The sequence below is a fragment of the Cupriavidus sp. PB-02 genome (assembly GCF_058252315.1).
Genome location: NZ_CM177694.1, coordinates 3,000,038 through 3,223,104 on the forward strand (window position 1 = coordinate 3,000,038; position 223,067 = coordinate 3,223,104).

Here is a 223,067-nt window from a genome sequence, read left to right on the forward strand (position 1 = left end):
TCCTTCTGGCTGTGGATGAAGGGCATCCGGCATGTGCCGGGGCAAGTAGCGGGCGTGTTCACCTCGGTGCTGCCGGTGGCGGCAGCCACCTACGGCATCGCCTTCCTGGGGGAGAAGCCGGGCTGGCCGCACGGCGTGGCGCTGGCGTGCGTGCTGGCCGGAATCGTGCTGGCGAGCTGGCCGGGCCGGATCGCGCGCGGCGCGTGGCGCGGCAAGGCGGCCGGCGCGGATCCGGGCGCGGCGGGCTGAGCCACGCGGGCGAGAAATGGTAACGGTCTTCGGTTACGGTCGGTAACACAGCCCGGTCATCTGCGCTTGGTACAATCCACGCCGACTTTCAACTCGCCGACACCGCCCCGCCCATGGCTTCCAATCCAATGACCAGGCCGCAGACCATGCGGCCGATCCCGAGCATCATCTTCGCGTCGCGCTGGCTGCAGTTGCCGCTTTACCTGGGCCTGATCGTGGCCCAGGGCGTCTATGTTTACCATTTCCTGGTCGAAGTCTGGCACCTGCTGGCGCATGTGACGGAATTCGACGAGAACAAGATCATGCTGGTGGTGCTGGGCCTGATCGACGTGGTGATGATCTCCAACCTGCTGATCATGGTGATCGTGGGCGGCTACGAGACCTTCGTGTCGCGCCTGGGCATCGACAACCACCCGGACGAGCCGGAGTGGCTGGACCACGTCAACGCCGGCGTGCTCAAGGTCAAGCTGTCGATGGCGCTGATCGGGATTTCGTCGATCCACCTGCTGAAGACCTTTATCGATGCGGAGCAGCGCACGACCCACACCATCATGTGGCAGGTGGCGATCCACATTGCCTTCCTCGCCTCTGCGGTGGCCATGGCCTGGGTGGACCGGATGGTGTCACACCCGGCCGGCACCCATGCGAAGTCAGGGACACATTGAGACGACGCTGAGCGTTGGCTTCACACCGGACCGCGGCCATGTGCCGCGGTTTTTTGTTTTGAGGCGCCGGCGCCACCTCCACGCGTGTAGACCGATGTATGCAGACGGGCAGAAGGCCCCGGCTCAGTGTATGATTTCGCGCTGTGTTTCACCGCTGCCCACCCCCACAAAATGACTGTTATCAAGCAAGAAGACCTCATCCAGAGCGTCGCCGACTCCCTGCAGTACATCAGCTACTACCACCCGATGGACTACATCACCAGCCTGGGCCGCGCCTATGAGCTGGAGCAGAGCCCGGCGGCCAAGGACGCGATCGCACAGATCCTGACCAACAGCCGCATGTGCGCAGAGGGCAAGCGCCCGATCTGCCAGGACACCGGCATCGTCACGATCTTCGTCAAGGTGGGGATGGACGTGCGCTGGGATGGCGCCACCATGGGCCTGACGGACATGATCAATGAAGGCGTGCGCCGCGGCTACACGCACCCGGACAACGTGCTGCGCGCGTCGATCGTCAGCCCGCCCGAAGGCGCCCGCAAGAACACCAAGGACAACACCCCGGCCGTGATCCACTACGAGGTCGTGCCGGGCAACACCGTCGACATCCAGGTCGCGGCCAAGGGCGGCGGCTCGGAGAACAAGTCCAAGTTCGTGATGCTGAACCCGTCCGACTCGATCGTCGACTGGGTGCTGAAGACCGTGCCGACCATGGGCGCGGGCTGGTGCCCGCCGGGCATGCTGGGCATCGGCATCGGCGGCACGGCCGAGAAGGCCATGGTGATGGCCAAGGAATCGCTGATGGAGTCCATCGACATCCAGGACATCATCGCCCGCGGCCCGAAGGACTGGGTCGAGGAACTGCGCGTCGAGCTGTACGAGAAGGTCAATGCGCTGGGCATCGGCGCGCAGGGCCTGGGCGGCCTGGCCACCGTGCTGGACGTCAAGATCATGGCCTGCCCGACGCACGCCGCATCCAAGCCGGTCGCGATGATCCCCAACTGCGCCGCCACCCGCCACGTGCACTTCACGCTGGACGGCAGCGGCCCGGCCAAGCTGGAAGCGCCTGACCTGTCGCAATGGCCGGAGGTCGAGTGGGAACCGAACACCGAGACCTCCAAGCGCGTCGACCTGAACACGCTGACGCCGGAAGAAGTCGCCTCGTGGAAGCCGGGCCAGACCCTGCTGCTCAACGGCAAGATGCTGACCGGCCGCGACGCCGCGCACAAGCGCATCGCCGACATGCTGGCCAAGGGCGAGAAGCTGCCGGTGGACTTCAAGAACCGCGTGATCTACTACGTCGGCCCGGTCGATCCGGTGCGCGACGAGGCAGTCGGCCCGGCCGGCCCCACCACCGCCACGCGCATGGACAAGTTCACCGAGATGATGCTGGCCGAAACCGGCCTGATCTCGATGATCGGCAAGGCCGAGCGCGGCCCTGTGGCGATCGAAGCCATCAAGAAGCACAAGTCGGCCTACCTGATGGCCGTGGGCGGCGCCGCCTACCTGGTGGCCAAGGCAATCAAGGAAGCCAAGGTGGTCGGCTTCGAAGACCTCGGCATGGAAGCGATCTACGAGTTCGACGTCAAGGACATGCCGGTGACGGTCGCCGTGGACAGCGAAGGCACCTCGGTGCACAAGACCGGCCCGGCCGAATGGCAAGCCAAGATCGGCAAGATCCCGGTCGCCGCGCTGTAAGCAAGGCAACGCGGTAGAATCTGCCGTCGCGCTCGAAAAAAGCCGGGTTCCGACCCGGCTTTTTTTTGCCCAATTTTCTGTTGCCCTCCCCTCCCGTGAACCCCGCACCCATCGGCGTCTTCGATTCCGGCCTTGGCGGCCTGTCCGTGCTGCGCGAGATCCGCACGCTGCTGCCGCATGAATCGCTGCTATACCTGGCCGATTCGAAATACGCGCCGTACGGCGAGAAGCCCGAGAAATTTGTCGAAGCGCGCACCCTGCAGGCCTGCGCATGGCTGATCGCCCAAGGCTGCAAGGCGCTGGTGATCGCCTGCAACACGGCCACCGGCCATGCCGTGGAACTGCTGCGCAAGCAACTGCCGCTTCCGATCATCGGTGTGGAACCGGGCCTGAAGCCGGCCGCCGCGGCCAGCCGCAGCAAGGTGGTGGGCGTGCTGGCGACCGCCAATACGCTCAAGAGCGCCAAATTCGCGCGGCTGCTGGCGTCGCTGGATGGCGAAAGCCGCTTTATCTGCGAAGCCGGCCTTGGCCTGGTGTCGCTGATCGAGCAAGGCGATGTCGACGGCCCCGCCGTACGCGAGCGCCTCGATGCCTACCTCACGCCCATGCTCGAAGCCGGCGCCGACACGCTGGTGCTGGGATGCACCCACTACCCTTTCCTCTCCGGCACCATCCGCGCGATGGTGGGCGACCAGTTGGCGCTGGTGGACACCGGTAGCGCGATTGCGCGCCAGCTCGCGCGCAAGCTGGCCGAGCACGGCATGGCTGCCGCGCCCGATGCCACGCCGCACGACCGCTTTGCCTCCACCAAGGACGCCGCGCACCTGCGTGCCATGGCAGCCACGCTGCTGCAGGTGCAGGCCGATGCCGAGACAGTGGTGATCGAGCCGGCGCCCGCGCTGTAGCCGACACTGCGGCCGGCCCCCTCCCTACTGCAGAAAGCCCAGCGGACGGTGCTCCCGCACCTCGGGCTTGATTGCATGCTCCTGGCGCAGCTGCGCCAGGAATTCATCCGGTGTCAGCGCCTCACCCAGCAGCACGCACTGGCGCTTGACGGTGGCGAAGTCGCCCGGCGTCAGGCAATCCATTGCATCGAGTTCGCGGCGCATGGCGTCGGTCAGGCGAGACTCTTCGCCATCGAGCGCCTCGTCGACGAACATCGTCGCCCGCTGCGCGGGCTTCAACGACAGGAAACGGATCTTGAATGAGAAGCGCCGCAGCGCGGCCTCGTCGATGCGGTCGAACAGGTTGGTGGTGCAGACAAAGATGCCGTTGAAGCGTTCCATGCCCTGCAGCATCTCGTTGACCTCGGAGATCTCATAGTTGCGCACCGCCTGCTGGCGACTCTGCATGAAGCTGTCGGCCTCGTCCAGCAGCAGCACCGCACCGTCTTCCTCGGCGCGGGCAAACATGGCGGCGATCTGCTGCTCGGTCTCGCCGACGTACTTGCTCATCAGGTCCGAGGCGCGGCGGATCATCAGCGGCAGGTCCAGCTCGGCGGCGATATGCTCGGCCAGCGCGGTCTTGCCGGTGCCGGGCGGGCCGTAGAAGCAAAGCGTGCCGCGCTGGCGCACGCGCAGGGCTTCGACGATCTTCACCACCTCGTAGCGGGTTTCGAGATGCAGGTTCTCCAGCCGGTAGTGCGTGACCACCGGTCGGGCCTCGGCTTCCGGGCGCAGCCCCATGGCGCGGTCGGCGTGCTCGAGCTGGCGCAGGATCAGCGCTTCCACCGGCTCTTCCACATCGGGCCGCGCCAGCTCGACGAAGCGCGCAGCGGACTGTACCTGTGCCGGCGTCAGCGTCTTGCGCGCGGCGAGCCCGGCGATGAAGGCATCGCTGACGTCCAGCCCGCCCAAGTGCTTGCGGATGATGTTCTCGCGCACCAGCGGCGGCGGGATCTTCAACTCCAGGTGGAACTGGAAGCGGCGCAGGTAAGCCGGGTCGATCTGGCGGATCGAGTTGGAGATCCAGATCACCGGCACCGGGTTCTGCTCAAGCGTCTGGTTGACCCAGGCCTTGCCGTTCACCGAGGCGCGCGTGTCTTCCTGGCCGAACAGGCTCATCAGCTCGCGCGCGCTGCCGGGAAAGACGTCTTCCACCTCGTCGAACAACAGCGCGGTATGCGCACGCCCGCGCAGGAAGGCCTGCGACACCTGCAGCGAGCGGTAGCGGTCCTTGCCCGACAGGCTGTTGCCGTCGCGGTCCAGGCAATCGACCTCGTACAGTTCGCAACCTGCCTCACGCGCCAGCAGCCGCGCGAACTCGGTCTTGCCGGTGCCGGGCGGGCCGTAGATCAGCACGTTGACGCCGCTGGCGTGCTGGCGCGTGGCATTGGACAGCAGCGCGCACAGGTAGCGCGCGTCGGTCTCGACATGGGGATAGTCGGCGGTGGTCAGCGTGGGCGGAGCGGCCGGGCGGGTGAAGACCGCCATCATCTCGGCCTCGTTGGCGTAGTTGCCCAGCAGCACGTGCAGCAGGCGGTCGGACAGCCGCATCAGGTCGCCGAGGTCGGTCACGCTGTTTTCCGGGAGCGGCTGTTCGATCAGGTTCAGCGTCTCCAGCCGCGAGCCCGGGCGCAGCGAGGCGGCCACGTCAGCCGCGCCGGCGCCGGTCAGCCCAGCCAGGATCTGGAACGCTTCCTGGCTGTGCGCCACCTTGCAGTCGACCATTACCGCGCGCAGGTCGCGCTTGTACTTGGCCAGCGCCGCGTACAGCAGCAGCTTGCGCTCGTGCTCGGGCAGGTCCAGCACATGGCTGAGCATGTCGATATTGCGCACCAGCAGCACGCGCTCGCCTTCCAGCCGCTGGGCGATGGCCGCGGCCGAGGCGTCGAACACCGCGAACATGTCCTTCGCGTGGTGCTTGACGTACTCGTCCAGGTAATAGAACAGCGCGCTTTCATCGAAGGCGCTGTTCCACTGGCCGTGGCGATCCAGGAACTCTTCAGGGGTCAGGCGCGAAGCGCCCTTCCAGGCGGGCATGTCGGCGCAGCGCGCGGCCAGGAAGCGCTGCACGCGCAGCACCACGCCGTACGGCCACACCATTTCCTGCGCGCTGACGGTCAGGACATCGTTGATATTGCTGCGCAAATTGAAGCGCGGGCCCAGCACGCACACCACGCGCAGGGCAAACTGGGCGCACATCCAGTCCAGCGCGGAGCTGGACGACGTCCCGGCCATGGAGCGCAGAATCGTCGAGCGGTCATCTTCAGCGGAACGTGTGAAGTCCATGGACGGGTTCCCCGAGCGCGCCGTGGCGGGCGCGCGACCGGCGCACCGCCTCGTCTGCAGTTTCTTCCTATGCTAGCGCGCTTTGCCCCCCTCCGCGCACGCACGGAAAGATCAGGCGCCAGCGATTGTGGCCTGGGCCACCGAAGCATCCGGTTGGTTGCGGGCGCGCAAACCCGCGCGAGATTGCGCTAAGCGTTCCAAAACGCTGCCTGGATTTGGGGGTATAACGTGTCGTGGCAGAAATTTCCAGTTGCGACGCACAAATCACAACAAATAAGAATCATTATCGTTTATACTACCGCGCTGACACGCTGCCCCAGAGTGGCGCTCCCACGGCAACCCTGTTGAAGGAGCGTTTATCATGGAATTGCTGCTCAGCCTGCTGGTCGGTTGCGGCATCTCGCTGATCCTGTTTTATCGCAAGTGACGGTGCGCCAGCGCCGCTGCGTGCACCGCTGCAGGCGTCCTCGCGCCTGCCGGCAGACTTTTGTTGTTGACACATGTTCGATCAACGCTTCTTCAAGATTACGCTCGCCGTTCTGCTGTTCCACGCCGGCCTGCTTTACCTGATCCAGAGCGGCCTGGGGCGCAAGCTGACCGAGGCCGTGATCGCGCCCGAGATCATCGCGCGCATCATCCCGCTCGAACAGCCCAAGCAGGAAGCCCCGCCTGAGCCGCCCAAGCCCAAACCCAAGCAGGAAACGCCGCCCAAGCAGGTGAAGATCACCACGCCCAAGCCGACGCCGCCGCAACCCCGGCCGACGCCGCAGGCGGTGGCCAACCTGCCGCCCACGCCGAACGCACCCGAGGCCCCGCCGGCACCTCCCGCTCCGCCGGCACCGGCGCCTGAGCCCACACCGGCCCCGGTGGCAACCGCCCCGCGCGCGGTCGGCATCGGCGAAATCCAGTGCTCGTCGCCGCAGCCGAAGTATCCTTCCCAGTCGCGCCGCATGGGCGAGACCGGCAAGGCCGTAATCCGGCTGACCACCGACGAGAGCGGCAAGGTCATCAAGACCGCGGTGGTATCGTCGAGCGGCTCGTCGCGCCTGGACCAGGCAGCAGTGGAAGCGGTGCAGGCGATGCGCTGCAAGCCTTACATGGACAACGGCCGTGCTGTCGCGGTCACGGCACAGCAGCCGATCGGCTTCGAACTGAACTAAATCACTGAACCGATCGCGCGATCCGATTTCTGATCTCTGATCTGACCTAACCCAAGCGAACTCACCAGGAACCAACACATGCAGGACCTCGGACTCTCCCACCTCTGGGCGCAAGGCGACTTCGTCATGCGTGCGACCGCCATCATTCTGCTGGTCATGTCGCTCGCCTCTTGGATCGTGATCCTTACCAAGGCGTGGGATCTGTTCCGCCTGAAGAAGATGGCGCAAGGCGCGGAAAAGCGCTTCTGGCACTCTGATGACTTCGACCACGCGCTCGAAACCCTGGGCGCGAGCGACGCCAACCCGTTCCGCACGCTGGCCGTGGCCGGCAGGGAAGCCACCCAGCACCACCGCGCCAGCCAGCCCCAGCTGCACGACGTGATGGATATCTCCGACTGGCTGACGCGCTCGCTCAAGAGCTCCATCGATGACTCGGTGGCGCGCATGCAGTCGGGCCTGGCGGTGCTGGCTTCGGTGGGCTCGACCGCGCCGTTCGTCGGCCTGTTCGGCACGGTGTGGGGCATCTACCACGCGCTGATCGGCATCGGTGCCTCGGGCGTACCGACCATCGACAAGGTTGCCGGCCCGGTGGGCGAGGCGCTGATCATGACCGCCTTCGGCCTGGCCGTGGCAATCCCGGCCGTGCTGGGCTATAACGCACTCACCCGCGGCAACAAGTCGGTGATCTCGAAGCTGAACCGCTTTGCGCACGACCTGCACGCCTACTTCGTGACCGGTGCCCGTGTGCGCCCGACCGGTGCCCGCACCGAGGACGGCACCGTGCGCCTGGCCGCGGCACAGCGCTAAACCGCAAGTAAGGAAGTCATCATGGCATTCGGTACTCTCGACGGCGACGACGACGAGGTGATGAGCGAGATCAACATGACGCCGCTGGTCGACGTCATGCTGGTGCTGCTGATCATCTTCATCATCACCATTCCCGTGATCAACCACGCGGTGAAGGTCGACCTGCCGCGCGCCACCAACACCCCGAACGACCCCAAGCCGCAGAACATCAACGTCATCATCGACGCGAGCGGCAAGGTCTTCTGGAACCAGGTGGAAGTGGACCAGGCCACGCTGGAAAACAATATCTCGCTGGCCGCCAAGCAGGAGCCTCAGCCTGAGCTGCACCTGCGCGCGGACCGCGAGGTGCGCTACGAGCGCGTGGCCGAGGTGATGGCCGCCGCGCAGCATGGCGGCCTGGGCAAGATCGGCTTTATCACCGAACCCAAGCAGTAAGCGGGCGCCGCCAGGCATCCCGGCCAGGAAGGGCATCCCTCGGGATGCCCTTCTGTCGTTTACGGCTCCGCTCCGTTGCCCGAACCGGGACGCGAACAGGGACGATTAGCCCGCCACAACAGCGCGGCCAGGGTCGCATCGTCGTTTGCCGAACCTTAGCCAAACTCTATTGTAATGATAACAATTCTCATTTAATATATTTCCATCGACGCGCCGCTACCGGCGCACCCTTATTGCAGAACGGAGCCAGATGATGAGCACACTTTCCCTGCCGCTGTCGCAACCGCGTGAAGTCACCCGCCGCCGGCTGTCGCTGCGCCGCGTCGAGGTGGCCGCCCAGCCGCGCCGTGAGACGGCAGTTGCGAAGGCAGCCCCGTCGACCATCGCCTCCGTCAAGTCGGCCGTGGCCGCCCTGCCCGCCCGCATCGAGGCACTGGTACGCGACAGCCTGTTATCCGCCCCCGCGGGTGAGCCGGTGGCGCTGGACGCCATCATGCGCGGCGCGAGCACACTGCCGATCCTGCATAACGGCGAGGTCTACACGCTGCGCGTCACGCGCTACGGCAAGCTGATCCTGACGAAATAACACGCCCCGGCGGCGATTCCGTTGCGCTGAAGCCGATGGGAAGGATTTGAGACCCGCGTTCGCCGCGGGCGCCACGAACGTGGCAGTAAAGACTTTTGTGGGGACCACCTCGGAACGAGGTGTTGGGCAGTAGCCAGGTGAGCGTACCGCCGGCGGGATTTCAGACCCCTCGCCAGGCCGGCCCGGATCCAGCCATGCCCTCTTTTATTGCGCCCCGCAGGCCATGCCTTCGGGGCATTTTCATGGGCCGGCGTGGTCGCCGGCCACGGATCTTACAGGCCCAGCGCGGCGATGCCGGCGCGCGCGATCTGCGCGTCTTCGGTCGACTTCACGCCCGACACGCCCACGGCACCGACCACCTGGTCGTTGCAGACGATGGGCACGCCGCCCTCCAGCATGCCTTGCAGCACCGGCGCGGTCATGAACGAGTAGCGGCCGTTGTTGATCATGTCTTCGTAGATCTTCGACTCACGACGGCCCAGTGCCGAGGTACGGGCCTTCTCTCCAGCAATGTAGGCGGAAATCGGTGCGGCGCCGTCCAGGCGCTGCATGGCCAGCAGATGGCCGCCGTCATCCACCACCACGATGGACACGGCCCAGTGATGGTTCTTCGCCTCGGTTTCCGCTGCGGCCATGATCTTCTTCACGTCGTCTGCCGTCAGAACCGTCTTTTGCTGCATGCCACTCTCCTGGTCATTCATTTGTTGAATGCGCAAGTATAGCGCCGCACCCCCGCCATCGCCATGGCCGCCGCTTGGGGCAAGGCTTCCGGGCTATCCGCACAAAGCAGAATGGCCCGCGCGGGGCGGGCCATTCCGGTCAGGTGGTCAGGTGGTACCAGTGGCGAATATCAGGCGCCGTCGCTGAACGAGTCGCGCGACCCCATGCGTGCGCCGTCAGTGTACGGGTCGGTCTTGCCGACGCGCGCGCCATCGGTGTACGTATCGAACTTGCCCGCCTTGGCACCGTCGGTGTATGGATCGACTGCGCCGATCTTGGCGCCGTCCAGGTACGGATCGACCTTGCCAGCCGCGGATGCGGAGGTGGAAATGGCGCCCAGCGCGGCCAGTGCGGCGGCGGCGGCAACGAGTTGCTTGATCTTCATGAGAATTCCCCTGTGCGTTCTGGTTAGTCCTGGCATCGCTAAGACGTGCAGAAATGTCATCACGACGTCATAGACATAGTTTAGGGGAAAACCCTTATAGTGATGGAGGTGACGCTTTGAGCAGTCCGTTCAAATAATTTGACTACGCTCAAGATAGGGGCGAAATTCCGGGAACTGGCGTCGCAGGCTCATGCCGCAGTGCGGCAACAAGAAAAGCGAAGGGCCCCGCAGGGCCCTGTCTTTCAAAAAGCTTGCTTGCGCCGCTCAGTCGCGCCAGCGACCGTGACCATGGCCATGGCCGTGGCCGTGGCCGTGGCCGTCACGGTAATGTCCCGGCGGACCATAGTAGCCGCGGTGGCCGTGTCCATAATAGCGCGCCGGGCCATAGTAGCCCGGACCATAGTAGACCGGGCGCGGACGCACCACCACGGCCGGCGGGCCATAGTAGACCGGCGCCGGTGCCACCACCACCGGGGGCGGGGGCGCGTAGTACACAGGAGCGGGCGGATAGTAAGCCGGGCCACCGATCACAACGCCGGGGACACCGACCGCCACGCCGACGCTCACATGGGCCATCGCGGCCCCAGACGCAAGCCCGGCTGCGACACCGAATGCTGCGAGCAACCAACGTTTCATATCCGCCTCTCAAAGTGAGATTTCTCTTACCTAGTATTTTAGAGGTTTGGAAATTTCCAGGTGAAACGGCAGGCACAACATTGTTACCAGCGGTAACAGCCCCGTCACTTTTGGGCGGCAAACCCGTACTTTAGGGGGTTGCGGGGAAGGACGACTGTTGCGCGCTTGCATCCGGATTGCGGAGCCACCACAATACCGGGCTTGCCGTGCGGCCGTGGAGAAATTGGTAGACTCAGCAGACTTAAAATCTGCCGCCTTTCCAGGCTTACGGGTTCGAGTCCCGTCGGCCGCACCAGGGCACATTGCCGCCCAGCCTCCAAATGAAATGAGGGGGCAATCGCCCCCTCTCAGTCATTCCCCGCTTGCCGGCTTCAGGCCATCGCGTAGCACAGCAGCGCGCCCAGCCCCATCAGGAACACAAACAGCACACCGGCAAGCGCCAGCGGCTTGCGTCCGGCACGTACCAGGTCGCCGATACGGGTGTGCAGGCCGATCGCCAGCATCGCGCAGGCCAGCAGCCAGTTGTCCAGCGCGATCAGCGGCGCCTTCCAGGCCGTGGGCACCGCGCCGGCCGAGTTGACTGCCATCACCACGACAAACCCGACCGCAAACCACGGCACCGACTTCATGATGCCGCGCAGGCGGTTACCGCCGGCCGACGCCTTTGCTCCTTGCGCGCCACCGCCCTGCGGCCACAGCGCCATCACCAGCAGCAGCGGGCCCAGCGCCAACACGCGCACCATCTTGGCCACCACGGCGGCATCGGCGGTCGGCTCGCTGATCATCTTGCCGGCGGCGATCACCTGCGCCACCTCATGCAGGGTTGCGCCGGTGAAGATGCCGAACATGCGCTCGCTGACGGCCCAGTGCCAGTGGCCGGTCGCCAGTTCGTACAGGTAGGGATAGAGCAGCATGCCGACGGTGCCGAACAGCACCACCGTTGCCACCGCCACGGCGGTCTGCTTGTCATCGGTGCGCACCACCGACGACACGGCGATGGCCGCGGCCGCGCCGCAGATGGCGCTGCCCGAGCTGACCAGGATCGCCTCGCGGCGGCTCAGCCCGAAAAACGTGGTGCCGACCCAGGTACCGAACAGCAGCGTGGCGACCAGCATGGTCAGCGGCACCACGATGCCCGGCAGGCCCAGCGCAACGATGGACGCAAAGGTCAGCCGCAGTCCGTACAGCGCCACGCCCAGGCGCAGCAGGTGGTGGCGCGCGACCTGCATGCCGGGCGCAAGCGGGGCCAGCCAGTGGCGCGGCAGCGTATTGGCCGCGACCATGCCGGCACACATGGCCAGCGTCAGCGCGCTCAGCCCGTAGCGCGACACCGCCGGATGCTCCGCCAGCGCGATCGCCAGCCAGGCGATGCCACCCAGCGGGACCAGCGTCAGCAGCCGCTGCGACCAGGGCGCGGGCAAGGCGGCCGGTGCGGCGGCCTGGGCAGTACGGGGAGCGGAGACGGAAGACATGGCAGGCTCGGGTTGTGTTCTTTAGTGGCTCCAGCGTACCGGCGCCCCCCTAACCCGTAAAACGGGTAATATCGTTATGCGTTATTGATTCTTTCGATATGGAACACCGCCCAGAACCCCGTCCGGACCATCGCCCCCTGCGACTGACGCTGCGCCAGCTCTCCGTATTCGTCGCCGTGGCCCAGCACGGCAGCACCATGGCGGCCGCGCAGGCCCTGGCGATGTCGCAGTCGGCTGTCAGCGCCTCGCTGGCCGAACTGGAGCGTGCCTTGGACAGCCCATTGTTCGACCGCGTCGCCCGCCGCCTGAGCATCAACGAGACCGGCCGCCAGTTCTTCCCGCGCGCGCTGTCGCTGCTGGATCAGGCGCAGGAGCTGGAGCGCTTCGCCACCCAGACCGGGGTGCAGCTGCGCATCGCGGCCAGCAACACGATCGGCAGCTATATCCTGCCGCCGCTGCTGGCGGGCTTCCGCCACTCGCGCAGTGGTCCGTGCACACTGGACCTGCGCATCGGCAATACGCGCGAGGTGCTGCAATCGCTGCTTCAGTTCGAAGCCGACATCGGCCTGGTGGAAGGCGCCAGCCATGAACGCGACCTGCGCAGCGTGCCCTGGTGCGATGACGAGATGGTGGTAGTGGTCGGGCCCTCGCATCCGCTCGCCGCCGCGGCGCACGACCTGGTGGCGTTGCGCGATGCCGAATGGATCGTGCGCGAGCCCGGGTCGGGCACGCGCGAGGTCATCGAGGAAAGGCTGGTGCCGCTGCTGGGCGAGCTGCGCTTCGCGCTGGAGCTGGGCAACGCCGAGGCGATCAAGCGCGCCGTGATGAGCGGCTTCGGGGTCAGCTGCCTGTCGCTGCATGTGGTGCAGGACGAACTGGCGCGCGGCACGCTGGTGGCGATCCGCGACGGCCTGCCACGCATCGTGCGGCCGCTGCAGCTGGTGGTGCACCAGGACAAGTTCCCGACCCAGGGCCTGCTGGCCTTTACCGAGTACCTGCGCACCATGGCGCCGCGCATCGGCGCCTCCTAAGCCGCCGGACTGCCGGACTACCGGGCTCAGGCCGGCTGCGGGTCGCTGCTGCGCTTGCGCCGCGCCGTGTACAGGTCGAGCAGGTGGAACAGCACCGGATTGAGCATGATCGACAGCAGCGCGCCGGCCAGGATCAGCGCCTGGCCGCGCTCCGGCAGGATCTTCAGGTAGACGCCGAGGCTGGCGAGAATGAACGAGAACTCGCCGATCTGCGCCAGGCTCACGGCGATTGTCATGCCGGTCTGGCCCGAATGGCCGAACGCGCGCACGATCCCCATCGCCGCCAGCGACTTGCCCACCACGATAATGAACAGCGTCGACAGCACGCCCCATGGGTCGTTGACCAGCACCATCGGGTCGAACAGCATGCCGACCGAGACAAAGAAGAGCACGGCAAAGGCATCGCGCAGCGGCAGTGATTCCTCGGCCGCTCGATGACTGAACTCCGACTCCGCCAGCACCATGCCGGCAAAGAAGGCGCCCAGCGCGAACGACACGCCGAACAGCGCAAACGCGCCGTAGGCAACGCCCAGCGCGGTGGCGAGCACGCCCAGGCGGAACATCTCGCGGTTGCCGGTCCAGACGATGCGCTCCAGCATCCAGGGAATGAAGCGGCGCCCGATCACCAGCATCACCGCGACGAATGCGGCAACCTTGCCCAGCGTCGTGAAAATCGCAAGCACTACTTCGCCTGTGCCGGGCGCGCTCTCGCCCGTCCCTTCGCCAGCGCCGGCCAGGAGACCAGCCATGGCTGGCAGCAGCACCAGCGCCAGCACCATCGCCAGGTCTTCCACGATCAGCCAGCCGACCGCGATGCGGCCCTGCGGCGATTCCACCAGGTCACGTTCCTGCAAGGCCTTGAGCAGCACCACGGTACTGGCCACCGACAGCGCCAGCCCGTACACCAGCCCCTGTCCCCACGACCAGCCAAAGCCCCACGCCACCAGCATCCCAAGCAAAGTGGCGATGCCGATCTGCACTACCGCGCCCGGGATGGCAATACGCCTCACCGCCATCAGGTCCTTGATCGAGAAATGCAGTCCCACACCGAACATCAGCAGGATCACGCCAAGCTCCGCCAGCTCGGGCGCCAGCGCCTGGTCGGCGGTATAGCCGGGTGTATGCGGCCCCACCACGATGCCCGCACACAGGTAGCCGATCAGCGGCGGCAGGCGCAGCCGGCTGGCAATGGCGCCAAGGATGAAGGCCAGGACGATACCGCCGACGATGGTGCTGATAAGCGGGGTGGCGTGATGCATGCGTGCGGGGTTCCTCGTGTCAGGGGCTGAACGGCGATGGCTGGATCCCACCCGCTTTTTCTCCGCGGCCACCATGACACAGCGTCCGGCGCGCACCAGCGGTCGGCGCAGGACGATCGGCAGCATCGGAACGGACAAGCGGGGAAAGAACGGGAAGTGCCGCAGCGGCCCCGGACACACCTGGCGGCGCGTCACGGAATCGGGAATGGCGTTTGACATGCTGCTCCGCTGCCCATCGCGCGGAGCACCCCGAAAAGCGTACGACAGGAGTAATGTAACATGGCCGCCACCCGCTCAATGCGCGGAAATGGCAGGCGTTTTGTCGTGCGGGGTATATGGCGCGCGGAACCGGCGTCAAAAGACAAAAACGGCGCCGCGAGGCGCCGTTCTGCATGGTACTGGAGGCGGAGGTCGGAATCGAACCGGCGTACACGGCTTTGCAGGCCGCTGCATAACCACTCTGCCACCCCGCCGGGTGACGTGCTGCTGGATTGTAGCCGCATTCAGCCGATGCTGCCGGAGCGCACCGTACGGCGATTCAACCCAAACAAAAAGGGAAGCGTTGCTTCCCTTTGGGGATTGGAGCGGGAGACGAGTCTCGAACTCGCGACCTCAACCTTGGCAAGGTTGCGCTCTACCAACTGAGCTACTCCCGCATACAACTTTTTACTGCCGGCCCGACTGCGTGCGAACACGGAATCAAACCTTCGATAACCTGGAGCGGGAGACGAGTCTCGAACTCGCGACCTCAACCTTGGCAAGGTTGCGCTCTACCAACTGAGCTACTCCCGCATGGCACCTACCACCACAAAAACTTCTGAGGCTATTTATATCGCATAATGCCGCTATCGAGCTACATCTTGCGTTATTTACCCCTCATTTCGCTGCTTTCGTTTGCGTCGTCAGCAGCGAGAATGAGATTATGCAAAGAACGGCTCTCGTCGTCAACATCTTTTTCGAATTTCTTTTCACTTCGGTGCGCCGGCCCCTGCCACGGCACTGCTGCGCTCCCGGATCTGCGGCCACGCGAGTTTCATGTAATAGATCATCGACCACAGCGTTAGCACGGCCGCCACATAAATCATCCAGGTGCCGAGCACATAGGCGTCGAATCCGAACACGCGGCCACTGAATAGCAAGAGCGGGATCGCGATCATCTGCACCGTGGTCTTCAGCTTGCCAAGGAAATTCACCGCCACGCTCTTGGACGCGCCGATCTGCGCCATCCATTCGCGCAGCGCCGAGATGGTGATCTCGCGGCCGATGATCACCAGCGCGATCAGGTCCGTGACCCGGTCCAGCGCCAGCAGCGACAGCAGCGCCGCCGTCACCATCAGCTTGTCGGCGACCGGATCCAGGAAGGCGCCGAACGACGAAGTCTGGTTCCAGCGCCGCGCCAGAAACCCATCCAGCCAATCGGTCACCGCGGCGATGATGAAGAACGACGCCGCCGTCAGGTTCTTGGTGTGCATCGGCAGCCATGCGTCGGGCAGGTAGAAGACCCCTACCACTAGTGGAATCATGGCAACGCGAAGCCAGGTCAGCAGGATCGGGATATTGAAAGGCATGGAACTCGGCGGCGGGGGAACGGTGACCAATCCCGCGATTGTCGCCGATTTCAGGACCAATCGACCATCATTGGCCATATTCCCGCCCGGCCGCCGGGCCCGCTCAGTGCAGTTGCCTGTAGATCTCTTCGGCCAGGCCGCGTGAAATGCCCTCCACGCTGGCCAGTTCGTCAATGCTGGCCGCCATCACGCCGCGCAGGCCGCCAAAGCGGGTCAGCAGCTTCTGGCGCCGGCGCGCGCCGATGCCCTCGATCTCTTCCAGCCGCGAGGTGGTGCGCGTCTTGGCGCGGCGCGCTCGCATGCCGGTGATGGCGAAGCGGTGCGCCTCGTCGCGGATCTGCGCCACCAGCATCAGCGCCGCACTGCCCTGCCCCAGTTCCAGCGAAGGACGTCCATCGGCGAACACCAGCGTCTCGAGACCCACCTTGCGGCCCTCGCCCTTGGCCACGCCGACCAGCAGGCCGATATCCAGGCCGAGTTCCTCGAACACCTGCCGCGCCACCTCGACCTGACCCTTGCCGCCGTCGATCAGCACGATCTGCGGCAGCAGCGCCGCGGCGTCTCCGCCGGCTTCCAGCCCGCCGTCCTCCTGGATCTGTTCGACCAGTTTCTGGTAGCGCCGGGTCAGCACCTGGCGCATGGCCGCGTAGTCATCGCCCGGGATGATGTCCTGGATGTTGTAGCGGCGGTACTCGCTGTTCTGCATGTCGTGGCGGTGGTAGACCACGCACGACGCCTGGGTGGCCTCGCCAGCAGTATGGCTGATGTCGAAGCACTCCACGCGCAGCAGCGCCAGGTCTTCCAGGTCCAGGCCGATGGTTTCCGCCAGCGCGCGCGTGCGCGCTTCCTGGCTGCCCTGCTCGGCCAGCCGGCGCGCCAGCGCCAGCGCCGCGCCCTGCTGCGCCATCTCCAGCCAGACCTTGCGCTGGCCCTGCGGCTGCCGAACCAGCGCGACCTTGCGGCCGGCGTGCAGCGTCAGCGCCTCCAGCACCGCGCTGTCGTCGGGCACGTGGCTGACGACGATGATCGGCGGCGCGGGCTGTTCCAGGTAGTGCTGCACCATGAAGGCCGACAGCACGCGCGTGGCGATGCGGTCGACGGTCAGCGGCTGCGCGGCTTCGGCGGCGCTGGCTTGTTCGTCGCCAATCGCTTCGCGCTCGTCCGCATCCTCGACGATCATCGCCGCCTCGTCGGCATGCGCCGGGAAGTAGGCCTTATCGCCCAGGTGGCGGCCGCCGCGCACCATGGCCAGGTTGACGCAGGCGCGTCCGCCTTCCACGGCCACGGCCAGCACGTCGATATCGCGCGCCTGCCCGCCCACCTCTTCCACGGCCTGGCGCTTGAGCACGGTCGACAGCGCCGCGATCTGGTCGCGCACTGCCGCCGCCTGCTCGAACTCCAGCCGCTCCGCGTGGTGTTCCATCTTGCCTTGCAGGCCTTCCAGCACTTCGTTCTGGCGGCCCTGCAGGAAGCGCGCCGCGTTGGCCACGTCGCGCGCGTAGTCCTCTTCGCTGATGGCATTGACGCACGGCCCGGTGCAGCGGTGGATCTGGTGCAGCAGGCACGGCCGCGTGCGGTTGTTGAAGACGGTGTCTTCGCAGGTGCGCAGCTGGAACACCTTCTGCAGGATCTGCATGCTCTCGCGCACCGCGTAGGCGCTGGGGAACGGCCCGAAGTACTGGTGCTTGCGGTCAGTCGCGCCGCGGTAGTACGCCATGCGCGGGAAGCGGTGTCCGGTCAGCTTCAGGAACGGGTACGACTTGTCGTCGCGGAACAGGATGTTGTAGCGCGGCGCCAGCGCCTTGATCAGGTTGTTCTCGAGCAGCAGCGCCTCGGCCTCAGTGCGCACCACCGTGGTCTCGATGCGGGCGATGCGCGCCACCATCATCGCGATCCGTGGCGACAGCTGGGTCTTGTTGAAATAGCTCGATACCCGCTTCTTCAGGTCGCGCGCCTTGCCGACGTACAGCACATTGCCGGCCGCATCGAAATAGCGGTACACGCCCGGCAGGCCGGGCAGCCGGGAAATGACCGGGCGGGCGTCGAATTGCTCCGGCCGGGCTTCAGTAGTCGCCTCGGCAGTCACTTCGGCACTCAACTCGGCAGGCTTGGCGGCCGGTGCCTTGGCCGGCGTTTCGTCGGCACTTTTCGGGGAATCGGGTTGCTGGTCGGACATTGGGGGACGGTGACCGCTACACGGCCTGCGCGCACCAAAAGCGGCATGGCCTCTAAAATCGCAAGTTTAGAGCAATTCAGCGGGTGCCCCGCCCGCGCCCCCCCTCACCTGCCATGCCTATCCGCTCCTGGGACATTTTCTGCACCGTGATCGACAATTTCGGCGACATCGGCGTCTGCTGGCGGCTGGCGCGCCAGCTGGCGCAGGAGCACGGGCATGCGGTGCGGCTTTGGGTCGATGACCTGGCGAGCTTTGCGCGGCTGGCGCCGGAACTCGATACCGGCGCCATCGTGCAGCGCCTAGCCGGCGTTGAGATTCGACCGTGGCGGCCAGGCGGCGACAGCGACGCGGATGACACCGCCGGGGTCGAGCCACACGATGCCGTCATCGAAGCCTTCGCCTGTGATGTGCCGCACGCCTTTCTGGCCCGCATGGCCGCGCGTGATCCCAAACCCGCCTGGATTAACCTGGAATACCTGAGCGCAGAGCCATGGGTACGCGAGCATCATGCGATGCCCTCGCCCCATCCGCGGCTGCCGCTGGTGAAGCATTTCTTCTTCCCCGGCTTCGAACCCGGCACCGGCGGCCTGCTGCGGGAATCGATGCTGGGCGCGCAGCGCGCCGCCTTCCTCGGCGGCACGGCCGCACAGGCGGCCCTGTGGCACCGGCTGAGCGTGACGCCCCGGCCTGACGCGCTACGCGTGAGCCTGTTTGCCTACCGCAACCCGGCGCTACCCGCACTGCTAGAGCAATGGCGCGATGCCGCCGAGGCGGTCCATTGCCTGGTGCCCGCCGGCTTGGCCGCGGACCAGGTCGCCGAATGGCTGGGCGCCCCGCTGCGGATGGGCGAACCGGTAGTGCGCGGCAGCCTGTGCGTGCAACGGATTCCCTTCGTACGCCAGGAGCACTACGACGAACTGCTGTGGACCTGCGACCTGAACTTCGTGCGCGGCGAGGATTCCTTCGTGCGCGCGCAATGGGCGGCGCGGCCGCTGGTCTGGCATATCTACCCGCAGGACGATACCGCGCACCGGATCAAGCTCGACGCCTGGCTGGACCTGTTCCGCCAGAGCGGCGTGGCGCCCGAAGCGGCCAGCGCGCTGACCGACTTCTGGCATGCCTGGAACGGCTTTGGCGTCCCCGTCGACTGGCCACGTCTGCGTGCGCATCTGCCGGCACTTGCCGCGATGGCCCCACGCTGGGAGCGGCGCTTGCAGCATCCCTGCGACCTTGCCGCCAATCTGGTGGCATTTTGCGAAAATCAGGTAAAATAACCGGTTGATCCAAATGGCGACCGGGCCGGAGAACCAGGACCTCTCCCAAGCGTCAAAACGACCTTGGGCGAAGACCTGAATGCAAGCTGAGCACGGGGTCGCGAGCGCGTGAATGCCTCTCGCTGGGGCTCACAGGCTCACCGCAGGTGATGCCGGCAGCGCGCCTTCGCCATTCCAAATTCCTACTTTCTATTTCAGGAAATCAGTTCAGATGAAAATCGCACAGGAACTCCGCGTCGGTAACGTGTTCATGATCGGCGGCGATCCGATGGTCGTGCAGAAGGCCGAGTACAACAAGTCGGGCCGCAACGCAGCCGTGGTCAAGATGAAGTACAAGAACCTGCTGACCGACGCACCCGGCGAGTCGGTGTTCAAGGCCGACGACAAGTTCGAGGTCGTGGTGCTGGAGCGCCGCGAATGCACCTACTCGTACTTCGCTGACCCGATGTACGTGTTCATGGACACCGACTACAACCAGTACGAAGTCGAGCAGGACAGCATGGGCGACTCGCTGAACTACCTCGAAGACGGCATGACCGTGGAAGTGGTGTTCTACAACGACAAGGCCATCTCGGTCGAAATGCCGACCACGCTGGTCCGTGAAATCGTCTACACCGAGCCGGCCGTCAAGGGCGACACCTCGTCGGGCAAGGTGCTCAAGGGCGCCAAGATCAACACCGGTTTCGAACTGCAGGTGCCGCTGTTCTGCAACATCGGCGACAAGATCGAAATCGACACCCGCACCGGCGAATACCGCAGCCGCGCCAACTAAGGCGTTTGCACGGCGTTTGCCTGCCCCGCTTTCGCGGCGGGGCCGGGATGAAGAAAGGCAGCCTCGGCTGCTAGCCGTTAACAAAATCTGTTGAAAAGCAAAACGGGTCCCGTCTTTCAGATGGGGCCCGTTTTTTTGCCTGTAAACAAGGGGTTCTGCGCTGGAGAAAGCCACCCCTTCCTCTCCTGAGGTGCAAGGTCGAAGCGTGACGTTTGCTGCACGCGCGTTTTGCGGCTTGCGCAGTTGCCTTCGTATGAGGTCTGAGCGTCGCAGAACGACCCGAAGCAGACGAACGTCGAGTCGCTAAGTCGGCGGCGGTTTCCGAGGACACAGCAGCCGTTCGTCGACCAACGGTTTCTTCGGTCCAGCCACGCCCGTCGCGCTGCCCCGGAACAAACGGCGACTATACAACGGCGACCCTGCCATCGTTCGGATCGGCTCGCGAGCAATCCCAATTTTCTTACCCGTTTGAGCCCACGGATCTCGGCATCTCCCGTTCAACTGCGGGTAAGAGCAAATAGTAGTCATCGAGCGCTGCGCAGTTCCCTAACAGCGAGTGGGACCCCAGTACAGTCCAGATCCTCCCGTGCTTCGCAACGAAGTCATACCCTGCGAATCCTCTTGCATTACGATCGTAATGATATATTATGATCGTAATTTCATGAGGCTGCGACCCTCTTCGCGGTCGTGAAATGCCGGGTCACACCTTTCTTGTGAGGAATTTATGAACGACACGATCGCCAGCTCTAGCCAAACGTCTGAGCCAGAAGTGCAGAGGTTCGCTTCACTCGGGCTCGCCGCGGCCGCCGACGCGATCCGCGGCGGTGAGATGACATCAGAGGCGTACGCCACGGCATTGCTGCGGCAGGCTCGGTCGCACGCTGACCTTAACGCTTTCATCACCATCGACGGAGACGCCGTGCTTGAGGCTGCGAAGAACGCAGACAAGGCGCGGTCGGCCGGGGCGGAGGGTCCCCTACTGGGTGTGCCGATCGGGGTGAAGGACAGCTACCTGACGAGGGGGCTGCCCACGAGCATCGGCCTCGATCGTCTGGCGCACTTCATTCCGACGGAAGACGCCGATGCGGTCCGGGCGATCAAGGATGCAGGTGCCCTCGTCTTCGGCAAGAACAATCTGGTGGAGATGTCCTATGGGCTGACCGGGCACAACGAGCGGTATGGCCAGGTGAAGAACCCGCGCGCCCACGATCGCGTCACGGGAGGGTCATCAAGCGGTTCTGCCGCATCCGTGGCCGCCGGGATAGTGCCCGCCTCCTTGGGTGGCGATACAGTCGGATCGATCCGTGTGCCCGCGTCGCTCTGTGGTGTCGTCGGGTTCAAGCCGACCACAGGACGCTGGCCGCGTAACGGCGTCGCACCGATCTCCCACACTCTCGATACGACGGGTGTATTCGCGCGTAGTGTTGAGGATTGCATACTGCTGGACCAGGTCGTCACCGGGGAGCAGGCTGCGGAGCCCGTCGAGTGGGATTTCAACCTTAAGGGAGCCCGACTGGCCTTCGCGCCGCGGCAGTTTCTGGGCTTGGTGGACTCGGAAGTCGAGGATCGTTTCCGTGAGGTAGTTCGGCGGTTGCAGGACGCCGGCGCCGAGGTCTTTGAGATCGACCTCGGGGAAGATTTCAACGCCCTCATCCAGACAACTACGTGGGGCATTTTCGCCCATGAGACCCAGGGCGCGGTCTCGGAATTCCTCCGTCTACACAATATTCCGACCACGTTCGAGGCGATTCACGAAGGCCTCAAGCCCCAGCTTCGCCAAGCGTGGGAGCACATCGTACTGCCGGCCGGTGCAGGTGCTACCTCAGTGGAGGCCTATCAGACTGCGCTCAACGTAAGCCGTCCGGAAATCCAGCGCCGCCTGAACCAGGCATTCGTCACGCGAGGGGCGCTTGCCATTCTGCAGCCGACGACGCCCTGCATGGCGCCTTCGATCGAGGAACAGGAAGAATTCCACATCGCGGGCCAGGAAGTCAGCTACCTCGCTTTGGCGAACCACACTTTGTCAGCGAGCAGCGTGGGGCTGCCGGGTATCAGTCTCCCTGCGGGCATGTCTCGCGCGGGCCTTCCGATCGGTCTTGAGCTGGACGCCCCGCTGGCGAGCGACCGGGCGCTTCTGAAGCTTGCCCGCCGGATCGAGGCAGTCTTAGGCACCCAGCCGCCGACGCTCTGACGTTCTAGCCCCTTTCCGTGGGAAACGGGCCAACCCCGAACAGCAACTGAAATGAGGATCAACAGATGGCCAATGCACTGTACTCCACGCGCACCATTTCGATTGAGCACGTCACAATCAAATCGATAAAGCCATTTGAGGAAGTTCGAGCCAAGCTCGTGGCCTTGGCGCCTCGCATCGATGATGGGATCTTCACGCTCCTGCGATACGGCGAAAGCACGCGCGCGCTTCGAGAGTTGGAGGCATGTCTGCCACTTACCATTTTCGGCCAGCGTGACCACGGGGCGCTGCTGGCTATTGCAGGGCTGACGCGCCGATCCATCCAGTACGATATCGGCAATCCGCTCACCGCGTCGAAGATGACCCGCCATCAACTGTCGGCGGGACTCTATGCACCCATCCGTGTGCTGCTGCGCGAGGATGGCGATGGTGGTGTCGGGTTTGAATATGATCGACCAGCCTCCGTTTTCGGCCAGTTCGGCAGCGAGGAGGTTAATACCGTGGCTCATCAGCTTGATCGCGACCTCCAAGCCTTGTTGGAGGCGGCTGCAAACTGACGGCCGCGGGACACGAGTGGAGAGAAGATGCGTTTCGAAAAAGGTCACAAAGCCACGACTCGGCAGCATATCCTCGAGGTCGCCTCGAAATGCTTCCGCCGAGAGGGAGTCTCGGCTGCGGGCATCAGCGGGATCATGGGAGCGGCCGGCCTGACCAATGGCGCATTCTATCCCCACTTCGGGTCCAAGGAGGAGCTTGTTCGCGAGGCGGTCGGGGGCGCGCTCGCAGAGCGGCAACTGGACCTCGAACAGAAACTCCAGACGGGCGCTGACCTTGAGGGAGTGATTCGAAGCTACCTCAGTCAAGCGCATCGCGAGGACCTGGCATGCGGATGTCCTTCGGCGGCTTTGCTTCCGGAAATCGCTAGGCACTCGGTGTCAATACGGCAAACCTATGAGGATGGGTTGCAAAGCTTCGTTGCGACGTTGGCCGCATTGCTCCCAGATGCGGATTCCACAGCAGCGGGTCGTCGGGCAACAGCCATCTTCGCTCTCATGGTGGGAACCCTCCAGTTCGCGCGCGCCGTGCCAGACGTTGCACGCGCGGAGCAAATCCTGGAAGGCGGCGTCGAGGCAGCGCTCCTCCTTGCCCGAGAGTCGCCCGTATGAAGATTTCGTCGCGAGCGCCCCAGCCTCCTCAGGCTGAGCCAGCTCAATGCCCGAGATCCAAGGTGACCTGCAGATGGACCACCGACTGCCACCGGCGTGAAGCAGCCGTTCGAGCATCCGCCCTGTGACCCAATTGAACGGCAGAAACTGGCCGAACCCTGCCGTCGGACCATCGATCTTCCCCGCAAATCAACGTGACGCAGAAAGAAAGCCCACCCCCTGGGGGCTGGCAACGGCTGCTCCATATTTCACAAAATCCCAACACCGTTGTGTAACGGGCAGGGCCCGAACCCTCCGGATGCGGCACCGTACCCTAGTGGGCTGATGGCGGCTGGGTCGTGGGGGGCTACTGTTGGGGATGACATCGTCGGCAACGCTACTCCCATTGCTACCGCAGCACGTCGCTATGAGAAATAGATGATGTCCTTGTAGTCGAGCACAGCCTTGGCCAAGCCCAGCCGCATGGCTGGGGAGTCCTTTACTCCATCTGCAAGCCAAATGTAGTTATGACAGGCGCGCAAGATTGTCAGGAGCTTACCGATCTGCCCAGGCCTGTACGCCGAATAGCCATTCCACACCCTCCCGCGGTTTGCCGACGAGGATATTGGCCGCTCCAGCATTGCCGAGCGGCGGCGGATGCGATTGAACCAGGAGTCCACTGCAAGCAGGCTCACTTTGTTGTGCAGTCAGGCCAGATGGTCAGGGTCATAGTCGCCAAAATCCGTGAGGAGGCAACTCGCCTTCTCTGGCTCAGCCATCGTAGGCAGTGGGTGGAAGACCCAGCGATCCGTAACCTTGCCGATTGTCGCAGCGGCTTCGCAGCGCTCGCGCAGCAATAGCAACTTGATCTGGCTTTCCGTCAGCTCTGGATACGCTGCTGCGCGCTCCTCGAACTCTTGCCGGGCTTTTGCCACGAGGACACGCTTCTGGTCGATGGTCATCTCCTTCGAGATGCGTACGAACAACGCGTCGACGCTGCGCTCCTTAATCCGTTGCGCAAACGCCCCCAAGCAAGCCGGCGCATTACAGCATCCATGTCCAGAAAGAAGCGCAACTTCTCCGTGCCAGCCAAGAGGCGTTCGAGGTGGAGGAAATGCCCCCAGAGCGTGTACTTCCCCATGCACCAACATGCCATTCTGCGGGAGCTTGTTATTGCGAGTGAAACCCTCGGGCGCTTCAGCGTCGTCACGCTGGCGCGCTTGGTCGTACCGGCCAGCAATTTCGCCGGCCAGCGTTGACCACGCTCGCCGTTGCCCGGTGGATGCAACGGTCGTCCGGAATTCAGATTCAAGCCAGAGGCGGGCGAATCGGCGATGAGGAGGCGGAAGGACCGAATCCCCGAGGCGGTCCGCCTCCCGCTCAACTGACTCGGGATCCATCTCTGGATCGAAGTTCGGATTCATGGCGAATACGTAGCCACTCCGGTTGTCGGCTGAAGCTACAGCGGAAACAACGACGTTGCGGCGGTCCTTGCGGTGGGTCCAGTTGACCACGTAGTCCTGGCGATCGACGCCAATGTAGAGGCGCCGGAATCCCATCTTAGGCAGTCTCGACTCGCGTTCCGCGAGAAACGCCAAAGCCTGTTGGTGAAAGAAGTCGATCCGCCTCATAGAGGACGCGAGGTGCAATGTTCGCCGCTTCGCAGATGCGGCGCAATGGCATCTTGTTCGCCAACATCGAGAGAATCAACGGATTCTTGTCCGAGCGGATCTGGCGGGCGATCGGGTTGCGCCCGGCCGGCTTGACCGAGAACGTCTTGCCACATGCCCGGCAGCGAAAGCGCGCCGAACCAGCCTCGGTCGAACCGAAGCGATAGTAGGCACCCTCGGTGGAAGTGGGAACGCGGTGATTGCCGCAGAGCGGCTCCGGGCAACACGCCGCGCGAAAAGTCTCGACCGAGATCCGCCATGCTTCCTCAAACACGCCGAGATTGCTCTTCATCGAAGAGTGTTCCCGGCAAGCGTTGCAGCGTATTGAGCCCCCGACGAGCGTAGACCCGGTCAGGGTGTAGGGATTCTTGGTCGCCCCGGCCGGCGGCGTGCCTTTGCGCGCTGCTCCTGGCACTGGGACACCGAAATTCTCACATGGTGGATTTTTGCAGAAATTGACTTGGATTCCGGCGATTCTGGGACGCGCGGCGGTTCCGAAGACGGCAGTGCAGAGGTAGAGGACATGGACTTCTCCTCCGGCGAAGTGACGCGCGAGATGCTGTCAAAAACGAAGCTGCCGACGAATTCGGCAGCCTTTGGGGAGTGACCCTAGGCCGGACAAGGACTAGGGCGATTTCTTCAAGTTTTCAACAGATTTTGTTAACGGCTAGCCTCGGCTGCCTTTTTCCTTTTCTGCACGACGCTCCGATCAGGCGATCAGCGCGTGCTCCTTCAGCGTGCGCAGCGCGGCACGGTACTCCCCTTCCTGCTGCAGCTTGTTCCAGTCCATCGGCTTGCGGCGCGGGAACAGTTTGCGGATGCGGCGCTGCGAGGTCTTGTCGATGCCGGCATCCAGCTCGGTCAGCAGCTGGTCGGCACGGTCCGGATGGTTGCAGATCAGCACCATGTCGCAACCAGCGGTCAGCGCCGCGCGCGCGGCCTCGGTGACGTTGCCGGCGACGCTCGCGCCTTCCATGCTCAGGTCGTCGCTGAAGATCACACCCTCGAAGCCCAACTGCGCGCGCAGCACGTCCTGCAGCCAGTAGCGCGAGAAGCCGGCCGGGTTGGGATCGACCTTGGGGTAGATCACGTGCGCCGGCATCACCGACGACAGCGACAGGCCCAGCCATTCATACGGGCGTGCATCCTGCTCGATGATCTCGTCCAGCGAGCGCTCGTCGACCGGGATCGCCACGTGCGAATCGGCCTCGACATAGCCGTGGCCGGGGAAGTGCTTGCCGCAGTTGCTCATGCCCGCGAGCAACAGGCCGTGGTTCAGGTGGCCGGCCAGCATGCTCACCACGCGCGGGTCGGCGTGGAAGGCGCGGTCGCCGATCACGGCGCTGCGGCCATAGTCCAGGTCCAGCACCGGGGTGAAGCTGAAATCGACATCGCAGGCGCGCAACTCAGCGGCCAGCACGTAGCCGCAGGCCACCGCCGCCTTGGTCGCGGCCAGCACGTCGCGGCCCCACAGCTCGCCCAGGCGATGCATCGCCGGCAGGTGGGTGAAGCCGTCGGTCTTGCAGCGCTGCACGCGCCCGCCTTCATGGTCAATGCAGATCAGCACGTCGTCGCGCACCGCGCGGATCGCACGCGTCAGCGCCTGCAGCTGCGCGCGCGACTCGAAATTGCGGGCGAACAGGATCACGCCGCCGGTCAGCGGATGCGCGAGGCGGCGCGCGTCTTGCGCGTCGAGCTGCTTGCCGACGACGTCGAGGACCACCGGGCCCGGCCGCTTGCCGGTATTCTTCTTGGGCATGGAAGTTATTGGATTCACAAAGCTGTAGGTTGGGAAGCCGCGGCGTCCGTACGCTCGGCTATCGCGAAGGCGACCGCATAATCGTGCTCGTCACTGACACTGACCCGCACGGTGATCCCGCGTTCCGCCAGCCATGCGGCGAGTTCGCCGTGGCACACCGGCGTCGGCTCGCCGGAGGGCAGGTTCATCAGCTCCATCGCGCGCCACGTCATCGGCCAGTGCATGCCCCGGCCGATTGCCTTGGAGAAGGCTTCCTTGGCTGCGAAGCGCGTGGCCAGGAAGGCGAGCCCGCGTTTCTCCGAGCGCGCCTTGCGCGCGTGGTACTTGGCCAGTTCGTTGGGGCCGAGCACCTTCTCGGCAAAGCGGCCGTTGGTGCGTTCCATCACGCCCTGCACGCGGGCGATCTGGATAATGTCGGTGCCGACGCCGTAGATCACGCCGGCTCGCTCGCGGCGGGATAGCGCGTGCCCAGGCGTGCGGCCACCATGATGGCCTTCATCTCGCGCACGGCATTCTGCCAGCCGGCGAACACCGCATGGGCCACGATCGCATGGCCGATGTTCAGCTCCTTGATGCCAGGCAGCGCGGCGATCGGCTGCACATTGGTGTAGTGCAGGCCATGACCGGCGTTGACCACCAGGCCATGCCTCAGGCCGGCGTCGACGCCGTCGGCGATGCGGCGGTATTCGATGGCCAGCTCGTCCGGCGTGTGCGCGTCGGCGTAGGCGCCGGTATGCAGCTCGATCACCGGCGCGCCACAGGCAGCGGCGGCCGCGATCTGGTCAGGGTCGGCGTCGATGAACAGCGACACGCGGATACCGACGCCCGCCAGCTGCGCGCAGGCAGCCTTGACCTGTTCGAAGCGGCCGGCCACGTCGAGGCCGCCCTCGGTGGTCACCTCCTCGCGGCGCTCAGGCACCAGGCACACGTCCTGCGGACGGATCTCGCAGGCAATGTCGAGCATCTCCTGCGTGATGGCGCACTCCAGGTTCATGCGCGTGGCCAGCTGCGGGCGCAGCGCGCACACGTCGGCATCGCGGATATGGCGGCGGTCTTCGCGCAGGTGCAGCGTGATCAGGTCGGCGCCGGCCTCTTCCGCCTGCAGGGCGGCACGGATGGGATCGGGATACACGGTGCCGCGCGCATTGCGCAGCGTGGCCACGTGGTCGATATTGACGCCAAGGTCGATGACGCCCGGATTTGCGTGAAAGATCATGCGAGCAGGTGCAGGAGTGATTCGGAGTGTGTGCTGGTATCGTTCAGAGATACTGCAGGTCGATCAGTATCTGGCGCGTCTTCAGCGGCGCGCCTTGCAAATAATAATGCAGCAGGAAACGCATCAGCGCCCGGCTTTGCGCCGCGGTCTGCGCGCGGCTGTAATCGTCCTGCGCCATGTCGAGCAGCGTCTGTCCCGACACCACCGGCCACGATGACGGATCACTCGGCTGCGCGCGGCGCACGCCGCGCTCGGGCTGGTAGACGTAGTCCAGTCCCGGCTGGACGCGTTCGCCGGTGCTCAGGCACTGGTCGAAGGCCACCGCGAAACCGGTCTCCTGTAGCAACACGCGTTCGAAGCTGCGCAGCACAAGGCCTGCAGGCTCGCCGTGCGCGAGCCGCGTCAGCGTCGTCAGGTAATGGCGGAACAGTGTGGGATGCGCGTCTTCCCGCGGACAGAAGCGCATCAGCAATTCATTCAGGTAGAACGCCGACAGCAGCGCATCGCCGTCGAGCGGCGGCATGCCGCCAACCCATTCGGCCTTGGTCAGCGTCTTGACCTCGCCGCGCCCGCTCCACGACACCGAGACCGGGTGAAAATGCTGCAGCACCGCGCGCAGCGCCGAATGCGGGCGCTTGGCGCCCTTGGCCACCATCGACATGCGGCCATGGTCGCGCGTGAAGACGTCGAGGATCAGGCTGGTCTCGCGGTACGGCCAGGCGTGCAGCACGAAGCCGGGCTGGTCGGCCACGCGTGACTCGGGGCGCGCCGGCACGATGCGCATGGCGCGGTCCATCATCGCGCGCGCGGCCGCATCGGCCATCCCGGGCAGCGCCTTGCTGTCGAGCAATTCGGCCGCCTCGTCGACCACGGGGTCGGCGCGGCGGGCGCGAGGCGCCGGCGCGCGCGCGAGATCAGCCGTCTTGCTCACAGGTCGCTCACTCGTAGCCGTAAGCCCGCAGTCCTGCTTCGTTGTCGGCCCAGCCGCTCTTTACCTTGATCCACATCTCGAGGTAGACCTTGCCGTCGAACAGCTTTTCCATGTCCAGGCGCGCCTCGGTGGAGATCTGCTTAAGCTTGCTGCCCTTGTTGCCGATGATCATGGCCTTGTGCGCGTCGCGCTCGACCAGGATGGTGGCAAAGACGCGGCGCAGGCGCCCTTCCGTCTCGAACTTGTCGATCACCACGGTGCTGGTGTACGGCAGTTCGTCGCCGGTCCAGCGGAACACCTTTTCGCGGATGATCTCGGAGGCCAGGAAACGCTCGCTGCGATCGGTCATCGCGTCGGCGTCGTACATCGGCTCGCCTTCCGGCAGGTAGGGCCGGATGATGTCGAACAGGCGCGCGATATGGTCGCGGGTCTTGGCCGTCATCGGCACCACTTCGCGGAACGGGAACAGCTGCCCCATCTTTTCCAGGAAGGGCATCATCACTTCCGAGCGGTTCTCGCCGGTGACGCGGTCGAGCTTGTTGGCGATCAGCAGCACCGGGGTGTTCTTCGGCAGCAGCGACAGCACCTTCTCGTCGTCGGCACCGTAGTAGCCGGCCTCGACCACGAACAGGATCAGGTCCACCGACGACAGCGTGGACGTGACCGCGCGGTTCAGCGAGCGGTTCAGCGCGCTGGCATGGCGGGTCTGGAAGCCTGGCGTATCGACGAACACATACTGCGCGTCATCCGTGGTCTGGATGCCGACGATGCGGTGCCGCGTGGTCTGCGCCTTGCGCGAGGTGATGCTGATCTTCTGGCCGACCAGCGCGTTCATCAGCGTGGACTTGCCCACGTTGGGGCGGCCGACGATGGCCACGGTGCCGCAGCGGAACGCCGCGGCTGGGGTATCCGCCGCATCTTGCTGCGGATGGTTAGATTCGGTCATTCCTTCAACCTGAGAGACAACTGTGGGTCCTGCGGCACGGGTTGCTTGCGGGTCTTGCCGGTGCGCTCGGCGCGGCTGCGCTTGAGCAGCTGCGGCACCAGCTTCTGGACTTCATCCAGCGCCAGCTTGGCGGCGGCTTGCTCGGCCGCGCGCCGCGAGGCGCCGGTGCCGAACACCCGGACTTCCAGTTTAGGCACCGTGCACTCGACTTCAAACTGCTGGCTGTGCGCGGCCCCGTGTGTGGCGATTACGTTATATTGCGGCAGGGCAATCTTGTGGCCCTGCAGGTATTCCTGCAGCAGGGTCTTGGCGTCCTTGCCAAGCGTGCGCGGATCGACCTGCTCCAGGATCGGGATATAGAGCTTGCGGATCAGCGCGCGCGCGGCGTCGAAGCCGGCGTCAAGGAACACGGCGCCGACGATGGCTTCAAGCGCATCGGCGAGGATGGACGGACGGCGGAAACCGCCGCTCTTCAGTTCGCCCTCGCCCAGGCGCAGCGTGTCGGAAAGCTGCAGCATCTGGGCGATCTCGTACAGGGCCTGCTGCTTGACCAGGTTGGCCCGCACGCGCGACAGGTCGCCCTCGTCGAGCTTGCCGAACATGCCATAGAGCATGTCGGCCACGGCGCAGTTGAGCACCGAATCGCCCAGGAATTCAAGGCGTTCGTTGTGCTGGGCGCTGTGGCTGCGGTGCGTCAGCGCCTGTTGCAGCAATTCGGGCTTGCTGAATCGGTAGCCGAGTCGTTGCTGCAAGGCGTCGAGGTTCATATCAGTGCTGCGTTCCCGAATAGGTAATCAGAAGACTCAGGGGTCCGTAGACGGGCACTTCGGTCCGGTACGAAAAATCGACCGACTGGATGGCGCCATTGTCGTCCTCGCGGATCAGCAGGTCTTCGCCTTTTACTACGGCAATCCGGTCGATGATTGCCTGTTTGTCAAAATACTCGACCACTTCGCGCTTGTTGGCTGCACGCTGCTTCGCATAAGTGGCCGCACGCTTGACCGAAAAATATTCCAGCAGGCTCGGGATCGAGCGCACGGCGGGCAAGGCCACGCCGATCACGAACACCACGATCACCAGCAGCGTCCAGACGGAAAAACCGCCCGCCCGTGCCCGCTGCCCAAGGTATGCCCGGCATGCCTGACGCCGAGCCGGAATCTTTTCCCCCACCTTCCCAAATCGACCCATCGCGCTTCCCTCGTTTTGTGTTGAGTGTTCTTGCGCCGCGGAGATTCTATTTAAACGATCCCACGCGTCCGAAATTACCCAGGTTCATCCAGATCACAAACGCCTTGCCGACGATATTCTGGTCCGGCACGAACCCCCAGTAACGGGAGTCGAGGCTGTTGTCCCGGTTGTCACCCATGACGAAATAGTGACCCACAGGTACCTTGCAAGTCACGCCAAGTTGATTGTATGTGCAGTTTTCGCGGTACGGGAAATCCGGGTCCGCGCCTGCCACGAACGCCGGGCGGTCAACGTCGTTCAGGATGCCATGATCGACGCTGCCTGGCAGCTTCTCGCGAAAATGCTTGGAATAGGCCAGCCGCTCCTCGTCCAGGAAGTCCGGCAGCACGGTGTATTCGGCCGGCTTGCCGTTGATGGTCAGGCGCTTGTTGGAATACTGCACCACGTCGCCCGGCACGCCGACAACGCGCTTGATGTAATCGAGCGACTGGTCCTTCGGGTAGCGGAACACCATCACGTCGCCGCGCTGCGGCTCGCCCACCTCCATCACCTTCTTGTTCACCACCGGCAGGCGGATGCCGTACTGGTACTTGTTGACCAGGATAAAGTCGCCGATCAGCAGCGTCGGGATCATCGAGCCGGACGGGATCTTGAACGGCTCGACCACGAACGAGCGCAGCACGAACACCGCCAGGATCACCGGGAAGAAGCTGGCCGAATACTCCAGCCACCACGGCTGGCGCAGCTTTTCCTCGGCCAGGCGCTTGCGCGTGGCATCCGCGTCCGCGGCCCCGAAGCGGCCCTGCAGGTCGCCCTGGCGCGAATCGAATTCCGCCAGCGCCAGCCGCGCGGAAGAGCGGCGCTGCCGCTCGAACACGAGCTTGTCCGCCACCCACGCGACGCCCGTAATCACCACCAGCACAAAAAGGATCAGTGCAAAATTCATGACGGCTTCTGGTTCTTGGAAATCCTGGTACAGCCTTTGTTATTGGCGGCCGGGCGCGGCCGCGGCCACGCCCACACGCGATTACTTGTCGTCCACCTGCAGGATGGCCAGGAAGGCCTCCTGCGGAATCTCGACCGTACCCACCTGCTTCATGCGCTTCTTGCCGGCCTTCTGCTTTTCCAGCAGCTTCTTCTTGCGGGAGATATCGCCGCCGTAGCACTTGGCCAGCACGTTCTTGCGCAATGCCTTGACGTTTTCGCGGGCAATGATATTCGAGCCGATCGCGGCCTGGATCGCCACGTCGTACATCTGGCGCGGAATGATCTCGCGCATTTTCGCAGCCACTTCGCGCCCGCGGTATTGCGAGTTGGACCGGTGCACGATCACCGACAGCGCATCCACCTTGTCGCTATTGATCAGGATGTCGACCTTGACCACGTCGGAGGGACGATATTCCTTGAACTCGTAATCCATCGACGCATAGCCGCGCGATACCGACTTCAGGCGGTCGAAGAAATCCAGCACGATTTCCGCCATCGGGATCTCGTAGGTCAACTGCACCTGCTTGCCGTGGTAGCTCATATTGATCTGCGTGCCGCGCTTCTGCGTGCACAGCGTGATCACCGAGCCGACATATTCCTGCGGCATGTACAGGTTGACAGTGACGATCGGTTCCAGGATCGCCTCGATCTTGCTTGGGTCCGGCATCTTGGCGGGGTTCTCCACCGTCACCATGCTGCCGTCACGCATCTGCACCTGGTACACCACCGTCGGCGCGGTGGTGATCAGGTCCATGTCGAATTCGCGCTCCAGGCGCTCCTGCACGATTTCCATGTGCAGCAGGCCCAGGAAGCCGCAGCGGAAGCCGAAGCCCAGCGCCTGCGACACTTCCGGCTCGAACATCAGCGAGGCGTCGTTCAGCCGAAGCTTTTCCAGGGACTCGCGCAGCGCCTCGTACTGGTTGGCTTCCACCGGATACAGGCCGGCGAACACCTGCGGCTTGACTTCCTTGAAGCCCGGCAGCGGCGCGTCGGCCTTGCGTTGCGTGGTGGTGATGGTGTCGCCCACCTTGGCCGCCTTCAGCTCCTTGATACCGGCGATGACGAAGCCGACCTCGCCCGCCGTCAGCGCATCGCGCGGGATCGACTTCGGCGTGAACACGCCCACCTGCTCCACCAGGTGCTGCGAGCCGTTGGCCATCAGCAGTACCTTGTCCTTCGGGCGCAGCGTACCGTTGACCACCCGCACCAGCATCACCACACCGACGTAGTTATCGAACCACGAATCGATGATCAGCGCCTGCAGCGGCGCGTCGGTGTCGCCCTTGGGCGGCGGTACCTTGGCGATCAGCGCCTCGATCACGTCCTGCACGCCCTGACCGGTCTTGGCCGAGCACGGCGTGGCGTCCTGCGCGTCAATGCCGATGACGTCCTCGATTTCCTGGATCGCGTTGTCGGGATCAGCCTGCGGCAGGTCGATCTTGTTCAGCACCGGCACCACTTCCACGCCCAGCTCGATCGCGGTGTAGCAATTGGCCACGGTCTGCGCCTCGACGCCCTGCGAGGCGTCGACCACCAGCAGTGCGCCTTCGCAGGCCGATAGCGAGCGGCTCACTTCATAGCTGAAGTCGACGTGTCCCGGTGTGTCGATCAGGTTCAGGTTGTAGACCTGGCCGTCGCGCGCCTTGTAGCTGAGCGCGGCGGTCTGCGCCTTGATGGTGATGCCGCGCTCCTTTTCGATATCCATCGAATCGAGGACCTGCGCTTCCATCTCCCGATCCGACAGCCCTCCACAAAGCTGAATGATCCGGTCGGCCAGGGTGGACTTCCCATGGTCGATGTGGGCAATGATCGAGAAATTACGGATATGGTCCATCTAGTCTTCAGGGGAGCGCCGGCAAGAGGGCCCAGGCAGCTTCAAGCGTTCGTGAACGGCCCGGCGCCGCGCGCCGCAAGGCGTGCGCGGGCGTGCCGCAAGGTTTGGAGGTGCAATTTTTGCGCCAATCCGCAATTTTACCGGATTTTCAACGGCTTCCGGGTCGTGAAATGGTCGCGCGGCACGGCTGCCGGCCGCTGTCAGCGTCCGTCAGCAGCTGGCGTTGGCGGCGCCATGTGCGGCAAGCCACACCCTCACCGCTGCTTCGTCAAGGAAATAGTGGCAAAGCTGCGTCGCCTTCCCTTCCAGCTCGGCCGGCGTGCCGGGCATCAGTACCGGCACCAGTTCGCCGAAGCGGTCCTCGAGGCCGGGATCGGCATCGACATCCACTTCATGCAGTTCGAAAGAAAAATCGCGCCGGAGCAGTTCCAGCGCGACCTTCATGTCATCGCACAGGTGGCAGTATGCCCGGCCGTACAGCGTCAGCGCGGGCATACCGGATCCTGGTGGCGATCAGCGGGTGGAGGTGGCGCCCGGACGCAGCGTCAGCACCTGGGTGGCGTCGCCGCGCCGCACGAACACCGCGGCAATGCGGCTCTTGTCCAGGCTGCGCACCAGCTCATTGAACTGGCGCGCATTGGTCACGTCGGTATCGCCCAGGCGCAGGATGATGTCACCCGGACGGATGCCGGCACGCAACGCCGGGCCGTCGGCCAACTCGACCTCCACGCCGGACTTGAGCTTGAGCTCCTTCAGGCGCGCTTCGGGCAGGTCGTTGACCACCAGCCCCAGGGCGTTGGGCTTGCTCGTCTGAGCGCCCTCGTCCTTGGGCTTGGCGCTGCTGCTGGCGCGGGCCTTGCCGTCCGGCTCCAGCTCTGTGACGGTGATCGTGACCTCGCGGGTGCCGCCCTTGCGCCACAGCTGCAGCGGCACGCGCGTGCCCGGCTTGGTATCACCCACCAGGCGCGGCAGGTCCGAAGCACGTTCGATATCACGGCCGTTGAACTTCAGGATGATGTCGCCGGCTTCAATACCCGCCTTCTCGGCAGGACCGCCCGGCTCCACGCTGCCGACCAGTGCGCCGCGCGCACGGCCCAGGCCCAGCGAATCGGCCACTTCCTTGGTGACATCGCCAATCGCCACGGCGATGCGACCGCGCGTCACGCGCCCAGCGGTCTTGAGCTGCTCGGACACGCGCATCGCCTCGTCGATCGGGATCGCGAACGAAATGCCCATATAGCCGCCGCTGCGGCTGTAGATCTGCGAGTTGATGCCGATCACTTCGCCGCGCAGGTTGATCAGCGGACCGCCCGAGTTGCCGGGGTTGACCGCCACGTCGGTCTGGATGAACGGCAGGTAGTCGCCGGTGTCGCGGCCCTTGGCCGAGACGATGCCAGCGGTGACGCTGTTGTCCAGCCCGAACGGCGAGCCGATAGCCAGCACCCACTCACCGGCGCGGACCTTGTCGGAATCGCCCAGCGGCAGGCGCGGCAGGCCGCTGGCCTCGATCTTGAGCAGCGCCACGTCGGTGCGCTTGTCGGAGCCGATCAGCTTGGCCTTGAACTCACGCTTGTCGGGCAGGGTCACGTAGATGGTTTCGGCATCGGCGACCACGTGCGCGTTGGTCATCACATAGCCGTCCTGGCTGATGATGAAGCCGGAGCCCACGCCACGGCTCTGCTCTTCCTGCTGGGGCGGCTGGCCGCGGCGCGGCGGGGTGCCGGGCGCCGGCGCGCCGGGCATGGGCACGCCGAAGAAGCGCCGGAAGAATTCGGCCATCTCGTCATCGTCGCCGGGCGCGCCGCTGCGCTGGCGCGCGCGCTCGGTGGTACGGATATTGACCACGGCCGGGCTCGCCTTTTCCACCAGGTCAGTGAAATCGGGCAGGTTGTAGTTGGCGGCGGCAGCCTGGGCATGGCTGACTTCGGCCACCGTCGGGCCGAGCACCAACATGGCAGCCATGACCATGGCCCGCGCCAGGGCTGGAGATCTGAAAGTCATCGACAACTCCCGGGATTCAGGGAAAGAAGGTAAAACCGGCTGGATGTGATCCTTTGGCGGGGACCCCTGCACAGGTTTCATGGAGCCGGCACCGGGGACGGAGGGTCCCGCGGCGCCGGCTGCACCTGCGTTTGGCTTAGTGTACCGCCTTGGGCGGGCGGTACTCCACGGCCGTCGCAAACTGCTTGACGGTGCTCGCCGGGACCTCGCCCACCACGGTAATCCAGAAATCGGAGATCCGGCGCACCACGACCTGGGTCGCGCCGAGCGCGGCCACGCCTTCGCGGCGCACGCGTTGCTCGGAAACCGGCTCGATAAAGACCGACAGGCCGGTGAGCCCGTCGCTGTAGACAATCTGCAGCACTTCGAAGACCTGGCTGCGGCCGTTGTTCTGCGCCGATGCGCGCAGCTCGCCCAGCGGGCGGCGGACTTCGCGGATCTTCTGGAAGCCCTTCAGCGGCACCGCGATCGACCAGCCCTCATCGGCGATATTGGTCGGCTGGTATTTGACCTCGTAGTGGTTCCAGCTGCTGGCACTCTTGATCGCGCTGAGAATGCGCTGCTTCTCCGACGGCACGCCGATCTGCACCTGCGAGAACGCGACCTGCTCCAGCACCTTGCCGCCGTCGCCGATGGTCTGCGCACGCATCAGCAGGCCGGAACTCTTCTCGGCCCACAGCCGCACCGCGTAGCGCGCGGCATCGTGCGGTTCCAGCGCAAAGACTTCGCACTCCATGCCCGCGACCCGCTCCGCGGGCATCTTGCGCATGTCGTACAGCTCCAGCACGTCGTTCTTATTGGTGGCGAGCAGCGCCGGGAAGCGGTCCTTGGCTTCCTGCTTCTCCACCACCACCAGCTTGGCCTCGGGGATCAGGCTATGCACGACGTCGTTCTGCCGCAGCACCTCGCGCGGCTTGCCGTCGAGCGTTTCCAGGCGTTCGTATTCGTTGTGGACGAGATCGCTGTAATGCTGAATGCGCGAGGCATGCATGACGCTACCGCGCTGGTAGATCAACGTGCCGACATAGTTCTCGCGCTGCGCGGCTTTGTGGATCTTGTTGAGCCAGGCGGTGGCATCGCGTCGGTTCAGCGTATTGTCCAAAGGCTGCGCGGTGGCCGCGGCAGCAGTCAGACACAAGGCCAGAAAAAAGGACCTACGCACGGCCCTGATTTTCTGGGCGCCCGCTACATAGGCGGGCGACCATCCTTTATGCATGTCCGGCATTATTCCTGCGTATTTTCCTGAGAGAAGCTTGCACCGTTGGCAACCGTGCGCATGGTCGGCACAACAGCATCCGTTGCCACCGACGTGCGATGGGCACGCAGGTATTCGTCCAGGCGGGGATCGCGAATCATCTGGGTGTTTTCCGCTGCCACGGTGACGATGCCGTTCGGCTGTGCGGGCTGGTCGGCGCGCGCTACCACGGCATCCGGCGTGCCCAGGCTGGCGGGGCCGCGCATCTGCGGCACGACCACCCAGCTGACCGCCGCCACGGCGGCCGCGATCGCGGTGCCCGGCATCACGCGGCGCACCCACGACGGCCTGACCAGCAGGCGATGGCGGGCGCTGGCCTGCGCCACGGCCGGCACCAGCACGTGCGGCTCGGCTTCCAGGCGCGCGGAGAATTTAGCGAGAAAAGCGGCGGTGGAACCCGCGTGCGTCAGGTCTTCCGAGCGCAGCGAGTCACCGATCAACTGGTATGCGGACCAGTCGGACAGGCCGGCGTCGCTTTTCGCGAGGGCCAGCACGGCATCGACTTCGTGCGGCGCCAGTTCGCCGTCCATCAGTACGGAGATCTGCTCCGCTGCTTCCACTACATGAACCGACTGCTTATGAGCCTGACCCATTTCCCACCCCAAGACATTCCATTGAACACCGATAATCCCGTCACTTCTGTCGCTTATCGATGCAGGAATAGGCTGCAACGCTGGCCGCACGACATTCTTCCTTGCTACCGAACAACTACCACCGCTTGCCTTCTGCCGTTCCCAGCAGCGGGCGCAATTTCTCGGCAATCGCCTCGCGCGCACGGAAGATGCGCGAGCGTACGGTGCCGATCGGACATCCCATCGCTTCGGCGATCTCCTCATAGCTGAGGCCCTCGATCTCGCGCAGCGTGATGGCGGTCCGCAATTCCTCCGGCAGTGCTTCCATCGCTCGGTTCACCGTCTCGGCAACCTGGCGCGTGTGAAGCATCGACTCCGGCGTATTGATATCCCTTAGTTGCTCACCGTCCGCAAAAGTTTCAGCCTCTTCTGCATCGATATCGCTGGACGCTTCCGGGCGGCGGCCCTGGGTGGCCAGATAGTTCTTGGCCGTGTTGACGGCGATCCGGTACAGCCACGTATAGAAGGCCGACTCCCCGCGAAACTGGGGCAAGGCACGGTATGCCTTGATAAAGGCATCCTGCGCCACATCCTCGACTTCGGCGGGGTCCCTGACCAGGCGCGAGATCAGGCGAATGATCTTCCGATGGTATTTGGTCACCAGAAGTTCAAAGGCCCGCTTATCGCCCTGCTGGACGCGTTCAACTAGGAGCTGATCGGCTTCGCGTTCGCTCACGTATGGCTCACCTGCAGTGTATCTCTTGGTTTGGTCGTCACGACAAACGTTGTATTTTACCTACGATTCAGGACTCGCCCGGTGAAGCAACGCGCCTCCTGTGACCGCAAGCTAACAAAATCGTTCCCCAGCCGCCGGAACTGGTTGCACCCGCAGTGCAACTCTGGCGTCACGTTGCAACCGTCGCACCATGCCGGCCGAGGCCGCTTGCCAGGGGAGAAAGATGGCGCCCGGCACTCCAGGCGCGCCGGAAGCGAAACGCACGACAGCAGTACCACCGGCGTGCCAGCAGGCGCGAACCACAGTCTCGCGCCGGACACCGCCGGGACCTTCCAGCCGGATCCGCAGCGGTCCCCTGCCATCGGCAGCCGGCAGCACGGCCACACAGCGCCAGCGCAAGGCACGCCACCAGCCGCGCCACGCCCGCACTGTCCCCGCACCGGCAAGCACGAGTGCGGGCGCCAGGGCGGCGCGCAGCCATTGAAAGCCCGCCGGGCTGGCGGCGACCGCATCGGCCAGCGTCAGCGCAAGCAGGCAGAGCGCCGCAACTTCTGCGGCGCAAAACACGAACAGGGCCCACCGCAACGGATGGACCCTGTCCTGGCGCAGCCCGCGCAGGGCCCGCCTCAACCACGGATCAGACGCGGCGGAAGACAAGCGTGCCGTTGGTGCCGCCGAAACCGAAGTTGTTCTTCACCGCCACATCGATCTTCATGTCACGCGCCGTGTTGGCCACGTAGTCCAGGTCGCACTCGGGATCCTGGTTGTCGATGTTGATGGTCGGCGGCGCTACCTGGTTGTGCAGCGCCAGCACGGTGAAGACCGATTCCAGCCCGCCGGCGCCGCCCAGCAGATGGCCGGTCATCGACTTGGTCGAATTCACCACCATCTTGTAGGCCTGCTCGCCGAACGCGGCCTTGATCGCATCGGATTCGTTCTTGTCGCCCAGCGGCGTGGAGGTGCCATGGGCGTTCAGGTAATGCACCTCGTCGCCGTTGATGCCGGCGTCCTTCAGCGCATTGACCATGCAACGGCGCGGGCCGTCCATGTTGGGCGCGGTCATGTGGAACGCGTCGCCGCTCATGCCGAAGCCGATCAACTCGGCATAGATGCGCGCGCCCCGCGCCTTTGCCGACTCGTACTCTTCCAGCATCATCACGCCGGCGCCCTCGCCCAGCACGAAGCCGTCGCGGTCCTTGTCCCACGGACGCGAGGCCGCCGCCGGATCGTCGTTGCGGGTCGACAGCGCACGGGCCGCGGCAAAGCCGCCGATGCCCAGCGGCGACACGGTCGACTCGGCGCCGCCGGCCAGCATGGCGTCAGCATCGCCGGCCTGGATCAGGCGCGCGGCCAGGCCGATGCTGTGCAGGCCGGTGGTGCAGGCCGTCACCGCGGCCAGGTTCGGGCCCTTGATGCCGTGGATGATCGACAGGTGCCCGGCGATCATGTTGATGATCGAGCCCGGCACGAAGAACGGCGAGATGCGGCGCGGACCGCGTTCGGTCAGCACCGCGTGGGTTTCTTCGATCATCGGCAGGCCGCCGATGCCCGAGCCGACCAGCACGCCGATGCGCTCGGCGTTGGCTTCAGTCACTTCCAGGCCGCTGTCCTTCAGGGCCTGCGTACCTGCCGCGATGCCGAAATGGATGAAGGCATCCATATTGCGGGCTTCCTTGGCCGGAATGTAGTCCTCCGGATTGAAGCCCTTCACTTCACCGGCGAAGTGCACGGAAAGCGCGGAGTGATCGAATTTGGTGATGGTGGCGATGCCGGACTTGCCGGCAACCAGGTTGGCCCAACCTTCGGCAACCGTGTTTCCGACCGGAGACACAAGGCCAAGCCCAGTGACGACGACGCGACGACGGCTCACTATGTTTTCCTACGGGTGTATGAAGCGGGAGCGGAGCGGTGGATCAACCTGCGGCCCGGCCGGCTGGCCGCGCGGCGAGGCACGTTCCATTCTGCTTCTTCGAACAGACGAAAGCCACAGAAAACAGCAAGGCGAGGCCGCGACGGCCCGCCCACCTGCCTTCTGTGGCTCGGAATTCAGAGACGACGGGCTTAGGCCTTGACGTGCGCGGTGGCGTAGTCGATAGCCTGTTGCACGGTCGTGATCTTCTCGGCTTCCTCATCGGGAATTTCCATGCCGAATTCATCTTCCAACGCCATCACGAGTTCAACCGTGTCCAGCGAGTCTGCACCGAGATCGTTCACGAACGAGGATTCGTTCTTGATGTCTGCCTCGGCCACGCCAAGCTGTTCTGCCACGATTTTCTTGACGCGTTGTTCGATATTGTCCATGTAACCCTCCAGGGAAGTTCGACAAAAAGTGGGCGCATTTTAGCAGGTTTGAGACGACAGAAATGCCGCCTGCCAAGCTTTGCAAGAATTGCGCCCGTTTGGTTCGGAAAACTACCACTTCAGATGGCTTCTTCCGGCTTTTCCCCCGAAATCTGCCACCCAAAAACCCATTAATTCATGTACATCCCGCCGTTTACATGCAGCGTGGTGCCGGTGATGTACGCGGCCTGCGGACCGGCCAGGAAGGCCACCGCATTGGCAATATCTTCCGGCTGACCCAGGCGCCCCAGCGGGATCTGCGTCTTGAGCGAAGCATGCTGCTCTTCGGACAGCGCCTTGGTCATGTCGGTGTCGATAAAACCCGGCGCGACGCAGTTCACTGTCACGTTGCGGCTGCCGATTTCCGCAGCCAGCGAACGGGTCATGCCCGCCACGCCCGCCTTGGCGGCCGAGTAGTTCATCTGGCCGGGGTTGCCGACCGAGCCCACCACCGAGGTGATATTGATGATACGGCCCTGGCGTGCCTTCATCATCGGGCGCAGCACCGCGCGCGACAGGCGGAATACCGAGGTCAGGTTGGTCTGGATGACCGCCAGCCAGTCCTCGTCCTTCATGCGCATTGCCAGTTGGTCCTGCGTGATGCCGGCATTGTTGACCAGCACGCCGATGCCGCCATGCGTCTTGACGATCTCGTCGATGAGCGCGTCGCAAGCGGCCGCGTCATTGACGTTCAGCACGGCGCCCTTGCCCTTCAGGCCTTCGGTGCCGAGGTAATCGGTGATGCCGGCCGCGCCGGCATCGCTGGTGGCGGTGCCGATCACAGTAGCGCCCTGGCGGGCCAGTTCCAGCGCAATGGCACGGCCGATGCCGCGCGAGGCGCCGGTCACCAGCGCAACCTGGTTTTCGAGAAGTTTGGTCATGCGGAGTGTCCTTTCGTCCTTACGCTGACTTCAGCAGTGCCAGCGTGTCTTGCAGCGAGGCCGGATCGAAGATCGCGCCGCCGGTCAGGTTGCCGTCGATGCGCTTGGTCATGCCGGCCAGCACCTTGCCCGGGCCGCACTCGATCACGTGCGTGACGCCTTCGGCGGCCATCTTCTGCACGCACTCGACCCAGCGCACCGGCGCTGCGGCCTGGCGCACCAGAGCGTCCTTGATTGCGTCCGGGTCGTTGACGATGGCCACGTCGACGTTGTTCACCAGCGGAATCGACGGCGCGGCGAACCCCAGCCCGGTCATCCGCTCGCGCAGGCGGTCCGAGGCGGGCTTGAGCAGCGACGAGTGGAACGGCGCCGACACCGGCAGCGGCAGCGCGCGCTTGGCGCCCTTGGCCTTGGCGATTTCGCAGGCCTTCTCGACCGCGCCCTTGTGGCCGGCGATCACCACCTGCGACGGTGCGTTGAAGTTGACGGCCTCGACCACGCCCGCGGCCGATGCTTCGGCGCACGCGGCGCGCACATCGTCGTCGGACAGGCCCAGGATCGCGGCCATGCCGCCCTCGCCCACCGGCACGGCTTCCTGCATCGCCTGCGCGCGGAAGCGCACCAGCGGCACCGCCTCGGCGAACGGGATCACCCCCGCGGCTACCAGCGCCGAGTACTCGCCCAGGCTGTGGCCGGCAACCAGTGCCGGTGCCGGGCCACCGGCGCCCAGCCAGGCGCGGTAGATCGCCACGGCGGCGGTCAGCATCACCGGCTGCGTGTTGGTGGTCAGGTTAAGTTCTTCGGCAGGGCCTTCGGCGATCAGGCGGCCGAGGTCCTGGCCGAGCGCAGCCGAGGCCTCTTCCACGGTGGCGCGCACCACGGCGTTATCAGCAAAGGCATTGAGCATGCCGACCGACTGCGAACCCTGGCCGGGAAATACGAAAGCGAATTTCATCGGATTGGAACCCTAATAAGAAACCGGTGACCGGCGCCGCGGTCACGCAGGCCATGGCGCCGGCCGCATATTACATGCGCAGCAGCACCGCACCCCAAGTGAAGCCACCGCCGACGCCTTCCATCAGCACGGTGTGGCCCGGGCGGATGCGGCCGTCGCGCACCGCGACGTCCAGCGCCAGCGGGATCGACGCGGCCGAGGTGTTGCCATGCTCGTGCACGGTGGCGACCATGCGCTCGGCGGGCAGGCCGAGCTTCTTGGCGGTGCCTTGCATGATGCGGATATTGGCCTGGTGCGGGATCAGCCAGTCGACCTGGGCGGGTGCCACCGCGGCGGCCTCCATGGCCTCGCGCGCGACCTTGTCCAGCACGGTCACGGCCAGCTTGAACACGGCCTGGCCGTCCATGTGCAGGAACGCGTTGCCCGTGATATTGCCGCCGGCAACGTTGCCCGGCACGCACAGGATGTTGACATGGCTGCCGTCGGAGTGCATCGCGCTCGACAGGATGCCCGGCTCTTCGGAAGCCGACAGCACCACCGCGCCGGCGCCATCGCCGAACAGCACGCAGGTGGTGCGGTCGTTGAAGTCCAGGATGCGCGAGAACACCTCGGTGCCGATCACCAGCACGTTGCGGTGCGAGCCGCTGCGGATGAACTTGTCGGCCGTGGCCAGCGCGTACACGAAGCCCGAGCACACGGCCTGCAGGTCGAACGCCGCGCAGTGGTTGGTGATACCCAGCTTGTCCTGCACGATGCAGGCGGTGCTGGGAAACACGAAGTCCGGCGTGGAGGTGGCGACGATGATCAGGTCGATGCTCTGGCGGTCGATGCCGGCAGCCTCGATGGCCTGCTCGGCCGCCTTGACCGCGAGGTCGCTGCTGGTCACATCGGGATCCGCCCAGTGGCGTGCCGAGATACCGCTGCGCGAGACAATCCAGTCGTCGCTGGTCTCGATGCCCTTCTCGGCAAGCTGCGTCGCCAGATCATGGTTGGTCACACGCCGCGGAGGCAGGTAGCTCCCGGTACCGATGATTTTTGCGTACTTGGTCATGTAGTGTCGGATCGTATATCCCGCGGGCGCCGGCTACAAACCGCGGCGGCCGGCGCGTGGCGCTCAGGCGACGTGGGGGCTGGGATGCGTGCTCGGCGCCTCTGTCTCCGGGGCGGGCTGTGCAGCGCCGTTGGCGCTGGATTTGTCGGCGAAGGCCCGTGCGATACGGGGAATCACGCCATTCTTGGCGGCATCATACCCGCGTTTGATTGCCCACTCAAAAGAATGGGCATCGGCCGAACCGTGGCTCTTGATCACCAGCCCGCGCAGACCCAGCAGCGACGCGCCGTTGTAGCGCGCCGGGTCGAGCCGCTTGGCCAGCCGCGACAGCACCGGCATGGCCACGGCCGCGAGCAGCTTGGTGAACCACGAGCGGGTGAATTCTTCCTTGATCATGCTGCCGATCATCTTGGCTAGGCCCTCGCTGCTCTTGAGTGCCACGTTGCCGACAAAGCCGTCGCAGACCACGATGTCGGTCGTGCCCTTGAAGATGTCGTTGCCTTCCACGTTGCCATAGAAGTTCAGCTCCGAGGCGCGCAGAAGTTCACCCGCGCGCTTGACCACCTCGTTGCCCTTGATGACTTCCTCGCCGATGTTCAGCAGGCCCACCGTCGGGTGTTCCTTGTGATCGACCACGGCGACCATGGCCTCGGCCATGCGGGCGAACTGCAGCAGGTGTTCGGGTTCGCAGTCGGCGTTGGCACCAAGATCCAGCACCGTGGTGCCCCAGCCTTGCTGGTTCGGGATGGTAGTGGCGATGGCCGGCCGCTCGATGCCTTCGAGGGTCTTCAGCACATAGCGCGACACCGCCATCAGCGCGCCGGTATTGCCGGCGGAGATGCAGGCGCCGGCCTGGCCTTCCTTGACCTGCGTGACGGCGACGCGCATGGAAGAGTTTTTCTTCTTGCGCAGCGCCACCTCGACCGGGTCATCCATGGTGATGACCTCGGTGGCCTCGACGATGCTCACGCGCGCGTGGTCCAGCGCGTGCAGCTTTTTCAGCTGCGCCCGGATGGCATCCGGCAAGCCGACCAACACCATCTCGGCATCGTCATGGCGGGAGAGAAAACTGATCGCCGCAGGCACCGTCACGGCCACGCCGTGATCGCCGCCCATGCAGTCGATAGCGATTTTGATCGTCATTGTTCCTGGTACGGATAGCGCAGCAGCGCGCGCCACGCCCGGCGGGAATCCCGAGCGCCCAACAAAAAAGCGGCAACGATCTTGCCGCTTTTTTGTGTCTGACCGTTTCTTGTCCGACCTACAGGCATGCGCTAGCGAGACGCAATGTCACGCCGAACGAAGCTATCAGTCGTTCTTGGTCTTGATGACCTTGCGGCCACGATAGTAGCCGTTCGGGCTCACGTGGTGACGCAGGTGGGTTTCGCCGGTGGTCGGCTCAACTGCCAGCGGCGCTGCCGACAGGTGATCGTGCGAACGGTGCATGCCGCGCTTGGACGGCGACTTCTTGTTCTGTTGAACTGCCATGATGACTCCTTCGAGAATTTTTCAATATTAACACACGCATCCCGCCCAAGGCGTAGCCGGGGCCCGGCCGGATGCTGCAACGACACCTGAAGACCTTGCCGTCAGCCGCGATCGGCGTCAGTGCTTGTTCTTCAGGCCGGCCAGCGCCGCAAAGGGCGATGGCCGCTTTTCTTCCTCAGGCTCAGCCTCGGGCTGCGCCTCGCCGTCCGAACCGGTCACGAGGCTTTCGTGTACCGTCGGGCAGACGTCATGCTTGGGTGCCACCGGCAGTGCCAGCAGCACTTCATCTTCAATCAGTTCCAGCAGCGAGAAACGCTTCGAGCCGGCGATCACGTCGACTTCGTCGTCATCCATCGGCGCGGCGTCGGCCGCTTCGTCGCTTTCCGCCACCTCGAAGCGCGTGGCCGTGTCGACCGGCTCGGCATACGGGTCCAGGCAGCGCTGGCACTCCAGCCAGATCCGGCCCTGCACGCTCACGTCGAGGAACAGCCGCTGCGCCACCGGGGCGCCGGGCTCGGCCGCCTCTTCGCGCACGAAACCGGTGGCCGTAAAGGCAAACGTCTCATCGGGTGCCGAGGCTGGCGCTTGCGCGGCCGTCTCGGCTAAGATGCGCGGCAAATCCCGCACCGTCACGTCGCCGGCCAGGCTTTCACCCTTCCGGCAAAACGCGAAGAGATCGAGCGCGCGCAAGTCAACGGGCTGGGTCGGCTGGGTCATGTGCGTGGCTCCGGTCGCAATTCAATGACTGGTTCGCCACAATCCTAGCCTGCGGGACTACGGGCCGCGCACATTGGCGGCACAGCGCCCGGATGCGGATGCGGCAAAATACGCGATTATACGACGTAAACCATTTCGAGGTCAAAGGTCTTACTCCCTTGATCCACACGCCTTCCTGTTTCGTTTCAATCACTTATGTCTCCAGATCCCCGTCCCAAGCTGATCCTTGGCTCCGGCTCGCCCTACCGGCGCGAGCTGCTGGCGCGGTTGCGCATTCCGTTTGAAGTGGCAGTGCCCGACATCGACGAAACGCCACTGGCCGGCGAAGCTCCCGAGGCGACCGCGCTGCGGCTGTCGCAGCGCAAGGCCGAAGCCATCGCCGCGCGTCACCCCGGCGCCCTGGTGATCGGCTCCGACCAGGTGCTGACGCTCGACGGCGAGCAGATGGGCAAGCCCGGCACCCAGGACAAGGCCGTGGCGCAGTTGCGCCGCATGCGCGGGCGCACTGCCACCTTCCATTCGGCACTGTGCCTGCTGGATGCCCGCACCGGGGCCGCGCAGCTCGCCGACGTGCAGACCCGCGTCACCATGCGTGACCTGACCGATGCCGAGATCGAGACCTACCTGCGGCTTGAGCAACCCTATGACGTCGCCGGCAGCGCCAAGTCTGAAGGCCTGGGCATCGCGCTGCTTGAACGCGTCGAGTCGGACGACCCCACCGCGCTGGTCGGCCTGCCGCTGATCGCGCTGACCGGCATGCTGCGCCACGTCGGCTACCCGCTGCTTTCCGTATAAGAGGGGCGAGCCAACCATGAGCGGCATCCTTTACCTGATCCCCAACACCCTTGGCAAGCGCGACGAAGCCGACCCGCTGGCTGACGTGATCCCGGCCGGCGTGCAGCAGATCGCGGCCGGGCTCGATTACCTTGTCGCCGAGAACGCCAAAACCGCGCGCGCCTTCCTGAAGAAGCTGGGCGAAACCACGCCGCTGGCGCGTCCGATCCAGCAGATCGAGATCCGCGAACTGAACGTCAACACGCGCCCCGATGCGCTGGCCAACCTGCTCGCCCCGATCGCAGCCGGCCGCGACGGCGGCCTGCTATCCGAGGCCGGCGTGCCCGCCGTGGCCGACCCCGGCGCGGAGCTGGTGCGGCTGGCGCATGGGCGCCGCATTCGCGTGCGCCCGCTGGTCGGGCCCAGCTCGATCCTGCTGGCGGTGATGGGCTCGGGCCTGAACGGCCAGAGCTTTGCCTTCAACGGTTACCTGCCGGTCGATGCCGGCGAGCGCGCGCAGCGGCTGCGCGAGCTGGAACAGCGTTCGCGCAAGGCCAGCCAGACGCAGGTGTTCATTGAAACGCCCTACCGCAACGCGGCGCTGCTGGACGCCATGCGCCAACACTGCGCGGGGACCACGCTGCTGTCGGTGGCAGTGGACCTGACGCTCCCGGGCGAGACCATCGTCACGCTGCCGCTGTCGGACTGGCGGCCTGACCGGCTCGAGCTGCACAAGCGCCCGGCGATTTTCTCGATGCTGGCGGTGTAGCAAAACAACAAGGGGGCGCGAGCCCCCTTTGTTGTTGACGACTGCCCTGCCGCAAAGCTCAGTGCATGCCCTGCATGCGCGTGCTCCACAGCATGGTCTTCATCGCCGCGGTGCCCACGGCGGCGCCGAAGCGCTTGGCCACGCGTTCGGCGATGTTCTCCTTGACCGTGTAGTCGATAATGTCCTCGGCCTTGAGCACGTCGCGCGCGACGGAATCGGCGGTGCCCAGGGCGTCGGCCAGGCCCAGTTCAATGCTGCGCTCACCCGACCAGAACAGGCCCGAGAACAGCTCAGGATCGTTCTTGAGCCGGTCACCGCGGCCTTCCTTTACCACGTCGATGAACTGCTGGTGGATTTCCTTGAGCATCGTCTCGGCATAGGCTTTTTGCCTGGGCACCTGCGGTGAGAACGGGTCGAGCATGCCCTTGTTGGCGCCCGAGGTGTACAGCCGGCGCTCCACGCCGAGCTTGTCCATCAGCCCGGTAAAGCCGAAGCCGTCCATCAGCACCCCGATCGAACCGACGATGCTGGCCTTGTCGACATAGATCTTGTCGCCCGCCGCGGCCACGTAATAGCCGCCCGAGGCGCAGATCTCCTCGACCACCACATAGAACGGCTTGGACGGATAGAGCGCGCGCAGCCGGTGGATTTCGTCGGTGATGATGCCGGCCTGCACCGGCGAGCCGCCCGGCGAGTTGATCTTGAGGATCACCCCGGCCGCGTTGGTGTCGGCGAACGCCGCCTGCAGCGAGGCGTTGATCGATTCAGCGCTGGCTGGTGTGCCCGCGGCGATCTCGCCTTCAAGCGTGACCATCGCGGTATGGCGGCTGGCGGTGCTGATACCGTCACTCTTGAAGTCGAACAGCGCAATAAAGATCAGCGCCAGCAGCGCCAGGCCGACCAGGCGGAAGAAGATGCGCCAGCGGCGCGCCGCGCGCTGCTCGCGCAGCGATGCAGTCAGCACCCTTTCCAGCACATCGCGTTCCCAACCCGAGCCGCCCACCGGCCCGCCCGCGGTGGCACCGGCCATGCGCGCCTTGCGCTCGCGCGCTTCATGCCGCGCGGCGTCGTCGCCGGCGCGCAACTCGTTTTCCAGTGGGTAGTCCGCGTGTGGTGCGGTGACCAGGCGCTCGGATTCCGGCGGCTGCGAATCGTCGCCCGGGGCACCCTGGCCCGCCGCCTTGCGCTCGTCCGGCTGACCCGATTCACCCGATTCGCCAAAAGGCGGTTTCTGTTGTTCTGTCATGCAAATCGCTCGTGGAAAGGCTTGCAAATACGCCGGGGGCTTAACCTCCCGTCATACCCGTCATTCAGGCATCGTCCGTGCGCCCGGCGATCCGGAACGGGGCCTCGGGCACCCAATAGACCAGGCCATCGCGCTCTTCGATGCGCAGCTTGGCCAGCGACGCGCCGCGGCAGGGCCCGCCAACGCACTCGCCGCTATCCGGCGCATAGACCGCGCCATGAGTGGCGCACATCAAGTATAGGCCCGAGGCATCGAAGAACCTGCCTTCCTGCCAGTCCAGCTCCATCGGCACATGCGCGCACTGGTTCAGGTAGCCATGTACGGCGCCGTCGAAGCGCACCACGAAAGCGCCGATCTCGCGGCTCTCCAGCGCCACCGAAAAGCGCACGCCAAGGCCGCCCTCCTCCAGTTCCCCGGCTGCGCACAGCCGCACCGGCGCCTGGCCGGATACCGCTTCAGGCATGGGCCAGCAGCCAGTCGGTCAGGTCGGCGATCGAGGTGGCGCAATGCACCGGCGCCATCGCCCGCAGTGAATCGCCGGGATGCGCTCCATAGCAGACACCAATGCCAGCTGCGCCGGCATTGGCCGCCATCTGCAGGTCATGGGTGGTGTCGCCGACCATCACCGTGCGCTCCATGTCCTGGCCCAGTTCGCGGGTCAGTTCCTGCAGCATGGCCGGGTGCGGCTTGGAGAAGGTCTCGTCGGCGCAGCGCGTGGCGTCGAACAGGCGGGTCAGGCCGCTGGTGGCCAGCGCGCGCTGCAGGCCGACCCGGGTCTTGCCGGTGGCCACGCCCAGGAAATAGTGCTCGCGGCGCAGGGTCTCGAGCATTTCACGCACGCCGTCGAACAGCACCAGGTCGGCGTCGCGGGTCAGGAAGTGGTAGCGGTAGCGTTCGGCCAAGCGCGGGTAGTCGGCCGGATCGAGCGTTGGTACGGCGTAGGACAGCGCGTCCTTCAGGCCGAGCCCGATGACGTGGCTTGCCGCACTGTCGTCTGGCACGGGCAGGCCCAGGTCGCGGCTGGCAAGCTGGATGCACTTGGCGATGGTCGGGGTCGAATCCATCAGGGTCCCGTCCCAGTCGAAAACGATCAGGTCAAACTGTTGCCTGGCCATGGTAATCCTTGTGATGTTTCACGCACTACCCTACTCCGGGGCGTGCAGATGACGCAATTGTTGCAGGAATCCGACGCATTCGTCGGGCAGCGGCGCTTCCACGGCCAGTGGCTCGCCCGTGGCCGGATGAATAAAAACCAGCCGGTGGGCGTGCAGGAACATCCGCTTGATGCCCGGGTTCGCCCCGGAACGCGCGAGCGACTTGTTCAGGGAGAAGTCGCCGTATTTCTCGTCGCCCACGATCGGGAATCCCGAATGCGCCAGGTGCACCCGGATCTGGTGGGTGCGGCCGGTCTTCAGTTCCGCTTCCAGCAGCGTGAAGCCCCGGAAGGCCTCAACGCGGTTGAACACTGTATGGGAGGCGAGGCCGTCGGCCTGGACCCGCACGCGCCGCTCGCCGTCCGGCGTGCTGTATTTATATAGAGGCAGCTTCACATGCTGGCGCGCGTTCTGGAATTCACCGGCGACACAGGCGTAGTAGCGCTTGTCCATCGCGTTGCCGCGAATCTGCTCGTGCAGGTGCACCAGCGCCGAACGCTTCTTGGCAAGCACCAGGATGCCGGAGGTTTCGCGGTCCAGCCGGTGCACCAGTTCCAGGAACTTGGCCTGCGGCCGGGCCTGGCGTAGTTGCTCGATCACGCCGAAGGCCACACCCGAGCCGCCGTGGACGGCTACGCCCGCAGGCTTGTTGACCACCAGCAGGTGGGTGTCCTCGAACAGCACGGGGAATTCGCTGGCGGGTACATGGGACTTGTCGGATTGTGCCGAAGCCGCCACGCGCATCGGCGGGATACGAACCACATCGCCGGATTGCAGCCGATAAGTCGCGTCGATCCGCCCCTTATTCACGCGAACTTCACCCGAACGCAGCACCCGGTAGATATGGCTCTTGGGGACCCCCTTGGCCACCTTCAGCAGGAAGTTGTCGATGCGCTGGCCTTCGGAGCCTTCGTCAATCGTGACATACGCCACCTGCGGGCTTGCCGGTGCGGCCTCGGCAACCTTTTCAATTTGATGGCGTAACTCATTCATTTTCAATATAATTTCCTCGCTGTCCCGGCCTGGGGCCGGCAGCGCAAGACCTGTGTAAGCGATTAATCTTCGATTTTTCGTTCGATTTTTCGCATTCTACACTTGGGGTCACCGCCAACCCCGTCCGTCTCCCGGTTCTTTGTCCCGCTTCGCGTGATCCGCGAGCGCCAGACGGGCAAATGGCAGTAAAAGCAGCACGCACGGTATCGCCGGCACGCAGGAAGTCGCCCATAGGAGGCTTCGGCGCGGCAGGCGGTGACGTGGGAACAGAGTGTTCAGGTAAAACAGAATTTAAAGGCGGATGCCCCTGCCGGCATCCGCTTCGGTGAGAGAAGTCCCGCCCGCACCGGGAAACGGTGCCGGCCGGCAGGCTTGCCTGCCGCCTGACTGGAAATATTGGCGCCCGGTCGCAGAACTCCAAGAAGTAGTAGGTGCGCCCGCCAGGAGATGTCAGGCTGCAACGGCGGCTATGCCGAGTCCGAAAAACTTGCTCTTTGACGCGTCTAGGCCTTCCGCGGCCGGCCGCGATGCCGTCGGCGCCGGTTGCGCCGGCGTACCGCATCGCCTCCGGCACGGGAACGCGCCGGATGTCTGCGCAAGAGCAGCCACCGGCGTTCTCTCCCGCCCCGCGGACGTTACCCCGACGTCATCGCCTCTCTTTCACCCGCGCCCAGCCGCCCGCATTTCCCGCGAAGCGGCGCTTTCCGGCAATTCTCGCGCCTCGCTCGCTCCCTCGCGTGCTCCATGGATCGCCGCGGACACCGCCCAGACGGTGCCACCCGCGACACTGGAGTGAGGTATTGCGATGAAACGCATGCTGTTCAACGCGACGCAACAGGAGGAATTGCGCGTCGCCATCGTCGACGGTCAGAAACTGATCGATATCGACATCGAGACTGCCGGGCGCGAACAGCGCAAGGGCAACATCTACAAGGGCGTCATCACCCGCATCGAGCCGTCGCTGGAAGCCTGCTTCGTCAACTACGGCGAAGAGCGCCACGGCTTCCTGCCGTTCAAGGAAGTGGCCCGCGCCTTCTTCAAGGAAGGCATCGACGTGCGCAACGCGCGCATCCAGGATGCCCTGCATGAAGGCCAGGAACTGATCGTCCAGGTCGAGAAGGAAGAGCGCGGCAACAAGGGCGCGGCGCTGACCACCTTTATCTCGCTGGCCGGCCGCTACCTGGTGCTGATGCCGAACAACCCGCGCGGCGGCGGCGTGTCGCGCCGCATCGAGGGCGAGGACCGCCAGGAACTGCGCGAGACCATGGCGCAGCTGACCGTGCCGGACGGCATGAGCATCATCGCCCGTACCGCCGGCATCGGCCGCTCGGCCGAGGAACTGCAGTGGGACCTGAACTACCTGCTGCAACTGTGGAAGGCCATCGACGGCGCCGCCGGCGACAACAAGGCCCCGCTGCTGATCTACCTGGAATCGAGCCTGGTCATCCGCGCCATCCGCGATTACTTCCAGCCGGATATCGGCGAGATCCTGATCGACACCGACGAGATCTACGAACAGGCCCGCGCCTTCATGAGCGTGGTGATGCCTGACAACATGAGCCGCGTGAAGAAGTACCGGGACGACGTGCCCCTGTTCTCGCGCTTCCAGATCGAACACCAGATCGAGTCGGCCTATTCGCGCATGGTGATGCTGCCCTCGGGCGGCGCCATCGTGATCGACCACACCGAGGCGCTGGTCTCCGTGGACGTGAACTCGGCCCGCGCCACCAAGGGCGCCGACATCGAGGAAACCGCGCTGCGCACCAACCTCGAGGCCGCCGACGAGATCGCCCGCCAGCTGCGCCTGCGCGACCTGGGCGGCCTGATCGTGATCGACTTCATCGACATGGAGTCGGGCAAGGCCCAGAAGGACGTGGAAACGCGCCTGAAGGACGCGCTGCGCCACGACCGCGCCCGCGTGCAGATGGGCAAGATCAGCCGCTTCGGCCTGATGGAGCTGTCGCGCCAGCGCCTGCGCCCGTCGCTGTCGGAGGGCTCGCACATCACTTGCCCGCGCTGCAACGGCACCGGCCATATCCGCGATACCGAATCGTCCGCCCTGCAGGTGCTGCGCATCATCCAGGAAGAGGCGATGAAGGAAAACACCGCCGCCATCCATTGCCAGGTGCCGGTGGAGGTGGCTGCCTTCCTGCTGAACGAGAAGCGCCAGGAAATCAACCTGATCGAGCTCCGCTTCAAGGTCAATGTGCTGCTGATCCCCAACAAGCACCTGGAAACGCCGCACTACAAGCTGGAGCGCCTGCGCCACGACGATCCGCGCCTGGAAGAGAGCACCGCCAGCTACCGCATGGCCGAGGCTGCCGCCAAGGAACTGGAAGCCGACACCAGCTACAGCAGCCGCCGCAAGGAAGAAGCCAAGCCGCGCCAGGAAGCCGCGGTCAAGGGCATCACCCCGGAACAGCCAGCGCCGGTATCGGTGCCGCGCCCCGAGCGCGCGCCCAAGCCGGAAACCCCGGCCGCCCCGCCTGTCCCGGCCACCCAGCCGGTGGTCAGCGGCGGCTTTATCGCCTGGCTGAAGGGCCTGTTCGGCGCCCGTCCGGCGACCCCGCCGGTGGTGGAACCCGCCAAGCCGGCAGCCACCGCTGAAACCCGCGGCGCTGAAGGCCGCCGCGAGCGCGGCCCGCGTGGCGAAGGCCGTGGCCAGCGTGGTGAGCGCGGCGAACGTGGTGAGCGTGCCGAGCGCGGCGAGCGGACCGAACGTGGTGAGCGCGGGGAACGTGGCGAGCGCCAGCCCCGTGGCCAGCGCGCCGAGCGCGCGGAACGTGCCGAGCGCCAGGGTGGTGAGCGTGGCGAGCAACGCGAGACCCGTGGCGAACGCCAGGGCCGCCAGCCGCGCCAGCAAGGTGAAGGCCAGGTCACCCCGGCCGTGGCCCGCATGGGCGAAGCAGCGCAAGCCGAGCGTGGCCAGGGCGAACGCGCCGAAGCCCGCCAGGAAGGCCGCCGTGAGCGCAGCCAGGAGCGCCGCGAGCGCCAGCGTGACCGCCAGCGCGAGCGCAGCGACCTGCGTGAAGCCGAAGCCGGCGAAGCGCCGCAGCCGGAAGCCGTAGCCGCCGCCCAGGCACTGGGCGTGGCGCCGCAGGCCTTCGCGGAAGAGTCGCAAGCCGTCCGTGCCGAACTGCCGGAAGGCGCCGAGGGCGTGGCAGAGACCGCCGCGGAAGGTGAAGAACGCCGCCGCCGCAACCGCCGTGGCCGCAACCGCTATCGACGCGAACGCGACGAGACGGCGCAAGGTACGCAAGGCGAAGGTGAAGGCGAATTCGCCCAGGAAGCTGCTGAAGGCGCCGCCCCGGTGACCGCCGAGGCTGCCCCCCAAGCTGTCCCGCAAGCGGAACCCGCACCGCAAGCTGCGGTAGCCGTCGCTGCCGCCGCCGAAGCCGTCGAAGCGATCCGCATCGCCGTGCCGGAGGGCGTGACGCCCGCGCCGGCAACTGAGACTGCGCCGGCGACAGCACCCGTGGCCGAGCAGGCTGCCCCGGTGACCGCCGCCGCAGTGACGGAAGCCGTCGCTGCCGAAGCCGTGGCCGAGCCGGTCGTGAGCGCCGCCGTTGAGACCGCCCCGGCCGTGGCGGAAGTTGCCGAGCCGGTGGTCACGCCGGCACCGGCAGCCGAGCCGGCCGTGGCATTCGCACCGGCGGCCCCGGTGGTTGCTGCAGCACCGGCAGCACCGGCCGTGGCCGCCGCCCCGGCAGCAATGGAGAACCTCGAGCCGATGCTCGCCTCCGTCGGCCTGCAGTGGGTCCATACCGACAGCGACAAGCTGCGCTCGGCCCAGGAAGCTGCTGCCCGCGTCGCGCCCGCCCCGCGGGTGCCGCGCGAGCGCAAGCCGCTGCCGCCGCTGCCGCACGGTCCGATGATCCTGGTCGAGACCGGTGGCCGCGAGGTGGAAATGGCGTCGCAGCAGTAAGCGGGCCGGTGCCCCGCGGGCTCGCCGCCGGCGAGCCTCCGGGCGCACATGCCGCCGGTTGCAGCAGGACCGGCAGCCAAGGGTAAAGGGACGGCCACGCCGTCCCTTTTTTCATGTCGCAAACTACCCGCAAGCCCCTGCGTAAATACCGGCAATAACGGGAATACGGATGCCCCACCCCCGCCTCGGCTAGAATGGCAGCAGAATGCATCCGGCCCCCGGGCGCCCTGCCCCGCAGCGCCGCTCCCCGGAAGCAGCGCCCACCCACAGGCCATGACCGAATCCGTCATTCCGATTTTCGACCTGCGCGAGCATCGCTACCGTTCGATGACGCCCAGTATTCCTGGCAAGCTGGTTGCGCCCACCGGCCTGGTGGCCGACACCCGCGGCCGGCCGCTGCATGACCTGCGCATTTCGGTGACGGACCGCTGCAATTTCCGCTGCGTCTACTGCATGCCGAAGGAAGTCTTCGACAAGGACTACACCTTCCTGCCGCACTCCGAACTGCTGAGCTTCGAGGAAATCGAGCGCACCGCCCGCCTGTTCGTCGCCCAGGGTGTGGAGAAGATCCGCCTGACCGGCGGCGAGCCTCTGCTGCGCAAGAACATCGAGCACCTGGTCGAGATGCTGGCGAAGATCGAGACTGTCTCGGGCAAGCCGCTGGATCTGACACTGACCACCAACGCCTCGCTGCTGGCACGCAAGGCACGCGCCCTGCGCGATGCCGGCCTGACCCGTGTCAGCGTAAGCCTGGACGCGATCGACGACGCCATCTTTCGCCGCATGAACGATGTCGACTTCGCCGTCGCCGACGTGCTGCATGGCATCGAGATCGCGCAAGCGGTCGGGCTGGCGCCGATCAAGGTCAACATGGTCGTCAAGCGCGGCACCAACGACCAGGAAATCGTGCCGATGGCGCGCTATTTCCGCCACAGCGGCATCATCGTGCGCTTTATCGAGTTCATGGACGTGGGCGCCAGCAACCACTGGCAGATGGACGAGGTGCTGCCCTCGGCCGAAGTCGTGCGCCGCATCGATGCCGAATTCCCGCTCGAGCCGATGCAGGCCAACTATTCCGGCGAGACCGCCGAGCGCTGGCGCTACCGCGACGGCAGCGGCGAGCTCGGCGTGATCTCCAGCGTCACCCACGCCTTCTGCGGCGACTGCAGCCGCATCCGCCTGTCCACCGAAGGCCGGCTCTACCTGTGCCTGTTCGCGACCGAGGGCTATGACCTGCGCGCCTTGCTGCGCGGCGGCTACAGCGACCTGGAGATCTCCAACGCGATCGCGCAGGTATGGCAGGCCCGCACCGACAACTATTCCGAGCAGCGCGGCAACCCGGCCGTGCGCCAGGCCCGCGCCGAGCGCAAGATCGAGATGTCCTACATCGGCGGCTGACCCCGCCGCCAGACCCAACCCTCCTTCATGATTGCACGCGACGACATCACCGGCCTGATCCTCGCAGGCGGCAGGGGCAGCCGCATGGGCGGCACCGACAAGGGACTGCAGCCGCTGCGCGGCACGCCGATGGCGATGCACACGATGATGCGGCTCACGCCGCAGGTAGGCGGGCTGATGATCAATGCCAACCGCAACCTGGCCGCCTATGAATCGTTCGGCGTGCCGGTCTACACCGACTCCGTGCCCGACTTTGCCGGCCCGCTGGCCGGCATGTTGGCCGGCCTGGAACAGTGCCCGACACCGTGGATGGTGACCGCGCCGTGCGACTCGCCCTTCCTGCCAACCGACCTGGTGGCGCGGCTGGCACAGGCGCTCGAGGCCGAAGGCGCGGAGCTGGCGATCCCGGTCACGCTGGATGAAGACGGCCGGCGCCAGACCCAGCCCGTGTTCTGCCTGATGCCGGTCAGTGCGCTCGAAAGCCTGGTGGCTTATCTTTCCGGCGGCGGCCGCAAGATCGAGACCTGGGCCGCCTCGCACCGGCTGGCCGAAGTGCTGTTCGAAGACGCCGCGGCCTTTGCCAATATCAACACCCTGGACGAACTGCGTACGCACGAAAGCCGCTAAACACAGCCGCCGAGCCACCATGCCCACCCTGCAATCCGTCATCTCCTGCCTTTCCGACTACGACCCCACCGCCCTGCCGGTGGACCAGGCCAACCGCATCATCGGCGAGGTGGTTGAGCCGGTACGCGGCATCGAACAGGTGCCGATCCGCAGCGCGCTGGACCGCGTGCTGGCCGAGGACATCGTCTCGTCCATTGACGTGCCGGCGCATGACAACTCGGCTATGGACGGCTACGCCTTCCGGGGCGAAACGCTCGCCGCCGCGCAGACGGACACGGTCGAACTGGAAGTGATCGGCACCGCCTTCGCCGGCGGCGCGGGCGAGCTGGCCCCCACCGCGGTACAGGCGGTGCGCATCATGACCGGCGCGGTAATGCCCGCAGGCTGCGACACCGTGGTGCCGCAGGAATTCGTCGAGGCCCTGGCCGACGGCGCGCGTATCCGCTTTGCCGCCGACTGCGTGCGCACCGGCGACAACCGCCGCCTGCGCGGCGAAGACCTGGCGCGCGGCCAGGCCGCGCTGCAGGCCGGACGCGTGGTGCAGCCCGCCGACCTGGGCCTGCTGGCCTCGCTGGGCGTGGCCGAGGTGCGCGTGCGCCGGCGCCTGCGCGTGGCCTTCTTCTCCACCGGCGACGAACTGCGCTCGATCGGCGAGCCGCTCGACGCCGGCTGCGTCTACGACTCCAACCGCTACACGCTGCACGGCATGCTGCGGCGGATGAATGTCGAACTGCTCGACATGGGCGTGGTACGCGACGACCCTGACGCGCTCGAGGCCGCCTTCCGCACCGCCTGCGAGACCGCCGACGCGGTCATCACCTCCGGCGGCGTCTCGGTCGGCGAGGCCGACTACACCAAGCAGATCATGGCGCGGCTGGGCGACGTCACGTTCTGGAAGATCGCCATGCGCCCGGGCCGGCCGATGGCCTTTGGACGCATCAATTCCAACGGCCGCGACGCGCTGCTGTTCGGCCTGCCGGGCAACCCGGTCGCCGTGATGGTCACCTTCTACCACTTCGTGCGCGCCGCGCTGCACCGGCTGATGGGCGCCAGCGTGCCACCGCTGCCGCTCTTGTGTGTGCGCAGCGCGCAGGCGATCCGCAAGAAGCCCGGCCGCACCGAGTACCAGCGCGGCATCATGGCGCAAGCGGCGGACGGACAGTGGGAAGTGCGCATCACCGGCCAGCAAGGCTCAGGGGTGCTGCGCTCGATGAGCGAAGCCAACTGTTTTATCGTGCTTGGCCACGAGCAGGATTCGGTCAAGGCCGGAGACCCGGTCGAGGTGATGCTGTTCGACGGCCTGGTCTGAGCCCGAGGCCAATCTGAGCCATCAAAGGACCGGCAGCGCCCAGGCCCTTGTATCTATGTGTCGTATTTGTGCCGCACATTTGCGGCTGCAATGCGCCGGGCGCAGTGCTTTCGCCTGCCCAGCGGGCGGCAGGCTATGCGGGTGACGGTCCAATCGTTACACTTGGCGCACGATTCAGAATTATTCGAGTTATTCCCCGTGATGAATCAGGAGATCGCCTACCTCCACCCCGTCAAGACCGCCCGCGCGCTGGTGCTGGTCTACCTGTGCTTCTCGCTGCCGATTGTTTCGCTCGGCCTGTTCGTCACCTTCATCCGCTATGGTGACCTGCCGGCGATCACGGTTTTCAGCGCCATCATCCTGAATGCGCTGATCGGCTTCGGGCTGCTGTGGCTGGCGTGCAAGGCCTACAACTGGGTGGCCGCGCGCTTTGGTGGCATTCAAGTCCACGTGCGCGAACTGGCGCCAGAAGACGACTGAGCAGCGCGCTGAAGTCGTGCCCGGCAGCACGCCGGTCGCCGCCGAACGGCCTCCTGCGAGGCCCTTTTCCTTCCTGACCTGCGGCGCTCAACCGCCGTTGTCTTCCAGCGTTTCCGGCGTTTCGGCATCCGCCGCATTGAGGCCCAGCAACTGCTGGGCGGCATCGCCCGGCAGCGCTTCCACCGTGCGCAGCTTGCGCGCCATCTGGCGCGTGCGCACTTCTGCCTGCTCGATATTGCGTGCGGCGCGCTCCAGCGTATCCCGGGTCTTGGCCAGCACGTCGCCGAACTTGCCGAACTCGGTCTTGACCGCCCCCAGCACCTCCCACACCTCGCTCGATCGCTTTTCCAGCGCCAGCGTGCGGAAGCCCATCTGCAGGCTGTTCAGCAGCGCCGTCAGTGTAGTGGGCCCTGACACGGTCACGCGGTAATCACGCTGCAGCAGGTCGGTCAGACCGGGGCGCCGCAGCACTTCGGCGTACAAGCCCTCGGTCGGCAGGAACAGGATCGCGAAATCCGTGGTCTGCGGCGGCGACAGGTATTTCTCGGCGATGGTCTGGGCCTCGCGCCGCAGCGCCACTTCCAGCTCACGGCCGAAGGCGATCACCCCATCCGCGTCGCCGCGCTCCTGCGCATCGACCAGGCGTTCGTATTGCTCCTTGGGGAACTTGGCGTCGATCGGCAGCCAGACCGGCGCATTGTCACCACCCGCCGACTTGCCCGGCAGCCGGATCGCGAATTCCACCCGCGCGCCGGAGTTGCGCACGGTCTCGACGTTCTTGCCGTACTGCTCCGGCGTCAGCATCTGCTCCAGCAGCATTTCCAGCTGGACTTCGCCCCAGGTGCCGCGCGACTTCACATTGGTCAGCACCTTCTTCAGGTCGCCCACGCCCTGCGCCAGCACCTGCATCTCGCCCAGGCCGCGGTGCACCTGCTCCAGGCGGTCCGATACCAGCCGGAACGACTCGCCCAGGCGCTGTTCCAGCGTGGCATGCAGCTTCTCGTCGACGGTGCGGCGCATCTCCTCGAGCTTGGCGGCGTTGTTGGCCTCGATGGCTTGCAGCTTCTGCTCGAGCGTGGCGCGCACTTCGGCCAGCCGCCGCTCGTTGGCCTCCGACATCTGCGCCAGCTGCTGCTGCAGCCCGTCGCCGAAGCGGCGCAGCGAACCGGCCTGCTCGTCGCGCGCCTGCTGGCCCTGCAGCATCAGGTGCTGGCGCACCTGCTCGAGCTGCTGGGTGTTGGACTCGGTCAGCTTGGCCAGCTGCTGCGCAAAGGTGTCGATCTGGTTGTTCTGCAGCGTGGCGATGCCGGTCAGCTGCGACGACAACGCCTGCTGGAAGCGCAGCATCTGCTGTGCCGACTCGTCCCGGTTGCCGCGCGCGGCCCCTGCCACCTCGGAACGCACCTCGCGCTCGAGCCGCTCCATGCCGTGGACACTCTCTACGCGCACCTCGGCCAGCTGCCGCGCCAGGTCGGCGCCCGGCGCAGCCGCCTGCTGCCGCAACAGCACCACCACCAGCAAAACGACCGCGAGCAGCGCCACGGCCAGCGTCAGGAACGGAATCAGGGACATGCAGCAGGAATCAGGTTGGCGACGGGCCGGCCGGGTCAGCGGCGATGCGGCATCACTTCAGGATTGATCACGGTGGGCGGATGGCCGGCCTGCGGGCCCTGGTCGAGCGCGGCGATCAGGTTGTCGGCGGCCAGCATCGCCATCGCGCGGCGGGTCTTCTCAGAGGCGCTGGCGATATGCGGCGTCAGCACGACGTTCGGCACGGTCAGCAGGTCCGGATGGACGCTGGGCTCGCCCTCGAACACATCGAGGCCGGCGCCGAAGATGCGCTTGTCGCGCAGCGCCTGCGCCAGCGCGGCGTCGTCGACGATGCCGCCGCGCGCCAGGTTGACCAGCGTGGCGGTCGGCTTCATCAGCGCCAGCTCCACCGCGCCGATGGCGTGGTGGCTCTGCGGGCCGTACGGCAGCACCAGCAGCAGGTGGTCGGACTGGCGCAGCAGGTCTTCCTTGCTGACATAGCGCGCATTGAGCTCGCGTTCGGTCTCCTGCGGAAGCTGGCTGCGGTTGTGGTACAGCACCGTCATGCCAAACCCGGCGGCGCGGCGTGCCAGCGCCTGGCCGATGCGGCCCATGCCCAGGATGCCCAGCGTGCTGCCATACAGGTCCATGCCGACCAGCATGTCGTAGCTCCAGCGCTGCCACTTGCCGGCGCGCAGGTAGTGCTCGGCCTCGGTCACGCGGCGCGCGGTCGCCATCAGCAGTGCCCAGCCGAAGTCGGCGGTGGTCTCGGTGAGCACGTCCGGCGTATTGGTCGCGACGATACCGGCAGCCGTCAGCGCCGGCACGTCCAGGTTGTTGTAGCCGACCGCCATATTGCAGACCGCACGCAGCGACGGCAGCCCCGCAATCACGTCGCCGTCGATGCGGTCGGCGGCGTTGGCCAGCACGCCGGCCTTGCCCGCCAGGCGCGCCTTCAGCGCAGCAGCGTCGAGCACCGCGTCCTGCTGGTTGTCGTCGACATCGAAATACTGCGCCAGGTGCGCAATGACTTCGGGATAGATGGCGCGGGTGACAAGTACGGACGGCTTCATGGCATCACACGTGGAAGAAAAGGAAGGTCATGATGACGAACAGCGGCACCAGGAAGATGCCCGAGTACAGCATATAGCCGAAGAAGCTCGGCATGCGCACGCCGCGGTTCTCGGCGATGGCCTTGACCATCAGGTTGGGCGCGTTGCCGATATAGGTATTCGCGCCCATGAATACGGCACCCGCCGAGATCGCTGCCAGCGTCGAGGCATCGCGCGTCATCAGCGTGGCGGGGTCACCCCCGGCGGTGTTGAAGAACACCAGGTAGGTCGGCGCGTTGTCCAGGAACGAGGACAGCACCCCGGTGGCCCAGAAGTACATGCTGTCGACCGGCTGGCCGTTGCTGTCGCTGACCGCGCGAATCACGCCTGCGAAGGCGCCGTCGGTGCCGGCCTTGAGCATGGCGATCACCGGGATGATAGTCAGGAAGATACCGGCGAACAGCTTGCCCACTTCCAGGATCGGCTCCCAGTTGAACTCATTGCCGGCGCGCGCGGATTGCGGCGTGACCAGCAGCGACACCACTGCCACCACCACCAGCAGCACATCGCGCACCGCGGCCTGCAGCAGCACTTCGGTGCCCAGGATGTCGAACGAGATGCCCGGCTTCCACAGCCCGCTCATCAGCACCAGCCCGATCACGGCCAGCAGCAGCATGAAGTTGAACTTGCCTTCGATGGCGATGCCGCCCGAATCCGGCGTCGGATCGCTGCGGGGTGGCAGTTCCTCTTCCTTGTTGCGGTAATAGTGGCGGTCGACCAGGTAGAACAGCGCCAACAGCACCACGCAGATAAAGAGCGTCTCCAGGTAGATATTGCGCATGGTCCAGAAGAACTCCACGCCCTTCAGGAAGCCGAGGAACAACGGCGGGTCGCCCAGCGGCGTCAGCGCGCCGCCGGCGTTTGCCACCAGGAAAATAAAGAACACCACCACGTGCGCCACATGGCGGCGGTTGTCGTTGGCGCGCAGCAGCGGCCGGATCAGCAGCATGGCCGCGCCGGTGGTGCCCATAAAGCTGGCCAGCACCGTGCCCAGCGCCAGGATGCCGGTATTGAGCCTTGGCGTGCCGTGCAGGTTGCCACGCACGCAGATGCCGCCGGCGACGATGTAGAGCGCGGCGATCAGCGCGATAAATGGGATGTACTCGGCCAGCAGCGCGTGGACCGCGCTGGCGGTGGCCGCATGCGCGCCGAACATCAGCGCGAACGGCAGCAGGAACAGCAGCCCCCAGCCCGCGGCGATCTTGCCGTAGTGGTGATGCCAGAACTTCGGCGCGAGCAGCGGCCACAGCGCGATCGACAGCAGGATGCCGGCGAACGGCAGCCCCCAGAGCGGAGACAGCGAGGCGCCGTCGAGGTCCGCCGCGTGGGCGGAAACGGGAAAGGCGGCCAGCATGGCCAGCAGTGGCAACAGCGCGGTGGCAAGTCGCATCAGGCAGGATCTCCTTGGCGGGAATGCAGCATTGATCAGCGCATTGCGCATTGCCGCCGCGCCGGGGCAGTGCGCAAAGGCAAGCCTGCAAGTGTAATTCAACCACCTCGCGCGCCGCCCTTGGGCTACGCGCCTGATGCCACATTTCTTGCGGCGGGTCAGCAAGCGCTCAGGCTTGCTCCACCAGGATCACATGTACGCGGTACGGGCCGTGCGCGCCCAGCACGATGGTCTGTTCGATATCGCCCGTGCGCGACGGGCCGCTGATGATATTGGTGGCGCGCGGCAGCTCGCCGCGCTCGCTGCGCACCAGCGCAAAGGCGTCCTCCAGGCCCGCGACGATGCGCGAGCGCGGCACCACCGCCACATGGGTCTCGGGCAGCAGCGCGGCCGAAGCAAACGTGGTCGGCCCCGACAGCAGCATCAGCGAACCGGTCTCAGCGATCGCGCAAAAGCAGCCGGTGATGCCGACCAGGTCGCCATGATCGTGGTCGGCCTCGACCTCGCGCACCGGCGGCCGGCATTCCACTTCGATTCCCGCGGCCTGCCACGGCAGCGCGCCCAGCGCATCCCAGGCCACCGCGCGGTGGACCAGGCTTAGGCTGTCGAGAAAACGCACGGTGGCGGCGGGCACCTCCTCCATGGTCGCCACGCGATCGACGGTCGAGGCCATGCGCTGCGCCTGCGCCAGGAAATGCTCGGTCAGGTCGGCGGCGGGCATCGGCCGCGGGCCCTGCGGATGGCGCGCGAGGTAGTCAGCCACCGCCTCGCGCTCGCCGGAGGTCGGCCTGACCGGCCTGCCCTGGGCGGCACGGATGCGGGCAAAGATGCGGTCGCGGGCGTCGTTGGTTTCCATATGGCCTGGTTGTTCTTGTCGCGGGGCGCGGCTGGTATGCGATGCGCCGATTATAGTGTTGGCCGCCGTGCGCTGAGTCGGCTATGGCGCCGCCTTGACCGAGAACACCTGACGCAGGTAGGTAAGGTAGCCGGCATCGTCGCACATGGTCTTCTCCGGCGTATCCGACAGCTTGGCCACCGGCTGCCCGTTGCAGCGCACCATCTTGATGACGATCTGCAGCGGCGTGTAGCCCAGGTCGTTGGTCAGGTTGGTGCCGACGCCGAAGGCCAGCCGGCACCGGCCATGGAAGCGCTCGTACAGTTCGATCACGCGCGGAATGTCGAGGCTGTCGCTGAAGATCAGCGTCTTGGTGCGCGGGTCGACGCGATTGGCGGCATAGTGGGCGACCATGCGCTCGCCCCACAGCATCGGGTCGCCGGAATCATGGCGCACACCATCGAAGAGCTTGCAGAAGTAGAGGTCGAAGTCGCGCAGGAAGGCATCGAAGCCATAGGTGTCGGACAGCGCGATGCCCAGGTCGCCGCGGTACTCGCGTGCCCACCGCTCCAGCGCGTACACCTGCGAATCGCGCAGCCGCGGCCCCAACGCCTGGCACGCCTGCAGGTATTCATGCGCCATCGTGCCGAGCGGCACCATATTGTGCAGGCGGGCAAAGTGGACGTTGCTGGTGCCGGCCAGCTGCGGCCCGAGCACGCGCCGCATGGTCAGCAGCACCTCTTCCTGCCAGTCGCGCGAGAAGCGCCGGCGCGTGCCGTAGTCGGCGATGATGCAATCGGCGACCTCCGGCGTCTTCAGCAGTGCCAGCTTGTCTTCCAGCCGGCGGCGGCCTTCGGCGAGGTCCGGCCGGGGCTGGGTGCGGCGGAAATAGACCTCGTTGACGATCGCCAGCACCGGCACTTCGAACATGATGGTATGCAGCCACGGGCCGATGATCGAGATCTCGATCTCGCCGTTGCCCTGCGGCGCCGGCCGCACCGACACGTACTTCTCGTTCAGGTGGAACAGGCCAAGGAAGTCGACGAAATCGCTCTTGATAAAGCGCAGCCCGCGCAGGTAGGCCAGTTCGTCGTCGGTGAAGCGCAACTGGCACAGGTGCGCCACCTCGGCGCGGATCTCGTCGATATACGGCGTCAGGTCGACGCCCGCGTTGCGGCACTTGAAGCGGTATTCGACCTGTGCCTGCGGAAACTGATGCTGCACCACCTGCATCATCGTGAACTTGTACAGGTCGGTGTCGAGCAGAGACTGGATGATCATAGCGAGCCAGACGGCGATGCCGGGTCAGTCCGACATGCTAACCGAAGTCTGCCTGCGCGCGTGGCGCTCAGGCGCCGTCGAGGAACGGCTGCGGACGCCGCGGTGTCGCCCTGCCCTTGGCCTTGCCCTGCAGGCACCAGAGCTGGCGGCCGTCCGCACCGGCGCACGACACCAGCGTGGCGGCGCCGCGCGGCACCTGCTGCGGCAAGGGCTCGGCAAAAGCGCCGTCGCCGGCCAGGATGCGCTCGGTGTAGACCGGCGTGCCCGCGCGCTCGAAGCGCAGCACCTGGACCCGGTCGCCTGGCTGCGGCTGCAACTCGGGCCCGCACGGCATCAGGCCGGCGCGGCCGCAATGGGCGATGGCGTCGCCCGCGGGCGAGTCGGTCACGCTGAAGTGGTCCCAGTCGAACGCGGTCAGGGCTGGCAGCGCGACCGGCGCATCGGAACGGGCGCGCCACGCCACCAGGCGCGACACCACGCTGTCGGCCATGCCGGGCTGGGCCAGGGTCTGTGCGGAGACGGGATCGATGTGCGAGCAAAATGCCGTCCACAGCACAAGCACAGGCAGGACCGCGGCATGGCGCCGCAGGCGGGCAGGACGGAAACGGCTAGGCTGGCGTGGCATATGGGTCTCCCGGCCGGATACATGTGACATGCGGGCGGCCTCCATCATGCGCCGGGACGCGCCGGCGCGCCAGCCGGCCGCCATGCGTTGGATCAAAAGCACATAAAGAAATAAGAAAACTATCTGATCCGGCTATATAGACCCGCTATCCTTGCCGGAAGGCTCGGCTACAATATCGGCTTCCGAAAGGCCTCGGCCGGCGCTCGTCCAGCCCATGCTGCAACCGTTGCAGATGGGGCGCGTCCGCCGGCAAGAAGCGGCCCTAACAGTTTCCCATTAAAAGCCGACCTGTTTTCCTGGAACCGAAATGACTCACGTTGTCACCGAATCCTGCATCCGTTGCCGCTACACAGACTGCGTTGACGTGTGTCCGGTCGATTGTTTCCGCGAAGGCCCCAACTTCCTGGCCATCGACCCGGATGAGTGCATCGACTGCGCCGTGTGCGTGGCCGAATGCCCGGTGAATGCCATTTACGCCGAGGAAGACGTTCCGGGCGACCAGCAGCAGTTCATCGACCTGAACGCCGAGCTGGCGCGCGCATGGCCCTCCATTACCAAGACCAAGGCCCCGCTGGCCGAGGCCGAGGAATGGAAGGACGCCACCGACAAGCTGCAGTACCTGCAGCGCTGACACGAAAAAGAAAGCCGTCCCCACGCGCTTTCCGCAATACCGGGCACACGGTGCCCCACCAACGTATCAGGACGAATATGGACTTGAGCATTCCAAATCCCGTTGCCGACACGACCAGGCAGGTCGAAGGCGGCAACCCCGCCGGCGGCCAGCCGCTGGAAATCGACGCGCTGATCGTCGGTGCCGGTCCGGTGGGCCTGTTCCAGGTCTTCGAGCTGGGCCTGCTTGAAATCAAGGCGCACGTCATCGATTCCCTGAAGGTGGTCGGCGGCCAGTGCGTGGAGCTGTATCCGGACAAGCCCATCTATGACATCCCGGCCGTGCCCATCTGCACCGGCCAGGAACTGACCGACAACCTGCTCAAGCAGATCGAGCCGTTCGAGCCCACCTTCCACCTGGGCCAGGAAGTCGCCGTGGTCGAGCGCCGTGAAGACGGCCGCTTCTTCGTCGAGACCTCGCTCGGAACCCGCTTTATCACCAAGACCATCTTCATCGCCGCCGGCGTGGGCTCGTTCCAGCCGCGTACGCTGAAGGTCGAGGGCCTCGACAAGTTCGACGGCAAGCAGCTGTTCTACCGCGTCAAGGATCCGAGCCGATTCCATGGCCGCAATCTGGTGATCGTCGGTGGCGGCGACTCCGCGCTGGACTGGACGCTGGACCTGGTCGGCAAGGCCGAGTCGGTGGTGATGATCCACCGCCGCGACGGCTTCCGCGCCGCGCCCGCCTCGGTCGCCAAGATGAAGGAACTGTGCGAACAGTTGGAAATGCAGTTCGTGGTCGGCCAGATCGGCGGCTATGAAGAGAAGGACGGCGTGCTCACCGAGATCAAGGTGACCGGCGCCGACGGCGTGACCCGCCGCCTGCCGCTGGACGACCTGCTGGTGTTCTTCGGCCTGTCGCCCAAGCTCGGCCCGATCGCCGAGTGGGGCCTGGACCTGGAGCGCAAGCAGATCAAGGTGGACACCGAGAAGTTCGAGACCAACATCCCGGGCATCTTCGCGGTGGGCGACATCAACACCTACCCCGGCAAGAAGAAGCTGATCCTGTCGGGCTTCCACGAGGCTGCGCTGGCCGCGTTCGGTGCTGCGCCGTATATCTTCCCCGAGAAGAAGATCCACATGCAGTACACCACCACCTCGCCGAAGCTGCACAAGATCCTCGGCGTGGAATCGCCGGTGTTCGACTGACCGGCTGGCGATTGCCACGATCAGGTGCCGCAGAAAAAACCGCCGCGAGGCGGTTTTTTCTGGCACAAATCAGAAAGCGTGGCTATAATGCGGCCTCGCTGTTGAACGCGAAGGCCTGAAGCCAGCAGAGATGCCCTTCACCATCGTGAAACGCAGCAAGTCGGAAGCTTCCAGACACCTGGCGACAAGAACAATACGTCGAAAAGGTGTTGACGAAGAAAAGAGAAACTGGCTATAATTTCTTTCTCAGCTGTTCCCCGATAGCTCAGTCGGTAGAGCGACGGACTGTTAATCCGCAGGTCCCTGGTTCGAGCCCAGGTCGGGGAGCCAACCGATACGGAAGCCCGGTGCATATGCACCGGGCTTTTTCGTTTTGTGCTTTGCATTTCTACCGCAGGCAATCACGGCGGCCGACAGCACTGCCGCAATGCCCGCGTCCCTTCCCTGCTTATCCCTGCAGCGAGTCCCCGGCGATCTTCAGCGCCTCCACAATGCCCATTGCATTGAGTTCGACCCGATGCAGCGGCCCCGCCACCGACAAGCCATAGGTTGCCCCGCCAATGGTCACGGGAGTGGCGATGGCCCCCAGGTCCGGGAACGACTCGCCGAAATTCGGATACCACCCTTGCGCCTGCCATTGCTGCATCGCGGCTTCGAATGCCTGCACCGAAGCCACGGTGCGCGCCGTGCGCGAGGCAAACGACACGCCTTCCAGCAGTTCGGCGCGCGTCGCCGCGGGCATCGCGCCGAGGATGGCGCGGCCGATGGAGTTCACATGCGCATCGCGCAGTTCGCCCGGCGCAGCGATATAGCGCACCGGATTGGCGGACTCGCGCACCTCCAGGTACAGCACCCGTCCGTCATCCTGCAGCTTGCCAAAGATCACCGTCTCGCCGGTGGTGTCGCGCAGCGACTCCAGCACCGGCTGCACGCGTTCGAGCAGCGGGTCGTTGCGAGCGATACGCTGGGCGATATCGAGCAGCCGGCGCGTCGGGTAGTAGCCCTGGCGGCGGCCGGTTTCGTACAGGTAGCCGAGCGAGGCCAGCGTGCGGATCAGCCCCAGGCAGCTCGACATGGGCGCGCCCAGCAGCTTGGCTAGCTCGGTCAGCGTCAGCGAGCGCCCTTCGCGCGCATAGATCTCCATGATCTCGATCACGCGCAGCGCGGTCTTGACGCTGGCGTAACCGGATTTCTCGGCCGCTTCGTTTTCTGCCATCGTTTGGCTTCCTCGACTTCAGTATCCGTTGGCCGGGATTGTACGCGGCGGCGCCGTTCGGCAAGGCGGGTCAGCCGTCCCCGTCTTCGGCTTGCGGCAAGGCCTGCGGCCAGCGGCGGATATTGCCCGGCGTGCGCGAGAAGCGCGTAGGGATCCCCACGCCGCGCAGCCGGCCTTCGCTCGGGTGGTCATACTCGAACATCATGCCGGTGGCGCGCAGGTGCGGGTCATCGGCCAGGCTGTCGAAGTGCGGCACTTCGCTGTGCGGGATATCGGCATCGCGCAGCAGGTCCAGCCACTCCGCGGTGGTGCGTTGCGCGACGATCTCGGCCAGGGTGGCGTAGAGCGCATCGATATTGGCGCTGCGCGCGGCCGGCGTGGCATAGCGCGGGTCGCGCGCCAGTTGCGCATGGCCCGAGACATCGAAGAAGCGCAGCCATTGCGCGCTGGTATAAGGCAGCAGTGCGATATGGCCGTCGCGCGTGCGGTAAGGCTTGCGGTGCGCCGACATCACGCGGGGATAGCCGGCCGCCCCCAGCGGCGGGATGAAGGTCTGCCCGGCCAGTTGCTCGGTGGCGAGGAAGGACACCAGCGTCTCGAACATCGGCACCTCGATGGCCTGGCCCTGGCCGGAGCGCTCGCGCTCGTACAGCGCCATCGGGATCGCGTAGGCCACGGTCAGCCCGGCCACCTTGTCGGCCAGGATGGTGTTGACGTACTGCGGCCCCTCGTTTGAATTGGCGCCCTGGAACTGCGCCATGCCGCTGCGCGCCTGGATGATGTCGTCGAACGCCGGCGCGCCCGCGTAGGGGCCCTCCTCCGAATAGCCGTAAGCGCCGCAGTAGATCAGCCGCGGATGGTCCGCGCGCAGCGAGGCATAGTCCAGCCCGAGCTTGCGCAGCGATTGCGGCCGCACGTTGGAGACAAAGACATCGGCCGTGGCGATCAACGCCTTCAACGCGGCCAGGTCTTCCGGCTGCTTCACGTCCATCACGATGAACTGCTTGTTGCGGTTCAGGTTCAGGAAGCTGGCGCCCATCGCGGCGTGCCGCGCCGGCTCGGCATGCCGGAACACGTCGCCGGCGGGCGGTTCGACCTTGATGACTTCGGCGCCCATGTCGCCGAGGATCTGGGTCGCATACGGCCCCATCGCGACCGAGGTCATGTCGATCACGCGGATGCCGGCCAGCGGACCAGTGGCGGCGGGAACCTGCGCTTGTTCGTCTGGCATCGTCGCTCCCGTTCAGTACGACTTGGGCAAACCCAGCACGCGCTCGGCAATGAAGCACATGATGAGCTGCGGGCTGACCGGCGCGATGCGCGGGATATACGACTCGCGCAGCAGCCGCTCCACGCGGTACTCGCGCGAATAGCCCATGCCGCCCAGCGTCAGGATCGCGGTCTGGCAGGCATTGTGGCCGGCCTCGGCGGCGAGGTACTTGGCCGCATTGGCTTCGGCGCCGCAGGACTGGCCGGCGTCATAGCGCGCGGCCGCCTTGAGCATCATCAGGTTGGCCGATTCCAGCTGCATCCAGGCCTGCGCCAGCGGATGCTGCACGCCCTGGTTCATGCCGATCGGGCGGCCGAACACCACCCGCTCCTTGGCGTACTGCGTGGCGATCGCCAGCGCCGCTCGGCCCAGCCCGATGGCCTCGGCGGCGATCAGGATGCGCTCCGGATTCAATCCGTGCAGGATGTACTCGAAGCCCTTGCCCTCTTCCCCGATGCGGTCTTCCTCCGGGATAAACAGGTCGTCGATAAACAGCATGTTGGTATCGACGGCGGCGCGGCCCATCTTGTCGATCTCGCGGATCTCGATCTTGCTGCGGTCGACTTTGGTGTAGAACAGCGACAGCCCTTCGGTCGATTTCTTCACCGACTCCAGCGGCGTGGTGCGCGCCAGCAGCAGCATGCGGTCGGCCACCTGCGCGGTCGAGATCCAGATCTTGCGCCCGCTCACCGAATAGCCGCCCGGCACCTTGCGCGCAAAGGTCTTGAGCTTGGTCGTGTCCAGGCCCGCGTCGGGCTCGGTCACGCCGAAGCAGGCCTTCTCCTTGCCGGCAATCAGCGGCGGCAGGAAGCGGCCCTTCTGCTCGTCGGTGCCGAACACCACCACCGGGTTCAGGCCGAACACGTTCATATGCACCGCTGACGCGCCGGTCATGCCCGCGCCCGACTGCGAGATGGTCTGCATCACCAGCGCCGCCTCGAGGATGCCCAGCCCGGCGCCGCCGAACGCCTCGGGCATCGCCACGCCCAGCCAGCCGCCTTCGCACAGCGTCTTGTAGAACTCGTGCGGGTAGGTGGCGGACTTGTCGAGCCGGTCCCAGTACTCCATGTCGAACTGCGTGCAGACCTGCTGCACGGCCTCGACGATCGATGCCTGGTCTTCGGAGAGATCGAAATTCATATGCGTTACCTGTGGAGTCTGGTTGTCAGTTGCGCGCTCATTCCGGCTGGATGCCCGCGTCCTTCACCAGGCGCGACCACTTCTGCAGCTCGGCCACGACAAACTGGCTGAGCTCCGCCGGTGTGCTGCCGAACGGCTCGAAGCCCAGCGCGTGGAACTGCGCCGCATGCTGCTTGCTGGTGGCAATGGCGACCAGCTCGCGGTTGAGCCGCTCCACCACCGGCGCGGGCACGCCGGCCGGGGCAAACACGCCGTTCCAGGAGGTGATATCGAATCCCTTGAGCTCGGTTGCGCTGGCTACGGGCGGCAGGTCGGGCAGCAGCGCGCTGCGCTGCGCCGTGGTCACGGCCAGCGCGCGCAGCTTGCCGGCACGCACGTTGGCGATGCCGGCGGCGAAGTCGACGAACATCGCCTGCACTTGGCCGCCCATCACGTCGGTCATGGCCGGTGGCGTGCTCTTGTACGGCACGTGCAGCATCTTCAGTCCGGCCATCTTCGACAGCGTGGCGCCGGCGACGATGCCGGTGCTGTTGCCGCTGGCGTAGCTCATGCCCGGGTGCGCCTTGGCGTAGTCGATGAATTCGCGCAGCGTCTTCACCGGCAGTTGCGGATTGACCACCAGCATGAACGGCAGGTTGCCCATGCGCGAGACCGGCGTGAAATCCTTGACCGGGTCATAGCGAAGCTGCTTCATCAGCGAGGGGTTGGCCGAGTGCGTGGTGTTGGTGGTCATGAACAGCGTGTAGCCGTCGGCCGGGGCCTTGGCCACGAACTCGGCGGCAATGGTGCCGTTGGCGCCGGGCTTGTTGTCCACCACCACCGGCTGATGCAGCGACTCGCCCAGGGACTTGGCGGTCAGGCGCGCAACGGCGTCGGTGCCGCTGCCGGCGGCGAACGGGACCACCAGGCGCAGCGGCTTGGACGGGAATTCGTCGGCAGCCGTGGCAGCCAGCGGCGCCAGCGCGGCGGTGCACCCGAGCACCAGGCTGGCAAAGGCGTTCTTGATGGACTTCACGATTGTTGTCTCCTGTAGTTATATGAACCCTTGCCGTGGCCGGCCGCATCTCAGGCGGGCCGTATCACGCGCTCGGGGGATTCCTCATATGGTGGGGAATAGATGACGAGAATCTTGGCCGGTTCGTCGCTGACCACCGTGAACACGTGCATCTCGTCCGGCGGGAAGAAACAGCAGTCGCCCGGACCCAGTTCCTTGCGCTGGCCGCCTACCTCGGCCACGGCGCGGCCTTCCAGCACGTAGCAGACCTGCTCGATGCCGGGATGCGCGTGCGGCAGCGCGCCCTTGCCCTTCTCGATGGTGCCGTGGATCACCTCGAGATGGCGCGAGCCTACGGTCTCGGGCCCGATCAGCCGGCGGTTGAGCGTGCCGACATGGTTGGCGGGGTGGTAGCCCTCGACCTCGTCGGTCGAGATGAAATAAACCGGACTGTCCTGCACGCTGTGCTCCTGTCGGGGTTCGCCATGGGACGGCGATAAATTCATATTTATGAATAACAGTTTATACATATGAATTAGTCCGTCAAACGATTTCGGGGCCGTTGCGGGTTTACCGGGAGGGATGGCAGGGCGAGCGCCGGCCTCACGCGGGGCGTGATCGGCAAAGAAGTGCCCAGAGCGTAATGCCTGGGCTAGCCGGCGAAGCGGTAGCCCACGCCGATCTCGGTCAGCAGGTAGGCCGGGCGCGCGGGATCCGCCTCCAGCTTGTGGCGCAGGTGGCCCATATAGACGCGCAGGTACTGGCTGCTTTCGGCATGCGACGGCCCCCACACCTCGCGCAGCAGCTCGCGGTGGGTCATGACTTTGCCGCGATGCGCCAGCAGCACAGCCAGCAGCCGGTATTCGATTGGCGTCAGGTGCACCGGCTCGCCCGCGCGCGTGACCTGCCGGTTGGCCAGGTCCACGGCGATCTCGCCGAACGCCACCTGCGCCTTGCCTTGCGCCCCGCTGCGCGCATGCCGGCGCAGCAGCACGCGCAGGCGCGCCACCAGTTCGCCCACGCCGAAGGGCTTGGTCAGGTAGTCGTCGGCGCCGGCGTCAAGCGCGCGGATTTTTTCGGACTCGTCGGTGCGCGCAGACAGCACCAGCACCGGCACTTCGGCCCAGGTGCGCAGCTCGCCGATCATCGATACGCCGTCGCCATCGGGCAGGCCGAGATCCAGGATCACCAGGTCGGGCTGGCGCGTGCCGGCCTCGATCAGGCCGCGCTGCAGCGATTCGGCCTCATGCACGGTGCAGCCCTCGTCCTGCAGCGCCGCGCGCACGAAGCGGCGGATATGGGGCTCGTCTTCCACCAGCAGCACCGTGGGCGCGAACTCGAAGGGCATTGCTTGTCGGGTCCTTGAAGGGTTGTGAGGTCAGGCCGGCATGCCGGCGGGTTCCGGCTCCAGCACCGGGGGATTGCCGCGCGGCAGGGTCACCACGAAACGGGCGCCCGGGCTGCCGCTCTCCGCCTGCGGATGCACCGGCTCGACCCGGATGCTGCCGCCGTGCGCGTGCACGATGGCCTCGCACACGGCCAGCCCCAGGCCAACGCCGGCGGTGGCGGATTCGCGCTCGCCGCGCGTGAATTTCTCGAACACCTGCCGCGCCATGCCGGCCGGCACGCCGGGGCCTTCGTCCTCGACCACCAAGTGCACGGTGTCGTCGGAGACATCGCCGCGCACGCGGATCTCGGTGCCCGGCGCGGTGTACTTGGCCGCATTCTCCAGCAGGTTGCACAGCACGCGTTCCATCAGCACGCCGTCGCATTCCACCAACGGCAGTGCGGACAGGTCCGCGACCACCACACGGTGGCGCGCGAGCGCATCGTGCAAGGACGCCAGCGCGGCGCCGGCCAGCTCCTCGAACGATTGCCATTCCTTGCGCAGCGCCACATTGCGGCCCTGCAGCCGCGCCATATCGAGCAGGTTGGCGACCATCGCATGCATGCGCCGCGCCTGGTCGCGCATGGCGGCCACGGTATCCGCTATGTCAGCTGACAGCGGCGGCGTGCCGCGCTGCAGGGTCTCGGCCATGCCGATCAGGCTGGTCAGCGGCGTGCGCAGGTCATGCGAGACGGCGGCCAGCAGCGAGCTGCGCAGGCGCTCGGATTCCATCGTCAGCAGCGCCTGCTGCGCGACCTCGACATAGTGCAGCCGCTCGATCCCAATCGCGATCAGCGTGGCGAAGACGTCGACCTGCCGGCGCAGCGTGGGCTCGGCAAACGCGCGCCAGGTGTGCGGCTCCACCGCCAGCACGCCGCGCACCTGCATCGGCGCCTTCAGCGGCAGGTACAGCACCGTGCCGGAGGGTAGCGTGTCGGTGCCGGTGCCGGCGGGCTGGCCGTGATCGAACACCCATTGCGCCAGCACGTGGTCGATCGCATCGCTCTGCCCCGCGCCGGCCGCCTCGGTACCGACGACCCCCGGCCCCAGCCGGCCGTCCGCGCCGACCAGGAAGAAGGCCGCACGCGCATCGAATGCCGCGCGCAGGAAGCGGCTGGCGATAGCGACAATCTGCGTGTCGGTCAGCGCCGCCGACAGCTCGCGCGCCAGCTCGTACAGCGTGCGCGCGTCGGTCTCGCGCTGCACCGCGACCTGGGCCTGCTCGCGCAGGCCGGCCGTCAACTGGCCGATCACCAGTCCGACCGACAGCATCACCAGGAAGGTCACCAGGTACTGCACGTCGCTGACGGCAAACGACAGCTTCGGCGGCACGAAGAAGAAATCGAAGGACCCGACTGCCAGCACCGATGCGAACGCCCCGGCGGCGCGGCCGTGCCGCAGCGCCACGCCCGCCACCGCCAGCAGGAACAGCATGGCGATATTGACCAGGTCGAACCAGGGCCGCGCCAGCGCCGACAGCGCGGTGGCGCCGGCACACCAGACCACGGCCCACAGCAGGCCGGCCAGGTGCGAGGGCCGGGCTTCGTCCTGCGGCGGCTCGGCGCCCGGCAACGCGCGCGCTTCGACAGGCACGTCATGGTGGCGGCTGTCCGCCGCTACGCGGATCACATCGATTTCGGGACACGCGCTGGCGAGCGCATCGGCAGAGCTGGTCCGCCCGAACAGCCAGGCGCGTGCGCCCAGCCACGGCGCCAGCGCGCGCGCCAGCAGGGTGCGTCCGCGTCCGAGCACCGAGGTATCGTCGGCAGCCCAGCGCGCCGGCGTGCGGCCGATCACCACTTTAGTGAGGTTGTGCCGTCGCACATAGCCGGCCACCGCGGCCACCATATCGCTGCCGGCCAGCGTCTCGGTGCGCGCGCCCAGTGCCTCGGCCAGCCGCATCGCCTCGTCGAGCCCTTCGCGCTGCGCATCGGGCACCGGCGCGAGCCGCGGCACCGCCACCGTCACCACATGGCAATCGCAATCGAGCTGCCCCGCCAGCCGGCGCGCGCTGCGCACCACCTGCGCGGCATCGCTGCCATGGCCGATGCAGGCCAGCACCGCTTCGCGCGTGCGCCAGACCGGTTCGATCGAGGCTTCCTGCCGATAGGCGCGCACGTCGTCGTCGACACGGTCGGCGGTGCGGCGCAGCGCCAGTTCGCGCAATGCGATCAGGTTGCCTTTGCGGAAGAAGTTGTGCACCGCGTGGCGCGCCTGCTCGGGCACGTACACGCGCCCTTCGCGCAGCCGGCGCAGCAGTTCGTCGGCCGGGAGGTCGACCAGCACCACTTCGTCGGCATCGTCGAAGACCGCATCCGGAACAGTCTCGCGCACGCGGATGCCGGTGATGCCGGCCACCGCCTCGTTGAGGCTGTCGAGGTGCTGGACGTTGATCGTGGTCCAGACGTCGATGCCGGCCGACAGCAGCTCGCCGATGTCCTGCCAGCGCTTGGGGTGGCGGCGGCCGGGCGCGTTGCTATGCGCCAGCTCATCCACCAGGATCAGCGCGGGATGCCGTGCGAGTGCCGCGTCGAGATCGAATTCCTGCAGCGTGCGGCCGCGGTAAGCGATGCTGCGCGGCGGCACGCGCTCGATGCCTTCGGCCAGCGCCTCGGTCTCGGCGCGGCCATGGCATTCAACCACGCCGACCACCACGTCGGTGCCCTGCTCGCGCTGGGCGCGCGCCGCCGCCAGCATGGCGAAGGTCTTGCCCACCCCGGCCGAGGCGCCGAAGTAAATGCGCAACCTGCCGCGCGCGGCGCGCTCGCCGGCGGCCTGCATGCGCTGCAGCAGGTGGTCGGGGTCGGGGCGGTGATCGGATTGGCGCGGCTCAGGCATGGTGAGCGCCCTTACTTGGCGGCGGCAGGGGCGCAGCCAGATTGTGCCACGCAGGCGGCGGGCGCCGCACACTGGTCACGCTGGCCGTGGCACGCTGGCAGTATGGCGTTTGGGAATACGAGCGATGTGGCCTGAAGGCGACTATTTGCCCCGACCGCGCTCCAGCCGCAGTTGCGCATTGCACAGCATTCTTGACAGTGCCGTCGTATACATGCCATAGTTACGGGCGTATAGCATTCATGGAAACCGGTACTGTCAGGCTCCAGTTGTATTTGGACCTGGCGCTATCACCCCTGACACTGGCTGCACGGACTGAAACGTCCACATCTTTCAGGTTCGCGGGGGCGCACCCGGGCCTAGCCCAGCGTGCAATACCAGTCGCTCCGGCGACCGCAGTTTCCCCCCGTGTGAACCAGCCGCTACCGCGGCAACCCCCTAAAGGACTGAATTGACTAAGATCGTCTTGAAACCCGGTGAGCCCGTTGAAGTTGCAATGCGCCGCTTCCGTCGCGCCATTCTGCAGACTGGCCTGATCGTTGAACTCAAGAGCCGTACCGCTTACGAGAAGCCGACGACCGAGCGCAAGCGCAAGAAGAAGGCCGCCGAAGCGCGCCTGCGCAAGCGCCTGCGCATGCAGATGCTGCCGAAGAAGATGTACTGATTCGGGCAAGCTTCGCAAAAAAACCGCCAGTTCGCTGGCGGTTTTTTTATGCCCGCGCGCAGGGCGTGCCCCTCCCCCTGCCTTCGCGGCTTTTGCTGCACTGCGCCACCTGAGCGTTGCGCCGATGACCGGCATAATGGCGGATATTGCGCCTTCGTGGCGCCTTGTTTGACCCTGATGGGACCCTGCCTTGACTGCCATCCTCGAGTTGCGCAAGGTGCGCAAGCAATACGGCGACACGGTCGTGGTCGACGACCTCGATCTCCAGGTGTTTCGCGGCCAGTGCTTCGGCCTGCTCGGCCCCAACGGCGCCGGCAAGACCACCACGCTGCGCCTGCTGCTGGGCCTGACCACGCCCATGGCCGGCACGCTGACGCTGTGCGGCGAACCCATCCCCGAGCGCGCGCCGCAGGCGCGCATGCGCGTGGGTGTGGTGCCGCAGTTCGACAACCTCGACCCGGACTTCTCGGTGATCGAGAACCTGCGCATCTTCGGGCGCTACTTCGGGCTGTCGTCGGCCGAGATCGAGCGGCGCGTGCCGATGCTGCTGGAATTCGCCCGGCTGGAGAACCGTGCCGATGCCCAGGTGCGCGACCTCTCCGGCGGCATGCGCCGGCGCCTGACCGTGGCGCGCGCGCTGATCAACGATCCCGACCTGCTGGTGATGGACGAGCCCACCACCGGCCTGGACCCGCAGGCGCGCCACCTGATCTGGGAGCGGCTCAAGTCGCTGATGGCCAGCGGCAAGACCATCCTGCTGACCACGCACTTCATGGAAGAGGCCGAACGGCTGTGCAACTACCTGTGCGTGATCGACGGCGGCCGCAAGATTGCCGAAGGCAAGCCCCACGAACTGATCGACAGCCAGATCGGCTGCGATGTGGTGGAAGTCTATGGCGATGAACTGGACACGCTGCGCGGCAGCCTGACGCCGCTGGCGCAGCGCACCGAAATGAGCGGCGAGACGCTGTTCTGCTACGTGCGCGAGCCCGCCCCGCTGCTGGCGGCGCTGCACGGCAGGAGCGGCGTGCGCTACCTGCACCGCCCGGCCAACCTGGAGGACGTGTTCCTCAAGCTGACCGGCCGCGAGATGCGGGACTGAACCCGAGGCACTGACATGAGCGAACAGGATCCCCGCGCGGATACCTCCGATAGCGCCCCTCCCGTGACCGCACGCGGCACCGCGGCCACAGGCGTGCGCCAGACCTATCCGCAGCCGCTGCTGCCGCGCAACCTGCGCAACTGGATGATGGTCTGGTACCGCAACTACATGGTGTGGAAGAAGCTGGCCATCCCGTCGATGATCGGCAACCTGGCCGACCCAATGATCTACCTGTTCGGCCTCGGCTTCGGGCTGGGGCTGATGGTGGGCGAGGTCAGCGGCGTGTCGTATATCGCCTTCCTCGCCGCGGGCACCACCGCATCGAGCGTGATGATGTCGGCCAGCTTCGAGTCGATGTACTCGGCCTTCTCGCGCATGCACGTGCAGCGTACCTGGGAGGCGATCATGCACGCGCCGCTGACGCTGGGCGACGTGGTGCTGGGCGAGATTTTCTGGGCCGCCAGCAAGGCGGTGCTGTCCGGGCTGGCGATCATGCTGGTGGCAGGCGCGCTCGGCTATGCGCAGATGCCGGGCGCGCTGCTGGCGCTGCCGGTGATCGTGCTGGCCGGCATCGCCTTTGCCGCGCTGGCGATGATCGTCACCGCGCTGGCGCCGAGCTACGACTTCTTCATGTTCTACCAGACACTGGTGATGACGCCGATGCTGCTGCTGTCGGGCGTGTTCTTCCCGCTGGAGCAGCTGCCCGAAGGTGTGCAGGCGGCAACCAAGATGCTGCCGCTGTCGCATGCGGTGGCGCTGATCCGGCCGCTGATGCTGGGCCGCCCGCTCGACGACGTCGGCCTGCATGTCGGCGTGCTGGCCGCCTATGCGGTGGTGGCACTGGTCGCCTCGCTGATCCTGCTGCGCAGGCGCCTGTTGCGCTGAATGAAAACCGCCGGCCTCAGGCGCTGCCCACCAGCCTGAGCCCGGCAATCCCGCACACGATCAGGCCGATGCAGCCGAGCCGCGCGGCAGTGGCCGGCTCGTTGAAGAGTATGATGCCGAGGATCGCGGTGCCGACCGCACCGATGCCGGTCCAGACCGCATAGCCGGTGCCCACCGGAATGTGACGCAATGCCAACGCCAGCAGTACCACGCTGATCGCCATGCCGGCGAGCGTGATGACGCTCGGCACCAGCCGCGTGAATCCGTCGGCGTACTTGAGCCCGATGGCCCACACCACCTCGAACAGCCCCGCGAGGGCCAGTAGTGTCCATGCCATATCGAAATTTCCCGTTGCGTCGTTCCGTGCGCAACGATAGCGGAGAACCCGCCACCTTGCAGCGCATCGCCCTGGCGCTGGGAACCGCGTTGGCAACTGCCATGCTGTCCGGATGCATGGTGGTCGGCGCCACCATGGCCGTCGGCAGCGCCGCAGTATCGACGGTAGCCACCGTGGGCTCCGCCGCGGTCAGCGTCGCCTCGACCACTTATGACGTGACCGCAGCGGGTGTGAAAGCCGTGGCCGGCGGCGACGACCCGCCGCCGCCCCAGCCCGCGCAGGCCTCGCAGCCCGCGGAGCCCGCGCAGCCCTCGCAATAAGGGAAGTCAGCGCCCCCTCACTCGCCTAGGCCGCGCAGCAGATCGGCCTTCAGGTCCTCCACCGACTCCAGGCCCACCGCCAGCCGGATCAGCCCTTCACCCACGCCCGCGGCCGCCTTGGCCTCCGGGCTCACGCGCGCATGCGTGGTGGTGTACGGGTGCGTGATGGTGGTGCGGGTGTCGCCCAGGTTGCCGGTGATCGAGCACACGCGGGTGTTGTCGATCACGCGCCAAGCATTGGCACGCTGCTGCTCGGGCGTGGCGCCCTTGAGCTCGAACGACACGATCGCGCCGCCGCCGCTTTGCTGGCGCATGGCGATCTCGTGCTGCGGGTGCGACTTCAGCGCCGGGTGAAACACCCGCGCCACTGCCGGATGCGATTCCAGGAACTGCGCCAGCGCCAGCGCGCTGGCCGAATGGCGCTCCATGCGGATCGCCAGCGTCTCCAGGCCCTTGAGCAGCACCCAGGCGTTGAACGCCGACAGCGTCGGGCCCGCGGTGCGCACGAACGGGAACACCTTGCCCATGATGAAGTCGTGCGAGCCCAGCACCGCGCCGCCCAGCACGCGGCCCTGGCCGTCGATATGCTTGGTGGCCGAATGCACCACGATGTCGGCGCCGAATTTCATCGGCTGCTGCAGCGCCGGCGAACAGAAGCAGTTGTCGACCACCAACAGCGCGTTCGCGTCGTGGGCGATATCGGCCACGGCGGCGATGTCGGCGACTTCGGTCAGCGGGTTCGACGGCGTTTCCAGGAAGAACAGCTTCGTGTTCGGACGCACCGCGGCGCGCCATGCGTTCAGGTCGCTCGGATCGACGAAGGTGGTGTCGACGCCGAACTTCGAGAAGATATTGCCGAACAGCGTCATGGTCGAGCCGAAGATCGCGCGCGAGCTGACCAGGTGGTCGCCCGCCTGCATCGACGACAGCACCACCGACAGGATCGCGCTCATGCCCGAGGCCGTGGCCATGCAGGCCTGCGCGCCTTCCAGCGCGGCCAGCCGCGACTGGAACATCGACACAGTCGGGTTGGTGAAGCGCGAGTAGGTGAAGCCCTCTTCCGAGTTGGCGAAGCGTTCGGCGGCCTCGGCGGCGCTGTTGAAGCAGAAGCTCGAGGTCAGGTACATGGCCTCGGAATGCTCCATGAATTCGCTGCGCAGCGTGCCGGCGCGCACGCCGAGAGTATCGATGCCGAGCGATTCGGGATTGAGCGGTTCGTTCATGCTGGTGGCGCGGTCGTACCCGCGCGAGTGCAATGGTTTCGACCAGCAACCGCGTGGCGGCCGGCCATGAAAAAAGCCCGTGCGATCGGGTAGTCGGATCGACGGGCTTGCTGTTCTGCGGAGGCCTTCGGCAGGCTGTGGCGGGTGGTCGGCCCATTGCGCATGCACCCTGAGGGCTGCGCGCATCGGCAAACATTGCTGACCGCCATCTCTTTAGCTGTTTCGGGCTGGACCCGCGTCCGCAAGCTGACTATCAAATCGACGCCCGGCCATGTTACGGCCGGGCTCCGCATTCGTCAACGCGCGGACAGCGGCGGCGCAGCTTACTCGTTGCCGCCGGAGCGCTGCAGGTGCAGTTGCGAGCGCTCGCCACCGTCGCCGTTGGTGCCTTCGCGGTCGGCCAGGCTGCGCGCCGTTTCCAGGCGGTCCAGGTAGGCCTCGTCGATATCGCCGGTGATATAGCGGCCATCGAAGCACGACGCGTCGAAGTCCCGCAGCGCCGGATTGATGTCGCGCACCGCCTGCTTCATCGCTTCCACGTCCTGGTACACCAGCTTGTCCGCGCCGATGATCTTCGCGATCTCCTCGTGCGTGCGGCCATGCGCCACCAGTTCGCTGCGGGTCGGCATGTCGATGCCGTACACGTTGGGAAACTTCACCGGCGGCGCGGCCGAGGCGAAGATCACCTTGTTGGCGCCGGCGTCGCGCGCCATCTGCACGATCTCGAACGAGGTCGTGCCGCGCACGATCGAGTCGTCGACGATCAGCACGTTCTTGCCCTTGAACTCGACGCCCATGGCGTTGAGCTTCTGGCGCACCGACTTCTTGCGCACAGCCTGGCCGGGCATGATGAAGGTGCGGCCGACGTAGCGGTTCTTGAAGAAGCCTTCGCGGTAGTTCACGCCCAGGCGGTTGGCCACCTGCATCGCAGCCGGGCGGCTGGAATCGGGGATCGGCATCACCACGTCGATGTCGCCGGCCGACACTTCCTCGCGGATCTTCTCGGCCAGGTAGTCGCCCATGCGCAGGCGCGCGTCGTACACCGGCACGCCGTCGATGCACGAATCCGGACGGGCCAGGTAGACATACTCGAAAATGCACGACGTCAGCACCGGATTGTCGGCGCACTGCTTGCTGTAGAGCTTGCCGTCCAGGTCGATGAAGATCGCCTCGCCCGGCGCCACGTCGCGCTCGAGCCTGTAGCCGATGCCTTCCAGCGCCACCGACTCCGACGCCACCATCCATTCCTTGCCGGTCGGGGTCTCGATGCTGCCCAGGCACAGCGGGCGGATGCCGAACGGGTCGCGCACGGCCAGCATGCCATAGCCGGCGATCTGCGCGGCGATCGCATACGAGCCGCGCACGCGGCGGTGCAGGCCGCTCACTGCCGTGAAGATGGTGTCCGGGTCCAGCGCCATGCCGCTGCTGGCACGCTGCAGTTCGTCGGCCAGCACGTTCAGCAGCACTTCGGTATCGGAGTGCGTGTTGATGTGGCGACGGTCGCGGCGGAACATCTCTTCGCGCAGCTGCTGCCAGTTGGTCAGGTTGCCGTTATGCGCCAGGATCACGCCGTACGGCGCGTTGACGTAGAACGGCTGCGCTTCTTCCTCGCTCGACGCCGAGCCGGCGGTCGGGTAGCGCACCTGGCCGATGCCGGCGGCACCCGGCAGGCCGCGCATATTGCGGGTACGGAAGACATCGCGCACCAGGCCGTTGGCCTTGTGCATGTGGAAGGTACTGCCGTTGGCGGTGGCGATGCCGGCAGCATCCTGTCCGCGATGCTGCAACAACAGCAGGCTGTCGTAAATCAATTGGTTGACAGGCGTGGCTGAAACCACACCGACGATACCGCACATTGCCAAGCTCCCAGGAAAGGCTTTGAATCAGGGGGCGCAGCCTGGTCCGGAAATCCCCCGGACCCAAAGGCCTGCGTACTACCGACCGGGCACCATGCCCGGCTTCATGTCTTGACGTACTTCGCCAGCTCCGGCGGCAGCCATGGCTTGACGGAATCCATGGCCTGCATCACATAAGGGCGGCTTACCGCGTCGCGCCAGAACGGTTCTTCCGGCAGCTTGGTGAGGCTGGCCAGCGTGACCATCACCATCACCAGCAGCGCGCCGCGCATCAATCCAAATACCAGCCCGAGCCCGCGGTCGGCCGGCTTGAGCCCGGTGCTCTCCAGCAGCTGGCCGACCACCATGCCGGCCAGCGAGGCCCCGAGCACGGTGCCGATCAGCAGCACCACGAAGGCCAGCGCATGGCGGGCCAGTTCGCCGCCGGGCAGCGACTCGGGCATCCAGCCCGCGGCCACCGCGCCGTAACGGAACGCCACCCAGAACGCCACCACCCAGCCGATCAGCGACAGCACCTCGCGCACCAGGCCGCGCAGCACGCCCAGCATGGCGGAGGCGAGCAGGATGAAGACCACGGCGTAATCGAAGAAAGTCGGCTGCATCGTTGCTTGCGGCCGCGCCAGGCACCGGCCGCGCTGGCCCTTTACTGTTCCACGACCCGCGAGGTCAGGCCCACCGCGCGCACGCGCTTGTCGGCGGCGTCGGCGGCTTCGCGGTCGCTGAAGGGACCGGCACGCAGCAGGATGCGCTCGCCATCGGCCAGCACTTTCTTTTCGACGTAAGCCGGCACCTTGCTCGCCTTGAGCCTGGCCAGCCAGTTCTTCGCCCGCTCTTCGGAGGAGAAGGCGCCGATCAGGATCAGGTACTTGCCGCTGCCCTGCCTGGCTTCCGCCTTGGCCTCGGCCTTCTGTGCAGGCTTGTCCGCGGCTGCAGTGGCCGCGGGCTTCTGCGGCGCGCTGACGATTTCCTCGCCGGCATCCAGCGCCGCGGCATCATTGCGCCCCGCCGGGGCGGGCGGCAGCGGATCGGCCTTGCGCGGCTCCACGCGGGGCTTCTGCGACACGCCGTTGGCTACCTTTACCGAGACATCATCGGACACCGGCCGCGGCTTGGTCTCGAACACGATGGGCAGCACGATCACGGCAGCCACCACCAGCACCACGGCGCCGATCAGGCGGCGGCGTGCGCGCTGCTTATGCGGGAATTCAGGGTCGAGCGTATCGTCGGCATATTCCTCGGCCAGGCGGCGCGACGAGGCTATGCCTGCACCCGGGTCGGTGCGCTGGCGCCGCGCACGCTCTGGTGCCGGGTCGTTGCCCTTGCGGGAAGAAAACAGCGAAAGCAGGCCCATAAATTGGTTCGGTGCGACGGCCATGGGGGCCGGTCGTTGCGTTTGCCGCTCAGGGAGCGCCCATGACCGCCGGGGTTGGTCCTTCAGCGCAGGATGGCCTGGCGCCTCAGTTCGCCTGCGTGGCCCGGTAGGCCATCACGCCGGCAACGGTATAGAACGATCCGAAGACCAGAATTCTATCATTCTCGGTGGCTCGCTCGATGGCGTCGCGGAATGCCGCCTCCGGGCTGGAAAAGCAGGCCGCGGTGGCGTCCGGTCCGGGGCGGAAACCGCCAGCCTCCAGCTTCGCCAGCACGTCGGCCGCGCTGGCGGCGCGCTCGGTCGGCAGGTCGCACAGGCACCAGTGGTCCACCTTGTCGGCCACGTGCTGCAGCACCCCGGCGATATCCTTGTCCTGCATCGCGCCGAACACCGCGTAGGTATAGCGGAAGAAGCCCATGTTCTCCAGGTTCTGCCCCAGCGTTGCGGCCGCATGCGGATTGTGCGCCACGTCGAGGATCACCGCGGGCCGTCCTGGCAGCACCTGGAAGCGTCCCGGCAGTTCGACGAAGGCGAGTCCGTTGCGCACCTCCTGTGCGCTCACCGGCAGGCGCGGGCGCATGGCCTGCAGCGCCGCTAGCGCCGCGGCGGCATTCAACAGCTGGTTGGCGCCGCGCAGCGCCGGGTAGCCCAGCCCGTTGAGCTTGCGGTCGCCGCCGCTCCAGTCCCATTGCTGGCGCTCCTGGCCCTTGGCGGCCTGGAAATGGAAATCACGGCCCATCAGCCACAGCTCGGCGCCGATGGCCTCGGCGTGCGCCACCAGCGACTTGGGCGGCATCGGATCGCCGCAGATCGCCGGCACGCCCGGGCGGAAGATGCCGGCCTTCTCGAAGCCGATTTCCTCGCGGGTATTGCCCAGGTACTGGGTGTGGTCGATATCGACGCTGGTGATGATGGCGCAGTCAGTGTCGATCACATTGACCGCATCAAGCCGCCCGCCCAGTCCCACTTCCAGGATGATCGCGTCCAGCCCGGCCGCGGCGAAGGCGTGGATGATCGCCAGCGTGGTGAACTCGAAGTACGTCAGGCTGATGGGATCGGCAAAGCTGTTGCGCGCGCGCTCGACCGCCTCGAAATGCGGCAGCAGCTGCGCATCGGTGGCCATTTCGCCGTTGATGCGCGCGCGCTCATTGAACGAGATCAGGTGCGGCGAGGTATGGCAGCCGACCTTGTAGCCGGCCTCCAGCAGGATGCGTTCGAGCATCGCGCAGGTGGAACCCTTGCCGTTGGTGCCGCCCACGGTGAACACCACCGCGTCGATGCGCAGCCCGAGGGCCTCTTTCACGCGCGTGATGCGCGTCAGGCCCATGTCGATACCCACGGGATGGGCGGTTTCGAGATGGGCGAGCCATTCGGGGAGCGTGTGGAAGACAGGCATGTACGGGGTGCGAGGAAAGCTATTGCTACCAGATTCGGCCAGGGGCCCGCAAAGTCAAGGGCAGGTACGGCGCCGACAGGAAAAACGGGCCAACAAGGCGGCCAAGAAATGCGAAAGGCGCGTCAACCACCCGCGCCCTCCTTGCTGCCATGCAGGTGGCGTTATGCCACCGCGTCGGCGGGCTGCTTCTGCAGCAGCGCCAGCAGCTGCGCCAGTTCCGCACGCAGCTTGCGGCGGTCGATGATCATGTCGATGGCGCCCTTCTGAATCAGGAACTCCGAGCGCTGGAAGCCTTCGGGCAGCTTCTCGCGCACAGTCTGTTCGATCACGCGCGGCCCGGCAAAGCCGATCAGCGCCTTGGGCTCGGCGATCACCACATCGCCCAGGAAGGCGAAGCTGGCCGACACGCCACCCATGGTCGGGTCGGTCAGCACGCTGATGAACGGCAGCTTGGCCGCGCTCAGCTGGTTCAGCATGGCGGTGGTCTTGGCCATCTGCAGCAGCGACAGCAGGCTTTCCTGCATGCGCGCGCCGCCGGTGGCGGTAAAGCAGATAAACGGCACCTTCTGCTCCAGCGCGGCCTGCGCGCCGCGCACGAAGCGCTCGCCCACCACGGAGCCCATCGAACCACCCATGAACTCGAACTCGAAGCAGCTCACCACCACCGGGATGGTGTGGATGGCACCGCCCATCACCACCATGGCGTCGGTCTCGCCGGTCTCGTCCATGGCCGCCTTGATGCGGTCCGGGTACTTCTTGGAGTCCTTGAACTTGAGGGCGTCGACCGGCACGATCTCCTGGCCGATCTCATAGCGGCCTTCGGCGTCCAGCAGTGCGTCCAGGCGTGCACGCGCGTTGATGCGCATGTGGTGGTCGCATTTCGGGCAGACGTGCAGGTTGGCCTCGACGTCGGTCCGGTACAGGGTGGACTCGCACGACGGGCACTTGACCCACAACCCCTCCGGGATGCCCTTGCGGGTACGGGGGTCGGTCTGTTGAATCTTGGGAGGCAGGAGTTTATCCAACCAGCTCATGAAAGCTCCTTTCGGATAGCTGCAGTCCGCCGGCAAACCCCTTTACGGGACGCATCTCGGCAGATGGCAGGGAATCAACCCGCGAATTTACCACGCCGGCCCGGTGACCTCTAAGCGGAACACGCCGATTGCGGACGGCGAATCACTTCTCAGCAGCCCTCGGGCCGGGATTACAACACTTCAGCTGTCCAGCGCCTGGCGGATCTCGGCGATAAACGCCTGCAGCGTTGCCACCGCCTGCTCGCGCGGCGTGTCTTCCAGCAACTGCACCAGGCGGCTGCCAATCACCACGGCATCGGCCACACTGCCGATCGCGCGCGCAGTCTGCGCGTCGCGGATGCCGAAGCCTACACCGACTGGCAGGTTGGCGTGCTGCTTGATCAGCGGCAGGCGCGCCGCCACGCTGTCCAGGTCGATCGCGGCCGAGCCGGTCACGCCCTTGAGCGACACGTAGTAAAGATAGCCGCTGGCCACGCGGGCCACCGCTTCGATGCGCGCGTCGGTCGAAGTCGGCGCCAGCAGGAAGATCGGATCCATGCCGTTGTCGCGCATCAGCCTGGCGAACGATTCACACTCCTCGGGCGGATAGTCGACCACCAGCACGCCGTCCACGCCGGCCTCGCGCGCGGCCGCGGCAAAGGCCTGCTCGCCCATGCGCTCGATCGGGTTGGCGTAGCCCATCAGCACCACCGGGGTGTCGGCGTTGGTCTGGCGGAATTCGCGCACCCATTGCAGCACCTGCCTCAGCGACACGCCCTGCGCCAGCGCGCGCTCCGAGGCGCGCTGGATCACCGGGCCGTCGGCCATCGGGTCGGAGAACGGCACACCCAGCTCGATCACGTCGGCGCCGCCGGCCACCAGCGCATGCATCAGCGCCACGGTCAGGCCGGGCTCGGGATCGCCGGCGGTGATAAACGGAATCAGGCCCTTCTTCTGCTGCGCGGCCAGCGCCGCGAACGTCTTCTGGATACGGGACATATCAGGGAATCAGGTGAGGCCGCGACGCCGGCGAGGCATCGTCGTTGGCGGCGGCCAGGGTTGGGGTGGCGTCGGGCTCGATGGCCGGCATCGCTAGCGCGGCGGCTGACACGCGTTCGCACGCCACCTGCACGTATTCCGGGTTGATCTCGTAGCCGACAAAGCGCCGGCCGTGGCGCAGGCAGGCCACCGCGGTGGTGCCGCTGCCGGCGAACGGGTCCAGCACCAGGCCGCCCGGCGGGCAGCTCGACAGCACCATGCGCTCGACGATCTCCAGCGGCTTCTGCGTCGGGTGGTTGGCACGCTCCGGATCCTGGCGGTGGATGCGCGAGATGCTCCACAGGTCCTTCGGGTTGTAGCCCACCTCCAGCCACTTCTTGCCCTCGAAACGCGGGCGGCTGCGCGCCTTCTTGGTCTCGGGGTCGTAGGGAATGCGGACCGGGTCGAGATCGAAGTAGTAGTCGCGCGCGCGGGCGAAGAAGCCGATGTTGTCGTGCACCGACGAGAACTTGCGCGTGGTGCCGCCCATGCTGGGCACGCGGCGGTCCCAGATGATCTCGTTGATCATCGTCAGGCGCCGCTTGAGCATCACGAACAGCTCCGGCGAATACTGCCAGGTGCAGAACAGGTAGAGCGTGCCCTTGGGCGCGAGCTTGGGCACGACCGCGTCCATCCAGCGCTCGGACCAGTCCAGGTAGGCCTGGCCCGACAACAGGTCCGAGTCGTTGCCGTAGTCCTTGCCCAGCCCGTAGGGCGGGTCGGCGACGATCAGGTCGACCGAGCCGTCCGGCAGTCGGGCAATGCCCTCGAACATGTCTTCCTGGAACAGCTGCAGCGGCGGCGCTTCGGGATGCGCAGGCAGGGCATCCGCCCCGCCCACGGCCAGTCCGGCGGTATGAGGCAGCGCGCGCATCAGAGCTTGAGCCCCGCGCGTTCGGCCACGGTGTGCATGTCCTTGTCGCCGCGGCCGGACAGGTTCACCAGCAGCAGCTTGTCCTTGGGCAGCGTGGGCGCCAGCTTGCAGGCATAGGCGATGGCGTGACTGGATTCCAATGCCGGGATGATGCCCTCGATGCGACAGCAGTCGTGGAAGGCCTTGAGTGCTTCCTCATCTGTGATCGGCATGTACTGCGCACGGCCGCTGTCCTTGAGCCAGGCGTGCTCGGGACCGACGCCGGGGTAGTCCAGGCCGGCCGACACCGAATGCGTCTCGATGATCTGGCCGTTGGCGTCCTGCAGCAGGTAGGTGCGGTTGCCGTGCAGCACACCAGGCGTGCCGCCGATCAGCGCGGCGGCGTGGCGGCCGGTGTCCAGGCCGTCGCCGGCGGCTTCGACGCCGATCAGCTGCACGTCCTGGTGCTCGATATAGGGGTAGAAGATGCCCATCGCATTGGAGCCGCCGCCGACGCAGGCGATCACGGCATCCGGCTGGCGCCCCGTCATCTCCGGCATCTGCACCTTGGCTTCCTCGCCGATCACGCACTGGAAGTCGCGCACCATCATCGGGTACGGGTGCGGACCGGCCACGGTGCCGATGATGTAGAAGGTGGTCTCGACGTTCGTGACCCAGTCGCGCATGGCCTCGTTGAGCGCGTCCTTGAGCGTGCGCGAGCCGCTTTCCACCGGCACCACGGTCGCGCCCAGCAGCTTCATGCGGTAGACGTTGGCGGCCTGGCGGCGCACGTCCTCGGCGCCCATGTAGACCACGCACTCCATGCCGAAGCGCGCGGCGATGGTGGCAGTGGCCACGCCATGCTGCCCTGCCCCGGTCTCGGCGATCACGCGCGGCTTGCCCATGCGCTTGGCCAGCAGCGCCTGGCCGATGACGTTGTTGATCTTGTGCGCGCCGGTGTGGTTCAGGTCTTCGCGCTTGAAGTAGATCTGCGCGCCGCCGAGCGTTTCGCTCCAGCGCTGCGCGTGGTAGATCGGCGACGGGCGGCCGACGAAATGCTTCAGCTCACGGCGGAATTCGGCATCGAACTCGGGGTCCTTCTGGTAGTGCGCATAGGCTTCACGCAGCTCATCCAGCGCGTGGACCAGCGTCTCGGAAACGAAGGTGCCGCCATAGGGGCCGAAATGGCCACGGGAATCGGGCAGGTCGTACATGTCTAGGCTCTTCGGAACAGCGGCCTTGCCTCATATGGCAAGGACGCTTGGTTGACTGCGATGCGCGGTGCCCGCACAGGCGGTAGGAAGTGGGGTCGGGTGGTCGGGATACGACCCGGGCCCGATTCATCCTGCCTCGGCACTGCGGACAGCGCGCACGAACGCGGCGATGCGGGCGTGGTCCTTCACGCCCTTGGCGGCCTCTACCCCGCTGCTGACATCCACAGCGTAAGGCCGCACGCGTTCAATCGCGCCAGCGACGTTTTGCGCGTTCAACCCACCACTCAAAACGATGCGAGGAGCGCCGCTTGCGTTCGGGTTGCCGGTTGCCGGAGCAGTTACCGGAGGAGTGGGCGGAAGCCATGCCGGAGGAATCAGGGTCCAGTCGAAGACGTGGCCGCCACCGCCGTAGCCTTCGACGAAGGCATCGAGCAGCAAGGCAGCGGCATCACGGTATTGATCGGCGAATTCTACCAAATCGAGCCCCTGGCGCACACGGGCGGCACGCAGGAATGGCAGCCGGCAGCGCTGCGAGGCCTGTGTGCAGAACTGCGGCGTCTCGTCGCCATGCAGCTGCAGCAGCGTCAGCGGTACGCGCTCGGCCACGTGGGCGATGTCTTCCAGGTCGGCGTTGACGAACAGGCCGGTTACCGCGACGAACGGGCCGGCGGCTTCTGCCAGCGCCGCGGCACGGGCCACGTCGACGTAGCGCGGGCTCTTCGGGTAGAACACCAGGCCGATCGCATCGGCGCCTGCATCCACGGCGGCGCGCACGTCGTCCTCGCGGGTCAGACCGCAGATCTTGATGCGGGTGCGGGCCGGCTGCATGTGCACGGCAGTGCCCTCAGGCTGCGTCATCGAAGACTCCATGGAACAGACTCGCGGACGTGTCGGCCGCGGGGATCTGGTAAGCATCAGGATACTTGACGTCCACCAGGTAGAGGCCATCGGGCATGAAGGTCGGCGCGGCCAGCTTGCGGTCGCGTCCGGCCAGCACCTGCGCCAGCCACTCCGGCGGGTAGCGCTTGCGTCCCACCGCCACCAGGCAGCCCATCAGGTTGCGCACCATATGGTGCAGGAAGGCGCTGGCGCGAAAGCGCAGGAACACCCAGTTGGCGTCGTCCTTGATGGTGACGTCATACATGGTCTTGACCGGCGACTTGGCCTGGCATTCGGCGGCGCGGAAGGCCGAGAAATCGTGCTCGCCGACCAGGCAGGCGGCGGCCTCGCGCATGGCATCGACATCGAGCCGCTGGCCCGGCGGCAGCATCTGGTAGCCCGCGCGGCCGTGCACCAGCGGCACGCGGTGCGGGCCGGTGTAGAGCGCGTAGTAGTACATGCGCTCGAACGCAAGGAAGCGGGCGTGGAAGCCCTCGTCGACCGGGCGCGCCCACTGCAGCGCGATCGACGACGGCAGGAAGGCGTTGACGCCGCGCACCCAGGAGAAGGGCTCGCGCTCGAGCGTGGTGTCCAGGTGGATGACCTGGCCCAGCGCATGCACGCCGGTATCGGTACGCCCCGCCACGGTCGTCAGCAGGCGTACGCCGGCAAAGCGCTCGATGGCGACTTCCAGGTGGTCCTGCACGGTGTTGCGGTGCGGCTGCGACTGCCAGCCGGAAAAGGCGGCGCCGTCGTAGTGCAGGCCGATTGCGATGCGGTTCATGTCAGGGGGTCAGGCAAGGCGGCGGGGTGCGGTCACGGGTGAAATTCGCGCACGGCCCGCCAGAAAAGCAAATGCGCCGGAAGGGACGCTTCCGGCGCATCGCTTCGTGCCGCGGCAGCGCGTGCCGCGGCCGGACCGTCAATGATAGCTCAGGCCACTTCGAGGAGCAGCGAACGAGCCTCGGCCTGCAGCGGATCCTGCGACTGCTCGACCACTTCCTGCAGCAGCTCGCGGGCCCCTTCCTTGTCGCCGATCTCGATATAGGCGCGAGCCAGGTCGAGCTTGATCTGCATGTCGCGCCCGCCGTCCACACCATCGGACGACAGTGTGCTGGGCGAGACGCCGCCACCGGTTTCGGCGGAGACGCGCGACAGGTCGATCGGCTCGGCCAGCTTGCCGTCGCGCAGCATGGTGGTCGCCGGCAGCGGCATGGTCGCCTCGTCGAGAACATCCTTGCCGCGGGCGTCCTGCTGCGTGCCGCCACCCAGGTCGAACGACAGGCCCGACAAGTCGAACTCCAGCGGTCGGCCGCGGGTCGGCGTGTCCAGGCTCGGCATGTCGTCCGCCAGCGGGTCGGCGCCGCTTGCCGGCAGGTCCAGGCCGGCGTCCAGGCGCAGCGCCGTCTCGGTCTGGTCCGCGTCAGCGCCGAACACCATCGCGGCGGAAGCCGGGGCGACGATGGGATCGCCGGCCGCCGGTGCCGGGAAGGCATCGAGCGGCAGCGCCAGGTCGCCCAGCGAGGGCTCGAGCCTCGGGATCGAGGCCGGGTCGTGCGACGGATCCTGGGTGCGCCACTGGTCCGTTGCCGGCGAGGCCGTATCCGGGCCTGCGGCGTCGGCGGTTACCGCCAGGTAAAGCGCATTGCCCGGTTCGAGCGCGCGCCCCATTTCTGCTGCCTTCAGCCATTCCGCACCGTGTCCGCCGGTCTGGGCGAACATTTCTTCTGCAATCACGCGGAAACCTTCCACATCCTGTCTGTTGCTGTAAATCTCCAGGAGCTTGAGCCGCACCGGCTGCTGCTCCGGGTTTTTCTCCAGGGCTTCGCGCAGGATTTCCTCTGCCTGCACATCGCGCCCATAGGCGATATAGACCTCGGCCTCGGCGATCGGGTCGACCTCGTTGGCTTCCGGCGTGTTGTTGCCGATGCGGAAGTCCGCGCCGAACACGCTGTGCTGCGAGGTATCGACGCTCTGCCCGCCGGCCGCGCCGAACAGCGAATTGGCGCCGGCCATCACGGTGCTTTCCTGCGACAGGATGCTGTCGCCGAAGCCGGTGGCCTCGCCTGCCTTCTGCTGCTGGCGGCGGCGATAGATCGCATAGACACCGAGCAGCGCCACCAGCAGGCCGCCGCCGGGCAGCAGCATCGGGTTGGCGAGCAGGCCGTCGAGGAACGAAGGCTCGGGCACCGGTTGCGGCTGGGCAACCACCGGCGGTACCGGCTTGGCGGCCGGGGCCGAGGCGGGCGCAGCCGCCTGCGTAGTCCCGGCCGGGGCAGCGGCCGGCGCTGAAGCTGCGGCAGCCGCGGCAGTGGCAGCCACCACGGCAGCAGGTGCTGCGGCGTCGGCGGCACTGGCGCCGGCAGTTGTCGGTGCTGCAGCGCTGGTGGCCGTCGCGGGCGTCGTCGGTGCGGCCGCAGCATCCGCCTTCGGCGGCTGGGCGACCACCACGGCCGGCGCCGTCGCTTCGGCTGTCCTGGCCGCGGCGTCGGCCTTGGCGACCGCCTTGTCCTTCTCGGCCAGCGCGGCCTGGTTGGCCTGGCTCAGCTTGGCGATCTCGGCGTTCTTCAGCTCGAGCAGCTTCTGCATGTCGCCGATGTTCTTTTCCAGCTGCGCCAGGCGCGTTTCGGCCTCCTTCAACTGGCGCTCGCGCGCGATGGCGGCCTCGGCCTTGGCCGCCGCGTCGGCTTGCCCGGCGCGCTCGGCCTTGCTCAGCTTGAGCTCGTCGCGCGCGGCGGCCGGTGCGGCCTGCTCCTGCACGCGGGCGGTCACGTTGCCGGACTGCTGGCGGCCGCTGTCGGGCTCGACCGACTTGGCTGCCGCCGCGCTGGCGAGGCGGCTGCGGTAGGCATCAAAGCCCTGCGTGCGCGCCACCACCTCGCGGCGGGCGGCCTTGGGCGTGACCGATTGCGCCTGTTGCGCGGTCGGCACCTGCAGCACCGCGCCGCTGCGCAGCCGGTTCATATTGCCGCCGATAAAGGCGTTGGGATTGTTGCGATAGAGCGCGACCAGCATCTGGTCGAGCGACACCGACTCCTGGCCCTGTACGGCTTCGCCGGCGATGGCGTAGAGCGTGTCGCCGCGCTGCACGGTGTAGCCGCCGCCGGGGGCCATCTCGGTGCTGGCGGCCGGCGCCGGGGCGCGCTTCGCGCTCTGGCGGGCCGGGCGCGCGGGCGCGGCAGGACGAGGCGCCTCGGCCGCAGCGGGTGCGGCTTCCGGCTGCGGCGCGGCAGGCGCCGCAGCCTGCGGCGTGGCGGCGGGCGACGCATCTGGCGTCGCGGCCGGCACCACCGCCGAAGGCGAGAATGTCTGGTTGGAGGGCTTGGCCCCGGCGGGGTCAAGCAGGAAGGTGTAGGCGCGCGAGACCTTGCCGCTGGCCCAGCTCATGTCGATCAGGATATCGACGAACGGCTCGCTGATCGGCTGGCTCGACCTGACCCGCGCCACGTAGCTGCCGTTGGGCCGGCGCTCGATGTCCAGCTTCATGCTGCTGACGGCCGGCATATAGGTCAGCCCGGCCGCGGCGTAGGCCGACGGTGGCGCCAGCTTGACGCTGAGCCCGCTGGCCTCTTCGGCAGTGACCCCACTGATGTCGATCTCAGCCTGCAGCGGCTGCCCCAGATTCGACTGAACCCGCAATTGCCCGAACCCCGCGGCATATGCGGCCGGCTGCGCAAGCAGCAGGCCCAGTGCCGTGACGGCCAGCGTTGACCAGCGCTGACGGGCAGTAGGCGCATCTTTCCGGCGATGTTGGCTCACACTCACCTTATGCTCCGTTATGTTTTAGTAGCGATATTAAATCGACAGACCGACCCCATAAACCAGGTCCGGCAGGCTGGCGGGACATTCTATACGCACCCCTTGACCAGCCCGCACACAGGCGCTGACCCCTGCGGGCCCGGGCGCATGCCGGCGTATTGTGACGCATCGCCCGGAAAAATAGGCGCCCGGATACAACAACGCCGCGCATGGGCGCGGCGTTGTCGGTAAAGCGGTCCATTCTGTTGCCTGGCCGCAACGGACGCAACCAGGCAAGCGAAGATCAGGACTCGATCAGGATACGCAGCATGCGGCGCAGCGGCTCGGCCGCGCCCCACAGCAGCTGGTCGCCGACCGTGAAGGCAGACAGGTACTCGCCGCCCATCTGCATCTTGCGCAGGCGGCCGACCGGGATCGTCAGCGTGCCGGTCACGGCAGCCGGGGTCAGGTCGGTCATGCTGGCCTCGCGCGTATTCGGCACCACCTTGGCCCACGGGTTATGGACGGCCAGCATGCCTTCGATCTCATCCAGCGGCACATCCTTGCGCAGCTTGATGGTCAGCGCCTGCGAGTGGCAGCGCATCGCGCCGATGCGCACACACAGGCCGTCCACGGCGATCGGCGTGGCGCCGGTCGCACCCAGGAAGCCTTCGCCGCGGCCCAGGATCTTGTTGGTCTCGGCGCCGCCCTTCCATTCTTCCTTGGACTGGCCGTTACCCAGATCCTTGTCGATCCAGGGGATCAGGTTGCCGGCCAGCGGCACGCCGAACTGCTTGGTTTCTTCGGCGGACAGGCCGTGCTGGGTCGCCAGGATGGTGCGGTCGATTTCCAGGATGGCCGAGGCCGGGTTGTCCAGCAGCGGCTTGACCGATGCGTTCAGCGTGCCGAACTGGGTCAGCAGCTCGCGCATATGCTGCGCGCCGCCGCCCGAGGCAGCCTGGTACGTCATCGAGGTCATCCACTCGATCAGGTCGGCCTGGAACAGGCCGCCCAGGCCCATCAGCATGCAGCTGACCGTGCAGTTGCCGCCGATGAAGTTCTTGACGCCCTTGGACAGCGCGTCCTTGATCACACCCTGGTTGACCGGATCCAGCACGATGATGGCATCGTCCTTCATGCGCAGCGAGGACGCCGCGTCGATCCAGTAGCCCTTCCAGCCGGCTGCGCGCAGCTTGGGGAAGACCTCGTTGGTGTAGTCGCCGCCCTGCGCGGTCAGCACCACGTCGCACTTCTTCAGTGCCTCGATGTCGTTGGCATCCTTGAGCGTGGTTTCGTTCTTGGCCATGGCGGGCGCCTTGCCGCCGGCGTTGGACGTGCTGAAGAAGACGGGCTCGATATGGTCGAAATCACGCTCTTCCTGCATGCGCTGCATCAGGACGCTGCCGACCATTCCCCGCCAACCGACGAGACCTACAATCATGATTTACCTCGGATGTGATTTTTACTTCCCCGCCATTTTCCTCGCCCGGCGTGGCTGCGCGGGGAAGACGGGCAGGCACGACGAACGGATCTAGGCGATCGCGGTTTTAATAATGGTTTTAATCGTCGTTGCAGTCTGGCCGAGCGAAATCGTGCCTACCGGGCCGCGGGTAGCGGTCAGGGCAGCAACAGCAGTCAGGGTGGACTGGGAAAATCGGGCCATCGGCAGAGTCTACACGATTTTGCGGCGCCGCCGCAGCGTGGAAATCGGGGACAAATAAAACCAAGGGCACCGCGATTGCGGTGCCCTTTTACGTGTGACTTACAGTGCCGCCAGCACCGCTTCGCCCATTTCGCGGGTGCCAACCTGCTTGCAGCCGGGCGTCAGGATGTCGCCGGTGCGGTAGCCCTGGGCCAGCACCTTCTTGACCGCGTTCTCGATGCGATCGGCCTGATCGGCCTTGTTCAGCGAGTAGCGCAGCATCATCGCCGCCGACAGGATGGTGGCCAGCGGATTGGCCACGCCCTTGCCGGCGATATCCGGCGCCGAGCCGTGCGACGGCTCGTACAGGCCCTTGTTGTTGGCATCCAGCGACGCCGACGGCAGCATGCCGATCGAGCCGGTCAGCATGGCGGCCTCGTCCGACAGGATGTCGCCGAACATATTGCCGGTGACGATCACGTCGAAGCTCTTCGGCGCCTTGACCAGCTGCATGGCCGCGTTGTCGACGTACATGTGCGACAGCTCGACCTCCGGGTACTCCTTGCTGACCTCGATCACGATGTCCTTCCAGAACTGGAAGGTCTCGAGCACGTTGGCCTTGTCGACGCTGCACAGCTTCTTGCCGCGCTTGGCCGCGGCCTGGAACGCCACATGGGCGATACGGCGGATTTCCGGCTCGCTGTAGCGCATGGTGTCGAAGCCTTCGCGCGCGCCCTTGAACAGCCCGTCCGGCGCTTCGCGCACGCCGCGCGGCTGGCCGAAGTAGATGTCGCCGTTCAGTTCGCGCACGATCAGGATGTCCAGGCCCGCCACCAGCTCGGGCTTCAGGCTCGAGGCACCGGTCAGTTCCGGGTAGCAGATCGCCGGGCGGAAGTTGGCGAACAGCTGCAGGTGCTTGCGCAGGCCCAGGATGGCCTGCTCGGGGCGCAGCGCGCGCTCCAGGCTGTCGTACTTCCAGTCGCCCACGGCGCCGAACAGGATGGCGTCGGCTTCCTTGGCCAGCTTCAGCGTGTTCTCCGGCAGCGGGTGGCCTTCGGCCTCGTAGCCGGCGCCGCCCACCGGGGCGGTTTCCAGTTCGAACTTCTCGTCGAGCGCGTTCAGGACCTTGACGGCCTCCGCGACGATTTCGGGACCAATGCCGTCACCCGGCAGGACTGCGATTTTCATGCTGTGTCTTCCTTGTTATGGCGGTACGGGCTCAGCCGACCAGGCGGTTGTTCAGCCACGGCATCTTGGCCACGCGCTCGGCCTCGTAGGCCTTGATCTTGTCGGCATGACGCAGGGTCAGGCCGATGTCGTCGAAGCCGTTGAGCATGCAGTACTTGCGGAACGGCGCAATGTCGAACGAATACGACTCGCCGCCCGGCGTCACCACGACCTGCTTGTCGAGGTCGATGGTCAGCTTGTAGCCGTTGAACGCATTGGTCTCGTTGAACAGGTGGTCGACCTGGAGTTCGGTCAGCGCCACCGGCAACAGGCCGTTCTTGTAGCAGTTGTTGAAGAAGATGTCGGCAAAGCTGGGCGCGATCACGGCGCGGAAGCCGTATTGCGTCAGCGCCCACGGTGCGTGCTCGCGCGAGCTGCCGCAGCCGAAGTTGCGGCGCGCCAGCAGGATCGACGCGCCCTGGTAGCGCGGCTGGTTCAGCACGAAGTCCGGGTTCAGCGGACGCTTGCTGTTGTCCATGCCGGGCTGGCCGACGTCCTTGTAGCGCCACTCGTCGAACAGGTTGGGGCCGAAGCCGGTGCGCTTGATCGACTTCAGGAACTGCTTCGGGATGATGGCGTCGGTATCGACGTTCTCGCGGTCAAGCGGCGCCACGAGGCCGCTGTGTACGGTGAACTTGTCCATGTTCTCTTTCCTTACTTCTTCGCCGCGCGCTCGAGCGAGCTGCCGGCGGCCTGCGTGTCCTTGCCCAGGCCGGCCATGGTATTGCAGCCGGCAAGCTGCAGCATGCCAAGGCATGCCAGCAATGCGATCAGGGTCCTTTTCATATGCCGTGCTCCACTTCAGCCCAGCTTGCGGATATCGACAAAATGGCCTTCGATGGCGGCAGCCGCTGCCATCGCGGGGCTCACCAGGTGGGTGCGCCCGCCCGCGCCCTGGCGGCCTTCGAAATTGCGGTTCGAGGTCGACGCGCAACGCTCGCCCGGATCGAGGCGGTCGGCGTTCATGGCCAGGCACATCGAGCAGCCCGGCTCGCGCCATTCAAAACCGGCGGCCTTGAAGATCTTGTCCAGGCCTTCGCGCTCGGCCTGTTCCTTGACCAGGCCCGAACCCGGCACCACCATCGCCAGCTTCACGTTGGCAGCAACCTTGCGGCCCAGCTTCTGCACCACCCAGGCGGCGGCGCGCATGTCTTCGATGCGGCTGTTGGTGCACGAGCCGATGAAAACCTTGTCGATATTGATGCTCTCGACCGGCACATTGGGCTGCAGGCCCATGTATTCCAGTGCGCGCTCCATCGCGTTGCGCTTGCTCGGGTCCTTTTCCTTCTCCGGATCCGGCACGCGGTCTTCGATGCTGATCACCATTTCCGGCGACGTGCCCCAGGTCACCTGCGGGCGGACGTCTTCGGCACGCAGCTCGATCACCTGGTCGAAATGGGCGCCGGCGTCCGAATGCAGGGTGCGCCAGTAGGTAACGGCCTGCTCCCACTCCACGCCCTGCGGCGCATAGGGGCGGCCCTTGACGTATTCCAGCGTGACGTCGTCCACCGCCACCAGGCCGGCGCGCGCGCCCGCCTCGATGGCCATGTTGCAGACCGTCATGCGGCCTTCCATGGTCAGGTCGCGGATGGCCGAGCCGGCAAACTCGATGGTGAAGCCGGTGCCGCCGGCGGTGCCGATCTTGCCGATCACGGCCAGCACGATGTCCTTCGCGGTGCAGCCGCGCGGCAGCTTCCCTTCCACCTTGACCAGCATGTTCTTGGCCTTCTTGCCCAGCAGCGTCTGCGTGGCCAGCACGTGCTCGACTTCCGAGGTGCCGATGCCGTGCGCCAGCGCGCCAAAGGCACCGTGCGTGCTGGTATGCGAGTCGCCGCACACCACCGTCATGCCCGGCAGCGTGGCGCCCTGCTCCGGCCCGATCACGTGCACGATGCCCTGGCGGTGATCGTTCATCTTGAACTGGGTGATGCCGTAGCTGTCGCAGTTGGCGTCCAGCGTATCGACCTGCAGCTTCGACACCGGGTCGGCGATGCCCTGGCTGCGGTCGGTGGTCGGCACGTTGTGGTCCGACACGGCCAGGTTCGCGCTGATACGCCACACCGGACGCTGCGCGATTTTCAGGCCTTCGAACGCCTGCGGGCTGGTCACTTCATGCAGCAGGTGACGGTCGATGTAGAGCAGCGTGGTGCCGTCTTCCTCGACGTGGACGGTGTGGTCATCCCAGAGTTTGTCGTAGAGCGTCTTGGCCATGATGCGATGGCGGGCCGGAGGACCGGTCCTTTGCAGGAGGTCCGCGGTGACCGCGCAGTAGTTTGCAGGGGTTTCTGTTCGCTTTGGTCGCGGTGGCGAGCGGTGGGCGACGATGGCGATGATCGCGCCGGAAGCTGCCAGAAGCGAGCGTTATTTCAAGCGTTACTGCGATGCTTGACTTCGCAATCGATTATGCCACAGGGGGTATGGCGATCAGTCCACTGCCCGGCCCGGGCGGCGGCTGGAATGTAATGTGATTGGCGAAAGGGGGATTTCGTCGTTGACGAAAAGGAGGAGGCCGCCGCCCTGCCCGAGGCAGGACGACGGCCTTTTGGGATCAGCCGCCCAGGTAGGCCGCCTTGATCCGGTCGTTGGCCAGCAGGTTGGCGCCGGTATCGGCCAGCACCACCTTGCCGGTTTCCAGCACATAACCCCGGTCCGCGACCTGCAGTGCCTTGTTGGCATTCTGCTCGACCAGGAACACGGTGACGCCTTCGTCACGAATGGTGCGGATGATGTCGAAGATCTGCGCGATGATCAGCGGCGCCAGGCCGAGGGTGGGCTCGTCCAGCAGCAGCAGGCGCGGCCGGCTCATCAGCGCGCGGCCGATCGCCAGCATCTGCTGCTCGCCGCCCGACATGGTGCCGGCGCGCTGCCCCGAGCGCTGGTTCAGGCGCGGGAACAGCTTGAACACGTGCTCGATGCCCGCCTCGATCTCGTCGCGCTTGAGGAAGAACGCGCCCATCTTCAGGTTTTCCAGCACCGTCAGGCTCGGGAACACACGCCGGCCCTCGGGCGAGATCGCCATGCCCAGCCGCATGATCTCGTGCGTCGAGCGGTTGGTGATGTCCTGCCCCTCGAACAGCACGCGCCCGCTGGAAGCGCGCGGCGTGCCGCACACGGTCATCATCAGCGTCGTCTTGCCGGCGCCGTTGCTGCCGATCAGGGTGACGATCTCCCCCTTGTTGATTTCGATCGACACGCCCGACAGCGCCTCGACGGCGCCATAGTGGGTATGGACCTGTTCCAGCTTCAGCATCAGTCCTCTCCCAGGTAGGCCTTGATCACGCGCGGGTCGTTGCGCACTGCTTCCGGCTTGCCGATCACGATCGGCTTGCCATGCTCCATCACCAGGATGCGGTCGGACACACCCATCACCAGGCTCATGTCGTGCTCGATCAGCAATACCGAGATGCCGAACTCGCGCCGCAACTGGTCGATCAGCTGCTGCAGCTCGATCTTCTCCTGCGGGTTCAGGCCGGCGGCGGGCTCGTCCAGCATCAGCAGGCGCGGCCTGGTGATCATGCAGCGCGCGATTTCGAGCCGGCGCTGGTGCCCGTACGACAGCGTGCCCGCCTCGCGGTTGGCGACCTTGGTCAGGCCCATGCGCTCGAGCCACACCGCGGCGCGCTCCAGCGCCTCTCGCTCGGCGCGGCGGTAGGCCGGCGTGGCGAACAGCCCGCGCAGGATGCCGGACTGCACCTGCAGGTGCTGCGCCACCAGCAGGTTTTCCACCACCGTCAGCGACTTGAACAGGCGGATGTTCTGGAAGGTCCGCACCAGGCCCTTGCGCGCCACCTGGTGGCTGGGCAGGCCGGCAATGGCGTGGCCGTCAAGCGTCACCTCGCCCGCGGTGGGCTTGTAGAAGCCGCCCACGCAGTTGAACACCGTGGTCTTGCCGGCGCCGTTCGGGCCGATGATGGCGAAGACCTCGTCGCTGCGCACATCGAATTCAACGCCGTCGACGGCCAGCAAACCACCGAAGCGCATCTGCAGGCCCGAGACTCTGAGCAGTTCTGCCTGTTGCACCGCTTTTTGCACACTCGTCATCGCGGCAACTCCACGTGGGGACGGCTCGCGGGCAACAGGCCCTGCGGACGCCACATCATCATCAGCACCATCACCAGGCCGAAGATCAGCATGCGATATTCGGCAAAGCCGCGCGCCACTTCGGGCAGCACGGTCAGCAGGATCGCGGCCAGGATCACGCCCAGCTGCGAGCCCATGCCGCCCAGCACCACCACGGCGAGGATCAGCGCCGACTCGATGAAGGTGAACGATTCCGGGTTGACCAGCCCCTGGCGCGCCGCGAAGAACGCGCCGCCGATGCCGGCGAACGATGCGCCCAGCGTGAACGCCGACAGCTTGATGCGGGTCGGGTTCAGGCCCAGCGAGCGGCACGCGATCTCGTCGTCGCGCAGCGCTTCCCAGGCGCGGCCCATCGGCATGCGGATCAGCCGGCTGGTGACGAACAGCGTGAAGCCCACCAGCAGCAACGCCAGCAGGTACAGGAAGATCACCATATGCTGGCCGCTGTAGTCCAGGCCGATCAGGTCATGGAAAGTCTTGGCGCCCTCCACGCTTGCGCTGCGCGCCATCTCGATGCCGAACACAGTCGGCTTCGGGATGCCAGAGACGCCATCCGGGCCGCCGGTCAGGCTGGTCAGGTTGTTGGCCAGCAGGCGGATGATCTCGCCAAAGCCCAGCGTCACGATCGCCAGATAGTCGCCGCGCAACCGCAACACCGGGAAGCCGAGCACAAAGCCGAAGGTTGCCGACATCGCCGCGGCGATCGGCAGGCATTCCCAGAAGCCCAGCCCGAAGTACTGGTTCAGCAGCGCATAGGTATAGCCGCCGATCGCGTAGAAGCCGACATAGCCCAGGTCGAGCAGGCCGGCATAGCCCACCACGATATTCAGGCCCAGCCCCAGGATCACGTAGATCAGCGCCAACGTGGCCACGTCCACCGCGCCGCGCGAGCCGAAGAACGGCCATACCAGCCCGACCGCGAGCAGCACCCACACCGCCACGCGCTGCTGGCGCGCGCCGAGCTGCGGCACCGACGGCAGGCGCACGGCGCTGCCGGCACGCGACAGCAGCGGCTTGAACAACTGGAACAGGAACACCGCCGCCACGGCGATCCACACCGGCCGCCAGTGCGGCTCGAGCACCACCTTGTAGCCTTCCAGCTTGAGCTGCAGGCCCAGGATAGGAATCGTCAGGATGGCCGTCATCACGGCCGCGAAGATCGCGTTCTTCAGCGATTGCCCGGGCGCGGCCGCGCGGGTGGCTTGCCCCGCAGGCATCGCGCTAATTTTGTTGGTCATTGTCTCGCCCTCCCTCAGACCTTTTCGACATCAGGCTTGCCCAGCAGCCCGGTCGGACGGAACAGCAGCACCAGCACCAGCAGGCTGAACGCGACCACGTCCTTGTATTCGGCCGGCATGTAGCCCGAGGCGAAGGTTTCCGCCAGGCCCAGCAGCACGCCGCCGAGCATCGCGCCCGGGATGCTGCCGATGCCGCCCAGCACCGCCGCGGTGAAGGCCTTGATGCCGGCAATGAAGCCGATGAAAGGATTGAGCTTGCCAATAGTCAGCCCGATCAGCACGCCGCCGACCGCCGCCAGCATCGCACCCAGCACGAAGGTGAACGAGATCACCTTGTTGGTGTCGATGCCGAGCAGGTTGGCCATGCGCATGTCTTCGGCGCAGGCGCGGCAGGCGCGGCCCATGCGCGAACGGCCGATGAACATGGTCAGTGCGATCATCAGCACCAGCGTCACGCACACGATCAGCAGGCGCGAATACGGCACCGTCACGGTGAAGTCGCCGCCCATCTGGAACTCGATCGCGCCCGAGATCAGCACCGGCACGGACACGTCGCGCGCGCCCTGCCCGATCTGGACATAGTTCTGCAGGAAGATCGACATACCGATGGCGGAGATCAGCGGCACCAGCCGCGGTCCGCCGCGCAGGGGCCGGTATGCCACCCGCTCGACCGCATAACCGTAAACTCCGGTGACCAGCACCGAGACCAGTAATGCGGCGCCCAGCACCAGCGGCAGGGGGTAGCCTGCCTGGACGCCGATCGCGGTGAGCGTGACCAGGCCGACGTAGGCACCGATCATGTAAATCTCGCCGTGCGCGAAATTGATCATGCCGATGATGCCGTAGACCATTGTGTAGCCGATGGCGATCAGCGCATAGATCGCACCCAGCGTCAGGCCGTTGACCAGCTGCTGGGTGAACTGTGGAAGGAATTCATTCATGGAAGAAGCCTCAGGACCTTGAAGCCCGATACCAGAACGCCCCGGGGTACGGGCGGGGCGTGTGCGGGGGGAAGCGCCTGCTTAGTTGGCGGCGGTCTTGCTGGCGTCCTTGTGCCAGGTGTAGACCACAAACTTGAAGGACTTCAGGTCGCCCTTGTCGTCGTACTCGACCTTGCCGATCGGGGTGGTGAAGGCGTTCTTGTGCATGTACGCCGCGACCTTGGTCGGGTCGGTGCTCTTGGCCCCGGCGATGGCGTCGCCGATGATCTTGACGGCGGCGTAGGCCGGCATCTGGAACGGACCGTTGGCGTCACGCTTCTTGTCGGCGAAGGCCTTGACCAGCGCGGCGTTGGCCGGGTCGGCCGAGAAGTCGGCCGGCAGCGTCACCAGCATGCCTTCCGACGACGGGCCGGCGATCGCGGTCACGTCCTTGTTGCCCACGCCTTCGGGGCCCATGAAGGTGGCCTTGACGCCCTGCTCGCGCGCCTGGCGCAGCAGCAGGCCCATTTCCGGGTGGTAGCCGCCGAAGTAGACGAAGTCCACGCCCTGCGACTTGAGCTTGGTGATGACGGCGGAGTAGTCCGAATCGCCGGCGTTGATGCCTTCGAACACGGCGACCGGGATCTTGGCGGCTTCCAGGTCCTTCTTCACCGAGCTGGCGATACCCTGGCCGTACGACTGCTTGTCGTGCAGCACGGCGACCTTCTTCGGCTTGACCTTGTTGATGATGTACTGAGCGGCAGCCGGACCCTGCTGGTCGTCGCGGCCGATGGTGCGGAAGATGAACTTGCGCTTCTTGGTCTCGGTCAGCTGCGGCGCCGTGGCCGACGGCGTCACCATCACGATGCCTTCGTTCTCATAGATGTCCGAAGCCGGGATGGTCGAGCCCGAGCACACATGGCCGATCACATACTTGATGTTCTGGCTGACGATCTTGTTGGCCACCGCAACGGCCTGCTTGGGTTCGCAGGCGTCGTCCATCATCACCACTTCGAACTTGTTGCCGCCGGCGCCGCCGGCAGCATTGATCTGTTCGATCGCGGTCAGCGCACCGGCCTTGACCATGTCGCCATACTGCGCCACCGAGCCGCTCATCGGGCCGGCAATGGCGATCTTCACGGTTTCGGCGTTGGCAGCGGCGCCAAAGGTGGCCAGCATGGCGGCCAGCGAGACGGACGTAAGACGGGACAGCGTCATCAGGAGCTCCTCGATTTATGTTTGGGTCATACGGGCAGAAACGGTATGACCTGCGCAATCGAACAACACCCGCGGACTACAGAGACGGACTGGCAGAAAAGCGGCCCGAGACGCGGAAGACGGGCCTGCAAAGAAGAGACAGCGTATGCGGGGCCCGGCATGTGTCAGTCCCGCTGAGGTACGGGGACCAAGGTTCGGAAAGACAACGTTGATGCGTTCTCTATTGCGCAAGCGATTCGCCTGCCCCGCTTGCCGCACCGCATGCCGGAAGGGTGGCCCGGCTGCCGTCGACAAAGCAGCCCGCATTATAGGGTCAAATTTCCTACTGCACGCGAGAATCGCACAACAAATGCGGAATGGATTTGGGAAAACGCGACACAATTTTCCACAAATTGCGCCTCAGACCATTCGAGGTGCAATTTTCTGCCCTTGCCAGCGCTGCACCGCACAAGGCCCGCCGGCGCCACAAAGACAAACGCCCCGGCGGGCCGGGGCGTTTGCAATTGCTGCACTGCGCAGCGAGGACGGATACCTTGCGCTTAGCGCTTGGCCACGTCCGGCACGTCGCGGGTGGCGGCGCCGTTGAACAGCTGGCGCGGACGACCGATCTTGTATTCCGGATCGGTGATCATTTCTTCCCACTGCGAGATCCAGCCCGGTGTACGGGCCAGCGCGAAGATGCAGGTGAACAGCGAGGTCGGGATGCCCAGCGCGCGCTGGACGATGCCCGAGTAGAAGTCGACGTTCGGGTACAGCTTGCGGCTGACGAAGTACTCGTCTTCCAGCGCGATCTTTTCCAGTTCCATGGCCAGCTTGAACAGCGGGTCGTTGTGCAGACCCAGCTCTTCCAGCACTTCATGGCAGGTTTCGCGCATCAGCTTGGCGCGCGGATCGTAGTTCTTGTACACCCGGTGGCCAAAGCCCATCAGGCGCACGCCCGAGTTCTTGTCCTTGACCTGCTTGATGAACTCGTTGATGTTGTCGACGCTGCCGATCTCTTCCAGCATCTTCAGCGCGGCTTCGTTGGCGCCGCCGTGAGCCGGGCCCCACAGGCAGGCCACGCCGGCGGCGATGGCTGCGAACGGGTTGGTGCCCGACGAACCGGCCAGGCGCACGGTCGAGGTCGACGCGTTCTGCTCGTGGTCGGCGTGCAGGATGAAGATGCGGTCCAGCGCACGCTCCAGCACCGGGTTCACGGTGTACGGGGCGCACGGCGTGCCGAACATCATGCGCATGAGGTTGCCCGAGTAGGACAGGTCGTTCTGCGGGTAGATGTACGGCTGACCGATGTTGTACTTGTACGCCATCGCGACCAGGGTCGGCATCTTGGCGATCAGGCGGATGGCCGAGATCTCGCGCTGGTGCGGATCGTCGATGTCCATCGCGTCGTGGTAGAACGCGCTCATGGCACCCACCAGGCCGGTCAGCACGGCCATCGGGTGGGCATCGCGGCGGAAGCCGCGCATGAAGAACTGCAGCTGCTCGTGGACCATCGTGTGGTTCATCACGTGGCCGACGAATTCATCCTTCTGCTTGGCGTTGGGCAGCTCGCCCTTGAGCAGCAGGTAGCAGACTTCGAGGTGGTTGCACTTCTGCGCCAGCTGCTCGATCGGGTAGCCGCGGTACAGCAGCTCGCCCTTGTCGCCGTCGATATAGGTGATCTTGGAATTGCACGAAGCCGTCGACATGAAACCGGGGTCGTAAGTGAACTTACCCGTTTGTCCGTACAGCTTGCGAATGTCGATCACGTCCGGGCCAACGGTGCCCGTATAAATCGGCAGCTCAACGCTGGGGGAACCATCGGAGAACGATAGCGTGGCTTTCACATCGGACGGCGTCATGTCGGATCCTTCAAATGCTGTGAATAATAATGTTGACCAAAACTCAGACCGTACGCAGCAGGCCTATCACTCGCTGCATCGGGGGCGTGTCGAGCTCACCGTCCAGTTCCTTGCGCGCAAGGAGCAGGTCCATCAACTCGTTGTCGCTGAGCTCGAACAGTACGCTCAGCGAAGCCACATCCTCGTCGGACAGGCTCTCCTCGTAACGGTTGAAAAAACGTTCGACGATGATGTCGTTCTCCAGGAGGCCGCGGCGGGCGCGCCAGCGCAAACGGGCGCGCTTGTGCGGATCGGCCTGATGGGAGAAGGTGGTGGCAGGACTCTCAGTCATGGCTTCCTACTTTCGGCGCGCCAGCCACATATAGCCGCTCTGGCTGACGCGCCGCTTACTACTGCAGACAGCCGCAGGATCAGACCGCGCGGCGGACCATCAGCTCCTTGATCTTGCCGATGGCCTTGGTCGGGTTCAGACCCTTCGGGCACACGTCGACGCAGTTCATGATGCTGTGGCAGCGGAACAGGCGGTACGGGTCGTTCAGGTTGTCCAGGCGCTCGCTGGTGGCCTGGTCGCGGCTGTCCGCAATGAAGCGGTAAGCCTGCAGCAGGCCGGCGGGGCCGACGAACTTGTCCGGGTTCCACCAGAACGACGGGCACGACGTGGAGCAGCTGGCGCAGAGAATACACTCGTACAGGCCGTCCAGCTCGTCACGCTCTTCCGGCGACTGCAGGCGCTCTTTCTCGGGCGGCGGCTCGTCGTTGATCAGGAACGGCTTGATCGAGTTGTACTGCTTGAAGAAGTTCGTCATGTCGACGATCAGGTCGCGCACCACCGGCAGGCCGGGCAGCGGACGCAGCACGATGCGGTCCGGCAGCTCGCGCATATTGGTCAGGCACGCCAGGCCGTTCTTGCCGTTGATGTTCATCGCGTCCGAGCCGCACACGCCTTCGCGGCACGAACGGCGGAACGAGATGGTCTCGTCCAGCTTCTTCAGCTTGACCAGCGCGTCCAGCAGCATGCGCTCGTGACCGTCCAGCTCGACCTCGTAGGTCTGCATGCGCGGTGCCGCATCCTTGTCCGGATCGTAGCGGTAGACTTCGAAAATACGCTTCATTTCTGTGGGTCCTGTTATCTCTACGATGCGGTGCTCAGAAGGTACGGGCCTTCGGCGGCACGCTTTCCACCGTCAGCGGTTCCATCTTCACCGGCTTGTAGTCGAGGCGGTTGCCTTCGCTGTAGAACAGCGTGTGCTTGAGCCAGTTCTGGTCGTCGCGATTCGGGAAGTCGCTGTGCGCGTGGGCACCGCGCGATTCCTTGCGAGCCGCCGCCGAGATCATGGTGGCCTTGGCCACTTCCACCAGGTTGGCCACTTCCAGGGCTTCCACCAGCGCGGTGTTGAAGACCTTGGACTTGTCCTTCAGGTGGATGTTGTTGGCGCGCTCGGAGACTTCCAGGATGCGCTCGACACCTTCGTCCATCAGCTTCTGCGTCCGGAACACGCCGGCATGCGACTGCATGTTCTTGCGGATGTCGTTGGCCACGTCCTGCGTGTATTCGCCCGACGAGGTGGCCTGCAGCTTGGCCAGGCGCGACAGCGCGAGGTCGGCGGCATCGGCCGGCAGCGGCTTGTGCTCTTTCTGCTTCAGGTTCTGGGCGATGATGTGGTTGCCGGCCGCGCGGCCGAACACCACCAGGTCGAGCAGCGAGTTGGTGCCCAGGCGGTTGGCGCCGTGCACCGACACGCACGAGCATTCGCCGATCGCGTAGAAACCGTTCAGGACTTCGTTCGGGTTGCCGTTCTTCGGCACCACGACCTGGCCGTGATAGTTGGTCGGAATGCCGCCCATCTGGTAGTGGATGGTCGGCACCACCGGGATCGGTTCCTTGATCGCGTCGACGTTGGCGAACTTCATGCCGATTTCGCGGATCGACGGCAGGCGCTTCATGATGGTCTCGGCGCCGACGTGGGTCAGGTCGAGCAGCACGTAGTCGCCGTTCGGGCCGCAGCCGCGGCCTTCCTTGATTTCCTGGTCCATCGAGCGCGAGACGAAGTCACGCGGCGCCAGGTCCTTCAGCGTCGGGGCATAGCGCTCCATGAAGCGCTCGCCGTCCTTGTTGCGCAGGATACCGCCCTCGCCGCGCACGCCTTCGGTGATCAGCACGCCCGCGCCGGCCACGCCGGTCGGGTGGAACTGCCAGAATTCCATGTCTTCCAGCGGCACGCCAGCGCGTGCGGCCATGCCCAGGCCGTCACCGGTGTTGATGAAGGCGTTGGTGGAAGCGGCGTAGATGCGGCCGGCACCGCCGGTCGCGAACAGCGTGGTCTTGGCCTCGAGGATGTAGACCTCGCCGGTTTCCATTTCCAGCGCGGTCACGCCCAGCACGTCGCCGTCCTGGTCGCGGATCAGGTCCAGCGCCATCCATTCGACGAAGAAGTGGGTCTTGGCGCGCACATTGCGCTGGTACAGCGTGTGCAGCAGCGCGTGGCCGGTACGGTCAGCCGCGGCGCAGGCGCGCTGCACGGGCTTTTCACCGTAGTTGGCGGTGTGGCCGCCGAACGGGCGCTGGTAGATGGTGCCGTCGGGGTTGCGGTCGAACGGCATGCCGAAGTGTTCGAGCTCGTACACGACCTTCGGGGCTTCACGGCACATGAACTCGATGGCGTCCTGGTCACCCAGCCAGTCCGAGCCCTTGATGGTGTCGTAGAAGTGATAGTGCCAGTTGTCTTCGCTCATGTTGCCCAGCGAAGCACCGATACCGCCCTGCGCCGCCACGGTGTGCGAGCGGGTCGGGAACACCTTGGACAGCACGGCCACGTTCAGGCCGGCTTCCGCGAGCTGGAGGGATGCGCGCATCCCGGCGCCGCCAGCACCGACGATGACCACGTCAAAGCGGCGACGCGGCAATCCAGTCTTGACTGCGACCATTTATTACACCCTCCAGAGAATCTGAGCAGCGTAGCCCGCACAACCGACGAGCCACAGAATCGTAAGAACTTGCAGCACCAGGCGCACGGCCATCGGGCGCACATAGTCCATCCAGATGTCGCGCACGCCGATCCAGGCGTGATAGAGCAGCGACAGGATGGTCAGGAACGTGATGATCTTCATCCACTGGTTGGAGAAGAGCCCTGCCCACGCTTCGTACGAAGCGCCGTTCGACAGCAGGAAGGCAATGGCCAGGACCACGGTGAAGACCACCATGATCACGGCCGTGACGCGTTGCGCGAGCCAGTCTTTCAGGCCGTAGTGGGCACCGACGACAAGACGCTTGGGACCGATATTGTTGTTTGCCACCGTGATTCTCCTCAGAACAGGCCGAACAGCTTCAGGCCGAAAATCAGGGTAAGCAGCAGGCTGACAACCAGCACGCTGATGGCAGACTTAGCCGAAGCGGGCTTGGAGACACCAACGTGCACATCCAGCAGCAGGAAACGGATACCGGCGCAGAAGTGATGCAGATAACCCCAGATCAGGGCCAGCAGAACCAGCTTGACGAAGCCGCCGGACAGGAGGGCCGAGAACTTTGCGAAGCTCAGTTCCGAAGTGATGCTCTGCTCGAACAGGTACAGCACGAAGGGAAGGAGGAGGAACATCAGGGCACCGCTGACGCGATGCAGGATGGATACCTTGCCGGCCCAGGGCAACCGGTATCTCGCGATCTGCGCGATACCGATATTCCGGAACTCCGGCCTGGCTTGTTTGGCTTCAGCCATGCGAGACCCCATTTGCGGTAAACAAAGAAACGAAACTGCCATTGCCTGCATGCAACGGGATGCATTAGGGCAAATCCATGAGATTTTAGCGCCTTTGTTGCGCGCTGCACCAATAATTTTCGCCTATCGGGCACCAACATGCGCCGCCCGACAATCGCACACAATCCACATGTGCCGCCAATGCCGCGCAACATTGAACGACGGCGCAACAGCCCTCACCGTCATGACAAAAGCCGCAATAATGCGCACCGGCGCGGGGGATCACGCGGTGCGCCGGGGTCAGCTCAGGTCGTTCTGGTAATAGTGCCGGGCGGTAACATACAGGCCGCGGCGCACTTCGACGGGACGGTCGCCATAGGTGTATGACACCCGTTCAACCGACAGCAGCGGCGAGCCCACCGGCACGGACAGCAACTCGGCCGCCGTCTCGTCGGCGGCCACAGCGCGAATCTTTTCCGAGGCGCGGATCATGCGTGTGCCGAACTCGGCCTCGAACAATGCATACATGGGGCCCTTCCACTCGGTCAGCTTTTCAGCCGTCAGGCCCTTGAAGTTGGCGCCGAGCAGCCAGATTTCGTCCAGCACGGTCGACTCGCCGGAGAATGTCAGCACACGGCGGATCTGCACCACGCTGTCGCCGGTGCGGATATCCAGCAGCCGGGCGATCTCGGCGGGCGCGCGCAGGCGCTTGCATTCCAGCACATGGCTGGCGCCATAATGGGGTTCGCCTTCGTCGGGGACGAGGCGCAGGAAACGGAACTTGACCACGTCTTCATGATGCGTGGTCACGAAGGTGCCCTTGCCCTGCCGGCGCGCCACCAGGTTCTCGGCGGCGAGCTCGTCGATGGCCTTGCGCACCGTGCCCTGGCTGACCTTGTAGCGCGAGGCCAGCTCCATTTCACTGGGGATCATCTCGCCCGGCTTCCATTCGCCGGACTGCAGGCTGCGCGTGATCAGCGCCTTGATCTGCTGGTAGAGCGGGCTGAAGGTGGGCGATGGCACGGCGTTGGCGGCTTGCGGGGCGGTTTGCGAAACCAGCGGCTGCGCCGGCGAAGATGACGGAGGCGGCTGCGTCCCGGCGCCGGGCGTGGCGGCGCCAGATTCCTGCGCGCCGGGGGCCGTCGCGCCGGTCAGGGACGTAGACAGGGAGGACATAGCGGGATTTCACCACAAAACGGCGAGAGGCGTCCAGCCTGATCTTAATTGTCTTATGTCTTATATAAGACATATGAATTGACAGCAAGGGAGGCGCAGCCTACACTCGCGCTGGTCCACGCCCGCGGAGGCCTGCCAGTGCCCGCCAGACCTTGACGAATGCGGCCCGGCCCCGGTGCGAGCCGGCCCGGCCTGCGCTCCGTCCCGGAATTCGGTCTGGAAATGGCGCCACGCTTCGCAGTAGACTTACGCTTCGTTGCATCACCATGACCCGTTGTGGCTCTCCCTCACCGGTTCCGCCCCGTGGCCTCGCCACCTGGCTCCGGCGGACAGCCGCTCCCCGCTGTGGCGACAACCAGCGCCCGGTGACGTGCCGCCACTTGTACCACGGCAGCGCGCAACCGACCGGTTTCCCCCCATCTATCGTTTGGAGATTTACTCATGGCTAAAGCCCCAATGCGCGTCGCAGTCACCGGCGCCGCTGGCCAGATCGGCTACTCCCTGCTGTTCCGCATCGCCAATGGCGACATGCTGGGCAAAGACCAGCCGGTCATCCTCCAACTGCTCGACCTCCCGCAAGCCCAGCAAGCCGTCAAGGGCGTGGTGATGGAACTGGAAGACTGCGCCTTCCCGCTGCTGGCCGGCGTGGTCATCACCGATGATCCCAAGGTTGCCTTCAAGGACGCCGACGTCGCCCTGCTGGTGGGCGCCCGTCCGCGCAGCAAGGGCATGGAGCGCAAGGACCTGCTCGAAGCCAACGCCCAGATCTTCACGGTGCAGGGCAAGGCACTGGACGAAGTCGCCAGCCGCAACGTCAAGGTGCTGGTGGTCGGCAACCCGGCCAACACCAACGCCTACATCGCCATGAAGTCGGCCCCGAACCTGCCGCGCGAGAACTTCACCGCGATGCTGCGTCTGGACCACAACCGCGCCCTGTCGCAGATCGCCGCCAAGACCGGCAAGCCGGTTTCGTCGATCGAGAAGCTGTTCGTGTGGGGCAACCACAGCCCGACCATGTACGCCGACTACCGCTATGCCACCGTCGACGGCAAGAGCGTCAAGGACCTGATCAACGACCCGGTCTGGAACAACGACGTGTTCCTGCCGACCGTCGGCAAGCGCGGCGCCGCCATCATCGAGGCCCGTGGCCTGTCGTCGGCCGCCTCGGCTGCCAACGCCGCCATCGACCATGTGCGTGACTGGGTGCTGGGCACCAACGGCAAGGTCGTCACCATGGGCATCCCGTCGAACGGCGAGTACGGCATCCCCGCCGACACCATGTTCGGCTACCCGGTGACCACCGCCAACGGCAAGTACGAAATCGTCAAGGGTCTGGAGATCGACGCCTACAGCCAGGAAAAGATCAACATCACCCTGAACGAACTGGAAGAAGAAAAGGCCGGCGTGCAGCACCTGCTGGGCTGATCTTCCGCTCGAGGAAAGACCAGGACAAAGACCGGGGTTCCGCAACGATTCAATCGGTGCGGACCCCGGTTTTTCATATTGGGGCGTTACGCTAGCCTCTGCCCCTCCCCTACAACCAACGATCCGAACCAACGTGCATCCTTCCGAGGTCTTGTTCCAGGGCGAAGCCATCCCGGTCCAGCTGCCGGTGTGTGACCACTATGCGGGCAGCGAAAAGCTGATGCGCAAATCGCTTGCCCTGCAGCAAGAGCTTGGTGCCATCTTCGACATCACCTTCGACTGCGAGGACGGCGCCGCCGTCGGCCAGGAGCGCGAGCACGCCGAGCTGTGCGCGCAGCTGATCAGCAGCCCGATGAATGCGCACAATCGCGTGGGCGTGCGCATTCATGATCCGTCGCACCCGAGCTGGCGCCAGGACGTCGACGTGCTGGTGCGCGCCGGCGGCGCCCGGCTGGCCTATGTGGTGGTGCCCAAGGTCACCGACGTGGTCGAGGTCGCGCGCGTGACCGACCATGTCAACCAGGTGGCGCGCAATGCCGGCATCGCCCGCCATATCCCGATCCATGTGCTGATCGAGACCCATGCCGCGCTCGAACAGGCATTCGACATCGCCGCGCTGGTGCAGGTCGAGTGCCTGAGCTTCGGCCTGATGGACTTTGTCTCGGCGCATCACGGCGCGATCCCGGGCGAGGCCATGCGCTCGCCGCAGCAGTTCGAGCATCCGCTGATCCGCCGCGCCATGCTGGAGATCTCCGCCGCCTGCCACCGCCATGGCAAGGTGCCGTCACACAACGTCAGCACCGATGTGCAGACGCCGCAGCGCGCCGGCGACGATGCGCTGCGCGCGCGCAGCGAGTTCGGCTACCTGCGCAAGTGGAGCATCCATCCGGGCCAGATCGTGCCGATCGTCGCGGCATTCCGCCCCGGTGCGGAGGAAATCGGCGCCGCCAGCCAGATCCTGCTGGCAGCGCATGAAAACAACTGGGCCCCGATCCGCCACGAAGGCCAGCTGCACGACCGTGCCAGCTATCGCTATTACTGGTCGCTGCTGCAGCGCGCGCAGGCGACCGGCACGCCGCTGCCGGCCAACGTGGAAGCGCTGTTCTTCGCCTGAAACAAGTCCAACACCAATCACGGACGCGCCCCGAAGGAGACACGGATGGCCGCTTCGACGAACGCTGTACCGGCCGCCGCGGCAGAGCAGCCGGCCGCCGCGCCCAAACCCAAGAAATCCGTCGCCCTGTCGGGCGTGACCGCCGGCAATACCGCGCTGTGCACGGTCGGCCGTACCGGCAACGACCTGCACTACCGCGGCTACGACATCCTCGATATCGCCGACACCTGCGAGTTCGAGGAAATCGCCCACCTGCTGGTGCACGGCAAGCTGCCGACCAAGGCTGAACTGGCCGCCTACAAGGCCAAGCTCAAGTCCCTGCGCGGCCTGCCCGCCAACGTCAAGGCTGCGCTGGAATGGGTCCCCGCCAGCGCCCACCCGATGGACGTGATGCGCACCGGCGTGTCGGTGCTCGGCACCGTGCTGCCGGAGAAGGAATACCACAACACCCCGGGCGCGCGCGATATCGCCGACCGCCTGATGGCCAGCTTCGGCTCGATGCTGCTGTACTGGTACCACTACAGCCACAACGGCCGCCGCATCGAGGTGGAAACCGACGATGACTCCATCGGCGCACACTTCCTGCACCTGCTGCACGGCGAGAAGCCGTCGGAGCTGTGGGAGCGCGCCATGCACACGTCGATGATCCTGTACGCGGAGCACGAGTTCAACGCCTCGACCTTCGCCGCGCGCGTGGTCGCCGGCACGGGCTCGGACATGTACTCGGCCATCTGCGGCGCGATCGGCGCGCTGCGCGGCCCCAAGCATGGCGGCGCCAACGAAGTGGCCTTCGAGATCCAGAAGCGCTACGACAACGCCGACGAGGCCCAGGCCGACATCACCCGCCGCGTTGAGAACAAGGAAGTCGTGATCGGCTTCGGCCACCCGGTGTACACCATCAGCGACCCGCGCAACCAGGTGATCAAGGAAGTGGCCAGGAAGTTGTCGAAGGATGCCGGCTCGATGAAGATGTTCGATATTGCCGAGCGCCTGGAAACGGTGATGGGGGACATCAAGAAGATGTTCCCGAACCTGGACTGGTTCAGCGCGGTGAGCTACCACATGATGGGCGTGCCGACGGCGATGTTCACGCCGCTCTTTGTGATCGCGCGCACTTCCGGCTGGGCCGCGCATGTGATCGAACAGCGCATCGACAACAAGATCATCCGCCCGAGCGCCAACTATGTGGGCCCTGAAAACCGCAAATTCGTCACCATTGGCAAGCGCAAGTGAGCCCGGACCGACCAGGCATCCCAATAATGTAACGAAAGGCCAGAGCACTACGCCGCCCCAGGCAAATCGTAGAGAATAGCGGCGGAAATCCATCCCAGGCCGCCGCCGGATGTGACGGCGGCGATGACATAAATCAGATTTCGGAATCCGAAAGGCACTCACAAAATGAAACATCTCGTCCTTGCCGCCTGCATCGGCGCCTTCAGCCTGACCACCGCTACCGCCGTCATGGCGCAGGAACCGGCCAAGAAGACCACCACTACCAAGAAGAAGGCTTCGACCAAGAAGAAGGCAGCTGCCGGGACCGCCGCAGCGGCCGGCGCCGCTGCGGCAGCCACCCCGACCGGTGAAAAGTGGCAATGCGAACTGGGCAACAGCCTGTACATCGCCGGCGACATGCTGCGTGACGAAGTCCTGACCGTGCACTGGCAGGGCAAGGACTACAAGCTGCCGCGCCAGTCCACCGTCACCGGCGCAGACCGCTACTACGACGCCCGTACCGGCCTGGACCTGGTCGTGATCCCGAGCAAGGCCATGCTGTTCAACAAGAACCTGGGCCAGCGCCTGGCCGACGACTGCCAGAGCGCCGCCATGCAGGCCGGCGCCGCGGCCCCGACCCAGGCCGGCGGCCTGCGCGCCCCGACTACCAGCCCGTTGCTGGTCACGCCGCCGGGCGGCCAGCCGCAGCAGCCGTCCGACGCCAGCCAGCAGTCCGCCGCACCCAAGCAGTAAGTCCGTACAGGGCGCCGGCGGCCGACTGAATTCCGGCCGCCGGCGCCCTTTTTACCTTGCCGGGCGGGAAAATCCGCTTGGCCAGGCACGTTGTCGTGCCAGCGCAGGGGCTGCGCCGGGGCCCGGCCGATCCGAACCGGGTGGCGGCAAAGCCGCGCGGCGGTTAGAGTATGCAGTTGCAGTGCGCTGCCGACCTCGGACCGCGGTCATCGCCGCGGCAGCGCACCGGGGTCTCGATTCAGGTCCGAGCCAAATGCCATCGCATCATCCTTCGATCGGAGTACGGCAATGCCCCATAACCTAGAAAACACGCTACAAGAATTCAAGATCGGCCCTTCCGCAAAGGGCCAGTTTTATTCCCTCCCCCAGCTGGGCGAGGAGCTGGACCTGGCGATCGGGCGCCTCCCGGTGTCGATCCGCGTGGTGCTGGAATCGGTGCTGCGCAACTGCGACGGCAAGAAAGTCACCGAAGAACACGTCAAGCAACTGGCCAGCTGGAAGCCGACTGCCGAGCGTTTCGACGAGATTCCCTTCGTGGTGGCCCGCGTGGTGCTGCAGGACTTCACCGGCGTACCGCTGCTGGCCGACCTGGCCGCAATGCGCAACGTCGCCGAGAAGATGGGCAAAAACCCCAAGCAGATCGAGCCGCTGGTGCCGGTGGACCTGGTGGTCGACCACTCGGTGCAGATCGACCACTTCCGCGAGAAGAAGGCGCTGGACCTGAACATGCAGCTGGAATTCAAGCGCAACAACGAGCGCTACCAGTTCATGAAGTGGGGCATGCAGGCCTTCGATACCTTCGGCGTGGTGCAGCCGGGCTTCGGCATCGTGCACCAGGTGAACCTGGAATACCTGGCGCGGGGCGTGCACAAGAAGGACGGCGTCTACTACCCAGACACGCTGGTCGGCACCGACTCGCACACCACCATGATCAACGGCATCGGCGTGGTCGGCTGGGGCGTCGGCGGCATCGAGGCCGAGGCCGGCATGCTCGGCCAGCCGGTGTATTTCCTGACGCCGGACGTGGTCGGCGTGGACCTGACCGGCCGCCTGCGCGAGGGCGTCACCGCCACCGACCTGGTGCTGACCATCACCGAGATGCTGCGCAAGGAAAAGGTGGTGGGCAAGTTCGTCGAATTCTTCGGTGAAGGCACCGCCAGCCTGTCGGTGCCGGACCGCGCCACCATCGGCAACATGGCGCCTGAATACGGCGCCACCATGGGCTTCTTCCCGGTCGACGAGAAGACCATCGACTACTTCCGCGGCACCGGCCGCACCGACGAGGAAATCGCCGCCTTCGAAGGCTACTTCCGTGCCCAGAACATGTTCGGCATCCCGCAGGCGGGCGAGATCGACTACAGCAAGACGCTGAAGCTGGACCTGTCCACCGTGGCGCCGTCGCTGGCGGGCCCGAAGCGCCCGCAGGACCGCATCGAGATCGGCAACGTCAAGAGCACCTTCGCCTCGCTGTTCAGCAAGCCGGTGGCCGAGAACGGCTTCAACAAGGATCCGGACGACCTGGACCGCGCCTACACCACCGCCGACGGCATCGAAGTGAAGAACGGCGACGTGCTGATCGCCGCCATCACCTCCTGCACCAACACCTCCAATCCGAGCGTGCTGCTGGCGGCCGGCCTGCTGGCCAAGAAGGCGGTGGAAGCCGGGCTGGAAGTCGCGCCGCATATCAAGACCTCGCTGGCCCCGGGCAGCCGCGTGGTGACCGAATACCTGCAGGCCGCCGGCCTGCTGCCGTACCTGGAAAAACTGGGCTTCGGCGTGACCGCCTACGGCTGCACCACGTGCATCGGCAACGCCGGCGACCTGACGCCTGAGTTGAACGATGCCATCACCACCAACGACCTGGTGGCGGCCGCCGTGCTGTCGGGCAACCGCAACTTCGAGGCCCGCATCCACCCGAACATCCGTGCCAACTTCCTGGCCTCGCCGCCGCTGGTGGTGGCCTACGCCATCGCCGGCAATGTCACGCGCGACCTGATGACCGAGCCGGTCGGCAAGGGCAAGGGTGGCAAGGATATCTGGCTGGGCGACATCTGGCCGACCTCGGAAGAAATCAATGCGCTGATGAAGTTCGCAATGAATGCCGGCACCTTCAAGACCAACTACGAGCAGGTCAAGAAGCCGAGCAAGCTGTGGGGCGCGATCCAGGGCACCAAGGGCCAGGTCTACGACTGGCCCAAGTCCACCTACATCGCCGAACCGCCCTTCTTCCAGGACTTCAGCATGGAGCCGTCGGCCGCCGTGGCCAGCGTGCGCGGCGCGCGGGCGCTGGGGGTCTTCGGCGATTCGGTGACGACCGACCATATCTCGCCGGCCGGCTCGATCAAGGACACCTCGCCTGCCGGCAAGTACCTGCTGGCGCACGGCGTGCTCAAGGCCGACTTCAACAGCTACGGCTCGCGCCGCGGCAACCATGAGGTGATGATGCGCGGCACCTTCGCCAACGTGCGCATCAAGAACCTGATGATCCCGCCCAAGGCCGACGGCGCGCGCGTGGAAGGCGGCCTCACCATCCACCAGCCCACTGGCGAACAGATGTCGATCTACGACGCGGCCATGAAGTACATCGCCGAGGGCACGCCCACGGTGGTATTCGGCGGCGAAGAGTATGGCACCGGCTCGTCGCGCGACTGGGCCGCCAAAGGCACGCAACTGCTGGGCGTGAAGGCCGTGGTGGCACGCAGCTTCGAGCGCATCCACCGCTCCAACCTGGTTGGCATGGGCGTGTTGCCGCTGCAGTTCAAGGGCAGCGACAGCGCGCAGACGCTGGGCATCACCGGCAACGAGACCTTCGATATCGAGGGCATCGAGGGCGACCTCAAGCCGCAGCAGGACGTGGTGCTGGTGATCAAGCGCGCCAACGGCGACGTGCAGCGCGTGCCGGTGCTGCTGCGCATCGATACACCGATCGAGGTCGACTACTACAACCACGGCGGCATCCTGCCGTTCGTGCTGCGCCAGCTGCTGGCCGCCTGAGGCGCGCCGTACGCCTGCAACCGCTGACGCCGCCTGCCTGAGCCTGATTGACGGGCCGCGGCAGGCGGCGTTTTTCATTGGGGCACGGTTTGCGTCCCCGGCATCACCCCGATGCCGGTCGCGCGCGTGTAAGTTCCACGCAAGCCAGCCCTGCCACACTGTGCTTCACTAGAACAGTGGTCAGAATGACAGGGCCGGCCCAGCCCCCCTGCGACTGACCCGGCCGGGCCCCGCCCGGCATCGCCAGAAACAGGAGACAGCATGGCAAAGATCCTCATCGCATTCATTATCATCGCCGGCGCGGCGCTTTACCTGCTGACCAAGGGCGGAAGCGACGTGTCCATCTCCGGCGAACAGCACGGCGTCGAAACCCACACCCCTGCCGCACCCGCCGCTTCCGCCGCACCAGCCCAGAAATAACGCGGACGAATAGCGCGCGCGCGCCGATGAGCGCTGGCCGCTCCGCATGAAGCGGCCTGCTTGTCAACGCAGCGAGTAGAATACCGTTTTACGCATAAACGGACGGTTTCTTTCTATGGCAGGTTTTCGCCCCAAGGCTTCCCCACGTCTTTCGCCTGACGCCGAGCGTCTGGTGGCCGATGCGCTCGCCCTCGACGCCTCGGGCAGCCGCATGGAGGACGGGTATTGGGAACGGCGGCTGTCGCAGCGCCTGGGCCGCCTGTTGAAGAACGGTAGCCAGACCGCGCTCGACGCGGCACTGGAACACTTGTTCAAGCACAACGCAGACGCCTCCGACGTACTCGCCGAACAGGCCGAGACCCTGGCCGAGTCGGCCACCATCGAGGTCGACGGCCAGCGCTATGACGCGCTGCTGATCGCCGCCCCGATCCTGGCGCATACGCGCTACGCCATTCCTTCCGGCTCGCTCAAGCCCGAGCTGGCGCAGACGCTGGCGGTGCACCTGCAGGCACACGTGCTGGCCACCGGCACCAAGGTCTCGCTGTCGCCGTACCTGTACAGCATCGACCAGCTGCCGCGCACGCACAGCGACACCTTCGCGCTGACGCACAAGCTGGCCGCGGCCGCGCTCGCCGGCGCGGTGCCCAAGGTCGACCTGCGCGACCTGCCCGAGACCGCGCCGATCCTGGCCGACCCGCGCTACCTGCTGGCGGTGGTGGTCGCGCCGCACGAGCAGGCGCTGTTCCGCTGGCAGGAAGACGCCAAGGAGCACCATGCCGAGCGCTCCACCTGCCTCGAGCAATGGCGCAGCCAGGTGCAGCCTTCGGTAGCGCTGCTGCTGCCGGGCTGCGAGTTCGAGCTGCTGCTCCCCGACGCCTTCTTCCTGTCCTGCCGCGAGTCCGACAAGAGCATCCGCCCGCTGACGGTGCGCGCCGCGGTCAACTACCTGTGCGGCACGCTCGATGTCTCTGCCGGCCAGCTGGCCGCGGTGGTGGCGGCGTTCGGCGAGGAAGTGGTCGAAGAATACCGCGTGGGCTTTACCATGCGCGGCGAGAAAGATGTGATCTACGGCATCGTCTGGCCGGTCTATGGCCGCGAAGCCGGCGAGGTCGACGCCGACGAGAAGGGCAACCCGCTCGAGCAGATCTGCGAAGAGCTACGCAATGCGGGCGTGGAAGATATCTTCCGCCACGCTGCGCTGTTCGATCCGGAGTATTGCGAGGATTGCGGCACGCCGCTGTATGCGGACCGCAATGGCGAGATCGTGCACGCCGAGCTGCCCGAGGATGCGCCGACGCAGCAGCCGCTGTTCCACTGACATCGCCTGCACCTGCAAGAACGGAAACGGCCCGCATTGCGGGCCGTTTCTCATTGGAGCGTCGATCAGGCTGGCGCGCGTTCGCTCACGCAACGCCACAAGCCGTGGCCCGACGCCGCATACTTGCGTTCGAACGGCGTCATCGCCTGTGACGGGTGCCATGCCTCGACCTGCCCCGGGCGACCCACCAACGCCAGCGCCTGCGCGAATTCATCGATATAAACCTGCCAGTTGCTGCGACACTCCAGGTAATCGCCACAGGCGGCCAGCGCCGGGAACACCGCGTGCCCCTGCCAGCGCCGCCCCAGGTGTCCGATCTTGGGCCACGGGTTCGGGTACAGCACGTAGTGGCGCGCCACCGGCACCGCATCGGCCTGCAGCATGCGCCAGACATCGACCAGGTCGGCCCGTGCCCAGCAGAAATTGGCAGGCATCGGCGCCTCGCCCCACCAGTCCTTGCCGGCGGCCAGGCGCTTTTCGGACTGGTCGACGCCGATCACGTAGTGGTCCGGGAACGCGGTGGCCAGGCGCAGCGTGCTTTCGCCCACGCCACAGCCCGCATCGAGGATCAGCGGCGCGCCGCCGGCCTGCTGCCAGCTTTGCAGCGCCGCGGCAAGCTCGCGCCGGCTAGCCTCGCCGATGGGCTTGCGGAACGGCTCGGCGAGGTGGCGCGCAACGCGCGCGGCCAGGTGTTCGTGGACATCGGACTGCGCCGAAACGATGGTGGGGGAATTGGCAAACATGGCCGCCATTTTAACGGCGCAGGCGGAGGGCCTCGCAGCAATATGGCTGCAACCATGTCACTTTAGCGGCACAATGCGGGACAAACCCGCCTGAGAACCCGTCCGCGCCCGCGCGGACCCGTACGAGGAGCCTGTCCGATGAAACCGACTCACGCCACCCCCGACCGGCAACGTTCGCCGCGCCTGCCCGCCCGCCGCACCCTGCTCCACACCGCCGCAGCGCTGGTGCTGGGCAGCGCCGCCTTCACGCTGCTGCCGGCGGGCGCCGCCCATGCCGAGGACCTGCGTATCGGGCTGTCGGCCGACGTCACCTCGATGGACCCACACTGGAACAACTCCGGCCCCAACAACGCGATCGCGCTGCATATCTTCGAATCGCTGGTGTTCATGGACAAGAACGCCCGCTATATCCCCGGCCTGGCGCTGTCGTGGAAGCCGGTCAACGCCATCACCTGGGAAATCAAGCTGCGCCCCAACGTGAAGTGGCAAGACGGCTCGCCCTTTACCAGCGAGGACGTCAAGGCCTCACTGGAACGCCCGGAGAAGCTGGCCAACAGCCCGGGCTCGTTCACCAGCTACACCAAGCCGATCGCGCGCATCGACACGCCCGATCCGCTGACGGTGCGCCTGACCATGAGCGTGCCCAACTACGCCAACCTGGCCAATGACCTGAACAGCGTGCCGATCATGCCGAAGAAGGTCGCCGCCACGCTGACGCAGACGGACTTCGACTCAGGCAAGGCGATGATCGGCACCGGCCCCTTCAAGTTGGTACGCTTTGCACGCGGGCAGGAAATCGTGATGGAGCGCAACCCCAACTACTGGGGCCCCAAGCCCGAGTGGGACCGCGCCATCTTCCGCATCATCACCGACAACGGCGCGCGCTCGGCCGCGCTGCTGGCGGGCGATGTCGACGTGATCGAGAGCGTGCCGTCGGCGGACGTGGCTAAGCTAAAGCAGAACCCCAGGTTCAAGATCGAGCAGCAGGTGTCGTGGCGCACCATCTTCTGGCAGATGGACCAGTCGCACGACAACCCGCCCTTCGTCACCGACAAGGCCGGCAAGCCGCTCGGCAAGAACCCGTTCAAGGATGCGCGCGTGCGTGCCGCGATCAGCAAGTCACTGAACCGCGACGCCATCGTCAACCGCATCATGGAAGGGCTGGCGGTGCCGGCATCCTCGATCGTGTCGCCACAGATCTTTGGCCATCCGGGCACCAAGCCCGAGGCCTATGACCCGGAAGGTGCCAAGAAGCTGCTCGCCGCCGCCGGTTATCCCGACGGCTTCGGGCTGACGCTGCACGCCACCAACAACCGCTACCTGAACGACGCCGCGGTGGCGCAGGCCACGGCCAGCATGCTGACGCGCATCGGCATCCAGACCAAGGTCGAAACCATGCCGGTGGCCGTGTACTTCACACGCGCGCGCCAGGGCGAGTTTGCCTTCCAGATGCTCGGCTGGGGCTCGGCCGCCGCCGACGTGGCGCTGCGCTCGATCACCGGCACGCCCAATCCCAAGACCGGCTACGGCACCTGGAACTGGGGCAAGTACAGCAACCCGCAGCTGGACCAGCTGATCGAGAAATCGCTGACGACGGTCAGCAGCGAGAAGGCGCGTGAGGAGAATGCCCGCACCGCGGCGAAGTTCGCGCTGGCCGACCACGCGATTATTCCGTCGCATAGCCAGCTGGCGATGTGGGCGATGAAGAAGGGGCTGAAGTACGAGGCGCGGACGGACGAGTGGTCATTGGCGCAGTTCTTCCATAAGGAATAACAGGCCTGCGGCTTGCACCCCTCGTCCGCGATGCGGGCGAGGGGCCGTCCCTCAAATCCTCAACCGCTCTTCCTGCCGCGCATTCGCGGCGCGCAGCTTCTCCACCCAATCCCGCGCCGGCAGCCCGGTGGTCTTTTCCACCACGTCGGCACGCCCTTCCAGCGCTTCCCACGACACATCGATATCCGGCCCGTTGAAGGCCATCGCGATGATATTGCCGTCATGCACTTCGGGGAACACCAGCACGCGGTTGTCGAAGGCGTCGCAGATGCGCTCGATATTCTTCGGGAAGCTGTCGTGGTCGCCGAACAGGTTGATGGTCATCACCCCCGGCGCCTTCAGCGTGCGCCGGCAGGCGCGGTAGAACGCGGTGGTATCGAGCACGGGCCCGCGCGCGGTGGCGTCGTACAAGTCCACCTGCAGCACGTCGATGGCGCCGGCGTGGGCGCCGTCCATCACGTAGTCCCAGGCGTCCTGCTCGCGCACGGTCAGGCGCGCATCGTCCTCGCGCAAGCCGAACATGCTGCGGCCGGCCACGATCACGGCCGGGTTCAGTTCCACCGCGGTCACGCGCGCCCGGTTGAACTGGCGGTGACAGAACTTGGTCAGCGCCGCGGCGCCCAGGCCAAGCTGCACCACGTGGAACTCTTCAACGGACGGCGACAGGAACAGTAGCCACGCCATCATCTGCTGCGCGTATTCCAGTTCGATGGCATCGGGCTTGCGCAGGCGCATCGCGCCCTGTACCCACTCGGTGCCGAAGTGCAGGTAGCGCACCCCTTCCATTTCCGAGAAGGTCACCGGCGCAAAGCGCGGGGTCATGCGCTTTTCCTCGCGCGCCGGCGCCTGGCCACGGTTGCGGGTACCACGGGCCGGACGGCGCGAAGCCACGGCTTCAATCGATTTGCGTTTCAGTAGTGTCATGTTGTCAAAAAAAAGCGTTCAGCATCCGCTGCAGCATGGAGGCGCGGAAAGCGGGTTACTTGCCCAGCGCCACCTGCGCGCGCTGCAGCCATTCGCGGTTGTGTTCGCGGGCGTGGCGCGGCCAGTGGCGGGCGTCGTGGACGATGTCGGCGTAGAGCTGGCGCGCGCGTTCGCGGTCGGCGGCATCGGGTTGCGCCGCCAGCCAGTCGGCGAACAGGCAGCGCGGCGCGGCGTCGCTGGCACTGGTCAGCGCCTGCTCGAACGCGGCGCGCGTGCCCGGCGCGCCGGTGGCCGCAAGCGCGCGCGCATACAGCAAGGCGGGATCGGGTTGCTGGCGCGCTTGCGGATCGGCCGCGAACAGCTTTTCCAGCGTCGCCAGCGCGGCCGCCGCATCTCCGGTGGCGAACTGCGCCTGCGCCAGGCCCTGCAGCAGCGCCGGGTCGGACGCGAACGGGCCGTTGGCGGCGGCCTGGTAGTGCTGCAGGGCCTCGGCCGGCTCGCCGGCCTCCAGCAGCGCCGCGCCCAGCCGCATCCGGTGCTGCACCGTCGGCGCGCGGTCAAAGTCGGTGCGGGCCTCGCGCACCGCGCGGTTCGGATCGACCAGCTGCGTGATCGCGCGCGTGGCCACGCGCGCGCCACGCGATTGCCGCAGCTCGGGCAGGAAGATCGCAAAGAAATACACCAGGCTGCCCAGTCCCGGGAACAGGAACAGGATCAGCAGCCAGTACATGTTCTGGTGCGTGCGCACCGCATGCACCGCGAAGAACAGTGCAATGATGATATGGATGCTGATGCCGAAAATACGCATAGGGTAGTCACCTTGGAAACAATGGCCGCGGCGGCGGTGCAGCGCCGGCCGCCGGCATTGTGACAGAAAGCCCCGGGGGCAAGTTTCAGCCGCCCGCCGCCATGCCGGCGCCGGCCGCCTGCAGGCCCGCCACCGCCTGCGGCGTCAGCACGGCCTCGCCGTTCACCGCGCGCGCCACCAGCGCATCGGCTGCCTCGATGGCGATGCCCTGCGCGGCATACCAGGCGTCGTCGTAATAGGTATTGCCATAGCGCTCGCCGCTGTCGCACAGCAGGCCGACAATGGCGCCGCCCTGCCCCGCCGCTTGCATCTGCTGGGCCAGGTACAGCACGCCGACGAAGTTGGTGCCGGTCGAGCCGCCCACGCGGCGGCCGAAGCGCGCGGAGAGGTAGCGCATCGCAGCAAACGACAGCGCGTCCGGCACCTTCAGCATGGCGTCGATGCAGCTCGGGATGAATGAGCGTTCCACCCGCGGCCGGCCGATGCCCTCGATGCGCGAGCCGACCGTCAGACCCAGCTCAGGCTGCGGCTTGCCATCGAGACAGCTGCGGAAGTAGTCAAAGAACACCGAGTTTTCCGGATCCGCGCACAGCACGCGGGTCTTGTGGCGGCTGTAGGCCACATAGCGCCCGAGCGTGGCGATGGTGCCGCCGGTGCCGCCACTGGACACCAGCCAGGCCGGCACCGGGTACTCTTCCTCGGCCATCTGCTTGAAGATCGACTCGGCGATATTGTTGTTGGCGCGCCAGTCGGTGGCCCGTTCGGCATAGGTGAACTGGTCCATGAAATGCCCGCCGGCCTCCTGCGCGATGCGGTGCGACTCGGCGTAGATCTCCGCCGGGTTGGCCACCAGGTGGCAGCGCCCGCCGTAGAACTCGATCGCCTCGATCTTGGCGCGCGAGGTGCCTGCGGGGATCACCGCCACGAACGGCAGCCCCAGCAGCCTGGCGAAGTACGCCTCGGAGATCGCGGTCGAGCCGCTGGAGGCTTCCACCACCATGCTGCCCTCGTGCAGCCAGCCGTTGCACAGCGCGTACAGGAACAGCGAGCGCGCCAGCCGGTGCTTCAGGCTGCCGGTCGGGTGGCTCGACTCGTCCTTGAAATAGAAGTGGATGTCGGGATAGCCCGGCAGGTCCAGCGGAATCAGGTGGGTATCTGCGGAACGGTTGAAGTCCGCTTCGATCTTGCGGATGGCTTCATGGGTCCAGTCGGAGAGTGGCATGGCGTCTTGCGGGCACGGCGGCCTGGCTTTGGGACAGGCCATCAGGATGCCAGAAGCGACCACGCCCGGCAAAAATACGGTCTGCCCGGCGCCGACTGCGGAGCCGGCGCACGCGCCGACACGGACCTCGGCCGCTAGGCCTCAGGCCTACCGGTAGACCAGCACCGGGATCTTGCTGTGGGTCAGCACCTTGAGGGTTTCGCTGCCGATCAGCATTCCCTGGACGCCGCGCCGCCCGTGCGATGCCATCACGATCAGGTCGCAGTCCTTGTCCTCGGCCGTCTTGATGATGGCCTCGTAGGGATGGTCATTGACCGCGTAGGCCGTGTCGCAGGCCACGCCCGCCGTGCCGGCCTCGTTGGCCAGTCCGCGCAGGTAGCGGGTCGCGTCTTCCCAGGCTTGCTTCACGTAGGTTTCGCGCGTGCCTTCCAGCATTTCTACCTCGTAGGTCAGCACGTGGTAGTTCGGACAGACGCGCACCAGCGTGGTCTTTGCGTCCATTTCCCGCGCCAGCACGAGTGCCTTGCGGAAGGCCGATTCGGACAGTTCGGAGCCATCGACCGCCAGCAGGAGATGCCTGAACATAATTGCCTCCTTGCCTGCTCATTGCGCTCACTTTCGATGCGTCATCGCCTTGCGTCCGAAAGTGTGAGCCGCAAGGCGCACAACAATGAGCGACCGATACCCCCGGTTTCGAATTATTCGTCACCCGAATCCAGTATAGGTGCGCCATGGCCCACGGCAATCCCGGCACGCGTCACGTCGGACTGACGAGGATTCGAAGGCGAAGGCGCGCGGGTGCCTCATGTCTGGCTCCGCGCCGCAATGCCGGCGGGATCCTCCGCCAGCCATGCCGCCATAGCCGCCGCCACCGCTTGTGGCGCTTCCATGGTGGTCATGTGCCCCGCATCCTCGATAACTTCGAGCCGCGCCACCGGAATCCGCTCACACATGTCGACGTGGTGGGCCAGCGGGTTCCAGTCATCCTGGCGGCCGCACAGCAGCAACGTCGGGCAGGCAATGGCCGGCAGCAGCCGCGTCGCGTCTGGACGCCCGAGTAGTGCCCGCACCTGCGCGGCAAACTGTCCGGGATTGCTGCGCTCGATCATGTCAAGGATCTCATCGAACAGGGGCGAGCCAAACATGATCGTCCCGCTACGAACCCCAAAGCGCTAGGAAAAATCTCACTTGCTTCTGCGCTCTCCTCATGAAAATCAATGTTCCGCCCGCCCTCCACCCAGTCCCTGATGTGCTTTGAAGCGAGCGCCCGGCTGCGCTCCTTCACTGCCGCCGCGCGCGAACTGAACCTGACACAAGGCGCGGTGAGCCGCCAGATCCAGACGCTGGAGGAGCGCCTCGGCGTGCCGCTCTTTACCGGGCGGCGCGACGCCATGGCGCTTACCGACGCCGGGCGCGAATACCTGGCCGAAATCGCGCCGCTGCTGCGGCAACTGGAGCGGGCCACCATGAACGTGATGGCCCTCAAGGGAAGGGGCGGCGCCCTGTCGCTCTCGGTCGGCGCGTCGCTGGGCAGCTACTGGCTGATTCCGCGCCTGCCGGCGTTTACGCGCGGTCACGGCGAGATCACCCTGAACCTGCGCACGCGCGTGGGTCCGGTGGACTTCAGCACCGCGGCCGTGGATGCTTCGCTGGAATTCGGCGACGGCCAGCGGCCGGGCCTGCATAGCGATTTCGTGGTGCCGCTGCAGCTATCGCCCTATGCAGCGCCGTCATGGGTGGCCGCGCATGGCAAGGCGGTCGACGCAAGCACGCCACGGTCGGCGCTGATCCAGCATCTGACGCTGCCCGACGCATGGGAAGGCTGGTTCGCGCGGCAAGGCATCGAGGCCAGCCCGGGCCACGCGGGGCCGCGCTACGAGGTGATGTCGATGGCTTTGAACGCCACCGTGGCAGGGATGGGCGTGGCGCTACTGCCCTCATACATGACCGGTGACCTGCTGGTGGCCGGCAAGCTGGAGCGCCTGGCCGACGTCGCCTGGCAGCACCCGAAGGGCTACTACCTGGTGTATCCGCCGGCGTCGGCGCAGATGAGGGCCCTGAAGGTGTTTCGCGACTGGCTGTTGCAGCAGCGCGAGGCCGGCGCCGCCGCGGGCAGCTGAGCAGCCGGTTGATCGGACACGCGCGCGGGGAACACTCGCGCCCGGAATTGCGGCAGGGTCAGCGCCTCAGGCCAGCAACCCTCGCCACAATGCCAGCTTCTGCTCGAAATTGCGCGCCGCGTGCGCGGGGCTGGACGATGGCAGCACCACCGTCTCATAGCCCTGCGCGGCGAACTGCGGCGCAAAACGGCCCGAAGTGCCGCCATTGAATCCGACACGCTGCAGCGCGGGCGCGAGCGCGCGCAGGCGCGTGAAATCGTTGGCCTGCGGCAGGCGGATATTGCTGTCCAGGCTGCCTTCGCGCAGGCACGCGCCCAGGACGTCCCAGACGCCGATGCGATGCGCCAGCAGCCGCACCAGCCGTTCGGCATAGGGCAGCGCCGGCAGCGGCTCGCCGGTGAGCGCGGCCATCAATGGCCAGAACTGGTTGCGGGGATGGGCGTAGTACTGGCGCGCGGCCAGCGAAGCGGCGCCGGGGAAGCTGCCCAGCACCAGCACGCGGGTGTGGGCGTCGATGACGGGCGGCAGGCCCTGGTGGAGATCGCCGGCAGCCGGAGGGATATCAGGCATGGCAAAGCGGTGCGGGCACGCAAGGTGCCCGCACCGACAGGCCGTCAGGCCAGCAGCTTGTTGACGCGCTGCACGTAGGCGGCCGGGTCTTCCAGCATGCCGCCCTCGGCCAGCAGCGCCTGGTCGAACAGCACCTGCACGCGGTCGCTGAAGGCGTCGCCCGATTCCTCACCTTGCAGGTCGCGCAGCTTCTTCACCAGCGCGTGTTCCGGATTCAGCTCCAGGATCGGCTGGGCGTCCGGCGCCTTCTGGCCGGCCTGCTTGAGCAGGCGCTGCAGGTAGCCGCTCATGTCGCCCTCGTCCGAGACCAGGCACGACGCCGACGCGGTCAGGCGCAGCGTCACGCGCACGTCCTTGGCCTTGCCGTCCAGCACGGACTTGGCGCGTTCCACCACGTCCTTCCAGTCGGCCTCGGCCTTTTCCTGCTCGGCCTTCTCGGCTTCGTCGGCGAGCTTGCCCAGGTCCAGGTCGCCGCGCGCGACCGACAGCAGTTCCTTGCCGTCGAACTCGCGCAGGAACGACAGCATCCATTCGTCGACGCGGTCGGTCAGCAGCAGCACTTCGATGCCCTTCTTGCGGAATACTTCCAGGTGCGGGCTGTTCTTGGCGGCGGACCAGGTATCGGCGGTGACGTAGTAGATCTTGTCCTGGCCTTCCTTCATCCGGCCGACATAGGCGGCCAGCGCCACGTTCTGTTCGGCGGTGTCGTTTTGCGTCGAAGCAAAGCGCAGCAGCTTGGCGACGCGCTCCTGGTTGGCTTGGTCCTCGCCGGCGCCTTCCTTCAGCGCCTGGCCGAACTGCTGCCAGAAGGTGTCGTACTTGGCGCGCTCGGCTTCGTCTTCACTGTCGGCCAGCGCTTCCAGCATCGACAGCACGCGCTTGGTGCAGCCCTCGCGGATCGCCTTGACGTCGCGGCTTTCCTGCAGCAGTTCGCGCGACACGTTCAGCGGCAGGTCGGCGGAATCGACCACGCCCTTGACCCAGCGCAGGTAGCCGGGCAGCAGCTGATCGGCGTCGTCCATGATGAAGACGCGCTTGACGTACAGCTTCAGGCCGGCCTTGTGGTTGCGGTCCCACAGGTCGAACGGCGCGCGTGCCGGGATGTAGAGCAGCTGGGTGTACTCGCTGCGGCCCTCCACGCGGTTGTGGGTCCAGGCCAGCGGCGCTTCGTTGTCGTGCGCGATGTGCTGGTAGAAGGCGGTGTACTGCTCATCGGAAATGTCGGACTTGGCCCGGGTCCACAGCGCGCTCGCCTGGTTGACGCTTTCCCACTCGTCGGTGCGCTTGTACGTGCTGGCCTCGGCGTCCCACACCTCCTTGGGCATGCGGATCGGCAGCGAGATATGGTCCGAGTACTTCTGGATGATGCTCTTCAGGCGCCAGGCCGACAGGAAGTCGTCCTCGCCCTCGCGCAGGTGCAGCGTGATGGTGGTGCCGCGCTCGGCGCGCGCGATCGCATCGACGCTGAACTCGCCGTCGCCGGTGCTTTCCCACCGCACCGCCTCTTCGGCGCCCAGGCCGGCGCGGCGGGTTTCCACCGTGACCTTGTCGGCGACGATAAAGGCCGAGTAGAAGCCCACGCCGAACTGGCCGATCAGCGCGGCGTCCTTCTGCTGGTCGCCCGACAGCTGCTGGAAGAATTCCTTGGTGCCGGAACGGGCGATGGTACCCAGGTTGCGGATCGCCTCGTCGCGGCTCATGCCGATGCCGTTGTCGGTGATCGTCAGCGTACGGGCCTTGCCATCGGCCTCGATGCGGATGGCAAGGTCGGCGTCGTTTTCCAGCAGCGACGGGTTCGCGATCGCCTCGAAGCGCAGCTTGTCAGTGGCGTCCGAAGCATTCGAGACCAGCTCGCGCAGGAAAATTTCCTTGTTGCTGTACAGCGAGTGGATCATCAGGTGCAGCAGCTGCTTCACTTCCGCCTGGAAGCTCATCGTCTCGTGCGGTGCGGTCATGGTTCTCCTCTTGAAAACAGGCGAATCTGGAATATGGGTCTGGCCGGGTCATCGGCCGGTGCCCCCAGAAATAGGGCTGCCCGGGCCATTTTTCAAGGGCCGGGCGTGATGGCGGCATGGCTTAAAGGCGTTCGAGCTGGCGCGCCAGGAAGCGCAGCATGTCCGGATCGCCGCTGCTGGCGACGTTGAAGCGCATCCAGCCCGACGGCATCTGCGACGGCGAGAACAAGCTCCCCGGGGCGAACAGGTAGCCCTCCTCATGGCCGGCGGTGGCGATCGCGTTGGTGTCGCGGCCGGTATCCGCCCACAGGTACATGCCGGCGTGCTGGCCCGGGAACAAGCGCAGCCCGAGGCGCTCCAGCTCGCGCCGGGTGTCGTCGCTGGCGCGATCCAGGCGGGTGCGCACGCGCTCGACGTGCTTGCGGTAGTGCCCCTCGGTCAGCACCTTGTACAGCACGCGCTCGTTGATCTCGGGCGTAGCCAGGCCCGCCAGCAGCTTGCTGTCGGTCAGCGCCGAGGCCATTTCCGGGTGTGCGGCGATAAAGCCCACGCGCAGATTGGCGGCCAGCGTCTTGGAAAAACTGCCCAGGTAGATCACCCGGCGCAGCTGGTCCAGGCTCGCGATCCGCGTGGCGGCGTGGCCGGGCGGGCACAGGTCGCAGTAGATGTCGTCCTCGACGATCAGGAAGTCGTACTGCTCGGCCATGCGCAGTAACTGGAAGGCCTTGGCCGCCGACAGCGAGGTGCCGGTCGGGTTGTGCAGCACCGAGTTGATCACAAACAGCTTGGGCCGGCGTGCCTGCACGATGCGCTCCAGCGCCTCCAGGTCCGGCCCCTCGGCGGTGTAGGGCACGCCGATCACCTGCGCGCCCTGCGCGGCAAAGCGGCCGAACATCACGAACCAGGCCGGGTCGCCCACCAGCACCGCGTCGCCGGGCTGCAGGTAGAGGCGGGCAATCAGGTCCAGCGCCTGGGTGATGCCCGAGGTCAGCACGATCTGCTCGGCGCCGGCGCGGATTTCCAGTTCTTCCAGCCGGGTGCGCAGCTGCTGCCGCAGCGGCAGGAAGCCCTGCGGCGTGCCGCTGGCGAGGAAGTGGTTGCCCGGCTGGCGGCCGAGTCCGCGCAGTGCGCTGGCGATCAGCTCGCCGTCGAGCCAGTCGTTGGGCAGGAAGCCCAGCCCCGGCGCCTTGTGCGCCTCGGCGGTGTGGAACATGCTGCGCAGCAGCCAGGTCACGTCGATATTGCGCGCCACCGCCACGCCGGACGATACCGGGGCCGCGGGCGCGGCCGGCGTGCGCTCACGCACGTAGAAGCCCGAGCCGCGGCGCGATTCCAGGTAGCCCAGCGCCACCAGCCGCTCATAGGCCTCGACCACGGTAAAGCGCGAGATGCCCTTCTCCTGCGCCAGCTGCCGGATCGACGGCATGCGCATGCCGGCGCGGAAGACGCGCTCGTCGATGCGCATGCGGGCCCATTCGGTCAGCTGCTCGACCAGCGTCATCTGGGCCGACGGGATCGGGTCGGGCAGGCGCTCGGTGGTCGGCACGACCAGACGCAGCGAACGGCCGGAGGGTTGCCCCGCGGGTGACGAAGACGTGCCGTGCGCGTCGCCTCCGCTATCCTTCTTGCGGGTCGCGGCGGCGGGATCCGTGCCGGTGTCGCCGTCCTTGGTGTGGGCATCCATGTGCTGCTCCTGCAACTGTACTGAATACGATCCGCTTAACTGTACCGGTACTGTACCGACTACCTTGTCTACCATCAAGCCAACATGAAGCTCGTCCTCGATCACCTTGTCGTCGCCGCGCCCGAACTGGACGCCGGCACCGGCCATGTCGCCGAACTGCTGGGCATCGCGCCCCATGGCGGCGGTGCGCACGCCGCCATGGGCACGCACAACCGCGTGCTCGGTATGTTCGGCGGGGCCTACCTGGAAGTGATCGCGCTCGACCCGGCCGCCCCGGCACCGGAACGCCCGCGCTGGTTCGGCCTCGACACCGAAGCCGTGCAGCAACGCCTGCGCGACGGCCCCTTCCTGCTGCACTGGGCCACCCGCGTGGAGCGCCCGGCCGACCTGACGCTGTGGCAGTCGCAGTATCCGGAGCGGATCGCCCCGGTCATCCCGATGGCCCGTGGCGACCTGCGCTGGCGCATCACCGTGCCGGAAGACGGCAGCCTGCCCGCCTGGCAGGGCGAGGCGGACCGCGCCGGCGACGGCCTGCTGCCCAGCCTGATCCAGTGGGACGTGGCCAGCTACCCCGGCGTGAGCCTGCCGCGGCAGGATCTGGCGCTGCGCAAGCTGTCCGGGCGCCATCCGCGCGCGGAGCTGCTGCGCCAGGGCTTGGCGTGGCTGGGCGCCGACCACCTGATCGCACTGGAGCCGGCAGACGGCCCGCCCGAGTTGATTGCCGAAATTGAAACCGCGCAGGGCATCCGCACCCTGCGCTAGCCATCCTTGTAAAGATTCCCGAAGGAGACCCCCGATGTCCGCCACCCGCAAGCGCTTCGACGACGACCCCTACCTCGACCACTGCACCGCCACCGTGGTGGCCGCCGGCGCCGACGGGATCGAACTCGATGAAACCGTTTGCTACGCGCGCAGCGGCGGCCAGGCCGGCGACACCGCCACGCTGGCGCTGCCCGACGGGCGCACCATCGCCATCGTCGACACGGTCTACGCGGACGACCGCAGCCGCATCCTGCACGTGCCGGCACCGGACGCACCACTGCCGCGCGTGGGCGAGCGCGTCACGGTCACCATCGACTGGGCACGCCGCCACAAGCTGATGCGCCTGCATACCTGCCTGCACCTGCTGGGCTCGCTGATCCCGGTGCCGGTGACCGGCTGCGGCATCTCGCCGGAATCGGCGCGGATCGACTTCGACCTGCCGGAATCGACGCTGGACAAGGCCGACCTGACCGAGCGCCTGAACGCGCTGATCCATGCCAACACCGCGGTGCGCACCACGCTGATCACGCCGCAGGAACTGGCCGCCGAGCCCGAGCTGGTGCGAACCATCGGCGCGGCGCCGCCGGCCGGCACATCCAGCATCCGCATCATCGAGATCCCCGGCGTGGACCGCCAGCCCTGCGGCGGCACGCATGTTGCCAACACCAGCGAGATCGGCGCGGTGGTGGTGACCAGGATCGAGAAGAAGAGCCGCACCAACCGGCGCGTGGTCGTCGCTTTCGCATAAGCGCCATGACATCCGGCTTGCTCACCGGCCTCACGGCCGCGCAGTTTCTCGCCCTGCTGACCCTGCTCACGGTCGGACTGTTCACGCCCGGCCCCAATACCACCATCGCCGCGGTGACCGGCGCCAACTTCGGGCTGCGCGCGACGCTGCCGCACTGCATCGGCGTCGCGTTCGGCTTTGCCAGCATCCTGGCGCTGTGCGCGGTGGGCGTGGGCGCGCTGGTCCTGGGTGAGCCGGCGCTGGCCGCCGTGGTTCACCTGGCCGGCGTGGCCTATCTGCTGTGGCTGGCGTGGAAGATCGCGCGCAGCGCGGCGCTGGCCGAGAAGCGGGTGCTGCGCCCGCTGAGCGTGTGGCAGTCGGCCGTGCTGCAGTACGCCAACATCAAGGCGTGGATGCTGGCCCTGGCGGTCGCCGCCTCGTACATGGCCGGCGCGCCCTCACCCGCGCAGCGCATGCTGCTGGTGTGCGGCGTGTTCGCGGTGCTGGGCTTTGTCAGCAACGGCGTGTATGGCGTGCTGGGCGCATCGCTGCGACAGTGGCTGAAACAGGGCCAGCGCGTGCGCTGGTTCAACCGCGCCATGGGTGTGGCCCTGGCACTGACCGCGCTGTGGATTGCCGTCGGTGCCCGGCCGGGCGTGCAGTGAACGCCTCCGAATGCCACCGATGACAACCATGCCTGCTTCATCGCCCCCCTCCCACCCCGCCTCCGGCGGCATGCTGCTCGGCTTTATCGGCGTGGCGATCTTCAGCCAGACGCTGCCGTTCACGCGCATGGCGGTGGCGGAGCTGGACCCGATCTTTGTCGCGCTGGCGCGCGCCGTCCTTGCCGCGCTGCCGGCGCTGGTGCTGCTGGGCGTGCGCGGTGCGTTGTGGGCCGCGCGCCGCCCGCGCGCGAGCCAGTGGCCGCGGCTGGCCGTGACCGCGCTGGGCGTGGTGGTGGGCTTCCCGCTGTTCTCGTCGCTGGCGATGCGCGAGGTGCCGGCCAGCCACGGCGCCATCGTGATCGGCCTGCTACCGCTGGCGACCGCGGTGTTCGCGGCCTGGTTCGGGCGCGAGCGGCCCTCGGCCGGGTTCTGGCTGTCGGCCGTGGCCGGCAGCGCTCTGGTGGTCGGCTTTGCCGTCTGGCAAGGCGCCGGCGGCCTGCAGCATGCCGACTGGTACCTGTTTGCCGCCGTGGTGCTGGGCGCACTGGGCTATGCCGAGGGCGGCAAGCTGTCGCGCGAACTGGGCGGGCTGGAAACCATCAGCTGGGCGCTGGCGGTATCGCTGCCGGTGCTGGTTCCGCTGGTGGTCTGGCTGATGCTGCGCGACCTGCCGCAGATCGCCGCCGCGTCGCCGCGCGCCTGGGGCGGCATGGCCTATGTTTCGGTTTTCTCGATGTTCGTCGGCTTCCTTTTCTGGTACGCCGGCCTCGCAAAAGGCGGCGTGGCCCGCGTCGGGCAGATACAATTGCTGCAGCCGTTCCTGACGCTGGCGGGCGGCGCGCTGATGCTGGCCGAGCCGCTTGACGCCCCTACCATCGCCTTCGCGGTGGCGGTGATCGCCGTGGTGGCGCTTGGCCGCCGCGCTGCCGTGCGCCAAACCGCACCCGCCACGGAAACGCCCCGTATCCTTCCAGAACGCATCCACTGACAGGAGTCCCACGCATGTCCGTCTACGATACCCTTGCCCGCCTCGGCGTTGAACTGCCCGCCGCGAACGCCCCCGCCGCCGCCTACGTAATGGCCGCGCAAACCGGCAATACCGTGTTCCTGTCGGGACATATCGCCCGCAAGGACGGCAAGGTATGGACCGGCAAGCTGGGCAAGGACATCGACACCGAGACCGGCAAGGCCGCCGCGCGTTCCATCGCCGTCGACCTGCTGGCCACGCTGCACGCGCACGTGGGCGACCTGAACCGAGTCACCCGCATCGTCAAGGTGATGAGCCTGGTCAACTCGACCCCCGAGTTCACCGAGCAGCACCTGGTCACCAACGGCGCCTCCGAGTTCCTGGCCGAAGTGTTCGGCGACAAGGGCAAGCACGCGCGCAGCGCCTTTGGCGTAGCGCAGATCCCGCTGGGCGCCTGCGTCGAGATCGAGATGATCGTCGAAGTGCAGGGCTGAACCTCGCAACATGCGCATCGACAACCTGCCCTTCGGCACCACCGACTGGTCGGCCATCGCGCCGACGTGCCATCCCGGCGAACAGGGCGAGGCCACCTGGCGCACGCGCCAGTTCGGCGATATTCGCGTGCGCATGGTCGAATACTCGCCCGGCTACCTCGCCGACCACTGGTGCAGCAAGGGCCATATCCTGTTCGTGCTGGACGGCGAACTCCATACCGAGCTGGACGACGGCCGGCAGTTCGTGCTCACCGCGGGCACCAGCTACCAGGTCGCCGACCAGGCGGAAGCGCACCGTTCGTCCTCACCGACCGGTGCCAGACTTTTTATCGTTGACTGAGCGGCAGGGTTAGCCGCTCTCTCCCAGATTTCCCCCAGACCAAAAGAGACACATCATGAAATGGGCCATCTCCCGCCGGGCACAGCAACTGACCAGCTCGGCCATCCGCGAAATCCTCAAGGTCACCGAGCGTCCGGAAGTCATTTCCTTCGCCGGCGGCCTGCCGTCGCCGGCGTCGTTCCCGGTAGCGGCCATGGAGGCAGCGACGGCCCGCGTTTTCGCCGACAACCCGCAGGCAGCGCTGCAATACGCAGCGACCGAAGGCTACCTGCCGCTGCGCGAGTTCGTCGCCAGGCGCCATGACGTGGCCGTCGAGCGCGTGCTGATCGTGACCGGCTCGCAGCAGGCGCTGGACCTGATCGCCAAGGTGATGATCGACCCGGGCAGCAAGGTGATGGTGGAAACCCCCAGCTACCTCGGCGCGCTGCAGGCGTTCTCGCTGTTCGAGCCGGAGTTCGTCTCGATCCCCACCGACGACAAGGGCCTGGTGCCCGAGGCGCTGACGCCCGAACTGACCGCCGGCGCGCGCTTCCTGTACGCGCTGCCCAACTTCCAGAACCCGACCGGCCGCCGCCTGCCGCTGGAGCGCCGCAAGGCGCTGGTGGCGCGTGCGCAAGAGCTGGGCGTGCTGCTGGTCGAAGACGATCCCTACGGCGCACTGAGCTATACCGGCGACCAGTTGCCGACACTGCTGTCGATGAACCCGGACGGCGTGATCTACATGGGCTCGTTCTCGAAGATCCTGGCACCGGGCCTGCGCCTGGGCTACGTGATCGCCCCGCCCGAGCTGCACTTCAAGCTGTGCCAGGCCAAGCAGGCCTCGGACCTGCACACGCCCACCTTCACCCAGCGCGTAGCCTACGAGACCGTGCGCGACGGCCTGCTGGACACGCATATCCCCACCATCCGCGAACTCTACAGCAAGCAGTGCAGCTTCATGCTGGACGCCCTCAAGCGCCACATGCCCGAGGGCGTGACCTGGAACGCGCCCGAGGGCGGCATGTTCATCTGGATGGAACTGCCCGAGGGCCTGGACAGCATGGTGATCCTGGAAGAGGCGGTGAAGCGCAACGTGGCCTACGTGCCGGGCGCGCCGTTCTACGCCAGCAACCCGAAGCGCAACACGCTGCGCCTGGCCTTCGTCACGGTGCCGGCCGAGCGCATCGAGCAGGGGGTGAAGACCCTGGGCGAACTGTTCCGCGAGGCCATCGCCGCCAGGCAACCGCGCGCGGCCTGAGGCTGACGGGCGCGCACCACGACAGGAGCCGACATGCTGCGAATCTGGGGCCGACTCTCCTCCATCAACGTGCAGAAAGTGGTCTGGTGCGCGCGCGAGCTGCACCTGGACCATGAGCGCGTGGATATTGGCGTGACCAAAGGCGACCTCGACACCGAGGCCTATGTGCGCCTGAACCCGAACCGCCAGATCCCGGTGATCGAGGACTTCCGCGGCACCGATGTCGGCGGCGAGCCCTTCGTGCTGTGGGAGTCCAACGCGATCGTGCGCTACCTGTGCGCGCGCTACGGCGAGGACACGCTGTGGCCCGAAGACGTCAAGGCGCGTGCCTCGGCCGACCGCTGGATGGACTGGCAGACCACGGCCTTCAGCCCGGCCATGGTGACGGCGTTCCTGAACCTGGTACGCACGCCCGCAGCCCAGCGCGACGAGGTCGCCATCAAGGCGTCGTGCGCGCGCACCGAGCCGCTGGCCGCCCTGCTCGACAAGGCGCTGGCCGGGCGCGAGTTTATCGGCGGCGACCGCTTCACCATGGCCGATATCTCGCTGGCCTGCGCCGCGCACCGCTGGATGGGCCTGCCGGTGAAACACCAGCCGCGCCCCGAGCTGGAGCGCTGGCTGGAGGCGATGCGCGCCCGCCCTGCTGCCGGCGGCATCCTGGAACTGCCGCTGCGCTGAGCCGCGGCAGTTTTTTCTCTACTTCGCGGCGCGCGAGCCCGACGCCGCCGTAAACACCCCCAACCCGATAAACGCCGCCCCCGTCAGGTAGCGGCCGAACGCGCGCGCCCGTCCGGCACGGCGCAGCGCCGGCATCACCGCGGCCGCGGCCATCACGTAGCAGGCATCGGTGGTGGCCGCGATCAGCACGAAGGCCACCCCCAGCGCCAGGCTCTGTGTCAGTGCCGAGCCGGCCGGGTTCATGAATTGCGGCAGGAAGGCGGCGAAAAAGATCGCCGTCTTGGGGTTGAGCAGCGCCACCACGAAGCCGTCGCGCACCACCTGGCGCAGGCTGCGCGGCGCCACCTCCGGGGTGCCCCCGTTCGCGGCCGCCCCACCCCCGCGCAGCGCGCGGATGCCCAGCCAGATCAGGTAGGCCGCGCCCGCGTACTTGACCACCGAGAACGCCAGCGCCGACACCGAAAACAGCACCGCCAGACCCAGCGAGGCGCCAATAGCATTGCCCAGGTTGCCCAGCGCCACCGCGCCGATCGACGCCAGCCCGGCCCGCCGGCCCTGCGCCAGCGTGCGCGTGACGATGTAGACCACGGCCGGGCCGGGCGTGATGGCAAGCGCCAGGCTGGCCAGCACGAAGGCGGTCAGCAATGGCCACGGAGGCAGGAATTCAGTCATGAGGATCCTCGCTCGGCAAGTTGTCCGGGGCATCCCGCCCACGGTACGAAGATTGGCAGTATGGCCGCGACGCGGCCCTTGCGCCAGCACCGCGCGGCCTTCCGGGGCTTGACCGCAGCAGCAGGCATCCGGCGCGGCGCGTAGCAGGCAGACTTTTGCAACAGGCGCCGTTTAGAGTACTCTGCCCCGATGTGCCTGCACGGCCCCATGTGCGCCACGCGCCCCCAGGGAAACCCTGATCCGTGAATGTAGCTCATGGTAGACATGACGCAATGTACGACTGCGAACCGGGAACCCGTTCCTAAAATCCCTGTTTTTACCGGATGCATTGGTTTTAGCACGGCTCTTCGCGCGCCGGTCTGAAGTGATAGGGGACGCCCAGGGCTCGCAGATTGCCCGGGCGCCCGAGCCAACCTGAGGAGGATTCAATCGTGTGGAGTCAAGTCTATGACCCGCTAGGCAATATGGCGCTGTCGACCATTGCCGCGGGCATTCCCGTCGTCGTGCTGCTGGCAGCGCTGGCGTTCTTTCACATGCAGGCGCACCTGGCGGCCGGGCTGGCACTGCTGATCGGCATCGTCGTCGCCTCCACGGTGTTCGGCATGCCTGCGGCAATGGCCGGCAAGGCGGCCGGCCTTGGCATCGTGTCCGGCCTGTTCCCGATCGGCTGGATCGTGCTGAACATCATCTTCCTGCACCGGCTCACGACCCTGAACGGATCCTTCAAGGTGTTGCAGACCTCGATCTCCGGCATCACCGAAGACCGCCGCCTGCAACTGCTGCTGGTGGCGTTCAGCTTTGGCGCCTTCTTCGAGGGCGCGGCCGGCTTCGGCACGCCGGTCGCCGTGACCGGTGCCATCCTGATCGGCCTGGGCTTCTCGCCGCTGGCGGCCTCGGGCCTGGCGCTGATCGCCAACACCGCGCCGGTGGCCTACGGCGCGCTGGGCGCCCCGATCATCGGCCTGGCCTCGGTGACCGGCCTGGACCTGCTCGACCTGTCGGCCATGATCGGCCGCCAGCTGCCGTTCTTCTCGGTGATCGTGCCGTTCTGGCTGATCTGGGCCTTCGCCGGCTTCCGCGGCATGCTGGCGATCTGGCCGGCGATCCTGGTGGCGGGCGTGAGCTTCGCGGTGCCGCAGTTCCTGGTATCGAACTACCACGGCCCTTGGCTGGTGGACGTGATCGCCGCGCTGGTGTCGATGGGCTCGCTGACGCTGTTCCTGAAAGTCTGGCATCCGAAGGAGATGTGGACCTCGGCCAAGATCCTTGGCCGCCACGACGACTCCAAGGTCGACCATCCCGAAGCGCTCGAAGCCGATGCGCGCGCCAGCGCCGCCTCGGCCGGCATCTCGGTGGCCAAGGCCTGGATGCCGTGGGTGATCCTGACGGTGTTCGTCTTCGTCTGGGGCATCCCCGAGTTCAAGAAGCTGATGGATGGCCTGTGGGCGTGGAAGTTCCCGATCCCGGGCCTGGACAAGGCCGTGCTGAAGGTGCCCCCGGTGGTGCCGAAGGAAATCGCCGAAGGCGCCGTCTTCAACTTCAACGTGCTGTCGATGGCCGGCACCGGCATCTTTGTCTCGGCGCTGCTGGGCGGCCTGCTGATGGGCTACTCGGTGCCGCGCCTGTTCAAGGAGTACTGGGAAACCATCAAGCTGGTGCGCTATTCGCTGCTGACCATCTGCGCGATGTTCGGGGTCGGCTACCTGACCCGCTACTCGGGCCTGGATGCGACGCTGGGGCTGGCCTTTGCCCACACCGGCGTGTTCTACCCGCTGTTCGGCACCATGCTGGGCTGGCTGGGCGTGGCGCTGACCGGGTCGGACACCGCGTCCAACGTGCTATTCGGCGGCCTGCAGAAGACCACGGCCGAGCAGCTCGGCCTGTCGCCGGTGCTGATGGCGTCGGCCAACAGCTCGGGTGGCGTGATGGGCAAGATGATCGACGCGCAGTCGATCGTGGTGGCCTCGACCGCCACCAAGTGGTACGGGCACGAGGGCGACATCCTGCGCTACGTGTTCTTCCACTCGATCGTGCTGGCGATCCTGGTGGGCCTGTTCGTGACGCTGCAGGCGTATGTGCCGCCGTTCACGCATATGGTGATCCACCACCCCTGACCCTGCCGCGGTTTTTGCACTTTGGTTCAGCCGAAGCCCCGCCCCCGGCGGGGCTTTTCCATTGGGCAACGCGCGTATCATGGTGCGTCTGATCCGCCGCATGCGCGCGCCGGCTCCCACAAGGATGCCGGGCGCGCCGGGCACAACGGGAATCCGCCATGTTGCGTCGCCTGGAAAGACTGATCGACCCCTTCCGGGGCATGCCCGACCACGAGCCGCCCGGCCAGGTCTGGCGCTTCTATGCCTGGTACCTGCGCGAAGTGTGGGGCGTGTTCGCGCTGCTGTTGCTGGTGGGCCTGGTCGGCGCGCTGATTGAAGTCGCGCTGTTCAGTTTCCTCGGCCGGCTGGTCGACATGGCGCAGACGACGCCGGGCGCGGAGTTCTTCAGCCGGCATCGCAACGAGCTGCTGTGGATGGCCGTGGTGGCGCTGCTGCTGCGTCCCATCTTTTTCGGGCTGCACGATGTGCTCGTACACCAGGTCATCAACCCCGGCCTGGCCAACCTGATCCGCTGGCAGAACCACCGCTACGTACTCAAGCAGAGCCTGTCGTTCTTCCAGAACGACTTCGCCGGGCGCATCGCGCAGCGCATCATGCAGACCGGCTACTCGCTGCGCGATTCCGCGGTGCAGGCGGTGGATGCGCTCTGGCACGTGGTGATCTACGCGATCAGCTCGCTGGTGCTGTTCGCGCAGGCCGACTGGCGCCTGATGATCCCGCTGCTGCTGTGGATCGTCTGCTACGTGGCCGCCCTGCTCCACTTCGTGCCGCGCGTGAAGCAGCGCTCGGTGGTGGCCACCGAGTCGCGCTCGCGGCTGATGGGGCGCATCGTGGACGGCTATACCAACATCACCACGCTCAAGCTGTTCGCCCATACCCGGCACGAGGAAGAGTACGCGCGCGACGCCATGGCCGAGCAGACCGAAAAGACGCGCCTGGCCGGGCGCATGGTCAGCGGCATGGATATCACCATCACCGCCATGAACGGCGCGTTGATCGCCGGCACCACCGGGCTGGCGCTCTGGCTGTGGAGCACGGGGCATGTCACCACGGGCGCGATCGCCCTGACCACGGGGCTGGTGATCCGCATCAACAATATGTCGGGCTGGATCATGTGGGTGGTGAACGGCATCTTCGAGAACGTCGGGCAGGTGCAGGACGGCATGAAGACGATCGCCGTGCCGCGCCGGGTGATCGACCGCGCCGATGCGCAGCCGCTGCGCGTCACCCATGGCGAGGTCCGCTTCGAGCAGGTGGGATTCCACTACGGCAAGGGTTCCGGCGTCATCGAAGGCGTGGAACTGACCGTGCGCCCAGGCGAGAAGATCGGGCTGGTCGGCCCCTCCGGCGCCGGCAAGTCGACGCTGGTCAACCTGCTGCTGCGCCTCTATGACGTCGAACGCGGCCGCATCCTGATCGACGGCCAGGACATCGCCGCGGTCACGCAGGAAAGCCTGCGCGCGCAGATCGGCATGGTCACGCAGGACACCTCGCTGCTGCACCGCTCGATCCGCGAGAACCTGCTCTATGGCAAGCCATCCAGCACCGAGTCCGAACTGGCCGAAGCCCTGCACGGCGCCCGCGCGGACGAGTTCGTCCCGCACCTGGTCGACGCCCATGGCAACACCGGGCTGGAGGCGCAGGTGGGCGAGCGTGGCGTGAAGCTGTCAGGCGGGCAGCGCCAGCGCATTGCGATTGCACGCGTACTGTTGAAGAACGCGCCGGTGCTGATCCTCGATGAAGCGACCTCCGCGCTGGACTCGGAAGTGGAAGCGGCGATCCAGGAGAGCCTGGAAACCCTGATGCAAAGCAAGACCGTGATCGCCATCGCGCACCGGCTGTCGACGATCGCGCGCATGGACCGGCTGGTGGTGCTGGACAACGGCCATATCGTGGAGAGCGGCACGCATGCGCAATTGCTGGCGCATGGCGGGCTGTATGCGCGGCTGTGGGCGCACCAGACGGGCGGCTTCGTCGGCGTCGACTGACCGGACCGCGGGGCTAGACCAGCCCCAGCAGGCCGGCCGCACCGCCGATCGCCACCAGCACCAGCGGATGCACCCGCGTCTTCAGCATCAGCAGCACCGTGGCGGCGGTGACCAGCATCGCCGCCCAGTGCAGGTCGACGCTGCGCGCCAGCACCCAGCCCGACGCGAACATCAGGCCGATGGTCAGCGCCGCCAGCCCGCGCCGGATCAGCCCCGGCCAGCGTGCGTGCGGCGAGCGCCCGGAGAAATACTCGAAACACAAGGCGATCAGGCTCGACGGCCCGCAGATGCCGAGCATGGAAGTCAGCGCGCCGGCCAGCCCCGCCACCTGCCAGCCGAACAGCGATACGAACAGGATGTTCGGCCCCGGCGCCGCCTGCGAGATCGCGTACATCGCCGAAAACTGCGCATCGGTCAGCCAGCCATTGGCTTCCACCAGATAGCGGTGCATGTCGGGCAGCGTGGTGCTGGCGCCGCCGATCGCCAGCAGCGACAGCACGCCGAAATGGGCCAGCAGGCTGCCCAGGATTTCGCCCATGCTCATGCCCGCGCTCCCTTGCCGATGCGCCACTCCCACACCAGCGCCAGCGGCACCAGCACCGCCATCACCGGCACCAGCGGCCAGCGCAGCAGGCCAATGGCGACAAAGGCGACGCCGCCGATCAGCACGTTGCGCACGGTCACCGACAGGCTCTGCGCCAGCCGGAAGCCGGTGGCCAGCATCAGGCCGGCCGACACCGCCGTTATGCCGGTCAGCATGCGCCGCACCGCGGCGACGTCCTGGTAGTGCTGGTACAGCAGCATCAAACCCAGCACCAGCCCCATCGGCACCATCACCAGCCCGCTGAACGCGGCCAGCGCGCCGCGCCAGCCGGCAAAGCGCAGGCCCAGCATCAGCGCCAGGTTAATCACGTTGGGGCCGGGCAGCACCTGGCCCAAGCTCAGCAGTTCGACGAAGTCGCGGTCGTCCAGCCAGCGGTTGCGCTCGACCACCGCGCGCCGCACGAACGGCAGCACGCCGCCGAAACCGGACAGGCCCATGCGGGCAAACTCGAGGAACAGCTTGCGGGGGCCGGGCGGCGGTGCAAGTTCAGGCAGCGGGGGGACCGACATGAGGGAGGGCGCTGTGTAGCGGAGATTGCTGTTCTTGTTGCTTCCGGCCTGCGCCCCATTCCGGCCAATGGCCGGGCACTGGGGAAAGGCCCGGCACGCAGGCCGGGTCCAGGTTCGCGGCCGCCCTGCAGGCCAGGGCAGCCGCGACGGCCGGCATCAGTTGCCGCCGGCCGGGGGATCCACGCGCACCGGATCGATACGCGGTTCCTTCAGCTTGGCCTCGATCGGCTTGCCCTTGCGCGCGCGCTTGCCGACGTACGGCAGCAGCGACTGCCCGGCCAGTTTCTGTGACGACGGCTTGCCGCCGCGGCCGGCGCCGGACAGCACCAGACCCGGTGCGCCGACGGCGATCGCCTGGAGCAGCTTTTCCTTCGGCTCCAGCTCCATCAGGATCACGCCACGCCCGCCGGCCGACAGCACCTTGACCTCGTCCAGCGCCACCAGCAGCAGGCGGCCGTTGCCCGACAGGCAGGCCGCATGCGTGGCCTCGTCGCCGACCGGCGCCGGTGCCAGCGGCGCGTCGCCGTCATCGAGCGTCAGGAACGACTTGCCGCCCTTCTGCCGGCTGATCATGTCGCCGACCTTGGTCAGGAAGCCATTGCCGCCCGCGGTGGCGATCAGCATGCGCTGCTCGGCGCTGCCGGCAAAGGTGTGCGCGACCTGGCTGCCAGACTGCAGCTCGATCAGCGTGGTGATGGGCACCCCGTCGCCGCGCCCGCCCGGCAGGCTGGCGACCGGCACGGAATAGACCCGGCCATTGGTGCCGAAGACCAGCAGCACGTCGACGGTGCGGCATTCAAAGGTGTCGTAGAGCGCGTCGCCGGCCTTGAAGGTGAACTGCTGCGCGTCGTGGCCATGGCCCTGGCGCGTGCGCACCCAGCCCTTCTGCGACATCACCACCGTCACCGGCTCGTCGATCACGCGCACTTCGGCCGCGGCGCGGCGTTCTTCCTGGATCAGCGTGCGGCGCGGGTCCTTGTCTTCCGGGCTGTATTGCTTGGCGTCGGTCTCGATCTCCTTGATGATGCGACGGCGCATCATGGTCTCGGACTTGAGCAGCACGTCCAGTTCGGCCTGCTCCTCGCGCAGTTCCTTCAGTTCCTTCTCGATCCGGATCGCTTCCAGGCGCGCCAACTGGCGCAGCCGGATTTCCAGGATGTCCTCGGCCTGGCGGTCGCTCAGGCCGAAGGCCTCGATCAGCGCCGGCTTGGGCTCGTCGCTCTCGCGGATGATGCGGATCACCTCGTCGATATTGAGCAGCACCAGCATCCGGCCTTCGAGGATATGGATGCGGTCCTCGACCTTGCCCAGGCGATGGCGCGTGCGCCGCGTGACGGTCTCGAAGCGGAACCGGATCCATTCGCCCAGGATCTCGCGCAGGCCCTTCTGGCGCGGCCGGCCGTCGGTGCCGATCATCACCAGGTTGATCGGCGCGCCCGACTCCAGGCTGGTATGCGCCAGCAGCGTGTGGATGAACTCCTGCTGGCCGACGTTCTTGCTCTTGGGCTCGAACACCAGCCGCACCGGCGCATCCTTGCCCGATTCGTCGCGCACCGCGTCCAGCACCGCCAGCACAGTGGCTTTGAGCTGCTGCTGTTCCTGCGTCAGCGCCTTCTTGCCGGTCTTGATCTTGGGGTTGGTAATCTCCTCGATCTCTTCCAGCACCTTCTGCGCCGAGGTATTCGGCGGCAGCTCGGTCACCACCAGCTGCCACTGGCCGCGCGCCATCTCCTCGATGGTCCAGCGCGCGCGCACCTTCAGGCTGCCGCGGCCGCCCTCGTAGATCTGGGCGATATCGGACGCGGGCGAGATGATCTGGCCGCCGCCCGGATAATCCGGTCCCGGCATCAGCGCCAGCAGCTCGGCCAGCGTGATATTGGGGTTGCGGATCATCGCCACCGTGGCCGCGGCCACTTCGCGCAGGTTGTGCGGCGGCACCTCGGTCGCCATGCCCACCGCGATGCCGGAGGCGCCGTTGAGCAGCACGAACGGCAGCCGCGCCGGCAGCAGCTTGGGCTCCTGCATCGAGCCGTCGTAGTTGGCGACAAAGTCGACCGTGCCTTCGTCGATCTCGTCCAGCAGCAGCCGCGAGATCGGCGTCAGCCGCGCTTCGGTGTAGCGCATCGCCGCCGCGCCGTCGCCGTCGCGCGAGCCGAAGTTGCCCTGGCCGTCGATCAACGGGTAGCGCAGCGAGAAGTCCTGCGCCAGGCGCACCAGCGCGTCATACGCGGACTGGTCGCCGTGCGGGTGGAACTTGCCCAGCACGTCGCCGACCACGCGCGCGGACTTGACCGGCTTGGCGTCGGCGCGCAGGCCCATCTCGTGCATCGCGAACAGGATGCGGCGCTGCACCGGTTTCTGGCCGTCGGCCACCTCGGGCAGCGCGCGGCCCTTGACCACGCTGACCGCGTAGTCCAGGTAGGCCCGCTCGGCGTAGCGCGCCAGCGTCAGTGAATCCGCCGGCTCTTCAGGTTGAAACGTGATGTCTTGTTGTTCCATGGATAGGCAAGAATTCGGCGCGCCTTGAACTGCCGGCGCGCCGGGTTGCTTGTTGTTCGGTCATGCCGGTCAGGGCATGTTGCGGCGTCCGCCGATGACCATCTTCACGCGCGGGCCGTCCGCGCTGGCACTGGTGCGAGTCAGCACCGCGCCCTGCTGCGGCTGGTACAGCCGGTAGAACTGCAGCACGGTGCTGACGTACTGCTGCGTCTCCGGGTATGGCGGAATCCGGTTGTTATAGCGCTGCACCGCGCCCTCGCCCGCGTTGTAGGCGGCCAGCACCAGCTCCAGGTTGTTCGGGAACAGCTGCATCAGCCAGCGCAGGTAGCGCACGCCCGCAGTGATATTGGTGCGCGGGTCGGCCAGCTTCTGCTCGACGCTGCGGCGCGCATCGGCGCTGACGCCAAAGCGCGCGCCGGTGTCGGGGATCACCTGCATCAGGCCGATCGCGCCCTTGGGCGACACCGCGCCGGCGTTGAAGCCCGACTCCACCGCCATCACCGCCTTGACCAGCGCCGGGTCGACATCCTGCTTGCCGGCGATCTGGTGGATCAGCGGCTCGACGGTCTTGATGTTGGGATGGTTGACGACGTAGCGGTAGAGCTTGTGCTGCTCCAGGTCAATATCGGCGCCGGCGGTCCCGCCCGCCTGCGAACGCCCGCGTTGGATCGCAGCCAGCCGCGCGCTGTCGAGCTTGCCGCCGTCCTTCATGAACAGCTTGTAGCGCTCGTCCAGCTTCTGGTCGGCAAAGTGCGCCACGCCGTCGGCATCGATATAGCCCCACAGCTCGGCATGTGCCGCCGGCGCACAGGCGAGCCCGGCCAGCGCCAGCAGGGCGGCTGCCAGGTTACGCCATGGTTTGCCGGGGGGTCTCGTCGTCATCGTGCGTTCAGTGCAGCAGGCCGGAGCGGGCATTATGCGCCAATCGCGCCGGGCCGGCACCGGCCTGCCAGCATGGGCTGGCCAGGTGCCATGGCCGCGGCTTCAGATATCGGCCTCGACCTCGTTGCCCTTCTCTTCCAGCCAGCTGCGGCGCTGCGCGGCCTCGCCCTTGCCCATCAGCATATTCATCATCTCGACGGTCTGCGGCAGGTCATATTCGCCCAGCATCACGGGCAGCAGGCGCCGCGTGTCGGGGTTCATGGTGGTTTCCCAGAGCTGCTCGGCGCTCATTTCGCCCAGGCCCTTGAAGCGGGAAATCTGCCACGAGTTTTCCTTGACGCCGTCCTTGAGCAGCTTGTCCTGGATGGCCAACAGCTCGCCTTCGTCCAGCGCGTACAGCTTCTGCGCGGGCTTCTTGCCGCGCGCCGGTGCGTCGACGCGGAATAGCGGCGGACGCGCCACACAGACGTTGCCGGTCTCGATCAGCTTGGGAAAGTGGCGGAAGAACAGCGTCAGCAGCAGCACCTGGATATGCGCGCCGTCCACGTCCGCGTCGGACAGGATGCAGATCTTGCCGTAGCGCAGGTTGGACAGGTCGGGCTCGTCGTTGGTGCCGTGCGGGTCCACGCCGATCGCCACCGCGATGTCATGCACCTCGTTGTTGGCAAAGAGGCGGTCGCGCTCGGTTTCCCAGGTGTTGAGCACCTTGCCGCGCAGCGGCAGGATGGCCTGGAACTCCTTGTCGCGGCCCATCTTGGCCGAGCCGCCGGCGGAGTCGCCCTCGACCAGGAAGAGTTCGTTGCGGGTCACGTCGGTGGACTCGCAGTCGGTCAGTTTGCCGGGCAGCACGGCCACGCCGGAGCCCTTCTTCTTCTCGACCTTCTGTGCCGCACGCGTGCGGGCCTGGGCCTGGCGGATCACCAGCTCGGCCAGCTTCTTGCCGTACTCGACATGGTGGTTCAGCCACAGCTCCAGCGCCGGGCGGCTGAAGGTGGACACCAGCCGCACCGCGTCGCGGCTGTTCAGGCGCTCCTTGATCTGGCCCTGGAACTGCGGATCCAGCACCTTGGCCGACAGCACGAACGAGGCGCGCGCGAACACGTCCTCGCTCATCAGCTTGACGCCCTTGGGCTGCAGCGCATGCATCTCGATAAAGCTCTTGACCGCCTGGAACAGGCCTTCGCGCAGGCCGGATTCATGCGTGCCGCCGGCAGGCGTGGGGATCAGGTTGACGTAGGACTCGCGCACCGGCGCGCCGTCTTCGGTCCAGGCCACCACCCACGACGCGCCTTCACCGTCGGCAAAGCCTTCTTCGCCGGGATTGGCGTCGGGGTCGGCGAAGTGCTCGCCCTCGAACATCGGAATCACCAGTTCCGCGCCGCTGCCTTGCGCCAGCGCCTCGACCAGGTAGCCCTTCAGGCCCTGGTCGTACTGCCAGGTCTGGCGCTCGCCGGTTTTCTCGGTCACCAGCGTCACCTTGACGCCGGGCAGCAGCACGGCCTTGCTGCGCAGCAGGCGCTGCAGCTCCGCCAGCGGGATCGCGGCCGAGTCGAAATACTTGGCGTCCGGCCACACCTGCACGCGGGTGCCGTTCTTTTTCTCACCACGCTCGAACTTGCGCGAGGCCAGCGGCACGGTCACGTCGCCGCCGGAGAAGGTCAACGTGGAACACATGCCGTCGCGCCAGACGGTCACGTCCAACTGCGTCGAGAGGGCATTGGTCACCGACACGCCCACGCCGTGCAGCCCGCCCGAGAAGGCATAGGCGCCGCCCTTGCCCTTGTCGAACTTGCCGCCGGCGTGCAGCCGGGTAAAGACGATCTCGACCACCGGCACGCCTTCTTCCGGGTGGATGCCCACCGGGATGCCGCGGCCGTCGTCCTCCACGCTGACGCTGCCGTCGCGATGCAGGGTCACCAGGATCTCGGAGCCGTGGCCGCCCAGGGCCTCGTCCGAGGCGTTGTCGATCACCTCCTGCACGATATGCAGGGGGTTGTCGGTCCGGGTGTACATGCCGGGGCGCTGCTTGACCGGCTCCAGGCCCTTCAGGACCCGGATGGAGGATTCGCTGTACTGACTGGTTTTGCTCGCCATGGAGTCGCTACGAAAGTGATTGTCCCGGCTGCACGGGGCGCACAACTGTGCACGCGCCGGGGCACCGGGCACTGCATTGTAATGGAAGCGGGCGCGGGCAATCCCGTGGAAAAGGGATTGCGCTGGGTGCCGGCGCTGGCGGCGCTTTGCCGCCCCCCCGCCACTTTTTGCCGGGGCGCCGGCAACGCGGGCGCTGCCGCACGCGTTTTTGCAAGCCGGGGTAAACTCGCCACCACCCGGCCCTGGCAAGCCTGATTGCCGTCCCGGCGCGGTTCAAAACAACAAGCACAGACTATCCATGTCGGCACCGCACTACCCGGCGGGACTGCCGCACACCGAGCCTAGACAATGCAAAACCGACAACTCTCCCTGACCACCGTGCTGGTGTGCGGCGGCCTGCTCGTCACCCTATCGATGGGTATCCGGCACGGCTTCGGCCTGTTCAACCTGCCGATCACGCAGGCCCACGGCTGGAACCGCGAGACCTTCGCCTTCGCGCTGGCGCTGCAGAACCTGATGTGGGGCGCCAGCCAGCCCTTTGCCGGCGCACTCGCCGACAAGTTCGGCGCGCTGCGCATCATGCTGATCGGGGTGGCGCTGTACGTGGCCGGCCTGGTGGTGATGGCGCTGGCCACCAGCGGCACCGCCTTCGCCACCGGCGCCGGCGTGATGATCGGCATCGCGCAGTCAGGTACCACCTACAGCATCGTCTACGGCGTGATCGGCCGCGTGGCCAGCCCCGAGAAACGCGTGTGGGCGATGGGCATTGCCGCCGCCGCGGGCTCGTTCGGGCAGTTCCTGATGATCCCGGTGGAACAGGGACTGATCTCCGGCATGGGCTGGCAGAACGCGCTATACGTGATGGCTTTGATGGCCTGTGTAATGCTGCCGCTGGCGCTGACGCTGCGCGAGCCGCGCGAGGCGGGCCACGCCGGCGGCCACCACCAGACCATCGGCCAGGCCGTCCACGAAGCCTTCGGCAACCGCAACTTCCAGCTGCTGACGCTGGGCTATTTCGTGTGCGGCTTCCAGGTAGTGTTTATCGGCGTGCACCTGGCGCCGTACCTGAAGGACCAGGGCCTGGTCGACCCGAAAGTCGCCGTCGTGGCGCTGGCGCTGATCGGGCTGTTCAACGTGTTCGGCACCTATACCGCCGGCGCGATCGGCCAGCGCCTGCCCAAGCGCTACCTGCTGGCGTTCATCTACCTGGCGCGCTCGGTGGTGATCGCCGGCTACCTGCTGCTGCCGCTGACGGTGGCCAGTACCTGGGTGTTCGCGGCGCTGATGGGCTTCCTGTGGCTGTCGACCGTGCCGCTGACCAACGGCATCATCGCCCAGGTGTTCGGCGTGAAATACCTGTCGATGCTGTCCGGGGTGGTGTTCTTCTCGCACCAGATCGGCAGCTTCCTGGGCGCCTGGCTGGGCGGCTTCCTCTATGACCGCACCGGTGGCTACAACACGGTGTGGCTGATTTCCATCGCGCTGGGCGTGATGGCCGCGCTGGTGAACCTGCCGATCCGCGAGCAGGCGCTGGTGCGCGCGCAGCCGGCGGCGGCATGATGGCCAAGGCCCGCGTCCGCGTGGCCAAGGCAACCGGGCTGGCGGTGCTGGCCGGGCTGCTGGCGCTGGGCTTCGTGGGCTATCTGCGGCCGGGTTTTATGGTCGATCTGACCAATATGGTGTTGGCGTGGTGCGGGTGACGCAGCCAGGCGCTCACACGCCCTCGCCCTTCGACTTCGCTTCCAGCACTTCCCAGCGCTCCAGCGCTTCCAGCAGTTCCATCTCGATCTCGTCGTGCCGGGTGCCCAGCTGCACGGCCTTGGGCGCATCGCTGACATAGAGCGAACCGTCTTCCAGCTGCGCCGAGATCGCCTTCTGCTCCGTTTCCAGCGCGGCAATGCGCTCCGGCAGGCCGTCCAGCTCGCGCTGCTCCTTGTACGACAGCTTGACGGTCCGGTTGGCACCGCGCGCCTCGCGCGAGTCCTTGCCCTTTGCCGGCTCGGCCGCCTTCTGTTCCGGCTTGCGCGCGGCCTGCAGCGCCGCGCTGCGGGCCGACTGCTCGACCCAGTCGGAATACCCGCCCACCGACTCGCGCCACACGCCATCGCCTTCGGCAGCGAGGGTCGAGGTCACCACGTTGTCCAGGAACGCCCGGTCGTGCGAAACCAGGAACACGGTGCCGCCATAGTCCTGCAGCAGTTCTTCCAGCAGTTCCAGCGTATCGATGTCGAGGTCGTTGGTGGGCTCGTCCAGCACCAGCACATTGGCCGGCCGCGCGAACAGGCGCGCCAGCAGCAGCCGGTTGCGCTCGCCGCCTGACAGCGACTTGACCGGCGAACGCGCGCGCTCCGGCGCGAACAGGAAGTCGCCCAGGTAGCTCATCACGTGCTTGCGCTGGCCATTGACCTCGACCCAGTCGCTGCCCGGGCTGATGGTGTCCGCCAGCGAGCGCTCCAGGTCCAGCGCGGTGCGCATCTGGTCGAAGTACGCCACCTGCAGGTTGCTGCCGTTGCGCACGGTGCCGCTGTCCGGTGCCAGCTCGCCCAGGATCAGCCGCAGCAGCGTGGTCTTGCCGGCGCCGTTGGGGCCGATCAGGCCGACCTTGTCGCCGCGCATGATGGTGGCGGTAAAGTCGCGCACCACCACCTTGTCGCCATAGGCCTTGCTGACGCCGGTCAGCTCCGACACGATCTTGCCGGAGCGATCGGCCTGCGACACTTCCAGCTTGACGTTGCCCTGTACTTCACGGCGCGCGGCGCGCTCGTTGCGCATCGCCACCAGCCGCTGGATGCGCGACACGCTGCGCGTGCGGCGCGCCTCCACGCCCTTGCGGATCCACACTTCCTCCTGCGCCAGCAGCTTGTCGAACTTGGCCTGCTCGACCTGCTCCGCGGCCAGCATCTCTTCCTTGCGTGCCTGGTAGGCGGCGAAGTTGCCGGGGAAGGACACCAGCCGGCCGCGGTCCAGTTCGATGATGCGGGTGGCGACGCGGTCGAGGAAGGCGCGGTCGTGGGTGATCAACAGCACGCTGCCGCGGAAGCCCAGCAGTAGGTCTTCAAGCCAGCGGATCGCTTCCACGTCGAGGTGGTTGGTGGGCTCGTCCAGCAGCAGGATGTCGGGCTCGGCCACCAGCGCCTGCGCCAGCGCCACGCGCTTCTGCAGGCCGCCGGAGAGTGCCTCGACGCGCGTGTGCGAATCCAGTCCCAGCCGTGCCAGCGTGGTTTCGACGCGCGTGCGCAGCTGCCAGGCGCCGGCGGCGTCCAGCTCGGACTGCAGCCGGTGCAGCTCGGCCAGTGCGGCTTCGTCGTCATGATTCTCGGCGACCCGGTCGGCGGCGGCCTCGTAGCGCACCAGCAGGTCGTGCGCATCACCCATGCCCTGCGAGACGGCGTCGAACACGGTGATGCCCGGCTCGAACTGCGGCTCCTGCGGCACGTAGGCGGTGGTCACGCCGCTCTGGCGCGCGATCAGGCCGTCATCCGGCGCCGCCAGCCCGGCCACGATCTTCAGCAGCGAGGACTTGCCCGAGCCGTTGCGCCCGATCAGGCCCACGCGCTCGCCGGCCTCCAGCGAAAAGTCGGTGTGGTCGAGCAGGGCCACGTGCCCGAAGGCAAGCTGGGCGTCGGTGATGGAAAACAGGGCCATGGGATGGAAGGCGACGAGAGAAAGGCGGAGAAAGGACGGGGCGGCCTGCCAGGGCTGGCGTGGCACGGCAGCCCGCATTGTAGACGACCGGACGCAGCCGGAAGCCGCGCCCAAAAAGAAGGGCCCGCGCATTGCGGGCCCAAGAGTCTCTCCTCGGTGCCCTGCTCGCAAGGCACGGCGACAGAATATCAATGCGCCCCTGCGCGCTCCAGTCGGACAAGTCCGTAAGGGAAAGTCCCGGTCAACCGAGATCGCCAGCGATCGTTGCTTGCCGAGTACGCCCGCCCCCCGGCAGTTGTCTGCACCCGGCCCCGCATGGAACAATGGCTCGTCCTGCACCCGCCGGTTCCGGCACGACAAATACACGCAAACGCAGAGCCGGCGCCACAGCCGGCCAGAAATCGGAACGGGTGGTTGGCCGCCGGCCGCTGCCCGCGCCGGTTCCAGTCATTTCTGTACGGGGGTTACATTGATCGATCCGGGTCTGCGGGGCCTGCCTTCCTGCCGGAAGCTTGCGCCTGTGTTGTCTTTGCTTGCCTGTGCCGCCTTTGCTGGCGGCGCCCTGCCTGCGGCGCATGCCACCACCAACGCCGGCGCCGATACGGTGGCCGACGCCGACAGCGCACCGGTGCTGCGCCGCATCCGCCAGACCGGCGCGATCCGCATTGCCCACCGCGAAAGCTCGGTGCCGTTCTCCTTCCTGGCGGATGGCAAGCCCATGGGCTACGCCGTGGACCTGTGCCTGCGCGTGGCCGACGCCGTGCGCGGCGCACTGAAGCTGCCGTCGCTGCGCGTGGACTGGGTGCAGGTCACGCCGGCCTCGCGCATCCCCGCCATCGTCGAGGGCAAGGCTGACCTCGAATGCGGCTCCACCACCAACAACCGCGAGCGGCGCGAGCAGGTGGCCTTCACGATCCCCCACTACATCGCCGGCAGCCGCATGCTGGTCAAGGCGTCGTCGGGCATCACCAAGTGGCAGGACCTGCGCGGCAAGACCGTGGTCTCGACCACGGGCACGACGCCGCTGGCGACGCTGCGCAAGATGGACGAATCCGGCGCCATGCAGCTGCGCCTGGTGGAGGCAAAGGACCATGCGCAGGCGTTCGCCATGGTCGAAGCCGGCAAGGCCGACGCCTTCGTGATGGACGACGTGCTGCTGTACGGCCTGCGCGCCAACGCGGCCAAGCCGGCCGAGTACCGCATCACCGGCGACCTGCTCACCATCGAGCCCTACGCCATCATGCTGTCGCGCCAGGACGCGGCCTTCAAGCAGCTGGTCGACAAAACGCTGGTGGCGTCAATCTACGACCAGGACACCCAGAAGCTCTACCGCAAGTGGTTCCAGGGGCCGATCCCGCCGCATGGCACCCGGCTCGACATCCCGATGAGCTACCTGCTACGCGATTCCTTCAAGTTCCCGAGCGACAAGGTCGCAGACTGACAGCCCCGCCGCGGGGGCGGCAAATTGGGACGGCCAAGGCACTTATGCGAAGATTGCGGCCCTGCCAATGTGCTTGTTGCCGCCCCATGACCACCGCTTCACTCAAAACCGACCTGTCCGTTCCCGCGCTCGTCGCCGGGCTGGTCGCCGCGCTGACCGGCTATACCAGTTCGCTGGTGCTGATGATCCAGGCCGGCCAGGCCGCGCACCTGACCGATGCGCAGATTTCGTCGTGGATCTGGGCGTTGTCGATGGGGATGGGGGTGACCACCATCGGCCTGTCGCTGGCGCTGCGCGTGCCGATCGTGGTGGCCTGGTCCACGCCCGGCGCCGCGCTGCTGATCGCCAGCCTGCCGGGCGTGCCGTACGCGGAAGCCATCGGTGCCTTCCTGCTGGCCTCGCTGATGATGATGGCCGCCGGCATGACCGGCTGGTTCGACAAGCTGATGCGTGCCCTGCCCGCCAGCATCGCCTCGGCGCTGCTCGCTGGCATCCTGTTCCGCATCAGCGTGGATGTATTCGTCCTGGCGCAGCACCAGACCGTGCTGCTGCTGGCGATGTTCGCCGCCTACCTGATCGGCCGCAAGCTGTGGCCGGCCTATGCCGTGCCGGGCGTGCTGCTGACAGGCGTGGTGGTTGCCGGGGGGTTCGGCCAGCTCGATTTCTCCGGGTTGCGGCTGGCCGTGGCCGTGCCGGTGTGGACCACGCCGGCGTTCTCGCTGTCGGCCCTTATCAGCATGGCGATCCCGCTGTTTATCGTTGCGCTGGCCTCGCAGAACATCCCCGGTCTGGCGGTGCTGCAGGCCGATGGCTACCACGTGCCCGCGTCGCGGCTGATCACGCTGACCGGCCTGGCCTCGGCGGTGCTGGCGCCGTTCGGCTCGCACGGGGTCAACCTGGCAGCGATCACCGCCGCCATCTGCACTGGCCCGCAGGCCGATCCCGACCGCAACCGCCGCTATACCGCGGCCGTGGTCTGCGGCGTGGGCTACCTGGTGGCGGGCACACTGGCCGCCAGCATCGCCGCGCTGTTCGCCGCCTTTCCGCGGGCGCTGGTGGTGGGCGTCACGGCGTTCGCGCTGCTGGGCTCGATCGCCAACGGCCTGACGGTCGCGATGCAGACCCCGGGCGAGCGCGAAGCGGCGTTGCTGACCTTCATGATCACTGCCTCCGGCATGACGCTGGCGGGCGTGGGCTCGGCCTTCTGGGGCGTGGTGGGCGGCATGCTCGCGTACTACGTGTTGCGGCCGCGTGCCGCCTGAGCCCCCGTCGCTACAGCATAAGGAAGGCCACGTCCGCGGCGCTGATTGCCTCCGGCGGCACGCCCCTGCGGCGCTGGAACAGCACGTGCTGCAGCACGCGCTCGCGGTGCGCGACAAAGGTCTCCGGATCCAGCCCCAGCGCCATGCGCGCATAGTGCTCGGCCATCAGCTTGTAGACGCGATGGCGCACCAGCAGCATTTCGTGGTCCGCCTGGAGCCGGCTCATCGCTGCCGTGTGGTCATCCTCCAGCTGGCGCATGCCAACCACAACGCGGGCATGCATGCCCCGGTAGCGATCGACCTCCGCATGCGCTTTGCGCAAGTCCTCGCGCAGCGACCGCACCTCCTGCATCAGCTTCAGGTTGTGCTGCACGCCGCGCTGGATGCGGGTGGCCTCCTCCAGCGCATGATCCGCCGCGGCGATGGTGTCCTGCCATGGGCTCACGTCCGCCGCAGGCTCCGTGTCCCCAAATTGCGATGACGGCCAGACGGCCGTATCGGCAATGCCAGTGTGATGCATACCGCTCCCCTTGCCACATGCCCGCCGCCGGCATCGTGAGGGTTCGTGCCGGCTTGTTCGGGCTGAATACCGCGACTGCTCTTCGTTGTCTTTTGACGCGAGCCGGCGTGGGCCCCGCTTTTTTCTTATGCGTCATTCAAGACCGCCTTGCCGCATCGCACAACCACCGCAAAGGAGGGAGGAGGCTTTGGCGCAACATGACAGGGGCGCTAAGATGCCGGACTGGCCGACCCTTTCGCCCCACAGACGCGTCCCCATGAACGGTTACCTGCTCCTCGCCCTTGCCATCATTGCCGAAGTCATCGCCACCAGCAGCCTGAAGGCGTCGCAAGGCTTTACCCGGCTCTGGCCCAGCGTGCTGGTGGTTACCGGCTACGTTGCGGCGTTCTATCTGCTGATGCTAGTGATGCGGACGGTGCCGGTGGGGATCGCTTACGCGATCTGGAGCGGGGCCGGGATTGTGTTGGTGTCGCTGATTGCCGTGGTGTTGTACCGGCAGATTCCCGACCTGGCGGCTTGCCTGGGGATTGGATTGATCATTGCGGGCGTAGCGGTGATCCAGTTATTTTCCAAAACCAGCGCGCATTGATCAACGGCTTGGAGCCGTTGAGAGGTAAATCTACTGCCGGACGGCCCCGCATCGCGCCCGCCGCCTGTCCCCTCGGTGCGGTAACCATTTGATACAGCCGCCTGGCAATATCACTTGCTATGCTCGGCCGCTATCTTCTACTCCAGCCAAACTACCATGCCAGAAAAGGCGCCGCTGGCCATCCTTGGCCTGCTGTTCATAATGGCCTCCGCGGCCAATGCCGACGCACTCCCGCATGGCCATCCGGTCGACTACCGAAGCCCCGGCGGAGAATTCAAGGAGAAGTACCGCAGCGGCCCTTGCGAAATCGAACGTGAACAGAAGCGCGATGGGGAGTACAAGGAAGAGCGCAAATGCGAGGACGGCCCGCGCGGCTATGAACAGAAGGAAAAATTCCGCAAGGGGCCTTGCAAGATTGAGCGCGAGTGGAAGAGGGATGGCAAGTATGAGGAAAAGGTCGAATGCAAGCCATGAGCGACGCGGCTTGCCCAGCCCAGTGGAGGCGACCTACTTCTTCCAGGACGGGAAGGCCCGGCGTTTCTATGGTCCCGCCGACAGGAATCGAACCTGTATCTAGCGCTTAGGAGGCGCTCGTTCTATCCATTGAACTACGGCGAGGGGACCCGGAAGCAGGCTGGGAGTATATCAAAAACCTCTTGCGAACAGGCACAAGTCCGGGCCCGTGTCGCCGGCGCGGGAATTGCGGGGCCGCTGACGGTGCCGCGGCGTCAGTGCATCTGGATATCAGCCGCGAACGCCAGCGCCTGCCCCAGCGACTCGCACTCGGTGAGGTTGCCGAAGTCGTCCGTCACGCATACATCCCGGTGCGCGCAGGGTGTGGTCCGAACAATGCTCAATCCGAGCAGGTTCAACGGTTCGACTATGGTCACCAAGATCAGCATGACGCCCCTCGCAGTGATGCGTGAGACATCAGTGTCCCGGCCGCACACGCGTGCATCGGTGGTCTACTGCACATAGCAGGGTGTTTTCTGGCCCTGCGGCACCAATTTCCCCACTTCGGAGGCCATTCCATGTCGCAAATGGCGATCAGTGGCGGCGGCTCCCCCCGGCAAGACGCCCGGACGAAGCCAGCCGGGCCGCCTGGCCGGTGCGCCGCAGCGCACGGCGCCCCGGGCGGTGGCGGCCGCGGGCGCAGTTGGCGGCGGTGGTGCAGCTGCGGTGGCAGGCTTGTCCGCGCAGGTTGCAGCGCAGTTCCCAGTCGATCAATCCGGACATGGCGGGCTCCTTAGTTCGGTGGCGGCCGCGCGGTTCAGGCGAGGCCGAGGTTCATGCCGCCCAGATGGGCTTGCAGCAGCACGCCCAGCAGCAGCCAGCCGATCTGCAGCGCGGCGCGCGGACGGCGCATGCAGGTTTCCACCTGTTCGCTGCGGCTTTCGCCGGACAGACACCAGGAGCAGAAGTGCTCGCAGTTGTTGGTCAGCAGGCGGTAGGCGTTTTCGCCCAGGCGGGAGCGGGCGCGTTCGACAGCGTGCGGGCCGGCGAAGCGTGCGCAGGGTTCGGGCTTGACGGCGATGCCATGGCCGGCGGCGAAGCCTTCGAGCGTGGTTTCTTCGACCGGGGCGGCTTGCAGCGCGCGGGCAAAGCCGGCGTAGTGGATGACGCGGCCAGCACCGGCATAGATGCCATGGTGGACGTAGCCATGGCGTTCGGTCACCAGGTGGGCGCCGAGCGGCAGCAGGTCGGCGTGGTGATCGTCGCTACCGTATTCGTGTTGTGGGTCCTGGGTGTTCATGGCTGGCCTCGATCTGTCTGGTTGCTGCAGGCATTGCTGCTTCGTGCCAGACCAACCGCATCAACCATGCCAATGGCAGGGAGGCACAACGGGACAAGGCTTTCCGGGAAATCCAAGGGTTTTGGCGGGGGTGACCTGTCTGACGGCAGCCAACCGCGCTGCGGCAAATCTGTTGGCTGGCGGCCACCACTCGCTCCGCGCCAGGACGACTGCGCGGGCCGGCGGGGAACCCGCGCGGTGGATACGCTGTGGTGGGTGGAGCCCGACACTGTCCGCCCGGTGTGTCGGGCATCCGCCAACGTGGCCCGCCTCCAGGCGTGTGCCCCATCGGCCCCACCCCACCTGGCAGGCCGCGCCAGTCCTGGGATTCCAATGTCTTCCTCCCGAACCCGCCGCTTGGCACGCGCCTTGCTCAATACCGGTACCACCCCCGGCGCCCCGCCGCTTTCACCGGAGACCGATTATGGCCACCCTCGCAATCAACGACCTCGGCACCTGCCGCGAACTTGCTCCCGCCGCCATGGCCCGCGTGCGCGGCGCCGGCGGGCAGTGGGTGTTCGGGTGGATCCGCCCGTTCGTGCCGTCGTCGCCGTTGCCAGGCGGGACCGTGATCAACTTTTACGAGATCAACTACAGCTTCTATGCTGATCAGATGAACAACCAGTTCCAGAACATCGATATCCGTAACAACGCGCCAAACGCCAATATCAATGTTCAGGGCGACCAGGGCGCGAGGAACGACGGCCGGCTGATCTGAACGTCAGCGCCGTCGTGGCTGCGCCCCGGCCGCGCCGGGGCTTTACGCGGACCGGAGACAAGATTGGGCTTCGACTCGCATTTCCAGTGGACCTCGGCGGCGTGCACGGACGTCGGGCGGGTCCGTGAGCGCAACGAGGATGCCTGCCTCGACCTGCCCGGGCAACAACTATGGGCGGTGGCCGACGGCATGGGTGGCCATGCCATCGGCGACTTCGCCAGCCAGGCGGTGGTGCAGGCGCTGGCCGCGCTGCCGGCGCAAGCCCGGCTGGAAGACCGGCTCGACGCCACGCGCGCGGCGATGCTGGGTGTGAACCTGGCGCTGGTCGATGAAGCCGCGCGCCTGGGTGTGCGCTGCATCGGCAGCACGGTGGTGGTGCTGCTGGCCGGCGACCGCCGCTGTGCCTGCCTGTGGGCGGGCGACAGCCGGCTGTACCGCCTGCGGGGCGGCCAGTTCGCCCGCCTCACGCGCGACCACAACCAGGTCGAGCGCCTGCTGGCGCGCGGGCTGATCACGCCGGAAGAAGCGCGCCACCATCCCGCCCAGAACACCATCACGCGCGCAGTGGGTGCGGCGGCAACGCTGGTGCCGGAGCAGTTGCTGACCGATGTGGCGGACGGCGATGTCTTCCTGCTGTGCAGCGACGGCCTGAGCAACGAAGTCGACGATGACGACATCGCCACCGTGCTGGCGCAGCAGGACGTTGCGCAGGCCGCGCAGACGCTGCTGCAGATGGCGCTCAATGCCGGCGGCCGCGACAACATATCGGTGGTGGTAATCCGCGCCGCGGATCCCTACGGCTCGGACAAGACCCTGGTGAATCCCGAGCTGGACACCTAGCTGCAGCAGCGGCGACCCTAGCCCTTGCCGCCTTCGGCCTGCCGATTGGCGCGGAAGTCCTTCGAGTGGATCCCGTGCTTCTTCAGCAGCATCTGCAGGTGCGAGCGGTTCATGTCGAAACGCCGCGCCAGTTCGGCAACGGTGCCGCCCACTTCCTGCAAGCCCCGTTCGAGAAACGCCCGCTCGGCCTCGTCGCTGGCGGCGCGCTTGGCTTCGCTGAGGGAAGTCGCCATGGTGATGTCGGCGCTGGCGGTGCCGCTGCCCACCACCGCCAGCGTGGCCGGCTTGGGCCGGATGTCCTGCGGCAGGTGCGCCAGGTCGGCCGTATCGCCGGCCAGGCATGACAGCCGGTACATCAGGTTGCGCAGTTCGCGGATATTGCCCGGGTAGTCGTAGTGCAGCAGGAAGTCGCGCAGCCGCGGCGTCAGCTTGAGCGGCCGGCGCTTGAGCATGCCGGCGGCCTCGTCACTGAAGTACGACACCAGCAGCGGGATTTCGTCGCGCCGCTCGCGCAGCGACGGCAGGCTGACGTGGATCACGCTCAGGCGATAGAACAGGTCCTCGCGGAAGGTGCCGGCCTGGCTCATGCGGCGCAGGTCCTTGTTGGTTGCCGCGACGATGCGCGTATCCACTGAGATCGCCTCGTCCGAACCAACGCGCTGGATCTCGTGCGCTTCCAGCACGCGCAGCAGCTTGACCTGCCCGGTCAGCGGCAGCTCGCCGATCTCGTCCAGGAAGATGGTGCCGGTATGCGCGCTCTCGAACTTGCCGCGCCGGTCGTTGCTGGCGCCGGTGAAGGCGCCCTTCTTGTGGCCGAACAGCTCGGATTCAAGCAGGCTGTCGGGGATCGCGCCGCAGTTGACCGAGATAAACGGCTTGTCGGTGCGCGCGCCATTGGCGTGGATCACCTTGGCCATCAGCTCCTTGCCGGTGCCGCTCTCGCCGTCGATCAGCACCGGCAGGTCAGTCGGCGCGGCCTTCTCGGCGATCTCCAGTGCCTCCAGCAGCTTGGGGTTGTCGCCAAAGGTGCCTTCGAAAATGAAACTGCGCTCCATCAATGCCTGGCGGCGCTCGCGCGGCATGCGCTCGACTTCTTCCTGCGGCGGCGCCGCCTCGGTCGCCGAGGCCGCCTGCACGAAGCGCTCCTTGTGCGACAGCCCCATCACCTCGTCGCGCAGCGTGGTGGCCTGCTTGAGCAGCTTCTCGATCTCCGGGCGGTCAAGCCGCGACGCCCAGCGCAGCGTCGAGCGCAGGATCTCGATCTTCTCGATCAGCCCGGCGAACGACACCGGGGACGTGACCGAGGCGGGGGTGGCACCCTGGTTGTATAGCTTCATGCGGCACTCAGTTGCTTCTGCACCAGTTGGAAATACATGCCCTTGCGCTCGAGCAGCTCCTCGTGCCGGCCCTGCTCGACGATGGCGCCTTCATACAGCACCAGGATCTTGTCGGCCTGCATGATGGTGCTGAGCCGATGCGCGATGATCACCGCGGTGCGCCCGCGCAGGATCTCCTGCATATTGGCCAAGATGTTGCTCTCGGACTGCGTGTCGAGCGCCGAGGTGGCCTCGTCGAACACCAGCAGGCGCGGGTCGTGGTACAGCGCGCGGGCAATGCACAGGCGCTGGATCTGCCCGCCGGAGAGCCCGATGCCGCGCTCGCCCACCACCTGCTCGTAGCCCAGCGGCAGCTTGCTGATAAAGGCATGGGCGTCGGCCATGCGCGCCACCTCCTCGATGCGGCGCCGGTCGGGGCTGTCGTCACCGCAGGCGATGTTCTCGGCGATGGTGCCCGAGAACAGCAGGTTGGACTGCATCACGTAGCCCACCTGCGCGCGGTAGAACGCCGCGTCGATCACGTTGAGGTCATAACCATCCACCGTCATCGCGCCCTCGGTGGGCTTGTAGAAGCCCACCAGCAGCTTGGCCAGCGTGGTCTTGCCCGAGCCGCTGCGCCCGACGATGGCCACCATCTCGCCCGGGCGGATGGTGAAGCTGATGTTCTCCAGCACGTAGGGCGTGTCCTCGCCGCCGTAGCGGAAGTACAGGTCCTTCATCACGATCTCGCCCTGCAGGTCGGGCAGCATCACGCGCGACAGCACGTCCTGCGGCTTCTGCTCGGGCTCCAGGTCGAGCACGTCGCCCAGGCGCTCCATCGCCACGCCGGCATCGTTGAGCTGGCCCCACAACGCCACCAGCCCCATCAGCGGCGCCAGCACGCTGCCCATGAAGGCGTTGAAGGCGATCAACTGGCCGATGGTCAGCTCGCGCTCCAGCACCAGCGTCGCGCCCACCCACAGTACGGCGATGGTGGTGGCCGCGTTGAGCAGCTGGCTCACCAGCCCCACCAGGATATGGAAGGCCTGCGCCTTGTACTGCGCCTCCAGCGCCTTGGTGTACTTGCGTTCCCAGCGCAGCCGCACCGGGCGCTCGATGCCCATGCCCTTGACGGTCTCGGCGCCGCCCAGCGTCTCCATCAGGTAGGCCTTGGCATCGGTCGAGGCGGCGAACACCTCGCGCGCATAGGTCTTGACCTTGGGCGTCACCACCACCGTCAGCGCCGCGATCGGGATCACGAAGGCGATCAGCAGCAGCGTCAGCTTGACGTTGTAGAGGAACATGATGGTGAAGTAGATAAACACCATCAGCAGGTTCAGCGCCGTGGTCACCGTCGATTCGGTCAGGAAGGCGCGGATGGTCTGGTTCTCCTGGAAGCGCGCGAAGATGTCGCCAGTCTTGCGCTTGGCAAAGAACGACAACGGCAGCGACAGCGTGTGCTTGAAGAAGTGCGACATCATGGCGAAGTCCATGTTGCGCACCATGAAGTTGGCGAGATACGCGCGGATCGTCGCCATCAGCTGCGAGAACACATTGGAGATGATCAGCCCCACGATCAGCAGGTGAAGCAGCCCCACGTTCTGGTGCACCACCACGCCGTCCAGGATGTTCTGGATGATCAGCGGCGGCACCACGCCCAGCATCTGGATCACGAAGGTGGCCAGGAACAGGTGCGCCAGGATCTTCTTGTACGGCGCGAGATAGCCGATGAAACGCAGCCACGGCGAGCGCGATACCGACAGCTGCGTCATGCTCTCGCCCGGCGAGAACAGCAGGCAGGTACCGCTCCAGCCTCGCTCGAACTCCTCCGCGCTCATCTTGCGGAAGCCGATGGCCGGGTCGGCCACCCACACCCAGCGCGACGAGATCCCGTACACCACCACGTAGTGGTAGCCCTCCCAGTGCACGATAAAGGGCAGCTCGAAGCCCATCAGCGAATCGCGCGTGCACTGCACCCCGCGCGTGGTGAAGCCGAGCGATTCGCCCGCGCGCGCCAGGCTGTCGAGCGTGGCGCCCTGCGTGGTCACGTTGGCGAGCTCACGTAGTTTGCCCAGCGTCATCGGGATACTGTAGTGCCGGCAGATCATCGCCAGGCAGGCGGCGCCGCAGTCCATCTCCTCGGCCTGCTCCACCAGCGCAAAGCGGCGGATCAGCTTTTCGCCGAGCTCGGGCTTGGATTGCAGGTCCAGCAGCACCGGGCGCTTGCGCCGTTCGGCCAGCTTCTTCTGTCGATGCAGTTCGCGGTCGAGCGCCCGGATGCGCTCTTCCAGCACCTCGCGCAGGCGCGGGTTGCGCTCCAGGATCAGCTGCACGGTCTTCTCCGGGATCACCAGCAGGCGCACGTCGGTCTCGGCAATGGCCGAGGCCAGCTGCTCCTGCCGCATCACGCAGGCGCGCTCGCCGAAGACATCGCCCTGCCCCAGCGTCGCCAGCGGGAATTCGCTGCCCTCTTCGCTGCGCACGACGCGCACGGTGCCCTGGCGCACCACGTAGAGGCGGCGGTCCTCGCGCCCCTCCTGCTTCAGGATCTCCTTGCCGGCCGCCACGCGCTTGACGCCGACGCTGCGCACGGCGTCTTCCAGCTCCTGCTTGTCGAGCTTGCCGCGCAGGTCGAACAGCCGCGCGACAAAGCCGCCGGCCGAACTGATCGCAACATAGCTGGTGATAAAGGCGAGCGCCGCGGGGTTGCCGGCCACTACCGGCTCGCCCACGCTGCGCGGGATCATCAGCAGCTCGGTCTTGCCCGAGGCGCGCACCGACGACTCATGCCGGTATTCGCGCAGCAAGGCGATATCGGCAAAGACCTCGCCGGCCTTGCGCACGCCCATGCTGATTTCCTTGCCGTGCTCCTCGTTGAACACGCGCACCGAGCCGGACTTGACGATAAACAGGCCCGGCGCCGCATCCCCCGCGTTGCAGACGGTGTCGCCGAAGCCGAAGGTCAGCACCTGCGCGGCATCGGCCAGGCGCCCCAGCTCCTCCGGCGTCAGCACCGACAGGATCTCGACGGTGGCGAGGAAGGCGGCCAGCGCCGACGCTGCCTCCGGCTTTTCCGGGGCAGCCGGGGCGGCGGGATCGCCGGTCTCGCTAGCGGGCTTCGATGACATGTTCCTGCGCCCTGGCCATCAGCCAGTCCTCGCGCAGCAGGCGGCGCACTTCCACCGCCACGTCGCCGTCGAGCGTGGCCGGGTGTTTCTCGCGCACCAGGAAAACTTCGAAGAAGGAACGGTCAGCGGCCGGGAACGGCCCCAGCAGGTCGCCCGGCTCGGCATTGAAGACCTTGGCCTCGATATCGGTCTTGAGCGAGCCGCGCAGCACCTTGCCGATCTCGCCGCCGCGCTCGCGCGTGTCGGCAATGGAATGCTCGCGCGCCATCTCGGCAAAGGCGTCGGGATCGTCCTGCAGGTACGAGATCAGCTCCTTGGCCTTGCCCTCGCTATCGACCACGATATGGCTGACCTCGATGCTGTCGAAGCGCGGCGAGTTGAGCGCAAAGTACTCCTGCACCGCGGCCTCGCTGCACACCTGCTCCATCATCCGTTCCTGGTACAGGCTGTCGGTGATAAAGGCCTCGAACTCGTCCAGGCTGACGTTCAGCGCATCCAGGTAGTGATTCATGTCGGCCGCGCGGTGGAGGCCCTGCACACGGCGGAACTGGTCGGCGCGCTCCTGGATTTCCTCGGGCGTGACCACCAGGCCCTGCCGCTTCGCGGCGTGCACGGCCAGCTTGTCGCGCACCATCTGCTCGACCAGGCCTTCGAACTGCCCGGTCAGCTTGAGCAGCCGCACGAACTCCTCGACGCCGAGCACCTCGTCGTCGATACGCACAATGCCAGTCATTTCTCGGCTCCTTTGACGGCCCCCTGCGCTGGCGCACCGGGCTGTCCACATCGGCTGTTTTCGTGTTTCCCCCGGCTGCGCTACCCGGCCACCTCACGGAAGGGGTCTAGCCCCAGGTCGATCAGGCGGCGTTCGCGCACCACGATCTCTGCCGTGGCGGTCATGCCGTAACGCAACGGATACTTGTTGTCGGCCACGGCGTAGTAGTCGCGTGCCAGGCGCACGCGGCCCTCGTAGACCGGCTGCTTGTCCGGCCCCGGCTTGGTGGCGGGCGAGATGAATTCCAGCGTGCCTTCGATGATCCCGTAGCGCTGGTACGGGAAGGCGCTGAACTTGAGCTTGACCGGCAGGCCTTCGCGCAGGAAGGCGCGGTCGCGCTCGGCAATGACGATCTTGACAACCGGGCGCGCATCCTTGGGTGCGATGCCGCCCAGCGGCGTGTTGGCCTGCACCTTGTCGCCGCGCTGGGTGGAGGTGACATCGGTGATCACGCCCGACACCGGCGCCAGGATCAGCAGGAAGTTGTCCTTGTCGATATTCTCGAAGCGGATGCGCGCCGCGGCGTCGGCCACCAGCCGCGCGGTCTGTACCTGCAGGCGCAGCTTGTCCTCGGTATTGGCGATCTCGCGCAGCGCGGCGTCGTACTGCACGCGCAGCCCGGCCAGGTCCTGGCCGCTGCTTTCGAGCTCGGAGCTGGCCTGCGTCAGCTCCCGGCCCAGCCGCGCATCCAGCTCGGCCAGCCGCGACTGCGCCACGCGCAGGTTGTTTTCCGCATCCTGCGCCGCCGCGCGCTTGGCATCCACCTGCGACTGCGACACCCCGCCGCCGCCAGGCAGTGCCAGCAGCCGCGCATAACGATCCTGCTCCTGGCGCGCGAACTCGCGCGCACGCCGGGAGTTTTCCAGGTTGCTGCGCGCTTCCTGCAGCTGCGCACGCTGCTGCTCGGCCAGGCGCGCGGTGCCCTCGGCGAGGCGGTTCTCATGCTGGCGCGTGGCCACGTCGATCTGCTGCTTGAGCGCGGCCGCCCTGCGCTCCATCAGCGCCTTCTTGTCGGGGAACTGCTTCCATTCGCGTTCGGAGTCTTCCAGCTTGAGCTGCGCTTCCAGCGCATTGGCCGCGGCTTCGATCGCGCCGCGCGCATTCAGGCGCGCCAGCACGTCGTCCTTGGATACCGGCTGCCCTTCGGCCACGTAGAGGTCGGCCAGCTCGCCGTCCACCGGGGCATAGAAGCGCCGCACCTCGGATTCCGGCGCCAGCGTGCCCTGCGCCGTAACAATGACATCGGCATGCCCGACGAACGACCACACCAGCGCGCACAGCACCAGCGCGAAGGTGGTCACGATGGTCAGCAAGCCCAGGCGCGACGGCTCGGCGCTGAGCAGGCCGATGCCTTCGGCGCTGTGGTCTTCCAGCGCCTCGGTCAGCGGCTTGAGACCGCCCTGGCGGGAGTCGTCCTTCATGGCTGCCCCGCTTGCTGTGGCGCCGCGCTGCTCACTGCGTCCCGGGCCGGCGCCTTGCCGGTGTCTTCGCCGCCGATCAGCTCCAGCTTGGTCTTGAGCACGGCGGGATCGAGCACGCTGCGCAGCTCGCGCAACGCCTGGCGCTGCTGGTCGGCCTCGGCGCGGATTTCTTCCTCGACCTTGGCGAGCTGCGCCAGGTCGGCGCTTTCGCCGGCGCGCAGCTGCGTGAAGATGCGCATGCCCTGGCGCGCGTCTTCCTGCGCCTGCGACAGCAGCCGGGCCTGCGCGCGGAACTTGGGCGAGATGCCGGGCTCGAGCCGCTGCTCGCTGCCGATCACGCCGTTGCTGCGGTACTGCTTCCACGCAACGACGGCGCTTGTCATCAGTTCGCGCGCGCGCCGCAGTGCGCTGTCGCGCACGCCGTTGACGTCGGCCTCGACCGCCTTGGCGAAGTAGCGGTCTTCATCGGCGTCGAGCATGGCGTAGAAGCCCAGCAGCCGATCCTCGTAACCCGTGCCGCCGCGCGCGGACTGCAGCTCGGCATATTGCGAGGCCACCTTCTGCTTGTGCGCGAGGTCGCGCGCGAGGTCATCGGCCCACGGGCCGCCGTTGATCTGCTTCAGCCCGGCAAGCGCGCCGGTGGTGTCGCCCTGCTGCCACGCCTTGGCCGTGCTGGCGTACTGGCGCGCCATTTCCGGCGGCGGCAGCCGCGCTGCCAGGCTGGCGAACTGCGCCTGGAACGGCGGCGTAACAAAGCGGCTGTCAGCCAGGCGTGCTACCAGCGCACCGGGCCGGCGCGCGCGCAGCGCCTGCATCAGCGCGGTATAGCGGTCCAGGTCGGCCTGCACGCGATCGAGGCCCGCCAGGCGCGGGTATTTCTCGCGGTATTCCGCGATGACCGGCTGCAAGGCCTCCGGGCGGTCGCGGCCGAGTTCGGCGGCGATGGTGGCGTTGAGCCGGTCGATCGCCGCCAGGTAGACGGACGCATCATTCTGCAGCCGGCGCACGTCGCTCAGCGCGTCCGCATAGAGGTCGCGGAATGCCGGTACATCGCCCGCGATGCGGCCGAGCGCGCGCTGGTGCGCGATGGTGTCCTGGTTCCAGTACGCCAGCAACTGGCGGATCGGCGCCTCGTCGGTGTAGAGGCGGATCGGCGCGTCGGCGCCGCGCTGCGCGGTAAAGCGCTCGAGCCGGCCGATCCAGTCGAGTTCCTCCACCAGAGCGCGCGCGTCGGCGTTGTGCGCACCGAGCTTGCGCATCTGCGCCAGTGCGGCGTCGGCGCCGCTGAAATCGCCCGCCTTCAGCTTTGCCGTCCACGCGGGCACGTAGCCGCGCAGCAGCGCCTCGGTGCCGATAGCCTGCACCTGGGCATCGTCGGGATGGCGCGCCAGGTAGTCGTCGGCAGCCTGCGCCGCGCGGGGGTGGTCGCCGGCGGCAAACAGCGCCTGCACTTCGCGCTCCGCTGCGCCGCGCCAGTAGACGGCCGCGCCCGCCAGTATCGCCAGCAACAGCAACGCGCCGCCCCAACGCGCCGCGCGCCGTGTGCGCGCAGGATCGTCCAGGCCGAACTGCTTTGCGCCCTCGGCCAGCAACAGCGCGACGCGTCCGCGCTTGCGCCGCGCATGCGCGGCGTCGTGCGCCGCGGTGGCGGCCGCGGCTTGCGCTTCAGCGTCGGCATTGACTTCATCGTCCTGCTGCGCGGCGTAGTCGACGCAGAAGATATCGAGGAAGGAGTCGGCCGCGCCGACGAAAGTGGTGCGGTCATCGTCGTCGTCCGCGGCCGTTGTCGGGGATGCGGGTGGCGCGTCTGGTGCAGCGGCAACAGGCTGCAGTATCGCGTGCGTCGCGGTGGCATCGCCATCATCCGTGCGCTGGACCTGTGCCTTGTAGACAAAGTGGTTGCCACCGAAGGCGATCAGGTCGCCGTCGTCCAGCGGCACGCCGTGGTCCGTCAGCCGCTTGCCGTTGACGAAGGTGCCGTTGGTGCTGCCCAGGTCTTCCACGAACGGCACGCCGCCCTTCAGGTAGACATGCGCATGGCGGCGCGACAGGTAGTTGACCTGCTGCGGATAGCTGTCGCGGTAGCGCGCGAAGGCATCGTCGGCCTTGCTGATCAGGTACGGGAAGCCGTCCAGGTGGATCGGGTGCAGCCCGACGTCGCCGCGTTCGGGCACCAGCGTCAGCGCCACGCGTGGCGGCTCGGGCTGTGTCGCGCGCGGCGACAGCCGCACGCGGAACGACAGCGCGGGGCCGAAGGCCACTTCGTCGCCATCGGACAGCTGCGCCGGCTGTCGCGCCACCGCCGCGCCGTTCACGCGCGTGCCGTTCTTGCTGCCGAGGTCGGCTACATAGACCGCGCCATGTTCGGCAAAGATGCGCGCATGGCGGCGCGACAGGGGCGCGGCCAGTTCTTCCGGGTAGGCGGCAAACGGCCGCTCGGTCCGGCCAACGGCGAAGAGCTCTTCGTCGATGCGGATCTCGCCGAGTTCCGGGCGCGACACGGGCGTCAGGAACACATCGAATTCCTGCGCGAAATCCTGGGAGAACTCCCGCGTGAATCCCTGGGCCATTTTCACCGGCATTTCCATGATCAGTGCTTCGTCAGGAGCCATGTTTCCAGCGAGCCAACAGCACGGCTGCCGCGGCGGCCGGCCAGGGGGGTGAAGCGACTAAGAACATAGTAGGCGACGGCTTAGGCTAGTCAATCGGCCGCGGTGTGCGCGGGTGGCACCGTAGCGACACATTCGGTATGGCAAGTGGCGGGAATAAGGGGCTCGGTGCGCAACCCGTTGCGTACGCCGGCATCACGTGGATAGCGGGCCGGCACCGTAGACAGCATTTATTGAGGGGGATTCGAGGCCGTGTTGCGCACATCCGTATCGGGCCAGCCACCGCCAAGCGCCTTGTACAGCGTGACGGTGTCGGCCAGGATCTGTTGGTGGACCGCCAACAATTGCAGCTGCGCAGTCAGCAGCGAACGCTCGGTCTCGAACACTTCCAGCTGCGAGACCACGCCCTCCCTGAGCTGCGCCTCGATCTGCGCGGACACGACGCGCAGCTGCTCGACCTGCTGCTGCAGCTCGATGCGTTGCTTCTTATGCGCGTCGACATTGACCAGTGCACTCTCCACCTCTTCGAAAGCCGTCATCACGGTGCGGCCATATTCGTTTTCCGCCACGCCCACCTGTGCCTCGGTGGTCTTCACGCGGGCGCGTACGTTCGGGTCGAGCATCGGCAGGTTGATGCTGGGCATGAAGCCGAAGGTGAAGGACTTGAGCAGGTCGCTCAGGGCAAAGCTGGCGGTGCCGCCGCGCGCGGTCAGGCTGATGGTGGGCAGCTGCGCCAGGCGTGCCTGGCCGACGATGTTGTAGGCCGCCAGCACACGGTATTCAGCGGCCACGACATCCGGGCGGCGCGCCAGCAACTGCGACGGCAGCCCGGCCGGCACCGCGGGCGGCTGCACGCGGTCCTGCAGGCGCCCGGCCGGCACCTTGAGATTGCCCGCGGGCACCCCGACCAGCGTGGCCAGCGCGTTTTCCGCCACGTCGCGCGAACGGCGCAGCTCCAGCAGGTCCTTGTTGAGGCGGTTGATTTCCGCCTGCTGCTGCATCACGCGGATCTTGGGCACCAGACCGTTCTGGTACATGGCCTGGTAGGTGGACAGGATCTGCCCGTTCTTGGCGACGGTGCGCGCCTGCTGCTCGATCTGCTCATCGAACTGCAGGATCTGGAAGTAAGTAGTCGATACATTTGACACCAGCGTCAGGTAGCCGGCGCGCCAGTCGGCCTCCGTCGCGCTGAACTCGGCGGTCTGGGCCTGCACGCCCTTCTCGACCTTGCCCCAGATATCGATGTCCCAGTTCAGCTGGGCGGCGGCGTTATAGGTCCAGGTGGACTTCTGCCCGGTGGTCTTTTCGAAGCTTGCGCCGGCGCCGATATCGATCACGGGCAGCGCGCCGGCACGCGCCTCGCCGATCTGTGCGTTGGCCACGCGGATGCGCGCCGCCAGCACCTTGATGTCGTAATTGCCGCTGAGTGCCTGCTCGATCAGCTTGTTCAGGTAGGGATCGTTGAAGCCATGCCACCAGTTGGGCTGCACCGCGTCGGCCGGCGATACCGTGATCGAGTCCTGGCGCGTCCATTCGGCCTTGGCCGGCGTTTCGGGGCGCTGGTACACCGGCGGCCGGAAGTCGGCGCAGCCTGCCAGCAATGCCGCGCAGGCGGCCAGTGCGGTCAGCCAGCAGCGCGGCACCAGGGTTGGCGAGGCAATGAGGGATTCAGGCACGATAGCTTCCTGCGTGCGACAGCGGCGGAACGTGTCGGGGCGTATTGGGGATACCGCCCTGGCGTGCGCCGGGGCCGCGATGTCTGTCTGTATTGTGGTGCGCGCTGGCGCGCGCTCCAACCCCGATCTGCACGGGGTCAAGAAAAGCGCCGCGGGGACGCCCCCGCGGCGCGGCGCCATCTCAACAACCTTCTCAACGATAGATATTGTTGCTGGCGTTCTGGTTGGTATCCACATGCGAACGGACATGGTCGAGGAAGGCCGAGCCATTGCCGTTCAGATTCGTTACGGTCTGCATCTGCGCGATTTCCTGCTTGGCATTGATGCTGCTGTCGAACGCCAGCTTGATCGGGGCGTACACGGAGGCGAAGGGCAGGTAGGACAGGCCGCCGCGCACGGCGTGCATGCGCTTGCTGTCGAGGGTTTCGGCGGCGGACAGGTCTTTGATGGTCAGCGTGGTCATGATGGTCTCCGGGATCGGTAGTCAGTGCTTCGGTTCAGTTGGCCGGGGCGCGAGGGCTCAGCCGTAGATGTTATTGGTGGCGTTCTGGTTGGTGTGCACGTTGGACTTGACGTGGTCCAGGAAGGCCGAGCCGTTGCCGTTCAGGTTGGTCACGGTCTGCATCTGCGCGATTTCCTGCGTGGCGGTGATGCTCTTGTCGATCGACAGGCTGAGCGGGTGAAACACCGGCATGAACGGCAGCAGGGCGCGGCCGCCGCGTACGGCGAGCATGCCCTTGCGGTCCAGGGTGTCGATGGTGGTCAGGTCGTTGATGGTCAGCGTGGTCATGATGGGCTCCGGTAGAGGAAGGTGTTGCCTTTGGGGTTAGGGTTGAGCATCGGGTTGGTGTCGCGCTCGGAGGGGATATCGCAGGGAGCGTGCCAGGGGGGGCGGTTGTTTTTGTTGCCATCGCGCAAATGCCTGTAAACATGGGGATTTTGGCGTTTTGCGTGGTGGCGGGATGCGATGGTGCGCTGCTGGTGGAGGGTGGGCGTGGTGGATCGTGGCCAACAGATGGTGGAGATGTGTTGGGGGGTGGGTGACACTTGGCTGCTTGGGAGGCTCGCTGCGGGTTTACATCTGGTCGATGCTCGACGGCCCGCGTTGCTGGTGACATGTTGTCGCTGTTGAACCGCCTGGTTCCGCCCTCCTGGGCGGGATTTTGTGTGTAGGGCATAACATGTCGAGAAGGAGCATGTATGCCACGCAAACCAAAAGCCACACCCCGGGACCTTCCGAGCATCCCCAAGGAGCTAATTGATCAGCTCGTCAAAGGTCCGATGACTGCTGAGGCGGTGCAGGATGCCGCCATGGCGTTCAAGAAGGCCCTGATCGAGCGGGCGATGGGCGCGGAGCTGGGCCATCACCTGGGCTACCCGGAGGGTGCTGAGCGCCCCGAGAATGCCACCAACCAGCGCAACGGCTCCAGCGCCAGACGGTGCTTACCGACACGGGACCGCTGCGCCTGGCGATCCCGCGGGACCGCGACGGCAGCTTCGCGCCCATCCTGATTCCCAAGCACGACCGGCGTTTCACTGGCTTTGACGACAAGATCATCGCCATGTATGCCCGCGGCATGACGGTGCGCGAGATCCAGGCGTTTCTGGTCGAGCAGTACGGCACCGAGGTGTCGCCTGCGTTCATCAGCTCGGTAACGGATGCGGTCATGGAGGAAGTCACCGCCTGGCAGGCCCGCCCGTTAGAGGTCATGTACCCAGTGGTGTTCTTCGACGCGCTGCGGGTCAAGATGCGCGAGGATGGCGTCGTGCGCAGCAAGGCGGTCTATCTGGCGCTGGGCGTGCTGCCCGATGGCACGCGTGACATCCTGGGCCTCTGGATCGAGACCACCGAAGGGGCAAAGTTCTGGATGAAGGTGTTCAACGACCTGAAAACGCGAGGCACCCAAGACATCCTGATCGCGGTGACCGACGGCTTGAAGGGCATGGAGCAGGCCCTGAACGCGGTGTTCCCGAGCACAACACTGCAGACATGCATCGTGCATCTGATCCGCGGCAGCCTGGACTACGCGAGCTGGAAGGACCGCCGTGCGGTGGCAGCCGCGCTCAAGCCTGTCTACACAGCAGCCACGGTAGAGGCCGCACAGGCGGCGCTATTGGCCTTCGAGCAAAGCGACTGGGGCAAGCGCTACCCGCCGATTGCAGCCTCCTGGCACCGCGCGTGGGACCGCGTGATTCCATTCTTTGCGTTCCCGCCAGCCATCCGCAAGATCATCTACACCACGAATGCCATCGAGAGCATCAACGCGCAACTGCGCAAGATCATCAAGACCCGCAGCGATGAAGCGGCCACCAAGCTGCTGTGGCTAGCCTTGCGCAACATCACCTGCAAGTGGGGCAGCGCCACGCACGACTGGAAAGCGGCCATGAACCAGTTCGCGATCCTCTACGAGGATCGCTTCACACAACCCCATCGCTGAGATAGGATCAAAGGCCTGCCTGCCGGGCAGCCTGCCCGGCAGGCAGGCCTTTAGCCTTGCACACAAAAATCCTGACACCCCCCGCCCAGGAGGGCAGAACCGAGCGGTTCAACAGCGAAAACATGTCACCAACAGCGAGGGCCGCCGATCATCGACCAGCCCCCCCTTCACTTCACTTCACTTCACTTCACTTCACATAAATCGTAATCTTCTTCGAATAAACCGGCGGGTTGGTAGGAATGTGCTTGTCATCACCCATCAAAAGCTGCAGCGTGTGCTTGCCGGGCGGCAACTCGACCATGGTCTCGGTCTCCCCCGCCCCAAAATGCAAGTGATTCCGGTCATTGGGGATTTCCTTATCCATCGGCGGCAGCTCGACATCGATCAGCAAATGATGATGCCCGGTGTTGGGATACTTCACATCCTTGGGCGCCACCCCCATGTTCCGCAACCCGAACCACACCTTGAACGGCTTGCCCGCAGGCATCGTCTGCCCATCGTTGGGCCAGCCGATATAGAGATAGGCATTGGGCGGGGCCGGCGTCGACCCGCCCTGGACCGCCGCGGACAGCAGCACGCTGACGGCGAAGGCAGCGGCAGCAAGTAGTCTGAACATGGCGCTCTCCCCTGTTTGCTGATCGGCCTGCGCGCGGCTAGCGCACCGTGATCGTGACCTTCTTCGAATAGATCGGCGGCTCGAACGGCACATGCTTGGCATCGCCCAGCAGCAGCTGCAACGTGTGCTTGCCGGGCGGCAGCTCGATGCGCGCGTCGGTCTCGCCCGCACCGAAGTGCAGGTGGTTCTTGTCCGACGGGATTTCCTTGTCCAGCGGCGGCAGCTCGGTGTCGATCAGCAGGTGGTGGTGCCCGCAGCGCGACGATTCGACGCCCTTGGGGCAGACGCCCATATTGCGCAGGCCCATGCGCACCCAGAACTTGCCGCCGCTGATGACGGTCCCATCGTGCGGCCAGATAATGTAGACCTCGGCATTGGGCGGGGCTGCCGTCGACAGCGACAACGACGGGGCTGCGGCCAGGGTTGCGGCCGCCAGCAGGCGGAACAGGAATCGTCTGGACATACGCGGCGCCTCCCGGAAGACTGTCCGAAACCCGATCACGTTGTCCCGAAAGCCCATTCTTGTTGCTTGTTGGTCAGCGCTCGGCGATTCGTCATTCAGGTTAGGATGCAACCCCGGAAAAAGCGAACCCGGCGTGTCGTGGCCAGATGGGAATGCCCCGCCGGAGACACAAGCGCTGTGCTATCTTGAAGCAAGCCGGTCGACGTCTCGGCAACACCACAATGCGCCCCCGGGTATGCGTCCCGCATGCAACGGGTTCGCCGCGGCCCCAATGAGGTGTGAAATGTGGCGCAATCTACCAGTCGTGCGCCTGGCCGCGATGGCCGGGATCCTCGCCACCGCGCCGCTGCCCGCGCAGGCGGCCGGCGCTGCCACCGCTGCACCGGCCACGGAGCCGCTGCTGCTGGCCGGCATCATGCCCAAGAACACCGACGAGCAGTACGAGCTGAGCTTCTGGGAATCGATCAAGAACAGCAACCACGCCAGCGACTACGAAGCCTACCTGAAGCAGTATCCCAACGGGCGCTTCGCGGTGCTGGCCAAGGCGCGCCTGGAGCGGCTCGCCGCCTCGCCACCGAAGGCGCAGCCACCATCGCCGCCCCGCTCCGGCGCAACTGCCGGCGGCCAGGTGACGCGGCCGCCGGCGGCATCCCCACCGGCCGCGGCGCGTCCGGCATCGCCACCGGCGGCCCCGCCTGCGGCGGCATCGGCAAAGCCGGGCGCGGCGGCAGGCGGTGCGGTCAGCACCACACTACGCGCCGGTGAGATCCGCGATTGCCCAACCTGCCCGGTGCTGGTCTCCCTGCCTGCCGGCAGCTTCACCATGGGCAGCAGCGCCAGCGACCCCGCCGAGAAGCCCCCGCATCACGTCACCATCGGCCAGCCATTCGCGATCGGCCGCTACGAGGTCACGGTCGAGCAATGGAACGCCTGCGCCACCGCCGGCGGCTGCCAGAGCATCCCCACCGTTGCCGAAAGCGCCAAGAACGCGCCGGTGCGCGACGTCAGCTGGGACGACGCGCAGCAGTACGTGGCCTGGCTCAGCAAGACCACCGGCAAGACCTACCGGCTGCCGACGGAGGCGGAATGGGAATACGCGGCGCGCGGCGGCACCGCCAGCGCGTTCTGGTGGGGCGACCAGATGCGCAAGGGCAATGCCAACTGCAAGGACTGCGGCGAGCCGTGGAGCCAGGACGCGCCGGCGCCGGTGGGCTCATTCGCGGCCAACCCCTATGGCCTGCACGACGTCAACGGCAGCGTGTGGGAATGGGTGGCCGATTGCTGGCACAGCTCGTACAAGAACGCACCGACCGACGGGCGCGCCTGGAACGAGAATGCCTGCGGCTCGCGCGTGATCCGCGGCGGCTCGTGGCGCGAAGGCGCCAGCTACATGGTGTCGTCCACGCGCTTCAAGTACAGCCCGAGCGTGCGGCAGTCGCAGAACGGCTTTCGCGTGGCGCGCGACATGAAGTAGTGCTGGCGCCAACGGCAATGCCGGGCGTCATGAGGCTCGCGCTCACCGCGCGCGCGTCGAGATCTGCACCAGGTCCGCGCTGATGCGGTCCCGGCCATAGGTGCGCGCCATCTGCGCGAGTGGCTTCTCCAGTGCGCGGACGTAGTCCTGCCGCGCCTCGACCTCGGAGCGGCGCCCTTCGAACAGCGGCGCCGGCGTGGTCAGCAGCACCACCAGTTCGGTACCGAACGGACCGGAGACGATCCAGTCACCGCTGTCGCCAATGGTGGCAGTGAGACCGGGCGGCGCCTGGTGCGCGGGCACGCGTGCGCTGGGCACCATGTGCGCCACCTTGCCGTCAGCCGCGAAGTAATCGACATAGACATAGGAGTCCTGCGCCGGCGTGCGCAGGTCCAGCACCAGCGGGTTTCCCTCGGTCAGCTGCGTACCCTGGCCGCGCAGCCGCAGCGAAGACGCGGTGCCGCCCTCGCGGTTGCCCGACCAGTATGGGGCGACCAGCGTGGCCACGTCGCACTTGTCGGCGGCCAGCGGCTGGGTGTCGATCGACACGCCCTTCACCCCCGGCAACGCGCCGAGCTGCTCGCGCAGTCGCGCGGGCCCCACGCTCTCGGCCAGGAAACCGCGCACGCGCACTGTCTGCGCCTGCTCGCTGGCGCTCAGCAGCGAGCACGGCACAGCGGCCAGCACCTTGCGGACCTCGGCCATCGACAGTACTGCCGGACGCGCGGGTGCGGGTGCGGGTGCGGGCGTGGCGGGCGCCGGAGCCGGTGGCGTGGCCGGCGCCTCGACCCGTGTGTCGTCCGCCGGCGCTCCCGCCTGCCGCTGTGCATGCCAGGCGTAGTAGCCGATCGCCGACACGCCGGCCAGCACCGCCAGCACGCCACCTGCCATCAGCGGCGAGGGGCGCGGCGTGGGCGCTATCGGCACCGCGCTCATGCCTTTCAGGAACAGCGCGACCGTCGGTGTGCGGGTTTCACGGTCCAGCGACAGCGCTTCGCGCAGCGTCTTCCATTGGGTGCGGCTCAGCTGCGGCGGCTGCACCGGCTTGAGCCCGGCCTCGCGCGCCTGGTTGGCTCCCAGCCGCTGGTACGGATGCTTGCCCGTCATCAGTTCATAGGTCACGCAGGCCAGCGCGAAGATATCGTCGCGCGGATCGGGCTCACGGTGCTCGAACATCTCGGGGCTGGCGTAGGCCGGGGTCATGCCGCCCAGCGAGCCGGGATCGAACACGGTCTTGTCGGATTCGTCCGCCGGTGGCAGGAAGCCGCGCGCAATGCCGAAGTCGATCACCTTGACCTCGCCGCTGTCGGTCAGGAAGACGTTGGCGGGCTTGAAGTCGCAATGCACGAAGCCGCGTTCGTGCGCGTAGGCCAGTGCGTTGCCCATGCCGTTGATGATGGACATGGCGCGCGCCATCGGCATGCCGGCAAAGCCCGGCGCCTTGAGCACATGGTTCAGCGAGGTGCCGGACAGGTATTCCATGGTCAGGAAGACCACCGGCCCGTCGCGGTCGAAGTCATAGACCGTGACGATGTTCCGGTGCGCCAGCGTCTGCGCCTTGCGCGCCTCGCGCTGCAGCGCCATCAGCGACTTGGGATGGCCGCTGAACTGCAGGTTCAGCACCTTGATGGCGATATACGGCTTGCGGTCAGACGCTTCTAGCTTGCGCAGGTCGAGCGCCTTGTAGACCGTGCCCATGCCGCCCACGCCCAGGCACTCCTCCAGCACGAAGCGGCCGTTGAGGGTATCGCCGACGCCCTTGGTGTGCGCCGCCTGCGGCAGCGTGCCCGCCTCGGGCGAGGTCGCGTACAGCGAGCCCGTCTGCGGCCCGCTGGCCAGGCGCGTGGCTTCGGTGGCGGCACCGTACTGCGTGGCGCTCTGGCGCTCGATGCGCCGCATCACTTCAGCATAGACCGCGGGCGGGAACGGGAAACGCGTGTTTTCCTCGATGACCACGCGCGCCGCCTGGCTGGGCGTGGTGGGGTCCTGCGCCAGGGCTGTCTCGAACGACGCGACGAACTCGTCGTCGGAGAGACCGCCGTTCTGGAACTTGCGGATCAGGTCTTTGAGACTGGCCACGGCATGCCCCGACATGGTTGCTGACAGGATCGACCCACCGTGCGGAAGTACCCTGCCTTCGATGGATACTAGTGCGCACCCAAGGCATGCGCAATCCATCCGCAGTCAGCACGCAACGCATCGCGCGCCCGGTCGTCGCCGATCGCGGCAGCCGCGCAGCGCCACTGTCGCCGCGGCGCCAACACCAGTATGCCAACTGTTGGCCCGGGCCCGTCAGCCATGACCCCCGGCATGAGCCGCAGCCAGTGCGCGCGAGCCGACATCACAAATAAATCCCTCATGTTTTCAGGTAGTTACGCGTGCCCGGCGCGGTTGGCAACGGCGTTGGCACACTCCCTGCGTTAGTACCTCCCGAGCGCGACATCCGATGCTCGAAACCAACCCCAAGGCAATACCTTCCTCTACCGGAGACCATCATGACCACGCTGACCATCAAGGACCTGTCCTCCACCGAAACCCTGGACCGCAAGGGCATGCACGCCGTACGCGGCGGCTTCGCCTACATGCCCTTCGTCTACAGCCCCGTGAAGCTGTCATTCGACAGCAGCATCAACGCCAAGCAGGAAATCGCGCAGATGCAGACCGTCACCAACATGAACGGCAACGGCTCGGCCTTCCTGGACCACGTCAAGTCCAACGTGCACACCGACCAGTACGCCAGCAACAACATCTACCGCTGAGCCCTCGCGCCCCAGCCAACTGAACCGACGCACCGACTACCGATACCGGAGACCATCATGACCACGCTGACCATCAAAGACCTGTCCGCCGCCGAAACCCTCGACAGCAAGCGCATGCACGCCGTGCGCGGCGGCTTCGCCTACATGCCCTTCGTGTACGCGCCGCTCAAGCTGTCGATCGACAAGAGCATCACTGCCACGCAGGAAATCGCGCAGATGCAGACGGTGACCAACCTGAACGGCAACGGCTCGGCCTTCCTGGACCACGTCAAGTCCAACGTGCACACCAACCAGAACGCAACCAACAACATCTACGGCTGATACGTCCTGGTCGCGGCATGCGCGGAGAAGCAGCAATCTCCGCGCCAGCCGCCCCCGGCACCCCGTTTAAAGGAGCACCATCATGTCAACAATCCTCGTCCGCGATCTTGCCCTGAGCAAGGAACTCGACCGTGCCTCGCTGTGCGCCGTACGCGGCGGCAATTCGTGGCTCAGCCGCGGCATCGGCAACGTCGGCCCGCTGGCCAACGTCACGGTCAATGTCAACCAGAACATCGCGCAGCTGCAGAGCGTCAACGTGAACACCCTGAACAACGTCGGCAGCATCGGCCCTGGCTTCGGCCCGGTGCGCGTCAACGTGGACCCGTCGCAATGGGGCGGCAATTTCGCCGCCGTCTGAGCGAAGCGCGGGGCGGGACTGTGGCCAGGGAGGACCGCGGACCGTCTCGCCTATACTGAAGCGGTCCCGCGGCCGCATGGCTGGGGTTCCCTACCGGGGACCGCGGCCATGCGGCCGCGGTCCCGCATGACGGAGACAGCCATGGCAGTGATCGTCATCAAGGATTTGTCCGACAGCATGGATCTCGACCGGCAGGCCATGACCGCCATCCTGGGCGGGGGGCGCACCGCCGGCGGCCAGGCATGGCATGGCCTGCGGCGCCAGGGCGTCGCGCGCATCGTCGACTACCCGGGCGGATTGCCGGGCAACCGCTACGTGATGCCGCGCGAGCAGCCGCTCGGCCGGCTGCCGCGCAAGGCAGCGGGCAAGGATGCCGAGGACTGAACTGCAGCAGGAACGAAAGCCGCAAAATGAAAGCCCGCCAGTCAATGGCGGGCTTGGTTGCGGACGGGCCCGGACATCCTGGGTCCACGCGGTCAGCAGTTCGGTCATTCAATTGGCCAGGCAGGCTTCCCATGATTCCGCCCATGACGCGGACGCCCATCCGGACCACCCGGAGAGTCGCAGAAAGTCTGGCACTGGGGGCAATGACCGCATTGCTCGCCGCGAACAGCGGCCCAATGCCGCTGGAGGAGGTCAAGCGGGAACGTTTCGTCCGCCCCGTGCGGGCATCCTGTGTGCCCGCGCCTCCAGTATAGGCGGGCGCCGCGCCCTTGCAACCCGCGCCAGCGCCGGCGCGGTGCCGGGGCGGCGTGGGGTGATCGCCGGCTGACATATCCGGTTACGTTTTCGCACCGCAACAAAAATTCCGCACTCTGCTATAATCCGCCGCTGTGAGTTTCGCAACTGTGAGATCCGCCAAGCGCCCGGCACTGCTTCACCTTCCTGCCGCGGCGAATCCGCTGCCCTCCCAAGCTCTGTTTCCTCGCTGCCGGACGCCTGGTTAATCACCTAAGCGCCAGCCGCCCAGCAGAACGCATCGCTCACCTGACGTCGCCTCGTCTCCGATCCTGTTGAACAGCCTGAAACCTGAGCTGTTTGCCTGCCAGGGACATGGCCGGACCGCCTAGCGGGACCAGCCAAAGCCCTGCCTGCCGCCGTACTGCCAGCTGTGTCTGTCGTAACGGCCTCACCGATTGGCGCCGAAGCCTTTTTAAGACTTTGCACTGCGCCCACCCCATTTGCTTTGCCGGGGTGCCATGCATTTACTTGACCATTACGACATGACCCAGCACGACATTCGTGCGGAGCAAGCTATTGCCTCCGCGACCGACGCTTCGATCACTTCCGACGCCGCCCAGATTATCGAGAGCCCGCTCGACAAGCTCGACGCCATGCTCAACGGCAGCCCGGCAGCCGAAGCCCCGGCCGCTACCATCCAGACTGAGAGCGGTTTCGCCACGCTCGGCCTGGACGCCGCCATCCTGCGCGCGCTCTCCGAACTGAATTACAACACGCCGACCCCGGTGCAGGCCCAGGCCATCCCGGCCTTCCTGGCCGGCCGTGACCTGCTGGTCTCGAGCCAGACCGGCTCGGGCAAGACCGCCGCGTTCATGCTGCCCGCGATCCAGCGCATCAGCGAAATGCCGGCGCCGCAGCGCGCGACCGAGCCCGCCAAGCGCATGAAGGGCAAGCGCCCCCGCCCGTCGCCGGCCCAGCCCGCACTGCTGGTGCTGACCCCGACGCGCGAACTGGCGCTGCAGGTGACCGAGGCTGCCGCCAAGTACGGCCGCAACCTGCGCCGCATCGTCTGCGCCAGCATCCTGGGCGGCATGCCCTACCCCAAGCAGCTGGCCGCGCTGGCCAAGATGCCTGACATCCTCGTGGCCACGCCGGGCCGCCTGCTCGACCATATCGACGCCGGCCGCATCGACCTGTCGGCACTGCAGATGCTGGTGTTCGACGAGGCCGACCGCATGCTCGACATGGGCTTTGCCGACGACATCGACGCCATCGTCAACGCCACGCCGGCTTCGCGCCAGACGCTGATGTTCTCGGCCACGCTGGATGCGCGTATCGGCCAGCTCGCCTCGCGCCAGCTGCGTGACCCGCAGCGCATCGAGATCGCCGCGGCCCGCGCCGACCAGAGCCATATCGAGCAGCGCCTGCACTTTACCGACGACATGTCGCACAAGGAGCGCCTGCTGGACCACCTGCTGCGCGACTCAACGCTCAAGCAAGCCATCGTCTTCACCGCGACCAAGCGCGATGCCGATTCGCTGGCCGAGCGCCTGTCCGACACCGGCTTCTCGGCCGGCGCACTGCACGGCGACATGACCCAGGGCGCGCGTAACCGCACCCTGACCGCACTGCGCCGCGGCAACCTGCGCGTGCTGGTGGCCACCGACGTGGCCGCGCGCGGCATCGACGTGCCCGATATCACCCACGTGGTGAACTTCGACCTGCCCAAGCAGGCCGAGGACTACGTGCACCGCATCGGCCGTACCGGCCGCGCAGGCCGCTCGGGCACCGCCATCAACCTGGTGAACCACAACGACATGTTCCAGTGGAAGCGCATCGAGCGCTTCACCAACCAGCGCATCGACGCTTCGGTGATCGAAGGCCTGGAGCCGCGCCGTTCGCCCAAGCCCCGCTCGAACTTCGGCGGCAAGCCGGGCGGCCGTGGTGACTTCCGTGGCAACGGCGGCGGCAATGGCGGCGGCTACCGTGGCGGCGAGCGCAGCTTCGGCGACCGTAAGTTCGGCGGCGGCAATGGCGGTGGCGCCGGCGGCTTCGGCGAGCGCAAGTTCAGCGGCGAGAGCCGTGGCTTCGGCAACCGCGCAGAAGGCGCGCGCCCGTTCGGTGACGACAACCGTGGCGGCTTCAGCAACCGTGAAGGTGCCGGCTACCGTGGCCAGGGCGGCCAGGGCGGCGGCTACCGCGGCGCCAGCGACGGCGCACGTGGCTTCGGCAACCGCGAAGGCGGCCGCAGCTTCGGCGACGACAACCGCGGTGGTTTCGGCAACCGCGAGGGTGCTGCGCGCACCTTTGCCGACGGCAATCGCACCGGTAGCGGCGGCTACCGCGGCAACGGCGAAGGCCGTACCTTCAGCGGCAATCGCGATGGCAACCGCGATGGCAACCGCAGCTTTGGCGGCGGCTACGGCGGCAACGGCAACGGCAACAGCAACGGCAACCGCAACAGCCGCTCGCGCTACGAGCGCTGATCGGACGGTGCGCTGAGCGCACCTGCCAGGCAGAAGAAAGGGCACCCTCGGGTGCCCTTTTCCATGCGCGGCGCCGTCTGCTAAAGCGCGCAGGTGCGGAAGCCGACGAAGGCAAGATCATCCTCCGGCAGCAGCGCCCAGCGTGCGCGCACATGGCGCAGCCGCGCAGGACTGGCGAAGGAGATGCCGCGCACCGCCTGGTGCGTGCCGAAGTGGCTCACCAGCTCGCCGTCCGAAGGCGCGGCGGTAAAGCCCGCATACGGCTCGTACGGCGTTGCCGTCCACTCGCGCAGCGCGCCCCACTGCAGGCCGCGGTTCTGCGTGGCGGCGAGCTCCCATTCCGATTCCGCCGGCAGGCGCCGCCCGGCCCAGACGCACCACGCCTGCGCTTCGTACAGCGTGACGTGGCGCACCGCCTCGTCGGGGTTAAGCGTGCGCAGCGTGCCGAAGCGCTCCACCATCCACGCGCGCGTCGACGGATGGCGCGACCAGTAGCGCGGCGCCGAGCGTTCCTGCGTCATCAGCCACTGGCGCCCGGCGGGCGACCACCAGGCCGGGTGCTGGTAGCCACCGTCCTCGACGAATTCCAGGAACTGCGCGGTGCTGACCGGCGCCATGTCCATCTCGAAGGCCGGCACATAAGTCGGCTGGGGCGGAAGCTCGTCGGGCCAGGCAAAACCGTCGGGATCGTTCCAGCCGAGTGTGAAGCGCCCGCCCGGGAAATGCAGCGTGCCCCCATGCCCCGCGGGCTGGGCCATGCCGGCGCCCACGGCCTCGGCCGGCGCCATGCCCAGCGCCTGCAGCAGCGCCGCCACGCCCTCGCCCTGCGCATCCTCATGGAACAGCGCGCGGCGAAACGGGTACAGCGTCAGGTCGTCGTCATCCGGCAGCAGTGCGATCCGGCGCAGCACGCCGTCGAGCACCTCGGCGGCATACTGCTTGACCACGGCCACGTCGGGCAGCGTGATTTCCCAGCGCTCGTCCGGGCCGATGCGGTCGGGGTCGAACCATTCGTCGGCGCCGTCGAGCAGCGCGGGCTCGCTCGCCACCGGCACCGGTACGCCGCCGCGGTCCACCTGGCGCACGCCGCGCAGGCACCACCACTCGGCATGCCAGGCGACATGCCCCAACGTCCACAGCGGCGGATCGGCATCGTACTGGCGTGGCACGTCCCAGGCGCGCCGCGTCTGGCCGAACGGCGCGAGCCAGGCCAGCGTGCGGCTGCGGGTCTCGACCAGCGCCTGCGCCAGGCCTTCGCGCGGCAGCCGGCGCGGGTCGGACCAGGTCGCCTTGCCGCCAGTGAAATAGAGATCGGGAAGCATGGGGAAGCCGCTCATCGGGAAGGTCCGCGCTGGGGAACAGGTATTGGCTGTGGCCGCAGCGGCCACGGAGCGTGCGCAGCACGCGACACGCCCGTCGCGGCCATTATGACACTACCTGCCTGACCTGCCCGGCGCCCCCCCGCGGCCCTGCCCGGAGGCGCGCCCTCAGCCGCGCGCGTGGAACACGGCGAACCAGCCTTGCGGATCAGTCCAGTACACCGGGTCGTCAAACCCGGCGGCGTCGAGCAGCAACGCGAAATCCTCAGGGCGGTATTTGTAGGAGTCCTCGGTATGGATGCGCTCGCCCGCTGCAAACTCGCGCGCGCCGCCGTCCCACTGCACGCGCACGTCGCGGCAGGCCTGCAGGTGCATCTGGATGCGCGAGGCCTCGTGGTCGAAGCTCGCCAGGTGGCGCCAGTCGGACAACTCGAAGTTTGTGCCGACGATCCGGTTCAGGTTGCGCAGCACGTTACGGTTGAAGGCGGCGGTGACGCCCAGCGCATCGTCGTAGGCGGACACCAGCGTGGCCTCGTCCTTGTGCAGATCCACCCCGATCAGCACGCCGTCGCCGCGCCCGGCCGCGCCACGCAGGCGCTGCAGCAAGGCCAGGGCATCGACCGGGGCGAAATTGCCAATGCTCGATCCAGGATAGAAGAACAGGCGCCTGCCCCGCCTGACGTTCGACGGCAGGTCGAACTGCGAACACAGGTCGGCGCCGAGGCCCAGCATCGGGATACCCGGGTGCTGCTGCTGCAGCGACGACAGCGTCGCGCGCAGGAACTCGACCGAGATATCCAACGCCACGTACTGCGCCGGGCGCAGGCTGCCGAAGAGCCGCGCCGCCTTCTCGCAATTGCCGGCGCCCAGGTCCACCAGCACGCAGCCGCTTCCGGCGCGCGCGGCGATGGCCGGCGCCGCGCTGGCAAAGATCGCGGCCTCGGTGCGGGTCGGATAGTACTCTGGCAGGTCGGTGATGGCCTCGAACAGGCGTGAGCCCAGCACGTCGTAGAAGAACTTGGGACTGATCGCGGCATGCTCCGCGCGCAGCCCGGTCAGCACCTGCTCGCGCAGCGCCCCGTTGTCCTCGCGGTACTGCTGCACGAATTCCGGCTGCGGCGGCGGGCGATGCGCGTGCCCGTTGGCGAACGCGACCAGCGCGGGCTGCCCGTTGGGCGGCGGGGCGCTAGCGTGCCCATTATGGTTGTGACGAGGGGAGTTCTGCGGGGTCTTGTGCGGGAGGGGGGAGGCGTTCGGCGAGTTCGGGACAGCCGGCATGACGTTTCCTTGTGTGGTCGCGAATGTTGCTGCTCACTGCGTGTTCCCCAAGGCCGCGCTGTGCATGTCGTGCGCGCCGGTCTCCGCAACGCCTCCCTGTGCTGTCCAGGACGCATCGGGCGGAGCCGATATTCAAGGATAGGCCCATCCGGCGGATTGTGCAGCGCCCAATGCCCGCATGCGCCGTATGCAACACATAAAAAACCTTGAGTCAGTATCTCCCCCAATGGGCCATGTTGCGGGTAGTTCGTTTATAATCCGGCCCAACGCGGCCCCTTAGTGGGTCGCGTCCCTCAAAGGGGAGTAGCTCCGGGGCCCATGCCCTTAGCACAATCGTCATTCCGGGACCGGCGTCCCCGGTTGTGCTGACTACCGGTGCGCATACCGCGCCGTTGGTCGAGCAAGACCTTTGCAACCTGGCATTTCATGGTTTGCAAAGGCGGCCCCACCCTCCCGTGCTCCGTGAATCCAGGCGAACCCAATACGGCGCGCTTGCGCTTGATTCGTACCCTGAGGAGAGTTCATGGAGTGGTTTACCGATCTGTTCACGATGCAGTTCCTGACGGCGCTGCTGTCCATCGTCGTCATTGACCTGGTGCTGGCCGGCGACAATGCCATCGTGATCGCCCTCGCGGCGCGCAACCTGCCCCCCCACCTGCAAAAGAAGGCCATTATCTGGGGTACCGTCGGTGCCGTGGTGGTACGCTCGGCCATGACGATCGGCGTGGTCTGGCTGCTCAAGATTCCCGGGCTGCTGCTGGTCGGCGGCCTGGCGCTGGTATGGATCGCCTACAAACTGCTCTCCGACGAAGGCGCCGGCGAGGGGCACGGCTCGGGCGCCGCGACCCTGTGGGGCGCGATGAAGACCATCATCATCGCCGACGCGGTGATGGGCGTGGACAACGTGCTGGCCGTGGCCGGCGCCGCGCATGGCAGCTTCCTGCTGGTGGTGCTGGGCCTGCTGATCAGCATCCCCATCGTGGTGTGGGGCTCGAGCCTGGTGCTCAAGCTGATGGGCCGCTTCCCGGTCATCATCTATGTCGGCGCGGGCGTGCTGGCGTTCACGGCGGTCAAGATGATCGTGCACGAGCCGCTGGTCAAGGCCTTCTTCGAGGCCAACCCGGTGGCCAACTGGGGCCTGTACGTGCTGATCATCGGCGGCGTGCTCGGTGGCGGCTACCTGGTGCAGAAGCGCCGCGTGCAACAGGAACCGGCCGGCAGCCACTAAGGCTGGTGCCATGCGCAGCCGGGGCAAGCGCCCTGGTTGCTTCAGGAAAGGGCCACCCGAAGGGGTGGCCCTTTTGCTTTAAAATGCCTGCTTTGCGGTCCCACGCCCGCGTCACTTCCCACCCGCCCCGCGCCGATGAAACAGTATCTCGACTTCATGCGCCATGTGTACGAGCATGGCACCGACAAGGCCGACCGCACCGGCACCGGCACACGCTCGGTGTTCGGCTACCAGATGCGCTTCGACCTGCGCGAAGGCTTCCCGGTGGTGACCACCAAGAAGCTGCACCTGAAGTCCATCATCCTGGAACTGCTGTGGTTCCTGCAGGGCTCGACCAATGTGCACTGGCTGCAGGAAAACGGTGTCAGCATCTGGGACGAATGGGCCGACGAGAACGGCGAACTGGGCCCGGTGTACGGCTCGCAGTGGCGCTCGTGGCCGGCGCCGGACGGCCGCCATATCGACCAGATCACCGAGCTGATGGCGCAGATCCGCGCCAACCCGGATTCGCGCCGGCTGATCGTGTCGGCCTGGAACGTTGCCGACATCCCGCGCATGAAGCTGCCGCCCTGCCACGCGTTCTTCCAGTTCTACGTGGCCGACGGCAAGTTGTCGTGCCAGCTCTACCAGCGCAGCGCCGATATCTTCCTGGGCGTGCCGTTCAATATCGCCAGCTATGCGCTGCTCACGCACATGATCGCGCAGCAGGCCGGGCTGGAAGTGGGCGACTTTATCTGGACCGGCGGCGACTGCCATATCTACAACAACCATTTCGAGCAGGTGCAGACGCAGCTGGCGCGCGCGCCGCTGCCGCTGCCGCAACTGAAGATCCTGCGCAAGCCAGACAGCATCTTCGACTACCGCTACGAAGACTTCGAGCTGGTGGGCTATCAGTCGCACGCCGCCATCAAGGCACCGGTGGCCGTATGACGCTGCTGACTTTGGTTGTCGCGCGCGCGCGCAACGGCACCATCGGCCGCGACAACACGCTGCCGTGGCGCCTGCCGGAAGACCTGGCGCATTTCAAGCGCACCACCATGGGCGCGCCCGTGATCATGGGCCGCAAGACCTGGGACTCGATCGGCCGCCCGCTGCCGGGCCGGCGCAATATCGTGGTCAGCCGCAATCCTGACCTGCGCATCGAGGGCGCCGAGGTGGCGCCATCGCTGGAAGACGCGCAGCGGCTGTGCGTCGGCGTCGACCAGATCTTCCTGATCGGCGGCGCGCAGCTCTATGTCGAGGCGATGCCGAGCGCCGACCGGCTGGTAGTGACCGAGATCGACGCGGACGTGGAAGGCGACGCCTTCTTCCCGCCGATCGACCGCACGCAGTGGCTGGAAGTCGCGCGCGAGACGCATCATTCCGAGGCCAACGGCTTCGACTATGCGTTCGTCACCTACGAGCGCCCGCCTTCCGAAGAGTCGTGAGCGCATGCCGGCGGCATTGACAAATCCCGCTCCATCGCCCACAGTCTGGTCCATGGACCGCCGTCACTTCCCCATCGCGCGAATTATTCGCACCATTCTCCGAATGGTGGGTTAGCGCGCGTCCAGAACCAGTTTTCCGCAAACACCCGCCCTGCAGGCGGGTGTTTTGTTTCCGGCTCCAGGGCAATCGACAACGAACCCGGAGCCCCTCCATGCAGGCAACTGCCGAAGCCACCACGGACCACGCCACAGCCGCTGCATCCGACCATCACGTCTACCTGAAGCGCATCCTGACGGCGCGCGTCTACGACGTGGCGCGCGAGACCGAACTGGACTTTGCCAGGCACCTGTCCGAGCGGCTGCACAACCAGATCTACCTCAAGCGCGAAGACACCCAGCCGGTGTTCTCGTTCAAGCTGCGCGGCGCCTACAACAAGATGGCGCACCTCAGCCCCGATGCGCTGCGGCGCGGCGTCATCACCGCTTCGGCGGGCAACCATGCGCAAGGCGTGGCGCTGTCCGCGGCGCGCCTGGGCGTACGCGCGCTGATTGTGGTGCCGACCACGGCGCCGCAGGTCAAGGTCGACGCGGCACGCGCGCACGGCGGACCGACCGTCGAGGTGGTGCAGGCCGGCGACTCCTATACCGATGCCTACCGCCATGCGATGCAACTGCAGGCGGAACAGGGGCTAACCTTTATCCCCGCGTTCGACGACCCCGACGTGATCGCCGGCCAGGGCACGGTGGCCGCCGAAATCCTCAACGCGCACCGCGGCCCGATCCACGCGATCTTCGTGCCGATCGGCGGCGGCAGCCTGGCCGCAGGGGTGGCGACCTACGTCAAAGCGGTGCGGCCCGAAATCAAGGTCATCGGCGTGCAGACGGAAGACTCCTGCGCCATGGCGCAATCGATCCGCGCCGGCCGACGCGTGGAACTGGACGAAGTGGGACTGTTCTCGGACGGCACCGCGGTCAAGCTGGTCGGCGAAGAGACCTTCCGGCTGTGCCGCCGCTACCTTGACGACATCGTCATCGTCGACACCGATGCGCTTTGCGCGGCAATCAAGGACGTGTTCGAAGACACCCGCAGCGTGCTGGAACCCGCCGGTGCGCTGGCCGTGGCGGCAGCCAAGCAGTATGCGATGCGCGCGGGCCTGCGCAACCAGACACTGGTGGCGGTCACCTCAGGCGCCAATATCAACTTCGAGCGCATGCGCTTTGTCGCCGACCGGGCCGAGTTGGGCAACGCGCGCGAAGCGATGTTCGGCGTGACGCTGCCGGAGGCCTGCGGCGCATTCCGGCGCCTGTGCAGCCGGGTCGGCGACCGGCAGGTCAGCGAGTTCACCTACCGGATTGCCGATGCGCAGACGGCCCACGTCTTTGTCGGCATGCAGCTAAGGGCGTCGGGAGAGTCTGAACAGCTAGTGAAGGCACTGCAGCAGGATGGCTTCCCGACCATCGACCTGACGGCCGATGAGGTAGCGAAAGAGCATGTGCGGCATATGATCGGCGGCCGCTCGCCGCTGGCACGTGGCGAACGCCTGTTCCGCTTTGAATTTCCGGAACGGCCCGGAGCACTGATGCGGTTCCTGTCGGCGCTGGCGCCGGACTGGAATATCAGCCTGTTCCACTACCGGAACCAGGGCGGCGACACCGGCTCGGTGCTGGCCGGCATCCAGGTGGCCGAGGCGCAAGGCGCGGCGTTCGAAGAACGCCTCGCCACGCTTGGCTACCCGTACCAGGACGTCAGTGCCAATCCGGCGTATCGCCTGTTTCTTGCCTGAAAAGGCGAACCATGTGGATGGCCCGTCGGCTCAGGCACCGGCGATGGTCATCTGCTCGAGCAGGATCGAGCCGGTTTCCTTGGTGCCACGCACCAGCGAATCCGCGCCGATCGCAACGATTTGCTTGAGCATCTCGGCCATATTGCCGGCGATGGTGATTTCCTCGACCGGATACTGGATCACACCGTTCTCGACCCAGTAGCCCGAGGCGCCGCGCGAGTAGTCACCGGTCACGTAGTTGACGCCCTGCCCCATCAACTCGGTCACCAGCAGGCCGGTGCCGAGCTTGCGCAGCATCGCCGGGAAGTCGTCGCCCGGCTCGGTCAGCTTGCTCGACAGCGTCAGGTTGTGCGAGCCACCGGCGTTGCCGGTGGTCTGCATGCCAAGCTTGCGCGCGGAGTAGGTCGACAGGAAATAGCCCTGCACCACGCCATCCAGGACCACGTCGCGCTCGCGGGTGCGCACGCCTTCCTCGTCGAATGGGGCGCTGCCCATGGCGCCAGGGGTATGCGGCTGCTCGTGGATCTGCACGTGCGGGGCGAATACGGTCTTGCCCAGCGAATCGCACAGGAAGGTGGACTTGCGGTACAGCGCACCGCCCGACACCGCCTGCACGAAGGCGCCCAGCAGGCCCGCGGCCAGCGGCGCCTCGAACAGCACCGGGCAGCGGCGCGTGGACAGCTTGCGCGCCTGCAGCCGCGCCAGCGCGCGTTCGGCGGCGTACTTGCCGATGTCTTCCGGCGCCGCCAGCACCGTTGGCGAGCGCTTGGACGAGTACCAGTCGTCGCGCTGCATGCCGCTGCCGCTGCCGGCGATCGGCGCGCACGAGATAAAGTGGCGCGAATACGGATAGCCGCCGACGAAGCCGCGCGAGGTGGCCAGCACGAACTGCGAATGCTGGGCCGACACGCTGGCGCCGTCGCTGTTGCGGATGCGCGGCGACACCGCGAAGGCCGCGGCCTCGGCGCGGGTGGCGATGTCGATCGCGGCTTCGGCGTCGATGTTCCACGGGTGGAACAGGTCCAGGTCCTGCGGCGAGCGCTCCAGTAGTTCTTCTTCCGCAAGGCCGGCGCACTCGTCCTCGGCGGTGAAGCGGGCGATGTTGTAGGCCGCCTCGGCCGTGGCGCGCAATGCCGCTGGCGAGAAGTCTGAGGTGCTGGCGTTGCCGCGACGCTTGCCGATCATCACCGTGACACCGACCACCTTGTCGCGGTTCTGCTCGATGGTTTCCACCTGCCCCTTGCGCACCGACACCGACAGGCCGCTGCCTTCGGAGATCTCGGTGGCGGCATCGGTCGCCCCCAGTTCGCGTGCCACACGCAGCACATCGGCGGCCATCTCGCTGAGCTGGGCCTGGGTGTAGGTGAAGTGCGCGGTCTGTTCTGCAATATGGTCCATGGGGTCCATGCTGGGCGGGTGTCATCAAAAGTCCAAGCGGCAATCATAGCAAGATAAAATGCCGGGCATGACGCGAAATTCCCGTAATCCGAACGGCTCGCGCTTTCCTGGAGGCTTTGCGCCGGAACCGGAAGACGACGAACCGAAAAGCAAGTCGCAGCGCAAGCGCGACATGACCGCCCTGCAGGACCTTGGCACCGAGCTGGAAGGCCTGGCCAAGGACCGCCTGGCGCGCGTGCCCATGCCCGAAGCGCTGGCCGACGCCATCCACCAGGCGCGCCGCATCACCAGCCACGAAGGCAAGCGCCGCCAGATGCAGTATGTGGGCAAGGTCATGCGCGGCCTGGACGACGACGAGGTCGAGGCCATCCGCCGCGCGCTGGAAGGCTTCAAGGGCACCAGCAAGGCCGAGACCGCACGCATGCACCTGATCGAGCGCTGGCGCGAGCTGCTGCTGGCCGACGACGCGGCGCTGACGCGCTTCCTCGGCGAGCATCCCGGCATCGACGTGCAGGCGCTGCGCAACACCATCCGCAACGCGCGCAAGGAAAAAGAGCAAGGCAAGCCGCCGCGCTATTTCCGCGAACTGTTCCAGGCGATCAAGGCGGCGCTCGACGAAAAGGATGGCAAGGCCGCCGCGCAGGACCAACCCCCGACCCCGGAGCCCGAGGCATGACCCAGACCACGCAGCCGATCGCCCGCAACCATCCCGACGAACTCGTCGTCGGCTTTGTCTCGATCTCGGACCGCGCCTCGGCCGGCACCTACCAGGATGAGGGCATCCCGGCGCTGCGCGAGTGGTTCGGACGCACGCTGACCTCGCCGTGGCAGGCGGTGGAGCGGCTGATCCCCGACGAGCAGGCGCAGATCTCGCGTACGCTGATCGACCTGGTGGACGTGGCCGGCTGCGACCTGGTGCTGACGACCGGCGGCACCGGCCCCGCGCGGCGGGACGTCACGCCCGAAGCCACGCTGGCCGTGGCGACCAAGGAAATGCCCGGTTTCGGCGAGCAGATGCGCCAGGTCAGCCTGCATTTCGTGCCGACCGCGATCCTGTCGCGCCAGGTGGCGGTGATCCGCGAAACCGCCAGCCGCGCCGCGCTGATCATCAACCTGCCCGGCCAGCCGCGCGCCATCCGCGAAACGCTGGAAGGCCTTCGCGATGCCGACGGCAAGGCGGTGGTGCAAGGGATCTTTGCTGCGGTGCCGTATTGCATCGACCTGATCGGCGGCCCGTACATGGAAACTGACGAGGCGATCGTCAAGGCCTGGCGTCCGAAGAACGCCGTGCGCGCCAAACCCGGCGCATAACATAATCCACCCAGCCTCCACCCGGCCCGCCGGCATACGCCGCGCGGGCACCCTCCCTGCGCCTCAGCGCAACCCCAGGTACAACCCCACGGGCACGAACACCACCGCGGCGATATTGCCCAGCAGCACGATCGACGCCACCTGGTCCGGCTCTTGCCGGAAGTGGTCCGCCACCAGGAAGTTCAGCACCGCTGGCGGCAACGAGGCAAAGACGAACAGTAGCCCGCGCTGCAGTTCCGTCAGCGGCACCCACTGCGCCAGCAGCAACGCCACCGCGATGCCGGTCAGCGGGCAAGCCACCGCGCCGACCAGCCCCATGCCCCAGTTGCGCAGGCTCACATCCTTCATGCGCACGCCCAGCGCGAACAGCATCAGCGGCACCGTGGCATCGCCCAGCAGCTTGACCGACTGGTAGACCGGGTCGGGCAGCGTGAACCACGGCCGCGCCAGCGACAATCCCACGCCAGCCACGGTGGCCAGCACCATGGGATTGCGCGCGATCTGCGCCATCGACGCATGCCGGTTAACGGTCTTCATGCCGATGGTGAAGTGCATCAGGTTGGACGCAGCGAACAGTGCCACCGCCGGCGCCAGGCCGGCCGGCCCAAAGGCAAAGACCGACAGCGGCAGGCCCATGTTGCCGCAGTTGTTGAACATCATCGGCGGCACGAAGGTGCGCGGATCGACCTTGAGCAGCCGCGCCAGCCCCCACGCCAGCACGCCGGAGCCCAGCACCACGGCCACCGCGCAGCCCAGCAGCACCAGCTGATCGGCCAGCAGGAAGTCCTTGCTGACGAAGGCCGACACCACCAGCAGCGGCGCAATCACATCCAGCGTGGCGCGGTTGATGCCGGCCATGTCCGGATGCGCCCTGCGCCCGTACAGCCACCCGACCAGGATGATCAGGATGACCGGGGTGATGATGGAGACGATGCGCTCGAGCATGGGCGGGCGGGACGGGGGCTCGCGCCGGGCACGGAGCGGCGCCCGGCAGCGGCAACAAGGCCCGGCAATGCGTGCGGCCCGTCGCTGGTGGTGAGTTGTTGTTGTGTGGTGGCGGGTGGCCCTGCTGGTCCGGGTTATGGGGCGGGCGTGCCGGGGGCGGGCGTGCCGACGGCCGACGCGTCCGGGACCGTCGCGTCAGCCGCGGGCGCTGCGCCGGGCGCCGTGTGGCGGATAAAGTGCGTGCGGTAGTAGCGCAGTTCCTCGACCGACTCCAGGATATCGGCCAGCGCCGTGTGCAGCTGGCGCTTGACGAAGCCCTTGTGGATGGCCGGCTCCCAACGCTTGCACAGCTCCTTGAGCGTGGACACGTCCAGGTTGCGGTAGTGGAAGAACGCCTCCAGCTTGGGCATATAGCGCGCCATGAAGCGGCGATCCTGGCAGATCGAGTTGCCGCACATCGGCGACTTGTTGGCCGGCACCCAGCGCTTGAGGAAGGCCAGCAGCTCGGCCTCGGCCTGCTCTTCGGTCAGCGTGGAAGCCTTGACCTTGTCGATCAGGCCGGAGCGGCCGTGGGTGCCCTTGTTCCAGTTGTCCATGCCGTCGAGCACGGCATCGCTCTGGTGGATCACCAGCACGGGGCCCTCGGCCAGGATATTGAGCTCGGAGTCGGTGACCACGATCGCCACCTCGATGATGCGGTCGGTGTCCGGCGACAGGCCGGTCATTTCCATGTCCAGCCAGATCAGGTTGTTTTCACTTTTTACGGATTTGGCGGCGGCGTGGGTTGTCATCGGGACTGCGGAAGATAGGGATTTCGGGGATGCGGCCGCGGCAGGGGCGGGCGCGAACAATTTATAATTCTCGCATATCCGTCCGGGATGCCCGCTGGCGCACAGTTTGCCAGCCCTCCCGGGTATCCCGGACCGCCGACAATCCTGCCCCGGGTTTCGCGGTCCCAACGGACGCCCGCCGCGCACGATGCCGGGCGCCCGAACCCACAAGGCTCTTGCCGATGTTCACGATTGTCTTCCTCGCCGCCCTGGTGCTGATGGTGCTGACCAAGCTCTGGCTGGCCGCCCGCCAGGTCCGGCATGTGGCGCAGCACCGCAACGCGGTGCCGGCGCGCTTTGCCGACACGATCACGCTGGCCTCGCACCAGAAGGCCGCCGACTACACCATCGCCCGCACCCGGCTGTCGATGCTGGAAGTGCTGGCCGGCGCCGCGGTGCTGATCGGCTTCACCATGCTGGGCGGGCTGCAGTGGCTCAACCAGTTCTGGCTCGATACCTTCGGACCCGGCTATGCCTACGGCGTGGCGCTGGTGGCCAGCGTCGCGCTGATCGGCGGGCTGGTCGACCTGCCCTTCTCGCTGTATGGCCAGTTCGGCATCGAGGAGCGCTTCGGCTTCAACAAGATGACCTTCGGCCTGTGGCTGGCCGACATGACCAAGATGCTGCTGGTCGCGTGCGCGCTGGGCCTGCCGCTGCTGCTGGCGGTGCTGTGGCTGATGGAGCGCGCGGGTTCGCTGTGGTGGCTGTGGACCTGGCTGGTGTGGATGGCGTTCAACCTGTTCCTGCTGGTGATCTTCCCGACCTTCATCGCGCCCCTGTTCAACAAGTTCGAGCCCCTCACCGACGAATCGCTGCGCGAGCGCATCGAGGCCCTGATGAAACGCTGCGGCTTTGCCAGCAAGGGCCTGTTCGTGATGGACGGCAGCAAGCGCAGCGCACATGGCAACGCCTACTTCACCGGCTTTGGCGCGGCCAAGCGCATTGTCTTCTTCGATACGCTGCTGGCCCGCCTGTCGGGAGACGAGATCGAGGCGGTGCTGGCGCATGAGCTGGGCCACTTCAAGCGCCGCCACGTGGCCAAGCGCATCGCCGTCACTTTTGCGCTGAGCCTGGTGTTCCTCGCGCTGCTGGGCTGGCTGGCCACGCGCAGCTGGTTCTACACCGGGCTGGGCGTGGTGCCCAACCTGGGCGTGTCCAACAACGCGCTGGCGCTGGTGCTGTTCTTCCTGACGCTGCCGGTGTTCACCTTCCTGCTGGGGCCGCTGTCGAGCCAGTCATCGCGCCGCCATGAGTTCGAGGCCGACGCCTTTGCCGCGGACCAGACCAACGCCGGCCACCTGGTGTCGGCGCTGGTGAAGCTGTACAAGGACAACGCCTCGACGCTCACGCCCGATCCGCTCTACAGCGCCTTCTACTACTCGCATCCGCCCGCCGCGCAGCGGATCGACCGTCTGCTGGCGCACGCATGAGCCGCGCGACGCGTCACCGCAACGCCGGCGGCGGCACCAATGCCGGTACCAGCCATGAGTCCGCACTGATCATCGCCGCGCACGGCCGCCACTACGTGGTCGAGCTGGGCGACGGCACGCGCATGCATGCCTTCCCGCGCGGCAAGAAAAGCGACTGCGCGGTGGGCGACCATGTCAGCGTGGAACGCGCCGCCGCCGACCAGTGCGTGATCACGAAGGTTGCGCCGCGCAAGAACCTGCTGCACCGCTCCGACCAGTTCAAGTCCAAGCTGCTGGCCGCCAATATCGACCAGGTCGTCATCGTGCTGGCGACCGAGCCGGGGTTCTCGGAAGACCTGCTCGGGCGCGCGCTGGTGTCGGCCGAGGCAATGGAAATCCGGCCGCTGATCGTGCTCAACAAGACCGACCTGCCCGACCGGCTCGACGAGGCGCGTGGCCGCTTGGCGCTGTACCGCGAGCTGGGTTACGACACGCTGGAGCTGTCGGTGCGCGCCGACCCGGCGCAGGCGCTGGCCACGCTCAAGCCGCGCCTGGCGGGGCTCGCCAGCATCCTGATCGGCCAGTCGGGCATGGGCAAGTCTTCGCTGCTGAACCTGCTGATTCCGGGCGTCGATGCCCAGACCCGCGAGATCTCGGCCAAGCTCGATTCCGGCAAGCACACCACGACTTTCACCCGGCTCTACCACCTGCCTGCGGACTGGGGCACGGCCGACGGCCGCCTGGGTGCGCTGATCGATTCACCGGGCTTCCAGGAATTCGGCCTGTACCACCTCAGCGAGGGCATGCTGGAGCGCGCGTTCCCGGAATTCCGGCCGCGCCTGACCGAGTGCCGCTTCTACAACTGCCACCATGTGAACGAGCCGGGGTGCGGGGTGCTGGCCGCGGTGGAATCCGGCGCGATTTCCGAGCGCCGCCACCAGCTCTACACGCAGCTGCTGCACGAATCCAGCCAGCAGAAGCCGTGGTAAGGTAAGCGCACCTGCATTCCGGTGCGCTGCCATGAAACTGCTACTGTCCGCCACCTCCCTGGTCCATGCGGCCCATTGCCAGAACGTCCTGCAGGCGGCCGGCATCCGGGCCGAGCTGCGCAATACCTGGCTGGCCGGCGCGACCGGCGAGATCCCCTTCCGGGAAAGCGCGCCGCAGGTATGGCTGGTCGATGACGAGATGGAAGCGCAGGCGTGGGCGGCGCTCAATGCCGCCGCCAACCCGGTACCGGGGCCCAGCTGGCAATGCCGCCATTGCCACGAGTGGCACGAGGCCCAGTTCGGCGCCTGCTGGCGCTGCGGCGCGGCGCGCGACTAGCGCGCGGGCTGCCCCGTTAAAACCCTGGATCAGCCCACCCAGAGCGCCAGCGACAGCATGGCGAGCAGCAGCATCCACAGCACCACCGCGCGCCACACCAGGCCGACGGCCGACTGCAGCGTGCGCACGCCGGGCTCGGTGCCGAATTCGGGCGCGGCCGGCTCGGGGCCGCCGTTGTCCTCTTCCATGCCGGGTGCGTAGTCCACCGCCGGGCCCGCCACGCTGGCGCGCAGCACCACGGTGGAATCGTCCTCGGCCAGTGGCGTGCCCAGCCTGACGCCGAGCGCCCCGCCGCCGCTGGCAAGCAGGATGCCGTTGACCGCATCGTTCCACTTGCGCGCGTGGTTGCGCCAGGCATAGACCGCATCCTCGAAATTGCCCACGATGGCAAAGCCGATCGCAGTCAGCCTTGAGGGAATCCAATCGAGCACATAGAAGGCGCGCGCCGCGAAGCGGCCCAGCGCGGGACTGCGTTCGGCCGAAGGCTGGTTCCACTGGCGGCCGAGGTATTCGGCGGTCCGGTACAGCACCACGCCGCCGGGCCCGATCGGCACCAGGAACCAGAAGAACACGCCGAACACATGCCGGTGCACGGCCACGATCGCCGCTTCCAGCGTTTGCCGCACGATCTCGGTGACCGGCATCTCGACGGTGTCGAGCCCGGTCCATTCGTGCAGCAGCATGCGCGCGGTATGGACGTCGTCGCGGTTCAGCGCTTCATGGATGTCGGTGAAGTAGTGGCTGAACTGGCGAAAGCCCAGCGTCATGTACAGCACCAGCACGTTCCAGGCGAGCGTCAGCGCCACGCTGATCGAGGCCAGCAGGTAGTGAACCACGACCACCGCCAGCGTCAGCGGCAGCACCACGGTGAGCCACGCCAGCGCGGCGTCGCGCGGGCGGCCAGTGTCGAAAGCGTGTTCGGCGCGCTCGCCGAGCGCGCGCACGATCTCGTGGATCGGGTTGTTGCGGCCCAGGGCGCGGAACTGCTCTGCGATCAGCGCCAGGAGAATAGAAACAAAGGTCATCTTGGTACTGGGTGTTCCAAGGGGGCGTCGGCACGGGGACGCCCCCTGTCGTGATCAGGGGAATGGGACCCGTGCTGGCCTGCGGGCGATGTGCCGGTGCAGGCGCAATGCATAGCGAGAAGATAGCACAGCGGTACCTGCCGGGTCCCGGAGCGCGACGCAAAATGCAAAAAGCCCGCCGGGCGGGCGGGCTCTTGCGGACTTCAGCGACTACGTTTGCCGGGCGCGGCTCAGGGCAGGTCGAACACCAGCACCTCGGCGTTATCGCCGCCGGAAAGCGCGACTTCACCGACCGACTCCAGCTTGGCCGCATCGCCGGCCTCGAGTGCCTTGCCGTTGACCGTCACCCGGCCACGCGCCACATGGACATAGGCACGGCGGCCCGGCGCGAGCGCCAGCGTGGTGGCCTCGCCGCCGTCGAACAGGCCGGCGTACAGGCGCACGTCCTGGTGCACCACTACCGAGCCGTCGGCGCCGTCGCGGCTGGCCACCAGGCGCAGCTTGCCACGCTTGTCGGCCACGTCGAAGTGCTTTTCCTCGTAGCCGGGCTCGATGCCGTTCTGGTCAGGCATGATCCAGATCTGCAGGAAGTGCGTCGTATCGTGCTGGGCATGGTTGTACTCGGAGTGGCGCACGCCCGTGCCTGCGCTCATGCGCTGCACATCGCCCGGGCGAATCACGCTGCCGTTGCCCATGCTGTCCTTGTGGGCCAGCTCGCCTTCCAGCACGTAGCTGATGATCTCCATGTCGCGATGGCCGTGCGTGCCAAAGCCCATGCCGGGCGCGACGCGGTCCTCGTTGATCACGCGCAGCGGCCCAAACTGCACATGCTGCGGATCGTAGTAGTCGGCGAACGAGAACGAATGAAAGGACTTCAGCCAGCCATGGTCGGCGTAACCGCGCTCTGCAGACTTTCTGATTTCAATCATTTTGATGGCCCTCCTTGGCCCGTTTCGCCGTCGGCACTCGCTGTGTAACCCGTGTCACGGCATGTGTTGCACTGTTGATGCTAGGCAGTTTAGGGCTTGAGGCGTATATTTACGGGGTCCACCTTAGAAGCAGTCATTCAGAATTTCTGAACATGGCCCTCTCGCTAGAATCCCTCGAAGTCCTCGACGCCATCGAACGCAAGGGCAGCTTCGCCGCTGCCGCCCACGAGATGGGCAAGGTGCCCTCAGCGCTGACCTACGTTGTGCGCAAGCTGGAAGAAGACCTGGACGTGTTGCTGTTTGACCGTCGCCGCCACCGCGCCGAGCTGACCCCGGCCGGCCGGGCGCTGCTCGACGAAGGCCGGCACCTGCTGCATGCGGCCGACGACCTGGCGCGCCGCGTCAAGCGGCTGGCCACGGGCTGGGAGGCGACGCTGACCATCGTGGTCGACGACCTGATCAACTTCCGCGCGCTGCTGCCGGTGATCCACGACTTCTACGCCGAGAACACCGCCACCCGGCTGCGCTTTGCCAAGGAAGTGCTGGGCGGCGCCTGGGACGCGCTGATCAGCAACCGCGCCGACCTGGTGATCGGCGGCGCCTACGATGCGCCCAGCACGCAGGGCTTCCAGATCCGGCCACTGGGAACGGTGCCGTTCGTGTTCGCGGTGGCGGCGCACCATCCGCTGGCCACAGAGGAAGGCCCCCTGACCACCATTCAGATCGCCAGGCACCGCATCGTCGCGGTCGGCGATACCTCGCGCAACCTGCCGGCGCGCACGCACGGCGTGTTGGCCGGCCAGGACGTGCTGGTGGTGCCGACCATGCGCGACAAGCTGGAAGCGCAGATCCGCGGCCTTGGCTGCGGCTGGCTGCCGGCACCAATGGCGCAGCCACATATCGAAAGCGGCGTGCTGCAGGCGCGCGAGACCGTGGAAGTGCGCGCGCCCGGCAACTTCAAGGTGGCCTGGCGCACCAGCAACCGCGGCAAGGCGCTGCAATGGTGGGCGAGCAAGCTGGAAGACCCGCGCCTGGCACAGGCGCTGCTGCAACACGCCGAATTCGCCGGCTGAGGGCAGGCGCATGGCGGTCATCACGGGCGGCTATCGCGGCCGCTTTGCCCCCTCGCCCACCGGGCCGCTGCATATGGGCTCGCTGGTCACAGCGCTGGCCAGCTGGCTCGATGCGCGCGCGCATGGCGGCCAGTGGCTGGTGCGCATCGAAGACATCGACATGCCGCGCTGCGTGCGCGGCGCCGACGACGACATCCTGCATACGCTGGAACGCCTTGGCATGACACCGGACGAGCCGCCGTTGTGGCAGAGCCGGCGCGAACCGCACTACGCCGACGCGCTGCGCCGGCTGGACGCCGCCGGGCAGCTCTACCCGTGCGGCTGCTCGCGCAAGGAGATCGCCGATTCGCTGGTACATGTGCGCGAGCGCCACCAGACGCTGGCCTACCCCGGCACCTGCCGCCACGGCCTGAACGGCAAGCTGCCGCGCGCCTGGCGCGTGCGCGTGCCGGACGGCGCGACGGCCAATATCTGCTTTGACGACCGCTGGCAGGGCCGCCAGTGCCAGGACCTGGAAACCGAGCTGGGCGATTTCGTGCTGCGCCGCGCGGACGGGCTATGGGCGTATCAACTGGCAGTGGTGGTGGACGACGGCCTGCAGGGCATCACGCATATCGTGCGCGGCGCCGACCTGCTCGACTCCACGCCGCGGCAGCTCCACCTGCAGCACCTGCTGGGCCTGCCCACGCCGGCCTACCTGCACGTGCCGGTGGTGGTCAACGAGATCGGCGAGAAGCTCAGCAAGCAAAGCGGCGCACTGGCGATCGACACCGGCGCGCCGCTGGATACGCTGCGCGAGGCAGGCAGCCACCTGGGGCTGGTCAACAACGCGGGGAATGTGAAGGACTGGCTGGCAAGCGCCACCGACGGGTGGCGCCAGCGGCTGGAGACGTTGCCCCAGCCTCAGCCGCCGCACGGCTAGCGTGCGGCTTTGATGCGATGGCCCGAGCAGGCGGGCCGCCGCGGACTACAACTGGATCAGGACTTGCGCGGCACGCCGCCCAGCAGCGCGGCCACCGGCCGCTTGGGCGCCTGTCGGCCGCGGCTCAGCGCGGCGGCCATTTCTTCAGACGGCTGGGCCTGGGTGCTGTTGGCGCTGGGCTCGTACGGGCGCGAGAAGAAAGGATCGTCCGAGGCGCGGAACATCTGGCGGCTGCCGCTGTGATCGTGGCGGCGCGGGCGCTCTTCGCTCTCGCCGTTGCCGCGCGCGCGGCGCACGTCGCCACGCTCGCGGCGGCGCTCGGTGTCGCCTTGGCGCGCACGCTCGCCGGTCGGGTCGAAGCCTTCCAGCTTGCCGCGCGGGATGCTGCGCTTGATCAGCTTCTCGATATCGGACAGCAGGCGCTCGTCATTGCCGGGCACGTAGATCGACAGCGCGTCGCCGCTGGCGCCGGCACGGCCGGTACGGCCGATACGGTGCACATAGTCTTCGGCGCTGTATGGCACGTCGAAGTTGACCACGCACGGCATGTCGGGAATATCGAGCCCGCGCGCGGCCACGTCGGTGGCGACCAGCGCGTCGATGGTGCCGCTCTTGAAGCCGTCCAGCGTCTGCATGCGCTCGGTCTGGGTCTTGTCGCCGTGGATGGCGGCGGCGTTGATGCCCTCGCGCTCCAGGTGCCGCGCCAGGCGCGAGCAGCCGATCTTACTGTTGACGAAGACGATGCACTGGCGCGACAGCCCCTGCTCGGCACGCTGCTTGAGCAGGTGCACGACTGCCGCCTGCTTGTGGCCGTCTTCGACCTGGTACACCATCTGGCGCACGTTCTCGTTAGTCGAATTGCTGCGCGCGACTTCGATGGTGACCGGCTGCTTCAGGTAGCTGGCAGCCAGCCGCTTGATTTCCGCCGAGAACGTCGCCGAGAACAGCAGCGTCTGGCGCTGCGCCGGCAGCAGGTTGATGATGCGTTGCAGGTCCGGCAGGAAGCCCATGTCGAGCATGCGGTCGGCTTCGTCCAGCACCAGCATCTGCACCTGCGACAGGTTGACCGACTTCTGCTGCACGTGGTCGAGCAGGCGGCCCGGCGTGGCCACCAGGATCTCCACGCCGCGGCGCAGCGCATCCGTCTGGGGGTTCATGTCGACGCCGCCGAACACCACCGTGCTGCGCAGGTCGGTGTGCTTGGCGTAGCGGGCGACGTTGTCGTAGACCTGGTCGGCCAGTTCGCGCGTGGGCGTCAGCATCAGCGCGCGCACCGGGTGTCGCGCCGGCGAGGCGCTGGCATTGGCCAGCGGCAGCAGGCGCTGGATGATCGGCAGCGCAAAGCCGGCGGTCTTGCCGGTGCCGGTCTGGGCGGCGCCCATCACGTCCTTGCCGAGCAGCACGACGGGAATCGCCTGCGCCTGGATCGGCGTGGGCGTGGTGTAGCCCTGGTCGGACAAGGCGCGCAGGATGCGCGCGTCGAGGCCGAAGCTCTCGAAGGTCTGCACAGCGGTAGTTGGTTCTGGTGCGGTCGTAGTTGTCATGGGTATCGGTGTCTGGCGGGAGGCGAACCCGGCACAAACGGATACGCGTCTGGAACTCATCTCGCCCTGGCTCTCGCCTGGCGCCGGTGGGTTCCGGCGCGGCCCTGCTGGCTACAGCATTTGGCCAAGAGAATCAAAGACTTAGATTTTAGCACCTCTGCCCGCGCAGTGACCAGTATGGCGGGAGCGTACGCGCGACGCGACAAAGCCCGGCGCCGGCTGGCAGGTTTTCAAGAAACTGTCATATCGGCAGCGGAAGATGCCAGCGGCGCGGTGGCCATCGCCGATCCGCGCCAGCGTACCTCAACCGAGAACCACATGGACTTCGAGCTTTTCCGCCAGACCTGCCAGCAGTTCCTGCGCACATCAAGCCAGTTCCTTGGCCTGGCCGCAGCGGCCTGCCAGCCGGCCCTGCCGCTGGCCGCGCGGCAACCCGGCCAGCCGGTGCAGACCGGGCAGCAGCCGGCCTGACCCTCGCCGCGCCCCCCACGGGCGCGACCGGACGGGATCCAGGTGACTCAGTCGCCGCGGATGCCGTTTTGTACGGGGAACGGCTTATAGGCGCAGAGTGCCGCCCCGGAACAGCCGGGCATCCATCTCGCGCAGGTCCGGCGCCACCGCCACCGGCGTCGCGCACTGGTCCAGCACGTCGCGCCGCAGGTCCACGCCTGGCGCGATCTCCACCAGCGTGAGGCGCGCCTCGCCATCGTCGGCGGCGCGCATCTCGAACACCGCGCGCTCGGTGATGTACAGCACCGGGATGCCGAGCGACGCCACGTAGGGACCGTTGAAGCTCAGGTGCGATACCTCGGGCACGATCTTCTTCACACGCCCTTCGCGCACGATCTGCAACTGGCCGTCGCCGGCACGGACTTCCAGCCCGCCCGCCGTCAGCGTGCCCATGAAGACCACCGCGCGCGCGCTCTGCGTGATGTTGATAAAGCCGCCGACGCCCGCGATCAGAGCGCCCTCGCCTTCGCCGAACTTGCTGACGTTGACGTTGCCATGGCCATCGAGTTCGGCCAGGCCGAGGATGGCCAGGTCGATGCCGCCGCCTTCGTAGAAATCGAACTGCGCGGGTTGGTCGACCACGGCTTCCGGATAGGCCGATGCGCCGAAGCTCAGGCCATCAGCGGGGGTGCCGCCGATCGGGCCCGCCTCGACAGTCAAAGTGAAGCCGTGCAGCCCGGCCTGGTGCGCCAGCATGCCGACCGCTGCCGGCATGCCGACGCCAAGGTTGACCACGCGCGGTGCGCGCCGCGCCAGCTCCATCACCGCGCGGCGCTGCACGATCGTGCGCGCGTCGAGCGGGCCCGTGGCCGCCGCCGCTGCCTCCTCCGCGTCGGCCTCGGCCGCTGCTGCCTCGCCCTGCCACGGCGTCACGTAGGCCGGATTGTAGGCTTCGGCGAACGTCATCTGGTGGTTGGCCGGGTTGTCGCAGACCACCACGTAGTCGACCAGGATGCCGGGCACATGGATGGCCTGCAGGATCTCGTGGTGGTCGACCAGACTTTCCACCTGCGCGATCACGATGCCGCCCGAGTTGTGCGCGGCCTGCGCCATCGCCAGCAGTTCGTGGTGGAAGGCCTCGCGGTGCGTGCTGAGGTTGCCGCGCGTATCGGCCGCGGTGCAGCGGATCAGCGCGCAGTCGATGCGGAAGCTCGGGTAGAACAGGTATTCGTCGCCGCGGAAATCGACCGCCTCGACCCAGCACGCCTTGCCCTCGGCCAGCGCCTGGCGCGCGCGCTCGTTGACGGCGCCGCCGTGATAGCGCGAATCCTGCGCGGTGCGCGGATCGACGAAGGTATGCAGTCCGATCTTCGTCATCACGCCGGGCTTGCCGCCCGCGATGGCGCGGTACAGGTGCGTCAGCACGCCCTGCGGCAGGTTGTAGCCCTCGCACTGCTCGGCCATCGCCAGCGCCGCCAGCCGCGTGGCCGAGCGCCAGTGGCCGCCGACGATGCTGGCGGTCATGCCGGCATTGCCGAAGTGGTTCACGCCGCGGGCGCCACGATCGCCCTGCCCCGCCGAGTACACCAGCGTCAGATCGCGCGGCAGCCCGCCGTGCAGGAAGCGCTGCTCCAGCGCCTCGGTCACGGCCTCGGCGTGGCCGGCACCGACAAAGCCGGCGCTGGCCACGGTCCAGCCGTCCTGCACCAGGGCGGCCGCTTCGCGTGCGGTGATCACCTTCATCGCTGTCTCCGGTTCTTGTGGTGTCGCTCCATGTCGCCCTGCTGCGGCAACCGAGCCCGGATGTAGAAAAGCCCCGCGTGCCGGGGAGGCAGCGGGGCTCAAATGGTAGCGGGGTAATCATTCGACCACCCACGCCTCGATCTTGGCGTATCGCGCCGCGGCCAGCATCACCCAATTGCGGGCCGCCGCAACATGAACGACCGGCCGGCGCATCCCGCGCGCCGCGCCCTGCAAAGCCTGTCAATCATCACCTTTGCCCTGCCAGCAGGGTATCCGGGTTTTCTCCGAGCGGGTTTTTGCCAGCTTCCGGCCCGCCTGCGCTTGCGGTCTACTGGAATCACGTCGACAGCCTGGCATCGCCGAAGCCTCGCGATACCGCAGTCGATGGCGCCAGAAATATTCCAATGACCGGGAGACAGACCATGGTGACGAAGAAAGAAGAGGCGTTCGTACTGAAGAACCTCCTTGCCCTCGCAGCAGTGGAAACCCTGGGCGGCGCGATCGCCCTCGGCATGGTCTTCCACCTGATCTGAAATCATTTGCAGCCGCGCCGGCGTCGCAGCGCCGGCACGGCGAATTCCGCAGACGGACCTGCTCGGCTACTCGTCGACGATTACCTCGAAGCCACCGAAGATCATCCGCTGGCCATCGAACGGCATATTGTCCATGCCTTCCTTCAGGCGCGGATCCTCCATCGCCGCCTTCATGCCCGAATCGCGCTTTTCGCGCGACGGCCACAGGATCCACGAGAACACCACCGCTTCATCGTCCTTGCGCTTGACCGCCATCGTAAAGGACGTGACCTTGCCTTCCGGCACATCGTCGCCCCAGCATTCCACCACCTTCAGCGCGCCGTGTTCCTTGAACACCGCGGCCGCCTTCTGCGCCACCTGGCGATAGGTCTCGCGATTCGCTTGCGGTACGGCCAGCAAGAATCCGTCGATATAGGACATTGACTGCCTCCTGATCGGGTTGAACGGTTGAGTGGCGGCACCGCAGGGGCCACCGCCCGCGTCTGACTACGATAGTCCATCGCAGCCGAGGCGCCAGAGCCGTCACGTGGCCTGAAAGATGCTTGCCGTGCTGCAAGTGTGCCGGCGCGATCTGCTGGACCGTCCGGGCGCGTCGTTTGTGCGCTGTCGAAGCACGCGCTGGGCCCGACGGGGCATCGGGGCGCGGCAAACGGCCCGTCAGAAGGGTCAGCGCGCAGATGGCAGATGCGCCGGCCAGGCGCCACTCGCCACGAGTCCTTCGGCGATACCAATCAACTGGTTCCAGACAGCGTTGACGGCCAGCGAAACGGGTGAAGTGGCTGACCTGCAGATGTACACCTGCCGCGCCAGGCCAGGATTCACGATCCGCGCGCACGACAGCAATCCGGCTTCCAGCTCCTGGCGTACGGCTGCATGGGAGAGGATCGTGTAACCGACACCAGCCGCCGTGAGTGCAATCAACTCCGGAATGGCGTTGACTTCCGCAACGATGCGCAATTGCACATCATGCGACGCGCAGTGCCGCTCGATCAGGCTGCGCAGGCCATGCAAGCTGGCCGGCAGGATCATCGGCAGTTGCGACAGGTCGCCGAAGGACACCGTCATGGCTTCCGCCACAGCGGCGCCGGGCAAGCTCGACAGCGTGCCCGGCGGGCCAACCAGCACTAGGTCTTCCTCCAGCAGCAGATCGCTGCGCAGCCCGGGTTCGGGGCCCCCGCCAAAGGTCATGCCGATATCGATATGCCCGGTCAGGAGGTTCTGGGGAATATAGCCAGTGCTCAACTCGATGATCTGCAGGTAAACGTCCGGCCAACGCGCGACAACTTCGCGCACCAGCGGGACCGTCACCAGCTTGGCCATCGATTGTGGCAATCCCACCGCCACGCGCCCCCTGGGTTCCCGCACAGCCGTACGGATCTCTTCGACCGCCACATCCACCCGCTTGAGGATATCGGCGGCATGGCCAAGCAGCATGACCCCCGCCGCTGTCGGCGTGACACCTTTCGGGGTCCGGTCGAACAACGCCGTACCAAGCTCTTCTTCCAGGTTCTTGATCTGCAGGCTCAGGGCCGGCTGGGCCAGGTGCATGCGCTCGGCGGCGCGTGAAATGGAGCCGGCCGAGGCCACCGCCATAAAGGATCGGAGTGTGCGCAGGTCCAGGGCCATGCTGTTGTCCCGGTCAGAGTGAGAGTGCATTTGGCATATTGGAATCTTATACCGGGCATCAAAAACTTGTCTTCGACATATACCCCGGCCGTCGCCAAGATGTCAGCCACATCGCCACATGGCGATCGAAGTTTGCTGACACACCGGAGACACCTATGAACCCGAAACGCCGCTCGCTCATGCTCGGCGCCGCCGTGTCGATGCTGGCGCGGCCAGTGCTGGCCGCCGGCTGGCCAACGCGTCCCATCAAGCTCCTCGTGCCGTTCGCGGCAGGCGGACCGACCGATTTCATCGCCCGCCTGCTCGCCACGCCGCTTTCCCGCGAACTGGGGCAACCGGTCGTCATCGACAACCGGCCCGGAGCGAGCGGCAACCTGGGCGCACAGAACGTCCTGGACGCCGACGCCGACGGCTATACGCTGCTGCACAACACCGTCGGCATGCACGCGGTCAATCCTCTGATGTACCCCAGTGCGCGCTTCCAGCCGCTACGCGACTTCAAACCGATTGCGACCACGGCTGCCATGCCCAACGTGCTGGTCGTGCACCCTGACAAACTCCCCGTCAGGTCTGTCGCAGACCTGGTGCGCATCGGCAAGTCCAGGGCCGACGGGCTCACCTATGCCACCTTCGGTGCCGGCACCTCGCCGCACATTTATGCGGCGCTGTTGCAGAAGGCGGCCGGTTTCAGCGCGATGGCGATTCCGTACAAGGGCAGTTCCCCCGCGCTGACCGATGTCATGGCCGGCCAGGTCGATTTCGTCTTCGACTCGTTCACGACCTGCATTGGCCAGATCCAGGGGGGCAAGCTGCGCGCGCTGGCAATCACTGCTTCGGGCCGCTCGCCGATGCTGCCCGATGTGCCAACGCTGAAAGAGGCTGGCTATCCCGACGTGGACAAGAAATTCTGGTTCTCGCTGCAAGCCCCGGCGCACACGCCCAAGGCGGTGATCGATCGGCTGCGCGCTGCGGCGGCGAAGGCAGTCGCAGATCCAGACTACATCGCCGCGCTGCGCGCACGGGGCGCAGAGCCCATGCCCACGCGCAGCAGCGAGCTCGACGCCTTCGTGCAACGTGACGCCGAACGCTGGACCTCGGTAGCACGCGGCCTCGGCATCAAACCTCAATGAACGGACCAGTCACCATGCAACCATTGAAAGGCATCCGCGTCCTGGACCTGAGCAAAGTCCTGGCCGGACCGCTGTGCGGCCAGTACCTGGGCGAGCTTGGCGCGGACGTGACCAAGGTGGAGCCGATCGGCAAGGGCGACGATACCCGCGCCTGGCTGCCCCAGGAAGCCGGGCAGTCGGCCGTGTTCCTGTCCGTCAACCACAACAAGCGCAGCATCGCCGTGGACCTGAAGAGCGAGGCTGGCCGCGAGGTGGTACAGCGCCTCGCGGCGCAGTCAGACGTGGTACTGCAGGGTTTCGGCGGCGGCACCGCGGCGAAGCTGGGTGTGGACTACGAAACCCTGCGCGCCCTCAATCCGCGGATGATCTACTGCGAGATCTCCGGCTACGGCCGTGACGGGCCGCTCGGACACGAGCCAGGCTATGACGTCATGCTGCAGGCATTCAGCGGCATGATCAGCACGATGGGGGAACCCGGAGGAAGCTATGCGCGCGCCAGCTTCTCACCCGTGGACATTGGCACAGGCATGCACGCGCTCAGCGGCATCCTGGCTGCCCTGATCGAGCGCCAGGCGACCGGCAAGGGCGTCTATGTGGAAGTGGCGCTGATGGAAACCGCGCTCGGCTTCATGGGCTACATGGCGCAGAATTATTGGCGCACGGGCGCCGTGCCGCAGAAAATGGGGACCGCGCACCCGTCGATGTCGCCTTACCAGGCGTTCGAGGCCGCCGACGGGCCGCTCATGCTCGGCGTCGGCAACGACGCGCAATGGCGCCGCTTCTGCGCCGTGGCAGAGCTGGACGACTGGGTGGATCACCCGGATTTCGCCACCAACGCCGACCGCGTCAGGAATTTCGCGCGTACCGTGGCGCTGGTGCAGGACCGCGTTGCCCGCAAGCCCTTGGACTTCTGGCTCAACGGCCTTCGGCAGGCCGGCGTTGCGTGTTCGCCGATCAATACCCTGGATCAGGCATTGAACCATCCTCAGGTGCAGGCGCGCGGGCTGATCGTCTCTTCACAGCATCCGGTTCTCGGCACTGTCAAGAACGTGGGGCTGCCTATCCGGTTCGGGCAGGCGCCGCGCACTGCCCGGCGCACCGCGCCGCTGCTTGGCGAACACACGAAAGCCATCCTCCATGAGGCTGGCTACGATCCGGAAGACATCGCCCGCCTGACACAAGCAGGCGCCGTCGCTACCAGCACGCCCTCTGCCTGAAGCCTGAACAACCTGGAGCACTCATGCCTCTTCTTTCTTACACCGTGCGCAACCATGTCGCGGAGATCCTGCTCGACAATCCACCCGTCAATGCACTGACGATTCCGATGATCGGTGCCCTGCTGGATGCATTGGCGCAAGCCGCCGCAGACGATAGCGCGCGTGCGGTGATCATTGCCAGCGCCGTACCTGGCCGCTTCTGCGCGGGACTCGACATCGCAGCCCTGCAAGGCGCATCGCCGTCCGAGGTCCATACCCTGCTCGACAAGCTCTACGTCCAGCTATGCGATGCCCAATACAACCTCGGCAAACCCTCCATCGCGGCGATCAGCGGCGCGGCGCGTGGTGGCGGCATGACGCTAGCGATCTCCTGCGACCTGATCGTGGCCGCGGAAAGCGCCACCTTTGGCTATCCGGAGATCGACGTCGGCATGCTGCCGGCGATCCACTTCACGCATCTGCCGCGCATCGTCGGCCGGCACGTGGCGTTCGACCTCCTGTTCACCGGGCGCGCGTTTGACGCGGCGCAAGCGCAGGCCATGCACCTGGTGAACCGTGTGGTGAAAGACGAGGACGTGCTCGCGCAAGCGCGCGCGCTGGCAGCGACGCTGGTGGGCAAATCGACAACGGCCATGCAGATGGGTCGCGCCGCCTTCCATCGCGCCGTTGACAGCGGCTATCGCCGCGGCGTGTCGTATGCGGTCGATACGTTTTGCCAGGTCGCGGCGACCGACGATGCCAGGGAAGGGATAGCTGCCTTTATGGAGAAGCGGCGCCCCGTGTGGGGCGCCTGACAGGATAGATCAGCCAACCAGGGAGGGTTCGCATGCGGTGGATACACTCATGCGGCCATCACGCTGCGTTCGTCATCGGTCAGCTCAGGACCATCCAGCGTGACGCGCGAATGGTCGTGGCGGAACTTGCGGATGATGGGCTTGAGCTCCTCCTTGACGTGCTTCTCGCTGTAGCCGTTGAACAGGTGGCCGGCCAGGCCGCGGCGCAGGTCGCTGGTGTCCATGAACCAGTCGGCGATCGGGAACGTGAGGTTCATGTTGTACTTCATCATGATGCCCATGTTGTGATGTGCGGTGTGGTGGCGGCGGATCGTGTTGACAAAGGGCATGTTGCGCACGAACCAGTTCTCATGCACGTGGCAGCAGTAGTGGAAGGTCTCGTAGACCAGGTACTGCGCCACCATCGTCATGAACACGACCCAGCCGGCATTGCTGTTGAGCAGCACCGAGGCCAGGTAGCCGAGCGCACCGCCGCCTACGCCGAGCGTGGTCAGCACCCGCCACGGGAAGAACACGATGCGGAATTCGCGGGTGGTATCGATGGTCGGCTCTTCATCGGTGAAGTACTGGTGGTGCTGGCGCGTATGGCGCTCGTAGATGGCGCGCAGCGCGAACACGTCGATCCGGCGGTGCATCACGTACTTGTGCATCGCCCATTCGACGAAATTGCCGGCCAGGAACACCGGCAGCACCAGCGCCCATTCCCAGGCGGCGTGCTGCAGTTGCCCGAAGGCGTAATACAGCGCGGCGGCGCCGACGCCGTAGATCACCACGATATGCAGCAGGCCGTTGTAGAGCGGGCTGATATCGGCCTTGTACTGTTCGCGGAATTTGCGCTGCCGTTCGGTCATCATGGCTGTCTCCTCGTTTGATGATACGTAACTAATATATTAGTCGGATATCACGCCCTGTCAAGGCGCGTGGGGGATTTTTGCAGGGCCGATTTGCTGGCGCTCGCAGACCACGGCCAGCGCACCAAAAGCAAAGGCCCCTGTCTTGCGCCAGGGGCCATCTCAGGGGAACTGCGGTGGGCTAGTTCGAGACTTCCTCCAGCGCCTTGCCCTTGGTCTCGACGCCGAACAGCAGCACGACAACGGCCGCGACCGCAAACGACAGCGCCCCCATCGTGAACACGCCGCCCTGCCCCGCAACCGGGAGCAGCACGCCCACCAGGTAGGGGCCGGCAAGCGATCCCACCCGACCGATCGATGAGGCAAAGCCCGAGCCGGTGCCGCGCGACCGCGTGGGATACAGCTCCGGTGTATAGGCGTACAGCACCGACCACATGCCGAACAGGAAGAACTGCATGCACAGCCCGGCGGCAATCAGCTGCTCGACCGGCAGCCGGTGCACGGCGGCCTGGCCGTAGGCATACGCAGCCAGCGCGCTGCCGATGAGCATCAAGGCACAGGTCGGCTTGCGCCCCCACTTCTCCAGCAACCAGGCCGAGAACAGGAAGCCGGGAATGCCTGCCAGTGAGATGTAGACCGTGTACAGCACGGACTTGGTGACGGCATAGCCGGCCTGCTGCAGCAGCGCACCGAGCCAGGTGGTGAGGCCGTAGTAGCCGAGCAGCGCAAAGAACCAGACCGCCCACAGCATCAGCGTGCGCTTTGCGTAGGGGCCGTGCCAGAGCTCGGCGAACAGCGCCTTGCGCGCACGCCGCTGCGGCGGGGCGAAGGTATCGTCAACCGGCGGCAGCGGCTTGCCGCTGGCGCGTTGCACGTGGTGCTCGATGTTCGCCATGATGTGGTCGGCTTCGCGGTCACGCCCCACTTCCTCGAGCCAGCGCGGCGACTCGGGCACGCGGCGGCGTACCACGAAGACAAAGACCGCCGGCACCGACAGGGCAATGAAGATGCCACGCCAGCCGATCACCGGCAGCAGGAAGTACGTCAGCACGCCCGCCGCGATAAAGCCGATGGGCCAGAAGCCTTCAAGGATTGCAACGTACTTGCCCCGGCTCTTTGCCGGGACGATCTCCGACACCATCGACAGCCCGATCGGGAATTCCATGCCCATGCCGAAGCCGAGCAGCACGCGGTAGAGCATCAGCGCCGTCACGCTGTCAGCCAGCCCGCACATCAGGCTGCCCACGCCCCAGAAGATCATGCTGATCTGGAATACCGGCTTGCGCCCGAAGCGGTCCGCCAGCATGCCGGCCGAGGCCGCGCCGGCGAACATGCCGAGGAAACTGGCGCTGGCCAGCAGGCCGGCCTGCGCCGCGCTGAGCCCGAACTCGGCCTTGATCGAGCCGAGCACGAAGGTCATCAGCCCGAGGTCCATCGAATCGAAGAACCATGCCGTGGCGATGATGCCAAACAATGAACGCTGGTAGCCCGTCATGGGCAAGCGTTCCAACCGGGCAGCGATCCCGGCGCTCAGCCTGAGGCTGCCTGCCGACATATCCATGTCTGTCTCCTGTGTGGTCTATGACGGCATCGGGGGCGCCATCTATCTAATATATTAGTTGCATCTCAGAAGCATGCAAGTGATAAACATTGGGTTTCAGGGAAAACCCCGTGAGGGGCAGCGATGGGATTTTTGGGGGCGGGCCTATGCAAGGCCCCCCGCGTGCCGCTCAGGCCGCCTGTCGTGCGTTGCCGGTCTCGGCGTGCAGCGTGCCGTGCCAGGCGTCGTGGATGATCTTGCTGTAGCACTGCGGCACGTCCGCCACCGGGAGTGCCTTGGCCAGTCGCGCGACGCCCAGCGCGTCGTGCACCAGTGAAGGAAGTTGTTCCTGGGCGATGCCGAAGTCGGCCAGGGTGCCTGGAATGCCGAGCGCCTCCACCAGCTCGCGGATCACCAACGGCAGGCGCGCCACCCGCTCGGCTTCGCTACCCTGCACGATGCCGAACAGGTCCGCCACTTCCAGCAGTTCGGCACGCCGTTCCTGCGCGAGTGCGTCGAGCACATAGGGCAGCACCACCGCATTGGTGCTGCCGTGCGACTTGTGGGTGATGCCCGCCACGCCGTACGCAATGCCATGGACCGCGTTAAGCCCGGCGCTGCCATACGAGAGTGCCGCATAGAGGCTGGCGTAGGCCATCCCCACGCGCGCCTCGGTATCGCTGCCGTCCCGGTACACACGCAGCAGGTAGCGCGCGCACAGGCGAATCGACTCGCGCGCGAACAGCATGGTGATGCCGTTGCGGCCGCTGTAGCCGGGATCGGGATTGCCGGCACGGTCATAGGCGAAGGAATCGATGGTCAGGTAGGACTCGATTGCATGGGTCAGCGCATCGATGCCGGCGTCGGCGGTAACGCGCGGCGGGCAGGTGTAGGTGAACTCGGGATCGACCAGCGCAATGCCCGGGCGCAGCCGGTTGTCCATCACGGCGATCTTGGTGGCGTTGGCGGGATCGACCAGGATGGCGCCGGGCGTCGCTTCGGAGCCGGTGCCGGCGGTGGTCGGCAACGCCACCAGCGGCAGCACCGGCGTGGCACCATCGATGGTGCCGGCAAATGCGCCGATGGCGCGTCCTGCTGGTAAGGTCAGGCACAGCGCCTTGGCCAGGTCGATATTGCTGCCGCCCCCCAGCGCGATCACATGATCCGGCGCGCGACCGGCGAGGCGCGCACGCACCGAGGCCGTGGCGTCGTCGCACAGCGTGGTGGTGGGATCGGGGATGCCGCCGTCGTAGACCACGGTCTCGATGCCCAGGGCCCGCGCGGCTTCGACGTACTCCTTCACCCACGGGGTCTGGCTGGTGAAAAACGTATCCGTCACCAGCACCCCGCTGCGATAGCCAAGTTGCGCCAGCAGCGCGGGCAGGCCGGCACGCGTGCCAGGGCCGACGATCAGGCGCGAAGGCGCGCAGAAGAACACCAGGTCCTCAACTCTCATCGATGACTCCTTGGGAAACGTTCAGGCGGCAGTAGGTGTCGCAGCGGCGAGCCGCGGCAAGTGCGCGCGCACGGCAGCGGCGACATCTGCGGTATTGGCGGCCAGGATGCCGTGGCCAGCGCCGGGCAGCATCACGAGGCTGGCCTCGGGCAGGCCTGCGGCCAGCGCGCGGGCATGCTGAGCCGGGCAATCGTCATCAGCTTCGCCATGCACAACCAGCGCGGGCAGGCGCAGCGACGGCAGCCGGCCGCGCTGGTCGGTGATGCGCAGTGCCTGCCAGGTCCAGGCCACGGTCTGGTGGTCGGCCGCCTGCGCCAGCCCCAGGCGCCGCTCGCGCGCCGCGATCTCGGCCAGCAAATGCGGCTCGTCGGTGGCCCGGAACCACCGCGCCGAAGTCAGTTGCGGCGAACCGGACAGCAGCAGCAGGCCGCTGGGACCGCGTCCGTCGCGAAGGGACTGCGCCGCGAGGCACAGTGCCACCGACACGCCCATGCTCCAGCCTGCCAGCACGTAGGGTTCGTCACCCGCCTCGGCCTCGATCACCGCGCGCAGCATGGCCGCATAGCTCTCCAGCGTGCAATCGGTCGGCGACACAGGTCGGGCTGCGTCCCCGCGTCCCCACAGGTTCGGCAGCACAAAGCGGCATTCGCGCCGCAGCGCCTGCGCCAGCGGCAGCCACGCGGCGTTGGTACCCTGGATGCCGTGCACCGCCACCACGCGCACCGGCCCCTCACCGCTTCGCAAAATATCCATATCCCTCTTCCGTCCATCTAATATATTAGTTGTATCATAGCAGCAGACGGAAATATGGCAATGAAGAATACGAACGCCGCCCTTACCCTCCCCGCGGGGGAACTGCCCGGAACGTCATATACAATTGACAACCTGCGCACACTACCGACCGCAATGACTGGCACTGGCAAGATGGCAACCCGCAATAAGGCAGCCCCGCCTCCGGCCGAGGACGAAGCGGCCGAGCAGACCCCCGGACTGCGCGGCCGGCTGACCGACCTCGCCTACGAACAGATCGAGGAAGCGATCATCACGCTGCGGCTGGCGCCCGGCTCATCGATCTCGGAACTGCAACTGAGCGAGATGACCGGCATCGGGCGCACGCCGATCCGCGAAGCCATCCAGCGCCTGGCGCGCGAGCACCTGGTGGTCGTGTTGCCGCAACGGGGCCTGCTGGTGCCGCCCATCGACGTGGGCAAGCAACTGCGGCTGCTGGAAACCCGCCGCGAAGTCGAACGGCTGATCTGCCGCAGCGCCGCGCGCCGCGCCAACGCCGACGAACGCGCGCACTTCAAGCGCCTGGCCACGGAATTCGCGCAGTCCGCCAAGAACGGCGACGATGTGTCCTTCGTGCGCGCCGACCGCGAGTTCAATGAGCTATGCCTGGCCGCCGCGCGCAACGAGTTTGCCGAAGGCGCGATGCGGTTGATGCACGGGCTGTCTCGACGCTTCTGGTATCTGCACTACAAGGAAGCTGCGGACCTGCCGCAGATGGCCAAGCTGCATGCCAATGTGGCGGCGGCCATTGCCAAGGGGGATATCGACGGAGCGGGCAAGGCGCTGGATGCGCTGCTGGACAATATCGAGGATTTCACGCGGGCTACGGTACTGGGCGATCGGCGCTGACCGGCTGCCCTTCGCTCACGCACGCGGGAATAGAAAAAGGGGTTACGGCATTCACCGTAACCCCTTTTCAATTGCATTGGTGGGCCTCCCGTGAGTCGAACACGGCACCAACGGATTATGAGTTCCCGAAATCGCAATTCTTGTCGCTTCTCAGGATTTCTCTAATCTCCCGCAAACCCGCTACACGCCTGGCTTTCCGCCATTCATGGCCATCGAAACGGATTCCGTCGCATTCCTCACTTTTCTCGGCTTTTTTCTGCACAAGTACACAGGAACTACACAAGGAACCGGCCGCGTTAGGCGATCTTCAGGCGCTGCTGCAACTTGTCCATTGCCTGGCTGACGTGCTCGCCATTCTGGTGGCTGTACTTGACCACCATCGCGAGGGTCTTGTGACCGCTGATTCGCTGCACGGTCGGCAAGTCCACGCCGGCCTGCACCAGGTGGCTGATCGCCGTATGTCGCAGGGTGTGCCGAATGATCTGATCCGGATCCAGGCCGGCTGCCGCCACCACGCGCCGGTAGGGATGCCGGATGTCGTTCAGGTGCCCGCTCTTAGATGCTGCCGAAGGAAAAAGCCACGGCGTGCCCGGTGGAAGTCCCTCGATGTACCGCTTCAGGAAGTCTGCCAGGTCGGCTGTAATGGGCTGCTCGCGCATGCCGGCCTTCGCCTTCGGGATATGGATGCGAAAGCGATCCGCGTCGACATGTTCGCGTTGCATGCGCAGGATCTCGCTGGTGCGCATGCCAGTATTCAGACCGATAACGATAAACGCATACACCGCTGGGCTGGTGTCTGCCTTCGCCGCTTCAATGAGCCGCGCCGCCTGTTCCGTGGTCAAGTAGACGATGCGGCCGTTGCTTTCCTTGAAGCGCTTCACGCGCGCTGGACGGGCCGGCAGCCAGCTCCACTCGACCGCCGCGTTGAATAGGTGGCTGAGGACGGCCAGCTCGCGGTTCACCGAGGCCGGTGCTGCTGTTTTGGCGGGTGCAGAGGGTTTGTTCCCGTTCTCGCGCACAGCCTTGCTTCTGCGGTCGCCGCCGCGCAAGGTGGGCTCGCTCAGGCGCTGCTTCTTGTAGCGCTCGATGTCAAAGACCCCGATCTTGTTCAATGGCATGTCCCCGAAGAACGGGACCAGGTGCAACGTCAACTTCTGGCGCTTGCCCTTGATATCCTTGCCGCCGCCCTCCTCGAGCCGCTGCAGGTACTGCTTGGCCGCGTCGCGAAAGCACAGCGCGACCTTGCGTCCCCTGGGTAGCGCCAGGCGATCGTGCTTGGCGTCGACGCGCAGCTTCTCGATGTACTCCTCGGCCTGCGTCCGGGTGCAGCCGTCAGATTCCTTGCCGACCGTCCGGTGGATGCGCTGCTTGTCCACCATCGCGGCGATTGTGAAGACGCCGTCCCCATTCGCCAGCCGGGAGAAGGTGATGCCGTGCTCGATGATCTTCTCGCCCGCCGCCAAGGCGCGCATGGCCGGCCGCGTCAGCTTGGTGAAGGTCTTAGCCATGCTTGCCGCCCTTGCCTGTCGTGTAGTTGGTGCGGATGCCATGTGAGGCAAATATTTCCTCTATCAGCCGCAGCTTTTCTGGCTGGTCGACAAAGGCGTCAACAAAGGTCGTCATGTCAACCTCATCGCCATAGTGCTTTTTCATGCGCGCCGTCTGCCAGGCCTCATCGGCCTGCAGCTCTCGGTAGGCGAGCTGCTCGTCGTAGGTCAGCAAGTGCGGATACATCAGCCCGAGCGTGGCGAGCCGTTCCTGCGGATCGGTATCCCAAAGCATGTCGGCCACCTGCCCAAGCCTGACGTCGGGTATCCCGAGCCGCTTGCCGTCCGCCAGCACTACCTCATTGATCGCGCGCTCGGTCGCCCCCTCGATGAATGAACTCAGCGAACGTCGCTCCGTCCGTGCCGCCAGTTCTGCCATGTAGCGCAGTCGTGGGTCCAGGCGTACCGGCACAACTTCCGTTCGCCCCGATCGCGAGCCGCGCGACGTCGCTTTTTCCACGGCGCGTTCAATCGCCGTCTTGCCAGCATCGGCTGCTGGTCTCGCCTTCTTCTGTGTAGTCATGTCCGTTGGGTCGCAGGTTCTTGAAAGTTCTCGATGCTTCCACGTTATATGGTTGTTTCAACTACATCAAGCTTTTTTCGACTACGCTGAAAACACCTGCAAACAACCAAGGGATTCCCATGAGCGATGTTGTGGTCCTGCCCGATGGCCGTATGGACACCAAGTCGGCCGCGTCCTACCTCGGGCGCTCGGAAAAGACGATGGCCATCTGGCGCAGCCAGGGAAAGGGTCCTGCGTTCGTGAAGCGCGGCTTCGTCTGGTACTTCAAGGACGACCTGGACGCCTGGCTGGATGAGGGGCGCGCGAAGAGCACCCAGCAGGCGCGGCTTCGCCGTGAAGTGCCCGCGCTCGCCGCCGTTCCCGCACCGGCGCCACCGGAACCGGCGCCGAAGCGCAAGGCCACCAGGGGAGCGAAGCGAACGTCGCGCGCGACAGTGGAGGCCTGAACCATGCGCGCCGCCCCATATCGGGCGGCTTCCCGTAATCGAGGGGAAACGCCGCGTCGCGTGATCAACCGATCCGTCGCACCCAACAGCCAGGGGGTGTGCCCATGAACCCGGAATATGAATTCGGCGCCTTTGCCGCCGCGCATGGTTACGTCCTGCACAACGTCATCGCCGATGGTCGCCTGCATCGCTTCCCGACCGCCGAGGACTCGCGTGGTGAGCGCACCGGCTGGTATCGCTTGTGGTCGACTCCCCCACGCGGTGTCCTGGGTGACTGGCGCCGAGGCGACTGGCGCGGCGTATGGCGTCCTGGTGCCGACACCGTCGAGCGGCCGATTCCGATCGGCGACCTGCGGCCGCAACGGATGCAGGAAGACGCGCAGCGGCGCCGGCAGCGCGCAGCTGGCGCCGAGGCCGCCGTCCTGCAATGGAACGCCGCCGGCAACGCGCACCCCGACCACCCTTACCTGGTGAAGAAGCAGATCGGGCCGGGGTGGCTGCATCAGCGCAACGCGACGCTGCTGGTGCCGCTGCTGGACCAGGGCGGCGAGATTCGTTCGCTGCAGTACATCTGGATCGATGCCGAGGGCACCACGCAGAAGCGCTTTCTCGCCGGTACCAGTCCGAAGGCGCTGTACTACGTCGCCGGCAAGGCCGAAATGGAAGCGGGGAACAAACCCCTCCTGCTGTGCGAAGGCATGGCCACCGCGCACACGCTGTTCGAGTCCACCGGCCTGCCAACGGTGGCGGCGATGTCTGCCGGCAACCTGACGCTCGTCGCCATTGGCATGCGCCGACGCTTTCCCTGCCGACGCTTCATGGTGTGCGCCGATGACGATGCTGCTCGCCAGGACAACCCTGGCCTGGTCGCCGGTGCCGCCGCCGCACTGGGCAGTCGCGCCATGGTGACGAAGCCGGTGTTCACGCGGCCTGGTGCCGGTACCGACTTCAACGACATGGCCGTGCTCGAGGGTCATGCGGCCGTCGCCGATGCCATCTTCTACGCGCTCGAGGCGAAGTCATGAACGATGCGAGCAGGGTGTTCGATCTCATCGCGCGCAACCAGGAGCGCGCCGCACAGGCCGATGCCGAGAACCAGATCTGGCCGGATCCGCTGCCATTTGCCGATGGGCTGCTGCCGGTGGAACCGTTCGAGTTGGAGCTGCTGCCACGGGCCTTGCAGGACTGGGTCGCCGATATCGCCGAGCGCGTGCAATGCCCGCCTGACTATCCTGGTGCGACTGCCGTGGCCGCACTCGGCATCGCCTTGGGCCGCAAGATCGGCGTCCGGCCGAAGTTCCGCGACAACTGGACGGAGCGCGGAAATCTGTGGCTGGCCATCATCGGCCGCCCTGGCGCAATGAAGACGCCGAGCATGACTGCCGTGCTCAAGCCGCTGCACGTGCTCGCCGACCTGGCGCATCAGACGTTCGTCACGGCGCATGCCGACTTCGAGCACGGCAAGTTGACGGTGGAACTACTCAATGAAGCCGCGCGCTCGTCATTCAAGTCCGCCGCAAAGAAGCATGGCACCGCGGAACTGAAGCAGACCGAATTGCCGACGCCGCCGCGGCATGTGCGCTTGATGACCACCGACAGCACGATGGAAGCGCTGGCCGAGATCCTGCGAAACAACCCGCAAGGTGTGGGTGTCTACCGCGATGAGCTGGTGGGCCTGCTACGCAGCCTGGATCGCGAAGGCCAGGAAGGTGCTCGCGGCTTCTACCTTCAGGGCTGGAATGGCAGCGGCTCCTGGACGGTGGACCGCATCGGACGAGGCCTGTACCTGCACGTACCCCATGTCGCGCTGTCGGTGTTGGGCAGCATCCAGCCGGGACGGCTACGCGAGTATGTCCGCGAGGCGACCTCCGGTGGTGCCGGTGATGATGGCCTGCTGCAGCGCTTCATGCTGGTGTGGCCGGACTCGAATGCGGCCTGGCGTCATGTCGACCGCTATCCCAATAACAAGGCCGCCAACGCGGCACAGGACGTCTACAGCCGGCTGGTCTCGGCCGATCCGCTCGCACTGCAGGCCGAAGCCGATGCCGGTGCCGCTGCCGAGGACTTCTTCCTGCGCCTGTCGCCGGAGGCCTCGGAAATCTTCATCGAATGGCTCACGCTGCTCGAGGCCACTCTGCGCAGCGGCGGTGTCATGCCGGTGCTCGAGTCGTTCCTGGCGAAGTCGCGCAAGACGATACCGGCGCTCGCGCTGCTCTTTCACCTGGCCGATTGTCCGGAGGGTGGTCCGGTTGGCGCGGCCTCGATGAAGCGGGCCGTGCTGTGGTCGACCTACCTGCGCAGCCACGCCGAGCGCGCCTACTCGTATGGTGTTCGGCCAGACACCGACGCTGCGAGGGAACTGCTCAAGCGCCTGAAGGCCAGCGCCCTGCCGATACCGTTCTCGGTGCGCGACGTCCGCATCAAGAACTGGAGCCTGCTCAACGAGACGACGGATATCCAGGCCGCGATCCTGGTGCTCCAGGACCACGGATGGATACGAAAGGTGCCCCCTGAACCACGCGCGCCTGGCCGTCCGACCAACCGCTATGTGGTCCACCCCAGCCTGTTGGACGCAGCAGCCAAACCGTGAACTCTGGAAATTCCTGTACCTCAGGCACAACCGAAACCACCAAAACCACCCCCTTTTGATGGTTTCGAGGGCGTCTAGGGTCTAGCTTTTTCCAAATTTCAAACCCAGGAGGAGACCGAAATGGAAAGCAAAGCCGATCAGTACAAGGCGAAGGCCGTCCCGATGCTGAAGCACGACAGCTACCCTCGGGACTGGCTCGTGCCGGTGATAGCGATCGAGCAACTGGAGGCGCCGCATTTCCGCGTGACGGTGTACGTGCTCGATGGTGAGAGATCTGTCTATGCCTGCTACAGCGTTCAAGGGCTACTCGAGCTCTTGATGGATCTGCGCGAGAACTACTTCGTCCCTGACCGGAGGTGGCAACGCATGGTGCGCGTGTTCGTTCACGAAGGGATGCCGGATTTCTCGCTCGAGCTCTGCGCCTGCATCACCGATGCCTTTTACGGAAGCGCGCCGGCTGCCGTGCAATGAGAGCCGCAGCGGGTTTGTCCCTGGCGCCTTGTAAACCGCATCGACGCGGCTTAGGCTTCCGGCATCCAGCCTGGAGCCTGTCGTGGCCGACGACGCTGCTGCTCAACTCGCCTTTGACGTCCTGGTCGCCGCCTGCCTGGCCGGCGTCAGCCTGGCGCCTCGGCATCGCGTGCGCGAGCCGCTGGACGCCGATCAACGCCGAGAGACCGATCGCATTCGCAAATGCAAGGAGCGCAGTGCTGGCCGGCCGCGACCGTCGCCTGCCGACCTCGCGCCTGGTCCGGCCTCTCGCCATGCCGACGACCAGCAGGTGGAGCAGCTCGAACTGGCGATTCGGCAACGCTGGCGCTGAGGAGAGAACGCATGCTGAGAATGAATGCGAAGGCATGGAACGAAGGGTTCGCCGCAGGCCGGCGCAACGAGTCGGGCAGCGCGTGCCGCTATGCGCCGACGTCGACCGAGGCCTGGAGCTGGTCGGCCGGCTTCATCGAAGGCAAGGCCAAGCGTGCCTGCCTGGTGCCGTGCGCTGGCGCTGACGGCCGCGCGCTGCCGCGTGTGATGCAAACCCGACCGGGGGAGGGGTGAACCTTGAGGCGCATGGGTCCGTAACCCGGCTGGAAGTGTCATTTTTCACGGCGCACTTTGCGCACCGGGGGTCAGGCGAGTGCTCGAAGAATCTCCCCTTGTAAACGCGGCCGCTGCGGCCGAAAATTCCCACCAGGAGGCCTTGCCATGCCGAACCCGACCGATATCCCCCTGCCGATTCCGTGCTCTGCCTGCGTTGAGGCCTTGCGTGCCGTGGCGCGCGTGACCGAGGCCGGCGCGGTGACCGGCTGGTGCAAGCACGTGAATGGCGAAGGCGCCGGCACGTTGCTGATCGCGAGCGTCGACGGTGGCCGCATCGTCGGCTGGCAGCTCGAGGCGCCTGTCGACCGTGCTCGCGCCGCGCTCTACCTGGTGGACTCCTGCCGGACGCAGGATGCGATCGCGGAGGCGAAGCAGGCCTCGGTGCAGTAGTTCGACGTGGGCAACATGCCCACGTCTCGATGGTGAAAAGTTCTTTCACCGTCTCGATAGCCAGCACCTCGGGATGAGCGCGCTGGCCGTGCAGGGTAGGTAGATCATTTGATCGACCTAGGTTGACGGTGGGGCCGCGTGACGGTGGCCTGGCCAGCTCGCTTCGGGATGAAGCGGCGAAGCGCAGCGGGGCATCGGGATGTTGTCCTGGCGCGGACGTCCAACCGTCCAATTTGGACAGTTGTCACCTCATCCTGGAGCATGACCATGTACTCATCCATAGGAAGCCGCGCCGACCTGGTGCGGCGTATCAAAGACCGCGAGGCGCCTGCTGGCGACGTCGCGCAGCTCACCGCGCTGATGGAGGCCATCAAGGCGCGCGACGCCGAGATCAAGGCCATGTGCCAGCAGGCGTTAGCCGAAATCGGCCAAGGCAAGACCGACATGGCGAAGTTCGCCGCGAGGCTGATCGAGGTCGAGCAGAAGCATGCGTCGCGCACCGGCCTTCCGATCGGCACGTTCGGCGCCGCCACCGCAGCGCCATCTCTCGGCGCCATCCTGACGAAGAACGAGGCCTTCCTCGAAGGCATGCGCAAGGGGCGCCTCGACAAGCTCGACGTCGAGATCCCGCACCTGGTCAAGACCATCACGACCACCCAGGCCGATGCCGCCGCCACCACCGGCTATCCGGTACCGCCGCAGCAGATCGGGCCGGTGACCGGCGTGCCGATCGATCCGGTGATGTGGACCGCGCTGGCCAGCATGCCGGTCACCAGCAATGCGATCGAGGTCGTGCGCGGCACGCTGACGGATGCCTCGGCGCCGGTGAAGGAAACCGCGCTGAAGCCGGAGTCGGACATGGACTTCGCGCCTGCCGACCTCAACGTGCGAACCATCGCGACCTGGGTGCGTGCCTCCAGGCAGGTGCTTGATGACGTGGCACAGCTGAGCGCGTTCCTCGATGCGCAGCTGCGCCAGGCCATCAACAAGAAGCTCGACGTGCAGCTGCTGTACGGCACCGGCGTGAACCCGGAAGTGTTGGGCTTCACCCTGCAGGGCACGCTGTGGACGCCGGACGTCCTGGACACGCTCATCGACAACCTGGTGCGCATCGCGGCCACGCTGCTCGCGCGCGGCGCC

Annotated in this window: 213 protein-coding genes, 6 tRNA genes and 1 pseudogene (2 of these 220 running past the window's edge); 88 read left to right on the plus strand and 132 right to left on the minus strand. The window is 66.4% G+C overall.

Annotation, left to right across the window (positions count from 1 at the left end):
• From AC10V3_RS14030 to murI, 4 genes are all read left to right on the plus strand, one after another.
• Window positions 1-249, plus strand: partial view of a DMT family transporter gene (locus AC10V3_RS14030; RefSeq protein WP_490922347.1) — the 3' end only. It extends 723 nt beyond the left edge of the window; 249 of the gene's 972 nt are visible here — the last part of the coding sequence; the start codon falls outside the window, past its left edge; its stop codon occupies window positions 247-249.
• A 113-nt stretch (window positions 250-362) separates the two neighbouring features.
• On the plus strand, window positions 363-914 hold the full coding sequence (locus AC10V3_RS14035; RefSeq protein ID WP_022535893.1) for a TIGR00645 family protein: 552 nt from the start codon (window positions 363-365) through the stop codon (window positions 912-914).
• 171 nt (window positions 915-1,085) lie between these two features.
• A complete protein-coding gene (locus AC10V3_RS14040) occupies window positions 1,086-2,609 on the plus strand; it encodes a fumarate hydratase (protein WP_022535894.1) in 1,524 nt (507 codons plus the stop codon).
• 95 nt (window positions 2,610-2,704) lie between these two features.
• Window positions 2,705-3,514: a glutamate racemase gene (gene murI, locus AC10V3_RS14045; protein ID WP_349604204.1), complete on the plus strand. Its 810-nt coding sequence runs from the start codon at window positions 2,705-2,707 to the stop codon at window positions 3,512-3,514.
• Window positions 3,515-3,538: 24 nt separating this feature from the next.
• Here the strand turns inward: murI and AC10V3_RS14050 are convergent, their stop codons facing one another.
• The gene (locus AC10V3_RS14050; RefSeq protein ID WP_022535896.1) at window positions 3,539-5,839 is read right to left on the minus strand and encodes an AAA family ATPase; all 2,301 of its coding nucleotides are present in this window, start codon (window positions 5,837-5,839) and stop codon (window positions 3,539-3,541) included.
• 500 nt (window positions 5,840-6,339) lie between these two features.
• Here AC10V3_RS14050 and AC10V3_RS14055 point away from each other — a divergent pair, with 500 nt between their 5' ends.
• The 4 genes from AC10V3_RS14055 to AC10V3_RS14070 all read left to right on the plus strand — a co-directional run bounded on the left by AC10V3_RS14055 (window position 6,340) and on the right by AC10V3_RS14070 (window position 8,827).
• Entirely contained in the window at window positions 6,340-6,999 is a 660-nt protein-coding gene (locus AC10V3_RS14055) for an energy transducer TonB (RefSeq protein ID WP_022535897.1), read from the plus strand.
• A 78-nt stretch (window positions 7,000-7,077) separates the two neighbouring features.
• Window positions 7,078-7,806 (plus strand): MotA/TolQ/ExbB proton channel family protein, encoded by a 729-nt coding sequence (locus AC10V3_RS14060; protein ID WP_490922348.1) that lies wholly within the window; start codon window positions 7,078-7,080, stop codon window positions 7,804-7,806.
• A gap of 21 nt (window positions 7,807-7,827) precedes the next feature.
• A complete protein-coding gene (locus tag AC10V3_RS14065; RefSeq protein WP_022535899.1) occupies window positions 7,828-8,241 on the plus strand; it encodes an ExbD/TolR family protein in 414 nt (137 codons plus the stop codon).
• Window positions 8,242-8,494: 253 nt separating this feature from the next.
• Complete coding sequence (locus AC10V3_RS14070; RefSeq protein WP_041681537.1) at window positions 8,495-8,827, plus strand: hemin uptake protein HemP; 333 nt, start codon at window positions 8,495-8,497, stop codon at window positions 8,825-8,827.
• 272 nt (window positions 8,828-9,099) lie between these two features.
• Here the strand turns inward: AC10V3_RS14070 and AC10V3_RS14075 are convergent, their stop codons facing one another.
• The 3 genes from AC10V3_RS14075 to AC10V3_RS14085 form a co-directional block, all read right to left on the minus strand.
• Window positions 9,100-9,507, minus strand: coding sequence for a heme-binding protein (locus AC10V3_RS14075; protein WP_041681105.1), 408 nt, complete (start codon window positions 9,505-9,507; stop codon window positions 9,100-9,102).
• Between the two features lie 170 nt (window positions 9,508-9,677).
• Complete coding sequence (locus AC10V3_RS14080) at window positions 9,678-9,932, minus strand: hypothetical protein (RefSeq protein ID WP_022535902.1); 255 nt, start codon at window positions 9,930-9,932, stop codon at window positions 9,678-9,680.
• Between the two features lie 264 nt (window positions 9,933-10,196).
• Window positions 10,197-10,568 (minus strand): hypothetical protein, encoded by a 372-nt coding sequence (locus tag AC10V3_RS14085; protein ID WP_490922350.1) that lies wholly within the window; start codon window positions 10,566-10,568, stop codon window positions 10,197-10,199.
• 208 nt (window positions 10,569-10,776) lie between these two features.
• Here AC10V3_RS14085 and AC10V3_RS14090 point away from each other — a divergent pair.
• A tRNA-Leu gene (locus AC10V3_RS14090) sits at window positions 10,777-10,863 on the plus strand.
• A 76-nt stretch (window positions 10,864-10,939) separates the two neighbouring features.
• Here the strand turns inward: AC10V3_RS14090 and AC10V3_RS14095 are convergent.
• Window positions 10,940-12,040, minus strand: coding sequence for a YeiH family protein (locus AC10V3_RS14095; protein ID WP_022535904.1), 1,101 nt, complete (start codon window positions 12,038-12,040; stop codon window positions 10,940-10,942).
• Between the two features lie 98 nt (window positions 12,041-12,138).
• Here AC10V3_RS14095 and AC10V3_RS14100 point away from each other — a divergent pair, with 98 nt between their 5' ends.
• Window positions 12,139-13,071, plus strand: a complete 933-nt coding sequence (locus AC10V3_RS14100; RefSeq protein ID WP_454752223.1) for a LysR family transcriptional regulator — start codon at window positions 12,139-12,141, stop codon at window positions 13,069-13,071.
• Window positions 13,072-13,097: 26 nt separating this feature from the next.
• On the opposite strand, the gene AC10V3_RS14105 is transcribed toward AC10V3_RS14100, so the two are convergent.
• The 6 genes from AC10V3_RS14105 to uvrC all read right to left on the minus strand — a co-directional run bounded on the left by AC10V3_RS14105 (window position 13,098) and on the right by uvrC (window position 18,074).
• On the minus strand, window positions 13,098-14,330 hold the full coding sequence (locus AC10V3_RS14105) for a cation:proton antiporter domain-containing protein (protein WP_490922352.1): 1,233 nt from the start codon (window positions 14,328-14,330) through the stop codon (window positions 13,098-13,100).
• Between the two features lie 399 nt (window positions 14,331-14,729).
• Window positions 14,730-14,803 (minus strand) — tRNA-Cys (locus AC10V3_RS14110).
• 107 nt (window positions 14,804-14,910) lie between these two features.
• Window positions 14,911-14,986, minus strand: a tRNA-Gly gene (locus AC10V3_RS14115).
• A gap of 60 nt (window positions 14,987-15,046) precedes the next feature.
• A tRNA-Gly gene (locus tag AC10V3_RS14120) sits at window positions 15,047-15,122 on the minus strand.
• 176 nt (window positions 15,123-15,298) lie between these two features.
• Window positions 15,299-15,898 carry a CDP-diacylglycerol--glycerol-3-phosphate 3-phosphatidyltransferase gene (pgsA, locus tag AC10V3_RS14125; RefSeq protein ID WP_022535907.1) on the minus strand — a complete coding sequence of 200 codons (600 nt, stop codon included), beginning with the start codon at window positions 15,896-15,898 and terminating at the stop codon, window positions 15,299-15,301.
• A 103-nt stretch (window positions 15,899-16,001) separates the two neighbouring features.
• Window positions 16,002-18,074: an excinuclease ABC subunit UvrC gene (gene uvrC / locus AC10V3_RS14130; RefSeq protein WP_490922354.1), complete on the minus strand. Its 2,073-nt coding sequence runs from the start codon at window positions 18,072-18,074 to the stop codon at window positions 16,002-16,004.
• 113 nt (window positions 18,075-18,187) lie between these two features.
• Between uvrC and earP the strand changes: the two genes are divergently transcribed.
• From earP to AC10V3_RS14155, 5 genes are all read left to right on the plus strand, one after another.
• The gene (gene earP / locus AC10V3_RS14135; RefSeq protein WP_490922355.1) at window positions 18,188-19,348 is read left to right on the plus strand and encodes an elongation factor P maturation arginine rhamnosyltransferase EarP; all 1,161 of its coding nucleotides are present in this window, start codon (window positions 18,188-18,190) and stop codon (window positions 19,346-19,348) included.
• A 211-nt stretch (window positions 19,349-19,559) separates the two neighbouring features.
• Window positions 19,560-20,120 (plus strand): elongation factor P, encoded by a 561-nt coding sequence (efp, locus tag AC10V3_RS14140; RefSeq protein WP_022535910.1) that lies wholly within the window; start codon window positions 19,560-19,562, stop codon window positions 20,118-20,120.
• A 724-nt stretch (window positions 20,121-20,844) separates the two neighbouring features.
• Window positions 20,845-22,311 (plus strand): amidase, encoded by a 1,467-nt coding sequence (locus AC10V3_RS14145; RefSeq protein ID WP_022535911.1) that lies wholly within the window; start codon window positions 20,845-20,847, stop codon window positions 22,309-22,311.
• Between the two features lie 65 nt (window positions 22,312-22,376).
• Window positions 22,377-22,868, plus strand: a complete 492-nt coding sequence (locus AC10V3_RS14150) for a DUF302 domain-containing protein (protein ID WP_490922357.1) — start codon at window positions 22,377-22,379, stop codon at window positions 22,866-22,868.
• Window positions 22,869-22,895: 27 nt separating this feature from the next.
• Window positions 22,896-23,477 carry a TetR/AcrR family transcriptional regulator gene (locus AC10V3_RS14155; protein WP_022535913.1) on the plus strand — a complete coding sequence of 194 codons (582 nt, stop codon included), beginning with the start codon at window positions 22,896-22,898 and terminating at the stop codon, window positions 23,475-23,477.
• Window positions 23,478-24,163: 686 nt separating this feature from the next.
• Here the strand turns inward: AC10V3_RS14155 and AC10V3_RS14160 are convergent.
• The gene (locus tag AC10V3_RS14160; protein WP_490922359.1) at window positions 24,164-25,015 is read right to left on the minus strand and encodes a hypothetical protein; all 852 of its coding nucleotides are present in this window, start codon (window positions 25,013-25,015) and stop codon (window positions 24,164-24,166) included.
• Window position 25,016: 1 nt separating this feature from the next.
• Window positions 25,017-25,418 carry a transposase gene (locus tag AC10V3_RS14165; protein WP_490922361.1) on the minus strand — a complete coding sequence of 134 codons (402 nt, stop codon included), beginning with the start codon at window positions 25,416-25,418 and terminating at the stop codon, window positions 25,017-25,019.
• A 168-nt stretch (window positions 25,419-25,586) separates the two neighbouring features.
• On the opposite strand from AC10V3_RS14165, the gene AC10V3_RS14170 reads away from it, so the two are divergent.
• On the plus strand, window positions 25,587-25,733 hold the full coding sequence (locus AC10V3_RS14170; protein WP_490922363.1) for a hypothetical protein: 147 nt from the start codon (window positions 25,587-25,589) through the stop codon (window positions 25,731-25,733).
• A gap of 102 nt (window positions 25,734-25,835) precedes the next feature.
• Here the strand turns inward: AC10V3_RS14170 and nagZ are convergent, their stop codons facing one another.
• The 22 genes from nagZ to AC10V3_RS14280 all read right to left on the minus strand — a co-directional run bounded on the left by nagZ (window position 25,836) and on the right by AC10V3_RS14280 (window position 45,983).
• The gene (gene nagZ, locus AC10V3_RS14175; protein ID WP_490922364.1) at window positions 25,836-26,885 is read right to left on the minus strand and encodes a beta-N-acetylhexosaminidase; all 1,050 of its coding nucleotides are present in this window, start codon (window positions 26,883-26,885) and stop codon (window positions 25,836-25,838) included.
• Between the two features lie 14 nt (window positions 26,886-26,899).
• Window positions 26,900-27,322: a holo-ACP synthase gene (gene acpS / locus AC10V3_RS14180; protein ID WP_349604188.1), complete on the minus strand. Its 423-nt coding sequence runs from the start codon at window positions 27,320-27,322 to the stop codon at window positions 26,900-26,902.
• Entirely contained in the window at window positions 27,319-28,101 is a 783-nt protein-coding gene (pdxJ, locus tag AC10V3_RS14185; RefSeq protein ID WP_022535917.1) for a pyridoxine 5'-phosphate synthase, read from the minus strand. Before pdxJ ends, acpS begins: the two co-directional genes overlap by 4 nt.
• A gap of 43 nt (window positions 28,102-28,144) precedes the next feature.
• Complete coding sequence (recO, locus tag AC10V3_RS14190) at window positions 28,145-29,032, minus strand: DNA repair protein RecO (RefSeq protein ID WP_022535918.1); 888 nt, start codon at window positions 29,030-29,032, stop codon at window positions 28,145-28,147.
• A gap of 7 nt (window positions 29,033-29,039) precedes the next feature.
• Window positions 29,040-29,978 carry a GTPase Era gene (gene era / locus AC10V3_RS14195; RefSeq protein WP_022535919.1) on the minus strand — a complete coding sequence of 313 codons (939 nt, stop codon included), beginning with the start codon at window positions 29,976-29,978 and terminating at the stop codon, window positions 29,040-29,042.
• Window positions 29,975-30,745, minus strand: a complete 771-nt coding sequence (rnc, locus tag AC10V3_RS14200) for a ribonuclease III (RefSeq protein ID WP_010814690.1) — start codon at window positions 30,743-30,745, stop codon at window positions 29,975-29,977. Before rnc ends, era begins: the two co-directional genes overlap by 4 nt.
• A 1-nt stretch (window position 30,746) precedes the next feature.
• Window positions 30,747-31,166, minus strand: coding sequence for a DUF4845 domain-containing protein (locus AC10V3_RS14205; protein WP_022535920.1), 420 nt, complete (start codon window positions 31,164-31,166; stop codon window positions 30,747-30,749).
• A 46-nt stretch (window positions 31,167-31,212) separates the two neighbouring features.
• On the minus strand, window positions 31,213-32,112 hold the full coding sequence (gene lepB, locus AC10V3_RS14210; protein ID WP_022535921.1) for a signal peptidase I: 900 nt from the start codon (window positions 32,110-32,112) through the stop codon (window positions 31,213-31,215).
• Window positions 32,113-32,193: 81 nt separating this feature from the next.
• The gene (gene lepA, locus AC10V3_RS14215; protein WP_022535922.1) at window positions 32,194-33,987 is read right to left on the minus strand and encodes a translation elongation factor 4; all 1,794 of its coding nucleotides are present in this window, start codon (window positions 33,985-33,987) and stop codon (window positions 32,194-32,196) included.
• Between the two features lie 210 nt (window positions 33,988-34,197).
• Window positions 34,198-34,482 (minus strand): glutaredoxin family protein, encoded by a 285-nt coding sequence (locus AC10V3_RS14220; protein WP_022535923.1) that lies wholly within the window; start codon window positions 34,480-34,482, stop codon window positions 34,198-34,200.
• An 18-nt stretch (window positions 34,483-34,500) separates the two neighbouring features.
• Window positions 34,501-35,988, minus strand: coding sequence for a DegQ family serine endoprotease (locus AC10V3_RS14225; protein WP_022535924.1), 1,488 nt, complete (start codon window positions 35,986-35,988; stop codon window positions 34,501-34,503).
• 136 nt (window positions 35,989-36,124) lie between these two features.
• Window positions 36,125-37,204, minus strand: coding sequence for a MucB/RseB C-terminal domain-containing protein (locus AC10V3_RS14230; protein WP_041681541.1), 1,080 nt, complete (start codon window positions 37,202-37,204; stop codon window positions 36,125-36,127).
• Between the two features lie 8 nt (window positions 37,205-37,212).
• The gene (locus AC10V3_RS14235) at window positions 37,213-37,836 is read right to left on the minus strand and encodes a sigma-E factor negative regulatory protein (protein WP_022535926.1); all 624 of its coding nucleotides are present in this window, start codon (window positions 37,834-37,836) and stop codon (window positions 37,213-37,215) included.
• Between the two features lie 115 nt (window positions 37,837-37,951).
• A complete protein-coding gene (gene rpoE, locus AC10V3_RS14240) occupies window positions 37,952-38,551 on the minus strand; it encodes an RNA polymerase sigma factor RpoE (protein WP_010814682.1) in 600 nt (199 codons plus the stop codon).
• Window positions 38,552-39,188: 637 nt separating this feature from the next.
• Complete coding sequence (fabF, locus tag AC10V3_RS14245; RefSeq protein WP_022535928.1) at window positions 39,189-40,421, minus strand: beta-ketoacyl-ACP synthase II; 1,233 nt, start codon at window positions 40,419-40,421, stop codon at window positions 39,189-39,191.
• Between the two features lie 191 nt (window positions 40,422-40,612).
• The gene (gene acpP, locus AC10V3_RS14250; protein WP_008644813.1) at window positions 40,613-40,852 is read right to left on the minus strand and encodes an acyl carrier protein; all 240 of its coding nucleotides are present in this window, start codon (window positions 40,850-40,852) and stop codon (window positions 40,613-40,615) included.
• A gap of 170 nt (window positions 40,853-41,022) precedes the next feature.
• A complete protein-coding gene (fabG, locus tag AC10V3_RS14255; protein WP_022535929.1) occupies window positions 41,023-41,772 on the minus strand; it encodes a 3-oxoacyl-ACP reductase FabG in 750 nt (249 codons plus the stop codon).
• A gap of 19 nt (window positions 41,773-41,791) precedes the next feature.
• The gene (gene fabD, locus AC10V3_RS14260) at window positions 41,792-42,727 is read right to left on the minus strand and encodes an ACP S-malonyltransferase (protein WP_349604179.1); all 936 of its coding nucleotides are present in this window, start codon (window positions 42,725-42,727) and stop codon (window positions 41,792-41,794) included.
• Window positions 42,728-42,797: 70 nt separating this feature from the next.
• Window positions 42,798-43,778 (minus strand): beta-ketoacyl-ACP synthase III, encoded by a 981-nt coding sequence (locus tag AC10V3_RS14265; RefSeq protein WP_022535931.1) that lies wholly within the window; start codon window positions 43,776-43,778, stop codon window positions 42,798-42,800.
• 63 nt (window positions 43,779-43,841) lie between these two features.
• Window positions 43,842-44,921, minus strand: a complete 1,080-nt coding sequence (plsX, locus tag AC10V3_RS14270) for a phosphate acyltransferase PlsX (protein ID WP_022535932.1) — start codon at window positions 44,919-44,921, stop codon at window positions 43,842-43,844.
• A 165-nt stretch (window positions 44,922-45,086) separates the two neighbouring features.
• Window positions 45,087-45,266: a 50S ribosomal protein L32 gene (rpmF, locus tag AC10V3_RS14275; RefSeq protein ID WP_010814675.1), complete on the minus strand. Its 180-nt coding sequence runs from the start codon at window positions 45,264-45,266 to the stop codon at window positions 45,087-45,089.
• Between the two features lie 117 nt (window positions 45,267-45,383).
• Window positions 45,384-45,983, minus strand: coding sequence for a DUF177 domain-containing protein (locus AC10V3_RS14280; RefSeq protein ID WP_022535933.1), 600 nt, complete (start codon window positions 45,981-45,983; stop codon window positions 45,384-45,386).
• Between the two features lie 195 nt (window positions 45,984-46,178).
• Here AC10V3_RS14280 and AC10V3_RS14285 point away from each other — a divergent pair, with 195 nt between their 5' ends.
• Together AC10V3_RS14285 and AC10V3_RS14290 are read left to right on the plus strand one after the other, a co-directional pair.
• On the plus strand, window positions 46,179-46,778 hold the full coding sequence (locus tag AC10V3_RS14285) for a Maf-like protein (RefSeq protein WP_349604174.1): 600 nt from the start codon (window positions 46,179-46,181) through the stop codon (window positions 46,776-46,778).
• Between the two features lie 16 nt (window positions 46,779-46,794).
• Entirely contained in the window at window positions 46,795-47,526 is a 732-nt protein-coding gene (locus AC10V3_RS14290) for an SAM-dependent methyltransferase (protein ID WP_022535935.1), read from the plus strand.
• A gap of 58 nt (window positions 47,527-47,584) precedes the next feature.
• On the opposite strand, the gene AC10V3_RS14295 is transcribed toward AC10V3_RS14290, so the two are convergent.
• From AC10V3_RS14295 to AC10V3_RS14310, 4 genes are all read right to left on the minus strand, one after another.
• Window positions 47,585-48,772 carry a S49 family peptidase gene (locus AC10V3_RS14295; RefSeq protein WP_022535936.1) on the minus strand — a complete coding sequence of 396 codons (1,188 nt, stop codon included), beginning with the start codon at window positions 48,770-48,772 and terminating at the stop codon, window positions 47,585-47,587.
• Between the two features lie 64 nt (window positions 48,773-48,836).
• Window positions 48,837-49,235, minus strand: a complete 399-nt coding sequence (locus tag AC10V3_RS14300; RefSeq protein ID WP_490922370.1) for a Rieske (2Fe-2S) protein — start codon at window positions 49,233-49,235, stop codon at window positions 48,837-48,839.
• Window positions 49,228-49,887, minus strand: coding sequence for an HAD-IA family hydrolase (locus AC10V3_RS14305; protein ID WP_022535938.1), 660 nt, complete (start codon window positions 49,885-49,887; stop codon window positions 49,228-49,230). Before AC10V3_RS14305 ends, AC10V3_RS14300 begins: the two co-directional genes overlap by 8 nt.
• 30 nt (window positions 49,888-49,917) lie before the next feature.
• Window positions 49,918-50,919 (minus strand): RluA family pseudouridine synthase, encoded by a 1,002-nt coding sequence (locus AC10V3_RS14310; protein WP_022535939.1) that lies wholly within the window; start codon window positions 50,917-50,919, stop codon window positions 49,918-49,920.
• Window positions 50,920-51,724: 805 nt separating this feature from the next.
• Between AC10V3_RS14310 and AC10V3_RS14315 the strand changes: the two genes are divergently transcribed.
• From AC10V3_RS14315 to AC10V3_RS14335, 5 genes are all read left to right on the plus strand, one after another.
• On the plus strand, window positions 51,725-54,844 hold the full coding sequence (locus AC10V3_RS14315; protein WP_490922372.1) for an Rne/Rng family ribonuclease: 3,120 nt from the start codon (window positions 51,725-51,727) through the stop codon (window positions 54,842-54,844).
• Between the two features lie 273 nt (window positions 54,845-55,117).
• Entirely contained in the window at window positions 55,118-56,242 is a 1,125-nt protein-coding gene (gene moaA, locus AC10V3_RS14320) for a GTP 3',8-cyclase MoaA (RefSeq protein WP_022535941.1), read from the plus strand.
• A gap of 27 nt (window positions 56,243-56,269) precedes the next feature.
• Entirely contained in the window at window positions 56,270-56,869 is a 600-nt protein-coding gene (mobA, locus tag AC10V3_RS14325) for a molybdenum cofactor guanylyltransferase MobA (RefSeq protein ID WP_022535942.1), read from the plus strand.
• A 19-nt stretch (window positions 56,870-56,888) separates the two neighbouring features.
• Entirely contained in the window at window positions 56,889-58,178 is a 1,290-nt protein-coding gene (gene moeA, locus AC10V3_RS14330; RefSeq protein ID WP_490922374.1) for a molybdopterin molybdotransferase MoeA, read from the plus strand.
• 201 nt (window positions 58,179-58,379) lie between these two features.
• Window positions 58,380-58,658 (plus strand): hypothetical protein, encoded by a 279-nt coding sequence (locus AC10V3_RS14335; protein ID WP_022535944.1) that lies wholly within the window; start codon window positions 58,380-58,382, stop codon window positions 58,656-58,658.
• Between the two features lie 87 nt (window positions 58,659-58,745).
• Here AC10V3_RS14335 and AC10V3_RS14340 read toward each other — a convergent pair whose 3' ends face one another.
• The 6 genes from AC10V3_RS14340 to AC10V3_RS14365 form a co-directional block, all read right to left on the minus strand.
• Window positions 58,746-60,230, minus strand: coding sequence for a DNA recombination protein RmuC (locus tag AC10V3_RS14340; protein WP_022535945.1), 1,485 nt, complete (start codon window positions 60,228-60,230; stop codon window positions 58,746-58,748).
• Window positions 60,231-60,265: 35 nt separating this feature from the next.
• Window positions 60,266-61,261: a 2-hydroxyacid dehydrogenase gene (locus tag AC10V3_RS14345; RefSeq protein ID WP_022535946.1), complete on the minus strand. Its 996-nt coding sequence runs from the start codon at window positions 61,259-61,261 to the stop codon at window positions 60,266-60,268.
• A gap of 4 nt (window positions 61,262-61,265) precedes the next feature.
• Complete coding sequence (locus AC10V3_RS14350) at window positions 61,266-62,690, minus strand: sodium:proton antiporter (protein ID WP_022535947.1); 1,425 nt, start codon at window positions 62,688-62,690, stop codon at window positions 61,266-61,268.
• Between the two features lie 169 nt (window positions 62,691-62,859).
• On the minus strand, window positions 62,860-63,546 hold the full coding sequence (locus AC10V3_RS14355) for a LutC/YkgG family protein (RefSeq protein ID WP_349604160.1): 687 nt from the start codon (window positions 63,544-63,546) through the stop codon (window positions 62,860-62,862).
• An 81-nt stretch (window positions 63,547-63,627) separates the two neighbouring features.
• The gene (gene pncB / locus AC10V3_RS14360) at window positions 63,628-64,806 is read right to left on the minus strand and encodes a nicotinate phosphoribosyltransferase (RefSeq protein WP_349604159.1); all 1,179 of its coding nucleotides are present in this window, start codon (window positions 64,804-64,806) and stop codon (window positions 63,628-63,630) included.
• A 67-nt stretch (window positions 64,807-64,873) separates the two neighbouring features.
• Window positions 64,874-65,431: a hypothetical protein gene (locus AC10V3_RS14365; RefSeq protein ID WP_041681542.1), complete on the minus strand. Its 558-nt coding sequence runs from the start codon at window positions 65,429-65,431 to the stop codon at window positions 64,874-64,876.
• Window positions 65,432-65,738: 307 nt separating this feature from the next.
• Between AC10V3_RS14365 and fdxA the strand changes: the two genes are divergently transcribed.
• The 3 genes from fdxA to AC10V3_RS14380 all read left to right on the plus strand — a co-directional run bounded on the left by fdxA (window position 65,739) and on the right by AC10V3_RS14380 (window position 67,579).
• Entirely contained in the window at window positions 65,739-66,062 is a 324-nt protein-coding gene (gene fdxA / locus AC10V3_RS14370) for a ferredoxin FdxA (protein WP_022535951.1), read from the plus strand.
• A gap of 77 nt (window positions 66,063-66,139) precedes the next feature.
• The gene (locus tag AC10V3_RS14375; protein WP_022535952.1) at window positions 66,140-67,249 is read left to right on the plus strand and encodes an NAD(P)/FAD-dependent oxidoreductase; all 1,110 of its coding nucleotides are present in this window, start codon (window positions 66,140-66,142) and stop codon (window positions 67,247-67,249) included.
• 254 nt (window positions 67,250-67,503) lie between these two features.
• Window positions 67,504-67,579, plus strand: a tRNA-Asn gene (locus AC10V3_RS14380).
• Between the two features lie 118 nt (window positions 67,580-67,697).
• Here AC10V3_RS14380 and AC10V3_RS14385 read toward each other — a convergent pair.
• The 7 genes from AC10V3_RS14385 to AC10V3_RS14415 all read right to left on the minus strand — a co-directional run bounded on the left by AC10V3_RS14385 (window position 67,698) and on the right by AC10V3_RS14415 (window position 76,094).
• Window positions 67,698-68,465: an IclR family transcriptional regulator gene (locus tag AC10V3_RS14385; RefSeq protein WP_022535953.1), complete on the minus strand. Its 768-nt coding sequence runs from the start codon at window positions 68,463-68,465 to the stop codon at window positions 67,698-67,700.
• 70 nt (window positions 68,466-68,535) lie between these two features.
• The gene (locus AC10V3_RS14390) at window positions 68,536-69,696 is read right to left on the minus strand and encodes a CaiB/BaiF CoA transferase family protein (RefSeq protein ID WP_349604155.1); all 1,161 of its coding nucleotides are present in this window, start codon (window positions 69,694-69,696) and stop codon (window positions 68,536-68,538) included.
• A 12-nt stretch (window positions 69,697-69,708) separates the two neighbouring features.
• Entirely contained in the window at window positions 69,709-70,875 is a 1,167-nt protein-coding gene (locus AC10V3_RS14395; RefSeq protein WP_454752229.1) for an acyl-CoA dehydrogenase family protein, read from the minus strand.
• Between the two features lie 37 nt (window positions 70,876-70,912).
• Window positions 70,913-71,890, minus strand: coding sequence for a Bug family tripartite tricarboxylate transporter substrate binding protein (locus AC10V3_RS14400; RefSeq protein WP_022535956.1), 978 nt, complete (start codon window positions 71,888-71,890; stop codon window positions 70,913-70,915).
• 50 nt (window positions 71,891-71,940) lie between these two features.
• Window positions 71,941-72,330 (minus strand): cupin domain-containing protein, encoded by a 390-nt coding sequence (locus AC10V3_RS14405; protein ID WP_022535957.1) that lies wholly within the window; start codon window positions 72,328-72,330, stop codon window positions 71,941-71,943.
• Between the two features lie 191 nt (window positions 72,331-72,521).
• Window positions 72,522-73,217, minus strand: coding sequence for a two-component system response regulator KdpE (kdpE, locus tag AC10V3_RS14410; protein ID WP_349604151.1), 696 nt, complete (start codon window positions 73,215-73,217; stop codon window positions 72,522-72,524).
• A 30-nt stretch (window positions 73,218-73,247) separates the two neighbouring features.
• Window positions 73,248-76,094, minus strand: a complete 2,847-nt coding sequence (locus AC10V3_RS14415; protein ID WP_349604148.1) for a DUF4118 domain-containing protein — start codon at window positions 76,092-76,094, stop codon at window positions 73,248-73,250.
• Between the two features lie 448 nt (window positions 76,095-76,542).
• On the opposite strand from AC10V3_RS14415, the gene rpsU reads away from it, so the two are divergent.
• From rpsU to AC10V3_RS14430, 3 genes are all read left to right on the plus strand, one after another.
• On the plus strand, window positions 76,543-76,755 hold the full coding sequence (gene rpsU, locus AC10V3_RS14420; protein ID WP_010814647.1) for a 30S ribosomal protein S21: 213 nt from the start codon (window positions 76,543-76,545) through the stop codon (window positions 76,753-76,755).
• 190 nt (window positions 76,756-76,945) lie between these two features.
• Entirely contained in the window at window positions 76,946-77,857 is a 912-nt protein-coding gene (nodI, locus tag AC10V3_RS14425) for a nodulation factor ABC transporter ATP-binding protein NodI (protein ID WP_022535960.1), read from the plus strand.
• A 15-nt stretch (window positions 77,858-77,872) separates the two neighbouring features.
• Window positions 77,873-78,742, plus strand: coding sequence for an ABC transporter permease (locus AC10V3_RS14430; RefSeq protein WP_022535961.1), 870 nt, complete (start codon window positions 77,873-77,875; stop codon window positions 78,740-78,742).
• A 16-nt stretch (window positions 78,743-78,758) separates the two neighbouring features.
• Here the strand turns inward: AC10V3_RS14430 and sugE are convergent, their stop codons facing one another.
• On the minus strand, window positions 78,759-79,079 hold the full coding sequence (sugE, locus tag AC10V3_RS14435; protein WP_022535962.1) for a quaternary ammonium compound efflux SMR transporter SugE: 321 nt from the start codon (window positions 79,077-79,079) through the stop codon (window positions 78,759-78,761).
• A 56-nt stretch (window positions 79,080-79,135) separates the two neighbouring features.
• Here sugE and AC10V3_RS14440 point away from each other — a divergent pair, with 56 nt between their 5' ends.
• The gene (locus AC10V3_RS14440) at window positions 79,136-79,399 is read left to right on the plus strand and encodes a hypothetical protein (RefSeq protein ID WP_041681106.1); all 264 of its coding nucleotides are present in this window, start codon (window positions 79,136-79,138) and stop codon (window positions 79,397-79,399) included.
• A 17-nt stretch (window positions 79,400-79,416) separates the two neighbouring features.
• Here AC10V3_RS14440 and AC10V3_RS14445 read toward each other — a convergent pair whose 3' ends face one another.
• From AC10V3_RS14445 to AC10V3_RS14590, 30 genes are all read right to left on the minus strand, one after another.
• A complete protein-coding gene (locus AC10V3_RS14445) occupies window positions 79,417-80,622 on the minus strand; it encodes an O-succinylhomoserine sulfhydrylase (RefSeq protein ID WP_041681107.1) in 1,206 nt (401 codons plus the stop codon).
• Window positions 80,623-80,945: 323 nt separating this feature from the next.
• Window positions 80,946-82,478 (minus strand): amidophosphoribosyltransferase, encoded by a 1,533-nt coding sequence (gene purF / locus AC10V3_RS14450; protein ID WP_022535963.1) that lies wholly within the window; start codon window positions 82,476-82,478, stop codon window positions 80,946-80,948.
• Between the two features lie 104 nt (window positions 82,479-82,582).
• Window positions 82,583-83,080: a CvpA family protein gene (locus AC10V3_RS14455; protein ID WP_022535964.1), complete on the minus strand. Its 498-nt coding sequence runs from the start codon at window positions 83,078-83,080 to the stop codon at window positions 82,583-82,585.
• A 41-nt stretch (window positions 83,081-83,121) separates the two neighbouring features.
• A complete protein-coding gene (locus tag AC10V3_RS14460) occupies window positions 83,122-83,829 on the minus strand; it encodes an SPOR domain-containing protein (RefSeq protein ID WP_022535965.1) in 708 nt (235 codons plus the stop codon).
• 106 nt (window positions 83,830-83,935) lie between these two features.
• Window positions 83,936-85,246, minus strand: coding sequence for a bifunctional tetrahydrofolate synthase/dihydrofolate synthase (folC, locus tag AC10V3_RS14465; RefSeq protein WP_454752234.1), 1,311 nt, complete (start codon window positions 85,244-85,246; stop codon window positions 83,936-83,938).
• Window positions 85,247-85,407: 161 nt separating this feature from the next.
• Window positions 85,408-86,280 (minus strand): acetyl-CoA carboxylase, carboxyltransferase subunit beta, encoded by an 873-nt coding sequence (accD, locus tag AC10V3_RS14470; protein WP_490922380.1) that lies wholly within the window; start codon window positions 86,278-86,280, stop codon window positions 85,408-85,410.
• A 180-nt stretch (window positions 86,281-86,460) separates the two neighbouring features.
• Window positions 86,461-87,258 (minus strand): tryptophan synthase subunit alpha, encoded by a 798-nt coding sequence (trpA, locus tag AC10V3_RS14475; RefSeq protein WP_454752235.1) that lies wholly within the window; start codon window positions 87,256-87,258, stop codon window positions 86,461-86,463.
• 1 nt (window position 87,259) lies between these two features.
• The gene (locus tag AC10V3_RS14480) at window positions 87,260-88,171 is read right to left on the minus strand and encodes a DNA-methyltransferase (RefSeq protein ID WP_022535969.1); all 912 of its coding nucleotides are present in this window, start codon (window positions 88,169-88,171) and stop codon (window positions 87,260-87,262) included.
• The gene (trpB, locus tag AC10V3_RS14485) at window positions 88,171-89,364 is read right to left on the minus strand and encodes a tryptophan synthase subunit beta (protein WP_490922381.1); all 1,194 of its coding nucleotides are present in this window, start codon (window positions 89,362-89,364) and stop codon (window positions 88,171-88,173) included. The genes AC10V3_RS14480 and trpB overlap by 1 nt, the downstream gene beginning before the upstream one ends.
• 126 nt (window positions 89,365-89,490) lie before the next feature.
• Window positions 89,491-90,222: a phosphoribosylanthranilate isomerase gene (locus AC10V3_RS14490; protein WP_490922382.1), complete on the minus strand. Its 732-nt coding sequence runs from the start codon at window positions 90,220-90,222 to the stop codon at window positions 89,491-89,493.
• Window positions 90,209-91,027 carry a tRNA pseudouridine(38-40) synthase TruA gene (truA, locus tag AC10V3_RS14495; protein WP_490922383.1) on the minus strand — a complete coding sequence of 273 codons (819 nt, stop codon included), beginning with the start codon at window positions 91,025-91,027 and terminating at the stop codon, window positions 90,209-90,211. Before truA ends, AC10V3_RS14490 begins: the two co-directional genes overlap by 14 nt.
• Window positions 91,028-91,176: 149 nt before the next feature.
• Entirely contained in the window at window positions 91,177-94,008 is a 2,832-nt protein-coding gene (locus AC10V3_RS14500; RefSeq protein WP_490922384.1) for a motility hub landmark protein FimV, read from the minus strand.
• Between the two features lie 277 nt (window positions 94,009-94,285).
• Complete coding sequence (gene asd, locus AC10V3_RS14505) at window positions 94,286-95,422, minus strand: aspartate-semialdehyde dehydrogenase (RefSeq protein WP_490922386.1); 1,137 nt, start codon at window positions 95,420-95,422, stop codon at window positions 94,286-94,288.
• Window positions 95,423-95,512: 90 nt separating this feature from the next.
• Window positions 95,513-95,644 (minus strand): hypothetical protein, encoded by a 132-nt coding sequence (locus tag AC10V3_RS14510; RefSeq protein WP_013957414.1) that lies wholly within the window; start codon window positions 95,642-95,644, stop codon window positions 95,513-95,515.
• Between the two features lie 99 nt (window positions 95,645-95,743).
• The gene (gene leuB / locus AC10V3_RS14515) at window positions 95,744-96,811 is read right to left on the minus strand and encodes a 3-isopropylmalate dehydrogenase (protein ID WP_022535975.1); all 1,068 of its coding nucleotides are present in this window, start codon (window positions 96,809-96,811) and stop codon (window positions 95,744-95,746) included.
• A 31-nt stretch (window positions 96,812-96,842) separates the two neighbouring features.
• On the minus strand, window positions 96,843-97,493 hold the full coding sequence (gene leuD / locus AC10V3_RS14520; protein ID WP_022535976.1) for a 3-isopropylmalate dehydratase small subunit: 651 nt from the start codon (window positions 97,491-97,493) through the stop codon (window positions 96,843-96,845).
• 11 nt (window positions 97,494-97,504) lie between these two features.
• Window positions 97,505-97,636, minus strand: coding sequence for an entericidin A/B family lipoprotein (locus AC10V3_RS14525; RefSeq protein WP_022535977.1), 132 nt, complete (start codon window positions 97,634-97,636; stop codon window positions 97,505-97,507).
• 15 nt (window positions 97,637-97,651) lie between these two features.
• On the minus strand, window positions 97,652-99,061 hold the full coding sequence (gene leuC, locus AC10V3_RS14530; protein WP_022535978.1) for a 3-isopropylmalate dehydratase large subunit: 1,410 nt from the start codon (window positions 99,059-99,061) through the stop codon (window positions 97,652-97,654).
• Window positions 99,062-99,398: 337 nt separating this feature from the next.
• Window positions 99,399-100,100: an ABC transporter ATP-binding protein gene (locus AC10V3_RS14535; protein WP_022535979.1), complete on the minus strand. Its 702-nt coding sequence runs from the start codon at window positions 100,098-100,100 to the stop codon at window positions 99,399-99,401.
• The gene (gene livG / locus AC10V3_RS14540; RefSeq protein ID WP_022535980.1) at window positions 100,100-100,891 is read right to left on the minus strand and encodes a high-affinity branched-chain amino acid ABC transporter ATP-binding protein LivG; all 792 of its coding nucleotides are present in this window, start codon (window positions 100,889-100,891) and stop codon (window positions 100,100-100,102) included. The genes AC10V3_RS14535 and livG overlap by 1 nt, the downstream gene beginning before the upstream one ends.
• The gene (locus tag AC10V3_RS14545; protein WP_454752237.1) at window positions 100,888-102,168 is read right to left on the minus strand and encodes a high-affinity branched-chain amino acid ABC transporter permease LivM; all 1,281 of its coding nucleotides are present in this window, start codon (window positions 102,166-102,168) and stop codon (window positions 100,888-100,890) included. The genes livG and AC10V3_RS14545 overlap by 4 nt, the downstream gene beginning before the upstream one ends.
• Before the next feature lie 14 nt (window positions 102,169-102,182).
• Complete coding sequence (livH, locus tag AC10V3_RS14550; protein ID WP_022535982.1) at window positions 102,183-103,109, minus strand: high-affinity branched-chain amino acid ABC transporter permease LivH; 927 nt, start codon at window positions 103,107-103,109, stop codon at window positions 102,183-102,185.
• 81 nt (window positions 103,110-103,190) lie between these two features.
• Window positions 103,191-104,306: a branched-chain amino acid ABC transporter substrate-binding protein gene (locus tag AC10V3_RS14555; protein WP_490922388.1), complete on the minus strand. Its 1,116-nt coding sequence runs from the start codon at window positions 104,304-104,306 to the stop codon at window positions 103,191-103,193.
• Between the two features lie 539 nt (window positions 104,307-104,845).
• Window positions 104,846-106,147, minus strand: a complete 1,302-nt coding sequence (gene gltA, locus AC10V3_RS14560; RefSeq protein ID WP_022535984.1) for a citrate synthase — start codon at window positions 106,145-106,147, stop codon at window positions 104,846-104,848.
• A 43-nt stretch (window positions 106,148-106,190) separates the two neighbouring features.
• Window positions 106,191-106,478, minus strand: a complete 288-nt coding sequence (locus AC10V3_RS14565) for an FAD assembly factor SdhE (RefSeq protein WP_022535985.1) — start codon at window positions 106,476-106,478, stop codon at window positions 106,191-106,193.
• A 79-nt stretch (window positions 106,479-106,557) separates the two neighbouring features.
• A complete protein-coding gene (locus AC10V3_RS14570) occupies window positions 106,558-107,259 on the minus strand; it encodes a succinate dehydrogenase iron-sulfur subunit (RefSeq protein ID WP_011298473.1) in 702 nt (233 codons plus the stop codon).
• A 34-nt stretch (window positions 107,260-107,293) separates the two neighbouring features.
• The gene (gene sdhA / locus AC10V3_RS14575; protein WP_022535986.1) at window positions 107,294-109,072 is read right to left on the minus strand and encodes a succinate dehydrogenase flavoprotein subunit; all 1,779 of its coding nucleotides are present in this window, start codon (window positions 109,070-109,072) and stop codon (window positions 107,294-107,296) included.
• Between the two features lie 3 nt (window positions 109,073-109,075).
• On the minus strand, window positions 109,076-109,441 hold the full coding sequence (gene sdhD, locus AC10V3_RS14580) for a succinate dehydrogenase, hydrophobic membrane anchor protein (protein WP_010814617.1): 366 nt from the start codon (window positions 109,439-109,441) through the stop codon (window positions 109,076-109,078).
• A gap of 11 nt (window positions 109,442-109,452) precedes the next feature.
• A complete protein-coding gene (gene sdhC, locus AC10V3_RS14585; protein WP_490922391.1) occupies window positions 109,453-109,860 on the minus strand; it encodes a succinate dehydrogenase, cytochrome b556 subunit in 408 nt (135 codons plus the stop codon).
• 279 nt (window positions 109,861-110,139) lie between these two features.
• Entirely contained in the window at window positions 110,140-111,015 is an 876-nt protein-coding gene (locus tag AC10V3_RS14590; protein WP_022535988.1) for a GntR family transcriptional regulator, read from the minus strand.
• A 441-nt stretch (window positions 111,016-111,456) separates the two neighbouring features.
• Between AC10V3_RS14590 and AC10V3_RS14595 the strand changes: the two genes are divergently transcribed.
• The 7 genes from AC10V3_RS14595 (at window position 111,457) to AC10V3_RS14625 (ending at window position 120,251) form a co-directional block, all read left to right on the plus strand.
• Window positions 111,457-112,440, plus strand: coding sequence for a malate dehydrogenase (locus AC10V3_RS14595; protein WP_010814614.1), 984 nt, complete (start codon window positions 111,457-111,459; stop codon window positions 112,438-112,440).
• A gap of 133 nt (window positions 112,441-112,573) precedes the next feature.
• Entirely contained in the window at window positions 112,574-113,554 is a 981-nt protein-coding gene (locus AC10V3_RS14600) for an HpcH/HpaI aldolase/citrate lyase family protein (protein WP_490922392.1), read from the plus strand.
• A gap of 45 nt (window positions 113,555-113,599) precedes the next feature.
• Window positions 113,600-114,787 carry a bifunctional 2-methylcitrate synthase/citrate synthase gene (gene prpC / locus AC10V3_RS14605; RefSeq protein WP_490922394.1) on the plus strand — a complete coding sequence of 396 codons (1,188 nt, stop codon included), beginning with the start codon at window positions 113,600-113,602 and terminating at the stop codon, window positions 114,785-114,787.
• A gap of 165 nt (window positions 114,788-114,952) precedes the next feature.
• Window positions 114,953-115,519: a hypothetical protein gene (locus AC10V3_RS14610; RefSeq protein WP_349607297.1), complete on the plus strand. Its 567-nt coding sequence runs from the start codon at window positions 114,953-114,955 to the stop codon at window positions 115,517-115,519.
• Window positions 115,520-115,807: 288 nt separating this feature from the next.
• Complete coding sequence (acnA, locus tag AC10V3_RS14615; protein ID WP_490922396.1) at window positions 115,808-118,513, plus strand: aconitate hydratase AcnA; 2,706 nt, start codon at window positions 115,808-115,810, stop codon at window positions 118,511-118,513.
• A gap of 261 nt (window positions 118,514-118,774) precedes the next feature.
• Window positions 118,775-118,933 (plus strand): hypothetical protein, encoded by a 159-nt coding sequence (locus tag AC10V3_RS14620; RefSeq protein WP_022535993.1) that lies wholly within the window; start codon window positions 118,775-118,777, stop codon window positions 118,931-118,933.
• Window positions 118,934-119,048: 115 nt separating this feature from the next.
• A complete protein-coding gene (locus AC10V3_RS14625) occupies window positions 119,049-120,251 on the plus strand; it encodes a DUF2863 family protein (RefSeq protein ID WP_022535994.1) in 1,203 nt (400 codons plus the stop codon).
• A 65-nt stretch (window positions 120,252-120,316) separates the two neighbouring features.
• Here the strand turns inward: AC10V3_RS14625 and trmB are convergent, their stop codons facing one another.
• Entirely contained in the window at window positions 120,317-121,003 is a 687-nt protein-coding gene (gene trmB, locus AC10V3_RS14630) for a tRNA (guanine(46)-N(7))-methyltransferase TrmB (RefSeq protein WP_022535995.1), read from the minus strand.
• A gap of 129 nt (window positions 121,004-121,132) precedes the next feature.
• Here trmB and AC10V3_RS14635 point away from each other — a divergent pair, with 129 nt between their 5' ends.
• The gene (locus AC10V3_RS14635; protein WP_349607296.1) at window positions 121,133-122,767 is read left to right on the plus strand and encodes an ABC transporter substrate-binding protein; all 1,635 of its coding nucleotides are present in this window, start codon (window positions 121,133-121,135) and stop codon (window positions 122,765-122,767) included.
• A 51-nt stretch (window positions 122,768-122,818) separates the two neighbouring features.
• Here the strand turns inward: AC10V3_RS14635 and AC10V3_RS14640 are convergent, their stop codons facing one another.
• The 5 genes from AC10V3_RS14640 to AC10V3_RS14660 all read right to left on the minus strand — a co-directional run bounded on the left by AC10V3_RS14640 (window position 122,819) and on the right by AC10V3_RS14660 (window position 126,866).
• Window positions 122,819-123,691 (minus strand): class I SAM-dependent methyltransferase, encoded by an 873-nt coding sequence (locus AC10V3_RS14640; RefSeq protein WP_349607295.1) that lies wholly within the window; start codon window positions 123,689-123,691, stop codon window positions 122,819-122,821.
• Window positions 123,692-123,746: 55 nt separating this feature from the next.
• Window positions 123,747-124,499 carry a tetratricopeptide repeat protein gene (locus tag AC10V3_RS14645; RefSeq protein WP_490922398.1) on the minus strand — a complete coding sequence of 251 codons (753 nt, stop codon included), beginning with the start codon at window positions 124,497-124,499 and terminating at the stop codon, window positions 123,747-123,749.
• Window positions 124,500-124,584: 85 nt separating this feature from the next.
• Window positions 124,585-125,721, minus strand: coding sequence for a PLP-dependent cysteine synthase family protein (locus AC10V3_RS14650; protein WP_022535999.1), 1,137 nt, complete (start codon window positions 125,719-125,721; stop codon window positions 124,585-124,587).
• A 147-nt stretch (window positions 125,722-125,868) separates the two neighbouring features.
• Window positions 125,869-126,306: a universal stress protein gene (locus AC10V3_RS14655; RefSeq protein ID WP_022536000.1), complete on the minus strand. Its 438-nt coding sequence runs from the start codon at window positions 126,304-126,306 to the stop codon at window positions 125,869-125,871.
• Between the two features lie 218 nt (window positions 126,307-126,524).
• A complete protein-coding gene (locus AC10V3_RS14660) occupies window positions 126,525-126,866 on the minus strand; it encodes an alpha/beta fold hydrolase (protein WP_349607293.1) in 342 nt (113 codons plus the stop codon).
• Between the two features lie 72 nt (window positions 126,867-126,938).
• On the opposite strand from AC10V3_RS14660, the gene AC10V3_RS14665 reads away from it, so the two are divergent.
• Complete coding sequence (locus AC10V3_RS14665) at window positions 126,939-127,841, plus strand: LysR substrate-binding domain-containing protein (RefSeq protein ID WP_454752238.1); 903 nt, start codon at window positions 126,939-126,941, stop codon at window positions 127,839-127,841.
• 66 nt (window positions 127,842-127,907) lie between these two features.
• Here the strand turns inward: AC10V3_RS14665 and AC10V3_RS14670 are convergent, their stop codons facing one another.
• From AC10V3_RS14670 to AC10V3_RS14680, 3 genes are all read right to left on the minus strand, one after another.
• Window positions 127,908-128,411 (minus strand): DNA-deoxyinosine glycosylase, encoded by a 504-nt coding sequence (locus tag AC10V3_RS14670; protein ID WP_454752239.1) that lies wholly within the window; start codon window positions 128,409-128,411, stop codon window positions 127,908-127,910.
• Between the two features lie 44 nt (window positions 128,412-128,455).
• On the minus strand, window positions 128,456-130,366 hold the full coding sequence (htpG, locus tag AC10V3_RS14675) for a molecular chaperone HtpG (protein ID WP_022536004.1): 1,911 nt from the start codon (window positions 130,364-130,366) through the stop codon (window positions 128,456-128,458).
• A 121-nt stretch (window positions 130,367-130,487) separates the two neighbouring features.
• On the minus strand, window positions 130,488-132,050 hold the full coding sequence (locus AC10V3_RS14680; protein WP_022536005.1) for an aminotransferase-like domain-containing protein: 1,563 nt from the start codon (window positions 132,048-132,050) through the stop codon (window positions 130,488-130,490).
• 84 nt (window positions 132,051-132,134) lie between these two features.
• On the opposite strand from AC10V3_RS14680, the gene AC10V3_RS14685 reads away from it, so the two are divergent.
• The 8 genes from AC10V3_RS14685 to AC10V3_RS14720 are packed head-to-tail and all read left to right on the plus strand — an operon-like array spanning window position 132,135 to window position 137,920.
• Window positions 132,135-132,812 carry a VOC family protein gene (locus AC10V3_RS14685; protein ID WP_490922400.1) on the plus strand — a complete coding sequence of 226 codons (678 nt, stop codon included), beginning with the start codon at window positions 132,135-132,137 and terminating at the stop codon, window positions 132,810-132,812.
• A gap of 34 nt (window positions 132,813-132,846) precedes the next feature.
• On the plus strand, window positions 132,847-133,560 hold the full coding sequence (locus AC10V3_RS14690) for an alanyl-tRNA editing protein (protein ID WP_454752242.1): 714 nt from the start codon (window positions 132,847-132,849) through the stop codon (window positions 133,558-133,560).
• Window positions 133,561-133,565: 5 nt separating this feature from the next.
• A complete protein-coding gene (locus tag AC10V3_RS14695) occupies window positions 133,566-134,204 on the plus strand; it encodes a LysE family translocator (protein WP_490922402.1) in 639 nt (212 codons plus the stop codon).
• A 28-nt stretch (window positions 134,205-134,232) separates the two neighbouring features.
• Window positions 134,233-135,192, plus strand: coding sequence for a DMT family transporter (locus AC10V3_RS14700; RefSeq protein WP_490922404.1), 960 nt, complete (start codon window positions 134,233-134,235; stop codon window positions 135,190-135,192).
• A gap of 14 nt (window positions 135,193-135,206) precedes the next feature.
• The gene (locus AC10V3_RS14705) at window positions 135,207-135,665 is read left to right on the plus strand and encodes a RidA family protein (protein WP_022536010.1); all 459 of its coding nucleotides are present in this window, start codon (window positions 135,207-135,209) and stop codon (window positions 135,663-135,665) included.
• A gap of 10 nt (window positions 135,666-135,675) precedes the next feature.
• Window positions 135,676-136,005: a DHCW motif cupin fold protein gene (locus AC10V3_RS14710; protein WP_022536011.1), complete on the plus strand. Its 330-nt coding sequence runs from the start codon at window positions 135,676-135,678 to the stop codon at window positions 136,003-136,005.
• A gap of 55 nt (window positions 136,006-136,060) precedes the next feature.
• Window positions 136,061-137,242, plus strand: coding sequence for an aminotransferase-like domain-containing protein (locus tag AC10V3_RS14715; RefSeq protein WP_022536012.1), 1,182 nt, complete (start codon window positions 136,061-136,063; stop codon window positions 137,240-137,242).
• 33 nt (window positions 137,243-137,275) lie between these two features.
• On the plus strand, window positions 137,276-137,920 hold the full coding sequence (locus AC10V3_RS14720) for a glutathione S-transferase family protein (RefSeq protein WP_022536013.1): 645 nt from the start codon (window positions 137,276-137,278) through the stop codon (window positions 137,918-137,920).
• Window positions 137,921-137,938: 18 nt separating this feature from the next.
• On the opposite strand, the gene AC10V3_RS14725 is transcribed toward AC10V3_RS14720, so the two are convergent.
• Complete coding sequence (locus AC10V3_RS14725; protein WP_022536014.1) at window positions 137,939-138,592, minus strand: LysE family translocator; 654 nt, start codon at window positions 138,590-138,592, stop codon at window positions 137,939-137,941.
• 431 nt (window positions 138,593-139,023) lie between these two features.
• On the opposite strand from AC10V3_RS14725, the gene AC10V3_RS14730 reads away from it, so the two are divergent.
• Window positions 139,024-140,706 (plus strand): L-lactate permease, encoded by a 1,683-nt coding sequence (locus AC10V3_RS14730; protein WP_490922406.1) that lies wholly within the window; start codon window positions 139,024-139,026, stop codon window positions 140,704-140,706.
• Between the two features lie 158 nt (window positions 140,707-140,864).
• Window positions 140,865-142,694, plus strand: a complete 1,830-nt coding sequence (locus AC10V3_RS14735; protein ID WP_490922408.1) for an ABC transporter ATP-binding protein — start codon at window positions 140,865-140,867, stop codon at window positions 142,692-142,694.
• Window positions 142,695-142,707: 13 nt separating this feature from the next.
• Here the strand turns inward: AC10V3_RS14735 and AC10V3_RS14740 are convergent, their stop codons facing one another.
• The 5 genes from AC10V3_RS14740 to AC10V3_RS14760 all read right to left on the minus strand — a co-directional run bounded on the left by AC10V3_RS14740 (window position 142,708) and on the right by AC10V3_RS14760 (window position 149,282).
• The gene (locus tag AC10V3_RS14740; RefSeq protein WP_022536017.1) at window positions 142,708-143,238 is read right to left on the minus strand and encodes a chromate transporter; all 531 of its coding nucleotides are present in this window, start codon (window positions 143,236-143,238) and stop codon (window positions 142,708-142,710) included.
• Window positions 143,235-143,807, minus strand: a complete 573-nt coding sequence (locus tag AC10V3_RS14745) for a chromate transporter (protein ID WP_022536018.1) — start codon at window positions 143,805-143,807, stop codon at window positions 143,235-143,237. Before AC10V3_RS14745 ends, AC10V3_RS14740 begins: the two co-directional genes overlap by 4 nt.
• Window positions 143,808-143,963: 156 nt before the next feature.
• Window positions 143,964-146,306: a DNA topoisomerase IV subunit A gene (gene parC / locus AC10V3_RS14750; protein ID WP_022536019.1), complete on the minus strand. Its 2,343-nt coding sequence runs from the start codon at window positions 146,304-146,306 to the stop codon at window positions 143,964-143,966.
• Between the two features lie 69 nt (window positions 146,307-146,375).
• On the minus strand, window positions 146,376-147,188 hold the full coding sequence (locus tag AC10V3_RS14755) for a lytic transglycosylase domain-containing protein (RefSeq protein ID WP_022536020.1): 813 nt from the start codon (window positions 147,186-147,188) through the stop codon (window positions 146,376-146,378).
• A gap of 102 nt (window positions 147,189-147,290) precedes the next feature.
• On the minus strand, window positions 147,291-149,282 hold the full coding sequence (locus AC10V3_RS14760) for a DNA topoisomerase IV subunit B (RefSeq protein ID WP_022536021.1): 1,992 nt from the start codon (window positions 149,280-149,282) through the stop codon (window positions 147,291-147,293).
• A 348-nt stretch (window positions 149,283-149,630) separates the two neighbouring features.
• On the opposite strand from AC10V3_RS14760, the gene AC10V3_RS14765 reads away from it, so the two are divergent.
• Window positions 149,631-150,842, plus strand: a complete 1,212-nt coding sequence (locus tag AC10V3_RS14765; RefSeq protein WP_022536022.1) for an MFS transporter — start codon at window positions 149,631-149,633, stop codon at window positions 150,840-150,842.
• Window positions 150,839-150,982: a hypothetical protein gene (locus tag AC10V3_RS14770; protein ID WP_349607301.1), complete on the plus strand. Its 144-nt coding sequence runs from the start codon at window positions 150,839-150,841 to the stop codon at window positions 150,980-150,982. Before AC10V3_RS14765 ends, AC10V3_RS14770 begins: the two co-directional genes overlap by 4 nt.
• Window positions 150,983-150,995: 13 nt before the next feature.
• Here the strand turns inward: AC10V3_RS14770 and AC10V3_RS14775 are convergent, their stop codons facing one another.
• The gene (locus AC10V3_RS14775) at window positions 150,996-152,927 is read right to left on the minus strand and encodes an ATP-binding cassette domain-containing protein (RefSeq protein WP_041681108.1); all 1,932 of its coding nucleotides are present in this window, start codon (window positions 152,925-152,927) and stop codon (window positions 150,996-150,998) included.
• Window positions 152,928-153,489: 562 nt separating this feature from the next.
• Between AC10V3_RS14775 and AC10V3_RS14780 the strand changes: the two genes are divergently transcribed.
• Together AC10V3_RS14780 and AC10V3_RS14785 are read left to right on the plus strand one after the other, a co-directional pair.
• A complete protein-coding gene (locus tag AC10V3_RS14780) occupies window positions 153,490-154,368 on the plus strand; it encodes an amino acid ABC transporter substrate-binding protein (protein WP_051369913.1) in 879 nt (292 codons plus the stop codon).
• A gap of 86 nt (window positions 154,369-154,454) precedes the next feature.
• Window positions 154,455-155,630 carry a benzoate/H(+) symporter BenE family transporter gene (locus tag AC10V3_RS14785; RefSeq protein ID WP_041681110.1) on the plus strand — a complete coding sequence of 392 codons (1,176 nt, stop codon included), beginning with the start codon at window positions 154,455-154,457 and terminating at the stop codon, window positions 155,628-155,630.
• Between the two features lie 10 nt (window positions 155,631-155,640).
• On the opposite strand, the gene AC10V3_RS14790 is transcribed toward AC10V3_RS14785, so the two are convergent.
• Entirely contained in the window at window positions 155,641-156,150 is a 510-nt protein-coding gene (locus tag AC10V3_RS14790; RefSeq protein ID WP_022536027.1) for a hypothetical protein, read from the minus strand.
• A gap of 256 nt (window positions 156,151-156,406) precedes the next feature.
• Here AC10V3_RS14790 and AC10V3_RS14795 point away from each other — a divergent pair, with 256 nt between their 5' ends.
• Together AC10V3_RS14795 and AC10V3_RS14800 are read left to right on the plus strand one after the other, a co-directional pair.
• Complete coding sequence (locus AC10V3_RS14795; protein ID WP_022536028.1) at window positions 156,407-156,739, plus strand: DMT family transporter; 333 nt, start codon at window positions 156,407-156,409, stop codon at window positions 156,737-156,739.
• Between the two features lie 156 nt (window positions 156,740-156,895).
• Complete coding sequence (locus tag AC10V3_RS14800; RefSeq protein ID WP_022536029.1) at window positions 156,896-157,213, plus strand: hypothetical protein; 318 nt, start codon at window positions 156,896-156,898, stop codon at window positions 157,211-157,213.
• Window positions 157,214-157,282: 69 nt separating this feature from the next.
• Here the strand turns inward: AC10V3_RS14800 and AC10V3_RS14805 are convergent.
• The 4 genes from AC10V3_RS14805 to AC10V3_RS14820 form a co-directional block, all read right to left on the minus strand.
• Window positions 157,283-157,357 (minus strand) — tRNA-Arg (locus AC10V3_RS14805).
• 110 nt (window positions 157,358-157,467) lie between these two features.
• Window positions 157,468-157,641, minus strand: coding sequence for a hypothetical protein (locus AC10V3_RS14810; RefSeq protein WP_349607289.1), 174 nt, complete (start codon window positions 157,639-157,641; stop codon window positions 157,468-157,470).
• A 145-nt stretch (window positions 157,642-157,786) separates the two neighbouring features.
• Window positions 157,787-157,975, minus strand: coding sequence for a hypothetical protein (locus AC10V3_RS14815; RefSeq protein WP_022536031.1), 189 nt, complete (start codon window positions 157,973-157,975; stop codon window positions 157,787-157,789).
• Window positions 157,976-158,009: 34 nt separating this feature from the next.
• Window positions 158,010-158,492 carry a lecithin retinol acyltransferase family protein gene (locus AC10V3_RS14820; RefSeq protein WP_349607288.1) on the minus strand — a complete coding sequence of 161 codons (483 nt, stop codon included), beginning with the start codon at window positions 158,490-158,492 and terminating at the stop codon, window positions 158,010-158,012.
• A 463-nt stretch (window positions 158,493-158,955) separates the two neighbouring features.
• On the opposite strand from AC10V3_RS14820, the gene AC10V3_RS14825 reads away from it, so the two are divergent.
• Both AC10V3_RS14825 and AC10V3_RS14830 read left to right on the plus strand, forming a co-directional pair.
• Window positions 158,956-159,249, plus strand: a complete 294-nt coding sequence (locus tag AC10V3_RS14825) for a hypothetical protein (protein ID WP_022536033.1) — start codon at window positions 158,956-158,958, stop codon at window positions 159,247-159,249.
• A gap of 63 nt (window positions 159,250-159,312) precedes the next feature.
• The gene (locus tag AC10V3_RS14830) at window positions 159,313-160,089 is read left to right on the plus strand and encodes a PP2C family protein-serine/threonine phosphatase (protein ID WP_022536034.1); all 777 of its coding nucleotides are present in this window, start codon (window positions 159,313-159,315) and stop codon (window positions 160,087-160,089) included.
• 17 nt (window positions 160,090-160,106) lie between these two features.
• On the opposite strand, the gene AC10V3_RS14835 is transcribed toward AC10V3_RS14830, so the two are convergent.
• The 8 genes from AC10V3_RS14835 to AC10V3_RS14870 form a co-directional block, all read right to left on the minus strand.
• Window positions 160,107-161,426 (minus strand): sigma-54 interaction domain-containing protein, encoded by a 1,320-nt coding sequence (locus AC10V3_RS14835; RefSeq protein WP_022536035.1) that lies wholly within the window; start codon window positions 161,424-161,426, stop codon window positions 160,107-160,109.
• Entirely contained in the window at window positions 161,423-164,533 is a 3,111-nt protein-coding gene (locus tag AC10V3_RS14840) for a peptidase domain-containing ABC transporter (protein ID WP_022536036.1), read from the minus strand. Before AC10V3_RS14840 ends, AC10V3_RS14835 begins: the two co-directional genes overlap by 4 nt.
• Window positions 164,514-165,266, minus strand: coding sequence for a peptidylprolyl isomerase (locus AC10V3_RS14845; RefSeq protein WP_022536037.1), 753 nt, complete (start codon window positions 165,264-165,266; stop codon window positions 164,514-164,516). Before AC10V3_RS14845 ends, AC10V3_RS14840 begins: the two co-directional genes overlap by 20 nt.
• An 80-nt stretch (window positions 165,267-165,346) precedes the next feature.
• Window positions 165,347-166,726 (minus strand): beta-barrel domain-containing protein, encoded by a 1,380-nt coding sequence (locus AC10V3_RS14850; protein WP_022536038.1) that lies wholly within the window; start codon window positions 166,724-166,726, stop codon window positions 165,347-165,349.
• Window positions 166,723-169,338 (minus strand): FHA domain-containing protein, encoded by a 2,616-nt coding sequence (locus tag AC10V3_RS14855; RefSeq protein ID WP_022536039.1) that lies wholly within the window; start codon window positions 169,336-169,338, stop codon window positions 166,723-166,725. Before AC10V3_RS14855 ends, AC10V3_RS14850 begins: the two co-directional genes overlap by 4 nt.
• A gap of 227 nt (window positions 169,339-169,565) precedes the next feature.
• Window positions 169,566-171,011, minus strand: coding sequence for an efflux transporter outer membrane subunit (locus AC10V3_RS14860; protein WP_022536040.1), 1,446 nt, complete (start codon window positions 171,009-171,011; stop codon window positions 169,566-169,568).
• Window positions 171,012-171,204: 193 nt separating this feature from the next.
• On the minus strand, window positions 171,205-171,474 hold the full coding sequence (locus AC10V3_RS14865; RefSeq protein ID WP_022536041.1) for a hypothetical protein: 270 nt from the start codon (window positions 171,472-171,474) through the stop codon (window positions 171,205-171,207).
• 57 nt (window positions 171,475-171,531) lie between these two features.
• Entirely contained in the window at window positions 171,532-171,801 is a 270-nt protein-coding gene (locus tag AC10V3_RS14870; protein ID WP_022536042.1) for a hypothetical protein, read from the minus strand.
• A gap of 410 nt (window positions 171,802-172,211) precedes the next feature.
• Between AC10V3_RS14870 and AC10V3_RS14875 the strand changes: the two are divergent.
• Window positions 172,212-173,449, plus strand: a pseudogene (locus AC10V3_RS14875) (IS256 family transposase).
• Between the two features lie 187 nt (window positions 173,450-173,636).
• On the opposite strand, the gene AC10V3_RS14880 reads toward AC10V3_RS14875, so the two are convergent.
• Window positions 173,637-174,065 carry a DUF4399 domain-containing protein gene (locus tag AC10V3_RS14880; protein ID WP_022536044.1) on the minus strand — a complete coding sequence of 143 codons (429 nt, stop codon included), beginning with the start codon at window positions 174,063-174,065 and terminating at the stop codon, window positions 173,637-173,639.
• 37 nt (window positions 174,066-174,102) lie between these two features.
• Complete coding sequence (locus AC10V3_RS14885; RefSeq protein ID WP_041681111.1) at window positions 174,103-174,528, minus strand: DUF4399 domain-containing protein; 426 nt, start codon at window positions 174,526-174,528, stop codon at window positions 174,103-174,105.
• Window positions 174,529-175,351: 823 nt separating this feature from the next.
• On the opposite strand from AC10V3_RS14885, the gene AC10V3_RS14890 reads away from it, so the two are divergent.
• Complete coding sequence (locus AC10V3_RS14890; RefSeq protein ID WP_374063680.1) at window positions 175,352-176,002, plus strand: formylglycine-generating enzyme family protein; 651 nt, start codon at window positions 175,352-175,354, stop codon at window positions 176,000-176,002.
• A gap of 42 nt (window positions 176,003-176,044) precedes the next feature.
• On the opposite strand, the gene AC10V3_RS14895 is transcribed toward AC10V3_RS14890, so the two are convergent.
• Window positions 176,045-178,096 carry a serine/threonine-protein kinase gene (locus tag AC10V3_RS14895; RefSeq protein ID WP_022536047.1) on the minus strand — a complete coding sequence of 684 codons (2,052 nt, stop codon included), beginning with the start codon at window positions 178,094-178,096 and terminating at the stop codon, window positions 176,045-176,047.
• Between the two features lie 401 nt (window positions 178,097-178,497).
• Here AC10V3_RS14895 and AC10V3_RS14900 point away from each other — a divergent pair, with 401 nt between their 5' ends.
• The 5 genes from AC10V3_RS14900 to AC10V3_RS14920 all read left to right on the plus strand — a co-directional run bounded on the left by AC10V3_RS14900 (window position 178,498) and on the right by AC10V3_RS14920 (window position 182,607).
• Window positions 178,498-178,761, plus strand: a complete 264-nt coding sequence (locus tag AC10V3_RS14900) for a hypothetical protein (RefSeq protein WP_022536048.1) — start codon at window positions 178,498-178,500, stop codon at window positions 178,759-178,761.
• Between the two features lie 57 nt (window positions 178,762-178,818).
• Entirely contained in the window at window positions 178,819-179,082 is a 264-nt protein-coding gene (locus AC10V3_RS14905; RefSeq protein WP_022536049.1) for a hypothetical protein, read from the plus strand.
• An 82-nt stretch (window positions 179,083-179,164) separates the two neighbouring features.
• Window positions 179,165-179,440: a hypothetical protein gene (locus tag AC10V3_RS14910; RefSeq protein WP_349608822.1), complete on the plus strand. Its 276-nt coding sequence runs from the start codon at window positions 179,165-179,167 to the stop codon at window positions 179,438-179,440.
• Between the two features lie 141 nt (window positions 179,441-179,581).
• Window positions 179,582-179,824, plus strand: coding sequence for a hypothetical protein (locus AC10V3_RS14915; RefSeq protein ID WP_022536051.1), 243 nt, complete (start codon window positions 179,582-179,584; stop codon window positions 179,822-179,824).
• Window positions 179,825-180,663: 839 nt separating this feature from the next.
• A complete protein-coding gene (locus AC10V3_RS14920; protein ID WP_490922414.1) occupies window positions 180,664-182,607 on the plus strand; it encodes a DEAD/DEAH box helicase in 1,944 nt (647 codons plus the stop codon).
• 80 nt (window positions 182,608-182,687) lie between these two features.
• On the opposite strand, the gene AC10V3_RS14925 is transcribed toward AC10V3_RS14920, so the two are convergent.
• Both AC10V3_RS14925 and egtD read right to left on the minus strand, forming a co-directional pair.
• Window positions 182,688-183,944, minus strand: coding sequence for an SUMF1/EgtB/PvdO family nonheme iron enzyme (locus tag AC10V3_RS14925; RefSeq protein WP_022536053.1), 1,257 nt, complete (start codon window positions 183,942-183,944; stop codon window positions 182,688-182,690).
• A gap of 150 nt (window positions 183,945-184,094) precedes the next feature.
• On the minus strand, window positions 184,095-185,204 hold the full coding sequence (gene egtD, locus AC10V3_RS14930; protein WP_349608818.1) for an L-histidine N(alpha)-methyltransferase: 1,110 nt from the start codon (window positions 185,202-185,204) through the stop codon (window positions 184,095-184,097).
• 523 nt (window positions 185,205-185,727) lie between these two features.
• On the opposite strand from egtD, the gene AC10V3_RS14935 reads away from it, so the two are divergent.
• From AC10V3_RS14935 to ilvA, 4 genes are all read left to right on the plus strand, one after another.
• Window positions 185,728-186,432 carry a TerC family protein gene (locus AC10V3_RS14935; RefSeq protein WP_022536055.1) on the plus strand — a complete coding sequence of 235 codons (705 nt, stop codon included), beginning with the start codon at window positions 185,728-185,730 and terminating at the stop codon, window positions 186,430-186,432.
• 135 nt (window positions 186,433-186,567) lie between these two features.
• Window positions 186,568-187,362: a thymidylate synthase gene (locus tag AC10V3_RS14940; protein WP_041681113.1), complete on the plus strand. Its 795-nt coding sequence runs from the start codon at window positions 186,568-186,570 to the stop codon at window positions 187,360-187,362.
• Window positions 187,359-187,859 carry a dihydrofolate reductase gene (locus AC10V3_RS14945; RefSeq protein ID WP_022536057.1) on the plus strand — a complete coding sequence of 167 codons (501 nt, stop codon included), beginning with the start codon at window positions 187,359-187,361 and terminating at the stop codon, window positions 187,857-187,859. Before AC10V3_RS14940 ends, AC10V3_RS14945 begins: the two co-directional genes overlap by 4 nt.
• Before the next feature lie 212 nt (window positions 187,860-188,071).
• Window positions 188,072-189,643 carry a threonine ammonia-lyase, biosynthetic gene (gene ilvA / locus AC10V3_RS14950; RefSeq protein ID WP_022536058.1) on the plus strand — a complete coding sequence of 524 codons (1,572 nt, stop codon included), beginning with the start codon at window positions 188,072-188,074 and terminating at the stop codon, window positions 189,641-189,643.
• A gap of 30 nt (window positions 189,644-189,673) precedes the next feature.
• Here the strand turns inward: ilvA and pmbA are convergent, their stop codons facing one another.
• Window positions 189,674-191,041 (minus strand): metalloprotease PmbA, encoded by a 1,368-nt coding sequence (gene pmbA, locus AC10V3_RS14955; RefSeq protein WP_454752244.1) that lies wholly within the window; start codon window positions 191,039-191,041, stop codon window positions 189,674-189,676.
• Window positions 191,042-191,108: 67 nt separating this feature from the next.
• Here pmbA and yjgA point away from each other — a divergent pair, with 67 nt between their 5' ends.
• The gene (gene yjgA / locus AC10V3_RS14960; protein ID WP_349608813.1) at window positions 191,109-191,717 is read left to right on the plus strand and encodes a ribosome biogenesis factor YjgA; all 609 of its coding nucleotides are present in this window, start codon (window positions 191,109-191,111) and stop codon (window positions 191,715-191,717) included.
• On the plus strand, window positions 191,714-192,352 hold the full coding sequence (gene mog / locus AC10V3_RS14965; RefSeq protein ID WP_022536061.1) for a molybdopterin adenylyltransferase: 639 nt from the start codon (window positions 191,714-191,716) through the stop codon (window positions 192,350-192,352). The genes yjgA and mog overlap by 4 nt, the downstream gene beginning before the upstream one ends.
• A 63-nt stretch (window positions 192,353-192,415) precedes the next feature.
• Here mog and AC10V3_RS14970 read toward each other — a convergent pair whose 3' ends face one another.
• Window positions 192,416-193,297 (minus strand): AEC family transporter, encoded by an 882-nt coding sequence (locus AC10V3_RS14970; protein WP_022536062.1) that lies wholly within the window; start codon window positions 193,295-193,297, stop codon window positions 192,416-192,418.
• A 134-nt stretch (window positions 193,298-193,431) separates the two neighbouring features.
• Window positions 193,432-194,088 carry an oligoribonuclease gene (gene orn, locus AC10V3_RS14975; RefSeq protein WP_041681114.1) on the minus strand — a complete coding sequence of 219 codons (657 nt, stop codon included), beginning with the start codon at window positions 194,086-194,088 and terminating at the stop codon, window positions 193,432-193,434.
• A 221-nt stretch (window positions 194,089-194,309) separates the two neighbouring features.
• Here orn and AC10V3_RS14980 point away from each other — a divergent pair, with 221 nt between their 5' ends.
• From AC10V3_RS14980 to AC10V3_RS14990, 3 genes are read left to right on the plus strand one after another with little or no spacing between them, the layout of a single operon-like run.
• Window positions 194,310-195,557 carry a M48 family metallopeptidase gene (locus tag AC10V3_RS14980; RefSeq protein WP_022536064.1) on the plus strand — a complete coding sequence of 416 codons (1,248 nt, stop codon included), beginning with the start codon at window positions 194,310-194,312 and terminating at the stop codon, window positions 195,555-195,557.
• Window positions 195,554-196,525, plus strand: a complete 972-nt coding sequence (gene rsgA, locus AC10V3_RS14985) for a ribosome small subunit-dependent GTPase A (protein WP_022536065.1) — start codon at window positions 195,554-195,556, stop codon at window positions 196,523-196,525. The genes AC10V3_RS14980 and rsgA overlap by 4 nt, the downstream gene beginning before the upstream one ends.
• A gap of 31 nt (window positions 196,526-196,556) precedes the next feature.
• Window positions 196,557-196,862: a putative signal transducing protein gene (locus tag AC10V3_RS14990; protein WP_022536066.1), complete on the plus strand. Its 306-nt coding sequence runs from the start codon at window positions 196,557-196,559 to the stop codon at window positions 196,860-196,862.
• Window positions 196,863-196,891: 29 nt separating this feature from the next.
• On the opposite strand, the gene AC10V3_RS14995 is transcribed toward AC10V3_RS14990, so the two are convergent.
• On the minus strand, window positions 196,892-197,887 hold the full coding sequence (locus AC10V3_RS14995; RefSeq protein WP_022536067.1) for a CobD/CbiB family protein: 996 nt from the start codon (window positions 197,885-197,887) through the stop codon (window positions 196,892-196,894).
• A gap of 230 nt (window positions 197,888-198,117) precedes the next feature.
• Window positions 198,118-198,816, minus strand: a complete 699-nt coding sequence (locus tag AC10V3_RS15000) for a pirin family protein (RefSeq protein WP_022536068.1) — start codon at window positions 198,814-198,816, stop codon at window positions 198,118-198,120.
• A 152-nt stretch (window positions 198,817-198,968) separates the two neighbouring features.
• On the opposite strand from AC10V3_RS15000, the gene AC10V3_RS15005 reads away from it, so the two are divergent.
• On the plus strand, window positions 198,969-199,889 hold the full coding sequence (locus tag AC10V3_RS15005) for a LysR family transcriptional regulator (protein WP_041681115.1): 921 nt from the start codon (window positions 198,969-198,971) through the stop codon (window positions 199,887-199,889).
• Between the two features lie 10 nt (window positions 199,890-199,899).
• Window positions 199,900-200,811 (plus strand): tRNA glutamyl-Q(34) synthetase GluQRS, encoded by a 912-nt coding sequence (gene gluQRS / locus AC10V3_RS15010; RefSeq protein WP_022536070.1) that lies wholly within the window; start codon window positions 199,900-199,902, stop codon window positions 200,809-200,811.
• A gap of 56 nt (window positions 200,812-200,867) precedes the next feature.
• On the opposite strand, the gene AC10V3_RS15015 is transcribed toward gluQRS, so the two are convergent.
• Window positions 200,868-202,355: a DEAD/DEAH box helicase gene (locus AC10V3_RS15015; RefSeq protein WP_051369787.1), complete on the minus strand. Its 1,488-nt coding sequence runs from the start codon at window positions 202,353-202,355 to the stop codon at window positions 200,868-200,870.
• 318 nt (window positions 202,356-202,673) lie between these two features.
• Here AC10V3_RS15015 and AC10V3_RS15020 point away from each other — a divergent pair, with 318 nt between their 5' ends.
• The gene (locus tag AC10V3_RS15020) at window positions 202,674-202,826 is read left to right on the plus strand and encodes a hypothetical protein (RefSeq protein WP_349608806.1); all 153 of its coding nucleotides are present in this window, start codon (window positions 202,674-202,676) and stop codon (window positions 202,824-202,826) included.
• Between the two features lie 84 nt (window positions 202,827-202,910).
• On the opposite strand, the gene AC10V3_RS15025 is transcribed toward AC10V3_RS15020, so the two are convergent.
• The 3 genes from AC10V3_RS15025 to AC10V3_RS15035 form a co-directional block, all read right to left on the minus strand.
• Complete coding sequence (locus AC10V3_RS15025) at window positions 202,911-204,548, minus strand: acyl CoA:acetate/3-ketoacid CoA transferase (protein WP_022536073.1); 1,638 nt, start codon at window positions 204,546-204,548, stop codon at window positions 202,911-202,913.
• A gap of 599 nt (window positions 204,549-205,147) precedes the next feature.
• Window positions 205,148-205,501 (minus strand): DUF1428 domain-containing protein, encoded by a 354-nt coding sequence (locus tag AC10V3_RS15030; protein WP_022536076.1) that lies wholly within the window; start codon window positions 205,499-205,501, stop codon window positions 205,148-205,150.
• Between the two features lie 246 nt (window positions 205,502-205,747).
• Window positions 205,748-206,707, minus strand: coding sequence for a LysR family transcriptional regulator (locus AC10V3_RS15035; RefSeq protein ID WP_022536077.1), 960 nt, complete (start codon window positions 206,705-206,707; stop codon window positions 205,748-205,750).
• A gap of 155 nt (window positions 206,708-206,862) precedes the next feature.
• On the opposite strand from AC10V3_RS15035, the gene AC10V3_RS15040 reads away from it, so the two are divergent.
• Genes AC10V3_RS15040 through AC10V3_RS15050 form a run of 3 tightly spaced genes read left to right on the plus strand, consistent with a single transcriptional unit; the run spans window position 206,863 to window position 209,848 of the window.
• Window positions 206,863-207,837 carry a Bug family tripartite tricarboxylate transporter substrate binding protein gene (locus AC10V3_RS15040; protein ID WP_022536078.1) on the plus strand — a complete coding sequence of 325 codons (975 nt, stop codon included), beginning with the start codon at window positions 206,863-206,865 and terminating at the stop codon, window positions 207,835-207,837.
• A 14-nt stretch (window positions 207,838-207,851) separates the two neighbouring features.
• Window positions 207,852-209,054, plus strand: coding sequence for a CaiB/BaiF CoA transferase family protein (locus tag AC10V3_RS15045; RefSeq protein ID WP_041681549.1), 1,203 nt, complete (start codon window positions 207,852-207,854; stop codon window positions 209,052-209,054).
• A 23-nt stretch (window positions 209,055-209,077) separates the two neighbouring features.
• Window positions 209,078-209,848, plus strand: a complete 771-nt coding sequence (locus AC10V3_RS15050) for an enoyl-CoA hydratase/isomerase family protein (protein WP_022536080.1) — start codon at window positions 209,078-209,080, stop codon at window positions 209,846-209,848.
• 47 nt (window positions 209,849-209,895) lie between these two features.
• On the opposite strand, the gene AC10V3_RS15055 is transcribed toward AC10V3_RS15050, so the two are convergent.
• The 4 genes from AC10V3_RS15055 to AC10V3_RS15070 all read right to left on the minus strand — a co-directional run bounded on the left by AC10V3_RS15055 (window position 209,896) and on the right by AC10V3_RS15070 (window position 214,448).
• Window positions 209,896-210,702, minus strand: a complete 807-nt coding sequence (locus tag AC10V3_RS15055; RefSeq protein WP_022536081.1) for a hypothetical protein — start codon at window positions 210,700-210,702, stop codon at window positions 209,896-209,898.
• A gap of 178 nt (window positions 210,703-210,880) precedes the next feature.
• On the minus strand, window positions 210,881-212,260 hold the full coding sequence (locus AC10V3_RS15060) for an MFS transporter (RefSeq protein WP_022536082.1): 1,380 nt from the start codon (window positions 212,258-212,260) through the stop codon (window positions 210,881-210,883).
• 169 nt (window positions 212,261-212,429) lie between these two features.
• On the minus strand, window positions 212,430-213,695 hold the full coding sequence (locus AC10V3_RS15065; RefSeq protein WP_022536083.1) for an iron-containing alcohol dehydrogenase: 1,266 nt from the start codon (window positions 213,693-213,695) through the stop codon (window positions 212,430-212,432).
• Window positions 213,696-213,716: 21 nt separating this feature from the next.
• Complete coding sequence (locus AC10V3_RS15070) at window positions 213,717-214,448, minus strand: alpha/beta fold hydrolase (protein WP_022536084.1); 732 nt, start codon at window positions 214,446-214,448, stop codon at window positions 213,717-213,719.
• Window positions 214,449-214,619: 171 nt separating this feature from the next.
• On the opposite strand from AC10V3_RS15070, the gene AC10V3_RS15075 reads away from it, so the two are divergent.
• Window positions 214,620-215,333, plus strand: coding sequence for a GntR family transcriptional regulator (locus AC10V3_RS15075; protein ID WP_051369914.1), 714 nt, complete (start codon window positions 214,620-214,622; stop codon window positions 215,331-215,333).
• A gap of 296 nt (window positions 215,334-215,629) precedes the next feature.
• Here the strand turns inward: AC10V3_RS15075 and AC10V3_RS15080 are convergent, their stop codons facing one another.
• Window positions 215,630-216,883 (minus strand): tyrosine-type recombinase/integrase, encoded by a 1,254-nt coding sequence (locus AC10V3_RS15080; protein ID WP_490922420.1) that lies wholly within the window; start codon window positions 216,881-216,883, stop codon window positions 215,630-215,632.
• Complete coding sequence (locus AC10V3_RS15085; RefSeq protein ID WP_490922421.1) at window positions 216,834-217,403, minus strand: hypothetical protein; 570 nt, start codon at window positions 217,401-217,403, stop codon at window positions 216,834-216,836. The genes AC10V3_RS15080 and AC10V3_RS15085 overlap by 50 nt, the downstream gene beginning before the upstream one ends.
• A gap of 20 nt (window positions 217,404-217,423) precedes the next feature.
• Here AC10V3_RS15085 and AC10V3_RS15090 point away from each other — a divergent pair, with 20 nt between their 5' ends.
• The 8 genes from AC10V3_RS15090 to AC10V3_RS15125 all read left to right on the plus strand — a co-directional run.
• Window positions 217,424-217,849, plus strand: a complete 426-nt coding sequence (locus AC10V3_RS15090) for a helix-turn-helix domain-containing protein (RefSeq protein WP_490922422.1) — start codon at window positions 217,424-217,426, stop codon at window positions 217,847-217,849.
• A gap of 104 nt (window positions 217,850-217,953) precedes the next feature.
• Window positions 217,954-218,874 (plus strand): toprim domain-containing protein, encoded by a 921-nt coding sequence (locus tag AC10V3_RS15095; protein WP_490922423.1) that lies wholly within the window; start codon window positions 217,954-217,956, stop codon window positions 218,872-218,874.
• Window positions 218,871-220,439, plus strand: a complete 1,569-nt coding sequence (locus tag AC10V3_RS15100; RefSeq protein ID WP_490922424.1) for a YfjI family protein — start codon at window positions 218,871-218,873, stop codon at window positions 220,437-220,439. The genes AC10V3_RS15095 and AC10V3_RS15100 overlap by 4 nt, the downstream gene beginning before the upstream one ends.
• A 120-nt stretch (window positions 220,440-220,559) precedes the next feature.
• Window positions 220,560-220,910: a hypothetical protein gene (locus AC10V3_RS15105; protein WP_490922426.1), complete on the plus strand. Its 351-nt coding sequence runs from the start codon at window positions 220,560-220,562 to the stop codon at window positions 220,908-220,910.
• Between the two features lie 82 nt (window positions 220,911-220,992).
• Complete coding sequence (locus tag AC10V3_RS15110; protein WP_490922427.1) at window positions 220,993-221,262, plus strand: hypothetical protein; 270 nt, start codon at window positions 220,993-220,995, stop codon at window positions 221,260-221,262.
• Window positions 221,263-221,273: 11 nt separating this feature from the next.
• Window positions 221,274-221,495 carry a hypothetical protein gene (locus AC10V3_RS15115; RefSeq protein ID WP_490922428.1) on the plus strand — a complete coding sequence of 74 codons (222 nt, stop codon included), beginning with the start codon at window positions 221,274-221,276 and terminating at the stop codon, window positions 221,493-221,495.
• Between the two features lie 147 nt (window positions 221,496-221,642).
• A complete protein-coding gene (locus AC10V3_RS15120) occupies window positions 221,643-221,927 on the plus strand; it encodes a hypothetical protein (protein ID WP_490922429.1) in 285 nt (94 codons plus the stop codon).
• A gap of 267 nt (window positions 221,928-222,194) precedes the next feature.
• A protein-coding gene (locus AC10V3_RS15125) for a phage major capsid protein (protein ID WP_490922430.1) crosses the window boundary here: on the plus strand, window positions 222,195-223,067 show its 5' portion. Its footprint extends 348 nt past the window's final position; only the first 873 of its 1,221 coding nucleotides appear in the window; its start codon is at window positions 222,195-222,197; the stop codon falls past the right edge of the window.

What these genes read in the sequence shown, in the direction of transcription:
- egtD (WP_349608818.1), bottom strand. Translation starts at nt 185,204, where the DNA reads ATGCCGGCTGTCCCGAACTCGCCGAACGCCTCCCCCCTCCCGCACAAG.
- AC10V3_RS14885 (WP_041681111.1), bottom strand. Translation starts at nt 174,528, where the DNA reads ATGTCCAGACGATTCCTGTTCCGCCTGCTGGCGGCCGCAACCCTGGCC.
- AC10V3_RS14790 (WP_022536027.1), bottom strand. Translation starts at nt 156,150, where the DNA reads ATGCATCACACTGGCATTGCCGATACGGCCGTCTGGCCGTCATCGCAA.
- AC10V3_RS14855 (WP_022536039.1), bottom strand. Translation starts at nt 169,338, where the DNA reads ATGGCTCCTGACGAAGCACTGATCATGGAAATGCCGGTGAAAATGGCC.
- AC10V3_RS14695 (WP_490922402.1), top strand. Translation starts at nt 133,566, where the DNA reads ATGACATCCGGCTTGCTCACCGGCCTCACGGCCGCGCAGTTTCTCGCC.
- sdhA (WP_022535986.1), bottom strand. Translation starts at nt 109,072, where the DNA reads ATGGTCGCAGTCAAGACTGGATTGCCGCGTCGCCGCTTTGACGTGGTC.
- AC10V3_RS14290 (WP_022535935.1), top strand. Translation starts at nt 46,795, where the DNA reads ATGAGCGGCATCCTTTACCTGATCCCCAACACCCTTGGCAAGCGCGAC.
- parC (WP_022536019.1), bottom strand. Translation starts at nt 146,306, where the DNA reads ATGGAACAACAAGACATCACGTTTCAACCTGAAGAGCCGGCGGATTCA.
- AC10V3_RS14650 (WP_022535999.1), bottom strand. Translation starts at nt 125,721, where the DNA reads ATGCCACTCTCCGACTGGACCCATGAAGCCATCCGCAAGATCGAAGCG.
- AC10V3_RS14815 (WP_022536031.1), bottom strand. Translation starts at nt 157,975, where the DNA reads ATGTCCGGATTGATCGACTGGGAACTGCGCTGCAACCTGCGCGGACAA.
- trmB (WP_022535995.1), bottom strand. Translation starts at nt 121,003, where the DNA reads ATGGCGGCCATGTTTGCCAATTCCCCCACCATCGTTTCGGCGCAGTCC.
- AC10V3_RS14655 (WP_022536000.1), bottom strand. Translation starts at nt 126,306, where the DNA reads ATGTTCAGGCATCTCCTGCTGGCGGTCGATGGCTCCGAACTGTCCGAA.
- AC10V3_RS14225 (WP_022535924.1), bottom strand. Translation starts at nt 35,988, where the DNA reads ATGACTTTCAGATCTCCAGCCCTGGCGCGGGCCATGGTCATGGCTGCC.
- AC10V3_RS15065 (WP_022536083.1), bottom strand. Translation starts at nt 213,695, where the DNA reads ATGAGAGTTGAGGACCTGGTGTTCTTCTGCGCGCCTTCGCGCCTGATC.
- pdxJ (WP_022535917.1), bottom strand. Translation starts at nt 28,101, where the DNA reads ATGATCTTTCACGCAAATCCGGGCGTCATCGACCTTGGCGTCAATATC.
- htpG (WP_022536004.1), bottom strand. Translation starts at nt 130,366, where the DNA reads ATGACCGCACCGCACGAGACGATGAGCTTCCAGGCGGAAGTGAAGCAG.
- AC10V3_RS14905 (WP_022536049.1), top strand. Translation starts at nt 178,819, where the DNA reads ATGACCACGCTGACCATCAAAGACCTGTCCGCCGCCGAAACCCTCGAC.
- AC10V3_RS15085 (WP_490922421.1), bottom strand. Translation starts at nt 217,403, where the DNA reads ATGACTACACAGAAGAAGGCGAGACCAGCAGCCGATGCTGGCAAGACG.
- mog (WP_022536061.1), top strand. Translation starts at nt 191,714, where the DNA reads ATGACCCAGACCACGCAGCCGATCGCCCGCAACCATCCCGACGAACTC.
- AC10V3_RS14900 (WP_022536048.1), top strand. Translation starts at nt 178,498, where the DNA reads ATGACCACGCTGACCATCAAGGACCTGTCCTCCACCGAAACCCTGGAC.
- accD (WP_490922380.1), bottom strand. Translation starts at nt 86,280, where the DNA reads ATGAGCTGGTTGGATAAACTCCTGCCTCCCAAGATTCAACAGACCGAC.
- fdxA (WP_022535951.1), top strand. Translation starts at nt 65,739, where the DNA reads ATGACTCACGTTGTCACCGAATCCTGCATCCGTTGCCGCTACACAGAC.
- fabD (WP_349604179.1), bottom strand. Translation starts at nt 42,727, where the DNA reads ATGAAATTCGCTTTCGTATTTCCCGGCCAGGGTTCGCAGTCGGTCGGC.
- era (WP_022535919.1), bottom strand. Translation starts at nt 29,978, where the DNA reads ATGACCGAATCTAACCATCCGCAGCAAGATGCGGCGGATACCCCAGCC.
- AC10V3_RS14570 (WP_011298473.1), bottom strand. Translation starts at nt 107,259, where the DNA reads ATGAAGCGTATTTTCGAAGTCTACCGCTACGATCCGGACAAGGATGCG.
- AC10V3_RS14390 (WP_349604155.1), bottom strand. Translation starts at nt 69,696, where the DNA reads ATGCCAGACGAACAAGCGCAGGTTCCCGCCGCCACTGGTCCGCTGGCC.
- AC10V3_RS14145 (WP_022535911.1), top strand. Translation starts at nt 20,845, where the DNA reads ATGAACGACACGATCGCCAGCTCTAGCCAAACGTCTGAGCCAGAAGTG.
- AC10V3_RS15000 (WP_022536068.1), bottom strand. Translation starts at nt 198,816, where the DNA reads ATGATTGAAATCAGAAAGTCTGCAGAGCGCGGTTACGCCGACCATGGC.
- gluQRS (WP_022536070.1), top strand. Translation starts at nt 199,900, where the DNA reads ATGGCGGTCATCACGGGCGGCTATCGCGGCCGCTTTGCCCCCTCGCCC.
- folC (WP_454752234.1), bottom strand. Translation starts at nt 85,246, where the DNA reads ATGCCTGTCTTCCACACGCTCCCCGAATGGCTCGCCCATCTCGAAACC.
- AC10V3_RS14555 (WP_490922388.1), bottom strand. Translation starts at nt 104,306, where the DNA reads ATGACGCTGTCCCGTCTTACGTCCGTCTCGCTGGCCGCCATGCTGGCC.
- AC10V3_RS14375 (WP_022535952.1), top strand. Translation starts at nt 66,140, where the DNA reads ATGGACTTGAGCATTCCAAATCCCGTTGCCGACACGACCAGGCAGGTC.
- uvrC (WP_490922354.1), bottom strand. Translation starts at nt 18,074, where the DNA reads ATGTCCGACCAGCAACCCGATTCCCCGAAAAGTGCCGACGAAACGCCG.
- AC10V3_RS14315 (WP_490922372.1), top strand. Translation starts at nt 51,725, where the DNA reads ATGAAACGCATGCTGTTCAACGCGACGCAACAGGAGGAATTGCGCGTC.
- AC10V3_RS14035 (WP_022535893.1), top strand. Translation starts at nt 363, where the DNA reads ATGGCTTCCAATCCAATGACCAGGCCGCAGACCATGCGGCCGATCCCG.
- AC10V3_RS14895 (WP_022536047.1), bottom strand. Translation starts at nt 178,096, where the DNA reads ATGTCGGGGCATGCCGTGGCCAGTCTCAAAGACCTGATCCGCAAGTTC.
- AC10V3_RS14265 (WP_022535931.1), bottom strand. Translation starts at nt 43,778, where the DNA reads ATGACCAAGTACGCAAAAATCATCGGTACCGGGAGCTACCTGCCTCCG.
- AC10V3_RS14710 (WP_022536011.1), top strand. Translation starts at nt 135,676, where the DNA reads ATGCGCATCGACAACCTGCCCTTCGGCACCACCGACTGGTCGGCCATC.
- pgsA (WP_022535907.1), bottom strand. Translation starts at nt 15,898, where the DNA reads ATGCCTTTCAATATCCCGATCCTGCTGACCTGGCTTCGCGTTGCCATG.
- AC10V3_RS15025 (WP_022536073.1), bottom strand. Translation starts at nt 204,548, where the DNA reads ATGAAGGTGATCACCGCACGCGAAGCGGCCGCCCTGGTGCAGGACGGC.
- AC10V3_RS14760 (WP_022536021.1), bottom strand. Translation starts at nt 149,282, where the DNA reads ATGGCGAGCAAAACCAGTCAGTACAGCGAATCCTCCATCCGGGTCCTG.
- asd (WP_490922386.1), bottom strand. Translation starts at nt 95,422, where the DNA reads ATGATTGTAGGTCTCGTCGGTTGGCGGGGAATGGTCGGCAGCGTCCTG.
- AC10V3_RS15095 (WP_490922423.1), top strand. Translation starts at nt 217,954, where the DNA reads ATGAACCCGGAATATGAATTCGGCGCCTTTGCCGCCGCGCATGGTTAC.
- AC10V3_RS14645 (WP_490922398.1), bottom strand. Translation starts at nt 124,499, where the DNA reads ATGCGTATTTTCGGCATCAGCATCCATATCATCATTGCACTGTTCTTC.
- AC10V3_RS14915 (WP_022536051.1), top strand. Translation starts at nt 179,582, where the DNA reads ATGGCAGTGATCGTCATCAAGGATTTGTCCGACAGCATGGATCTCGAC.
- AC10V3_RS15060 (WP_022536082.1), bottom strand. Translation starts at nt 212,260, where the DNA reads ATGGATATGTCGGCAGGCAGCCTCAGGCTGAGCGCCGGGATCGCTGCC.
- AC10V3_RS14305 (WP_022535938.1), bottom strand. Translation starts at nt 49,887, where the DNA reads ATGGCCAGGCAACAGTTTGACCTGATCGTTTTCGACTGGGACGGGACC.
- AC10V3_RS14300 (WP_490922370.1), bottom strand. Translation starts at nt 49,235, where the DNA reads ATGCCTGAAGCGGTATCCGGCCAGGCGCCGGTGCGGCTGTGCGCAGCC.
- lepA (WP_022535922.1), bottom strand. Translation starts at nt 33,987, where the DNA reads ATGGACCATATCCGTAATTTCTCGATCATTGCCCACATCGACCATGGG.
- AC10V3_RS14355 (WP_349604160.1), bottom strand. Translation starts at nt 63,546, where the DNA reads ATGGAAACCAACGACGCCCGCGACCGCATCTTTGCCCGCATCCGTGCC.
- AC10V3_RS14685 (WP_490922400.1), top strand. Translation starts at nt 132,135, where the DNA reads ATGAAGCTCGTCCTCGATCACCTTGTCGTCGCCGCGCCCGAACTGGAC.
- AC10V3_RS14880 (WP_022536044.1), bottom strand. Translation starts at nt 174,065, where the DNA reads ATGTTCAGACTACTTGCTGCCGCTGCCTTCGCCGTCAGCGTGCTGCTG.
- AC10V3_RS14060 (WP_490922348.1), top strand. Translation starts at nt 7,078, where the DNA reads ATGCAGGACCTCGGACTCTCCCACCTCTGGGCGCAAGGCGACTTCGTC.
- moaA (WP_022535941.1), top strand. Translation starts at nt 55,118, where the DNA reads ATGACCGAATCCGTCATTCCGATTTTCGACCTGCGCGAGCATCGCTAC.
- AC10V3_RS14070 (WP_041681537.1), top strand. Translation starts at nt 8,495, where the DNA reads ATGAGCACACTTTCCCTGCCGCTGTCGCAACCGCGTGAAGTCACCCGC.
- AC10V3_RS14690 (WP_454752242.1), top strand. Translation starts at nt 132,847, where the DNA reads ATGTCCGCCACCCGCAAGCGCTTCGACGACGACCCCTACCTCGACCAC.
- AC10V3_RS14785 (WP_041681110.1), top strand. Translation starts at nt 154,455, where the DNA reads ATGACCACCGCTTCACTCAAAACCGACCTGTCCGTTCCCGCGCTCGTC.
- AC10V3_RS14155 (WP_022535913.1), top strand. Translation starts at nt 22,896, where the DNA reads ATGCGTTTCGAAAAAGGTCACAAAGCCACGACTCGGCAGCATATCCTC.
- AC10V3_RS14040 (WP_022535894.1), top strand. Translation starts at nt 1,086, where the DNA reads ATGACTGTTATCAAGCAAGAAGACCTCATCCAGAGCGTCGCCGACTCC.
- AC10V3_RS14660 (WP_349607293.1), bottom strand. Translation starts at nt 126,866, where the DNA reads ATGTTTGGCTCGCCCCTGTTCGATGAGATCCTTGACATGATCGAGCGC.
- AC10V3_RS14205 (WP_022535920.1), bottom strand. Translation starts at nt 31,166, where the DNA reads ATGGGTCGATTTGGGAAGGTGGGGGAAAAGATTCCGGCTCGGCGTCAG.
- yjgA (WP_349608813.1), top strand. Translation starts at nt 191,109, where the DNA reads ATGACGCGAAATTCCCGTAATCCGAACGGCTCGCGCTTTCCTGGAGGC.
- AC10V3_RS14740 (WP_022536017.1), bottom strand. Translation starts at nt 143,238, where the DNA reads ATGAGCATGGGCGAAATCCTGGGCAGCCTGCTGGCCCATTTCGGCGTG.
- AC10V3_RS15040 (WP_022536078.1), top strand. Translation starts at nt 206,863, where the DNA reads ATGAACCCGAAACGCCGCTCGCTCATGCTCGGCGCCGCCGTGTCGATG.
- AC10V3_RS14820 (WP_349607288.1), bottom strand. Translation starts at nt 158,492, where the DNA reads ATGAACACCCAGGACCCACAACACGAATACGGTAGCGACGATCACCAC.
- AC10V3_RS15100 (WP_490922424.1), top strand. Translation starts at nt 218,871, where the DNA reads ATGAACGATGCGAGCAGGGTGTTCGATCTCATCGCGCGCAACCAGGAG.
- AC10V3_RS14865 (WP_022536041.1), bottom strand. Translation starts at nt 171,474, where the DNA reads ATGACCACGCTGACCATCAAAGACCTGTCCGCCGCCGAAACCCTCGAC.
- pncB (WP_349604159.1), bottom strand. Translation starts at nt 64,806, where the DNA reads ATGATCATCCAGTCTCTGCTCGACACCGACCTGTACAAGTTCACGATG.
- AC10V3_RS14935 (WP_022536055.1), top strand. Translation starts at nt 185,728, where the DNA reads ATGGAGTGGTTTACCGATCTGTTCACGATGCAGTTCCTGACGGCGCTG.
- AC10V3_RS14160 (WP_490922359.1), bottom strand. Translation starts at nt 25,015, where the DNA reads ATGGGATTCCGGCGCCTCTACATTGGCGTCGATCGCCAGGACTACGTG.
- AC10V3_RS14870 (WP_022536042.1), bottom strand. Translation starts at nt 171,801, where the DNA reads ATGACCACGCTGACCATCAACGACCTGACCACCATCGACACCCTGGAC.
- AC10V3_RS14100 (WP_454752223.1), top strand. Translation starts at nt 12,139, where the DNA reads ATGGAACACCGCCCAGAACCCCGTCCGGACCATCGCCCCCTGCGACTG.
- AC10V3_RS15005 (WP_041681115.1), top strand. Translation starts at nt 198,969, where the DNA reads ATGGCCCTCTCGCTAGAATCCCTCGAAGTCCTCGACGCCATCGAACGC.
- livG (WP_022535980.1), bottom strand. Translation starts at nt 100,891, where the DNA reads ATGACGAGTGTGCAAAAAGCGGTGCAACAGGCAGAACTGCTCAGAGTC.
- AC10V3_RS15080 (WP_490922420.1), bottom strand. Translation starts at nt 216,883, where the DNA reads ATGGCATCCGCACCAACTACACGACAGGCAAGGGCGGCAAGCATGGCT.
- AC10V3_RS15015 (WP_051369787.1), bottom strand. Translation starts at nt 202,355, where the DNA reads ATGACAACTACGACCGCACCAGAACCAACTACCGCTGTGCAGACCTTC.
- AC10V3_RS14525 (WP_022535977.1), bottom strand. Translation starts at nt 97,636, where the DNA reads ATGAAAAGGACCCTGATCGCATTGCTGGCATGCCTTGGCATGCTGCAG.
- AC10V3_RS14220 (WP_022535923.1), bottom strand. Translation starts at nt 34,482, where the DNA reads ATGCCCGCGCTGACGCTGTACGGCCGGGCATACTGCCACCTGTGCGAT.
- AC10V3_RS14490 (WP_490922382.1), bottom strand. Translation starts at nt 90,222, where the DNA reads ATGACGCAGCCTGAGGGCACTGCCGTGCACATGCAGCCGGCCCGCACC.
- sugE (WP_022535962.1), bottom strand. Translation starts at nt 79,079, where the DNA reads ATGGCATGGACACTACTGGCCCTCGCGGGGCTGTTCGAGGTGGTGTGG.
- AC10V3_RS15070 (WP_022536084.1), bottom strand. Translation starts at nt 214,448, where the DNA reads ATGGATATTTTGCGAAGCGGTGAGGGGCCGGTGCGCGTGGTGGCGGTG.
- nagZ (WP_490922364.1), bottom strand. Translation starts at nt 26,885, where the DNA reads ATGCCCAAGAAGAATACCGGCAAGCGGCCGGGCCCGGTGGTCCTCGAC.
- AC10V3_RS14670 (WP_454752239.1), bottom strand. Translation starts at nt 128,411, where the DNA reads ATGCCTGATATCCCTCCGGCTGCCGGCGATCTCCACCAGGGCCTGCCG.
- AC10V3_RS14845 (WP_022536037.1), bottom strand. Translation starts at nt 165,266, where the DNA reads ATGACTGGCATTGTGCGTATCGACGACGAGGTGCTCGGCGTCGAGGAG.
- AC10V3_RS14850 (WP_022536038.1), bottom strand. Translation starts at nt 166,726, where the DNA reads ATGAAGGACGACTCCCGCCAGGGCGGTCTCAAGCCGCTGACCGAGGCG.
- AC10V3_RS14280 (WP_022535933.1), bottom strand. Translation starts at nt 45,983, where the DNA reads ATGACCCAGCCGACCCAGCCCGTTGACTTGCGCGCGCTCGATCTCTTC.
- AC10V3_RS14285 (WP_349604174.1), top strand. Translation starts at nt 46,179, where the DNA reads ATGTCTCCAGATCCCCGTCCCAAGCTGATCCTTGGCTCCGGCTCGCCC.
- AC10V3_RS14335 (WP_022535944.1), top strand. Translation starts at nt 58,380, where the DNA reads ATGAATCAGGAGATCGCCTACCTCCACCCCGTCAAGACCGCCCGCGCG.
- AC10V3_RS14460 (WP_022535965.1), bottom strand. Translation starts at nt 83,829, where the DNA reads ATGGGCCTGCTTTCGCTGTTTTCTTCCCGCAAGGGCAACGACCCGGCA.
- AC10V3_RS14665 (WP_454752238.1), top strand. Translation starts at nt 126,939, where the DNA reads ATGTTCCGCCCGCCCTCCACCCAGTCCCTGATGTGCTTTGAAGCGAGC.
- AC10V3_RS14990 (WP_022536066.1), top strand. Translation starts at nt 196,557, where the DNA reads ATGAAACTGCTACTGTCCGCCACCTCCCTGGTCCATGCGGCCCATTGC.
- AC10V3_RS14365 (WP_041681542.1), bottom strand. Translation starts at nt 65,431, where the DNA reads ATGCCACGCCAGCCTAGCCGTTTCCGTCCTGCCCGCCTGCGGCGCCAT.
- AC10V3_RS14610 (WP_349607297.1), top strand. Translation starts at nt 114,953, where the DNA reads ATGAAACATCTCGTCCTTGCCGCCTGCATCGGCGCCTTCAGCCTGACC.
- AC10V3_RS14680 (WP_022536005.1), bottom strand. Translation starts at nt 132,050, where the DNA reads ATGGATGCCCACACCAAGGACGGCGACACCGGCACGGATCCCGCCGCC.
- AC10V3_RS14835 (WP_022536035.1), bottom strand. Translation starts at nt 161,426, where the DNA reads ATGAAGCTATACAACCAGGGTGCCACCCCCGCCTCGGTCACGTCCCCG.
- AC10V3_RS14235 (WP_022535926.1), bottom strand. Translation starts at nt 37,836, where the DNA reads ATGGGTCAGGCTCATAAGCAGTCGGTTCATGTAGTGGAAGCAGCGGAG.
- AC10V3_RS14350 (WP_022535947.1), bottom strand. Translation starts at nt 62,690, where the DNA reads ATGCGACTTGCCACCGCGCTGTTGCCACTGCTGGCCATGCTGGCCGCC.
- AC10V3_RS15120 (WP_490922429.1), top strand. Translation starts at nt 221,643, where the DNA reads ATGCCGAACCCGACCGATATCCCCCTGCCGATTCCGTGCTCTGCCTGC.
- AC10V3_RS14715 (WP_022536012.1), top strand. Translation starts at nt 136,061, where the DNA reads ATGAAATGGGCCATCTCCCGCCGGGCACAGCAACTGACCAGCTCGGCC.
- AC10V3_RS14795 (WP_022536028.1), top strand. Translation starts at nt 156,407, where the DNA reads ATGAACGGTTACCTGCTCCTCGCCCTTGCCATCATTGCCGAAGTCATC.
- AC10V3_RS14595 (WP_010814614.1), top strand. Translation starts at nt 111,457, where the DNA reads ATGGCTAAAGCCCCAATGCGCGTCGCAGTCACCGGCGCCGCTGGCCAG.
- sdhC (WP_490922391.1), bottom strand. Translation starts at nt 109,860, where the DNA reads ATGGCTGAAGCCAAACAAGCCAGGCCGGAGTTCCGGAATATCGGTATC.
- AC10V3_RS14770 (WP_349607301.1), top strand. Translation starts at nt 150,839, where the DNA reads ATGATGGCCAAGGCCCGCGTCCGCGTGGCCAAGGCAACCGGGCTGGCG.
- mobA (WP_022535942.1), top strand. Translation starts at nt 56,270, where the DNA reads ATGATTGCACGCGACGACATCACCGGCCTGATCCTCGCAGGCGGCAGG.
- prpC (WP_490922394.1), top strand. Translation starts at nt 113,600, where the DNA reads ATGGCCGCTTCGACGAACGCTGTACCGGCCGCCGCGGCAGAGCAGCCG.
- AC10V3_RS14480 (WP_022535969.1), bottom strand. Translation starts at nt 88,171, where the DNA reads ATGCGCGCGCTGCCTCATACCGCCGGACTGGCCGTGGGCGGGGCGGAT.
- AC10V3_RS14075 (WP_041681105.1), bottom strand. Translation starts at nt 9,507, where the DNA reads ATGCAGCAAAAGACGGTTCTGACGGCAGACGACGTGAAGAAGATCATG.
- AC10V3_RS14945 (WP_022536057.1), top strand. Translation starts at nt 187,359, where the DNA reads ATGACGCTGCTGACTTTGGTTGTCGCGCGCGCGCGCAACGGCACCATC.
- AC10V3_RS15035 (WP_022536077.1), bottom strand. Translation starts at nt 206,707, where the DNA reads ATGGCCCTGGACCTGCGCACACTCCGATCCTTTATGGCGGTGGCCTCG.
- orn (WP_041681114.1), bottom strand. Translation starts at nt 194,088, where the DNA reads ATGACAACCCACGCCGCCGCCAAATCCGTAAAAAGTGAAAACAACCTG.
- AC10V3_RS14455 (WP_022535964.1), bottom strand. Translation starts at nt 83,080, where the DNA reads ATGCAGCCGACTTTCTTCGATTACGCCGTGGTCTTCATCCTGCTCGCC.
- plsX (WP_022535932.1), bottom strand. Translation starts at nt 44,921, where the DNA reads ATGACGATCAAAATCGCTATCGACTGCATGGGCGGCGATCACGGCGTG.
- AC10V3_RS14345 (WP_022535946.1), bottom strand. Translation starts at nt 61,261, where the DNA reads ATGAAGCCGTCCGTACTTGTCACCCGCGCCATCTATCCCGAAGTCATT.
- AC10V3_RS14065 (WP_022535899.1), top strand. Translation starts at nt 7,828, where the DNA reads ATGGCATTCGGTACTCTCGACGGCGACGACGACGAGGTGATGAGCGAG.
- AC10V3_RS14535 (WP_022535979.1), bottom strand. Translation starts at nt 100,100, where the DNA reads ATGCTGAAGCTGGAACAGGTCCATACCCACTATGGCGCCGTCGAGGCG.
- AC10V3_RS14800 (WP_022536029.1), top strand. Translation starts at nt 156,896, where the DNA reads ATGCCAGAAAAGGCGCCGCTGGCCATCCTTGGCCTGCTGTTCATAATG.
- AC10V3_RS14925 (WP_022536053.1), bottom strand. Translation starts at nt 183,944, where the DNA reads ATGAGCGGCTTCCCCATGCTTCCCGATCTCTATTTCACTGGCGGCAAG.
- purF (WP_022535963.1), bottom strand. Translation starts at nt 82,478, where the DNA reads ATGTGCGGTATCGTCGGTGTGGTTTCAGCCACGCCTGTCAACCAATTG.
- AC10V3_RS14165 (WP_490922361.1), bottom strand. Translation starts at nt 25,418, where the DNA reads ATGAAGAGCAATCTCGGCGTGTTTGAGGAAGCATGGCGGATCTCGGTC.
- moeA (WP_490922374.1), top strand. Translation starts at nt 56,889, where the DNA reads ATGCCCACCCTGCAATCCGTCATCTCCTGCCTTTCCGACTACGACCCC.
- AC10V3_RS14055 (WP_022535897.1), top strand. Translation starts at nt 6,340, where the DNA reads ATGTTCGATCAACGCTTCTTCAAGATTACGCTCGCCGTTCTGCTGTTC.
- AC10V3_RS14735 (WP_490922408.1), top strand. Translation starts at nt 140,865, where the DNA reads ATGTTGCGTCGCCTGGAAAGACTGATCGACCCCTTCCGGGGCATGCCC.
- AC10V3_RS14920 (WP_490922414.1), top strand. Translation starts at nt 180,664, where the DNA reads ATGACCCAGCACGACATTCGTGCGGAGCAAGCTATTGCCTCCGCGACC.
- AC10V3_RS14620 (WP_022535993.1), top strand. Translation starts at nt 118,775, where the DNA reads ATGGCAAAGATCCTCATCGCATTCATTATCATCGCCGGCGCGGCGCTT.
- AC10V3_RS14385 (WP_022535953.1), bottom strand. Translation starts at nt 68,465, where the DNA reads ATGGCAGAAAACGAAGCGGCCGAGAAATCCGGTTACGCCAGCGTCAAG.
- trpB (WP_490922381.1), bottom strand. Translation starts at nt 89,364, where the DNA reads ATGTACGACCTGCCCGATTCCCGTGGCCATTTCGGCCCCTATGGCGGC.
- rpmF (WP_010814675.1), bottom strand. Translation starts at nt 45,266, where the DNA reads ATGGCAGTTCAACAGAACAAGAAGTCGCCGTCCAAGCGCGGCATGCAC.
- rsgA (WP_022536065.1), top strand. Translation starts at nt 195,554, where the DNA reads ATGAGCCGCGCGACGCGTCACCGCAACGCCGGCGGCGGCACCAATGCC.
- gltA (WP_022535984.1), bottom strand. Translation starts at nt 106,147, where the DNA reads ATGACGCCGTCCGATGTGAAAGCCACGCTATCGTTCTCCGATGGTTCC.
- AC10V3_RS14415 (WP_349604148.1), bottom strand. Translation starts at nt 76,094, where the DNA reads ATGCCTGAGCCGCGCCAATCCGATCACCGCCCCGACCCCGACCACCTG.
- AC10V3_RS14970 (WP_022536062.1), bottom strand. Translation starts at nt 193,297, where the DNA reads ATGCTCGAGCGCATCGTCTCCATCATCACCCCGGTCATCCTGATCATC.
- AC10V3_RS14765 (WP_022536022.1), top strand. Translation starts at nt 149,631, where the DNA reads ATGCAAAACCGACAACTCTCCCTGACCACCGTGCTGGTGTGCGGCGGC.
- fabG (WP_022535929.1), bottom strand. Translation starts at nt 41,772, where the DNA reads ATGACCAAACTTCTCGAAAACCAGGTTGCGCTGGTGACCGGCGCCTCG.
- AC10V3_RS14080 (WP_022535902.1), bottom strand. Translation starts at nt 9,932, where the DNA reads ATGAAGATCAAGCAACTCGTTGCCGCCGCCGCCGCACTGGCCGCGCTG.
- AC10V3_RS15050 (WP_022536080.1), top strand. Translation starts at nt 209,078, where the DNA reads ATGCCTCTTCTTTCTTACACCGTGCGCAACCATGTCGCGGAGATCCTG.
- AC10V3_RS14700 (WP_490922404.1), top strand. Translation starts at nt 134,233, where the DNA reads ATGCCTGCTTCATCGCCCCCCTCCCACCCCGCCTCCGGCGGCATGCTG.
- AC10V3_RS15045 (WP_041681549.1), top strand. Translation starts at nt 207,852, where the DNA reads ATGCAACCATTGAAAGGCATCCGCGTCCTGGACCTGAGCAAAGTCCTG.
- AC10V3_RS14105 (WP_490922352.1), bottom strand. Translation starts at nt 14,330, where the DNA reads ATGCATCACGCCACCCCGCTTATCAGCACCATCGTCGGCGGTATCGTC.
- AC10V3_RS14840 (WP_022536036.1), bottom strand. Translation starts at nt 164,533, where the DNA reads ATGTCATCGAAGCCCGCTAGCGAGACCGGCGATCCCGCCGCCCCGGCT.
- AC10V3_RS15115 (WP_490922428.1), top strand. Translation starts at nt 221,274, where the DNA reads ATGCTGAGAATGAATGCGAAGGCATGGAACGAAGGGTTCGCCGCAGGC.
- AC10V3_RS14545 (WP_454752237.1), bottom strand. Translation starts at nt 102,168, where the DNA reads ATGACCAACAAAATTAGCGCGATGCCTGCGGGGCAAGCCACCCGCGCG.
- pmbA (WP_454752244.1), bottom strand. Translation starts at nt 191,041, where the DNA reads ATGGACCATATTGCAGAACAGACCGCGCACTTCACCTACACCCAGGCC.
- leuD (WP_022535976.1), bottom strand. Translation starts at nt 97,493, where the DNA reads ATGGACAAGTTCACCGTACACAGCGGCCTCGTGGCGCCGCTTGACCGC.
- AC10V3_RS14825 (WP_022536033.1), top strand. Translation starts at nt 158,956, where the DNA reads ATGGCCACCCTCGCAATCAACGACCTCGGCACCTGCCGCGAACTTGCT.
- AC10V3_RS15075 (WP_051369914.1), top strand. Translation starts at nt 214,620, where the DNA reads ATGGCAACCCGCAATAAGGCAGCCCCGCCTCCGGCCGAGGACGAAGCG.
- AC10V3_RS14050 (WP_022535896.1), bottom strand. Translation starts at nt 5,839, where the DNA reads ATGGACTTCACACGTTCCGCTGAAGATGACCGCTCGACGATTCTGCGC.
- AC10V3_RS14980 (WP_022536064.1), top strand. Translation starts at nt 194,310, where the DNA reads ATGTTCACGATTGTCTTCCTCGCCGCCCTGGTGCTGATGGTGCTGACC.
- AC10V3_RS14430 (WP_022535961.1), top strand. Translation starts at nt 77,873, where the DNA reads ATGAGCGAACAGGATCCCCGCGCGGATACCTCCGATAGCGCCCCTCCC.
- AC10V3_RS14640 (WP_349607295.1), bottom strand. Translation starts at nt 123,691, where the DNA reads ATGACACTACTGAAACGCAAATCGATTGAAGCCGTGGCTTCGCGCCGT.
- AC10V3_RS15055 (WP_022536081.1), bottom strand. Translation starts at nt 210,702, where the DNA reads ATGATGACCGAACGGCAGCGCAAATTCCGCGAACAGTACAAGGCCGAT.
- AC10V3_RS14705 (WP_022536010.1), top strand. Translation starts at nt 135,207, where the DNA reads ATGTCCGTCTACGATACCCTTGCCCGCCTCGGCGTTGAACTGCCCGCC.
- AC10V3_RS14510 (WP_013957414.1), bottom strand. Translation starts at nt 95,644, where the DNA reads ATGGCCCGATTTTCCCAGTCCACCCTGACTGCTGTTGCTGCCCTGACC.
- AC10V3_RS14810 (WP_349607289.1), bottom strand. Translation starts at nt 157,641, where the DNA reads ATGCTGATCTTGGTGACCATAGTCGAACCGTTGAACCTGCTCGGATTG.
- AC10V3_RS14745 (WP_022536018.1), bottom strand. Translation starts at nt 143,807, where the DNA reads ATGTCGGTCCCCCCGCTGCCTGAACTTGCACCGCCGCCCGGCCCCCGC.
- leuC (WP_022535978.1), bottom strand. Translation starts at nt 99,061, where the DNA reads ATGGCCAAGACGCTCTACGACAAACTCTGGGATGACCACACCGTCCAC.
- AC10V3_RS14995 (WP_022536067.1), bottom strand. Translation starts at nt 197,887, where the DNA reads ATGACCTTTGTTTCTATTCTCCTGGCGCTGATCGCAGAGCAGTTCCGC.
- AC10V3_RS14635 (WP_349607296.1), top strand. Translation starts at nt 121,133, where the DNA reads ATGAAACCGACTCACGCCACCCCCGACCGGCAACGTTCGCCGCGCCTG.
- AC10V3_RS14775 (WP_041681108.1), bottom strand. Translation starts at nt 152,927, where the DNA reads ATGGCCCTGTTTTCCATCACCGACGCCCAGCTTGCCTTCGGGCACGTG.
- lepB (WP_022535921.1), bottom strand. Translation starts at nt 32,112, where the DNA reads ATGAATTTTGCACTGATCCTTTTTGTGCTGGTGGTGATTACGGGCGTC.
- AC10V3_RS14445 (WP_041681107.1), bottom strand. Translation starts at nt 80,622, where the DNA reads ATGAACGAACCGCTCAATCCCGAATCGCTCGGCATCGATACTCTCGGC.
- rnc (WP_010814690.1), bottom strand. Translation starts at nt 30,745, where the DNA reads ATGAACCTCGACGCCTTGCAGCAACGACTCGGCTACCGATTCAGCAAG.
- AC10V3_RS14625 (WP_022535994.1), top strand. Translation starts at nt 119,049, where the DNA reads ATGGCAGGTTTTCGCCCCAAGGCTTCCCCACGTCTTTCGCCTGACGCC.
- AC10V3_RS14940 (WP_041681113.1), top strand. Translation starts at nt 186,568, where the DNA reads ATGAAACAGTATCTCGACTTCATGCGCCATGTGTACGAGCATGGCACC.
- AC10V3_RS14150 (WP_490922357.1), top strand. Translation starts at nt 22,377, where the DNA reads ATGGCCAATGCACTGTACTCCACGCGCACCATTTCGATTGAGCACGTC.
- trpA (WP_454752235.1), bottom strand. Translation starts at nt 87,258, where the DNA reads ATGTCCCGTATCCAGAAGACGTTCGCGGCGCTGGCCGCGCAGCAGAAG.
- AC10V3_RS14565 (WP_022535985.1), bottom strand. Translation starts at nt 106,478, where the DNA reads ATGACTGAGAGTCCTGCCACCACCTTCTCCCATCAGGCCGATCCGCAC.
- AC10V3_RS15020 (WP_349608806.1), top strand. Translation starts at nt 202,674, where the DNA reads ATGGACTTCGAGCTTTTCCGCCAGACCTGCCAGCAGTTCCTGCGCACA.
- AC10V3_RS14340 (WP_022535945.1), bottom strand. Translation starts at nt 60,230, where the DNA reads ATGTCCCTGATTCCGTTCCTGACGCTGGCCGTGGCGCTGCTCGCGGTC.
- AC10V3_RS14085 (WP_490922350.1), bottom strand. Translation starts at nt 10,568, where the DNA reads ATGAAACGTTGGTTGCTCGCAGCATTCGGTGTCGCAGCCGGGCTTGCG.
- leuB (WP_022535975.1), bottom strand. Translation starts at nt 96,811, where the DNA reads ATGAAAATCGCAGTCCTGCCGGGTGACGGCATTGGTCCCGAAATCGTC.
- efp (WP_022535910.1), top strand. Translation starts at nt 19,560, where the DNA reads ATGAAAATCGCACAGGAACTCCGCGTCGGTAACGTGTTCATGATCGGC.
- AC10V3_RS14720 (WP_022536013.1), top strand. Translation starts at nt 137,276, where the DNA reads ATGCTGCGAATCTGGGGCCGACTCTCCTCCATCAACGTGCAGAAAGTG.
- AC10V3_RS15030 (WP_022536076.1), bottom strand. Translation starts at nt 205,501, where the DNA reads ATGTCCTATATCGACGGATTCTTGCTGGCCGTACCGCAAGCGAATCGC.
- AC10V3_RS14590 (WP_022535988.1), bottom strand. Translation starts at nt 111,015, where the DNA reads ATGTCCTCCCTGTCTACGTCCCTGACCGGCGCGACGGCCCCCGGCGCG.
- AC10V3_RS14230 (WP_041681541.1), bottom strand. Translation starts at nt 37,204, where the DNA reads ATGCATAAAGGATGGTCGCCCGCCTATGTAGCGGGCGCCCAGAAAATC.
- AC10V3_RS14095 (WP_022535904.1), bottom strand. Translation starts at nt 12,040, where the DNA reads ATGTCTTCCGTCTCCGCTCCCCGTACTGCCCAGGCCGCCGCACCGGCC.
- acpP (WP_008644813.1), bottom strand. Translation starts at nt 40,852, where the DNA reads ATGGACAATATCGAACAACGCGTCAAGAAAATCGTGGCAGAACAGCTT.
- AC10V3_RS15105 (WP_490922426.1), top strand. Translation starts at nt 220,560, where the DNA reads ATGGAAAGCAAAGCCGATCAGTACAAGGCGAAGGCCGTCCCGATGCTG.
- ilvA (WP_022536058.1), top strand. Translation starts at nt 188,072, where the DNA reads ATGCAGGCAACTGCCGAAGCCACCACGGACCACGCCACAGCCGCTGCA.
- AC10V3_RS14395 (WP_454752229.1), bottom strand. Translation starts at nt 70,875, where the DNA reads ATGAATTTCGATCTCTCCGAAGACCAGGCATCGATCGTCGAGGCCGTG.
- kdpE (WP_349604151.1), bottom strand. Translation starts at nt 73,217, where the DNA reads ATGCCCTTCGAGTTCGCGCCCACGGTGCTGCTGGTGGAAGACGAGCCC.
- AC10V3_RS14755 (WP_022536020.1), bottom strand. Translation starts at nt 147,188, where the DNA reads ATGACGACGAGACCCCCCGGCAAACCATGGCGTAACCTGGCAGCCGCC.
- AC10V3_RS14310 (WP_022535939.1), bottom strand. Translation starts at nt 50,919, where the DNA reads ATGAATGAGTTACGCCATCAAATTGAAAAGGTTGCCGAGGCCGCACCG.
- acnA (WP_490922396.1), top strand. Translation starts at nt 115,808, where the DNA reads ATGCCCCATAACCTAGAAAACACGCTACAAGAATTCAAGATCGGCCCT.
- livH (WP_022535982.1), bottom strand. Translation starts at nt 103,109, where the DNA reads ATGAATGAATTCCTTCCACAGTTCACCCAGCAGCTGGTCAACGGCCTG.
- AC10V3_RS14295 (WP_022535936.1), bottom strand. Translation starts at nt 48,772, where the DNA reads ATGACAGAACAACAGAAACCGCCTTTTGGCGAATCGGGTGAATCGGGT.
- AC10V3_RS14890 (WP_374063680.1), top strand. Translation starts at nt 175,352, where the DNA reads ATGGGCAGCAGCGCCAGCGACCCCGCCGAGAAGCCCCCGCATCACGTC.
- earP (WP_490922355.1), top strand. Translation starts at nt 18,188, where the DNA reads ATGCCTATCCGCTCCTGGGACATTTTCTGCACCGTGATCGACAATTTC.
- truA (WP_490922383.1), bottom strand. Translation starts at nt 91,027, where the DNA reads ATGAACCGCATCGCAATCGGCCTGCACTACGACGGCGCCGCCTTTTCC.
- AC10V3_RS14910 (WP_349608822.1), top strand. Translation starts at nt 179,165, where the DNA reads ATGTCAACAATCCTCGTCCGCGATCTTGCCCTGAGCAAGGAACTCGAC.
- AC10V3_RS14725 (WP_022536014.1), bottom strand. Translation starts at nt 138,592, where the DNA reads ATGACTGAATTCCTGCCTCCGTGGCCATTGCTGACCGCCTTCGTGCTG.